The sequence below is a fragment of the Pseudomonas sp. CF161 genome, assembly GCF_000416215.1.
Taxonomy (GTDB): Bacteria; Pseudomonadota; Gammaproteobacteria; order Pseudomonadales; family Pseudomonadaceae; genus Aquipseudomonas.
On the sequence record NZ_ATLP01000093.1, the window covers coordinates 1 to 225,882 of the forward strand.

General features: G+C 61.9%; 211 protein-coding genes, 1 tRNA gene and 3 pseudogenes (1 of these 215 only partly in view). 101 read left to right on the forward strand and 114 right to left on the reverse strand.

The genetic code is table 11. The annotated features are described in order from the left end of the window. Together CF161_RS19735 and CF161_RS19740 are read right to left on the reverse strand one after the other, a co-directional pair. On the reverse strand, positions 1 to 421 hold a 421-nt coding region (locus tag CF161_RS19735; protein WP_020298367.1), incomplete at its 3' end, for a DUF4880 domain-containing protein. Between the two features lie 22 nt (positions 422 to 443). Next, positions 444 to 932 (reverse strand): sigma-70 family RNA polymerase sigma factor, encoded by a 489-nt coding sequence (locus CF161_RS19740; RefSeq protein ID WP_020298368.1) that lies wholly within the window; start codon positions 930 to 932, stop codon positions 444 to 446. 216 nt (positions 933 to 1,148) lie between these two features. Between CF161_RS19740 and CF161_RS19745 the strand changes: the two genes are divergently transcribed. From CF161_RS19745 to CF161_RS19775, 7 genes are all read left to right on the forward strand, one after another. Further along, on the forward strand, positions 1,149 to 1,454 hold the full coding sequence (locus tag CF161_RS19745) for a DUF3649 domain-containing protein (protein WP_020298369.1): 306 nt from the start codon (positions 1,149 to 1,151) through the stop codon (positions 1,452 to 1,454). Further along, the gene (locus tag CF161_RS19750) at positions 1,451 to 3,025 is read left to right on the forward strand and encodes a PepSY domain-containing protein (protein WP_020298370.1); all 1,575 of its coding nucleotides are present in this window, start codon (positions 1,451 to 1,453) and stop codon (positions 3,023 to 3,025) included. The genes CF161_RS19745 and CF161_RS19750 overlap by 4 nt, the downstream gene beginning before the upstream one ends. Beyond that, complete coding sequence (locus CF161_RS19755) at positions 3,026 to 3,352, forward strand: DUF3325 domain-containing protein (RefSeq protein ID WP_020298371.1); 327 nt, start codon at positions 3,026 to 3,028, stop codon at positions 3,350 to 3,352. It begins immediately after the preceding gene. A 12-nt stretch (positions 3,353 to 3,364) separates the two neighbouring features. Next, entirely contained in the window at positions 3,365 to 3,943 is a 579-nt protein-coding gene (locus CF161_RS19760; protein WP_020298372.1) for an RNA polymerase sigma factor, read from the forward strand. Then, positions 3,940 to 4,929, forward strand: a complete 990-nt coding sequence (locus CF161_RS19765) for a FecR family protein (protein WP_020298373.1) — start codon at positions 3,940 to 3,942, stop codon at positions 4,927 to 4,929. The genes CF161_RS19760 and CF161_RS19765 overlap by 4 nt, the downstream gene beginning before the upstream one ends. Positions 4,930 to 5,162: 233 nt before the next feature. Further along, positions 5,163 to 7,598 carry a TonB-dependent receptor gene (locus CF161_RS19770; protein ID WP_043229896.1) on the forward strand — a complete coding sequence of 812 codons (2,436 nt, stop codon included), beginning with the start codon at positions 5,163 to 5,165 and terminating at the stop codon, positions 7,596 to 7,598. Next, on the forward strand, positions 7,598 to 8,650 hold the full coding sequence (locus CF161_RS19775; RefSeq protein ID WP_020298375.1) for a hypothetical protein: 1,053 nt from the start codon (positions 7,598 to 7,600) through the stop codon (positions 8,648 to 8,650). The genes CF161_RS19770 and CF161_RS19775 overlap by 1 nt, the downstream gene beginning before the upstream one ends. Here the strand turns inward: CF161_RS19775 and CF161_RS19780 are convergent. The 3 genes from CF161_RS19780 to CF161_RS19790 all read right to left on the reverse strand — a co-directional run bounded on the left by CF161_RS19780 (position 8,625) and on the right by CF161_RS19790 (position 12,173). Further along, entirely contained in the window at positions 8,625 to 9,527 is a 903-nt protein-coding gene (locus CF161_RS19780; RefSeq protein ID WP_084471735.1) for a phosphatase PAP2 family protein, read from the reverse strand. The two genes, CF161_RS19775 and CF161_RS19780, sit on opposite strands and share 26 nt — an antisense overlap. A gap of 43 nt (positions 9,528 to 9,570) precedes the next feature. Continuing rightward, entirely contained in the window at positions 9,571 to 10,848 is a 1,278-nt protein-coding gene (locus CF161_RS19785; protein WP_020298377.1) for an OprD family porin, read from the reverse strand. A gap of 449 nt (positions 10,849 to 11,297) precedes the next feature. After that, positions 11,298 to 12,173 (reverse strand): helix-turn-helix domain-containing protein, encoded by an 876-nt coding sequence (locus CF161_RS19790; protein WP_020298378.1) that lies wholly within the window; start codon positions 12,171 to 12,173, stop codon positions 11,298 to 11,300. A gap of 220 nt (positions 12,174 to 12,393) precedes the next feature. Between CF161_RS19790 and CF161_RS19795 the strand changes: the two genes are divergently transcribed. After that, positions 12,394 to 13,305: a DMT family transporter gene (locus CF161_RS19795; RefSeq protein WP_020298379.1), complete on the forward strand. Its 912-nt coding sequence runs from the start codon at positions 12,394 to 12,396 to the stop codon at positions 13,303 to 13,305. 106 nt (positions 13,306 to 13,411) lie between these two features. Here CF161_RS19795 and CF161_RS19800 read toward each other — a convergent pair whose 3' ends face one another. Continuing rightward, positions 13,412 to 14,386, reverse strand: coding sequence for a D-glycerate dehydrogenase (locus tag CF161_RS19800; protein WP_020298380.1), 975 nt, complete (start codon positions 14,384 to 14,386; stop codon positions 13,412 to 13,414). A gap of 187 nt (positions 14,387 to 14,573) precedes the next feature. Then, entirely contained in the window at positions 14,574 to 15,542 is a 969-nt protein-coding gene (locus CF161_RS19805) for a LysR family transcriptional regulator (RefSeq protein WP_020298381.1), read from the reverse strand. A gap of 264 nt (positions 15,543 to 15,806) precedes the next feature. Here CF161_RS19805 and CF161_RS19810 point away from each other — a divergent pair, with 264 nt between their 5' ends. The 5 genes from CF161_RS19810 (at position 15,807) to CF161_RS19830 (ending at position 21,135) form a co-directional block, all read left to right on the forward strand. Then, complete coding sequence (locus CF161_RS19810) at positions 15,807 to 17,318, forward strand: efflux transporter outer membrane subunit (protein ID WP_020298382.1); 1,512 nt, start codon at positions 15,807 to 15,809, stop codon at positions 17,316 to 17,318. 24 nt (positions 17,319 to 17,342) lie between these two features. Then, complete coding sequence (locus tag CF161_RS19815) at positions 17,343 to 19,544, forward strand: FUSC family protein (protein ID WP_020298383.1); 2,202 nt, start codon at positions 17,343 to 17,345, stop codon at positions 19,542 to 19,544. After that, entirely contained in the window at positions 19,534 to 19,734 is a 201-nt protein-coding gene (locus CF161_RS19820) for a DUF1656 domain-containing protein (RefSeq protein ID WP_020298384.1), read from the forward strand. Before CF161_RS19815 ends, CF161_RS19820 begins: the two co-directional genes overlap by 11 nt. 10 nt (positions 19,735 to 19,744) lie before the next feature. Continuing rightward, the gene (locus CF161_RS19825) at positions 19,745 to 20,608 is read left to right on the forward strand and encodes an HlyD family secretion protein (RefSeq protein ID WP_020298385.1); all 864 of its coding nucleotides are present in this window, start codon (positions 19,745 to 19,747) and stop codon (positions 20,606 to 20,608) included. Positions 20,609 to 20,700: 92 nt separating this feature from the next. Continuing rightward, complete coding sequence (locus tag CF161_RS19830; protein ID WP_020298386.1) at positions 20,701 to 21,135, forward strand: DUF3592 domain-containing protein; 435 nt, start codon at positions 20,701 to 20,703, stop codon at positions 21,133 to 21,135. Positions 21,136 to 21,179: 44 nt separating this feature from the next. Here CF161_RS19830 and CF161_RS19835 read toward each other — a convergent pair whose 3' ends face one another. The 16 genes from CF161_RS19835 to yaaA all read right to left on the reverse strand — a co-directional run bounded on the left by CF161_RS19835 (position 21,180) and on the right by yaaA (position 42,388). Next, on the reverse strand, positions 21,180 to 22,211 hold the full coding sequence (locus tag CF161_RS19835) for an SEL1-like repeat protein (protein WP_020298387.1): 1,032 nt from the start codon (positions 22,209 to 22,211) through the stop codon (positions 21,180 to 21,182). Positions 22,212 to 22,381: 170 nt separating this feature from the next. Next, a complete protein-coding gene (locus tag CF161_RS19840) occupies positions 22,382 to 23,206 on the reverse strand; it encodes an SDR family oxidoreductase (RefSeq protein WP_020298388.1) in 825 nt (274 codons plus the stop codon). A 35-nt stretch (positions 23,207 to 23,241) separates the two neighbouring features. After that, positions 23,242 to 23,706 (reverse strand): hypothetical protein, encoded by a 465-nt coding sequence (locus CF161_RS19845; RefSeq protein WP_020298389.1) that lies wholly within the window; start codon positions 23,704 to 23,706, stop codon positions 23,242 to 23,244. A gap of 614 nt (positions 23,707 to 24,320) precedes the next feature. Next, entirely contained in the window at positions 24,321 to 25,772 is a 1,452-nt protein-coding gene (locus CF161_RS19850; RefSeq protein WP_020298390.1) for a mannose-1-phosphate guanylyltransferase/mannose-6-phosphate isomerase, read from the reverse strand. Positions 25,773 to 25,888: 116 nt separating this feature from the next. Next, on the reverse strand, positions 25,889 to 26,542 hold the full coding sequence (locus tag CF161_RS19855) for an alginate O-acetyltransferase AlgF (protein ID WP_020298391.1): 654 nt from the start codon (positions 26,540 to 26,542) through the stop codon (positions 25,889 to 25,891). A 14-nt stretch (positions 26,543 to 26,556) separates the two neighbouring features. Beyond that, entirely contained in the window at positions 26,557 to 27,732 is a 1,176-nt protein-coding gene (locus CF161_RS19860) for an alginate O-acetyltransferase (RefSeq protein ID WP_020298392.1), read from the reverse strand. Between the two features lie 11 nt (positions 27,733 to 27,743). Continuing rightward, a complete protein-coding gene (locus CF161_RS19865) occupies positions 27,744 to 29,309 on the reverse strand; it encodes an MBOAT family protein (protein ID WP_020298393.1) in 1,566 nt (521 codons plus the stop codon). Between the two features lie 152 nt (positions 29,310 to 29,461). Then, a complete protein-coding gene (locus CF161_RS19870) occupies positions 29,462 to 30,577 on the reverse strand; it encodes a mannuronate-specific alginate lyase (RefSeq protein ID WP_020298394.1) in 1,116 nt (371 codons plus the stop codon). 7 nt (positions 30,578 to 30,584) lie between these two features. Further along, positions 30,585 to 32,045 (reverse strand): alginate O-acetyltransferase, encoded by a 1,461-nt coding sequence (locus CF161_RS19875; protein ID WP_020298395.1) that lies wholly within the window; start codon positions 32,043 to 32,045, stop codon positions 30,585 to 30,587. 11 nt (positions 32,046 to 32,056) lie between these two features. Beyond that, on the reverse strand, positions 32,057 to 33,631 hold the full coding sequence (gene algG / locus CF161_RS19880) for a mannuronan 5-epimerase AlgG (RefSeq protein WP_020298396.1): 1,575 nt from the start codon (positions 33,629 to 33,631) through the stop codon (positions 32,057 to 32,059). A gap of 41 nt (positions 33,632 to 33,672) precedes the next feature. Further along, positions 33,673 to 35,151, reverse strand: coding sequence for an alginate export family protein (locus CF161_RS19885; RefSeq protein ID WP_043229962.1), 1,479 nt, complete (start codon positions 35,149 to 35,151; stop codon positions 33,673 to 33,675). Between the two features lie 35 nt (positions 35,152 to 35,186). Then, a complete protein-coding gene (gene algK, locus CF161_RS19890; protein ID WP_256206454.1) occupies positions 35,187 to 36,698 on the reverse strand; it encodes an alginate biosynthesis TPR repeat lipoprotein AlgK in 1,512 nt (503 codons plus the stop codon). 2 nt (positions 36,699 to 36,700) lie between these two features. Next, positions 36,701 to 37,870 carry an alginate biosynthesis protein Alg44 gene (locus tag CF161_RS19895; RefSeq protein ID WP_020298399.1) on the reverse strand — a complete coding sequence of 390 codons (1,170 nt, stop codon included), beginning with the start codon at positions 37,868 to 37,870 and terminating at the stop codon, positions 36,701 to 36,703. A 35-nt stretch (positions 37,871 to 37,905) separates the two neighbouring features. Beyond that, positions 37,906 to 39,387, reverse strand: coding sequence for a mannuronan synthase (gene alg8 / locus CF161_RS19900; RefSeq protein WP_020298400.1), 1,482 nt, complete (start codon positions 39,385 to 39,387; stop codon positions 37,906 to 37,908). Positions 39,388 to 39,481: 94 nt separating this feature from the next. Beyond that, complete coding sequence (locus tag CF161_RS19905; protein ID WP_020298401.1) at positions 39,482 to 40,798, reverse strand: nucleotide sugar dehydrogenase; 1,317 nt, start codon at positions 40,796 to 40,798, stop codon at positions 39,482 to 39,484. Between the two features lie 810 nt (positions 40,799 to 41,608). Next, positions 41,609 to 42,388, reverse strand: a complete 780-nt coding sequence (yaaA, locus tag CF161_RS19910) for a peroxide stress protein YaaA (RefSeq protein WP_020298402.1) — start codon at positions 42,386 to 42,388, stop codon at positions 41,609 to 41,611. A 187-nt stretch (positions 42,389 to 42,575) separates the two neighbouring features. Between yaaA and CF161_RS19915 the strand changes: the two genes are divergently transcribed. The 3 genes from CF161_RS19915 to CF161_RS19925 all read left to right on the forward strand — a co-directional run bounded on the left by CF161_RS19915 (position 42,576) and on the right by CF161_RS19925 (position 46,507). Beyond that, entirely contained in the window at positions 42,576 to 43,700 is a 1,125-nt protein-coding gene (locus tag CF161_RS19915; protein WP_020298403.1) for a polysaccharide deacetylase family protein, read from the forward strand. 349 nt (positions 43,701 to 44,049) lie between these two features. Next, positions 44,050 to 45,444 carry a PhoH family protein gene (locus CF161_RS19920; RefSeq protein ID WP_020298404.1) on the forward strand — a complete coding sequence of 465 codons (1,395 nt, stop codon included), beginning with the start codon at positions 44,050 to 44,052 and terminating at the stop codon, positions 45,442 to 45,444. A 142-nt stretch (positions 45,445 to 45,586) separates the two neighbouring features. Next, positions 45,587 to 46,507 (forward strand): LysR substrate-binding domain-containing protein, encoded by a 921-nt coding sequence (locus CF161_RS19925; protein WP_020298405.1) that lies wholly within the window; start codon positions 45,587 to 45,589, stop codon positions 46,505 to 46,507. Here the strand turns inward: CF161_RS19925 and CF161_RS19930 are convergent. Further along, positions 46,504 to 46,950: a DMT family transporter gene (locus tag CF161_RS19930; RefSeq protein ID WP_020298406.1), complete on the reverse strand. Its 447-nt coding sequence runs from the start codon at positions 46,948 to 46,950 to the stop codon at positions 46,504 to 46,506. The genes CF161_RS19925 and CF161_RS19930 overlap by 4 nt on opposite strands. A 193-nt stretch (positions 46,951 to 47,143) precedes the next feature. Here CF161_RS19930 and moaC point away from each other — a divergent pair, with 193 nt between their 5' ends. From moaC to CF161_RS19950, 4 genes are all read left to right on the forward strand, one after another. Then, complete coding sequence (gene moaC / locus CF161_RS19935) at positions 47,144 to 47,617, forward strand: cyclic pyranopterin monophosphate synthase MoaC (protein WP_020298407.1); 474 nt, start codon at positions 47,144 to 47,146, stop codon at positions 47,615 to 47,617. Beyond that, the gene (locus CF161_RS19940) at positions 47,614 to 47,856 is read left to right on the forward strand and encodes a MoaD/ThiS family protein (protein WP_020298408.1); all 243 of its coding nucleotides are present in this window, start codon (positions 47,614 to 47,616) and stop codon (positions 47,854 to 47,856) included. The genes moaC and CF161_RS19940 overlap by 4 nt, the downstream gene beginning before the upstream one ends. Before the next feature lies 1 nt (position 47,857). Then, positions 47,858 to 48,310 carry a molybdopterin synthase catalytic subunit MoaE gene (moaE, locus tag CF161_RS19945; protein ID WP_020298409.1) on the forward strand — a complete coding sequence of 151 codons (453 nt, stop codon included), beginning with the start codon at positions 47,858 to 47,860 and terminating at the stop codon, positions 48,308 to 48,310. Between the two features lie 227 nt (positions 48,311 to 48,537). Then, positions 48,538 to 49,314, forward strand: a complete 777-nt coding sequence (locus tag CF161_RS19950; protein WP_020298410.1) for an ABC transporter substrate-binding protein — start codon at positions 48,538 to 48,540, stop codon at positions 49,312 to 49,314. Between the two features lie 48 nt (positions 49,315 to 49,362). On the opposite strand, the gene CF161_RS19955 is transcribed toward CF161_RS19950, so the two are convergent. The 5 genes from CF161_RS19955 to CF161_RS19975 form a co-directional block, all read right to left on the reverse strand. After that, on the reverse strand, positions 49,363 to 49,989 hold the full coding sequence (locus CF161_RS19955) for a transcriptional regulator (protein WP_020298411.1): 627 nt from the start codon (positions 49,987 to 49,989) through the stop codon (positions 49,363 to 49,365). A gap of 139 nt (positions 49,990 to 50,128) precedes the next feature. After that, a complete protein-coding gene (locus CF161_RS19960) occupies positions 50,129 to 51,205 on the reverse strand; it encodes an FAD-binding oxidoreductase (protein WP_020298412.1) in 1,077 nt (358 codons plus the stop codon). Positions 51,206 to 51,246: 41 nt separating this feature from the next. Then, on the reverse strand, positions 51,247 to 52,218 hold the full coding sequence (locus CF161_RS19965; protein WP_020298413.1) for an ornithine cyclodeaminase family protein: 972 nt from the start codon (positions 52,216 to 52,218) through the stop codon (positions 51,247 to 51,249). A 145-nt stretch (positions 52,219 to 52,363) separates the two neighbouring features. Next, positions 52,364 to 53,857, reverse strand: coding sequence for an ATP-dependent RNA helicase RhlB (gene rhlB, locus CF161_RS19970; RefSeq protein WP_043229905.1), 1,494 nt, complete (start codon positions 53,855 to 53,857; stop codon positions 52,364 to 52,366). Positions 53,858 to 53,953: 96 nt separating this feature from the next. Beyond that, on the reverse strand, positions 53,954 to 54,610 hold the full coding sequence (locus CF161_RS19975) for an alpha/beta hydrolase (protein ID WP_020298416.1): 657 nt from the start codon (positions 54,608 to 54,610) through the stop codon (positions 53,954 to 53,956). 468 nt (positions 54,611 to 55,078) lie between these two features. On the opposite strand from CF161_RS19975, the gene CF161_RS19980 reads away from it, so the two are divergent. Then, positions 55,079 to 56,107, forward strand: coding sequence for an amino acid ABC transporter substrate-binding protein (locus tag CF161_RS19980; RefSeq protein ID WP_020298417.1), 1,029 nt, complete (start codon positions 55,079 to 55,081; stop codon positions 56,105 to 56,107). 54 nt (positions 56,108 to 56,161) lie between these two features. Here CF161_RS19980 and CF161_RS19985 read toward each other — a convergent pair whose 3' ends face one another. Further along, complete coding sequence (locus tag CF161_RS19985) at positions 56,162 to 56,740, reverse strand: DedA family protein (protein ID WP_020298418.1); 579 nt, start codon at positions 56,738 to 56,740, stop codon at positions 56,162 to 56,164. A 194-nt stretch (positions 56,741 to 56,934) separates the two neighbouring features. On the opposite strand from CF161_RS19985, the gene vapB reads away from it, so the two are divergent. Beyond that, a complete protein-coding gene (gene vapB / locus CF161_RS19990) occupies positions 56,935 to 57,165 on the forward strand; it encodes a type II toxin-antitoxin system VapB family antitoxin (RefSeq protein WP_043229907.1) in 231 nt (76 codons plus the stop codon). Then, complete coding sequence (vapC, locus tag CF161_RS19995) at positions 57,165 to 57,563, forward strand: tRNA(fMet)-specific endonuclease VapC (RefSeq protein ID WP_020298420.1); 399 nt, start codon at positions 57,165 to 57,167, stop codon at positions 57,561 to 57,563. Before vapB ends, vapC begins: the two co-directional genes overlap by 1 nt. 35 nt (positions 57,564 to 57,598) lie before the next feature. Here the strand turns inward: vapC and CF161_RS33185 are convergent, their stop codons facing one another. Genes CF161_RS33185 through CF161_RS20010 form a run of 3 tightly spaced genes read right to left on the reverse strand, consistent with a single transcriptional unit; the run spans position 57,599 to position 59,473 of the window. Next, positions 57,599 to 58,357 (reverse strand): hypothetical protein, encoded by a 759-nt coding sequence (locus CF161_RS33185; RefSeq protein WP_020298421.1) that lies wholly within the window; start codon positions 58,355 to 58,357, stop codon positions 57,599 to 57,601. 56 nt (positions 58,358 to 58,413) lie between these two features. Then, positions 58,414 to 58,917, reverse strand: coding sequence for a hypothetical protein (locus tag CF161_RS20005; protein WP_020298422.1), 504 nt, complete (start codon positions 58,915 to 58,917; stop codon positions 58,414 to 58,416). After that, positions 58,898 to 59,473 carry a DUF1444 family protein gene (locus CF161_RS20010; RefSeq protein ID WP_020298423.1) on the reverse strand — a complete coding sequence of 192 codons (576 nt, stop codon included), beginning with the start codon at positions 59,471 to 59,473 and terminating at the stop codon, positions 58,898 to 58,900. Before CF161_RS20010 ends, CF161_RS20005 begins: the two co-directional genes overlap by 20 nt. 297 nt (positions 59,474 to 59,770) lie before the next feature. On the opposite strand from CF161_RS20010, the gene CF161_RS20015 reads away from it, so the two are divergent. Further along, the gene (locus CF161_RS20015) at positions 59,771 to 61,831 is read left to right on the forward strand and encodes a c-type cytochrome (protein ID WP_020298424.1); all 2,061 of its coding nucleotides are present in this window, start codon (positions 59,771 to 59,773) and stop codon (positions 61,829 to 61,831) included. A 193-nt stretch (positions 61,832 to 62,024) separates the two neighbouring features. Further along, on the forward strand, positions 62,025 to 62,609 hold the full coding sequence (locus CF161_RS20020) for a hypothetical protein (protein WP_020298425.1): 585 nt from the start codon (positions 62,025 to 62,027) through the stop codon (positions 62,607 to 62,609). A 3-nt stretch (positions 62,610 to 62,612) separates the two neighbouring features. On the opposite strand, the gene CF161_RS20025 is transcribed toward CF161_RS20020, so the two are convergent. The 3 genes from CF161_RS20025 to CF161_RS20035 form a co-directional block, all read right to left on the reverse strand. Continuing rightward, positions 62,613 to 62,900, reverse strand: coding sequence for a hypothetical protein (locus CF161_RS20025; protein WP_020298426.1), 288 nt, complete (start codon positions 62,898 to 62,900; stop codon positions 62,613 to 62,615). Positions 62,901 to 62,950: 50 nt separating this feature from the next. Next, the gene (locus tag CF161_RS20030) at positions 62,951 to 64,894 is read right to left on the reverse strand and encodes an alkaline phosphatase D family protein (RefSeq protein WP_020298427.1); all 1,944 of its coding nucleotides are present in this window, start codon (positions 64,892 to 64,894) and stop codon (positions 62,951 to 62,953) included. Positions 64,895 to 65,020: 126 nt separating this feature from the next. Then, positions 65,021 to 65,941: a LysR substrate-binding domain-containing protein gene (locus CF161_RS20035; protein ID WP_020298428.1), complete on the reverse strand. Its 921-nt coding sequence runs from the start codon at positions 65,939 to 65,941 to the stop codon at positions 65,021 to 65,023. Between the two features lie 98 nt (positions 65,942 to 66,039). Here CF161_RS20035 and CF161_RS20040 point away from each other — a divergent pair, with 98 nt between their 5' ends. Then, a complete protein-coding gene (locus CF161_RS20040) occupies positions 66,040 to 67,179 on the forward strand; it encodes an MFS transporter (RefSeq protein WP_020298429.1) in 1,140 nt (379 codons plus the stop codon). Between the two features lie 226 nt (positions 67,180 to 67,405). Here the strand turns inward: CF161_RS20040 and CF161_RS32355 are convergent, their stop codons facing one another. Then, entirely contained in the window at positions 67,406 to 68,875 is a 1,470-nt protein-coding gene (locus tag CF161_RS32355) for an AAA family ATPase (protein ID WP_177326792.1), read from the reverse strand. 1,024 nt (positions 68,876 to 69,899) lie between these two features. Between CF161_RS32355 and CF161_RS20045 the strand changes: the two genes are divergently transcribed. After that, positions 69,900 to 70,184 carry a DUF3077 domain-containing protein gene (locus CF161_RS20045; RefSeq protein WP_020298430.1) on the forward strand — a complete coding sequence of 95 codons (285 nt, stop codon included), beginning with the start codon at positions 69,900 to 69,902 and terminating at the stop codon, positions 70,182 to 70,184. Between the two features lie 94 nt (positions 70,185 to 70,278). Here CF161_RS20045 and CF161_RS20050 read toward each other — a convergent pair whose 3' ends face one another. Together CF161_RS20050 and CF161_RS20055 are read right to left on the reverse strand one after the other, a co-directional pair. Next, positions 70,279 to 70,551 (reverse strand): hypothetical protein, encoded by a 273-nt coding sequence (locus CF161_RS20050; protein WP_020298431.1) that lies wholly within the window; start codon positions 70,549 to 70,551, stop codon positions 70,279 to 70,281. Further along, positions 70,541 to 71,329: a VacJ family lipoprotein gene (locus CF161_RS20055; protein ID WP_020298432.1), complete on the reverse strand. Its 789-nt coding sequence runs from the start codon at positions 71,327 to 71,329 to the stop codon at positions 70,541 to 70,543. The genes CF161_RS20050 and CF161_RS20055 overlap by 11 nt, the downstream gene beginning before the upstream one ends. 167 nt (positions 71,330 to 71,496) lie before the next feature. On the opposite strand from CF161_RS20055, the gene CF161_RS20060 reads away from it, so the two are divergent. Both CF161_RS20060 and CF161_RS20065 read left to right on the forward strand, forming a co-directional pair. Further along, positions 71,497 to 72,207 (forward strand): response regulator, encoded by a 711-nt coding sequence (locus tag CF161_RS20060; RefSeq protein WP_020298433.1) that lies wholly within the window; start codon positions 71,497 to 71,499, stop codon positions 72,205 to 72,207. Between the two features lie 71 nt (positions 72,208 to 72,278). After that, on the forward strand, positions 72,279 to 73,544 hold the full coding sequence (locus tag CF161_RS20065; RefSeq protein ID WP_084471739.1) for a cell wall metabolism sensor histidine kinase WalK: 1,266 nt from the start codon (positions 72,279 to 72,281) through the stop codon (positions 73,542 to 73,544). 42 nt (positions 73,545 to 73,586) lie between these two features. On the opposite strand, the gene CF161_RS20070 is transcribed toward CF161_RS20065, so the two are convergent. After that, entirely contained in the window at positions 73,587 to 74,318 is a 732-nt protein-coding gene (locus CF161_RS20070) for a hypothetical protein (RefSeq protein WP_020298435.1), read from the reverse strand. 38 nt (positions 74,319 to 74,356) lie between these two features. Further along, positions 74,357 to 75,205: an AraC family transcriptional regulator gene (locus CF161_RS20075; RefSeq protein WP_020298436.1), complete on the reverse strand. Its 849-nt coding sequence runs from the start codon at positions 75,203 to 75,205 to the stop codon at positions 74,357 to 74,359. Positions 75,206 to 75,286: 81 nt separating this feature from the next. On the opposite strand from CF161_RS20075, the gene CF161_RS20080 reads away from it, so the two are divergent. The 3 genes from CF161_RS20080 to CF161_RS20090 all read left to right on the forward strand — a co-directional run bounded on the left by CF161_RS20080 (position 75,287) and on the right by CF161_RS20090 (position 77,337). Further along, the gene (locus CF161_RS20080; RefSeq protein WP_043229909.1) at positions 75,287 to 75,910 is read left to right on the forward strand and encodes a glutathione S-transferase family protein; all 624 of its coding nucleotides are present in this window, start codon (positions 75,287 to 75,289) and stop codon (positions 75,908 to 75,910) included. Positions 75,911 to 75,974: 64 nt separating this feature from the next. Continuing rightward, the gene (locus CF161_RS20085; RefSeq protein WP_020298438.1) at positions 75,975 to 76,874 is read left to right on the forward strand and encodes a DMT family transporter; all 900 of its coding nucleotides are present in this window, start codon (positions 75,975 to 75,977) and stop codon (positions 76,872 to 76,874) included. 67 nt (positions 76,875 to 76,941) lie between these two features. Next, positions 76,942 to 77,337 (forward strand): MerR family transcriptional regulator, encoded by a 396-nt coding sequence (locus CF161_RS20090; RefSeq protein ID WP_020298439.1) that lies wholly within the window; start codon positions 76,942 to 76,944, stop codon positions 77,335 to 77,337. Here CF161_RS20090 and CF161_RS20095 read toward each other — a convergent pair. The 3 genes from CF161_RS20095 to CF161_RS20105 form a co-directional block, all read right to left on the reverse strand. Continuing rightward, positions 77,303 to 78,283 (reverse strand): NAD-dependent epimerase/dehydratase family protein, encoded by a 981-nt coding sequence (locus CF161_RS20095; RefSeq protein ID WP_256206455.1) that lies wholly within the window; start codon positions 78,281 to 78,283, stop codon positions 77,303 to 77,305. The two genes, CF161_RS20090 and CF161_RS20095, sit on opposite strands and share 35 nt — an antisense overlap. A gap of 125 nt (positions 78,284 to 78,408) precedes the next feature. After that, entirely contained in the window at positions 78,409 to 79,302 is an 894-nt protein-coding gene (ppk2, locus tag CF161_RS20100) for a polyphosphate kinase 2 (RefSeq protein ID WP_177326795.1), read from the reverse strand. 407 nt (positions 79,303 to 79,709) lie between these two features. Then, positions 79,710 to 80,426, reverse strand: a complete 717-nt coding sequence (locus tag CF161_RS20105; RefSeq protein WP_084471737.1) for an autoinducer binding domain-containing protein — start codon at positions 80,424 to 80,426, stop codon at positions 79,710 to 79,712. A 153-nt stretch (positions 80,427 to 80,579) separates the two neighbouring features. Here CF161_RS20105 and CF161_RS20110 point away from each other — a divergent pair, with 153 nt between their 5' ends. From CF161_RS20110 to CF161_RS33190, 5 genes are all read left to right on the forward strand, one after another. Further along, positions 80,580 to 80,927 carry a DUF4902 domain-containing protein gene (locus CF161_RS20110; RefSeq protein ID WP_256206463.1) on the forward strand — a complete coding sequence of 116 codons (348 nt, stop codon included), beginning with the start codon at positions 80,580 to 80,582 and terminating at the stop codon, positions 80,925 to 80,927. An 87-nt stretch (positions 80,928 to 81,014) separates the two neighbouring features. Then, on the forward strand, positions 81,015 to 81,620 hold the full coding sequence (locus CF161_RS20115) for an acyl-homoserine-lactone synthase (protein ID WP_043229910.1): 606 nt from the start codon (positions 81,015 to 81,017) through the stop codon (positions 81,618 to 81,620). A gap of 212 nt (positions 81,621 to 81,832) precedes the next feature. Beyond that, positions 81,833 to 82,660 (forward strand): GNAT family N-acetyltransferase, encoded by an 828-nt coding sequence (locus CF161_RS20120; RefSeq protein WP_020298445.1) that lies wholly within the window; start codon positions 81,833 to 81,835, stop codon positions 82,658 to 82,660. Positions 82,661 to 82,817: 157 nt separating this feature from the next. After that, positions 82,818 to 83,333 (forward strand): hypothetical protein, encoded by a 516-nt coding sequence (locus tag CF161_RS20125; protein ID WP_020298446.1) that lies wholly within the window; start codon positions 82,818 to 82,820, stop codon positions 83,331 to 83,333. Positions 83,334 to 83,504: 171 nt separating this feature from the next. Then, complete coding sequence (locus CF161_RS33190) at positions 83,505 to 83,825, forward strand: hypothetical protein (RefSeq protein WP_020298447.1); 321 nt, start codon at positions 83,505 to 83,507, stop codon at positions 83,823 to 83,825. Here the strand turns inward: CF161_RS33190 and CF161_RS20135 are convergent. The 3 genes from CF161_RS20135 to CF161_RS32360 all read right to left on the reverse strand — a co-directional run bounded on the left by CF161_RS20135 (position 83,803) and on the right by CF161_RS32360 (position 85,180). After that, positions 83,803 to 84,171: a PH domain-containing protein gene (locus CF161_RS20135; protein WP_020298448.1), complete on the reverse strand. Its 369-nt coding sequence runs from the start codon at positions 84,169 to 84,171 to the stop codon at positions 83,803 to 83,805. The genes CF161_RS33190 and CF161_RS20135 overlap by 23 nt on opposite strands. 26 nt (positions 84,172 to 84,197) lie before the next feature. Continuing rightward, entirely contained in the window at positions 84,198 to 84,527 is a 330-nt protein-coding gene (locus CF161_RS20140) for a hypothetical protein (RefSeq protein ID WP_020298449.1), read from the reverse strand. 218 nt (positions 84,528 to 84,745) lie between these two features. Continuing rightward, the gene (locus CF161_RS32360) at positions 84,746 to 85,180 is read right to left on the reverse strand and encodes a hypothetical protein (RefSeq protein WP_020298450.1); all 435 of its coding nucleotides are present in this window, start codon (positions 85,178 to 85,180) and stop codon (positions 84,746 to 84,748) included. A 1,176-nt stretch (positions 85,181 to 86,356) separates the two neighbouring features. On the opposite strand from CF161_RS32360, the gene CF161_RS20150 reads away from it, so the two are divergent. The 3 genes from CF161_RS20150 to CF161_RS32365 all read left to right on the forward strand — a co-directional run bounded on the left by CF161_RS20150 (position 86,357) and on the right by CF161_RS32365 (position 90,763). Further along, positions 86,357 to 87,964, forward strand: coding sequence for a YecA family protein (locus tag CF161_RS20150; protein ID WP_084471738.1), 1,608 nt, complete (start codon positions 86,357 to 86,359; stop codon positions 87,962 to 87,964). Between the two features lie 50 nt (positions 87,965 to 88,014). Then, complete coding sequence (locus tag CF161_RS20155) at positions 88,015 to 88,446, forward strand: putative mannitol operon repressor (RefSeq protein ID WP_020298452.1); 432 nt, start codon at positions 88,015 to 88,017, stop codon at positions 88,444 to 88,446. Positions 88,447 to 88,789: 343 nt separating this feature from the next. Beyond that, positions 88,790 to 90,763: an AIPR family protein gene (locus CF161_RS32365; RefSeq protein WP_020298453.1), complete on the forward strand. Its 1,974-nt coding sequence runs from the start codon at positions 88,790 to 88,792 to the stop codon at positions 90,761 to 90,763. Positions 90,764 to 91,291: 528 nt separating this feature from the next. Here the strand turns inward: CF161_RS32365 and CF161_RS20160 are convergent. The 7 genes and pseudogenes from CF161_RS20160 to CF161_RS20190 all read right to left on the reverse strand — a co-directional run bounded on the left by CF161_RS20160 (position 91,292) and on the right by CF161_RS20190 (position 96,270). Beyond that, complete coding sequence (locus CF161_RS20160; protein ID WP_020298454.1) at positions 91,292 to 91,642, reverse strand: hypothetical protein; 351 nt, start codon at positions 91,640 to 91,642, stop codon at positions 91,292 to 91,294. 11 nt (positions 91,643 to 91,653) lie between these two features. Next, positions 91,654 to 92,922, reverse strand: coding sequence for a hypothetical protein (locus tag CF161_RS20165; RefSeq protein ID WP_043229914.1), 1,269 nt, complete (start codon positions 92,920 to 92,922; stop codon positions 91,654 to 91,656). A gap of 550 nt (positions 92,923 to 93,472) precedes the next feature. Beyond that, entirely contained in the window at positions 93,473 to 93,682 is a 210-nt protein-coding gene (locus CF161_RS20170) for a hypothetical protein (RefSeq protein ID WP_043229916.1), read from the reverse strand. A gap of 63 nt (positions 93,683 to 93,745) precedes the next feature. After that, entirely contained in the window at positions 93,746 to 94,588 is an 843-nt protein-coding gene (locus CF161_RS20175; protein ID WP_020298457.1) for a hypothetical protein, read from the reverse strand. A gap of 98 nt (positions 94,589 to 94,686) precedes the next feature. After that, positions 94,687 to 95,473: pseudogene (locus tag CF161_RS20180) on the reverse strand (DNA/RNA helicase, superfamily II protein); the annotation flags it as partial. After that, positions 95,439 to 95,972, reverse strand: a pseudogene (locus tag CF161_RS32370) (tyrosine-type recombinase/integrase); the annotation flags it as partial. The pseudogenes CF161_RS20180 and CF161_RS32370, both read right to left, overlap by 35 nt. A 213-nt stretch (positions 95,973 to 96,185) precedes the next feature. Further along, a tRNA-Leu gene (locus CF161_RS20190) sits at positions 96,186 to 96,270 on the reverse strand. 108 nt (positions 96,271 to 96,378) lie between these two features. On the opposite strand from CF161_RS20190, the gene queA reads away from it, so the two are divergent. The 6 genes from queA (at position 96,379) to CF161_RS20220 (ending at position 102,480) form a co-directional block, all read left to right on the forward strand. Continuing rightward, entirely contained in the window at positions 96,379 to 97,443 is a 1,065-nt protein-coding gene (gene queA / locus CF161_RS20195) for a tRNA preQ1(34) S-adenosylmethionine ribosyltransferase-isomerase QueA (protein ID WP_020298459.1), read from the forward strand. Between the two features lie 14 nt (positions 97,444 to 97,457). After that, entirely contained in the window at positions 97,458 to 98,573 is a 1,116-nt protein-coding gene (tgt, locus tag CF161_RS20200) for a tRNA guanosine(34) transglycosylase Tgt (protein ID WP_020298460.1), read from the forward strand. A 43-nt stretch (positions 98,574 to 98,616) separates the two neighbouring features. Further along, positions 98,617 to 98,952 carry a preprotein translocase subunit YajC gene (gene yajC, locus CF161_RS20205; RefSeq protein WP_043229921.1) on the forward strand — a complete coding sequence of 112 codons (336 nt, stop codon included), beginning with the start codon at positions 98,617 to 98,619 and terminating at the stop codon, positions 98,950 to 98,952. 60 nt (positions 98,953 to 99,012) lie between these two features. Next, positions 99,013 to 100,881 (forward strand): protein translocase subunit SecD, encoded by a 1,869-nt coding sequence (gene secD, locus CF161_RS20210; RefSeq protein WP_020298462.1) that lies wholly within the window; start codon positions 99,013 to 99,015, stop codon positions 100,879 to 100,881. A 9-nt stretch (positions 100,882 to 100,890) separates the two neighbouring features. Beyond that, positions 100,891 to 101,805, forward strand: coding sequence for a protein translocase subunit SecF (gene secF, locus CF161_RS20215; RefSeq protein WP_020298463.1), 915 nt, complete (start codon positions 100,891 to 100,893; stop codon positions 101,803 to 101,805). 120 nt (positions 101,806 to 101,925) lie between these two features. Then, positions 101,926 to 102,480, forward strand: a complete 555-nt coding sequence (locus CF161_RS20220; protein WP_020298464.1) for a glycine zipper 2TM domain-containing protein — start codon at positions 101,926 to 101,928, stop codon at positions 102,478 to 102,480. A gap of 104 nt (positions 102,481 to 102,584) precedes the next feature. Here the strand turns inward: CF161_RS20220 and suhB are convergent, their stop codons facing one another. Then, complete coding sequence (gene suhB, locus CF161_RS20225; protein ID WP_020298465.1) at positions 102,585 to 103,400, reverse strand: inositol-phosphate phosphatase; 816 nt, start codon at positions 103,398 to 103,400, stop codon at positions 102,585 to 102,587. Between the two features lie 262 nt (positions 103,401 to 103,662). Between suhB and trmJ the strand changes: the two genes are divergently transcribed. The 22 genes from trmJ to CF161_RS20335 all read left to right on the forward strand — a co-directional run bounded on the left by trmJ (position 103,663) and on the right by CF161_RS20335 (position 123,062). Beyond that, positions 103,663 to 104,442, forward strand: a complete 780-nt coding sequence (trmJ, locus tag CF161_RS20230) for a tRNA (cytosine(32)/uridine(32)-2'-O)-methyltransferase TrmJ (RefSeq protein ID WP_020298466.1) — start codon at positions 103,663 to 103,665, stop codon at positions 104,440 to 104,442. Continuing rightward, positions 104,435 to 105,211: a serine O-acetyltransferase gene (cysE, locus tag CF161_RS20235; protein ID WP_020298467.1), complete on the forward strand. Its 777-nt coding sequence runs from the start codon at positions 104,435 to 104,437 to the stop codon at positions 105,209 to 105,211. The genes trmJ and cysE overlap by 8 nt, the downstream gene beginning before the upstream one ends. A gap of 294 nt (positions 105,212 to 105,505) precedes the next feature. Beyond that, positions 105,506 to 105,997, forward strand: coding sequence for a Fe-S cluster assembly transcriptional regulator IscR (gene iscR / locus CF161_RS20240; RefSeq protein ID WP_007956690.1), 492 nt, complete (start codon positions 105,506 to 105,508; stop codon positions 105,995 to 105,997). A gap of 50 nt (positions 105,998 to 106,047) precedes the next feature. Then, entirely contained in the window at positions 106,048 to 107,262 is a 1,215-nt protein-coding gene (locus CF161_RS20245) for an IscS subfamily cysteine desulfurase (RefSeq protein WP_020298468.1), read from the forward strand. Between the two features lie 97 nt (positions 107,263 to 107,359). Next, positions 107,360 to 107,746, forward strand: coding sequence for a Fe-S cluster assembly scaffold IscU (iscU, locus tag CF161_RS20250; RefSeq protein ID WP_007929523.1), 387 nt, complete (start codon positions 107,360 to 107,362; stop codon positions 107,744 to 107,746). A 49-nt stretch (positions 107,747 to 107,795) separates the two neighbouring features. After that, positions 107,796 to 108,119, forward strand: a complete 324-nt coding sequence (gene iscA, locus CF161_RS20255; protein WP_020298469.1) for an iron-sulfur cluster assembly protein IscA — start codon at positions 107,796 to 107,798, stop codon at positions 108,117 to 108,119. Between the two features lie 8 nt (positions 108,120 to 108,127). After that, the gene (gene hscB / locus CF161_RS20260) at positions 108,128 to 108,649 is read left to right on the forward strand and encodes a co-chaperone HscB (protein WP_020298470.1); all 522 of its coding nucleotides are present in this window, start codon (positions 108,128 to 108,130) and stop codon (positions 108,647 to 108,649) included. A gap of 51 nt (positions 108,650 to 108,700) precedes the next feature. Beyond that, positions 108,701 to 110,563 (forward strand): Fe-S protein assembly chaperone HscA, encoded by a 1,863-nt coding sequence (gene hscA / locus CF161_RS20265; RefSeq protein ID WP_020298471.1) that lies wholly within the window; start codon positions 108,701 to 108,703, stop codon positions 110,561 to 110,563. Between the two features lie 3 nt (positions 110,564 to 110,566). After that, complete coding sequence (fdx, locus tag CF161_RS20270; protein WP_020298472.1) at positions 110,567 to 110,908, forward strand: ISC system 2Fe-2S type ferredoxin; 342 nt, start codon at positions 110,567 to 110,569, stop codon at positions 110,906 to 110,908. A gap of 14 nt (positions 110,909 to 110,922) precedes the next feature. Continuing rightward, positions 110,923 to 111,123 carry a Fe-S cluster assembly protein IscX gene (gene iscX, locus CF161_RS20275; RefSeq protein WP_020298473.1) on the forward strand — a complete coding sequence of 67 codons (201 nt, stop codon included), beginning with the start codon at positions 110,923 to 110,925 and terminating at the stop codon, positions 111,121 to 111,123. A 92-nt stretch (positions 111,124 to 111,215) separates the two neighbouring features. Then, positions 111,216 to 111,641, forward strand: a complete 426-nt coding sequence (gene ndk / locus CF161_RS20280; RefSeq protein ID WP_020298474.1) for a nucleoside-diphosphate kinase — start codon at positions 111,216 to 111,218, stop codon at positions 111,639 to 111,641. A gap of 28 nt (positions 111,642 to 111,669) precedes the next feature. Next, on the forward strand, positions 111,670 to 112,818 hold the full coding sequence (gene rlmN, locus CF161_RS20285) for a 23S rRNA (adenine(2503)-C(2))-methyltransferase RlmN (RefSeq protein WP_020298475.1): 1,149 nt from the start codon (positions 111,670 to 111,672) through the stop codon (positions 112,816 to 112,818). A gap of 12 nt (positions 112,819 to 112,830) precedes the next feature. Continuing rightward, positions 112,831 to 113,589 (forward strand): type IV pilus biogenesis/stability protein PilW, encoded by a 759-nt coding sequence (gene pilW, locus CF161_RS20290; protein ID WP_020298476.1) that lies wholly within the window; start codon positions 112,831 to 112,833, stop codon positions 113,587 to 113,589. Continuing rightward, positions 113,589 to 114,596 carry a RodZ domain-containing protein gene (locus CF161_RS20295; RefSeq protein ID WP_043229924.1) on the forward strand — a complete coding sequence of 336 codons (1,008 nt, stop codon included), beginning with the start codon at positions 113,589 to 113,591 and terminating at the stop codon, positions 114,594 to 114,596. Before pilW ends, CF161_RS20295 begins: the two co-directional genes overlap by 1 nt. 3 nt (positions 114,597 to 114,599) lie before the next feature. Then, positions 114,600 to 115,709, forward strand: coding sequence for a flavodoxin-dependent (E)-4-hydroxy-3-methylbut-2-enyl-diphosphate synthase (gene ispG / locus CF161_RS20300; RefSeq protein ID WP_020298478.1), 1,110 nt, complete (start codon positions 114,600 to 114,602; stop codon positions 115,707 to 115,709). 24 nt (positions 115,710 to 115,733) lie between these two features. Then, positions 115,734 to 117,023, forward strand: coding sequence for a histidine--tRNA ligase (hisS, locus tag CF161_RS20305; protein WP_020298479.1), 1,290 nt, complete (start codon positions 115,734 to 115,736; stop codon positions 117,021 to 117,023). A gap of 41 nt (positions 117,024 to 117,064) precedes the next feature. Then, positions 117,065 to 117,706 carry a tetratricopeptide repeat protein gene (locus CF161_RS20310; protein WP_020298480.1) on the forward strand — a complete coding sequence of 214 codons (642 nt, stop codon included), beginning with the start codon at positions 117,065 to 117,067 and terminating at the stop codon, positions 117,704 to 117,706. After that, positions 117,699 to 118,850, forward strand: a complete 1,152-nt coding sequence (gene bamB, locus CF161_RS20315; protein ID WP_020298481.1) for an outer membrane protein assembly factor BamB — start codon at positions 117,699 to 117,701, stop codon at positions 118,848 to 118,850. The genes CF161_RS20310 and bamB overlap by 8 nt, the downstream gene beginning before the upstream one ends. A gap of 145 nt (positions 118,851 to 118,995) precedes the next feature. Beyond that, complete coding sequence (gene der, locus CF161_RS20320) at positions 118,996 to 120,465, forward strand: ribosome biogenesis GTPase Der (protein WP_020298482.1); 1,470 nt, start codon at positions 118,996 to 118,998, stop codon at positions 120,463 to 120,465. 170 nt (positions 120,466 to 120,635) lie between these two features. Beyond that, positions 120,636 to 121,784 carry a pyridoxal phosphate-dependent aminotransferase gene (locus tag CF161_RS20325; RefSeq protein WP_020298483.1) on the forward strand — a complete coding sequence of 383 codons (1,149 nt, stop codon included), beginning with the start codon at positions 120,636 to 120,638 and terminating at the stop codon, positions 121,782 to 121,784. Then, entirely contained in the window at positions 121,772 to 122,563 is a 792-nt protein-coding gene (locus CF161_RS20330) for an amidohydrolase (protein ID WP_020298484.1), read from the forward strand. Before CF161_RS20325 ends, CF161_RS20330 begins: the two co-directional genes overlap by 13 nt. A gap of 85 nt (positions 122,564 to 122,648) precedes the next feature. Beyond that, a complete protein-coding gene (locus CF161_RS20335) occupies positions 122,649 to 123,062 on the forward strand; it encodes a hypothetical protein (RefSeq protein ID WP_020298485.1) in 414 nt (137 codons plus the stop codon). An 86-nt stretch (positions 123,063 to 123,148) separates the two neighbouring features. On the opposite strand, the gene leuA is transcribed toward CF161_RS20335, so the two are convergent. The 4 genes from leuA to CF161_RS20355 form a co-directional block, all read right to left on the reverse strand. Beyond that, positions 123,149 to 124,828 (reverse strand): 2-isopropylmalate synthase, encoded by a 1,680-nt coding sequence (leuA, locus tag CF161_RS20340; protein ID WP_020298486.1) that lies wholly within the window; start codon positions 124,826 to 124,828, stop codon positions 123,149 to 123,151. A 366-nt stretch (positions 124,829 to 125,194) separates the two neighbouring features. Then, complete coding sequence (locus CF161_RS20345) at positions 125,195 to 126,016, reverse strand: peptidoglycan DD-metalloendopeptidase family protein (RefSeq protein ID WP_020298487.1); 822 nt, start codon at positions 126,014 to 126,016, stop codon at positions 125,195 to 125,197. Positions 126,017 to 126,019: 3 nt separating this feature from the next. Next, entirely contained in the window at positions 126,020 to 127,399 is a 1,380-nt protein-coding gene (gene xseA, locus CF161_RS20350; protein ID WP_020298488.1) for an exodeoxyribonuclease VII large subunit, read from the reverse strand. 75 nt (positions 127,400 to 127,474) lie between these two features. Then, a complete protein-coding gene (locus tag CF161_RS20355) occupies positions 127,475 to 128,371 on the reverse strand; it encodes a LysR family transcriptional regulator (protein ID WP_020298489.1) in 897 nt (298 codons plus the stop codon). 99 nt (positions 128,372 to 128,470) lie between these two features. Here CF161_RS20355 and CF161_RS20360 point away from each other — a divergent pair, with 99 nt between their 5' ends. The 7 genes from CF161_RS20360 to CF161_RS20390 all read left to right on the forward strand — a co-directional run bounded on the left by CF161_RS20360 (position 128,471) and on the right by CF161_RS20390 (position 135,398). Continuing rightward, the gene (locus CF161_RS20360) at positions 128,471 to 129,238 is read left to right on the forward strand and encodes a sulfite exporter TauE/SafE family protein (RefSeq protein ID WP_020298490.1); all 768 of its coding nucleotides are present in this window, start codon (positions 128,471 to 128,473) and stop codon (positions 129,236 to 129,238) included. A gap of 147 nt (positions 129,239 to 129,385) precedes the next feature. Continuing rightward, positions 129,386 to 129,934, forward strand: coding sequence for a hypothetical protein (locus CF161_RS20365; protein WP_020298491.1), 549 nt, complete (start codon positions 129,386 to 129,388; stop codon positions 129,932 to 129,934). Between the two features lie 210 nt (positions 129,935 to 130,144). After that, on the forward strand, positions 130,145 to 131,614 hold the full coding sequence (gene guaB, locus CF161_RS20370; RefSeq protein WP_020298492.1) for an IMP dehydrogenase: 1,470 nt from the start codon (positions 130,145 to 130,147) through the stop codon (positions 131,612 to 131,614). Between the two features lie 99 nt (positions 131,615 to 131,713). Continuing rightward, positions 131,714 to 133,291, forward strand: coding sequence for a glutamine-hydrolyzing GMP synthase (guaA, locus tag CF161_RS20375; RefSeq protein WP_020298493.1), 1,578 nt, complete (start codon positions 131,714 to 131,716; stop codon positions 133,289 to 133,291). A 146-nt stretch (positions 133,292 to 133,437) separates the two neighbouring features. Then, positions 133,438 to 134,325, forward strand: a complete 888-nt coding sequence (locus CF161_RS20380) for a M24 family metallopeptidase (RefSeq protein WP_020298494.1) — start codon at positions 133,438 to 133,440, stop codon at positions 134,323 to 134,325. Between the two features lie 267 nt (positions 134,326 to 134,592). Then, entirely contained in the window at positions 134,593 to 134,874 is a 282-nt protein-coding gene (locus CF161_RS20385) for a hypothetical protein (RefSeq protein ID WP_020298495.1), read from the forward strand. Positions 134,875 to 134,876: 2 nt separating this feature from the next. Further along, complete coding sequence (locus tag CF161_RS20390; protein WP_020298496.1) at positions 134,877 to 135,398, forward strand: AlpA family transcriptional regulator; 522 nt, start codon at positions 134,877 to 134,879, stop codon at positions 135,396 to 135,398. On the opposite strand, the gene treR is transcribed toward CF161_RS20390, so the two are convergent. After that, positions 135,395 to 136,099: a trehalose operon repressor gene (gene treR, locus CF161_RS20395; RefSeq protein WP_020298497.1), complete on the reverse strand. Its 705-nt coding sequence runs from the start codon at positions 136,097 to 136,099 to the stop codon at positions 135,395 to 135,397. The two genes, CF161_RS20390 and treR, sit on opposite strands and share 4 nt — an antisense overlap. Positions 136,100 to 136,452: 353 nt before the next feature. Here treR and treP point away from each other — a divergent pair, with 353 nt between their 5' ends. The 5 genes from treP to CF161_RS20420 all read left to right on the forward strand — a co-directional run bounded on the left by treP (position 136,453) and on the right by CF161_RS20420 (position 143,859). After that, complete coding sequence (treP, locus tag CF161_RS20400; protein WP_020298498.1) at positions 136,453 to 137,895, forward strand: PTS system trehalose-specific EIIBC component; 1,443 nt, start codon at positions 136,453 to 136,455, stop codon at positions 137,893 to 137,895. 77 nt (positions 137,896 to 137,972) lie between these two features. Continuing rightward, positions 137,973 to 139,622 carry an alpha,alpha-phosphotrehalase gene (treC, locus tag CF161_RS20405; RefSeq protein ID WP_020298499.1) on the forward strand — a complete coding sequence of 550 codons (1,650 nt, stop codon included), beginning with the start codon at positions 137,973 to 137,975 and terminating at the stop codon, positions 139,620 to 139,622. Between the two features lie 110 nt (positions 139,623 to 139,732). Beyond that, positions 139,733 to 140,956, forward strand: coding sequence for a carbohydrate porin (locus tag CF161_RS20410; RefSeq protein ID WP_043229927.1), 1,224 nt, complete (start codon positions 139,733 to 139,735; stop codon positions 140,954 to 140,956). A 60-nt stretch (positions 140,957 to 141,016) separates the two neighbouring features. Beyond that, positions 141,017 to 143,557 carry a phosphoenolpyruvate--protein phosphotransferase gene (ptsP, locus tag CF161_RS20415; RefSeq protein ID WP_020298501.1) on the forward strand — a complete coding sequence of 847 codons (2,541 nt, stop codon included), beginning with the start codon at positions 141,017 to 141,019 and terminating at the stop codon, positions 143,555 to 143,557. Between the two features lie 2 nt (positions 143,558 to 143,559). After that, positions 143,560 to 143,859, forward strand: coding sequence for a PTS transporter subunit EIIB (locus CF161_RS20420; protein WP_020298502.1), 300 nt, complete (start codon positions 143,560 to 143,562; stop codon positions 143,857 to 143,859). Between the two features lie 65 nt (positions 143,860 to 143,924). Here CF161_RS20420 and CF161_RS20425 read toward each other — a convergent pair whose 3' ends face one another. From CF161_RS20425 to CF161_RS20440, 4 genes are all read right to left on the reverse strand, one after another. After that, the gene (locus tag CF161_RS20425; RefSeq protein WP_020298503.1) at positions 143,925 to 144,281 is read right to left on the reverse strand and encodes a hypothetical protein; all 357 of its coding nucleotides are present in this window, start codon (positions 144,279 to 144,281) and stop codon (positions 143,925 to 143,927) included. A 103-nt stretch (positions 144,282 to 144,384) separates the two neighbouring features. Further along, positions 144,385 to 145,830: an amidase gene (locus CF161_RS20430; RefSeq protein WP_020298504.1), complete on the reverse strand. Its 1,446-nt coding sequence runs from the start codon at positions 145,828 to 145,830 to the stop codon at positions 144,385 to 144,387. A 99-nt stretch (positions 145,831 to 145,929) separates the two neighbouring features. After that, positions 145,930 to 147,036: a polyamine ABC transporter substrate-binding protein gene (locus tag CF161_RS20435; RefSeq protein ID WP_020298505.1), complete on the reverse strand. Its 1,107-nt coding sequence runs from the start codon at positions 147,034 to 147,036 to the stop codon at positions 145,930 to 145,932. Positions 147,037 to 147,134: 98 nt separating this feature from the next. Continuing rightward, on the reverse strand, positions 147,135 to 148,160 hold the full coding sequence (locus tag CF161_RS20440) for an AraC family transcriptional regulator (RefSeq protein ID WP_020298506.1): 1,026 nt from the start codon (positions 148,158 to 148,160) through the stop codon (positions 147,135 to 147,137). A gap of 272 nt (positions 148,161 to 148,432) precedes the next feature. On the opposite strand from CF161_RS20440, the gene CF161_RS20445 reads away from it, so the two are divergent. Next, positions 148,433 to 149,809, forward strand: coding sequence for a multicopper oxidase family protein (locus tag CF161_RS20445; protein WP_043229930.1), 1,377 nt, complete (start codon positions 148,433 to 148,435; stop codon positions 149,807 to 149,809). Beyond that, positions 149,809 to 150,306, forward strand: a complete 498-nt coding sequence (gene tadA, locus CF161_RS20450; protein WP_020298508.1) for a tRNA adenosine(34) deaminase TadA — start codon at positions 149,809 to 149,811, stop codon at positions 150,304 to 150,306. The genes CF161_RS20445 and tadA overlap by 1 nt, the downstream gene beginning before the upstream one ends. 183 nt (positions 150,307 to 150,489) lie before the next feature. Here the strand turns inward: tadA and cmoB are convergent, their stop codons facing one another. The 5 genes from cmoB to lon form a co-directional block, all read right to left on the reverse strand. Continuing rightward, a complete protein-coding gene (gene cmoB, locus CF161_RS20455; RefSeq protein WP_020298509.1) occupies positions 150,490 to 151,446 on the reverse strand; it encodes a tRNA 5-methoxyuridine(34)/uridine 5-oxyacetic acid(34) synthase CmoB in 957 nt (318 codons plus the stop codon). Continuing rightward, on the reverse strand, positions 151,443 to 152,225 hold the full coding sequence (cmoA, locus tag CF161_RS20460) for a carboxy-S-adenosyl-L-methionine synthase CmoA (protein ID WP_177326793.1): 783 nt from the start codon (positions 152,223 to 152,225) through the stop codon (positions 151,443 to 151,445). The genes cmoB and cmoA overlap by 4 nt, the downstream gene beginning before the upstream one ends. A gap of 86 nt (positions 152,226 to 152,311) precedes the next feature. Continuing rightward, complete coding sequence (locus tag CF161_RS20465; protein ID WP_020298511.1) at positions 152,312 to 152,947, reverse strand: lysoplasmalogenase; 636 nt, start codon at positions 152,945 to 152,947, stop codon at positions 152,312 to 152,314. A 1-nt stretch (position 152,948) separates the two neighbouring features. Continuing rightward, a complete protein-coding gene (locus tag CF161_RS20470) occupies positions 152,949 to 153,341 on the reverse strand; it encodes a protease inhibitor I42 family protein (RefSeq protein WP_020298512.1) in 393 nt (130 codons plus the stop codon). A 167-nt stretch (positions 153,342 to 153,508) separates the two neighbouring features. Continuing rightward, on the reverse strand, positions 153,509 to 155,929 hold the full coding sequence (gene lon, locus CF161_RS20475) for an endopeptidase La (RefSeq protein WP_020298513.1): 2,421 nt from the start codon (positions 155,927 to 155,929) through the stop codon (positions 153,509 to 153,511). Between the two features lie 513 nt (positions 155,930 to 156,442). On the opposite strand from lon, the gene CF161_RS20480 reads away from it, so the two are divergent. Next, positions 156,443 to 158,785, forward strand: a complete 2,343-nt coding sequence (locus CF161_RS20480) for a bifunctional diguanylate cyclase/phosphodiesterase (protein ID WP_020298514.1) — start codon at positions 156,443 to 156,445, stop codon at positions 158,783 to 158,785. A gap of 10 nt (positions 158,786 to 158,795) precedes the next feature. Here CF161_RS20480 and CF161_RS20485 read toward each other — a convergent pair whose 3' ends face one another. The 7 genes and pseudogenes from CF161_RS20485 to CF161_RS20515 form a co-directional block, all read right to left on the reverse strand. Further along, a complete protein-coding gene (locus CF161_RS20485; protein ID WP_020298515.1) occupies positions 158,796 to 159,131 on the reverse strand; it encodes a hypothetical protein in 336 nt (111 codons plus the stop codon). A 16-nt stretch (positions 159,132 to 159,147) separates the two neighbouring features. Then, complete coding sequence (locus CF161_RS20490; RefSeq protein WP_020298516.1) at positions 159,148 to 159,474, reverse strand: hypothetical protein; 327 nt, start codon at positions 159,472 to 159,474, stop codon at positions 159,148 to 159,150. Beyond that, a complete protein-coding gene (locus CF161_RS20495) occupies positions 159,471 to 160,211 on the reverse strand; it encodes a hypothetical protein (protein WP_156882705.1) in 741 nt (246 codons plus the stop codon). The genes CF161_RS20490 and CF161_RS20495 overlap by 4 nt, the downstream gene beginning before the upstream one ends. A 14-nt stretch (positions 160,212 to 160,225) precedes the next feature. Beyond that, entirely contained in the window at positions 160,226 to 160,537 is a 312-nt protein-coding gene (locus CF161_RS20500; RefSeq protein ID WP_020298518.1) for a hypothetical protein, read from the reverse strand. Between the two features lie 35 nt (positions 160,538 to 160,572). Continuing rightward, positions 160,573 to 160,971 (reverse strand): hypothetical protein, encoded by a 399-nt coding sequence (locus CF161_RS20505; RefSeq protein ID WP_020298519.1) that lies wholly within the window; start codon positions 160,969 to 160,971, stop codon positions 160,573 to 160,575. Then, on the reverse strand, positions 160,968 to 161,399 hold the full coding sequence (locus tag CF161_RS20510) for a hypothetical protein (RefSeq protein ID WP_020298520.1): 432 nt from the start codon (positions 161,397 to 161,399) through the stop codon (positions 160,968 to 160,970). The genes CF161_RS20505 and CF161_RS20510 overlap by 4 nt, the downstream gene beginning before the upstream one ends. A 491-nt stretch (positions 161,400 to 161,890) precedes the next feature. Continuing rightward, positions 161,891 to 162,496, reverse strand: a pseudogene (locus CF161_RS20515) (LuxR C-terminal-related transcriptional regulator); the annotation flags it as partial. Positions 162,497 to 162,632: 136 nt separating this feature from the next. Between CF161_RS20515 and CF161_RS20520 the strand changes: the two are divergent. Continuing rightward, positions 162,633 to 164,291, forward strand: coding sequence for a hybrid sensor histidine kinase/response regulator (locus CF161_RS20520; protein WP_020298522.1), 1,659 nt, complete (start codon positions 162,633 to 162,635; stop codon positions 164,289 to 164,291). On the opposite strand, the gene CF161_RS20525 is transcribed toward CF161_RS20520, so the two are convergent. The 6 genes from CF161_RS20525 to CF161_RS20550 form a co-directional block, all read right to left on the reverse strand. Beyond that, entirely contained in the window at positions 164,269 to 164,916 is a 648-nt protein-coding gene (locus tag CF161_RS20525; RefSeq protein WP_020298523.1) for a lipoprotein, read from the reverse strand. The two genes, CF161_RS20520 and CF161_RS20525, sit on opposite strands and share 23 nt — an antisense overlap. 104 nt (positions 164,917 to 165,020) lie before the next feature. Then, positions 165,021 to 165,314: a hypothetical protein gene (locus tag CF161_RS20530; RefSeq protein ID WP_020298524.1), complete on the reverse strand. Its 294-nt coding sequence runs from the start codon at positions 165,312 to 165,314 to the stop codon at positions 165,021 to 165,023. Positions 165,315 to 165,536: 222 nt separating this feature from the next. Beyond that, complete coding sequence (locus tag CF161_RS20535; protein WP_020298525.1) at positions 165,537 to 165,851, reverse strand: hypothetical protein; 315 nt, start codon at positions 165,849 to 165,851, stop codon at positions 165,537 to 165,539. A 426-nt stretch (positions 165,852 to 166,277) separates the two neighbouring features. Then, positions 166,278 to 168,698: a glucose/quinate/shikimate family membrane-bound PQQ-dependent dehydrogenase gene (locus CF161_RS20540; protein WP_020298526.1), complete on the reverse strand. Its 2,421-nt coding sequence runs from the start codon at positions 168,696 to 168,698 to the stop codon at positions 166,278 to 166,280. 129 nt (positions 168,699 to 168,827) lie between these two features. Further along, positions 168,828 to 170,201 (reverse strand): carbohydrate porin, encoded by a 1,374-nt coding sequence (locus CF161_RS20545; protein WP_020298527.1) that lies wholly within the window; start codon positions 170,199 to 170,201, stop codon positions 168,828 to 168,830. Positions 170,202 to 170,444: 243 nt separating this feature from the next. Continuing rightward, on the reverse strand, positions 170,445 to 171,650 hold the full coding sequence (locus CF161_RS20550) for a benzoate/H(+) symporter BenE family transporter (RefSeq protein ID WP_020298528.1): 1,206 nt from the start codon (positions 171,648 to 171,650) through the stop codon (positions 170,445 to 170,447). 332 nt (positions 171,651 to 171,982) lie between these two features. Here CF161_RS20550 and CF161_RS20555 point away from each other — a divergent pair, with 332 nt between their 5' ends. Further along, positions 171,983 to 173,377: a PLP-dependent aminotransferase family protein gene (locus CF161_RS20555; RefSeq protein ID WP_020298529.1), complete on the forward strand. Its 1,395-nt coding sequence runs from the start codon at positions 171,983 to 171,985 to the stop codon at positions 173,375 to 173,377. A gap of 97 nt (positions 173,378 to 173,474) precedes the next feature. Here the strand turns inward: CF161_RS20555 and CF161_RS20560 are convergent, their stop codons facing one another. Next, the gene (locus CF161_RS20560) at positions 173,475 to 175,514 is read right to left on the reverse strand and encodes a TonB-dependent receptor (RefSeq protein WP_020298530.1); all 2,040 of its coding nucleotides are present in this window, start codon (positions 175,512 to 175,514) and stop codon (positions 173,475 to 173,477) included. A gap of 314 nt (positions 175,515 to 175,828) precedes the next feature. On the opposite strand from CF161_RS20560, the gene CF161_RS20565 reads away from it, so the two are divergent. Continuing rightward, the gene (locus CF161_RS20565; protein ID WP_020298531.1) at positions 175,829 to 176,059 is read left to right on the forward strand and encodes a VF530 family DNA-binding protein; all 231 of its coding nucleotides are present in this window, start codon (positions 175,829 to 175,831) and stop codon (positions 176,057 to 176,059) included. A 10-nt stretch (positions 176,060 to 176,069) separates the two neighbouring features. Next, the gene (locus CF161_RS20570; RefSeq protein ID WP_020298532.1) at positions 176,070 to 176,735 is read left to right on the forward strand and encodes a Pr6Pr family membrane protein; all 666 of its coding nucleotides are present in this window, start codon (positions 176,070 to 176,072) and stop codon (positions 176,733 to 176,735) included. 6 nt (positions 176,736 to 176,741) lie between these two features. Here CF161_RS20570 and CF161_RS20575 read toward each other — a convergent pair whose 3' ends face one another. From CF161_RS20575 to CF161_RS20590, 4 genes are all read right to left on the reverse strand, one after another. Then, positions 176,742 to 177,527 carry a siderophore-interacting protein gene (locus CF161_RS20575; RefSeq protein WP_020298533.1) on the reverse strand — a complete coding sequence of 262 codons (786 nt, stop codon included), beginning with the start codon at positions 177,525 to 177,527 and terminating at the stop codon, positions 176,742 to 176,744. Next, entirely contained in the window at positions 177,524 to 178,099 is a 576-nt protein-coding gene (locus tag CF161_RS20580; protein ID WP_020298534.1) for a PadR family transcriptional regulator, read from the reverse strand. Before CF161_RS20580 ends, CF161_RS20575 begins: the two co-directional genes overlap by 4 nt. A gap of 231 nt (positions 178,100 to 178,330) precedes the next feature. Continuing rightward, positions 178,331 to 181,438 (reverse strand): transglycosylase domain-containing protein, encoded by a 3,108-nt coding sequence (locus CF161_RS20585; RefSeq protein WP_020298535.1) that lies wholly within the window; start codon positions 181,436 to 181,438, stop codon positions 178,331 to 178,333. 240 nt (positions 181,439 to 181,678) lie between these two features. Then, positions 181,679 to 182,137 carry a transposase gene (locus CF161_RS20590; RefSeq protein ID WP_020298536.1) on the reverse strand — a complete coding sequence of 153 codons (459 nt, stop codon included), beginning with the start codon at positions 182,135 to 182,137 and terminating at the stop codon, positions 181,679 to 181,681. 625 nt (positions 182,138 to 182,762) lie between these two features. On the opposite strand from CF161_RS20590, the gene CF161_RS20595 reads away from it, so the two are divergent. Next, entirely contained in the window at positions 182,763 to 184,184 is a 1,422-nt protein-coding gene (locus CF161_RS20595) for an amino acid permease (protein WP_020298537.1), read from the forward strand. Between the two features lie 101 nt (positions 184,185 to 184,285). On the opposite strand, the gene CF161_RS20600 is transcribed toward CF161_RS20595, so the two are convergent. Next, the gene (locus CF161_RS20600; RefSeq protein ID WP_020298538.1) at positions 184,286 to 185,410 is read right to left on the reverse strand and encodes an OpgC family protein; all 1,125 of its coding nucleotides are present in this window, start codon (positions 185,408 to 185,410) and stop codon (positions 184,286 to 184,288) included. A 208-nt stretch (positions 185,411 to 185,618) separates the two neighbouring features. On the opposite strand from CF161_RS20600, the gene CF161_RS20605 reads away from it, so the two are divergent. Both CF161_RS20605 and iaaH read left to right on the forward strand, forming a co-directional pair. Further along, positions 185,619 to 186,350: a helix-turn-helix transcriptional regulator gene (locus CF161_RS20605; RefSeq protein ID WP_020298539.1), complete on the forward strand. Its 732-nt coding sequence runs from the start codon at positions 185,619 to 185,621 to the stop codon at positions 186,348 to 186,350. Between the two features lie 82 nt (positions 186,351 to 186,432). Continuing rightward, complete coding sequence (gene iaaH, locus CF161_RS20610; RefSeq protein WP_020298540.1) at positions 186,433 to 187,968, forward strand: indoleacetamide hydrolase; 1,536 nt, start codon at positions 186,433 to 186,435, stop codon at positions 187,966 to 187,968. Here iaaH and CF161_RS20615 read toward each other — a convergent pair. The 3 genes from CF161_RS20615 to CF161_RS20625 all read right to left on the reverse strand — a co-directional run bounded on the left by CF161_RS20615 (position 187,955) and on the right by CF161_RS20625 (position 190,280). Then, positions 187,955 to 188,251, reverse strand: a complete 297-nt coding sequence (locus CF161_RS20615) for a cupin domain-containing protein (RefSeq protein WP_020298541.1) — start codon at positions 188,249 to 188,251, stop codon at positions 187,955 to 187,957. The two genes, iaaH and CF161_RS20615, sit on opposite strands and share 14 nt — an antisense overlap. A 67-nt stretch (positions 188,252 to 188,318) precedes the next feature. Next, a complete protein-coding gene (locus CF161_RS20620) occupies positions 188,319 to 188,603 on the reverse strand; it encodes a putative quinol monooxygenase (RefSeq protein ID WP_020298542.1) in 285 nt (94 codons plus the stop codon). Between the two features lie 57 nt (positions 188,604 to 188,660). After that, on the reverse strand, positions 188,661 to 190,280 hold the full coding sequence (locus tag CF161_RS20625) for an FMN-binding glutamate synthase family protein (RefSeq protein ID WP_020298543.1): 1,620 nt from the start codon (positions 190,278 to 190,280) through the stop codon (positions 188,661 to 188,663). A 313-nt stretch (positions 190,281 to 190,593) separates the two neighbouring features. Between CF161_RS20625 and CF161_RS20630 the strand changes: the two genes are divergently transcribed. The 4 genes from CF161_RS20630 to CF161_RS20645 all read left to right on the forward strand — a co-directional run bounded on the left by CF161_RS20630 (position 190,594) and on the right by CF161_RS20645 (position 193,546). Then, entirely contained in the window at positions 190,594 to 190,860 is a 267-nt protein-coding gene (locus tag CF161_RS20630) for a type B 50S ribosomal protein L31 (RefSeq protein WP_020298544.1), read from the forward strand. Between the two features lie 176 nt (positions 190,861 to 191,036). Continuing rightward, on the forward strand, positions 191,037 to 192,401 hold the full coding sequence (locus CF161_RS20635) for an HD domain-containing phosphohydrolase (RefSeq protein ID WP_043229933.1): 1,365 nt from the start codon (positions 191,037 to 191,039) through the stop codon (positions 192,399 to 192,401). A 57-nt stretch (positions 192,402 to 192,458) separates the two neighbouring features. Then, the gene (locus tag CF161_RS20640) at positions 192,459 to 192,893 is read left to right on the forward strand and encodes an NUDIX domain-containing protein (protein ID WP_020298546.1); all 435 of its coding nucleotides are present in this window, start codon (positions 192,459 to 192,461) and stop codon (positions 192,891 to 192,893) included. Positions 192,894 to 193,039: 146 nt separating this feature from the next. Further along, on the forward strand, positions 193,040 to 193,546 hold the full coding sequence (locus CF161_RS20645; protein WP_043229989.1) for a GNAT family N-acetyltransferase: 507 nt from the start codon (positions 193,040 to 193,042) through the stop codon (positions 193,544 to 193,546). Positions 193,547 to 193,585: 39 nt separating this feature from the next. Here the strand turns inward: CF161_RS20645 and metR are convergent, their stop codons facing one another. Then, a complete protein-coding gene (gene metR / locus CF161_RS20650; RefSeq protein WP_020298549.1) occupies positions 193,586 to 194,503 on the reverse strand; it encodes a transcriptional regulator MetR in 918 nt (305 codons plus the stop codon). Between the two features lie 107 nt (positions 194,504 to 194,610). Here metR and metE point away from each other — a divergent pair, with 107 nt between their 5' ends. Together metE and CF161_RS20660 are read left to right on the forward strand one after the other, a co-directional pair. Further along, entirely contained in the window at positions 194,611 to 196,923 is a 2,313-nt protein-coding gene (gene metE, locus CF161_RS20655) for a 5-methyltetrahydropteroyltriglutamate--homocysteine S-methyltransferase (protein ID WP_020298550.1), read from the forward strand. 217 nt (positions 196,924 to 197,140) lie between these two features. Beyond that, positions 197,141 to 198,154: an alpha/beta fold hydrolase gene (locus CF161_RS20660; RefSeq protein ID WP_020298551.1), complete on the forward strand. Its 1,014-nt coding sequence runs from the start codon at positions 197,141 to 197,143 to the stop codon at positions 198,152 to 198,154. A 24-nt stretch (positions 198,155 to 198,178) separates the two neighbouring features. Here the strand turns inward: CF161_RS20660 and CF161_RS20665 are convergent, their stop codons facing one another. From CF161_RS20665 to CF161_RS20690, 6 genes are read right to left on the reverse strand one after another with little or no spacing between them, the layout of a single operon-like run. Further along, positions 198,179 to 199,576 carry a sigma-54 dependent transcriptional regulator gene (locus CF161_RS20665; protein WP_020298552.1) on the reverse strand — a complete coding sequence of 466 codons (1,398 nt, stop codon included), beginning with the start codon at positions 199,574 to 199,576 and terminating at the stop codon, positions 198,179 to 198,181. After that, entirely contained in the window at positions 199,566 to 201,338 is a 1,773-nt protein-coding gene (locus CF161_RS20670; RefSeq protein WP_020298553.1) for a HAMP domain-containing sensor histidine kinase, read from the reverse strand. Before CF161_RS20670 ends, CF161_RS20665 begins: the two co-directional genes overlap by 11 nt. Continuing rightward, positions 201,335 to 202,462: a GNAT family N-acetyltransferase gene (locus tag CF161_RS20675; protein WP_020298554.1), complete on the reverse strand. Its 1,128-nt coding sequence runs from the start codon at positions 202,460 to 202,462 to the stop codon at positions 201,335 to 201,337. The genes CF161_RS20670 and CF161_RS20675 overlap by 4 nt, the downstream gene beginning before the upstream one ends. A gap of 14 nt (positions 202,463 to 202,476) precedes the next feature. After that, positions 202,477 to 203,340, reverse strand: a complete 864-nt coding sequence (locus CF161_RS20680; RefSeq protein WP_020298555.1) for a carboxylesterase — start codon at positions 203,338 to 203,340, stop codon at positions 202,477 to 202,479. After that, positions 203,337 to 204,731 carry an aspartate aminotransferase family protein gene (locus tag CF161_RS20685; protein WP_020298556.1) on the reverse strand — a complete coding sequence of 465 codons (1,395 nt, stop codon included), beginning with the start codon at positions 204,729 to 204,731 and terminating at the stop codon, positions 203,337 to 203,339. The genes CF161_RS20680 and CF161_RS20685 overlap by 4 nt, the downstream gene beginning before the upstream one ends. Beyond that, a complete protein-coding gene (locus CF161_RS20690) occupies positions 204,724 to 205,431 on the reverse strand; it encodes an MtnX-like HAD-IB family phosphatase (RefSeq protein WP_020298557.1) in 708 nt (235 codons plus the stop codon). The genes CF161_RS20685 and CF161_RS20690 overlap by 8 nt, the downstream gene beginning before the upstream one ends. A gap of 229 nt (positions 205,432 to 205,660) precedes the next feature. On the opposite strand from CF161_RS20690, the gene CF161_RS20695 reads away from it, so the two are divergent. Beyond that, entirely contained in the window at positions 205,661 to 206,431 is a 771-nt protein-coding gene (locus CF161_RS20695) for a MipA/OmpV family protein (protein ID WP_020298558.1), read from the forward strand. Between the two features lie 27 nt (positions 206,432 to 206,458). On the opposite strand, the gene CF161_RS20700 is transcribed toward CF161_RS20695, so the two are convergent. From CF161_RS20700 to CF161_RS20765, 14 genes are all read right to left on the reverse strand, one after another. Further along, the gene (locus tag CF161_RS20700) at positions 206,459 to 206,860 is read right to left on the reverse strand and encodes an EamA family transporter (RefSeq protein WP_020298559.1); all 402 of its coding nucleotides are present in this window, start codon (positions 206,858 to 206,860) and stop codon (positions 206,459 to 206,461) included. Positions 206,861 to 206,890: 30 nt separating this feature from the next. Then, positions 206,891 to 207,265 carry a hypothetical protein gene (locus CF161_RS20705; protein ID WP_020298560.1) on the reverse strand — a complete coding sequence of 125 codons (375 nt, stop codon included), beginning with the start codon at positions 207,263 to 207,265 and terminating at the stop codon, positions 206,891 to 206,893. Next, positions 207,262 to 208,182, reverse strand: a complete 921-nt coding sequence (locus CF161_RS20710) for a hypothetical protein (RefSeq protein WP_020298561.1) — start codon at positions 208,180 to 208,182, stop codon at positions 207,262 to 207,264. The genes CF161_RS20705 and CF161_RS20710 overlap by 4 nt, the downstream gene beginning before the upstream one ends. 186 nt (positions 208,183 to 208,368) lie before the next feature. Further along, on the reverse strand, positions 208,369 to 208,698 hold the full coding sequence (locus tag CF161_RS20715; protein WP_020298562.1) for a GlpM family protein: 330 nt from the start codon (positions 208,696 to 208,698) through the stop codon (positions 208,369 to 208,371). A 32-nt stretch (positions 208,699 to 208,730) separates the two neighbouring features. Continuing rightward, positions 208,731 to 210,056, reverse strand: coding sequence for a sigma-54 dependent transcriptional regulator (locus CF161_RS20720; RefSeq protein WP_020298563.1), 1,326 nt, complete (start codon positions 210,054 to 210,056; stop codon positions 208,731 to 208,733). Further along, positions 210,053 to 211,954 (reverse strand): sensor histidine kinase, encoded by a 1,902-nt coding sequence (locus CF161_RS20725; RefSeq protein ID WP_020298564.1) that lies wholly within the window; start codon positions 211,952 to 211,954, stop codon positions 210,053 to 210,055. Before CF161_RS20725 ends, CF161_RS20720 begins: the two co-directional genes overlap by 4 nt. A 222-nt stretch (positions 211,955 to 212,176) precedes the next feature. Next, positions 212,177 to 212,911: an amino acid ABC transporter ATP-binding protein gene (locus CF161_RS20730; RefSeq protein ID WP_020298565.1), complete on the reverse strand. Its 735-nt coding sequence runs from the start codon at positions 212,909 to 212,911 to the stop codon at positions 212,177 to 212,179. Next, on the reverse strand, positions 212,908 to 213,579 hold the full coding sequence (locus CF161_RS20735) for an amino acid ABC transporter permease (RefSeq protein WP_020298566.1): 672 nt from the start codon (positions 213,577 to 213,579) through the stop codon (positions 212,908 to 212,910). Before CF161_RS20735 ends, CF161_RS20730 begins: the two co-directional genes overlap by 4 nt. Then, complete coding sequence (locus tag CF161_RS20740; protein WP_020298567.1) at positions 213,579 to 214,325, reverse strand: amino acid ABC transporter permease; 747 nt, start codon at positions 214,323 to 214,325, stop codon at positions 213,579 to 213,581. The genes CF161_RS20735 and CF161_RS20740 overlap by 1 nt, the downstream gene beginning before the upstream one ends. 192 nt (positions 214,326 to 214,517) lie before the next feature. Then, positions 214,518 to 215,432 (reverse strand): glutamate/aspartate ABC transporter substrate-binding protein, encoded by a 915-nt coding sequence (locus CF161_RS20745; RefSeq protein ID WP_020298568.1) that lies wholly within the window; start codon positions 215,430 to 215,432, stop codon positions 214,518 to 214,520. 334 nt (positions 215,433 to 215,766) lie between these two features. Then, the gene (glpD, locus tag CF161_RS20750) at positions 215,767 to 217,305 is read right to left on the reverse strand and encodes a glycerol-3-phosphate dehydrogenase (protein ID WP_020298569.1); all 1,539 of its coding nucleotides are present in this window, start codon (positions 217,303 to 217,305) and stop codon (positions 215,767 to 215,769) included. A 243-nt stretch (positions 217,306 to 217,548) separates the two neighbouring features. Continuing rightward, positions 217,549 to 218,304, reverse strand: coding sequence for a DeoR family transcriptional regulator (locus tag CF161_RS20755; RefSeq protein ID WP_020298570.1), 756 nt, complete (start codon positions 218,302 to 218,304; stop codon positions 217,549 to 217,551). A gap of 89 nt (positions 218,305 to 218,393) precedes the next feature. After that, positions 218,394 to 219,905 (reverse strand): glycerol kinase GlpK, encoded by a 1,512-nt coding sequence (gene glpK / locus CF161_RS20760; RefSeq protein ID WP_020298571.1) that lies wholly within the window; start codon positions 219,903 to 219,905, stop codon positions 218,394 to 218,396. A 76-nt stretch (positions 219,906 to 219,981) separates the two neighbouring features. Next, complete coding sequence (locus CF161_RS20765) at positions 219,982 to 220,833, reverse strand: MIP/aquaporin family protein (RefSeq protein WP_020298572.1); 852 nt, start codon at positions 220,831 to 220,833, stop codon at positions 219,982 to 219,984. Positions 220,834 to 221,216: 383 nt separating this feature from the next. Here CF161_RS20765 and ybaK point away from each other — a divergent pair, with 383 nt between their 5' ends. Continuing rightward, on the forward strand, positions 221,217 to 221,687 hold the full coding sequence (gene ybaK, locus CF161_RS20770) for a Cys-tRNA(Pro) deacylase (protein WP_020298573.1): 471 nt from the start codon (positions 221,217 to 221,219) through the stop codon (positions 221,685 to 221,687). 124 nt (positions 221,688 to 221,811) lie between these two features. Beyond that, complete coding sequence (locus CF161_RS20775) at positions 221,812 to 222,600, forward strand: PhzF family phenazine biosynthesis protein (RefSeq protein WP_020298574.1); 789 nt, start codon at positions 221,812 to 221,814, stop codon at positions 222,598 to 222,600. A 60-nt stretch (positions 222,601 to 222,660) separates the two neighbouring features. Here the strand turns inward: CF161_RS20775 and CF161_RS20780 are convergent, their stop codons facing one another. Together CF161_RS20780 and argF are read right to left on the reverse strand one after the other, a co-directional pair. Next, positions 222,661 to 223,770 carry an ABC transporter ATP-binding protein gene (locus CF161_RS20780; RefSeq protein WP_020298575.1) on the reverse strand — a complete coding sequence of 370 codons (1,110 nt, stop codon included), beginning with the start codon at positions 223,768 to 223,770 and terminating at the stop codon, positions 222,661 to 222,663. Beyond that, the gene (gene argF / locus CF161_RS20785; protein WP_020298576.1) at positions 223,767 to 224,687 is read right to left on the reverse strand and encodes an ornithine carbamoyltransferase; all 921 of its coding nucleotides are present in this window, start codon (positions 224,685 to 224,687) and stop codon (positions 223,767 to 223,769) included. The genes CF161_RS20780 and argF overlap by 4 nt, the downstream gene beginning before the upstream one ends. Positions 224,688 to 225,102: 415 nt before the next feature. On the opposite strand from argF, the gene CF161_RS20790 reads away from it, so the two are divergent. Both CF161_RS20790 and CF161_RS20795 read left to right on the forward strand, forming a co-directional pair. Beyond that, the gene (locus CF161_RS20790) at positions 225,103 to 225,393 is read left to right on the forward strand and encodes a hypothetical protein (RefSeq protein ID WP_020298577.1); all 291 of its coding nucleotides are present in this window, start codon (positions 225,103 to 225,105) and stop codon (positions 225,391 to 225,393) included. Positions 225,394 to 225,525: 132 nt separating this feature from the next. Continuing rightward, positions 225,526 to 225,882 carry the 5' end (the start) of a molybdopterin oxidoreductase family protein gene (locus CF161_RS20795; protein WP_020298578.1) on the forward strand. Its footprint extends 1,752 nt past the window's final position, so the window shows 357 of its 2,109 coding nt (coding positions 1-357); it begins with the start codon at positions 225,526 to 225,528; the stop codon falls past the right edge of the window.

Below are 225,882 nucleotides of genomic sequence, written 5' to 3' on the forward strand. Positions count from 1 at the left end.
CGCTGTTGGTATTGAGTTGCAGCAGGCTGCCATCGTCCAGGGTCAGCTTGCGCCGCTGGCCCAGCGGGCTGCGGTAGTCAGCCAGCAGCGGCGGCAGCGGGTTGTGCTCGCGCAGGCTCCAGGCCGCGGCAGAACCGGCGCCGAGAATCAGCAGCAGCTTGAGGGCCTGGCGCCGGCTGGAGGACTTCGGCGCATTGAGCGCGGCATGGGCCAGGGGCGAGCCCATGCCACGCAGCCGCTGGTTGACTCGCTGAATATGCTCCCAGGCCCGCTGGTGTTCGCTGTGGGCATCGTGCCATTGCTGCCAGGCCTGCTGCTGGCGCGGGCTGAGGGCACCGCTCTGGATTTCGATCAGCCAGTGCACGGCCTGCTCGGCGACCTGGGTCGAGAAGCCCGGCGCACCATTGAAAGGGTTGTTCATAAGGGGGAGCGCATTGAGTGATTCACAGGGCGAAGTAGCAGCGCAGGGCGGCCTTGTTCAAGTGACGCTTGACCGTAGCGATGGAAATGCCCAGCTCTTGCGCAATTTCGCCGTAGCTCAGGCCGTCGACCTGGGCCAGCAGAAAGGCGCGCTTGACCGGGCGTGGCAAGCCGTCGAGCAACTCGTCGAGTTCAACCAGGGTTTGCAGGATGATCGCCCGGTCTTCCTCGGAGGGCGCCACCTGCTCCGGCATCTGCGCCAGGGCTTCGTGGTAGGGGCGTTCCAGGTCCTGGCGCCGGTAGTGGTTGCACAGCACGCGTTTGGCGATGGTGGTGAGGAACGCCCGAGGTTCGATGATCTGCGGCGCTTCGCGGGCCGTCAGCACCCGCATGAAGGTGTCTTGTGCCAGGTCGGCGGCGTTGTGGGGGCAGCCAAGGCGGCGTCGCAACCAGCCGTTGAGCCAGTTGTGATGCGCGTGATAGAGCACTTCGAGGGTTGAGGCGTGGGCCAAGCGAACGCTCCGACAGCATACGGATGCTTAAGAGAACAAGAATTGTTCGCATTGTAGGGGCGAGATATGGCATTCGGCAATCAGTGTGGACCGACGGCGAGGCATCGGTTTATCGGCACTTTTTGCGTATGAGAATATTTATCATTAATATTGCCGCTCTTTAAGCTTGCCCCGGTGCAGTGGGGGGCAGGTTTTTTAACGTTTCCAGGGCGGAACATGAAAAGCAACGTTGGCGCGACTCCCGTTTCCTATCGCCTGGCCGTGGCCTCGCGGGTGCTGGCGGCGGTGTTCGGTGGTTACCTGCTGGCGGCGTTGGGCAGTGTCTGCCTGACCTTGCTGTTACCCATGCCCCGGATCGATGCGACGGTCAGCGGGATGACGGCCTCGTTTGTGTTTTACCTGCTGGCGGTGCTCTGGTGTTTCGCCTGTCGCAGCGCCTGGCGGGCCTGGGCCGGGGTCGCGGGCGCCTGCCTGGTGCTGGCGCTGATCGCCGGCCTGGCCTACTGGATGGCGCGCCCATGAAAGAGGGTTTTCGTCAGTCCATGGCCTGGCTGCACACCTGGAGCGGGTTGGTGTTTGGCTGGCTGCTGTTCGCGATTTTCTTCACCGGGACCCTGTCGTATTTCAAGGCGGAAATCAGCCACTGGATGCAACCGGAAGTCCCGGCCCGGGCGGTCAGCACCGACAGCAGCCTGGCCCTGGCCCAGGGCTACCTGCAGCAACATGCCAGTGGCGCCGGGCGCTGGTTCATCAACCTGCCGGATGCCCGTGAACCGGCGCTGTCGGTGATGTGGCAGGGCCCGGTCAAGCCCGGCGAGCGCGGCGCCTTCACGGAAAAACTCCTCGACCCGGCCACCGGCAGCGAAATCCAGGCCCGGGATACCCGGGGCGGCGAGTTTTTCTACCGCTTCCACTTCCAGCTGCAAATGCCCCACCCCTGGGGCCGCTGGCTGGCGACCAGCGCGGCCATGGTGATGTTCGTCGCCTTGATCAGCGGGATCATCACCCACAAGAAAATCTTCAAGGACTTCTTCACCTTCCGCCCGCGCAAGGGCCAGCGCTCATGGCTCGACGGGCATAACGCGGTGGGTGTCCTGGTGTTGCCGTTTCACCTGATGATCACCTACAGCAGCCTGGTGATCTTTATGACCATGGTCATGCCGGCCAGCATTCTCACGGCTTATGACGGCAACACCCGGGCGTTTTTCAATGAGGCGTTTCCAGGCACCAACAATGCGCCGGCCGCGGGCAAGCCAGGGGTGCTGATGCCCATGGGGCCGCTGGTGGAGCAGGCGCGGCAGCAGTGGTCGGGCGGGCACATCGGGCGGATCGCGGTGAATAACCCCGGGGACGAAAACGCGTCGGTGAACGTGTTTCGTCACAGTGCCGATCGGGTGGTGCACGACTTTGGCAGCGTGATCTCGTTCAACGGCGTGACCGGCCAATTGCTCCGGGTGTCCCCCGAACAGTCGTTGCCGGCGGCGATTGCCGGCAGTTTCTACGGGCTGCACATGGGGGTGTTTGCCGGGCCGGTGCTGCGCTGGCTGTACTTTATCTGCGGTCTGGCCGGCACGGCGATGATCGGCACCGGGCTGGTGATCTGGCTCGGCAAGCGCCAGCTGAAGCACGCCAAGAGTGGGGTCATGCCGTTCGAGCTGCGCCTGGTGGAGGTGCTGAATATCGCCAGCATGGCGGGCCTGGTGTTGGCGGTCGCGGCGTTTTTCTGGGCCAATCGCCTGTTGCCGGCAGTTTTCGCCGAGCGGGCGGACTGGGAGGTCAACAGCTTCTTCATGGTCTGGGGCTTGAGCCTGGTGCATGCCGCCGTGCGCCGTGGGCGGCGGGCCTGGGTCGAGCAATTGGGCCTGGCCGCGCTGCTGTTTGCCGCGGTGCCGCTGCTCGACCTGTTGACCGCGCCCGCCGGGCTGGCCGGCAGTGACTGGATGCTCGCCGGGTTCGACCTGACCTGCCTGGGCAGCGGTGTATTCCTGGCCTGGGCCGCCTGGAAAATGCAGCGTTCGTCCCACACCAAGCCCAGCCCGCAGCCGCGAGCCGAACGGCCACGGCCGCTGACGCTGAAGAACGAGGTGAATTGAATGCTGCTCGCCGTGCTGCTGTGCTATGCCGGGTTTGCCGCCTTGTGCCTGTCGATGGATCGGCATCACAGCGACCTGTTGGGACGCAAGGCCTCGGCGGGGCGCCGCCAGGGCTTGAGGCTGGGCGGCTGGGCGTTGCTGGGTTTGTCGTTGTGGGCGGCGGTGGCGGCCGCCGGTTGGGGCCTGGGGTTGGTGCAGTGGTGCGCGGTGTTGATGCTCAGTGCCTTGCTGCTGGTGCTGCTGTTGCCCTATCGCCCGCGCCTGGCCTTGTGGCTGGCCGCCCTGGGCTTGCTGGCCAGCCCGCTCGCCGCTGTTGCGCAGCTTTAAGCGGACCGGCCGATGATCATTAGTACCCCTCCGGAACACCCTGACCTCGACCGCCCGGAAGCCTCGGGCAGTCGTGCGCATTTTCTGCAGGTGTTTTTGTCCCAGCGTCCGCAGATGGAGGCCTTGGTCAGCCGTCGCGTAGGCTGCCGGGCGACGGCGGCCGACCTGGTGCAGGACTTGTTCCTGCGCTTCTGGCGCCGGCCGCTGGTGCAGGTCGAAGAGCTCAGCACCTACCTGCTGCGCTGCGCCGGCAACATTGCCATCGACCATTTGCGCAGCGAGGGCGCACGGGTCCGGGTCAACGAAAGCTGGCTGCCGGAGCAGCAGGATCACTACAGCGCCGAGCCGCAAGCGGCGCTGGAGGCAGGCAATGACCTGCGCCACGTCGAGGCGGCGCTGCGCAGCCTGCCGGAGCGCACGCGGCAGATCTTTTTGCTCAACCGCATCCATGGCCGCAAGTACGCACAAATCGCCAAGGCCATGGGGTTGTCCCAAAGCGCCGTGGAAAAACATATGATGCGCGCCCTCGAAGCCTGCAAGGCCAGCCTGCGGGAACCCTCGACCCCGCGAACGCCAGGGAAAGCACCGTGAACAGTATTGCTCGCGTCACCCCGACGCCGGCCCAGGAGCAGGCAGCCCTGGCCTGGCTCAGCCTGTTGCATGACCAACCCAGCAGTGGCGATCAGGCGACATTCAGCCAGTGGCTGCAGGCCGACCCGGCGCATATCGAAGCCTATGCCCAGGCCCAGGTGCTGTGGGAGCTCAGCGAAGTACCGGCACGGACCCTGGCTCGGGAAGATGAATTCGCCCTGCAGGGCTACCTGCGGGAGATGGACCGGGCCCAGGGCCGTTCGCGGCGCCGTTGGGCTGCCGGGTTGGCGATGGCCGCCTGTTTGCTGCTGACAATCAGCATTGGGGTCGGTTGGCAGCCACAGCGCTGGGTCGACGATTTTGGCGCCGACTATGTCTCGGCCCCGGGGCAGGTGCGCACCGTGACCCTGGCCGATCAGTCCCAGGTGACCCTGGATGCCGACAGCGCGATTGCTGTGGACTTCACCCGGGGCGAGCGCCACGTGCAACTGCGCCGGGGGGCCGGTTTTTTCAGCGTGACCCACACCGGCCAGCCGTTTGTGGTCGAGGCCGATAGCGGCCGGGTGCAGGTGCTGGGCACCCAGTTCGAAGTGCGCCTGCAACGGGCCGGGGCCCAGGTCACCGTGCTCTCCGGACGCGTGGGCGTGACCCCGCAACCGGGCGCGAACCAGGAGGTGCTGGGCGCGGGCCAGCAGTTGGCGTATGCCGATGGCGTCAGCCAGGCGCTGCATGGCGTCGACAGTGAGGCGCACCTGGCCTGGCGCCAGGGTTGGCTGAACTTCTACAAGCAACCCCTGGCCGAAGTGGTCAAGGACCTGGGGCGCTACTACCCGGGGCGGATCCTGCTGCTCAACGATGAACTGGGCGCCCGCCGAGTCAGCGGCAACTTCCCCAGCCAGGACCCGCAGGCGGTGCTCAACTCTCTGCAGGGCGTGCTTGGCTTTCAACAGCACCAGCTACTGGGCCGCGTGATTATCCTGCGTTGATGCCGGGTCCTTGGGGGCCAGGTAAATGGAGTGCGTCTCACAGGGCCAGCGCAGCCTAGCGGCCCTATGGGCGCCGTGGAACGTCAGGTAGATAAAGGGCGTTCAGTCGCCCAAACACACCGGCCCGAAAATATTTTCATTTTTTTGCTGAGGTAAACCCGGGCGGCATTCGTGTAGTGCTTGAAAGTGCGAGTCATTCGCATCCGTAGCGGTTCTACACACAGGTCTCGAGCATGAAGTCCAGGGCACACATGGCGGCAAGCGGTTCGGTTAAAGGGTGGTTCGGCGCGTCGGCGCTGGCGGTTTCTGGCTTGGCCATGTTGCCGTTGAGCGTGGCCCTGGCGGCCGATGCCGGCAGCGCGCAACACAGTGCGGTGTTCAATTTCGCCATCGCCGCCAAGCCGCTGCCCCAGGCCCTGAGCGATTTCAGCCGGGTCACCGGGATCAGCGTGGTGTACACCGATGAGGCGGCTTACGGCATCCAGGCCCCGGCCGTCAGCGGTTCATTGAGCGCCGAGCAGGCCTTGCAGCGCCTGCTGGGCAACTCCGGGCTGAGCTTCCGTCGCACCGACGCCCACACCCTGGCCCTGGAGCCGCAGCCCACCGCCGGCGCGCTGAACCTGGGGGCGACCACCATCACCTCCGTGGTCGCGGCCGACAGCACCAGCTACCAGCCTCCGGCCACCACCTCGATCGCCCGTTCCCAGGCCGTGAACCAGGAGATCCCGCAGATCATCAACGTGGTGCCGGCCCAGGCCATGCGCGACCAGGCGCCGCGCAACCTGGACGATGCCCTGACCAACATCAGCGGCATCACCCAGAGCAACACCCTGGGCGGCACCCTGGACGCGGTGATGATCCGCGGGTTTGGCGACAACCGTAACGGCTCGATCATGCGCGACAGCATGCCGGTGATGCAGGGCCGCGCTCTGAACGCCACCGCCGAGCGGGTCGAGGTGCTCAAGGGCCCGGCGTCTCTGCTCTACGGCATCCAGGACCCGGGCGGCGTGGTCAACATCGTCAGCAAAAAGCCCCAGCTCGAGCAGTACAACGCCGTGACCGTGCGCGGCTCCAGCTATGGCTCGGGCAAGAACGGCAGCGGCGGCAGCCTCGACAGCACCGGCGCCCTGGGGGACTCCGGGCTGGCCTATCGGATGATTGTCGACCACGAGGATGAAGACTACTGGCGCAACTTCGGCACCCACCGCGAGACCCTGGTGGCGCCGTCCCTGGCCTGGTACGGCGAAGACACCAAAGTGCTGCTGGCCTATGAGCACCGCGAGTTCCTGACCCCGTTCGACCGTGGCACCGCCATCGACTCCAGGACCAACCACCCGCTGGACATTCCGGCGACCCGCCGCCTGGACGAACCGTTCAACAACCTGGAAGGGCGCTCGGACCTGTATCGATTTGAGGTCGACCATGACCTCAACGACAACTGGAAGGCGCATTTCGGCTACAGCTGGAACCGCGAAACCTACGATGCCAGCCAGGTTCGCCTGACGGCCGTCAATAGCAACGGCACCCTGACCCGCACCATGGACGGCACCCAGGGCGCCCTGACCACCGACCGGTATGCCACTGCCACCCTGCAAGGCAAGACCGAGCTGGCCGGGATGCAGCACGACCTGGTGTTCGGCCTGGACGATGAGTACCGCAAGATTTACCGCGCCGACCTGATTCGCGGCACCGCGTCGACCTTCAACTACCTCAACCCGGTGTATGGCCAGCAAGTGGCGGGTACTGCCGTGCGCGCCGCCGACAGCGACCAGACCGATCTGCTGCGCACCGACTCGCTGTTCTTCCAGGACTCGATCCACCTCACCGACCAGTGGATTCTGGTGGGCGGTGCGCGCTTCCAGGAATACGACCAGTACGCGGGTCGGGGCCGTCCGTTCCACGCCAACACCGACACCAACGGGCAGAAATGGGTGCCGCGCGCCGGCCTGGTGTACCGCTACACCGACGCGCTGTCGTTCTATGGCAGCTACACCGAATCCTTCAAGCCCAACTCCAGCATCGCGCCTCTGGGCGGCGGCAATGTGGTGCTCGATGGCAGCATCGAGCCGGAGGAAGGCAAGTCCTGGGAACTGGGGGCCAAGCTCGACCTGCCGGGGCGCATCACCGCCAGCGCTGCGCTGTTTGATATCACCAAGCGCAACGTGCTGGTGACTACCGCGACCGCCAACGAAACCGTGACCAGCGTTGCCGGCGAAGTGAAATCCCGCGGCCTGGAAATGGACCTCACCGGCCAGCTCACCGAGCAGTGGAGCCTGATCGGCAGCTACGCCTACACCGACGCCGAAGTGACCAAGGACACCCAATACAAAGGCAAGCGCCTGCAGAACGTGGCCAAGAACACCGGTTCGCTGTCGGCGGTGTATGACTTCGGCAGCCTGATCGGCGGCGACCGCCTGCGGGTCGGCGCCGGTGCGCGTTATGTCGGCGAACGGGCCGGTGATGCGCCCAACAGCTTCGACCTGCCGGCCTACACCGTGGCCGACGCCTTCGCCACCTACGACACCAAGGTCGAAGGGCAGAAGGTCAAGTTCCAGCTCAACGTGAAGAACCTGTTCGACAAGACCTACTACACCTCGGCGGCGAGCCGGTTCTTTGTGTCCATGGGCGATTCGCGCCAGGTGTCGTTGTCCAGCACCCTGGAGTTTTGATGAGGGTCTTGAGCCTGCTGGGCCTGGCCTTGGCCCTCAATGCGGGCGCCTGGGCGGCGCCCGCTAGCGACGCTCGGGGTTACCACCGGGAGCAGCGGGTCACGCTGCCTGGGTCGGGCTCCAGCTGGGGCTTTATCGCCCTCGACCCGAGCCGGCCGTACCTGTTCCTGGCGCGACGGGAAAACGGCCTGAGTGTGTTCGATGTGGACAAGCAGCGGGCAGTCAAGACCCTTGAGCAGTCCGAGGGCGCTAATGGCGTGGTGTTTGTGCCGCCGCTGGATCGGCTGTTGTTGCTCAACACCGACGGCAGCCTGGGCATCGTGCAGTTATCGACCCTCAAGCCGTTGAAGCGTATTGCGCTGGCCCAGAGCAACCTCAATAGCGCGGTGTACGAGCCCAGCACCGGCCAGGTCATCATCGTCAGCGGCCGGCGTGCCGATCGCTCGACCTTGTTTGTGTTCGACCCCCTGCAGGAGCGTATCAGCGCTGCCCACGAGTTCGAGGTGAAGAAGATCGACCCCTTGCTGCTCAAGGGCGATGGCAGTTTTTTCATGCCCATGCGCGATGAAGGCAAGGTGGCGCGGATCTCCTCCAGCAGCTTTGCCGTGCTCGACACCTGGACGTACCCGGGGTGCAGCCGACCGAGTGCCCTGGCCCAGGACGCCGAGCGTGGCCGGCTGTTTATCGCCTGCCGCGGTGAGCAGCCACAGTTGCTGGTGGTGGACCGCGACAGCGGCGCGCTCAAGGCCAGCCTGCCGATTGGGCGTGACGTCAACGCCCTGGCGTATGACCCGCAGCAGCGTTTGTTGTTGATCCCCAGCGGAGTCGACGCCAGCCTGACGCTGGTCGACCAGCTGGACGCCGACCACTACCGCCCGCGCGCCAGCGTCAGCACCGCGCCGATGGCTTACAACATGGCGTTCGACCCCCGCAGCCAGCGGGTGTACCTGGCGGCGATGGACTTTACCCAGCCCCTGGCCGAGCCATCGCAGCCCAAGGCCGACCCGCTGTTTCACGCCAATACCTTCACGGTTCTGACCCTGGCGCCTTAGGTTCTGGCGCTGCTGGGTCGGGTGCGGGCGCGCTGTTTTGCGCTGATACAAACGCCGGCTGTGGCACCAGGGCCTCGGCCTGTGCCATGCAATCGCCGCTGGCGCCGAGGCCTTTGGCGCGCACGGCGGCCAACTCCTGCCTGGCCGCCGCGAAGTCGGCCTGGAAGATCGGGTCGCTGTGCAAGCGGGCCACGGTCGCGGCGCCCAGATCACGGCCCTCGCGGATATCGCTGTACCAATGCACGTTGCACACCAGGCGGCTTTCGGTATAAGCCCGGCCTCGGGCCAGAATCGCATTGCTGTTGGCGGGGGAAAGCTCGCTGAGTAACAGGGCCCAGGCCCAGCCAATCGAACTGTGCCCGGAAGGATACGAGCCGTTCTTGGCCAGTTTGGCTTCCTCGTCCGGGGTGCAACTGGGCTGTTGGTTAAACACAAACGGTCGGGTCCGGGCGTAGTGCTTTTTTGCGCTGTCGGTGGCCAGCCCGGCATCCGTCAGGGTGCGGCGCAACAACAGGTACAGGCGCGGGGTCAGGCGCTCGTTGATCGGCGCATTCAAGGCGCAGGAAAAGGTCTCGGCGGCGGCGGGAAAGTGCAGTTCGGCGTCGCGGATCGCCAGCTTCCAGCGTTCGCTGCCCCGCAGTGCCTGGCTCTGTTGGGCCATGCTTTGATCCAGGGCGAAGGCCGCCGAGTTCACCTCGGGCGGCGCAGGCAACAGCAGCAAGCTATCGGGTAAGGCGTCCTGGGGCAGATACCCGATTAAATACCCGGGGCTGAGTTCCGGCACGGTGTCGGGGGCCGCGACTTCTCGGGCATCGGCAGAAGTGAATACCGAACAGCATAAAAGGCCGATCAAGACCGGTACTGATAAGTGCCGCATAAGGCGATCTCCGCTTCGAAGTTACAGGATGGGGGGTGAGTGGTCAGCGAATGATCCAGGAGTAACTTAGCATCAGTCGCACATCGTCCATGTCGCTGGGAAAGTTGCGTGAATAGTTGGAGCGGTAGATTGCACTTCGCACACGCACGGTCAGATCTTTAATAGGACCCTGCTGTACGGTGTAACGCACTTCATTGTCCAGTTCCCGTTCTTTACCAATGGTGCGAGTGCCGGTGATTTGCGCATGGCTGCCTGACATGTAACGGCTGTTTATAGTTAAACCGGGCAGTCCGATGGCCGCGAAATCGTAGCCATAGCGCAGGGTCCAGGAGCGTTCCTTGGCGTTGGCGAAGTCACCCAGGATGGACAGGTTGATAAGGTTGGCATCGGTGCCATGGATAAAGGCATAACCCGTCTCACCGAACATCTGTTGATAACCCAGGCCCAGGGTGTGGCCTTGCAGGGCGTAACTGAACAACCCCTGCGCGCTCTGGTTATCGATGGTCGAGCCCTTGGCTGCGCCGTAGTCGCTGGTCAGGCTGAAGCGAACATCGGTGGCCCAGGTGCCAGGCCCCAGCGTGCCTTTGCTGAGCAGGGTCATGACCTGCTGGCGGTAGATATCTTGCAGCTGCGCAACGTGGTAACTGCCAAGCCACTGCGGGTTGAATTGATACGACAGGCCAGCCGTGTCGAAGTGATCGGCGGTGGCGCCATGGCCTTTGAAGCGTCGATTGGCGAGGCTGAGGGTCAGCGGGGAATGGTCGGTGGAGTTGCGCTGTTTGACGGTGTTCAGGCGCGCTGCGGTCAAGGTCAGGCCCTTGACTTCATTGGACTTGATGAACCCGCCGGCGAAGGTTTGGGGGAACAGCCGGCCGTCATTCGGCCTGATGGTCGGCAGCGGCGGCAGGATCAACTCGCCAACGCTGAGCACGGTGTTACTGGCCTTGAGTTTGCCGGCCACGGCGAGCTTGGAATATTCATCAGGCGCGCTGCCGTCGTCATGCACGGGCAACAGGCCGGTGCCGGTGCGGTCCTTGCTGGAGTCCAGTTTGAGACCCAGCATGGCGCTCGCATCCACACCGAAACCCAGGCTGCCCTCGGTGAACCCGGAATCGAGGCGCAACATGAAACCTTGCGCCCACTCCTCACGTTTCGACTGCGCGTTACCTTCACGAAAGTCCCGGTTGAAGTAGTAGTTGCGCAGATCGAGGCGCAGGCGACTGTCTTCAATCACCTCTGCCTGGGCGGGCAACACAAGGCCACAACCGGCGATGGATAAGGAACCAAGGATAAGCGGGTGCTGACGCGGGAGGCAGGGCATTTTATCGTCCTTGTTATTTTTTATTATCGGGATCAATACAAGTGCTGGCGGTTGTTAATTGAATGATGTTGTAAGTGGGTTTGGTAACTTTAAATAAGTGGTGAATGTAGGTTGATGGATAAAGCGCTGGGTTTTAGTTGGTGGGCTGCGCTGTTTTAGTTAACGGCTTGTTGTTTTTATTGTTTATAAAGTGCTGAGTGGCTGAGCATAAGCGCACTTTTTAACCGGGCAAGAATCATTGATCAGCCGCATACGGGACTATCCAGGCCAAGTTTGATAGCTAACATGACCTATGGGTGTTATTGGCGGGGCTCGATAAAAACTTGCCTCTATAGACAGACCTGGCCTTGCAGCGCAGGGCCAGGTGCATGCGCAGTGATGGCAGTTTTACTTTTTAGGGCGTGAGGCGTCGGGCCAACCTGGGTATTTTGCAGTTGCCCACCCTGGCGTCAGCGAGCAAACGCCTGGCGATACTCCCCGGGCGTGCCACCCAGGGTCTGGCGAAAGCGGTTGGTGAAATGGCTGGCGCTGGAGAAGCCGCAGGCCAGGGCAATCTCGCCCAGGGCCAGGGAGGTGCTGCGCAGCAAATGCCGGGCCTGGGCCAGGCGCCGGGCCAGCACATACTGGTGCGGCGGCAGGCCGAAGCTTGCGCTGAACATTCGCGCAAAATGGTATTCCGACAACGCGCACAACCCGGCCAACTGCCCGAGGCTGATGGGTTCGCCCAACTGGCTGTCGATGTACTCCACCAGATGCCGGCGCTGGTGCGCAGCCAGCCCGCCCTTCAAGCGCAGGCCCTGGCGCAGGCCCACCTGATTGAGCAGCGCGTGGCTGAGCATTTCGTGGGCCAGGCTGCTGGTCAGCAGGCGTTCGGCGGGTTCGTCCCAGTTGAGCTGGATCAGGCGGCGAAAGCGCCGGGCCTGAAGCGGGTCATCGAGGAAGGTGCTTTCGCGCAGTTGCAGTTCGCGGGGTTCGCGGTCGAGCAGGGTGACGCAGCCCAGGGCGAATTGCTCGGGGCTGAAATACAGGTGCGCCAGGCGGATTTCACCGTTGATCACCCAGGCCGATTGATGCTCGGCGGGGAGGATGCACAGTTTGTCCGGCCCGCCCGTGGTGCCCGGTTGCTCGCGGCGAAAGGTCCCGGTGCCGCCGGCGATGTAGCACGACAGGGTGTGGTGGCTGGGAGCCTCGTAGTCCTGGGCGTCGTGGTGGTTGCTCCACAAGGCTGCAGCCAGGCCGTCACCGAGCTCGGCGCTGTGCTCGAGGCGAGCATTGGGCGAGCGGTTGAGGGCTTGGAAGACTTGCAGGGTTTCCAGTGCGGGCATGGTCTGTACGTCGTTGAAAAATGAGTGCGCCACGATCCTGTAGCCGCTGCCGTGGGCTGCGCACGGCCCGGGGGCAGGGCGATGGTGCAGCCTTCAAGGTTTTGCATCCTACTCCGTAGACGGGGCGCTGCCAGCTGGCGATCCGACAAAAGCGCAAGTTTATGCAAGCGTGCGCCGCGCTCGGGGCCTGACACTGCAAGCCGAACTCAGGAGTAGCGCCATGAACCTTGCCTTGTATTTGCTCACCGTCCTGATCTGGGGCACCACCTGGATCGCCTTGAAACTGCAACTGGGCGTGGTGGCGATTCCGGTCTCGATCGTCTATCGCTTCGGGCTGGCGGCGCTGATCCTGTTCGTGGTGCTGCTGCTCAGCCGCAAGCTGCAGGTGATGAACCGGCGCGGGCACCTGATCTGCCTGGCCCAGGGTTTGTGCCTGTTCTGCATCAATTTCATGTGCTTTTTGCACGCCAGCCAGTGGATCCCCAGCGGCCTGGTGGCAGTGGTGTTTTCCACGGCCACCCTGTGGAACGCGCTGAATGCCCGGGTGTTCTTCGGCCAACGGGTGGCGCGTAACGTGCTGCTGGGCGGCGGCCTCGGCCTGCTGGGCCTGGGGCTGTTGTTCTGGCCGGAACTGGTGGGCCACAGCGCCAGCCCGCAAACCTTGCTGGGCCTGGGGCTGGCCCTGCTCGGCACCCTGTGTTTCTCGGCGGGCAATATGTTGTCCAGCCTGCAACAGAAGGCCGGGCTCAAGCCGCTGACCACCAATGCCTGGGGCATGGCCTACGGCGCGGTGATGCTGGGGGGGTATTGCCTGGTCCAGGGCGTGCCGTTCGCCATGGAATGGAACACGCGCTACATCGGCTCGTTGCTGTACCTGGTGATCCCGGGCTCGGTGATCGGTTTTACCGCCTACCTGACCCTGGTCGGGCGCATGGGCCCGGAACGCGCGGCCTACTGCACCGTGCTGTTTCCGGTGGTGGCGCTGAATGTGTCGGCCTACGCCGAAGGCTATCAGTGGACCGCTCCGGCACTGGCCGGGCTGGTCCTGGTGATGCTGGGCAACGTGCTGGTGTTTCGCAAACCGAAACCGGCCTTGGCCGTCACCCCTGGGAATCTGCGCCCTGCTGCCTGAGCGCAACCTGCAGCCGTTGCTGGGAGGCAGGCCAGGTCGCTGAGCATGGGGGCAGGGCTTGCAGAACAGCCGGGTTCCAGGGGCATGGCGCCCCTGGGTTTGCCCCTCAGCCCTTCCAGGTTTGCGGATTGACCAGGTCCTGCGGGCGCTCACCGAGCAAGGCACTGCGCAGGTTATCCACCGCGCGATTGGCCATGGCCTCGCGGGTTTCGTGGGTCGCCGAGCCAACGTGGGGCAGGGTGACGGCGTTTTTTAGTTGGAACAACGGCGATTCGGCCAGCGGCTCCTTCTCGTAGACGTCGAGCCCGGCACCGCGAATCTGGCCTTTCTGCAGGGCCTCGATCAGCGCCGGCTCATCCACCACCGGGCCGCGGGAAATATTCACCAGGATCGCGCTCGGCTTCATCAGCGCCAGTTCACGCTGGCTGATCAGGTGCTTGGTCTTGTCGCTGAGGGGCACCACCAGGCACACGAAATCGGCTTCGGCCAGCAGTTGATCCAGGCTGCGCAACTGCGCCCCGAGTTCCTGTTCCAGCTGAGGCTTGCGGCTGTTGCCGCTGTACAGGATCGGCATGTTGAAACCCAGGCGACCACGACGGGCGATGGCCGCGCCGATGTTGCCCATGCCGACGATGCCCAGGGTCTTGCCGTGCACATCACTGCCAAACAGCGACGCACCAACGCTGGCCTGCCACTGGCCGGCCTTGGTCCAGGCGTCCAGTTCGGCCACCCGGCGGGCGCTGCTCATCAGCAGGGCGAACGCCAGGTCGGCGGTGCTTTCGGTGAGCACGTCCGGGGTGTTGGTGAGCATGATCCCGCGTTCGTTGAAGTAACCCAGATCGTAGTTGTCGTAACCCACCGAGACGCTGGACACCACTTGCAGCTTGCCGGCGTTTTCCAGCTGAGCGCGGCCCAGCTTGCGGCCGACGCCGATCAGGCCGTGGGCCTGGGGCAGGGCTTCGTTGAACTGCGCGCTGATATCACCCTGCTTGGGGTCCGGCACGATCACGTCGAACTCCTGGCGCAGGCGTTCGATCATCTCGGGAGTGATGCGGCTGAAGGCAAGTACGGTCTTTTTCATCGCGGGAGGGCTCGACAGGCGGGAGAGAATGCCAAGCAAGCTAACATTCTCGACGGCTTTTTTGTAGCCGCTGCCGAGGCACGAGGCTGCGCTGGCCCTCAGATCCACCGGAGTGTTTTCAGGTGTACCTTCGGCGCCGACATGGGCCAGCGCAGCCTGGCGGTAGTGGCTACTGGGTTGAGGAGGCTTAATTGGTCAGGCGGGCACCGGCCAGGCTGCCGCTGAGTTCGTAGGCGGCGAGTTCGGCCTGGTGCGCGGCGAGGATCTCCGGCAGGGAGCCGCGCAGGTATTCGACCCAGGTCTTGATCTTGGCGTCCAGGTACTGGCGCGAAGGGTAGATGGCATACAGGTTCAGCTCCTGGGAGCGGTACTGCGGCATGACCCGCACCAGGGTGCCGTTGCGCAGCCCTTCGATGGCCGCGTACACCGGCAGCACGCCGACGCCCATGCCGCTGGTGATCGCGGTTTTCATCGCGTCGGCGGAGTTCACCAGGAACGGCGAGCCGTTGATGGTCACCATCTCCTGGCCTTCCGGGCCGTCGAACGTCCATTTTTCCAGGGGGATGACCGGGCTCACCAGGCGCAGGCAGGCGTGGTTCAGCAGGTCGATGGGCTTGTTCGGGCAGCCGTTGGCTTTTACATAGGCCGGCGAGGCACAGACGATGCTGTAGGTGATCCCCAGGCGCTGGGAGACAAACCCCGAGTCCGGCAGCTCGCTGGCGAGCACGATGGACACGTCGTAGCCCTCGTCCAAGAGGTCCGGCACGCGGTTGGCCATGGTCAGGTCGAAGGTCACGTCGGGGTGGGTCTTGCGGTAGCGGGCGATGGCGTCGATCACGAAGTGCTGGCCGATACCGGTCATGGTGTGCACTTTCAATTGCCCGGCGGGGCGAGCGTGAGCGTCGCTGGCTTCGGCCTCGGCTTCTTCGACATAGGCCAGGATCTGCTCGCAGCGCAGCAGGTAGCGTTTGCCGGCCTCGGTCAGGGCGATGCGGCGAGTCGTACGGTTGAGCAAGCGGGTTTGCAGGTGGGCCTCAAGGTTGGAGACCGCGCGCGAGACATTGGCTGTGGTGGTGTCCAGTTGCACGGCGGCGGCGGTGAAACTGCCGGCCTCGGCGACACAGCTGAAGGCGCGCATGTTTTGCAAAGTGTCCATGGGGTGCTCTCAAGGGAGATGGCAAATTGTGACACGAAGTTTCAGGGTTTACAGGGGCTTGGGGATACGACCAATGGATTATCGCGTTTACGGTAACAAAGATTCACAGGAAACCCACCTTATCGCAATCGAGGCCGCCCCCTAGAATTGCCGCGATCTGCAGGAGCCTGTCGTGCAATGCGTTGTCCCAGACGCATCGTGTCGCCCACCCGACGGCCCCTGCCAGAGATTTGCCCCTCCCCCCGATCTCAGGAATTCGCAGCAGTGCCGCCTCGCATCAGCAGAGAGTTGAAGACTCTCAGTGTTTGGGCTTTATCGTTAGCAATCAGCGGCTGCATCGGAACCGGAGGCATAGCGCCCCAAGGCACGCTAGTTCCCGCCAATACCCTGGCCACCGACGAGGCGATTCAGAGCGCCGCCCAGGACGCCCACTGGCCCAGTGCCCAGTGGTGGCAGGCTTATGGCGATCCGCAGCTGGACCACTGGGTCGACCTCGCCCTGCAAGGCAGCCCGAGCATGGCCATGGCCGCCGCCCGGGTGCGCCAGGCACGGGCCCTGGCCGGTGTCGCCGAATCTGCCGAATCGCTGCAGATCAATGGCGATGCCAGCCTAAAGCGCCACAATTGGCCCGCTGATCAGTTCTACGGTCCCGGTGACCTGGCCAACAGCACCACCTGGGACAACAACGCGGCCCTGGGCCTGAGCTATGCCCTGGACCTCTGGGGGCGCGAAAGCAACGCCAGCGAACGCGCCGTGGACCTGGCTCACATGAGCGCCGCCGAGGCGCGCCTGGCCCAACTGGAACTGTCGAACAACGTGGTGCGGGCCTACATCCAGCTGTCGCTGCACTACGCCCGGCGCGACATCGTGCAGGCGACCCTGAAGCAGCAACAGCAGATTCTCGAGCTGGCGCAAAAGCGCCTGGACGCGGGCATCGGCACCCACTTCGAAGTCAGCCAGGCTCAAACCCCGCTGCCGGAAACCCATCGCCAGATCGACGCCCTGGATGAGGAAATCGCCCTGACCCGCAACCAGCTGGCGGCCCTGGCCGGCAAAGGTCCGGGGGCCGGCGCGCAACTGCAACGGCCAACCCTGGCCCTGGGCGCCGCACTGCGCCTGCCATCGGCCTTGCCCGCGCAGTTGCTCGGCCAGCGCCCGGACGTGGTCGCCAGCCGCTGGCAAGTGGCGGCCCAGGCCCGTGGCATCGATGTGGCCCACGCCGGTTTCTACCCCAACGTCGACCTGGTGGGCAGCCTCGGCTACATGGCCACCGGCGGCGGCGCGCTGGAGTTCCTCACCGGCAAGAAACTCACCTACAACGTCGGCCCCGCCATCAGCCTGCCGATCTTCGACGGCGGGCGCCTGCGTGCCGAACTGGGTGAAGCCTCGGCCGGCTACGACATCGCCGTCGCGCACTACAACCAGACCCTGGTCAATGCGCTGAAAAGCATCTCCGATCAGTTGATCCGCCGCGAGTCCATGGACAAGCAGCAAGGTTTTGCCGCCGAGTCGGTGGCGTCGGCGCAGAAAACCTATGACATCGCGATGATCGCCTACCAGCGCGGCCTCACCGACTACCTCAACGTGCTGAACGCCCAGAGCCTGTTGTTCCAGCAGCAACAGATCCAGCAGCAGGTGCAGGCGGCGCGGCTCACGGCCCATGCCGAGCTGGTGACGGCCCTGGGTGGCGGCCTGGAAGCGGGGCGCGATGTGCCTGCGGACGTCAAGATCCAACCGAGCAAGACCCCGGCGGCCCTGGCCGTCTTTGACCATTGATCGCTGACGACTGAGAAGGACCCGATGACTCCCTTGCCTGCACCGTTGCGCTGGCTGCACTCCCTTGAATGGCGCCGGGGTTTCTTTGACTGGGCGCGCAGCGACGGCGTGACCTGGGTCTACATCTTCAAGGTGCTGACCGCCGCGTTCCTTACCTTGTGGCTGGCCATGCGCCTGGAGCTGCCGCAGCCGCGCACCGCGATGATCACCGTGTTTATCGTGATGCAGCCCCAGAGCGGCCAGGTGTTCGCCAAGAGTTTCTACCGCTTTCTGGGGACCCTGACCGGGTCGGCGGTGATGGTCGCGCTGATTGCCCTGTTCGCCCAGAACACCGAGCTGTTCCTCGGCTCCCTGGCGATCTGGGTCGGCATCTGTTCGGCCGGCGCGGCGCGTTATCGCAACTTTCGCGCCTACGGTTTCGTGCTGGCCGGCTACACCGCCGCCATGGTCGGCCTGCCAGCCCTGGCCCATCCGGACGGGGCCTTTATGGCGGCGGTGTGGCGGGTGCTGGAGATCTCCCTGGGGATCCTCTGCTCGACCCTGGTCAGTGCCGCGATCCTGCCGCAGACCGCCAGCGCCGCGATGCGCAACGCCCTGTACCAACGCTTCGGGGTGTTTGCCCTGTTTGTCACCGATGGCCTGCGTGGACGCAGCCAGCGCGAGGCGTTCGAGAGCGGCAACGTGCGTTTTATCGCCGAGGCGGTGGGCCTGGAGGGCCTGCGCAGCGTCACGGTCTTCGAAGACCCGCACATGCGCCGGCGCAACGGCCGCCTGAGCCGCCTGAATAGCGAGTTCATGAGCATCACCACCCGCTTCAACGCCCTGCACCAATTGCTCGAGCGCTTGCGCGGCAGCGGTGCCGACCACGTGGTGGCCGCGATCAAACCCGGGTTGCAGGACCTGGCGGAACTGCTGGACGGGTTCTCCGGCCGGGCCCTGACCAGCCCCGACGCGGCGCGCCTGGCCACGGCCCTGGCGGCCTACAAGGCCGAGCTGCCGGCCCGGGTGCGCAGCCTGCGGGCGCAGTTCCAGGAGCTGCAGCCCAGTGACGCCGAGCAGCTGGATTTCCACACCGCCTACGAGCTGCTGTACCGCTTTGTCGACGACCTGCACGGCTATGCCCAGACCCACGCCTCGCTGGCCGACCACAGCCATGAACGCGAGCGCTGGGACGAACCCTTCACCCCGCAGACCAACTGGCTGGCCTCGGCCGCCTCGGGGATCCGCGCGGCCTTCGTGCTGGTGGTGCTGGGCAGTTACTGGGTGGCCACGGCCTGGCCCAGCGGCGCCACCATGACCCTGATCGCCGCCGCCACCATCGGCCTGTCGGCAGCCACGCCGAACCCCAAGCGCATGGCGTTCCAGATGGCGTGCGGGACCTTTATCGGGGCGATCATCGGCTTTGTCGAAATGTTCTTCGTGTTCCCCTGGATCGACGGCTTCCCGCTGTTGTGCGTGATGCTGGCGCCGGTGATCGTGCTGGGCTCGTTCCTCACCTCGCGTCCGCAGTACGCCGGGATCGGCCTGGGGCTGCTGATTTTCTTCAGCACCGGCTCGGTGCCGGACAACCTCACGGTCTACAACCCCTACAGCTTTATCAACGACTACATCGCCATGGTCATGGGCATGCTGGTGTGTGCGGCGGCCGGGGCGATCATCCTGCCGCCCAACAGCCGCTGGCTGTGGCGCCGACTGGAGCAGGACCTGCGTGGCCAGGTGGTGTACGCCATCAGCGGCAAGCTCAAGGGCCTGGCTTCGAGTTTTGAAAGCCGCACCCGCGACCTGCTGCACCAGGCCTATGGCCTGGCGGTGGGGCAGCCCCAGGTGCAGCGCGAGCTGCTGCGCTGGATGTTCGTGGTGCTGGAAGTCGGCCACGCGATCATCGAATTGCGCAAAGAACAGGCGATCCTGCCGGTGCACCCGGCCTATGCCCAATCCCAGCCGTGGCGCCAGGCGATCCGGGTCATGGGGCGCTCGCTGGTGCGGCTGTTCCTGCAACCGAGCCAGAGCAACCTGGAGCGCGGCCTGATCGCGGTCGACCACGCCATCAGTCGGGTCCAGGCCACCGACGAGCCCTTCGCCCCGCACTTCGACACCTCGGCCCTGCGCCGGGTGAAAAGCTACCTGCACTTTATCCGCAGCTCATTGCTCGACCCCCAGTCGCCGCTGGCGGCCTATGCCACACCGCGCCCCGTTGCCGTCCAAGGACCCGAACATGCCTCGTGAAATCGCCTTCCACGGCGTTTACATGCCGACCATGACCCTGATGTTTTTTATCGCCGCGGCCCTGGCCTGGGCCCTGGACCGGTTTATCGCCGGCTACGACCTGTACCGCTTTTTCTGGCACCCGGCGCTGCTGCGCCTGAGCCTGTTCACCTGTCTGTTCGGCGCCATGGCGCTGACTGTTTACCGTTGAGAGTGACCCGATGAAAAAGTTCTTCAGCCTGCTCGCGACCCTGCTGGTGCTGGCCCTTGCCCTGTGGATCGGCCGCACCCTGTGGGAGCACTACATGAACACCCCCTGGACCCGTGATGGTCGGGTGCGGGCGGACATCATCAACGTCGCCGCCGACGTCACCGGCGAAGTGGTCGAGGTGCCGGTGCGCGACAACCAGTTGGTGAAAAAAGGCGACCTGCTGATGCAGATCGACCCCGAGCACTACCGCATCGCGGTCAAGCAGGCGCAAGCGCTGGTGGCCTCGAAAAAGGCCACCTGGGAGATGCGCAAGGTCAACGCCCACCGCCGCGCCGACCTGGACAACCTGGTGATTTCCAAGGAAAACCGCGACGACGCCAGCAACATCGCCGACTCGGCCCTGGCCGACTACCAGCATGCCCAGGCGCAACTGGACGCCGCCGAACTCAACCTCGCGCGCACCCAGGTCCGGGCGGCGGTGGACGGCTATGTCACCAACCTCAACGTGCATCGCGGTGACTACGCGCGCATCGGCGAGCCGAAAATGGCCGTGGTCGACATGAATTCGTTCTGGGTCTACGGCTTCTTCGAAGAAACCAAGTTGCCCCACGTGCGGGTGGGCGATAAAGCCGACATGCAACTGATGAGCGGCGAAGTGCTCAAGGGCCATGTGGAAAGCATCTCCCGCGGCATCTACGACCGCGACAACCCGGAGAGTCGCGAGCTGATCGCCGACGTCAACCCGACCTTCAACTGGGTGCGCCTGGCCCAGCGGGTGCCGGTGCGCATCCATATCGATGAAGTGCCGGACGGCGTGCTGCTGGCGGCGGGGATCACTTGCACCGTGGTGGTGAGGCAGGAGGGGGAGCAATAGGGACGGGAATGGCAGCCGCTGCACAAAACGGTTGCTGCGGCCCGTAGCCACTCTCTATATTCGCCGCACTTTGTTGAGCAGGGATGACGTGGGTGAGGATTTTTCCAGGGAGTATTTTTTTACTGGCAGCGCTGGCTTTCGGCGCCGGTGCCGTGCATTTCTTCCACCAGTTTGCCGATTACCGGCTCAATGGCCTGCCCAGTGTCGGCACGGTGTTGCGGGTCACGGTGTACCCGGTCAACAACGGTGGCAAGTCCAGCTACACCCGTTACACCGATGTCCGGTTCGCCACGGCCGATGGCACGCTGCTTGAGCACAGCTTCCACGACGAACTGTCCGGAGCCAAAGAGGGCGATCAGGTGGACCTGCTGTATAAACCCGGCAACCCTCAGGATGTGATATCGGCCAGTTGGAGCACGCTGTTTTTCGGCTTGGTGATGACGCTCGGCGTGCTGGCCGGGCTGCTGGCGTTTTCGTCGTTTACGCCCCTTAAAGCGCTGCCGGAAGACCCGCCCGTCGAGCCCTGAATCGGTCATTTGAGGGTGGGCCGGTCACGTGCGCCGCTGCGCCGTTACTGCTTGCGCTTGGCCAGGATGGTTTTGGCCTGGGCCACGGTGTCTTCCACGCTCAGCTCATCATTGATCAGCAAGGCATGCAGCGCCGGGTCCTGCCACAGGTCCACCGCCGGGCCGGTAGTTTGCACACTGCGGGAAATCAATGCGTAGGCGATCACCTGGCCACGGGTGTGGAACTGCGGGTAGAGGTCCTGCATGTCCACCAACTGGGCCACGAACGCACGCCGTTGCACAGGGGACATGCCCTCGAACACCTGCGGGTGGCTGTAGTACAGATCCGCTGAGCTGATGGCGATGACGATCTTGCGCAGCGCCTGCTTAAGGTCCTTTTCGGGGGTGAGCTGGCTGAGCAGTTGGGTGTAGTGCTGTTCGCCTTCGGCAATTTGCTGCGGGCTCATTTTGCGCTTCACTGCCTCGACTGTTTGTCCATCATCCAGGATCCTGGCCCAGGCATAGGCCACCGGGAAATTACCCTGGTCGCGGCTCCAACGCACCATGTCCTGTTGCGAGTCCTGGTCGCCGTGCCGAGCGGCACGCTCGAGCCAGCCCATGGCCAATTCCTTGTTTGGCGGTTGGCCCAGCTTGCCCACGCTGTAGAGGTCGGCCAGGCCTGCTTCGGCGCAGGATTCATTGTGCTTGGCGGCGTAAGCGATGTAGTTGAAGGCTTCGCTTTTGTCATAGTCGTTTTGCCTGGCGCCGACAATGCCGCCCAGGATGCACAGGCTCGTGGTGTAGCGAGGGGCGGCCATGATCAGGCAACTGCGGGCCATTTTTATTTCCTTGCTGGCCTGCAAGGTACGGCCTGCGCCATAGAGCAGCTCGTCCTCATCGCTCAGTCGGCTGCCGAGGCCGAGCAGCAACTCGCTGTCCATATCCGGCGTGCAGTATTGGTTGGCCTCGACCTTGGGCAGGATCTGTTCGAGGCTCAAGTCCGGCAGGGAGTTATTGAGCTTCTCGTCCGGTGACGAGGCATTGCAGCCCGCCAGCAGACTGAAGAGGGCCAAGGGCAGCAGGCTACGACATTTCAATGGGGAGTCCCTGAGGTTCAATCGAGTAAAAGCGAGGACGCCAGGAGGGCATGAGCAGGGGCGGGGTGCAGCCGTTCCGTGCTTGAGGTGCCGCGTCCCTGCGATTTGAGTGCGGGCATTCTACGGGCATCGGCGCTGCGCACAACGGTGTGATGGCCGGCGGTGAACGATCAGAGCCTGGCGCTCAATCCGAAACGCTTCATCAGCACCTTTTCCAGCAGCCCCTTGGGCAATAGTGCGGCCAGCAGCGGCAGTGCGCGGCTGCCATTGCCGATCCGCACCAGGCGCGGCGGCGAGTCCTGCTGCACGGCCTTGAGCAGGTGGGCGGCGAACTCGCTGGCGGGGGTCGGTTTGTCCTGGGAGGCCTTGGCCCGGTTGCGAATCCCTTCGCGCAGCGGCCACCAGGGCGATTGTTCGTTGATCAGTTGCTCGGCTTCATGCCCGGCATTGCGCGCAAAGCTGGAGGCAATGGCCCCGGGCTGGACTTCCATCACGCGGATGTCGAATGGCGCCAGCTCCATGCGCAGCGCGTCGCTCAGGGCATGCACCGCCGCTTTGGAGGCGCAGTAGGCACCGGCAAAGGGCGTCACCAGCACCCCGGAAACGCTTCCGATATTCACCACCAGCCCGCGGCTGCGGCGCAGCACCGGAAACAGCGCCCGGGTCACCCCGACCACCGAGAACACATTGGTTTCGAACTGGCGCTGCATGGCTTCGACGCCACCGTCGAGCAGCGGGCCCATGGCGCCGTAGCCGGCATTGTTGATCAACAGGTCGAGGCCTCCGTACTGCTGGTTGATCTGCTCGCCCAGGGCGCTGAGGGCCGGGCCGTCATTCACATCCAGTTGCAGTGCGCTAAAGCCGGCGGCGTGCAGGGCTGCCACATCCTCACTTTTACGCGCGGTGGCCAGGACAGTGAAACCGGCGTTTTTGAAGACGTCGGCCAGGGCGCGGCCAATACCGCTGGAACAACCGGTGATCAACGCGACGGGCATGGCGCGGTCCTTGTGCTGTGAGGGGGAAGGGGCAATCAGTCGGAGAAGCTACCTTGCAAACGCTCGGCGCGAAACTCCAGGGTCTGTGGGCGGTAGCCGGAGCGCAGGGGCGGCAGCGGCAAGCAGTCTTCCCAGTTGGCGCCGGCCTGCAACTCGCCGGGGCCGCGATAGCGCGGGGCGCTGTACTGGTTGTCGGCAAGATTGACCGTATCCCCCGGGGCGTAGGCGGCGATGCGCCAGCGCAATTCGATCAGGGGCACGTCGTTGCCGTTATTCATCTTCAACTGCAAGGGGCGGTCGGCCGGGCAGGTTTGGGGAGCGTAGGCGATGCGCAGCTCCAGGCGCGCCAGTTGCTGGGCTTCGCGGTTGTCCAGCCAGACCACCCAGCAGGCCACCAGGGCCAGACCAAAAGCCGCCGCCAGAGACACGGGCAGGGCTTTGGCGGGGTAGCGCAGAAGCAGGATCAACCAGGTGATGACCAGCAGAACGCCGATGAACATGACATGCGCCTCGGGCAAGAGAGGGGGACATCCTACCTAAGCGTAGGTGGGGTTGGCGATGGAGGAGGGCTTTGATGAGGTTATCCACAGGTGTTGTTTATTTGTCCGTAGGGACAATAGAAGGTCTGTTAAAGCGGTTTTAGGGGGATAGTGGCCGTCATGTGGTCGACTCCGGTGTCTTTCTGACTAAACGACAGGCGTGTCCTAATGTCCTTCATCAGTTCTCTTGATGAGGCTGGTCTGCTGCTTGGACTGTTCAAACCAGATCAGCCGAGCACGCTGTTCGGTTGAAGAATTCGAACCGTCGCAGAGGAACTCGATGACGGAGCGCTACATAAAGCTCCAGGAACGGTGTGGTTTGATGAAAGGAAGAGGTGTTGCAGGCCTGATCGATGTTTCTTGATCAGGGAGTTGAATGGGCGCTGCGTCTGCGTGGGAGGGACGTGGCGCTTTTTCTTGCCGCTTGAAGCTTGCCACTTGCCGCGGCTTAAAAAAATCCCCCTGGCCCATTGCCTGCGGATAGGGGACGCAGACCATGGACCAGAGGGTTGAAGGTATTGCTGACAACGACGATCCGCTTTTACTTGCAGCTAGCCGCTTGAAGCTTGTCGCTGTTACTGAGCGATTGTCTTGACCGACACTCCACGTTCCACCGGTGTGGAGCGGCCGTAGATATCTTCGAAGCGTTCGATATCGTCTTCGCCCAGGTAACTGCCCGATTGCACTTCGATGATCTCCAGCGGGATTTTGCCTGGGTTGCGCAGGCGATGGACCGAGGCGATGGGGATGTAGGTCGACTGGTTTTCGCAGAGCAGGAACACGTTTTCGTCGCAGGTGACTTCGGCGGTGCCGCTGACCACGATCCAGTGTTCGGCGCGGTGGTGGTGCATTTGCAGGGACAGGCAGGCACCCGGCTTGACCGAGATGTGCTTGACCTGGAAGCGTCCGCCCATGTCCACCGAGTCATAGGAGCCCCACGGACGGTAGACCTCGCAGTGGTTCTGGGTTTCGCTGCGGCCCTGTTCGTTGAGGGTGTTGACCATCTGTTTCACGCCTTGGACCTTGTCCTTGTGGGCGATCATCATGGCGTCCTTGGTTTCGACGACGACGATGTTTTCCAGGCCGATCACCGACACCAGTTTGCCGTTGCCGTGGATCATGCAGTTGTGGCTGTCCTGGATCACCACGTCGCCTTTGCTGACGTTGCCGTTGGCGTCTTTTTCATGCACGTCCCACAGCGAAGACCAGCAACCGACGTCGCTCCAGCCGGCGCTCAGCGGCACCACGCAGGCGCGTTGGGTTTTTTCCATCACGGCGTAGTCGATGGAGTTGTCCGGGCAGCAGGCGAAGGTGGCTTCGTCGATGTCCACGGTGTCGGCGTCCTGCACGCTGCGTTCCAGGGTCAGCAGGCAAGTGTCGTAGATGTCCGGGTCGTGTTTTTTCAGCTCTTCGAGGAAGCGGCTGGCGCGGAACAGGAACATACCGCTGTTCCAGAAATAGCCACCGTCCTTGACGAATTCGGTGGCGCGCTTGTGGTCGGGCTTTTCGACGAACTGCGCGACCCGGCTCACGCCTTCGGGCAGGTGGATATCGCTGCTGGACTTGATGTAGCCATAACCGGTTTCCGGTTTGGTGGCCGGCACGCCGAACAGCACCATCTCGCCTCGCTCGGCGGCCACGGTGGCCAGGGCCAGGGCGCGCTGCAGGGCTTTCTGGTCGTCCAGCACGTGATCGGCGGGCAGCACCAGCATCAGTTCGTCACGGCCTTCGTTGACCAGCAGCATCGCGGTCAAGGCCACGGCCGGTGCGGTGTTGCGACCGAAGGGCTCCATCAGGATGCGCTGCGATTCCAGTTTGCGGGCACTGAGTTGCTCATTGACGATAAAGCGATGGTCCTTGTTGCAGACCACGATCGGGGTGTCCATGCCGTCGAACACCAGGCGCTCCAGGGTCTGCTGGAACAGGGTCTGTTCGCCGGTCAGGGCGAGAAATTGCTTGGGGAATTGCTTGCGCGAAAGCGGCCAAAGACGTGAGCCGCTACCACCTGACAAGATCACCGGAATCATGTTGTTACTCCTTCAAATATCGTATGGGTTAGAGCTACTGCGTTCTGTCGTTTCACTCTTGTTTTTGTCTCGTTGTCGCCGCTGCCCCGTATCTGGGCAGCGGCTACAGATTCGGGTTAGCGGGTGGAGACGGGGCGTTTCACCCACACGGGCGACAGGCTGCTGCCATTGCCGGTGACGTAGAGCACGGCGGCTTCACCGCGCTCCAGGGCCACGGGCTTGAGGTCGCTGACTTTTTTCTCGCCGTCGTACAGGGCGAAGCTGACCTTGACCGGGTTGATCTCGCGCTCGCCGCGGCCCTTGGCGGCCACGGCCTTGACCACGTCGGTCTTGCCGTCGGCGGTTTTCAGGGTCAGGGATTTGTCGCTGAGGTTCTGCACCCGTACCAGGGACTTCTGCTTGTTCTTGAACGGCGGTTCTTCGATCAGTTGCGGCTGGCCGCTGGCGTTGTTAACCAGGGTGTAATAGTGGTCGGCGGCGAGTTTGACTGGCACGGTCTGGCTGCCGACCTTGGCGCTGTAGTCGCCGCCGGGCATGAAGCTGAAGTCGCTGCTGGCCAGCGGGGCGACGTCGTTGAGGTTGGTGCTGCCGACGGTGGCGCTGACTTCGCTGTTGCTGGCGTTGTAGATCCGCACGAAGGACGAGCCTTTAGGCGCGGTCGGGCCGTAGAGCGCGGCGTCGCCGGCGAAGGCGGACATCGACAGCACGCTCATGCCGGCGGCCAGAGTGAGGGCCTTGGCGAGACGACGCGGAGTAGTAGTGAAAGTCATGGTGTACCTCTCTTTCAGTTTTGCGCCCGGTCGGGCGTCTCGGATTTATTGAGTGCAGCTACGTTTTGTTGGCTGGCGCCGGCTTTTTTCAGCTCGGCGACCCACTGCGGGTCGGCGTCGCCGATTTCGTTGTTCACAGGCAGATAGCGTTCGGGGAATTCCCAGATCAGCACTTGCGGCGGATCGTTTTTGAAGGCGTCGCTTTTCAGGTAGCTGAGCATCGGCAGGATCGGGCCGTGGCCGTCTTCGGCGTAATTGACCACGTCGCTGTGCAGCGCCTGCTTCAGCGCGCCAACGAAGTTCCAGTTGGGGTTGGCGCTGTAGCTGGTGCCGATCAGTGCCACCGGCACCTGGTTGTCGGCGAACAGCGCATCGTCGGCGGCCGGCTGGTCGTCGGCGGCGCGGGTCACGCGTTTTTGCAGCGGCTCCTGGGCCGGCATCAGGTTTTCGAACAAGGGGTCCAGGGGCAGGAACAGGCGCAGGTCACCCTTGTGCTCCACGGTCTGCTCGGCTTCGGTGACGAAGCGCTGCGGCTGGCCGCTCAGCGGGGCTTTTTCGGCAATTGCCTTGGCCAGTTGCCGGGCGGCGATTTCGGCGCCATTCGGGGTCCAGTGGGTGTCGGTGCGCAGGAACACCTGCTCACCCCGTTGCTTGGCCTGTTGCAGCGGGCCCAGCAGGTCGGGAGCGAGGATCTTGTCGGCCGCGACCCGGGCGTGGAAGTCCTGGTAGAGGTTGGCGTGGATGCTCGCCGGCTGCACGTCACCCAGGTGTTCCGGGTACAGGCGGACCTTGGCCGGCACGATCGCCATCACCAGTTTCACGCCTTTGGCTTTCAGGGTCTGGCGCACGCCTTCGACCAGGGCGTAGTTGCCTTGCAGGTTCAGCTCTTCGTTGACGATGGGGTTGAATTCTTCATCGCTGTACAGCCACTGGTCGCGGCCCAGGACCACGCCCGGACGGCCTTCGTTGAACAGCTTGAAGTCCAGGGCGGCCCAGAGGTTGGTGCCCAGGCGCTTGATCGGGAACTCTTTGTCGTAGTGGGTTTCCACGGCCTTGGTCCAGCGTCCGTTGAGTACGGTGGCATCGCTGTTGGTGCTGAAGCCGAAGAAGCTGCGCACCGACCACAGGCCCAGGACCATCAGGGTCACCAGGAACAGGGCGATATAGACAATGCGTAATGAGCGGGTCATGGGCAGATCCCTCAGAACTGGAAGTAAAGGAACGGCGAGAAGCTTTGCGCCGAGAGTTTGAGAATCGAGGCGATAAACAGCAGCAGCACCAGGGTGCGCATCAAGTAGCGCGGCCAGTCGGCGGTCCAGTAGGCCGGTTGCACCTGGGCATCGGTGCCCACGATGTAGCCCGGCTGGTGGATGCTGCCGGGGTTGTCGCCGGGCACAGCCTTGATCAGGCCCGGCTGAGCGGCGGCCGGGCCATCGCTGGCGGCGCTGACTTCAGGCTGGGTCTTGGCTGGCGGACGGTTGCGGTAGAAGTCCCGCAGGCCGAAGAACGCCAGGGTCAGGTAGGCCACGATCAGGGTCGCCACTTGCAGGCCGGTGAGGCTGGCGCGGTTGAGTTCCGACAGCGACCAGTCGCCAAAGCTGAACATGGCGCCGTACATACGGCCGGCGACGTGCAGGTTTTCCGCGCGGAAGATCACCCAGCCCATGACCACCAGGAGGAAGTTCAAGGCCCAGCGGATCGGGTTGAAGCTGCGCGGCGAGGTGTTGAGGCCGATGGCTTTTTCAATCGCCAGCCACATGCCGTGCCAGGCGCCCCAGACGATGTAGGTGATGTTCGCCCCGTGCCACAGGCCACCCAGGAGCATGGTCAGGAACAGGTTGCGGTAGGTGGTCAGGGTGCCTTTGCGGTTACCGCCCAGGGTGATGTACAGGTAGTCCCGCAGCCAGGTGGAGAGGCTGATGTGCCAGCGCCGCCAGAACTCGGTGATCGACTGGCTGATGTAGGGCTGCTTGAAGTTTTCCATGAAGCGAAAACCCATCATCAACCCCAGGCCGATGGCCATGTCGCTGTAGCCGGAGAAGTCGAAATACAGCTGGGCGGTGTAGGCCAGGGCGCCGAGCCAGGCATCACCGGTGGTCGGGTTCTGCAGGGCGAAGCAATGGTCGGCCACCACCGCCAGGGTGTCGGCGATAAACACCTTCTTGATAAAACCCTGCATGAAGCGCGTGCAGCCTTCGGAGAATTTATCCAGGGTGTGGGTGCGGTTGTTGAACTGGTCCGCCAGGTCGCGAAAGCGCAGCACGGGGCCGGCGATCAGGTGCGGGAAGATCGCCACGAACGCCGCAAAGTCGATCAGGTTGCGGGTGGCCGGGGTGTCGCCGCGGTAGACGTCGATGATGTAGCTGATGGACTCGAAGATGTAGAACGAGATCCCGATCGGCAACAGGATGTGGGTCAGGATGAACGGCTCCAGACCGTAGGAGGTCATCATCGCGTTGATGCTGTCCACGCCGAAGTTGGCGTATTTGAAGTAGCCGAGGATGCACAGGTCGACCCCGACCCCGAGCAGCAGCCAGCGCTGGGCGGGTTTGGTGCGCACACCGGCGGCGCCGACCTTGAGGCCGATCCAGTAGTTCCACAGGGTGACGCCGGCGAACAGCGCCAGGAAGTCCACGCGCCACCAGGCATAGAACACATAGCTGGCGATCAGCAGCAGCAAGTTGCGATAGCGTTGCCCGCTCAAGTAGTACAAGCCGAGAAAGATCGGCAAGAACAGAAACAGGAACACATTGGATGAGAAAACCATCCCGATCTCTCCGTGTTTAACCAATAGACAGAGGCCGCAGCCCCCCCAAACCCCCCCGTTGAAAAACGGTTGGGTTGTTACCCTGTTGCAAGTACTTCATGTGGCCAGGGAGTCAGCTCCCTGGCCACCACCGCGCTCGGCCGGGATCCGTTTCAAGAGCCCTTTTCATGGGACGGGTCATAAACCTTGGTCAGGTCGCCGCCGAGGCGGAAGGTCTTGAACGGCTGCATCTTGTGCTTGCGTTCCAGCACCTCCGGGCCACAGGTGTAGAGGCTGCAGAAGGGTTCGAGCCAGGCGAATTTGGAGTCGACCTTGAGGTCGGTCATGTCCTGTTCCTTGCCGTTTTTCTTCTCGAAAATATCCGGGTCCTTGACCCCGGCCAGCACCTGGTCCCCCAGGCGCTTGAGGGCGCCGTTGTTTTCCTGGCGCAGGTCCACCCCGTTGACCTGGGCGAAGCTGGCGATCATCGCCAACGGCGGCAGGGCGTAGTTGTGGTAGGCCAGGGCGCGTTGCTGGCGCTTGAGTTCGTTGGGCAGGAAACCGTCGGCATCGACCTGGTTGGCGCCGACCTTGTATTCCTTGACGGCCCAGTCGAACAGGTCGCGGCGGTTGGTGGCGACGGAGGTCGCCATCACCGACCAGGCGGCCCAGTACGAGTGATTGTTGGTTTTTTCCAGCGGCAGGTTGTCCCAGTCGCTAACCACCTGATCGGCCATCTTGCTGAACCAGGCTTCGATCAATTGCGCTTCCTGCTGGTGGGTCGCCAGCGGATGGGAGTCGGAGAACTTCAGGCGGATATAGGCCGAGGCCATGCTGCCCAGGGCCCATTTGCGCATGGACTTGCCGGTGTGGTTGAAGTCCTTGGACATCAACGCGTCGGCCTTGGCCCAGGAGGTCAGCCAGTTGAGGGTGCATTCCAGCTGTTCCGGGCGACCGTCACGCATGAACTGCATCACCCGCTTGCTGGTGCCGCGCTCGAGCTTGGTGATGTCGGCAGTGGTGTCGCGGAAGGCTTTTTCCGACTGCACATTCAGGGTCGAACGGGCCTTGTCCGAACCTTCGTACTTGCTGCGAAACTGCAGGGCGCCGGTATAGGGCGCGGGCATGGCATCGCAGCCTTCGCTGTTGTCGCCAGTCTTGAACTTGTCCACCGGCGCGAAGTAGCCCTGGGGCGGACGCAGCGGGGCGGCGGCCTGGGTGCTGCCGGCGAACATCGCCAGGCTGAGCAGGGTCGGTGTCAGGAGTTTTTTCAGCGTTGCAGTTTGCATAGAAACCTCATTGCCCGATTTGCGCGGTGCGTTGCCCAGCGCTCGGGAATACGTTGCGTTTGCAAATTTTCGCTTCGACTTTCTGGCCTGCGGTGCCCGCTTCGGGGCCCTGGACTTCGACCGCCAGCAGGTTTTGCGAGGCCCAGTCTTCGTCAGTGCGCAGTTCAAAGGCGAAACGCCCATCGGTGTCGGATGTTTCCGGTTTTTCGATCTTGATGTCCTCGTGGCGCCCGTTCATGTACCAGAGGGTGGCTTGCAAGGTTTTCACCGAGGTGTCGGCGAAGCGGATATCGACCTGATGACTGCTGTTGCGCAGGTCCATGTTCTTGCTGTTGACCATCAGCTCGTTCTTGCCGGGCTTGAGGGTGGTGCTGGCGCTGAGCTGGGCGTCTTTGCCTTCGCAGCCGTTGTCGAGCAGCGCCATCATCTGCCGGTAGATGGTTTCCTGGTCCAGGCGATACAGCGGTGAGAACTCCCAGATCAGGATCTTCGGCGGCTTGTTCTGGAATTCTTCGCTGCCCAGGTACTGCAGCATCGAGCCCTCCAGGCCACCGCCGGGGAAGGCGACGTTGAGGATATCGGCCCCCAGTTCCTGCTGCAGGAAGCCCGAGAAGTTGTAGTTCTTGCCGCTGTGGCTGGTGCCCACCAGGGTGATTTCCGGGTTGCCGGAATCGCCGAACAGGTCGCCGTCGCCGGCCTCGCCCTTGGGCTCGGTGGTGAACTGGTCCATGTACTGCACCGCGTAGCTGGTGCCGCACAGTTGCCCGGCCATGTTGTGCAGGGTGCCGGTCTTGCCCATGCGCCCGGACTTGTGGGTCTCGAATTCACGCTTGGGAATGTCGGCGAAGGCCGGCATCTGTTTGACTTTTTCCGCCACGATCTTCGCCGTGCGCTGGGCGCCGTAGGGGGTCCAGTGCTGGTCGCCACGGAAGTAGAAATCATGGGCCGGCAGGGTGTCGGGCAGCTGTTCGTTGGTCAGCGGCGACAGGTCCGGCACCACATAGCCCATCAGGGCAAAACGGCCGAGCATGCCCTGGTAGCTTTTCAGCGCCTTGTCATAGTCGAAGCGGGCCTTCTGCTCGGGGTTGAGTTTGTTGCGGTTCACCAGGCCCCGGGTTGGCTGGTAGACCACCACCAACTCCACGCCCTTGCTCTGGAAGGCATCGTGCAGTTGCTTCATGCGTCGCAAGCCTGCCGGGGTGGTGTTGAATTCGGTGCGCAGGTCTTCCTGGGTGCGGAACAGCCAGTCGCCCTGGGCTTGCACCAGGGTGGTGAAGTTCTGCTGGTAGCGGGTGACGTAATTCTTCGCGTCGTGGGCGGCCGGGCACAGGTTGCAGCACGGCTCGGCGCTGAAGGTTGGCGCCTTGACCTCGGCGGCCGCGTCATCGGCGCGGGCGCCGGCGCTGGCAGCGAGGATGCCGGCGGTCAACGCCGACAGGCTCAGGATCTTGATCAGGTGTGGGTGCATAAAAGTCATCCTCAATCGCGCAATTCGGTCTGGCGTTCGACGGGGTCGATCAGCACCGCTTTTTGTTGGCGTACCAGCAGGTCGAGAATCTCGTCCTGGCGCTCGCCGAGAATCCCCGAGAAGCTGATGCCGCTGCTTTTGGTCGGCGCGAGCATCGAAACGCGGTACAGCTCCACGCTCAGCGGCGAGTCGATGGACATCGGGCCGCTACCGTTGGCCGCCAGTTCGCCGCCGACCACGATCAGCGAGACCTGGGCATCGAACGGATCGAGCTTGATATCGCGGTCGGTGTCGGAGAGGTCCTTGATGTGGCCATAGACCCCGGTCAGGCCGTTGGCCATGGAGATGTTTTCGTAGAGGCGGATATTCACGCTGTTACGAATGCGGATGCCGTGGCGCTTGTTGCTCAGCACCTTGTTGCCCCACAACAGATTGTCGGCACTCTCGTAGAGGGTGATGCCGTCGGTGTGGTTGCGGTAGATCTCGTTGTAGGCGATCACGTTGTTGATGCTGTTGCGGTCGATCACCAGGCCCGAGAGTTTGTTGTCGAAGCTGCGGTTGTTGAAGATGAAGCTGTCGTTGACCTCGCGGGAAATGATGATCCCGTGCTTCTTCTTGGTCCCGTGCACGGTGTTGTCCGCGATGATCAGGCCGTGGGAACGGTCATGGGGGTCGATGCCGTAGACGATGTTGTCTTTGTAGGTGTTGCCCTTGACCACGAAGTCGCGGGTTTCGTAGCAGTAGAAGCCGTACCACATGTCCGAAAACTCCGAGCCGACGATCCAGCCGGTGGGTTCAGGGCGCTTGAGGACCTTGGCCATGTTCGGCGTGTATTGGGAAATACTCACGCCGTAGGACTTGCTGTTGGCGTAGCCGAAGCTGGCCATCTGGCTGTTGACGATGTAGGTCTCGGTGCCACCCCAGGCCAGCAGGAAGGGCCGGAATTCCTTGGGCGAGCGGAAGGTCGCCGGGCCGTTGTCCTTCTCGCGCCAGCCGGTGACCTTGGTGTCACGCACAAACAGCTGGCCATCGTTGACCAGGAACGAACCGCCTTCCTGGGACAGGCGCAGCTCCTTGGTCTGCTGGTCGATATCGAGGATGCCGTGGCGTCCGACCACGATCGGGATCCTGGCCAGGTAGACCCCGGGTGCGGTTTCGCTGATGTACTGCTTGGGCAGTTTTTTCACCAGGTCCTTGAGGTTGATGTAGCCGTCGTCGACGAAAATGGCCTGGGGGATCCCGTGCTGGCGCACCACCCATTCGGCCATTTTGTTATCGCCGCCGATAAAGTCCTTCAGGGCGTCTTCCTGCATCATGCGGCGCACGCTGATCTTGCCCGGCTTGCTGCGCACGATCTTGGCCGCTGCTGCCTCGGCGGTGTAGCCGGAGAGGTCGGGCAGGGTCGGCTTGGCCAGTTCCAGCGGCTCGGTCGGTGCGCTGCTGACGGTGTAGGTCTTGGCCTGTTGCAGTTCCTTGGCCACGATTGGCGCCTTGGCCGGTTCGGCCGTCGCGAAGGCGGCCGAACTGGCCAGCAGCATCGCGCCGGCCAGCAGGCTGAGGCAGCCTTTCGCGGCATGGCTGTTCATGGGGTAGCAATTCATGGTGGGCACTCCCTTCGCGGTTCGCATCAGAAGCGCCAGATCACGTCGATAAACGCGCGGTGCATGTACGAGTCGACGTCTTTGCCGTAGGCATCGCCGGGCTTGAACACGCCGCCGCGAAAGCGCACCAGCGCCGAAGGTTCGTCGATGGATTGGCTCAGTGCGGCGGGCAACAAGCCTTGCTTGAAGTACTTGGTGACCACCAGGTCCATCTCCTGGCCCAGGTCTTTCTTGCCGTCTTCAGGCAGCGAGGTGCTGGAGATCAGTGCGCCGGAGCCGTCGTAGGTGTTGTCGAACGCGCTGATACCGTTGCTGCCCACCGGCTTGTTGCCGTCCACGCGCCAGAACTTGTGGTAGATCAGGCTGGCGTCGTATTCGTCGTTGAGCATCCACGAGCCGAACAGGGTGGCGGTCTGCATGTTGTTCATTTCGCCACGGAAGGCTTCACCGAAACGGTGCACCCGCGAGCGGGTCCCGGTGTAGTTGGAGCGGTTGCTTTCCAGGCCGTTCTGCTCGTAGTCGCCACTGGCGCGGGCATAGGCCGCGCCGACTTGCCAATGCGGGTCCAGGCGCAGGCGCACACCGAGGTCGGTGGCCCAGCCGCTGATGTCGTCACTGCGCTTGGCCTCGGCCGGGCGGCTGCCATCGGTCGTCAGGGCGTTGACCGTGTCGCGGTCGCCGCGCATGCCGGTCAGGCTGGCCCAGTAGTTGACGGTGTTGGTGTTGCGCCAGTTGTAGGCGTCGCTGTCGGCGGTGAGGCCGAGCCAGCTGATGTCACCGTTTTCCTTCTTGTCCAGGGAGTCGGCTGCTTCACCCGGGGTCGGGTAGTCGAGCTTGCCGTCGTCATGGGTGTGGTGGCCGCGAATGCCCACCCAGTTGCCCGGGGTCCACTGATAGGCGGCATCGCCGTAGACGTGCAGGCGATCCTGGTCCTTGGGCGCCAGCTCCTTGAGGTCGGTGCGGTACTCGCTGAAGCGTTCGGCGGCGCCGACGTTGGCCCGCAGCAAGGTGGTGTCGAAGGTCCAGTTCAAGGCTTCGATATTGGTGTCGCGCCATTGCCCGTCGTCGTTGCGCAGGCGCTGGCGACCGAGTTTCAACTGCTCGCCGGGGTAGGGCGTGAAGCCGCTGTAGCCGACCCAGAATTCGCGCAGCGCCAGGTAGTTCTTCTTGGTCTTGCGGTCACCGTTGTCGGTGGCCTGGGTGCCGTCGCTGTCGGCCTGTTGCAGGGTGTCGGTCTCGATGATGTCGGTGGACGTCACGGCCTGGCCCATGGCGTAGGCGCTCCACGCGCCACGTTCGCCGTAGACCCAGGGCCGCAGGTCCAGGCCCAGGCCGTTGACGTCGCCACCGCTGGCGGTGCCGAGGTCGCGATCGTCTTCGGACTGGCCGGTGATTTTCACTTCCAGGCCGAAATTCTTGGTGTCGGTCATGGCCGCCAGGGACGGCGTCGACCAGACCAGCACGCAACCCAGGGCGATGCCCAGTTGCGAGAGACGAAAGCGCATGCCGGTCGCCGCGGTGTGGAAGGGGGAATTGCGGGTCATAGGGTTTCCTCGCCGTCTTCTTCTTGCAGGGCGTGCAGTTGCAGCGTGTTCTGGCTCAGGGTGCCGCGCAGGGCTTGTTCCTGTTGCAGCAGGCGCTGGGCTTGGGCGCGCTGGGCAGGCGGCAGTTGGCTGTCGAGCTGTTGCGCAAGCTCATTGGCTTGCGGGGTGTCCTGGGCTTTGGCCAATTGGCTGAAAACGTAGGCGTTGACCGGGTCGGGCTGGGTGCCCTTGCCCTGGGAAAACAGCTGGGCAATGGCGAAGTCGGCGCTGTTCTGGCCGTTGCGAGCGGCCGTCAGCAGGTGGTCCAGGGCCTTTTGCGGATAGACCTGGCCCAGGTAGCCGCGACGGTAGATCTGGCCCAGGTAGTAATCGGCGGCCACTTCCTTGCCCACGGCTTTCTGGAAGTGTTCCTCGGCGACCTTGGCGTCGGCCGGGACCCACTTGCCTTCGTAGTACAGCTTGCCCAGCAGCAGCTCGGCGCGTGGCTGGTCGGCGGCGCGGCCGTTGTCCAGGTATTGCATCATCTTGTCGACGTCGCCCAGTTCCGGGAAGTCGTAGAGCAATTGCGCGAGGCTGACCCAGGACGCCGGGTAGCCCGGGGCGACCTGTTCCAGCAGGGCCTGCGCGGTTTTTTCGTCGGGCTTGCCCAGCGTCGCATCGCCCAGTACCCGGGCCACGCTGTCGACGCGCTGGGCGCTGACGGTGCCGCGGCTGTAGCCGGCTTGCAGTTGCTTGAGCAGCTCGGCCTGTTGCTCGGGCTGGCCGCGTTTCTGGTACACGGTGGCCAGCTCGACGTAGCAGATATCGGTGCTGTTGAGCGCGGCCTTGCAGATGCGCTCGACTTCATCCAGGTGCTGGTCGTAGGTGCCCTGGGTGCGATACAGCAGCACTTGGGCCAGGCCGGCTTCGGGGTAGCCGGCGGCCTGCCATTGGCTGATCTGTTGCTGGGCGTTGATGTTGGGGAAGCTGTGGGGGTATTGCAGGTACAGCATCGCCAGGGGAATCAGGGTGTTGCCTTCGCCATTGGCAAAGGCTTTTTTCAGCAGGCCTTCGGCCTCGTGCTGCTCGGCTTCGGTCGAACCCGGCTTGGCCACCAGCAGCCGGCCAAGGCGGGCCTGGGCCCGTGGCGAGGTGTCGGCGGCGGCGCGGTAGGTGGCTTCGGCCTGCTTGATCTGCGCCGGGTCACGGCTTTCGACCTGGATATCGGCCAGGCCGACCTGGGCCTCGCTGTAGCCCAGCTCCGCCAGCTGGCGGTAGTTCTGTTCGGCCAGGGCGGTGTCGCCACGCTTCAGGGCTTCGTTGGCCAGGCGCTGGTCGGGCAGGCCGGCGCAACCGGCCAGGGCCAGGGCGGCCACCAGGGGCAGCACCGATACCTGCAGCCGCCGCAGGCTGCGACGATCGAAAGCAAGGCGCTGGCCGGGGCAGGCCGCGCGTTGTGTCAGGAGTCCGCTGTGTGGCCGGTCGCAGCCTGGGGCTGCGGCGACTGAGGTATGGGTAGGCACTGTCATGGTTACAGACCCGCCGCCATGGCTTTATCGATCAGCCAGTTCATGGAAGGACCGCGATCGCTGCTGACTTCCACCGGACGCCCGGCAAAGGTGCTGCTCAGTGGGGCATCGGGTTTGATCTGGACCCGGATATCGGACGACAGGTCGGCGCTGTTGAGGCTGGTGCTGCTGACGATCTTGCCGGTGCGGGTGCTGTCTTCGCCGGCGATCTGGAAGCTCACCGGGGTACCCGGGCGGACGTCGGAGAACTGGCGATAGGAGAAGCGCGCCTCGACGTTAGCCTGGCTGTTGCGCGGCACCAGCTGGAAGATCACGTCGCCTTTGCTGGCGTACTGGCCGTCGGCGACCATCTGCTGGGCCACGGTGCAGTCGCAGGGCGAGGTCAGGGTGCCGGTCATCTGCTTGCCGAACAGCTCTTCGACCTTGGCCGGTTGCAGCTGGTCTTCGTCCAGGTGGCCCTTGAGCACGTCGAGCATGCTGGTGCTGAAGGTGGCCAGCGGCGCGCCTTTGGCAGCGAGGCCGTCGGCTTGCACCAGGCTTTGCACGGTGCCGTCGCGCGGCATGGTCACGTTCATCCCCGGAACGTTGACCAGGCCGGCCTGGGCGTGGCTGACGAAGTACATGCCGTACACCGACTTGAGGATAAAGCCGAAGGCGGCCAGGCCGACGATGAAGATCCCGGCGCTGAAGGTCACGGCGCGCAGGCGGCCGAAGGCGGTCATGCCGTGGCCGCCGTCCTTGACCTTGCGCGCCTTGGTGAAGTTGTCGCGCTGCAGGGTGGCGAGCACGTCGCCCATGGTCACGATATCGCCGGACAGGTGGGAGGTGATCAGGTGACGCAGGGTCGAGATGTCCTGCGGCTCCAGGTTCTGGAACTGGCAGCCGACGCGGCCGGTCTGGCGGTCGTGGGAGCGGATCTGCAACTCGACGTCCATGGCCAGGCCGAGGTTATCGATGACGAATTGCAGACGGCCTTTATGCACCTCGCCGACGGTGAGCGCCTGCTGCCCGGCGTTGAAGCTCAGGCCGCCCGCGGACAGGTCGTGGACCCGTACTTCCAGGGGCGTACGGTCGGTCCCGAAAAAGCGCAGCTTGGCCGGGATCTTGACCCGGGCATGTTGGCGTTGGGCTTCGGATTCATGCACTACGTTGACGTTCACGGCGGTGTTCATAAGGGCTATTTCCTAGTTAATTCAGGCAAGGCAGGTCAGACCATCAGCAGCAACACGGCGACGAACACGCTGCCGGCGGAGAAGGTCATGGTCCGAGACGACCAGGTGTTGAACCAACGTTGAAAGCTGGCGAGATCACGGGTCAGTTTGGTGTCCTGGCGGGTCCAGGACTGTTGGTCGAGGCGGAAGAACACGTAGATCTTCACCAGCGCACCGACGATCTGGTTGTAATAGAGAATCAACGGGTAAGCGGGGCCGATCCGGTGCCCGGAGCAGGACAGCAGCAGGGTCAGGATCAGGCGGGTGATGCCGATCCACAGCAGGTACGCGAGGATGAAGGCAAAGCCGTATTTGAAGCTGGCGATGATCGCCACGGTCAGGCCGAGCAGGGAGGTCCACATCGACACGCGCTGGTCGAACAGCACCACGCTGGTGAACAGCCCCAGGCGCTTCATCCCCAGGCCCAGGGCCCGGGAGTTCTGCCGCAGGTTATTGCCGTACCAGCGGAACATCAGTTTGCGGCTGGCCTTGATAAAGCTCTTTTCCGGCGGGTGCTCGACGGTGTTGATCGCGGCATCCGGCACGTAGAACGTGTCGTAGCCCAGGCGCATCAGGCTGAACCAGCTGGACTTGTCGTCGCCGGTGAGGAACTTGAAGCGGCCCAGGCGCCAGTGTTGCAGCGAGTCGCTTTCGACGTCGGCGATGAAGTCCGGGTCGGTGACCACGGTGGCGCGGAACACCGACATGCGCCCGGTCATGGTCAGCACGCGCTTGGACAGGGCCATGGAGCACATGTTGATGTGACGCTGGGCGAAGCGCAGCTTGTGCCACTCGCTCATGATGTAGCCGCCACGCACTTCGCAGAACTCATTGGTGGTCAGGCCGCCGACATTGCCGAACAGCTGGAACCAGGGCACGGTCTTGCGCACGACGCCTTCGGCCAGCACGGTGTCGCCGTCGATCACGGCCACCACGGCGCGGTCGTCCGGCAGGTGGCGGGAGATGGCGCGGAAGCCGAACGCCAGGCCGTCACGCTTGCCGGTGCCGGCGATGCGTACGAAGTCGAGCTTGACCCGCTCCGGCGGGTTCATCTTGGCCCACAGGCTTTTCACCAGCAGCTCGTCGGACATTTCCACGAGGGAGCAGACCACGGTGGTGGGGAAGCCGCATTCGATGGCTTCGCGGATCACCGAGCTGTAGACCTGGGCGGTGGTCAGGGCATCGATGCGAAAGCTGGTGACCATCAAGAACACATGGGATGGATCGGCGGCCTTGCCCAGCTTGCGCACTTTGCGCCGCAGGTGCGGGTAGACCACGTACAAAAACAGCATGCCGCGCAGAAAGTGCGTGGCGCCCATCGAATAGCGCCAGATACCCACGGCGCCAATCAGGAAGATGAAATCCTTCGACTCGGCGTCAAAGGTGGAGGTGGGCAACGCCAGGGCGAGACCCATCAACAAACTGAGGTAGAACAGCCAACCGGCGGCTTGTAACAGGCTGTGCTTGAGCCATTGCATAATCTGCATCCTAAAATCAGTTGCAAGCTCCAAGCCGCAAGCTCCAAGCGCGGAGCCCTTGCTTACGGCTTGTAGCTTGAAGCTTGCCGCTGCTTTACCAGCAAATGCCTTCGGTACGGCCACTGACGCTGGTGGCCTTGGACATGAAGCCGACCAGGTCGATCACCTGTTTGCCGTGGGGCGCGGTTTCGGCCAGGGCGCGGAACTTCTCGTCGCGGTTGCCGAGGATGATCACGTCGGAGTTGTCGATCACCGAGTCGAAGTCCGAGTTGAGCAGGGACGAGACGTGGGGGATCTTCGACTCGATGTAGTCCTTGTTCGCCCCGTGGACCCGGGCGTACTCGACGTTGCTGTCGTAGATGCTCAGGTCATAGCCCTTGCCGATCAGCATTTCCGCCAGCTCCACCAGCGGGCTTTCACGCAGGTCGTCGGTGCCGGACTTGAAGCTCAGGCCCAGCAGGGCGACTTTGCGCTTGTCGTGGCTCTGGACGATGTTGAAGGCGTTCTGCACCTGGGATTCGTTGCTGCGCATCAGCGAGTTCAGCAGCGGCGCTTCCACGTCCAGGGAGCCGGCGCGGTAGGTCAGGGCGCGCACGTCCTTGGGCAGGCACGAGCCGCCGAAGGCAAAGCCCGGGCGCATGTAGTACTGGGACAGGTTGAGGGTCTTGTCCTGGCAGACCACGTCCATCACTTCACGACCATCGACGCCGACCGCCTTGGCGATGTTGCCGATCTCGTTGGCGAAGGTGACCTTGGTCGCGTGCCAGACGTTGCAGGTGTACTTGATCATCTCGGCCACGGCGATGTCCTTGCGGATGATCGGCGCGTCGAGTTCTTCGTACAGCGATTGCAGGACGTCGCCGGAAGCGGTGTCGAACTCGCCGATAACGGTCATCGGTGGCAGGTCGTAATCCTTGATCGCGGTGCTTTCACGCAGGAACTCGGGGTTGACCGCAACGCCGAAGTCGACGCCGGCTTTCTTGCCCGAGCAGTCTTCGAGGATCGGGATCACCACGTTGGCGACGGTGCCCGGCAATACGGTGCTGCGGACCACGATGGTGTGGCGGGTGGTCTTGTCACGCAGGACAAAACCGATCTCGCGGCACACGGCTTCGATGTAGTTCAGTTCCAGGTCGCCGTTCTTCTTGCTCGGCGTGCCGACGCAGATCATCGACAGGTCGGTATCGCGAATCGCCTCGGCGAAGTTGGTGGTGCCGCGCAGGCGACCGGTCTCGATGCCCTTGGCCAGAAGTTCGCCCAGGCCCGGTTCAACGATCGGCGATTTGCCGGCGTTGATCATATCGATCTTGTCTTTGGCAACATCGACGCCAATTACGTCATGGCCCCGTGCAGACAGGCAACCGGCACACACTGCACCGACGTAACCCAAACCAAATATGCTGATGCGCATCGCATTTACCTCTGTGTTATTCATGCCATTAAATGGCTGGAGTTAATGTTTGCCAGCGGTAGTTACGCACTCGGAAGTGCAGCGAACAGGCGCTGTAGTGCCGTGGCGGGCAGACTAATTTCCGAGTGACTCAATAAATGCACTCAAGTTGTGCGCAACTTGGCCTTGTTGTAAGGGCATGCCCTTGAATGTGGCCGGCCGTCCGTTGGAGGGCCTTTCCGAGCTTCGCTGCAGACCCTGTGGCAATGGCTGGAAGCCATGACGGGCGTGCGTTGGCGGCGCTTTCGGAAGCGCTGAATAGGGGCTATGCCTTGGCCTTGTAGGGGATAGTAATGATGCGTTATCTCCTGTCCTTAAAGGGTTAGTTCAAGTTTTAGACGGGTCGGTCAAACGTTGAAGCTAACTTGCCTGGTGTTAGTTGTTTGCGTGTAAGTCATCTCTTACAGCGACGATGAGAATCGTTACCGGTGGTATGAGCGGTGGTTAAGGACATAGTTCCGACCCACTCATCCTGTTTTCTGAAATTTCTTGAAATAAGGACAAAGATGGCACTGCTCTCATATTGATGGCACGTGCGGTTTGAACCTTTAGTTATGGGGAGTTGCAAGGCGGGGATACTTTTGTGCCACTACCGTTTAAAAAAAAGAGTGCCACTACTGAAAAAAGTCACATCTGTCGAGTGAAAGAAAAGTTATAAATTCAGAACAAAGGCTATTCGCGTCAACTAAATGACGCGAAAAGATCGAGGGAGGAAGGAAAGATATAAAGTTGGCGCGCTGATTGTAGGACAACAGCGCGTGGGGGCGTGCGTTATTCCGGCGCGTGGTCGCGCAGGAACACCAGGTTTTCCGGTTTTGACTGTTCGGCGCTGTAGCGATAACCCTGCACATCGAATTGCTTGAGGGCGGCCGGGTCGTTGATGCGCTCTTCGATCACGAAACGGCTCATCATGCCGCGGGCTTTTTTGGCATAGAAACTGATGATTTTGTACTGGCCGTTCTTCAGGTCCTTGAACTCGGTGTTGATGATGCGTGCATTCAGTGCACTGCGTTTCACCGCCGAAAAGTACTCGTTGGACGCCAGGTTGAGCAGCAGGTCATCCCCTTGCTCGGCCAGGGCTTCGTTCAGCCATTCGCTGATGCGTGTGCCCCAGAAGGCGTACAGGTCCTTGCCACGGGCGTTGGCCAGTTTGGTGCCCATTTCCAGCCGGTAAGGTTGCATCAGGTCCAGGGGGCGCAGCAGGCCGTACAGGCCGGAAAGCATGCGCAAATGCTGCTGGGCGTAGTCGAACTGGGCTTCGTTGAGGGTCTGGGCATCCAGGCCGGTGTACACATCACCCTTGAACGCCAGCAGCGCCTGTTTGGCGTTGGCCGGGGTGAAGGCCGGGTTCCAGCTGCCGAAACGCGCGGCATTGAGGCCGCCGATCTTGTCGGAGACATGCATCAGCTCGCTGATCTGGGCCGGGCTCAGTTCGCGCAATTGCTCGATCAGCTCCTGGGAATGGTCCAGGTATTGCGGCTGGGTAAAGCGCTGGGTAACCGGTGGGGTCTCGAAATCGAGGGTCTTGGCGGGTGAAATCACCATCAGCATGAAGTCGTCTCCTGTAAGCGTCGGGGGATTCTAGGGGCTTGGGCGCCCGGACTCCACCTATGAAGGCGATAGGTGACGCAAGGCGGGTGTGCTGGGCGTTGTGGCGGTTGGCGAGGGAGCAAGCGGCCTCGCCACAGGGGCGGATCGGCTATAGTGCGGCGCGGGTTTTGTTCTGGAGGCGTTTGTTTTGCGTATCGCATTTGTTTTTTCGGCCTGGCTCATGAGCTTTGGCGCCCTGGCGGCGGCCAATGACGTGGCGACCCTGGACCGCAGCACCTGGCCGGAGACGCTCAGCAGCCCGACCTTGTTCGACGTCGCCTCACGTGCCGAGATCCTGACCTTTGCCCGCACCCTGCTGGTCAGCGAAGCCTGGGACGAGGCCTCGCTCAAGCAACGCCTGGGCCTGCGCATCATTAATATGGAGGCGATCGATGCGTTGCGGCAGCGTCTCTGGCAGCGCCTGCTGAGCAACTACAACTATGCCCAGCAGAGCTGCGATCAGGACGCGTCCTTTTGCTACCTGGTGGAAGACATGGACAGCCTGCGCGAGCAGGCCGGCAAGTTTCACCTGGGGGACGATTCCTTCTATATCCGCTGGGCCGAACCGAGCCGGGTGTTTCATGAGCAGTACCTGGACGAGCTGTTGCGCAAGGCTGCGCTGTTCCCGCAGACCAGCAGCGAGGTCGCCCGCTTTGGCGACTACGAGCGCAATGGCGACGAACTCAACGATCGCCTGTTCCTGCTGACATTCGACAGCGCCGCCAACCTGGCCCCGGACAACACCCCGTGGTTGACCGACTACCTGCGCAAATCGAACCTCAACGGCACCTTCTTCGTCCTCGGCAGCGATATTCAGAACCGCCTGAACCAGGCCTCGGTGGCCAGCCTGCAGTCGTTGTACTCGCGGCAATGTGTCGGCGTGCAGGGCTGGCAGTACCGCTCCCACAGCCACTGGCAGGACTGGCAGTACTCGGTCCAGCGCAGCGCCGAGCTGGTGCGCAGCAAGCTGCCGGAAAACTATGTGCCCCTGTTCCGCCCACCCTACGGCCAGCGCCGCGCCGACGCCCAGGCCTTCTTCAATGCCCAGGGCTTGCAAGTGGCGTTGTGGGATATCGACGCCCAGGACGGTCCGGGCAAGCTCAAGGCTGAAGAGAGTGGCCAGCGGGTCCTGACCCTGATGTTGTTATGGCGGCGCGGAGTGATCGCGTTCAACGCCAAACAGGACACGGTCAAGACCGCTATGCCCTGGTTGCTGACACAAACCGCGCAAAGCGGGATTGGTTGGGAAGACTGCCAGGACGCCTTTCGCTGAAAGCCGGAAAAGCCCGCAAATACTGGGTTTTTGGCTGGATAGGGGTGTTTTTTGACGAGAAATGGGTGCAGGCGGACTTCCGACTTTAACGGTGGATGGGCAGCGCGCCAAGGGCTATTCGTCACCCTGAAAAATAAACTTCAAAAAAACGTCAAAGTGCTTTTTCCTGTCACAGGTTTTGGAGTATTACCAAAGTCAGACCGCCGAAACCTGCAACACAGGTGGCGTCTTCCAAGACTCCTTTTGTGTTCATGTCGCCCGAGCCCCCACGGACGAACTCGGTGGTCCTTTCGAGGCGCAGCACCGCCATGGTATTGCGTCGACTGGCTCCCACATAAGGTGACCGAGTATGGATGATCACGGACGCAGCCCTTCTTCCAACCAGCCAATCCTTTATGTACTCGATACCAATGTATTGATTCACGATCCAAACGCGCTGTTGAATTTCGAAGAACACCACGTCGCCATCCCGATGATCGTTCTGGAGGAACTCGACAAGCTCAAGAGCGGCCATCACAGCGTTGCCGCGGAATGTCGGCAGGCGATTCGCCTGATCGACAAGACCCTGGGCGAAGCGACACCGGAAGATGTCGAGCTGGGCGTGCCGATCCAGCGTGGCAAGAGCGGCCCCAAAGGCCTGTTGTCGATCCTGATGAGCAAGCGCTCGGAACCCAACAGCCTGCTGCCGGAAAACCTCAACGACAACATCATCATCAACCAGTTGATCGACCTGCACGCGCGCGACAAGGACCTGCGCGTGGTGCTGGTGACCAAAGACATCAACATGCGCCTCAAGGCGCGCGCCTGCGGGATCGCGGCCGAGGACTACAGCACCGACCAACTGGTCGACGACGTATCCCTGCTGCCCAATGGTTTCCACAACATGACCGGCTCGTTCTGGGACCGTGTGAGCAAAGTGGAAACCCGTCAGGACCATGGCCGTACCTGGCATCAGGTGCAGCTCATCGATAACCTGCCGGCGGTGCACATCAATGAATTCATCATCGACGAGCAAGGGTTTGTCGGCTGGATCAAGGAAATCCGCGCTGACACCTTGCTGATCCTCGACCTGCATCAGGAGCCCCTGTTGCACCAGGAAGCCTGGGGCCTGAAACCGCGTGACATCTACCAGGGCCTGGCGCTGTATGCCTTGCTCGATCCGGACATCCACTTGGTCAACCTGTCGGGGGCCGCCGGTTCCGGTAAAACCATCCTGGCCCTGGCGGCCGCCATTGAGCAGACCATGGTCAGCAAGCGTTATCGGCGGATCATCGCCACCCGCAGCGTGCAGGGTCTGGACCAGGAGATCGGCTTCCTGCCCGGCACCGAAGCGGAAAAAATGGAGCCTTGGCTCGGCGCCATCACCGACAACCTCGAAGCCCTGCACATGGATGACGAAAGCACCCATGGCAGCGTCGACTACATCCTGAGCAAGGTGCCGTTGCAGTTCAAATCCCTGAACTACATCCGGGGGCGCAGCTTCCAGCAAAGCCTGATCCTGATCGATGAATGCCAGAACCTGACCCCGCACCAGATGAAAACCATCATCACCCGTGCCGGCGCCGGTTCCAAAGTGGTGTGCCTGGGCAACCTGGCGCAGATCGACACCCCTTACCTGTCCGCGACCAGCTCCGGGCTGACCTACCTCACTGAACGCTTCAAGGACTTCCCGAACGGCGTGCACATCACCCTGCAAGGGGTGCCACGCTCGATTCTCGCGGAATACGCCGAAACCCACCTGTAACCCATGCAGTGGTGAACGCGGGCGGCCCTTGGGTCGCCCGTTTTGTTTGCATCGCGCGCCGGGCAACCGGGTATTCTGGGCGCCGATTCAGACCCGTGCCCTGGCCCCGGCCATGGCGTGCGCCCGCAGAGATGAGGCCAGGATGAGCACCCAGTTACTGCGTAACATCGACTTGAACCTGCTGGTGGTGCTCGACGCGCTGCTCACGGAGAAACACGTGACCCGCACCGGCGAGCGCCTGCACCTGAGCCAGCCGGCCATCAGCCACTCCCTGGGCAAGCTGCGCACCCTGCTGGACGACCCGCTGCTGATCCGCGACGGCAATGAGGTGGTGCTCAGCGTGCTGGCGCAGAACCTGCGGGCACCGCTCAAGGAGATCCTGCGTCAGGTCGAGGCCTTGCTCGGCAAGACCCTGGACTTCGATCCGGCCAGCTCCGAGCGCACCTTTGAGCTGGCGATGTCCGACTATGGTGCGGCGCTTATCCTCCCGGGGTTGCTGGTGCGCCTGCGCCGCGAGGCGCCGAATATCAGCCTCAACGTGACCCAGGGCAGTCGCCACGAGATGTTCGAACAGGTGAGCCGGGGCAAGATCGACCTGGCCCTGGGGGTGTTTCCCAGCCTGGGGCCGGAAATCGCCATGCAGGTGTTGTTCGAGGAAACATTTTCCTGCCTGCTGGACCGGCAAACGCTGCCCGCCAGCGGTGTGCTGGATTTGCCCGAGTACCTGGCCCGGCCCCATTTGCAGGTGTCGATAGACGCCAGCCTCAATGGGGAAGTCGACAGCCAGTTGCGCGCGCGTGGGTTGCAGCGGCGCGTGGCGGTCAGTGTGCCCCACTGGCGGATCGCGCCGCAGATGATCCTGGGCACTGACCTGATCCTGACCGTCGCCACCCGCACCCTGGATCAAGCCGCAACCGACCCGCAGCTGCTGTGCCTGCCGCCACCGCTGGCGATTGCGCCATTTCCCTTTGTGCACATCTGGCATCAGCGCTTCAGTGATGATCCGGCCCATGCCTGGTTGCGTCGGCAGGTCAGCGAGGTGGCGGCCACGCCCAGGGTTTAACCGCGGGTGGTGATGACAAAACCGCCGACCACCACCAGGACTCCCACCAGCTTTTGCAGGCTGATGTCCTTGCGCGGCAAGCCCACCAGGCCGAAGTAGTCGATGATCAGCGAGATCACCAACTGGCCGATGATCACCGCCATGATGAAGTTCAGTGCCCCCAGGCGTGGGGCCATCAGCAGGGCGATGGTGATGTAGAGCACGCCGGCGATCCCGCCCATCCAGATCCACCAGGGCGCGCCCGAGAAGGCGCTGAGGTTGGGCTTGGGCACCTTGATCACCAGCAACACCACCATCAGCGCCAGCAGGCTGACCAGCAGCGAAACCCCGGTGGCCCACAGGGGGTGGCCCAGGAGCGCCCCGAGGCGGGCGTTGGTTCCGGCCTGGAGGGGGACGGCGAAGCCGGCGAGCAGGCTGAGCAAAATCGGGATAAGCAAGGTCATGGGATAACTCCTGTGTTTTCAACCTTGTACGGTGATTCGCCGACCCCGGCCAATTCGTTGTTCTGATGCCGTGCATTCCCCAGGCTGATGGCCCGTGGGCGCGTCAGACGCCTGAGTGGGAAAGGGCGCTATGGTGCGTGCGAAAAATTGACCCAGGGGTTTACAATCGCCGCTCCTGATCAGGAGTAAGGCTGTGCTGACTCATCTCGATTCCCAAGGTCGCGCCAATATGGTCGACGTCACCGAAAAAGCCGTGACCTCCCGTGAAGCCGTGGCCGAAGCGCGGGTGCGCATGCTCCCGCAAACCCTGGACATGATCGTCAGCGGCGGCCATCCCAAGGGGGATGTGTTTGCCGTGGCCCGAATCGCCGGGATCCAGGCGGCGAAGAAAACCAGTGATCTGATCCCGCTGTGTCATCCGTTGATGCTCACCAGCGTCAAGGTCGAGCTCACCGCCGAGGGCAGCGACACCGTGCACATCGTCGCCCGCTGCAAGCTCGCCGGGCAGACCGGGGTCGAGATGGAAGCCCTGACTGCCGCCAGCATCGCCGCCTTGACGATCTACGACATGTGCAAGGCCGTGGACCGGGGCATGACCATCGAAAGCGTGCGCCTGCTGGAAAAACTCGGCGGCAAGAGCGGCCATTACCAGGCGCCGACGCCATGAAGCTGAACGTGAAGTTTTTCGCCCGTTACCGCGAAGCGCTGGGGATGGATGGCTTGCTGCTGGAGGGTGAGTTCGCCACGGTCGAGGAAGTGCGGCGCTTGCTGGTGGAGCGCGATGGCGCCCAGGTCCTGGCCGAGCCAAACCTGATGTGTGCGCGCAACGAGGAGCTGTGCCAACTCGACGAGCTCCTCAGCGATGGCGACGAAGTGGCGTTCTTTCCAACCGTGACCGGGGGCTGAGATGGCGATTCGCGTGCAGTGCGCCGCCTTTGACCCGGGCGCTGAGGTCAATGCGCTGCATGCCGCCAACGTCGGCGTCGGCGCGGTGGTCAGCTTTGTCGGCTATGTGCGCGACTTCAATGACGGCCTGGAAGTGGCGGGGATGTTTCTCGAGCATTACCCGGGCATGACCGAAAAGGCCCTGGCCAAGATTGCTGCTGAAGCCCAAGAGCGTTGGCCGCTGCTCCGGCTGGAGGTGCTGCACCGCATCGGCGAATTGTTGCCCGGCGAGCCGATCGTGTTCGTCGGCGTCGCCAGTGCCCATCGCCAGGCGGCGTTCGAGGCCTGCGCGTTTGTCATGGACTACCTGAAAACCCGCGCGCCGTTCTGGAAGAAAGAAAACACCTGCGACGGCCCGCGCTGGGTGCAAGGGCGCGACAGCGATCACGCGGCGGCGGATCGCTGGAAACCCTGATCTTCATTAATACCTTCCCTCGCGGCGCCGGCTTGCCGGCGCCTGCGTCATTCCTCGCCTGCTGAACACTCCCTGCACTTGATGGCGCGATGCAACTGCGCACGCTCCATTGACGATAAATACATAAAAGTCCAGTATGGAATTATAAGTACAAAATAGCGGTCCCCCCTGCGTTGCTCTTTTCTTCTGTCTTGCCAAACCTACAACAACCTTGCGAGAGAACGATCATGAAGAAACTCCCCCTTATCAGTGGCCTGGTGCTGAGCCTGCTGGCGTGCAGCAGCCTGTTCGCCGCCGACAAAACCCTGCGCATCGGCATCGAAGCCGCCTACCCACCGTTCGCTTTCAAGACTTCCGAAGGCAAGATCGAAGGCTTCGATTACGACATCGGCAATGCGCTGTGCGCGCAGATGCAGGTCAAGTGCGAGTGGATCGAGGGTGAGTTCGACGGCCTGATTCCTTCACTGAAAGTGAAGAAAATCGACTTCGCGCTGTCGTCCATGACCATCACCGAAGAGCGTAAGAAGTCGGTGGATTTCACCCACAAGTACTACTTCACGTCCTCGCGCCTGGTGATGAAACAGGGCGCAGTGGTGGATGACCAGTACGCCAGCCTCAAGGGCAAGACCGTCGGCGTGCAGCGGGCCACCACCACCGACCGCTACGCCACCGAGGTGTTCGAGCCCAAGGGCATCAAGGTGATGCGCTACAGCAACAATGAAGAGATCTACATGGACCTGGCGTCCGGCCGTCTGGACGCGGTGTTTGCCGACACCATCCCCTTGAGCGACTTCCTGGCGATGCCGCGCGGCGCGGGTTATGCCTTTGTCGGCCCCGAGCTCAAGGACCCGAAATACGTCGGCGAAGGCGCCGGGATCGCGGTGCGCAAGGGCAATACTGAGCTGGTTGGCGAGCTGAACAAGGCCATCGACGGTATCCGCGCCAACGGCGAATACCAGAAGATCCAGGCCAAGTACTTCAAGTCGGACATCTACGGCGACTGATTGGCGACCTCACCCGGGCTCCTGGAACGGAGCCCGGGTGACAGGGGGTCAGCCTTTCAATTCCTTCAGGTGCTTGTACACCGTGGCGCGGCCCATGCTCAGCACGTTGGCCACGTAGTTGGAGGCGCTTTTGCCCTTGAAGGCGCCCTCGGCGTGCAGCGCCAGCACCAGCTCGCGCTTGTGCTCGCGGGTCAGCAGGTTCAGCCCCAGCTGGCGTTCGCGCAGCCAGTTGTGGAGGAAGGTGTTGATCCGTTCCTGCCAGTCATCGCGAAACAGCGAGTCGGGCTGCGGGATCAGCTTGCTCGGCGAAAGAAACAGGTCCAGCGCCGCCTTGGCGTTTTCGAACAGGGAAATATTCAGGTTGATGCACAGCACGGCCAGCGGATGCCCCTGGCTGTCGCGCAGCACGCTGCTCAGGCTGCGAATCTTCTGACCATCCCAATTGAGCTTTTCGTACGGCCCAATATTACGTTCGCTGACCTCCTCGCTGAGCATGTCCTCCAGGGCGGCGTCGTCGCCCACTTCACGCTTGGAGATGTTGTTGGCGATGTAGTCGATCTTTTGCGTGCGCAGGTCGTGGATCACCACCTCGGCATGGGGGAAAAACAGCGTGGCGATGGCATCGGCGATCGCCCGGAAGTTGTCCAGGGCAGGGTCCTGCACAGGTGTGGTCATGGGTCGTACTCCAGGCGGCGTCAGCGCCCTGGCATCCAGGGCGCTGGGAGTTTGCCGCAATCGCAGGGGCGCGTCACCTGAGCCGGGCTTCAGCCCAGGCGTGCCGGTGAGAGCATGGCGGCCTCCAGGCCAAAGCGGGTCAGTGACTCGGGCAGGGACTGGCCACGCACCAGCGCGGCGCTGGCCTGGCCCATGGCCGGCGAGGTCTGGATGCCATAACCGCCCTGGCCGGCGACCCAGAACAGCCCCGGAACCCTTGGGTCGAACCCCGAGAGCAGTCGCCGTCGCTGACGAAACTGCGCAAGCCGGCCCAGGTGCGGGTCGGGCGGCGGATGCTCAGGGTGGTGGCTTCTTCGATCTGGTAGATGCCCATGGCGATATCGAGCTCTTCGGGCTGCACGTCGTGGGGTTCGACCGGGTCGGCGTTGGCCGGCGAGCCGAGGAACATCCCGGCATCGGGCTTCATGTAGAACGACTCATCCAGGCTCACCAGCATCGGCCACTGGTGGATATCCAGGCCTTCGGGCGCGGCGAAGATAAAGGCTGCGCGACGCTTGGGTTGCAGCCCCAGGCGTCGGGCGCCGGCCATGGCGCCGATCTGGTCGGCCCAGGCGCCGGCGGCATTGATGATGATGGGCGCGCTGAAGGTCTGGTGGGCGGTGGTCACCTGCCACAGGCCCTGGGCGTCACGCGCCAGGGACAGCACCTCGCAGTCGGTATGCAGCTCGCCCTGGTTGCGCCGGATACCGCGCAGATAGCCCTGGTGCAGGGCGTCGGTGTCGATATCGCTGGCGCTCGGGTCATACAGCGCGCCGTGGACTTTTTCCCGGCGCAGGATCGGCAGGCGGGCGCAGGCCTGGTCGGCGGTGAGCAGCTGCATCTCCGGCACCGAGGCCTTGGCGCTCAGGTACTGATTGTTCAGCTCTTGCGGGTCGCCGTTGAAGTCTACGGTCATCTCCCCGCGCGGCGTCAGCAGCGGGTGTTCGCAGAAGCCGGCGGGCGGCGCGTCGAAGAACGCGCGGCTGGCCAGGGTCAGGGCCCGCACCTGAGCGGTGCCATAGGCCGCGGTGTACAGGGCTGCCGAGCGTCCGGTGGAGTGGTAGGCCGGGTGCGACTCGCGTTCGAGCACCACAACCCGGCCATGGCCTGACAGCCAGTAGCCGGTGGATGCCCCGGCGATGCCGCCGCCAATGATGATGAAGTCTGCCTGAGGCATGGGTCTCTCCGGAAAAGTCTGGGTAGGGCCGGGTGCCGCGCTTATCGGGCGGGCGCGGCGTCGGCCTTGAGCTGCAAGCGGTACAGCGCATTGGCCAGGGCGATGTCCTCCAGGCCCAGGCCGATGGAGCGGAAAAACACCGAGCCCGTGGCGTCCGGGCGCGGGGCCTGGCCGCTGAGCAACTCGCCCAGGTCGCCGAGAATCGCCTCCTTGTGCCAGCCGTGCTGCTGGCTGGCGATCAGCATTTCGCCCGCCGCGTCCGGTGTGGTCTGGCGGTAGTCGCAATACACCTGCATCTGGCCCAGGCTGTGCGGCGGAACCTCGTGGGCCCGTGGCGCATTGGTGCTGATGGAGGTGATCAGCGCCGGACGGCTCAGTTGCGCAGGGTCGATGACCGGCCCGGCGGATGAGGTGCAGAGCATGATCACATCCGCGTCGGCCAGGGCCTGCTCACGGCTGCTGGCGATCTGCAGCCGTGGGTCCAGGGCCTGGAGCCGAGCCCGTTGTTCTGCGCTGGCGCTGGCGAGGCTCGGCGAGTACAGGCGGATGTGCTGCCATGGCCGCAGGCCCTTGGCGTAATGCAGGTGGGCCAGGGCCACGGGGCCGCTGCCGATGATGCACAGCTGGCGGGCGTCGCCAGGGGCCAGGGCGTCCACCGCCACGGCCGTGGTGGCGGCGGTGCGGGCGGTGGTCAGTTCGCCGGCATCGCACAGCAACAGCGGCTGGCCGCTGTCCATGGACATCAGCAGGGTCCAGGCGGTGACCAGTGGGCCTTCGGCGCGAACGATATAGGGCGAGGTCTTGACCCCATACACCCGATCATCGGCCAGCACCCCCAGGTAGTTGATGAAGTCGCCGGCCCCCTGGGGGAATTCCACCAACTGCTGCGCCGGTTGCACCGCGCGCCCGGCGGCCAGGTCGATAAACAGTTTGCGCAGGATCTGCGGCACATCGACCTGGGCCAGCAGTTCGCGGGCTTGGGCTTGGGCAATCACATAGGGCGTGCTGGACATGCGGGGGCTCCCACGGCGGTGGATATAAACTAATTTGTCTATTATGGACTTTTAGTTGTGTTCGGCAATCGCCAGGCGAAAAAAAACGCAGCCTGGTGGAGGCTGCGTTTTCTTCAGGGCAGAGGTTTCGGGCTACGCCCTTGCCTCAGGTCGCTTGCGGGCGTTTGCGCTCCACGGGGCGCAGCAGCTCGGTGGGCGGTGTTTCGCAGCTGATCTTGCGCCCCAGCAGGGCTTCGATCGATGGCAGCTGATAGGAGTCGTCTTCACCGGCGAAGCTGATGGACACGCCGTTGGCCCCGGCCCGCCCGGTACGCCCGATGCGGTGCACGTAGTCGTCCGGTACTTCCGGCAGGGTGAAGTTGATCACGTGGCTGATGCCGTCGATGTGGATTCCGCGACCTGCCACATCGGTGGCCACCAGCACGCGGATCTTGCCTTCGCGGAAACCTTCCAGAGTCTTGATGCGCTTGTGCTGCGGTACATCGCCCGACAGTTGGGCGGCATTCACGCCATCGCGTACCAGGCGTTCCTCGATGCGCCGGACTTCGTCCTTGCGGTTGGCGAAGACCATGACCCGCTCCCAACCGTTGTCGGTCACCAGGTTGTAGAGCAGTTTGTATTTGTCGGCACCGGCCACAGCATAAATGTGCTGTTCGACGTTTTCGCTGGCCACGTTCTCGGATTCGATCTCGACGATGGCCGGGTCGGTGGTCCATTGCTTGGCCAGGTTCATCACGTCTTCGGTGAACGTCGCGGAGAACAGCAGGGTCTGACGTTCATTTTTCGGCGGAGTCTGGCGAATGATCTGCCGTACCTGGGGAATAAAGCCCATGTCGAGCATGCGGTCGGCTTCGTCCAGCACCATCACTTCGACCATGTCCAGGTGCACATCGCCGCGCTGGTTGAAGTCCAGCAGGCGGCCCGGGGTGGCGACCAGGATGTCGCAGTGGCGGGCTTCGAGGTGCTTGAGCTGCTTGTCGAAGTCCATGCCGCCGACGAAGGTCATCACGTTCAGGCCGGTGTACTTGGTCAGGCTGGCGGCGTCCTTGGCGATCTGGACCACCAGTTCGCGGGTCGGCGCGATGATCAGTGCCCGTGGCTCGCCCATGTAGCGCTCTTTCGGCGGCGGGGTCTGCAACAGCTGGGTGATGATCGAGATCAGGAACGCGGCGGTCTTGCCGGTGCCGGTCTGGGCCCGGCCGATGGCGTCCTGGCCATTGATGGTGAAGCCCATGACCTGCGCCTGGATCGGCGTGCAGTAAGGAAAGCCCAGGTCATGAATGGCATGCATCAGCTCGGGGGCGAGCTTGAAGTCGTGGAAGCGGGTCTTGCCTTCCTGGGGCTCGACGACGAAGTCTTCGAGTTTCCAGGTGCTGACGGGCGGCTTTGGTGCGCGCTCACGACGAGGTTGTTCGGCCTTGGGCTTTTCGCTGCGGGCGGGAGTCGATGGAGCTGCAACAGCAGGGGCGGCGGGTGTGGTCACCGGCTCTTTTTGGCTTGCGGTAGCTGGCGCGGTCCGGCCCGATTGACGGCCTTCTTGATGGCTGCTGGGGCTGGGGGAGGGGACGCTGGAGCTTGGCGCGAGCTGCTCAGCCTCGCTTTTACCGAAGATTTTCTTGAGTGCTTTGAGCACGGTCATCTCATCAATTGGTTAAGGAATGTACGCCGGGCAGTGTAATGCAAGAATCGGGCGCGGCGTAGTGTGTTGGGTCTCGGACTACAGGAAGTTTCGTTTTTAGCGCAAACGCTCGCTCAACCAGACGCCGATGTCGCGAATTTCTTCAGGTAACACCTCATGGCCCATTGGGTATTCCTGCCATGTCACGGTGACACCATGCTGCTTCAAATACTCATAAGCGGTCCGCCCCATGGCGTTCTGCACCACTTCATCGTATTGCCCATGCAGCGACAGCACCGGAATCCGCTGTTGGCTGGCCGAAAGTTGCAGCTCGTCGCTGAAGGTCGGGGCATAAGTGGAGAGGGCAAGTACGCCGCCCAGGGGGCCCTGCCACTCCAGGAAGGCCGTGTGCAGCACCACCGCACCCCCCTGGGAGAAACCGGCGAGGAAAATCCGCGAGGCGTCTATTCCGCCGGCCCGTTGCTGTTCGATGAGTTCGATAAGCTGTTTTGCCGACTGCTCGAGCTGTTCGCGGTCGATCGCTCGGGCCGGGCTCATGGCCAGGATGTCGTACCAGCTGGGCATGGCATAACCGCCGTTGATGGTCACGGCGCGGGTCGGTGCCTGGGGCAGCACGAAGCGGGTGGTCAGCAGGGTTTCCTGCAGGACTTCGGCCACCGGGAGGAAGTCATAGCGATCTGCCCCCAAGCCATGGAGCCAGATCACACAGGCGTCGACGGGCTTGCTGGGCTGAAGAATCAAGGGTTCGGTCATGGTTGCTCCATTGTTGTGCGTGCGCGCTGAAGAGGTGCGTGGTCAAGGTGCGCCGCGAGTTGATCTGTGAAGAAGATGTCGCAAGGTTGAACGTTTTGCTATTGACCATTGGCTGAAACGCTTAAGCGCTGAATATGGTACGGGCTTTGCTAACAGGGATATCGAAGTGATTGCACTTACCCCCGGCGGTAACACTATCAGGCTGCCGCTGGCTGGGGCATAGCAAAAATCCGGTGATGGACGTTCGCCACTGGCCGCTACGGGCTTCGCGAACATGAAAGGGCTACAGCCCGTTCGGCCGATTGGTGAGATGTGGGGGCTCCGTTACGGGGATTTATCCTACTAGACTCATAGCGAAGGTCTTACGCCGCTTGACCCTAAAAAAAGCCAGCACAGGGTCAACAGCGCCTCATAAGGGTGCGGCAGGACTCAAGCTCCGACACAACAAGAGCAAAACTGGAGGTTTGAATGAAGATGTTGAAATCCACCCTGGCCGTCGTCACGGCAGCCGCGGTACTGGGTATGAGCGGCTTCGCGCAGGCGGGTGCGACCCTTGATGCAGTGCAGAAAAAAGGCTTTGTGCAATGCGGTGTGAGCGACGGTCTGCCGGGCTTCTCGGTACCGGACGCCACCGGCAAGATCCTGGGCATCGACGCTGACGTGTGCCGGGCTGTTGCCGCCGCCGTATTTGGCGACGCGACCAAGGTCAAATTCAGCCAGTTGAACGCCAAGGAGCGCTTCACCGCGCTGCAATCGGGCGAAATCGACGTGCTGTCGCGCAACACCACCTGGACCAGCTCCCGCGATTCGGGCATGGGCCTGGTGTTTGCCGGCGTGACCTACTACGACGGCATCGGCTTCCTGGTGAACAACAAGCTGGGCGTCAAAAGCGCCAAGGAACTGGACGGTGCAACCATCTGCATTCAAGCCGGTACCACTACCGAGCTGAACGTTTCCGACTACTTCCGTGGCAACGGCCTGAAATACACCCCGATCACCTTCGACACCTCCGATGAAAGCGCCAAGTCGCTGGAATCCGGTCGTTGCGACGTGCTGACTTCCGACAAATCCCAGCTGTACGCACAACGCAGCAAGCTGGCGACCCCGACCGACTACGTCGTTCTGCCGGAAACCATCTCCAAGGAGCCCCTGGGCCCGGTCGTGCGTAAAGGCGACGAAGAGTGGTTCAGCATCGTCAAATGGACCCTGTTCGCCATGCTCAATGCCGAAGAGGCCGGCGTGACTTCGAAAAACGTCGAAGCCGAAGCCAAGTCCACCAAGAACCCTGATGTTGCACGTCTGCTGGGTGCGGACGGTGAATACGGCAAAGACCTGAAACTGCCGAAGGACTGGGTAGTACAGATCGTCAAGCAAGTAGGTAACTACGGTGAAGTGTTCGAGAAAAACCTCGGCAAGAGCACACCACTGGCCATCGACCGCGGCCTGAACGCGCTGTGGAACAACGGCGGCATCCAATACGCACCACCTGTGCGCTGAGGTCCGGGTGCATGCCCGTCCGCCCAGGCGGTCGGGCGCGCCGTGGTGTCGGGCTCAGGCCGCCTGCCGGGCCTTGGCCCGTCGATGGCGAATCAGCGCCGCGGCGGCAAACAGCAGCACCACGCCGATAAAGATGGGCAAGCGATAGGGCTTGAGATTGCCTAGAAAATGCTCCAACGCTTCACCGGCCCAGTACCCGGCCGTGACGAACAGCGTGGCCCAGACCACCGCGCCGAGCATGTTCAACAGGCTGAAGCGCCACGGCGACAGCCGGCTGGCGCCGATCACCATCGGCCCGACCAGACGCATGCCGTACAGGAACCGCACCGCAAACACCGAGGTCGAGGGGTAGCGCTCGATCAAGCCCTGGACCCGCTCGATCGCCGCCTGGTGCCGCTTGAGCCTGGGCAACAGCCGCGCGCCGAAGTAGCGCCCGCTCCAGAACAGCATCTGGTCCCCCAGCATCCCGCCGACACTGGCCCAGGCAATCACCGGCCACAGCTGCAGCACCTGCTGGTGCGCCGCCATGCCGCCCAGAATCAACACCGTTTCGCCCTCCAGCAGGCAACCGATAAACACCACCCAGTAACCGTATGTGGCGAGCAGGGCGTTGAGGTCGAGGTGTTCAAACATGAGGGACGGGCCTTGTGGTCAATCAGCGAGGGTCAGAAAAGTGAGTGGTTGGCGCTGGGGGAAGTTCCCGGCTTTTTGGCCTGGGTCGACGTGGGAGTGAAGAGTCCGAGGTCGTTTATTTTGGGATATGTCTTTGACATATACATTGCGATATCTACACTGGATATACCTTAGGTATATCCCTCGGAGTGTTTATGGAACAAGGGTCGGTATTTAAAAGTAACCGCAGTCAAGCGATACGCATGCCCAAGGCGGCAGCTCTGCCGGAGGATGTTACTCGGGTGGATATTGTCAGCATTGGACGCAGTCGAATTATTACCCCGGCCGGCGAGTCTTGGGACAGCTGGTTTGATGAAGATAGCGTCAGCGATGATTTCATGAGTGACAGGGATCAGCCTGCCGAACAGATACGTGAGTCCTTCTGATGCTCAAGTACATGCTTGATACCAACATTTGTATCTTCACCATCAAAAACAAACCGCAGCAGGTTCGTGAGGCGTTCAGCCGGCAGCATGGTCGCCTGTGCATCAGCTCAGTGACCTTGATGGAGCTGATCTACGGTGCGGAGAAGTCAGCGGCCCCTGAGAAAAATCTGAATGTGGTCGAGGGATTTTCTGCGCGGCTTGATGTGCTGGACTATGACGACGAGGCGGCGATTCATACCGGTCAGCTTCGCGCAGAACTGGCCAGGCTGGGTCAGCCTATCGGTCCTTACGATCAACTGATTGCAGGTCATGCGCGCTCCCAGGGGCTGATTCTAGTGACCAATAATCTGCGTGAGTTCCAACGGGTTCCCGGGTTGCGCGTTGAAGACTGGGTCTGATGCGTCGGCAACTACCAAGGCGGTGACCACCTGCTTCAACCCGCCTGTGCCCCTTCCCGCGACGGCACAAACAGTTCGGTACTGCCCGTAGGCTCGCTGTGCCAGGCTTGGGTCACGGCTTCCAGGGCGGCTTCACTGTAGGTCTTGAAGGCAATTTCGGCGATGCCGAACGCCTGGTCATGGATCACCGAGGCGTCCATGTCCTCGCCCTCGAATGCCTCGATCCCAAGGTAAGTCTCCTTGGCCTGCAAGTGCAGGCGCTGCACCAAGTGCTGCGCCACACGGGGGTCGATCGGCAGCGGCGGGGCAAACTCCCAGCCACTGTCGCCCAGGGATTTTGTGCTGCCCAGCGCCAGCACAAAGGCCGCTTTGTAACGGTTGCGCAGGGCACCTGGAACCAGCTTTCGCCAGACCTCCCGGGCAATGGCGCCTCGGCCCATGCCGATGCCTTTGGCATGGCGGGCGAAGTCTTGCTGCTGGGTGATGTCCTGCCACTGCTCGACGCTCAGCAATTGCTCATGGGGCGGCGGGCTTTCCAGTTCGAACTCGATAAAGCGCCCGTTCTGGTCGACCAACTCGCCCCACAGGCCGGGCATGCCGGGGAAGTCCAGGTCCAGCCTGAGCAGGATGCTGTGCGCCCAGTCGACGCCCCGGGCGGCGCCGGCCTCACGCAGCGCGGGGGGCAGGCCCTGTTGGCGCCAGTGCAAGGCGCACGTCGTCAGGGCATGGGCGACGAGGGCGTTTTGCTCCTGCACGTTCAACTGGCGCTTTTTCAACAACCGGGCAATGTCCAAGGCGCATCCTGTTCCTGAAGGTTGAGGTGATGTCCTGGGGGCTCAGCGCGCCCCATTCAACGGCAAAACAGCTGAATATTACGCGACGACGGGTAACGAATCTCGACCGTTGCCCCCGCCTCGGCCAATGCCTGCTGCCAGACCTCGAGCGCTGCCGGCCAGGCGCTGAGCACCTGGAACACGCCTTCGGCCAATCGCTGTTTGGCCTCCTGCGGGCTGAGCTGCGTCGCCTGGCGCAGCAGGCTGAACACTTTCGCCGGCTGGGGCCCGACATCGATGACCCACAGCGCCGGGTCCAGGGCGGGCAACGGCGGGTACTCGGGGAAGGGGCCATGCTCGGCCCGTAAGTGCGCCATGGCCACTGCATGGGGCCGATGCGCCAGGGCCTGGGCGCAGGCCAGGTGTTCGTCGCAAAACCACTCCAAGCCGGGCGCCTGGCCCGCGGCGCCCTCGGGCAACGGCCGGAAGTCGGCGAATGACACCGCACCGCCGCCTGTGCCGCGATGACCGTACTCGCAGCGAAAGTCGTTGTGGCACAGGTCACAGATCGGCGGTTTCATGCAGCGCCTCCCAGGTGAAGTGACTTCGGCGATACAGGGTCGAGGTCAGGCGGTGGCTGACGTCGTCCTGCAAGCGTTCGCACAGTTGATGCAGTTGCACGATGCCGGTGGTGTTGGCGGCGTCGGTAAAGGCCAGCACATCCCGCGCCGGCAGGGCGGCCACGGCGCCGTTGGGCAGCAGTTGGGCGTACCACTGCGACCAGAATTCATCCAGCAGGAGCAGGCTGGCCTCGAAATGGCCGTCCATCAGCACCGCAAACAACTCGCCGTGGGCCCGGACTTCAGCCCGTTCCTCGGCCAGGGCCGCGAGGTTGCGCAGGCCGATCAGGTGCAGTGCCTGGGAGCTGATGCCGGCCTGATCCAGGTGGCGTTGTTGCACATAGGCAAATGACTCGCCTTCATCCACCAGGTACGCCACCAGCAGGTCCTGGGAAAAAGGTTGGAGGATCGGGCTGTCGGCATGTGACAGCGCGAGGTCGCTCGCGTCCGCGGCGGGCGCCTGGACCTTGAGGTAGGCAATGGCCCGTTGGCAAAACGCTTCAGCATGGGTCGGCATACGGCTCCCTGTTCACGACGATGATCGGACGGCGAGCGCCAGGGTAACGCGCGCGCCGCCGTTGCGGAATGCAGCCTCGGCGCTGGAGCCGCGAACGGGTTTTTTTCACCCCAGGTGCACGGCAGCTGATCCATATCAAACTGCCATCAGCGAACGGCCTGTAAAACACTTTTATGCGCAACTCCGTGAGGTTGTGCGCCCCGGGCCGTGTGGACACGTGCCCGGTGATACCCATAAAAATAGATGCCGATAACTGCCGAGGAGACCACTCCAGGCAGTTCTTAAAGGAATAACCTGATGGCTTTCTCTCTGTCACGCCTGGCCATTCTTGGCGCGGCGTTGCTCTGCGTTCACTCCGTCCAAGGCAATGAGCCGATACCGGCACCTGCTACCGTCCAGACCACCCCCCCTGCTGAACCAACCCTGGTGGAACGCGGCCTGTATGTGGCGCAACTGGGCGACTGTATCGCCTGCCACACCGCCAAGGGCGGGGCGATCATGGCCGGTGGCCTGGAACTGAAAACCCCCATGGGCACCATCTACTCGAGCAACATCACCCCCGACCCGGACACCGGCATCGGCCGTTACAGCTTCGAGCAGTTCGACCGCGCCATGCGCGAAGGCGTGACCCCCAACGGCAGCCATTTGTACCCGGCGATGCCGTACCCGTCCTACGCCAAAATGACCGAAGAGGACATGCGCGCGCTCTTTGCCTACCTGATGGATGGCGTGGCGCCGGTGGCGCAAGCCAACCTCGAAGCCGACATGGGCTTCCCCTTCAACCAGCGCTGGGGCCTGTGGTTCTGGAACCTGGTGTTTGTCGACAACAAAGAGTTCGCCGCCGACCCGAAAAAAGACGCCCAGCTCAACCGTGGCGCCTACCTGGTCCAGGGCCTGGGCCACTGCGGCTCCTGCCACACGCCGCGCGGCATTGCCTTCCAGGAGAAGGCCATGAGCGACAACGAGTCCGGCGGCGAGCATTACCTGGCCGGCGAGACTGTGGAAGAGTGGCGCGCCCTCAGCCTGCGCAACCTGTGGACCGTGGAAGACACGGTGCAACTGCTGAAAACCGGGCAGAACCGCTTCGCCACCGTGTCCGGCAACATGGCCGATGTGATCAACCACAGCACCCAGCACATTTCCGATGCAGACCTGACGGCGATCGCGGCTTACCTCAAGTCCCTGCCGGCGGGCAAAGATGACCTGCCGATGCCGTCCCAGCCCCTGACCCCGGCCGCGCCACCGAGCAACCTGTTCAGTTCGCGTGGCGGCCTGGGCTATGCGCAGTTCTGCTCCGACTGCCATCGCCAGGACGGTGGCGGCGTGCCGCAGATGTTCCCGGCGCTGGCGGGTAACCCGAGCATCGCCTCGGCCAACCCGACCTCGCTGCTGCACATTACCCTGACCGGCTGGCAGACCGCGCAAACCGCGGCGCACCCGCGGGTCTACACCATGCCGGGTTTTGCCCAACTGGCGGATGAAGAGATTGCCGAGATCCTCAGTTTTGTTCGCAGCAGTTGGGGCAATAGCGGCTCGGCCATCAGCCCCGCGCAGGTCAAGGCCATGCGTGCCCAGCTCAGCCCGACCGTCGAAAGCACTTTGTTCGAGACCCCGCGCCTGGCCAATCTGCTGGCCGCACCCAATGCCGAGCAAGTGGTGCGCGGCATGCGCCTGCACCTGGAAACCAAGGCGCTGCTGCCGGACAACGTCGGCAACTCCCTGAACTGCACCAGCTGCCACCTCAACGCCGGCACCGTGGCCGACGGCTCGCCCTTTGTCGGGGTTTCGGCGTTCTTCCCCGGCTATGCGCCGCGGGCCGGCAAGACCATCACCCTGGAAGAGCGCATCAACGGCTGCTTCCGCCGCTCGATGAATGGCAAACCGCTGCCGGTGCAGGGCACGGACATGCAGGCGATGGTGGCCTACTTCGACTGGATGAAAAACAACACCAAGCCCGAAGACAAAGTGGCCGGGCGCGGTGTCGGCAAGATCGACCCGTCGCTGACCCCCAACCCGGAACACGGCCAGCAGGTCTACGCCAAGCAGTGTGCGGTGTGCCATGGCGCCGATGGTGAAGGCCTGAAACGCGCCGATGGCAGCCTGATCTTCCCGCCGCTGTGGGGCGAGCAGTCGTTCAATATCGGTGCCGGCATGGCCCGCACCAACACCGCCGCGGCCTTCGTCAAACGCAATATGCCCATCGGCTTCCATGAAAAATTCCCCCTGGGCCAGGGTGGCCTGAGCGACCAGGAAGCGCTGGACGTGGCCGAATACTTCTCCCACCAGCCGCGTCCCGACTTCCCGGACAAGGTCAAGGATTGGCCCAAGGATAAAAAACCGGTGGATGCGCGTTACTGATTGCGCTCACCGCGTGGCGGCGTCTGCCTGACAGGCAGCGCCGTCCGCGCCTTTGGCGAAAGAAAGAGCAGGCGCCGGCAATCGGCGCCCTGGTAAAAACTCCTCAGCGGCCTGTGGCCCTGAGGTAGGATTGCCAATCTTTTTCAATGGTTGCCACCCCCTGGCAGCCGTCCGCCATGCTCAAGGACGAACGATGAAACCCACATCCCTGTTGTTGCTGTGTCTGGCGTTGGGCCTGGGCCTGGGTGGCTGTACCCGCCTGTCGACACTCAAGGCCACCACCGTCAGCTATCGCTTGCCCGAAGGCAGCGGGCCAACCGCGCAAATCCGCATCATCGCCAAAGGCATTGTCCGCGGCGTACCCAGCAGCGACTGCATTGACTGGCGCAAGCCCGACTCGGGGTTGATGGTCCGCCCCCACGGCAATCGCCCCAACCCCAACTTCCGTTCCCTGGGCATGCCCATGAGCGCCGAGGCCGACCGCCTGCGGCGCAGCGACGACTTCGGCGCCAACGAGCTGAAAATCCCCGCCAACCGGCCGTTCGCCCTGATGTTCAGCAACACCGAGCGCCCCAGCAACAGCGACTTGATCTACAGCTGCGCGCAGTCGGTGCGCTTCACCCCTGAGGCCGGGGTCAACTACCAACTGGTGTTTATCCATGACACCCAGCAGCAATGCCTGGCGCTGCTGCGCAAGATCGACGGCCAGGGCAATGCCCTGCCGGACGAGGTGAAACTGGAAAAAGCCGACTACTGCAGCGCCGATGCCCGGCCTTGAGCCTTATCGCGCCTTGCACCGCTCCAACTGCTCCTGGTTCTGCAACTGAGTCACGATACCCAGGCGATAACGGCAGTAATCCATCACCTGCTGGCGTTGGTCGTGGTTGAGTTCGACCAGGGATTTGTCGTCTGCCTCGTAGGCAAAAATATTCTCGAAGCGGATACGCAGGGTCGGTGACTTTTTGATGAAGAACCGGGTTTCGGCGTAGCCGTCTTCCATGGTCTGGTAGGTGCCGGTGAACAGTACGCCGAGCAACAGCAGGGCCAGGGCGGTGAAGAGTATTTTCATCAGCGGCGGGGCTCGCAAGGGTCAGGGGCGAAGGCGTTTTACCGGGCCGGTCAGCGGCTGGATGGCTCATCCGGCGCGACCATCCGAGTCGGCGCCGAGCCGTCGGCATTGTGCTGGTAAATCTGCTGCGGTTGCCCCTGTGCATTGAAAAAAACCTGGCCGATCCCCGCCGAGTTCCACAGCCGCTCACCGGCTTCGGCCCGTTCGGGGATGTGCGGGATGACCCGCATCAGGCGGCGCTTGGTAAACCAGTTCAGCGGCGAGCGCGGTGAATACAGCCAGCGGTTGAGGCGGTCGAACCATTCCAGCAGGGCCGGGGGGAATTCGTTCTTGATGCCGCTGCTGGTGATCTGCCAGATCCTCGGCCCGCTCTTGCGGTGACGGATCAGCACCTCGTACACGAACGAATAATGCACGTCCCCCGACAGCACCACGTAGCTGCCCGGGGTCCGCGAGTGGCGGAAGATATTCAGGATCACCTGGGCCGAGCCGCGATGGGCCATCCAGTTTTCCGCATCCACCAGCAGCGGGTAGCCGCACCAGCTGAAGACCTTTTGCACGGTCTCGATCAACTTCACGCCAAAGATCGGCGCCGGCGAGACGATGATCGCCGAAGGGTGGTCCAGCAGCTCTTGTTGCAGCTCGCTCAAGGCCTCCCAATCCAGCAGGCCCGAGGGTTGGCCGAGGTTGAACTCGCTGCGCCAGCGCCGGGTGCGGGTGTCCAGCACCACCAGCGCCGGGGCGGTTGGCAGCACGTAATGCCAGTGCTGGAAGCGCAGCAACTCATCGATCAATTGATCCTGGGCGGCGGCGTTCAGGTGCCCGTGCTGTGGGGTGCTGCTCAGGGCCCGGGTTTGTTCGAGCAGCGCGGGAAACGCGTCCGGGTTGTTGCCCCAGCCCTGGCACAGCATGTAGGCCAGCAGCGCGTTGCCGATGATGCGTTTGGAGAACGGGTGGCCGTAGGCGGTTTCTTCCCATTGCGCGCTGAGGTTCCAGTCATCGGTGATGTCGTGGTCGTCGAAAATCATCAGGCACGGCAGGTGCGCCATGACTCGCGCCACGCCGCCCAGGCCGGCCACGAAACCGTCGATATGCTGCTGCTCGCGTCGGTAGCGGGCCTGCTCAGTGGGCAGCAACGGCGGTGGTGATGGGGCGATCAGGGTCCAGGGCAGCGGCGACCAAACCAGCAGGTACATCGCCAGTACTTCGGCGAAGGTCACCAGGTGGTTGTCGGCGCTGCTGCTGGTGAAAATCGGCTTTTTCACCCCGCCAAAAAAGCGTTCGCGCAGGGTCTCGTTGCTTTTCAGCGCCGGCAGCAATTCGGCGCGGTGGTAGTAGCTGGCGCGGTGGCCGTAGAGCGCGGCGCTGTCATCCACCACCGCGCCCTCCAGGTGCTCGTCGAACAGCCCGAGGCGGGCAATCAGGGCATGGATCGCCCGCAGCATCGGCCCGGCCACATCGTCGGCATACACCTGGTCGCCACTCATCATCAGCAGGGCCGGGCGCTGCTCCGGCGCCGGGGCCTCGGCCAGCAGGCGGTCGGCGCACAGTAAGCCGTCATTGGCCGGGTGATGCGGCTTGCGGCACGAGCCGTGGAGCAACTGCCCAAGGCGGCTGTGCAGCACAAACTCCGGGCTGCGCGCCTGGCCGTACAGCAGGTGCGGCGCCCAGTCGGCGATGCCCGAGGTGACGCCATCGCCGTGGTCGAGCAGCAGGTCGTAGCCGATGGCGACGTCCTGGGGCAGGGCCGCCTCCAGGGTGACGTCGATCAGGTGGATGAACGCCTGTTGGCCGACCGCGATCACCTGGCACTGCCGGGCGTCCAGGGCGATGTCCTGCGCCGGCTTGCCCGCGGTCACCTGCAAGCGCAGCGTCAGTTGCAGCGCCCGTGATCCCACCAGCCACAGCACCAGGCGCGTGGGTTGCAGGCGCCGCAGCAGCGGGCCGGCCAGCACAGGGGGCAGGGCGGTGGTAACAGGTGCAGTCAGGGGCATGGACGATCGGGGCTCATCGGGCAAACAGAGGCGTGAATCTTACCGCAGAGGATGTCGAAGAATTGTCAGATCAGGCTGTGTGTGGTGCCGGGCAGGTCGCTAATTGCTGTCAGCCAGGTCGCGGTATCAAGGCGTTGCCGGTATCTGGGCCACGTTATCCAGTGCGTCCTGCTCGATCTGCGCGCGCATCCATTGCATAAACAGTTCGGCGTCAGCTCCGGCTTCCGGTGACAGCGCGTAGTAATAGCGCGGCAGCGGCTGGCGCAAGGTCGGCAACGGGCACACCAGGCGGCCGCTGGCCAGGTCCTTGCCCAACAGCGAGGCCGGGCACAGGGCCAGGCCCAGGCCGTCGACGCAGGCCTGCAGGACAAAATGCATATGGTCGAACTGCAGGGTCGGCGGGCTGCCCAGGGGCGCGAGGTCGCAGTGGGCCGTCCATTTGCTCCAGTCGGTGGCGCGGGTGCGGCTGGTCAGCAGGGTGTGTCGGCCCAGGTCGCGGGCGCTGGCCAGCGGCGTGTTGTGTAGCAGTGCGGGGGCGGCCACCAGCAGCATTTCATCCTCCAGCAGCCGCTGCGGTTGCAACGCCGCCGACCAGCCGGCCCGGCCGCGCCGAATCACCAGGTCAAAGGTTTCCCGCGCCGGGTCGGGGTATTGGGTGCTGGTCACCACCTCGGGCTGGATCTGCGGGTGTTGCGCCATAAAGTTCGGCAACCGCGGGATCAGCCAGCGCACGGCAAAGGATGGCCGCACATTGAGCGTCACCTTGCGCAGTGCCGCGCCCTGGCGCAAAGACGCGGCGGCGCTGGCGATCTGGGTCAGGGCCACGCTGACCTGCTCATAAAACGCCTGCCCTGCGGGGGTCAGTATCGACTGCCGCACACGGCGCTCGAACAGCAGCACCCCCAGGTGCTCTTCGAGCAACTTGATATGGCGGCTGACCGCGCTGTGGCTCACGTGCAGCTCCTCGGCCGCGCGGCTGAAGCTCTCGTGGCGAGCGGCGGCGGCAAAGGCGCGAACGGCATTCAACGGGGGGAGGTCGGCAATCATGGGTCTAATTTAGTCACATATAGGGCGCAATTAAAGCGTTTGTCAGTGCGGGGGCTTGCCGCCACCCTGAAGGCCGCCTTTGCCCGGTTGCCCAGCCCATGCCCGATGCCATCCCCAGCAGCACCCGCAACACTGATCGAGATTCAGCCCGCGCCGCGTCGATCCTCGGCCTGTGCCTGCCCGGCGACACCCTCTTGTACCTGCTGCTGCCGATGCAGCACGAAGCCTTTGGCGTCAGCCTGGCCGAAGCCGGGCTGCTGTTGGCGGCCAACCGCTTGATCAGGATCTTTGGCTACAGCTACGTGATGCGCTTCTATGCGCGCCACGGCGACCGCCCGATCTGCCTGCTGGCCGCCGGCACCGCCGCGCTCTGTGCCCTGGGCTACGCCAGTTTGTCCGGGTTCTGGTGGCTATTGGTGTTGCGCCTGGGCTGGGGCTTGTCCTACGCCGCGCTCAACCTGTCGACTCAAGTCATGGCCACCGCCGAACCCACCGGCGCAGCCCGCCGCACTGGCCGCTCCCGGGCGCTGATCGCCACCGGACCGATGCTGGCCCTGCCCTTGGGCGCGCTGCTGACGGTGGAGTACGGCCCGCGCCTGATCTTCCTGGTCATGGCCGCCACCTCGCTGCTCGGCCTGTGGCTGTCCTTCGGCCTCCCGGCCAACCCCCACCCCCTGGCCAGCTCGCCCCGGCGCTTTCAACGCCCCGACAGCGTCGCCGTCTGGTCCTTTATCGAAGGCCTGGTGCTCGACGGCCTGTTTATCATCGGCCTCTCCCTGCAAGCCGAACACCTGATGGCCGGCGACGCCGTGGTGGTCGCCGGCGTACTTCTGGCCCTGCGCTACGTCTCGGAAATGCTCCTCAGCCCCCTCGGCGGCGTCGCTGCACAACGCTGGGGCGCCACCCGCATGCTCATCGTCTTCTCCCTGCTCACCTCCATCGCCCTGATCGGCTTCGGCTGGCACTGGCTGATCGTCGGCGGCGCCCTGGTCCTGATCCTGCGCGCCCTGCAACTGCCGCTAGTGGTCACCGTCGTCGCCGAACGCCACCCCGGCCCCGGACGAGTACGGGCCTTGGCCGCCAACGCCGTGTGGCGCGATATCGGCGCCGGGATCGGGCCATTGTTGGCCGGCGTGTTATTGCCGGTGGCGCCGTCGGTGTGGGTGTATTCGGTGGCGGCGGGGTGTTTGGCGGTGAGTGCGGTGGTGTGTAAAAAAGCTCCACACAATTTAAACTAAGGGCGAACGTGGGATATTCAGAAAAACTCAATTTTGAGCTCCGCTATATCTCAGTGATTATTGCTCTTTTAGGTTTGTTAAAGTTTGAGGTAAGTTTCTTGAGTTAGTAATGGAGTAATTGGTTATATTGTTTTGAGGTAAAGATTATCTGTAATGCTTTATAGTTGTGGGTTTGAAGGTTTTTTCGAAAGGGTATGTTAATACCCTCTCTTTTTCTATTTTGTTATTAAAGTGTTTTTATTAGTTTTAATGTTGTGTCAACCATTATGCTGAGCTCGTGCTCATCAATGAATTGGTCTGGCTGGTCAGGATTTGAATGGTGATAGCTCTTTGAGTAGTCATTGACATCGCAAATATTGTCTAATATTTCGGAGGTTTTCAGTCTGTATAGTTCATCTTTTTCAGTTGAGGAGCGAATTAAGCCAATGAAGTCGCCGAGCCACTGAGAGTTTGTTAATGTGTCGTAGTATTTTATTCTAATAAAACCTTCGAGTGTTGGTCTCAGGCATCTGACAATGTCACGTCTATCCGACTGATGTTCAGCACCATTTTTTTTGAAGTCTGTAAGTGTTTTTATATCTAAGAATAGTCCGGTGATGTGCTCTTCTTGATGCTTTCTCTTCTTTAGCCAGCTCTCGGCGTTAGTAGATATTAACTCTAGAGAGGAAACCTCTCCCCGTATCTCACGTTCAAGTTCCGCTGCAAACGACGCGTCGTGAGTTAGCACGATTAATTGAGAGATCTTGTTGGAAAGTTTTGATAGCTCTTTAATTGTTAAGTGTCTACGTCCTGAGTCCAAGCTAGACAGAGGGTCGTCAAATATTATTGTCAAGTCCTTAGGGTCCGGGCCACAAGAGATCTTCGCTAAAAATACAGAAATGGAAAATGCATTTTTATCACCTTCTGACAAGGTATAACGAAATTGGTGACTGCTCTTCCTAGAGTCAAATGTTACTCTGTTTTCTCCAAATTGAAGATAGAAAGTTGTTCGTTGGTCAAGCTCCTTTGAGAATTTTTCAAGTCGTAATGATCGTGAAAATTTGCTTAGATAATAATTTACACGCTCTACAAATTTCTGAAATATTATTTGTGACTCTAAGCCCATTTCTTTGTTGGCTTCTGAGATTTTTTCAGCATAATAGAGTCTTTCGGTTTCAATTGCGGAGAGTTTGTTAACGCGATCTTCTTTAGTTATTTTGCTTTTTCTTGCAAGATTTTTTATCTTTTGTATTTCCTTACTTATCTCTTGTCTTTTTGCGACGAGTTTTGAAAGTTTAATGTTTTTTTCGGTTATTGCCGGGCTTGATAAGTAGTCAAATAAGTTAAGTTGGTTTTTTCTCGGTTGTGCGGACCAGGAAAATAGAGTTTCTTCAATGAAGTGTATGTTGAAAACTTCAATTGATGGAAAGTGTTTGTTCCAGTTCCCATGTTGGAAATCGAATGTTTCACCATTTGCACGTAGGGAAATCTTCTGATCGCCGTTGGCGTGTCTTTGATCAGGGAATGTAGTTTTTTCTTCTAGAAGTTTAGGAGAGTCTTTCAGTGATTTAAATATTAAAGAAAGCGTGGTTTTTCCAGAGCCGTTTGGTGCATAAATAATATTGTTTTTTGCGAGGACTCCGTTCCAATCACCTTTTTTGATATTGAATTTTGAAAATTTCCCTATGTTTTGGATTGCTAAGAACTTTTCAATCATTGCGTTATTCTTTCTTTGAGTTTGTGGTTTAATTTGGTAGGTTAGCTGATCCATGGTTTATGGAAAAAAACCTGTTTTTTAATTGCAGTGCCGCGAATTAAGTTGTTCCAACTGATTACCTCTATGTATAGATTTAGGTTGTGATGTTGTTTGAGGTAGTCAGGTCTGTCAGGAATCGGTTTGAGATCTTTTCTTCCTCAAGCCAAGACTTTACTCTGTTGGTTAAGTTTCATGCGGCAAGCCCATAAAAAGCATGTAGTCAACTATTATGTTTTTTTGACTGCTGGCTGTTTTAAAGTTTCCAGGTCGAATGTTCCCAATAGTTCGCCGAATATTTGATCTGTTCATGATGGGTGTTCTGGATTTTTATAATAAGGTCTAGATTTATGCATTGTGTTGAAATCGCTACGCTGATAATTTTTTTGCGTTGTAATGATGTTTTTTTCGTGTTGAATAATCAGCGTCGAGTTCATTGTGGTAGTGCGTCCTTGGTCAGTACTCAGTATTCATTCGATTCTTAATGCTGGTAATTAGCCGTTGCAATGTCTATTGGCTTAATGCGGGCTGAAAAATTTCGATGTTTTTTGATGTCGCGTTTAGGTCTCTAGCAATTGGAAATTCTAGAAGGCATTTTTAGCAGTTATTTTTTATGACTGAAAGAAAATATTTTGTAATCGTCGCTTACGTCATAAGCACCTTTCTGCTCGCGCTCTGATCAACTCTTTCGAGTTGTTTGAACGGTCGCTGACAACTCGGTGACCGGGCTTGGAAACCCGTATAGGCGCATCAGCACCCAGATCACGATTGCAGGAGCTTTTTTTGCCTGCGGTTTCGTGTAGAAGCGGCTGCGCTCGGGAGGGCTTCGGTCCTGCCGGGTTCTATACCCCGGTTTTACCAACTAGCGTACAACTGCCACCCATTCGCTTGGAAACGAACGTGGTAGCTCCTTCTCAGGCATAGGAGCAGTCGCATTGTTTCTCTCCCGCAACACCTTCCACTTCTTGGCCAATCTCACAGGTGCCCTATGACCACCTTCCTCAAAACCCTCGGCAGCGTCACCTTCGCCCCCAGCGGCGAGGCTCGATACCCGTTGTTTCGGGTCAACCCCGATGTGCCGCTGCGCGAGGCGCTGGAGCATGTGTCGCAGTTGTTGTTCCAGGCCAAGATGCTGGCCTTGGATGCGGCCATGGAGGGCGATGATCGTTATGCCTGGGCTGCGCATTACTTCAGTGAGATGGGCAAGGCGATTGTCGACGATGTGTGTTTGCGCGAGTGGCCGCTGAACGGGGAAGGGCAACGGCGAGATTGAGGTGAGGCGGTGGGCAGGTCGGGGGCGCCTGGCGCGCAGGCACCCCTGAGCTGTTTCTGTTGATGCGCCGCCCAGGTCGGGCGGCGTATGCGTCTTAGGCCGATACCCGGCGCGGTTCGCTGCTCTGTTCCAGTTCCAGCGCCTGGCCGTGTTCGATCACCCAGCGCATCAGGTCGGTGATGCTGACGCGGTGGCGGCGTTCGACCCATTCCATGCCTTCGGGGCTGTAGCGTTCGTTGTAGCGGGTGAGGATCAGGTGTTGCGAATCGGCTGCCAGTTGCAGGCTGATTTCGCGGCAATGCAGGGTGGCGTCGGCGTGTTTGGCCACGCGTTGCAGGAGCATCAGGCTGGGGCGTTCAGAAGTCATCGGCGTTGGCTCCGGGGCAGCGGTGCTGGGCGGGCTCGGTGGCCCCTTGTTTGCCTTCTTCGACAAAGGCGGCGCGGTGTTCGGCGACCACGTTGCGCAGGGCGCTGTAGTAGTCCGGCAGTTTTTCCAGGCTATCGGTCAGCGGCAGCAGGGCGGCGCGTTCGTCGACGATACCGCCGACCGTGGCCACGGTGCCCAGGGTTTGCACGGTGTCGCTGTGATCGCCAAAGGGGTCGACGAAGAAGCTGAGGATTTTGCCCGCCGAGTCGCGGCTGTTGCCGTTGCCCAGCAGCGGCAGTTCGACGATGGGACCGTTGCCGATGCCCCACACGCCGAAGGTCTGGCCGAAGTCGGCGCTGTGGCGCGGGATGCCGATCGGGTCGGAGACGTTGATCAGGCCCAGCACGCCCACGGTGCTGTTGACCGCAAAGCGCCCCAGGGTGTTGACCGAGCGCTGCGGGTTGCCCTGCAGCAGGTCGTTGATCAGGACCTTGGGCTCGCCGAAGTTGCTGGCAAAGTTATGCACACCCTGTTGCATCACATCCGGCAACTGCCGGTAGCCTCGGGCAACGGGGGCCAGGGCGTATTTATCCACCGTGCGGTTGAAGGCGAAGATGCCACGGTTGAGCGGCTCGGCCGGGTCGTACACCGCGGTGGCGCTCTGGACGCAGGGGTCGCTGCCGGCTGGCGGCTGGCTGCTGCAGCCGGTGAGGTAAGCCAGGGTCAACAGCAGGGCGGCGTGACGGGCCGGGGCCAGGGAGTGAGTCAGTGAGGGCATGAGCGCGCAGTCTCCAGGAAAGTGCGCCGATCCTGGCAGCCGCACCTTGCGCAAAGATGTCTGCTTTGTTGCGCCGCTGACGGTTTGTTACCGGGTTGAAATATATGACGGAGCGGGCCGAATGGTTTTAGATAGCGGCTCTTTCCGACCTGAAGTGATGCCCGCTGGTGAGCAGTCTGTTGATCGTGGACGACGACCTTGAGGTCCTCGCGCTGCTGAAGAAGTTTTTTGTCCAGCACGGCTATCAGGTGGCGGTCGCCACCGATGGTGCCTCGCTGTGGGCGGCGCTGGCGCAACAGGTGCCGGACCTGATCATCCTCGACCTGATGCTGCCCGGCGACAACGGCCTGACCCTGTGCCAACGCCTGCGGCTGCTGCATGCGACGCCGGTGATCATGCTCACCGCCATGGGCGAGTTGAGCGACCGGGTGGTGGGCCTGGAGATGGGCGCCGACGATTACCTGAGCAAGCCCTTCGACGCCCGCGAATTGCTGGCGCGGGTACGTGCGGTGCTGCGCCGTGCCGGGGAGAGCCGGCCGCTGCTCGGCGAGGTGCCACGGCCCTTGATCGAGTTTGCCGACTGGCAGTTGGACGTCACCCGGCGCGAACTGCGTTCGCCGGAGCAGGTGATGATCCCGCTCTCGGCCGGCGAGTTCGACCTGTTGCTGGTGTTTGTCGAGCACCCGCAACGCATCCTCAGCCGCGAGCAGTTGCTGGACCTGGCGCGCGGGCATGCCCATGACGCTTTTGATCGCAGCATCGATGTGCAGGTCAGCCGCCTGCGCCGCAAGCTGGAGTTCGACACCAAGCGCCCGGCGATGATTCGCACGGTGCGCAACGGCGGCTACCTGTTCACCCCCAGCGTGACCCGCCAGTGAGCGGGCTCAAGGCGGCACTGGGTTACCGCCTGCGGGACACCGTGCAGCGCTGGATCGCCCTGACCATCATCATGGCCATGCTCACGGCCCTGGCGTTCAACGCGCTGTTCGTGCAGCTGGCCGGGGTCTGGGCGTATCCGCCGTTGAGCGAGTCCGGCCTGGTGGAAAGGGTTGCCTCCATCACCAATCTGCTCGACGCCTCGGAACCGGCCAGTCGTTCGCGCCTTACGCAAGCGGTCAGCGATCGAGGGGTGACGGTGGCCTGGTACGCCACGCGCCAAGGGGTTGAGGTGCCAGTGGTCGACGACCCGGAGTATCACCAGGATTCCGAAGGGCTGCGGCGTTTGCTCAAGGCGCCGGGGGTGCGTATCGAGGCCTATCAACCCAGTGACTGGCCCGGTTCCAGCGGGCGCTATGCGTTGTTGCTGCAATTGGGCGATGGCTCCTGGCTGATGTTCTCCTCGACCTCGCGCAGTTGGGGGCTGGAGGAGGGGCCGCGCAACCTGATTGTGATTGTCCTGGTGCTGATCTCCACCGGCCTGGTGGCGCTGTTTGCCACCCGCCGCCTGGCGAGGCCGCTGCAACAGTTCGCCCAGGGCGCGCGGCGCTTTGGCGTGGATTTTCGCGCGCCGCCGATCGAGCCGGTGGGGCCCCATGAAATTCGCCAGGCGATCCTGGCATTCAACGCCATGCAGGCGCAGTTGCAGCACTTCATCAAGGACCGCACGCAGATGCTCGCGGCCATCTCCCACGACTTGCGAACGCCGCTGACGCGCATGCGCTTGCGCGGGGAATTTATCGAAGACCCGGAACAACAGCAGCGGCTGTTTCGTGATGTGGACGAGATGCAGGCCATGATCAATTCGGCCCTGGAGTTCTTTCGCGACGACGCGCGCCTGGAGCAGGCGACCCAGCTGGATCTGGCGGAGCTGGTGCAAACCCTGATCGACGATTATCGGGACCAGGCCATTGATATCGCGTTCAGCGGCCCGCCACGCCTGGTGTACAGCGGCCGGCCCCTGGGGCTGCGGCGGGTGATGGGCAATCTGTTGGACAACGCGATCAAATACGGCGGCGAGCCGGAGATTGTGCTGGAACAGGGCGCGCAGCAGTTGATCCTGCGCGTGCTGGACCGCGGGCCGGGGATTGCCGCGGATTGCCTGGAGCAGGTGGTTGAGCCGTTCTTTCGCCTGGAACAGTCGCGCAATAAAAGCACCGGCGGCGTGGGGTTGGGGCTGTCATCGGCGCGGGCCATCGTGCGCGAGCACGGCGGCCAGTTGACCCTGTACAACCGCGAAGGCGGCGGTTTGGAAGCGCGGGTGGAGTTGCCGGTGTAGCCGCTGCCGAAGGCTTGGGGCGCGTTAGGCAGCGGCGACGGGTCAGGACCAGTCGAAGGTGAACAGGACCAGGCCGTCGACGGGTTCGTAGAACATGACGATGCGGTCGGCACCGGCGCTGCGGTAGTGCCAGCCGGGGACGCTGAGGACATGCTGGAAGCGGCGCCCGGCGGGGCTCAGGGGCCAGACGCTGGAGTCGCCGCTGTCATCGTCGACTTCGACCACGTCCATGGGGAATTCCACGGTCTCCACCCAATTGGCACGGGCGTCGAGCTCGCCGCCCAGGGTATCGATAAATTCCACCGGGTCGCTGCCCCAGTCGGTGCGGGCCAGGTGGCCGTGCTCACGGTAGAACTGGCGGTTGGCTTCAAATGCCGCCTGCTGTTCGGCGTAGTGTTCCAGCAACTCCTGCTGCAGGTCCGGGCCCCCTTCGTGCAGTTGGGTGTTGCCTTCATCGAGGAAGAAGTAGCGCGGATCGCCGCACAGGCGGTAGCGGCCGTTTTCCAGCGTGAAGCCGATCCAGTTGGTTTTCAGCAACTCGCTGTGCAGTTCCCAATCCTCGGTCAGCTCGCCCACCAGGCCCTCGTAGGGTTCCAGGGGGCTGAGCAGGTGCAACTGGCCGGACCACTCGGGGTTGACCTTGCTTGCGTCGATGCTCAACAACGGGTGCAGGTGGCGGGCCAGGCCCTGTTGGTCGGCGACGAACACCGCACTCGGTTCGGGGAAGGCGACGGCGCCGGTCGGCAGTTGCTTGAAGTCCGGGGTACTGCTCATGGGGAGTCCTTTCTGGGGGCGTTGGCCCTGGGGGCCGTTCAGGCGCGGCTGTTGCGGAAGCTGCCGGGGGTCACCCCGACCACTTTCTTGAAGGCACGGGCCATATGGCTTTGATCGAAGAAACCGCAACTCAGGGACGCTTCCGCCAGGCTGGCGCCGCTGCGCAGCAGCTTCTGCACCTGGGCCACGCGATTCTGGATCTGATAGCTGTGGGGCGAAATACCGAGCCGGTTCTTGAACACGCGGATCATGTACAGCGGTTCGAGGTCGACCAGTTGCGCGAGTTCCTCGAGGGGGATGTTTTTATCGAAATCCTCGTCGAGTTTTTTCCGGATGCGCCGGACCGCATCGCGCTCGGCGCCATCGCCCAGGTTCACGGCCACGCCGCAGCGCTGGAACAGCTGCGCCACCAGTTCCAGGAGAATGGTCTCGCGCTCAAGGGTGGGGTTTGCCCGTTCCAGGACCTGGTGCTGCTGCAGGAACCACTGGGCAAAGGCCGGATCCTGGCGCATCACCTCGCGGAACAGGTGGATGTGCTCCGCTGCAAAGCGTCCCTGGAAGATCACCCGATTGAGCCAGGCCGGGTCGATGTAGAGCATGCGGTACATCCAGCCATCGGCACTGCCGGGCACGCCGTCGTGGATCTCGCCGGGGCTGATGGTGACCACGCTGCCGGCGCCGCCCAGGTGATGGGCGCCACGGTAGAAGAGTTTTTCCACGCCGCTGCTGATCACGCCGATGGCGTAGCGCTCGTGGGAGTGGCGGCCGAAGGTCTGGTGGCTGTAGCGCGCTGAAAGCAGCTCGCAGTCGCCCTCGGCAATGCGCCAGAACTGGGAGAAGTCGCCAGCCGGGGTTGCAGGCTCTTTGCGCGTGGGGCGGTGGTCCATGAGCCTGTCCAGTTTTGTGCAATACGGTGGATAAAACGGCGGATAAATTTAGCACCCATCCCGTCATGCGAGCTAGATCCAATGAAACCCACGCAATTGTTGATAGGCGATTACCGCAAGTCTTCCTGGTCGCTGCGTGCCTGGCTGGTGCTGGTCAGCGCCGGTGTGTCCTTTGAGGTGATCAAGGTCCGTCTGGACCAGGCGGATACGCTCCAGGCGATTCTCGAGTATTCGCCGTCGGCCAAGGTGCCGGTGCTGTTCCAGGCCGAGTTGGCGATCAACGACAGCCTGGCGATTGCCGAGTACCTGGCCGAAACCTGCCCCGACGCCGGCCTGTGGCCCGCCGATAAAACCCTGCGCGCACTGGCCCGTGCCGCCTGCGCCGAGATGCACGCGGGTTTTGTCGCGCTGCGTACCCAGTTGTCGTTCGGGGTCGATACCGGGGAGCCGCCGCCGGTGCTTGCGGCCCAAACCCAGGCCGATCTGCTGCGCATCTTTACCCTCTGGAACCAACTGCGCAGCCTGAGTGGCGGCCCGTTCCTGTGCGGCGAGTTCGGGATTGTCGACGCCTTCTACGCACCGGTAGTCTTGCGTTTGCGGCGCTATGGCATCGAGGTACCGCACGCCTTGCAGGACTATGTCGACGCCGTGCTGGCCAGCGCCCCCGTGCAGCAATGGCTGCGCCTGGCCGCAGACGAGCGTTGAGCGCCGCGCAGCCAGCGGGCTGCGCGTCTGAAAGCATTTTGCCTAACCCTTCATGGAGTCGCGTATGTCGACCAACAGGGCTGTACTTGAGTTGACGGTGGGGGGCTTGATGCTCAGCCTTTCTGCCCTGGCCGTGGCCTTCGCCCATATCGGGGCGGGCGGCGCCGGTTTCTATCGGATGTTGTTCGCGTCCGTGCTGTTTTACCTGTTGCTCAAGCTGCGCAAGGTCCCGGTGCGTCTGCCCAGCCGCAAGGCCCGGTTGTACACGGCGCTGGCCGGGGTGTTTCTGGCGGTGGACCTGATTCTCTGGCACCAGAGCATCTACATCGTCGGCCCGGGTATCGGTTCGATCCTGACCAATTGCCAGGTGTTCTTCATGACCCTGCTCGGGTTCTCGCTGCTCAAGGAAAAACCCTCGCTGTACTTTGTGCTGTCCATCAGCCTGGCATTTGTCGGCCTGTACCTGTTGCTGCTGCCGGAAATGGGCAGCAGCGTCGGTATCCAGGGCGTGGTCTATGGCGTGTTGTCGGGCCTGGCCTATGCGGTTTGCGTGTATTTCCTCAAGGTCAACACTGGCTTGCCGGACGGTGGCGGCGACAAGATCGCGCAGATGCTCAACCTCAGCCTGTGGTCGGCCCTGGTGCTGCTGGCTTATGCCCTGGCCATGGGTGAGAGCCTGGTGATCGCCGATCGGCAGACGCTGCTGATGCTGATCATTTATGGGGTGCTGGTGCAGTTTGTCGGCTGGCTGCTGGTCAACCGCTCCATCGGCGCCATCAGCCTCGGGCTGGCCGGCTTGATTCTGTTGCTGGAGCCGGTGATCACCTATTTCATCGATGTGGCCTTTCTCGGCAAGGCCAGTTCGGCGCTGCAAATCAGCGGCGCCTTGCTGACGGTGGTGGCGGTGTACATCGGCTCGATCAAGCCGCCGCACAAGGCGCCGGCGCTGAGCGAACCGGCGTGAACGCGCCAGGCAAGACACGCCCCGGGCATTGCCCGTAAGCTGCGCGTCGGGCGATGGGGAGACGGCGATGTATATAGGTGAGCTGGCGAAGTTGGCAGGGTGCACCCCCAAGGCGATTCGCCTGTATGAGCAGCTGGGCCTGCTGGCCCCGCAGCGCCGTGGCAGTTATCGGCTGTACTCGGCCCATCACCTGACCCTGGTGCGGATGATCCGCAGTGCCCAGTCCGTGGGGTTCAAGCTCGGGGAAATGAGCCAGTTGCTGGCGGCCAAGCAGCATCAGGCGCCATTTCCCCTGGCGCTGGCCAACCAGGGCATCGAGGCCAAGCGCCTGGAGTTGCAGGCGCAGATCCTCGCCTTGCAACTCCAGGAGCAGCGCCTGAGCGAGCTGCAACGGCAGATCAACCAGCAGTTCGCGCCAGCGGCCGATTTCAGCGCGCCAGTAAATGCGCAAATGCCTGCCTGAGGGCGTCGTGGGGTGAGCGCGGCTGGTAGCCCAGCTCGGCGCGGGCCTTGTCGATGCAGTATTCCTGGCGCACCCCGTAAAACATCTGCACCTGGCTGCGCAGCAGTTCGGCCGGTTGCTGGCCGTATCGGGCGCGTTGTTCCTGCAGCCAGGCGATCAGCAGCAGCAAGGCCTTGGGCGCCCGGCGCGGCAGACTCCAATCTGGGCTCAGGCTATTGAGGGCCTCGATCACCTCGGCCAGGGAGGACGCGTGCCGATTGGCCAGGATGTAGCGCTGGCCGGAGCGGCCATGCTCTGCGGCGCGGATCAGGCCGTCGGCGACATCGCGCACATCGACAAAGTTGAAATGAAACTGGGGGTCGAGTACCAGCTTGCGCGCCAGTACCGCGGCGAGAAAACCCATGGTGTCGGTCAGCCGTGTGGCATGGGGGCCGATGATGGCCGAGGGCAACACCGTGACCAGCGACAGGTCATGGGCCTGGGCACATTCCCAGGCGGCGCGTTCGGCGAGGATTTTCGAGCGGTAATAGGGGTTGCGCTGGTCGCTGTTCCAGGTGCTTTCGTCCAGGGGCTGGCCGTTGTGCCCGACCGCCGCCACCGAGCTGACATAGACCACCCGCTTGACCCCGGCCTCGGCGGCAGCACGCAGGATGTTGCGCGTGCCTTGCACATTGACCTCGACGATTTCCGCCTGCGGGTCTTTGGCCCAGTGCTTGAACACCGCCGCCACCTGATACAGCACATCGACCCCTTGCAGGGCTTGGCGCAGGGAATCCGGGTCTTGCAGTTCGGCGTAGACCCGCTGGCAGTCGAGCCCGTCCAGGGCCGGGCTGCGATTCGGGTCGCGAACCCCGGCGCGCACTGTTTGCCCTCGGGCGAGCAGGGCCCGGACCAGGGTGTTGCCCAGGTGCCCGTTGGCACCGGTGACCATTGCGAGGGTGTTCATTGATTGGCCTTATCCGCCACTGCGGAAGCTGAAACAGATAAGGCAGGGTGCGGCTTGTCCCTAGGGGCAGAGTCAAGGGCGGGCGAGCAGTCCACGATGCGCCACCGGTTGATGACGCATCAGGCTCAGGCCGGCATCGCCAGGTGGTCGACGGCGGTGCCTGCGGTTTTGTTCGAGCCGCGCTCGTCTTCTTCCAGGACCCGCGAGGCGCGGTCCACCAGCAGCGGGTCGGGATGATGAGCCACACGCAGGTCTTTGCCCGGGTAATCGAGGGAGTGCAGGAAGTGCCGAATGCAGTTGATCCGCGCGCGTTTCTTGTCGTCCGACTTGATCACCGTCCATGGCGCATCGGCGGTGTCGGTGTGGAAGAACATCGCCTGCTTGGCGCCGGTGTATTCATCCCACTTGTCCAGGGACTTGATGTCGATCGGCGACAGCTTCCAGTGCTTGAGCGGGTCGTCGCGCCGGGAGATAAAGCGCCGCAGTTGCTCTTCGCGGTTGACCGAGAACCAGTACTTGAACAGCAGGATGCCGCTGTTGCACAGCATGCGCTCCAGGTCCGGGGTCTGCCGCATGAACTCCAGGTACTGCAGGGGCGTGCAGAACTCCATGACCCGTTCGACGCCGGCGCGGTTGTACCAGGAGCGGTCGAAGAACACCATTTCCCCGGCGGTGGGCAGGTGCTGGATATAACGCTGGAAGTACCACTGGCCCTTTTCCTGGTCGGACGGTTTTTCCAGAGCCACGATCCGCGCGCCCCGTGGGTTCAGGTGCTCCATAAAGCGCTTGATGGTGCCGCCCTTGCCCGCAGCGTCACGGCCTTCGAACAGCACGACCACCCGTTGCCCGGTTTCCTTGACCCAGCTTTGCACCTTGAGCAGTTCGATCTGCAAATCGTGCTTGGCTTTTTCATACTCGGCGCGGCGCATCCGGCTGCGGTACGGGTAGGTGGCCGGCAGTGCCGCCGACACGCTGTCTTCGTTGGAGCCACGGGGCGCACTGGCGACTTGCAGGGCAATCGGCTTCTGGCTGATGGCGCTGATCTGGGCTTCGGCGACGTTGACTGGCGCCGCCTTGGTGGTGCGCGGCCGGCGTGGGCGTGGCGTGGCCGGTTTGCGTGGCGTACTGGTGCTGGCGGTGGTGGCCGGCTTGGCCGCTTTGGCAGAAGGCGCGGGCAAGGGGCGGACGGTGGATTCTTCGCTCATGGAGGACCTATTTTCTAGTTCTGATGTCTTGGTCACAGTTTAGGAGCGTGATGGCGCTGCTTTTTGACCCTGATCAAGGTTTGCCGGGGAAGAATCTGTAACGGGCGAGGGTTTTATCTGGAGGGCGTGTGGGAATGTGCTGCGCAGCGCTTCGAGCGGCACGATCGGCTGATCGTGCCGCTGCGCCGCACGCAGGCCGGTGGGCCTGGGGGGAGGGGCGGTCAGAGCATGCCGAGGATGGTGGCCTTGACGGCGGCTTCGGCTTTATTGGCGGCGTTGAGCTTTTTCAGGGTGTTGACGATGTGAAATTTCACGGTGCGGGCGTCGATGGTCAAAATGTCGCCGATCTCGGAATAGGTCTTGCCGGACGCTGTCCACCTCAAGACCTCTTTCTCGCGGTCGGTCAGCCCGGCCTGGGATTCGGGCAAGCGCTCCGGCAGCAGGAAGTTGCGCATGGTCGAATGCACCAGGCTGGTGAGCCACATCAGCTTATGTTCCTGATGGGCCAGTTCCTTGGCCGAGATAATGCCGTGACTGCGCACCATGGACAGTTGGCCAATATCACCGAAGCGCCCGGCAGTGCTTTGGCACCAGCCGTGGGACAGGCCGTGCATCCGCGCTTCTTCCCAGAAGGGCCCGTCCTGGACACTGTCCTGCGCCGCCCAGGCCAGGGGCAGGTGAGTGCTCAGGGCATGGCGCACCGTCGGGTCGAGAAAGAAGTAGTTATTGCTGATGTAGCTCTCTTCCCAGGCCTTGGGGTAGGAGGAGCGCAAATGGAATGAAGGGGCGCTGATAGGAAGAGGCAGTCGAATACCATAAGAGCACGACTTGAAACCCAGATCCTCCGCGATACTTTGCAAGCTGGAAAACAATGCCAGTTCGGATGTCGACTCTGTACACACTGCTAGAAACTCTTCGCGCCAATCAGCCAAAAGCATGGTTGTTTTTCCTGTCACACATCCGTGGATCCGGCAATATGCTGTAATGCCGCGGCATAAGGTATGGGGCGTAATTGTACTTTATGCTTATAGGGTTTTCTATTGTTCTTATTAAACATGCGATAAACAATGCCAGAGGAACTTATGACATTAATGGTGGATGGCTTTATCAGAGTTTCAGTTAAAGAGTTCATGGAGACACGCTTTGTTCATCATATGTCTTGGGAGGATGACGAACTGCGCGATGAACTCCAGGGCCTGGGGGTCAATGCAACCGCTGCCGGTTACTGCGAGTGGAAAAGCCACGCCGCCCCCGGCATCAGTATCGGCTGGACCTGGTTTCGCCTGGCCGGTCGCCGGCGCCCCTTGCTCGGGCCCGAAGGGCTGCGCAGCAACCTGATGCTGCGCTGTGCCAATGGCTACGACATGGGCAGCAACATCTCCCACAACCTGATGATCAGCTGGCTGTCGTGCCTGGCCTGGGAGCGGCAGTGTCCTTGATTTGAGGCCCTGACCTGCCCGAATGGGCAGCTATGAAAATAGGGGGGTTGTATCTCTAATTGGTGGGTTGGCCAATTGGAGGGGGTTATGTTGCGTTTGATTGCGGGAATGAGTAGTGAAATAAATCAAAGTGTGATGAATGGGCTCGCGGAGTATCGTTACGAAGTCTTTGTGAAGAAAATGGGGTGGCCACTTAGTTGCCCTGAAGGTTTTGAACAAGATGAGTTTGATCGTCCCGATACTGTTTACGCTATTGTCCTGGATCCCGATAACAGTGTTCGTGGTTGTGCGCGCTTATTGCCCACTACTAAGCCTTACTTGTTATCGGAACACTTTGTCCATCTGATGGGAGGCGCCAGTCTCCCTAACCATCCGCGGACTTGGGAACTCTCCCGTTTCGCCATTACTCCTTCAAAAACAGGCACTACCAGCGCCACTCAGGCCTGGGCCAATACGGTCGCCCTGGTGCGCAAAGTATTGGTGACGGCATTAAGCCTGGGCGCCGAGCGTTTGATCGCGGTATCGGCCGTGGGCAATGAGCGTTTGTTGAAGCGCATGGGGGTCAATGTTCACCGTATTGCCGCGCCGCAACTAATCGATGACAAACCCGTGATTGCCTTCTGGATTGAAATTGATCACCAGACCCGTTCGGCCCTGGATATCGATTGTCCGCCCAGAGCGTTTTCCAACTGATTTAACCACCCGGCTCGCCACCCCGTTAATGGACTAACGAGCCGCAGTGGTTATGGGGCTGTGCCGTATTTGTTATTAGCCAGCACCCACTTGATGGGGATTTATGGGGCTGTGGAGAAGTTGCCGTCCGGCACCCCGGACGTGCCCCGCAGAGCCGGCGACCCACGCCGGCCCGGTTGCCCATTCAATCATGCAGAGTGATTAACACCGTGATGATCGAATACCTCGCAGAGCATCGTTACCCGGAACTGCTCGGCTTCATCAACACCGCGGCGGACGGCGATGGCCTGCTGTTCTTTTCAGGCGTGCTGCGCAATCGTCCCGATGGCTTGAACGTGCATGTCCAGCGCCGTAACGGCGAGGTGGTCGGAGCGATCGCCTTGTTGCCGGCCTTGCCGCCGTTTGCCATGCCGCTGATTCTGCCGGCCGGCGAGGTCTCCCAGGAGTTGCTCGATACGGTCAGCATCCTGGCCCAGAGCCCGCATATGGCCCTGGGGCCGAAAGCCGCGACCAAGGCGCTGACCCGCGCGTGGCCGGAGACCTGGAAGCCCTTTCTCAGCCAGCGCAACGAAGTGCTGCTCAAGCAACTCAAGCCGTGCCGGGTCGAGCAGGACGCCACCCTGAAAACCCGTCTGGCCCGCTTGAACGATGTTGAAGTACTGATCGACTACCAGATCCAGATGGAGTGCGATGCGCAGGTGGCCCTGGTGTGCAGCCGAGAGCAGGCGCACCACAGCGTGACCCGTTTGCTGGCTCGGGGCTGCCTGTTCGTGATCGAGGTCGACGGGGAACTGGGAGGTTGCGCGGCATTGATCACCAGTGACGAGATTCATGAGCAGTTGGGCTTTATTTATGTCGAGTCGCGTCATCGTGCCCGTGGCGTGGCGGACCGCCTGCTGGGTGATCTCTGCACCGCGGTCCATTCCCGGGGCAAGATCCCACTGACCTTCACCAGTTCCTCCGGACCCCTGTACAAGCGGCTTCGCGCCATTGGGTTCACCGTGGTCGGCGAGCAGGTCAAGCTCTACTTCGGTCATTGAGTTGATTCCAGTCCTCTCTGGCGGCCCAGGTCGCGTCCTGCTGTTCCCCCGCTACACCCGCCTGCGATGCTGACGTACAGCAATATCATTTTGGTATTATCGCGGCTTCTGAAATGAAGCGGCTCCTGCGTTTCTCAACGTGCTACGGGGATACACCATGAACAGGATTCTGTGCGGTTGGCTGCTGGCGGGTGCCATGGTCAGTGCGGCGACTGCGGGTGCTGATGAGCGCTTCACGTTCGAGGCGTATCCCGCCTCCGCCGTGGCCAGCAAGCCGTTGGCCAAGGTCGACTGGAAGTCGAACCCGGCCTACGCCAAGGACCTCAAGTCCAAAGACGCCGTGCAATGGGCGGTGGGCCGCCAGGCGGACTTCGCCGGGCATTTTGTCGTGACCTCGTTTAGTTGCGGCACCGGCTGCCAGAGCACGGCCTTTGTCGACGTGAATGACGGCAAGATCTACAAGTCACCCATGCAATTCCCGAGCGAAGGCAGCGACCTGCCCCAGGTCAGCGGCGGCAAGGCGTACCGGCCCACCAGCAACATGATCTTCATGTCGAGCCTGGGCTACGCCGGGACCGACATGGTGCAGTCCGACGGTGTGGTGGTGTGGGACGAAAAGACCCGGCAGTTCCAGGTGGTGGCCAAGTCCAAGCCTTACAAGATGAAGATGTAAGAGGGCGGCGTGCGGCCGCTGTCACTGGCGCCAATGCGTTGCTTTCGATCACCGTTCCCCTCAGGGTGTCGCTGCACAAAGAGTCCCGGCCACTCGCCGGGGTCGTCTTTTCATGGATCAGCCCGCGCTGGTTGCACCTGAATGCATGGATGAGCCTAAGGTGTCCTGGTTGTGAAACAGCGCTTCGCAGATTTTTTCATCAGCAGAAACTTTTCCCTGCTGTGGCTGGGCCAGGCGCTGTCTTCGTTCGGCGAGTTCGTGTTTGAAAGCACGGTCATCGTCTGGCTGGTGACGGATCTGTATCGCGACAGCGCCTCCTTGCTGGGCACCTTGATGGCGTCCCAAACCCTCAACCTTGCGCAGGCCGTGGCCAGCCAGCAACGGTTGTTCATCGACATCTACGGCGCCTACATCGTTGGCGCCGCTTGCCTGTTGCTGATGGGCGCAGAGCTGATGCTGCGCGGTCAGGTCAGAGCACGTGGCGGGAAATAAGCTTGGAAATCTCAACCATCGAGGTCCTGCCGGTGAACTCGAACTTCACTTTTCCCAGGGCTGAAAAGTAGATTTCCAGCTCCGAATCCAGGTCGAAGGTGCCGGAGGTTTCCACGGAGTAGGCGACGATGTTTTTGTAGGGCAGGGAGGTAAAGTCCTTTTTGCTGCCGGTGATGCCTTGCACGTTCACGGCAATGATCCGCTTGGTGGTGAAGACCACCCCGTCGCGCATGGACTTGTAGGAGTCGATGACCTGCTCGTCCTCCAGCAACAGGGAGGTCACGCGTTCGGCGTATTCATCGTTTTGCTTGAGCTTGAAGAAGCCTTTGTTATTGAAGTCGATCATGGGCCAGTCCTTGTGGTGGAAATCCGTTACTGAATGTCTTTCAGGTAATCCTTGAGTGCAAGCAGGGGCGCGTGCAGCGTCTCCAGGGTCTGCGCCTGGCCGACCTCGGCCGCCAGCTTCTGCAATTCCCGGCCCATGACACTGTGTGCACCGCCCAACGCTGTAAGCGCCACCGCCACGCACTGCCCCAGCTTGAGCTGAATGGCCGCGACATCACCCTGGCGCACCAGCAAGCCAAAGGCTTCACGCTCGTACGCGGCCATGATCGGGTCATCGCGCAAGACCGGGCTCGCATCATCCGTCTCATGGGCCAGCTTGAGGGCAAACAGCGCAACGGTTTCCAGCGTCGATTCCATGGGGCGGGGTCCTCTGCGATGGTGATCGGGCGGCGATCATCACTTTTCTGCAGGCGAAAAAAAAGACCTTGATCAGCAAGGTCTTTTTTAATTTGGTGCCGAGGGAGACTGGAGTAACCCATATAAGCCGTGGCTTGCAGCCAGGTTCATCTGTTAGGGATACAAACAGGGATACAAATTCATTTTTGTTGACCAGATGATACTCGGGCAGTGAGGGCTCACCAACTGAGCTCACCGACCAGGCCACAGATGAGGCGATGGTCGGTAACATTGAAATATGTCGGGTCCTGTTCGTCCTGCTCTCCTATGAAAAATGCATAGGCACGCTTTTTGGATTTGCTTTTTTTCTCCTTGATGCCTTCCTCGCGCACGACCTCCATTTCGTTCTGTACCTTCGTCCGTTTGTATTTGGACCACTGGGACCAACAGATACGAAGCATGTATTTGCGTACTAGCTGACGTTCGTCGTTCCACTCGCCTGCCGATAGCTGAATAACCAATGAATCATCTGTCGCTTGAGCCTTTGCCCAGGCCATCTCAGCATAGAAAACTTTTGATCGAGCAAAGTGCTCGATTCCTGCGTTTGCAGCGCCCAATTTTTTATAGGCAGTCAGGTACGTCTTATCCTCAATCCCAGGAATGTCTAACGACATATTCCGGTCATAGGGGAAATTGATGAATGCGCGACAAATCGGCCGGATTGTATTGGACGGTCTTCGCCCTGCGGGCTTCGTAGCGCCATCATTGGAGTTTGTGCGGCTGGTGCTCTTGCTACCTGTCTGTACGGATGACCTCGGCAGGGTAGCGTCTACTGCTGTGCGTTCGTCCTTGAGTATCAGTCTCGATGGGGACAGGCCAGGGCTCGTTTCAAGCTCATTACGAACGCTGCCTTTGCGGCCGCTAGCAACGGTTTTCCTTTCCCCGTCTACGTCACACCCATCTAGATGATCAGTTTTAGGGAATAGGCTGAAGTGTGGACGCTTCAGGTTTGTTTTGAGATATGAGGCTGGGTATACGGGCTGTTCGCAACCGCTACATGCATAGCCATCCCTGTCAACGTGAGGAAGCATCCATAAATCTTCAGCTTCTACGATTTCTTTCGTGTGCTTATCCCGAGCTGACTCCATCCTGCGTCTCCAAAAACCATAGCCTTTCCGTAACTTAACACGCTTCAGCCCTCCAAAAACTGCCGGGGCCCCTGTGACTTTCGTCTCAACACGGGGCATGAAACCCGTGGGACCGCGTTAGCGGCAGCCGTGCCAGCTTATTGAAATTTCAATGTTGAAATTGAAAGGATCTTGAAGAAAAGAGGGCATCGTTACCGTATTGGTAATGGTGTTCGCAGAGGGGCCAAACGGTAGGGCAAATGCACAGGTGAACTCGAGTTCACCGGGTTCACCTGTTCACTAAGCTGGGTGACTTTCCGCTAACACGATCCTGCGGGTTTCTACCCCGTACCGAATCAACATGCGTAGGGCCCCCCCGGGTGTCTAGGCAAAACCAGGAGCATGATTGATCTCGCCGCGCGGGGGGGGGCATTTCAGAAGGGGCTCGGGGGGATACCTTAAAAAACGGTGTTACGGGTGTTTCATGTATGTATAACTATATGATTTTAAACGATTTATATAGTGTTACACGGATGTGTTTCATTTGTAGATAGACGTGTTACATGGCAAATAGGTGTTACATCAATAACTGCTCAGGGAGGGGCGGTTTATGATGATTAAGACGACTGTCATCGCATCAGAGCCCTTCGCTTTGAAGTGTCGCTATCGGCCTAAGCGGCCATTTCGTGGCACTCAATTTCATCCTCTAGGAGGCCTACACGGATGCGCAACAAGCCTGGCCGAAATGATCCCTGCCCTTGCGGTAGCGGCCGCAAGCTCAAAAAATGCCATGGGTCCATCAACAATCTCGAAATAGTGCTGAAGCTGAATGGACCGCGCATGCGACAGGAGATACAGATGACACTTGCTCGTCATGAAGCCCAAGAGTTTCAGAGGCGTGAGCAGCAGGGCCTCGGTAGGCCGATCATTTCCGCTGAGTTCCATGATCACAGAATCATAGCCGTCGGTCAGACGATGCATTTCTCGCAGAAGTGGAAAACGTTTCACGACTTCCTGAACGACTACCCGAAGATCGTCTTGGGTAGTGAATGGTGGATGTCTGAGGGAAGTAAGCCTCCAGAAGAGCGTCATCGTATTCTCACCTGGGCGGTCCGCTGCTATGAGCACTCGAAAGCTCATATGGAACAGGTGGGGACAGGTGTCCCGCAGCCGATGACGGGGGCTATTGGTGCCTATATGCGCTTCGCATATGACCTTTACAGCCTGAAGCACGCCATCGAGGTCCAGAAGCTGCTTATCGACCGAATCAAGTGCCCTAAGAACTTCCCCGGCGCGTTGTACGAGGTACGGGTCGCCGCCGCCCTGATTCGGGCAGGCTTCAGCCTGCAGCCCCAAGATGAAACTGACAGACGTACTACTCACGTTGAGTTCATCGCTACGGACACTAAGTCCGGTGCGATCTACGCTGTTGAGGCCAAGCGACGAGAAGGGGGGCGGATGAAAATCAACAGGCAAATGAATCGCGCTTTGAGCAAAAAGTCGGATCATCCTCGCATTGTTTTCATTGACACAAACGACGGACGCCTGGAACTGGGCAGAGGCCAGCCTAACCCTGTAGCGCTTGTGGAGGCTGAAAACCTCTTAAAGCTATATGAGCGAGACCCTACCGGGCAAAAGCTTCCGCAGGCATATGTCATAGTCACCTTCGATCCAGAGGAGCATCACCTTGATGCCATTGATCTGCCTTCCGGAGTGCTGCTATGGGGCTTCCACCTCGAAGATCTTCACCCTGGGCTGAAAAACCTGCTTCAACAGGTCAAAATTAGGCGCCGGCATGCGCCCGTCTTTGCGCTGCTGGAGTCGATGGAGAAGCACCGGCGCATTCCCGCTACGTTCGATGGAGAGGCCGAGTCGTTCTCTGGTGGAATTCCCAAGACACGGCTACAGGTTGGTCAGCGGATGGAGGTACCAGGACCTAATGGGACGCAGATCGAGGCGACGCTAGAGAATTGCGTCGTCATGCCAAAGTCGGGAGAGGCATTTTGTATCGCTTGTAGCGACGATCAGCAGCGCTTCATAGTCAAGATTCCGTTGACGGATGATGAACTAAAGGCCCATGCCCAGCACCCTAAGACCTTCTTTGGAGTTATTGATAGGAATGCTGGCCGCTCTTGTCCGAAGACTGACCTGGACTGGTTCGACTTCCTCTGGGAAACATACTCGAGCAGCACAAAAGAGAAACTGATCGAGCTCATGGACCATGTACCCGACGTTGAACGATTGAACGAGATGACCCAAGAGGACTTGGCCGACGAATATTGCGTTCGAATGGCAAGCGCAATGGTGGAAGCCCATATGGAAATGATGTGACTCATTCTCCGACTCTATCGACACTTTTTCGGTGCTATTGAGGAACAGCTATGAACGATATTCCCAAGACACTTTCGGAGACTCATCCGCATCTCAGCGGCTTCATGGACTTCCCTGCCGACTTTAACAAAGAGACGGAGCGCGGAACTGCATTGGCTGCTGCAGCAATGCTCGATGAGCAGCTTGCTCGGATCATCGAGTCCTTCCTCATCCCTAACAAAGGAAGTAAGTCTCTCATTGACGGCTTCAATGCGCCGCTTGGAACATTCTCCGCACGCATCGCTTCCTCGTTCGCCTTGGGCCTTTTATCTGAAGTCGAGTACAGGGAATGCGAGTTGATCCGAAAGGTACGCAACGAATTTGCGCATCAAATCAAGGTTTCATTTAAGAGTGAAAAGGTCGCGAGTCTCTGTGCGCTACTGCAGCTTTCGGCGAAAAGCTATGGCGATGTTTACGTTGACACCAGAGGCCAGTCGCGCTGATCTTGAATTTGACGAATCGCCCACACTACGTTGGGCAGAAGCGGTTACAGGTAGAGAACTGGAAGACGTAGCCCTTGCTTTCATTGCCGGGCTCACCCATACCAGTGGCCGGTGAGGTGATGTCAGGTAGTGGCGACTGGATGCTGCCGGACCCAAAGCGGAAGCATAAAGAGAAGGGCGGATTGAGGTGAACATTCGTGATGGCCAGTTGACATTCCTTTGCTAAATCCGCGATACAGTACACCATTACCTTTGAGGCTGATTTAACGCGAGATAGGGGCAGTTTCCGAGAAACGCAACGAAATCCTAGAGGTTAATTTTATCAGACTCGAGACCTTTGACCATGGCTAAGAACGACACCATTCTTGTGGACTCTTTACTACAGCAAACGCAAAAAGAAACACCTGGGGACATTGGTGATATTTTTGAGAGGTTTGCTTTAGATCAAATACTCAAGAGTTTTGATCTTTCAACAGAAGAAATGGATTTTGGATGGACTGACGGATCACTGGATGGTGGGATCGATGGTTTTTATATTCTCATAAATGGGCGTTTGCTAACCGACGCCACAGATTTTTCTTGGCCAAGAACTGGAGCAGAGATAAAGGTTTTCATAATAACTTGCAAGCACCACGAAACATTTCAACAAGCTCCGCTTGATTCTCTACTTGCAACTGCCCAGGATATTTTTGATCTTTCACTGTCAAACTCTGAGCTTTCTGGAAAGTACTCGGCAAAAATTAAGCAGTGTCGGGACTTGTTCGTTTCTGCATTTAAGCAGCTGTCACTTTATCGGCCGACAATTTCATTTGAGATTGTTTATGCCTCTCGTGGCAATACTGAGCTGCTCGGTGCGAGTATAAAGGCACGGGCAAAGCAACTTACTACTTTATTCAATTCTTACTTTAGTGCTTCAACGTCTGTGTTTCATGCTCTCGGGGCGTCAGAGCTTGTTGAACGCTACCGTCAAGTACGCAGCTTTGCACTTGACTTACCTGTGCAAGAGTGTCTGACTGCTGGGCAGGAAGGCTACGTGGTCCTCGCCAAACTAAGGGACTACAGCAATTTTGTTCAAGATGAAAGCAAGAATCTTCGACGATATCTTTTCGATTCAAATGTAAGAGCTTACCTGGGTAAAAATCTTGTAAATGCTGATATTCGAAATACCTTAGACGACAATTCGGGTCCTAATTTTTGGTGGTTAAATAACGGGGTTACGATTCTTGCGACTAGCGCTTCTCTTGTGGGGAAAACGCTAAAATTGCGTGATATTCAAATAGTTAATGGTTTGCAAACCACAGAGTCAATATATAAGCATTTCTCTTCAATGCCAGAGTCAGAGGGTGATATAAGAACGCTGCTGGTAAAAGTGATTGTGTCCCAAGACGAGAGTGTTCGAGATCAAGTGATTCGGGCTACTAATAATCAAAGCGCTGTCGAGCCCGCGGCTCTTCATGCGACTGAAAGGATTCAGCGTAGCATTGAGGAGATATTGCTTCAACATGAATGGTTTTATGAGCGCCGAACCAATTTTTACAAAAATGAAGGGAAGCCCGATGGGCGTATAGTTTCACCTCTTTTAATGGCGGCTGGAGCTGTAGCCTTACTGCTGAAAAACCCTGTTAGCTCATCAAAGTTTAAACAAAAAGCTATCCGGGCTCCTGAAGCCTACCAATCAGTGTACTCAGAGTCATTTCCGCTTAACGCTTGGCCCGTCATAGCAACGTTAATGAAAAGTGCAGAGCTAGCAATTATAAGGGGTCATATAAAGCGCAGCCCTTATACAGGAGTCATATCAGCTTGGAGAGGACCTTTAGCTTATGTTGCTGCTTCCCGGGCGCTGGGAACGTTTGCGTTTGAACATCGCGAACTGATTTTGATAGATACATCTATTCTCAATGAAGCCTTTATGGATGAATGTTGGAGTTGTATTAGCTCAGTTCCTGGGCGTCAAAAGTCTGTCAAAATAAGTGAAGCAGTTATGCTTAAGATTATTGAAAAGGTAAGTTTAAGCTGGAACGTTGCTGGAATGCTATCTGATGGTAGACGTGAAATTCAAGGACCTTCGAGAGGAGAGGCCAAAGTCTATCGCGAGAGCGAGGAGTTTTTGCTTTCTGTCCTAGAGAAGCTTCCTGTTCAGCCTTGGAAGCCAAATATCCATGTGGAGGTAGCAAGGCTACTTGAAGTAAAACCAGTGAGAGTAAGTAAAGCGATTAATGTCATGGTCCAACAAGGGAGACTCATGAAACAGGTCAACGGCGTCGTGTTTGATTCCTCTGGTGCTGAAATCGCTCGTGACTCCAGCAGGTTAGTGTGACTGTTACCGTCTACTTTTAGAGCTGCTTTTTGCCAGTAGCGGTCGTAGACAGCTATTGGCCGTTTTCTGCCTCTCGCCAAGAGAACACAAGTGAATGAAGATGTTTGGAGCTCAGAGCAAGGAAAAGTCTTGTGCCTGGGACACACCAGCTACCCTCAAAACTCAGCTTTCCGTTCACCCCAACTCCCAGCCTCGTGGGCGGGTTATCGGTGGTTAGCCAAGTGATCGCAGGGGGGGGGCGTGCAGGATGGTCCATCGATCAGTTGGCATACGATGGATTGCGTTCTTGAGGAAGCGTTCGAGCTGCCAAATCCGTAACTTCCGTCCGCCCGGAACCTTCGCCTCACTACCGCCCTCGACAGATTGCTGTATGGGCTACAACTGGGGCGGGCTCAAGTTTGATAACGGAAGCCAAATGCGCATCAACATTGAGAACCGTCCACTCCATCAATGCAGACAAAACTGCTCCAAGCGTTTCGTTCTGCCGCTTCATAAATTGCAGCAAGCGAGGGGGGGGCTGAGTCATAATTAAGTAATAGTATTAACAATTTCTACCACGTCGTCAATGAAACCGACCAGCTTAACAACGTTTTCAGCTACGTTCACGTCATTATTTATTTCGCTAATAGTGCTTTGCATTTTTTTGTTGATCAATTTCACACCAGCAACTATTTCTTCGGAGCTTCCTATCCAGTCACTCATCGTTTCGCCTATTAAATTGTCAATTCTTCTGGATAACTCTTTACCATGATTTTTTACTAAGTTTGCCTCATCAGGCTTTTGCTTTAATAGCAATTTAACTTCGGCCTGATATGATTTTGTTTTTGAAGTCAATAGTTGTTGTATTATTTCTTGTTTTTTTGTCATGTCAATTGGCATGTTTTGGCTCCTTAATTGTTGATAATGCTTTTTTTGACTTCATTAGCACTTTCTTGTACAGCTGTTGCAGCCGCTCTTAGAGACTCAGCGGATTCTTTGAGAACATCAGTCTCTATTTTAAGGTTTTCAGCTATTTTCTTCTTTTCTTCAGCATCCTTCTTTTTGATTTGGTTATCGGGAACTGCATCTGAATTATTTTGCGCCAAGATGTATTCAAATTGAGCTTTAGTGTATTTCAACTTAGATTGCTGATATATTATTTCGGCCGTTGTAGCTTCACTGCTCGCAGCATTTGCCTTTGCTTGTACCAATTCTGCTTTGTTGATTTTTGCCTTCGCCTCATAAGAAGAGTGAAGCTGTATTCCTTTTTCCAACAGGTCATTAATTGCAGCTATAGATGAATCTGATTTAGCTAGTCGTGTAGCCAACGCTTCATGAGCGTCAGGTATTTTCCCATATGCTGTATGAAGTCCATGGAGAAACTCCATTTGGTTTGAATGTGTGGTTTTTTGATCAATCATATCCCCGATAATTTTTTGCATCTCTGCATCGTTCTTACTATTTTCATTACTGCTCACCAATCCGACAAGATCTCTAGTTAAGTTTTGCTGCTTTTCTGAGTGTTCTTGCGTACTGATTTGTGCCATTGTCACTATCGCACTTTGCATTTGCTTGACATAAGAGCTAATGCTATTTTGATTGTTGGTGAGAGTGTCCATAAGCTTATTCTTCTGTTTTGTTCTTATGTACTCTTTAGCTGCTACAATGGCCAGCTCTGAAAAAAGTGCTGTATTTTTAGCAGATATATCGCTGGGATCATCATTGAGCGACTGAACAGCGTCAAAAGAATTTTTATTCAGGTCTTCTGATAATTTTGAAAATTTTGCGTCATCGACAAGGGTTTTTGATGAGAGTTGTAGCAAAAGATTGGAATACTCCAGCCAAGCCATGTTGGCTTTCGAGATTCCCAGTTTAAATTTTTTCGCTTTTATAAAAACTGGCGGTTTAGATATAGAAAATGGATCCTCCGCCTCAGTCAATATGTAAAGCTCCTGTAACATCTCGTCATTCCCTTGCTTTAATTGATTCTCTACTTCTTTCCGGTAACGTCCTTCCGCTAAAGGAATGCTCACATCAAGCGATGATGTTGCCCCTTTATCCAACTCTGTTAGTGAGGTGTTAAACTGTTCGAAAGGTTTCGTATCAATAGAGGGGCATCCTGCTAATAGAGGAAACACAACCATAAAAACAATATTTCTGGTCCAGGCATTGAAATACATATTTGACACCCTTCTTAGGTCGATTTGCTTTCAGGCGATATTAAAATAGAAGCATGTCTTTACGGATTGTCAAATCGACTAGCTTCGGGTACTCCCATGCCATAGCGAGGATTTATCGAGCCACGCATCATTGCTGACGAGCTAATCATAATTTTGCGGCGCAATGTCTCAGCATTAAACACGTCAAGCATATTGGTGAACCAACAAACTTGGTTCGTGTTTTCCAAGCATCCTTGAGAGTCCTGGCTTGGTACGTCCGCTTTTGGCCGAGGCTGTGTAAAAACGTTTTTGAGCGAGTCAGGTACCAAAGCCGGACTGGAAATCGCGTTTCTACGAGAAATCAACATCTGCAGACGTGCCGATAAATTTCAGATTTAATGTAGATGCGCGCACTTTAATTTTGGCGAAGCGTTTTTACACACTTTGGGCCGAAAGGTGGTCGTAAGCCTAGTGTCGCTATAGACCAGAAGCCGAAAAGGTCTAAACCCTTGCCTGTGAGGATAGGATTTAGTGAAGCGGAAGCTGCTTGTCTCAGTCTTCCGCTTCTTCATCACCCGCTCTTTCTTTTGAGCTGGAGGTCAATGAAATCAAACTCTGCCTTGATCGCATCAATCGTAAGTGTCTCGACTTTAGCGTCTTTGTTTGCCCTTGCATTGAGCTTTTTCATGCTGGCCAGGACGACGATTATCCCGTTCAAATGAAGCTTTCGGGCCTTTAGGTAATCAGGCATCTGAGCGCTGTTCTGTGGTGGTTTATTCATGGTTAGACCGATGGTTGGCCCGAAGCAGCCGACCCTCGCCGGTTGCTTCGGGGAGGGTTCAGGTTAGGCCGCCAATAGGTCAACTAGGCTGTGTTGATGTGAGCGAGTCGCGAGTTCTCGCCAGGTCCAGCTTCCAAAGTGCTCGCCCAGTTCTGGGATATCCAGCTTCATCAGTGCAACCGGGTCACGACTAATCAGGTTGCGTGCGGCCCACAGCTTGCCGCCGGTCTCCAGCAGTGTTTTGGCGGCCTCATTCCACTGTTCTTCCAGCACAGTGTTCGCCAGGTGAGCCGCTTTATTCTCGATCTCGGTGCGTTCCTTTTGTGCCTCTGTGATATGCAGATTAATCGTCACCAGCTCCTGCTCCAGTGCGGTGATGAGCAGTTGTTGGCGGCGGTGATGCTCAGCCGCAGCTGTGAGGTTTTTTGCTGCCTTTTGAGCTTCTGCGTTAGCCGCTTTTTCGCCCTCTACATCGCCCCAGGCGACAGCCTGTGCATAAGCGGTGGCCGCGTCCGTTTCAGCTTGTCGAGCTTTTGCCATGTCTTCCTGATCGCTCTGGCGGACCTGCTGCAACCGGGTCTCGATGCTGCTGCGCTTTTCGTTGAGTTCCATCTCGTCGGCTTTCCAGTTCGCCATATCGCTGAGATACCCCGCAGCCAAGCTCTCACGGTTTGCCAATCTCTCAAGGCGAAGAATCTTTTGATTCAGGTTGCTGATCTCCAGATTTCGCGAGTCGATACGTCTTTTGTGATCGTTGATTTCATCCTGCACGGCTCGTTGACCGCCCTGCTGGATAACCTCCGGGCTTTCCAGCGCCTCTTCGAAGGGAGCCAGGTCACCCTGAATGCTCTCCACTTCGAGGGTCAGTTGGTCGCGGCGGTCTTTCAATTCTTGGATAGTGTTCATCTGTATTGTCTCTGGGTACTGCGGTTCATAGGGATGGTTGTCGAATGGCTGGCAAGGCCGGTAATGAGCCGGCGCTACCTCGAGCAGCAGGCTCGCCGTCAGGCGGCCCTGGCCTCGCCTTCGTCCGTTCCTGGAACGGTCTTCACCACGTAGCAGCGCTGGGGCCCTAACCCTGGCAGACGGATCAAGCTGTAGGCCTTGCCGTCACTACCCGGCTCAAGCACGCCGCGTTGCAGCAACTCCTTGTTCACCGCACTGATATGTTCATGCCTTTGAAGATCTCGGTCCTCCAGGCTTCAGGCAGTACGTAATAGGTGTTGGTGGTGTGCAGGGCGTCGCCCATGCCGTGTTCCAGCGTCTTGCGAAAGCCCAGCCGATCAATCGTGCGTGGGCCGTGTTCATCGATCTTGGCGGCGGCAGATTCCCAGCGGGTAAAGCGGCTTTCTCCAAAGCGTTCGATGACCTGGCGCAGCCGCGCCAAGATCGCATCGCCCTCGAAGTTTCCGGCGCCGCCGCGTTCGGCCAGCCACGCATGCAGACACACCCGAGCGGCGGTCGTGGCCGTGCCATCGGGCCAGCCGGTGACGCCGAAGGCTGTGGCCAACTCTCCGGCCGCTGCCGCGAGCCCGAATCGAAGGGCGGTACGTTGGGCTTGCCCACTGGCTGATGCGGGCAGGTTTTGGGTGATGAACTGTTCCACCGTGCGGCGCACGATCACCGTCCATCTGAGCATTTCTCCAGGCGCGCACAGTGCGTGCAGGAAGGCGGTGAGGGGGGTTTGGCTACACGGGCTTTGAGCGCATCGGAGAGGGCGGCAGCGTCCTCAAAACCATTCAGCACATCGAACATGCCGAGGCCTTTGCTGGCATCCGCTGGCGTCTCTAGCTTCGAGGGATGCCTGGAGATCTGCACAGTCGGTGCGGGTGATTTCGTCGAGGGGCTTATCTCCCAATGCCGGGAGTATGTCCTTGTCGAGGTAGGTGCGGATTTTGTGAAGGGTAGAGGTTGCGAGGCCCTTTTCTTCTTTGGCCTTGAGCCAAGCTTCAGCAGCAGCTCGAAACGTTCGAGCCTTGGCCGCATCGATTGCAGCTTTAGCGGATCGTTTCTGCTCAAGGGGATCGGCGCCACTACTCACTACTTTGCGTAGATCGGCAGCTTTCTCTCTTGCCAGCGCACCACCGACCTCTGGGTAACCCCCGAGCCCCATCCAAGCCCAATTGCCCGCCGGACGTTTGTAGCGTAGCTGCCAGGATTTACCACCATCAGGTTTGACCCTGAAGTAGAGGCCGTTTCCGTCTAGCTCCCGGTATTCCTTTTACTCCGGCTCCAGCCCTGCAAGCGTCGTGTCTGCGAGAGGGCGGCGCTTGATATCTGCGCGCTTCATCCTTGTATCCCAAAGTTCGGTATTTTTCTCAGGATACAAGCAGGGATACAGGGATACAGGGATACAGGGATACAGGGATACAGGGATACAGGGATACAGGGATACAACGGATAAAGGGATACAGAGGTAGATAGCCAGACACAAAAAAACCGGCTCAAATGGCCGGTTTCTCTGGGGCTGAGAGTCTGGTAGAGACTTTCAGATACTGCTATATGGTGCCCCGAGGGAGACTCGAACTCCCACTCCTTTCGAAAACGGATTTTGAATCCGCCGCGTCTACCAATTCCGCCATCAGGGCTCAATGGCGGCGAAGTATAGAGAGGTGATTACCGTTGGTCAATCAGCTTTCATGGTCAATTTTGGCTATTTCCGCTAAACTTTCCGGCCCTGCTAGACGAACCCCATCATGCGCGTTGCTGACTTTACCTTCGAGCTTCCCGATTCGCTGATCGCCCGCCATCCCCTGGCTGAGCGTCGCGGTAGTCGCCTGTTGACCCTTGATGGGCCTACGGGTGCCCTGGCCCACCGTCAATTCACTGATTTGCTTGAGCATTTGCGCCCGGGCGACTTGATGGTGTTCAACAATACCCGGGTGATTCCGGCACGGCTGTTTGGCCAGAAAGCGTCCGGCGGCAAGCTGGAAATTCTGGTGGAGCGGGTGCTCGACAGTCATCGCGTGCTGGCCCATGTGCGCTCCAGCAAGTCACCCAAGCCAGGTTCGACGATCCTCATCGAGGGCGGCGGCCAGGCGCAGATGCTGGCTCGGCATGACACGCTGTTCGAGCTGGGGTTTGCCGAAGAAGTGCTGCCCTTGCTCGATCGCGTCGGCCATATGCCGTTGCCTCCTTATATAGATCGCCCGGATGAAGGCGCGGACCGCGAGCGCTATCAGACGGTGTACGCCGAGCGCCTGGGCGCGGTGGCGGCGCCGACTGCCGGGCTGCATTTCGACCAGCCGTTGCTGGAAGCGATTGCCGCCAAGGGCGTCGAGACCGCGTTCGTGACCCTGCACGTCGGTGCCGGGACGTTCCAGCCGGTGCGCGTGGAGCGTATCGAAGACCATCACATGCATAACGAATGGCTGGAAGTCAGCCAGGACGTGGTGGATGCGGTCGCGGCCTGCCGTGCGCGCGGCGGCCGGGTGGTGGCGGTGGGCACGACCAGCGTGCGCTCCCTGGAAAGTGCCGCGCGCGATGGTGTGCTCAAGCCGTTCAGTGGCGACACCGACATCTTTATCTACCCGGGCCGGCCGTTTCATGTGGTCGACGCCCTGGTCACCAACTTTCATTTGCCCGAGTCCACGCTGTTGATGCTGGTTTCGGCGTTCGCCGGTTATCCCGAGGCCATGGCCGCCTACAAAGCCGCCGTCGAGCATGGGTACCGCTTTTTCAGCTACGGTGATGCGATGTTCATCACCCGTAACCCTGCGCCAACCGCTCCCAAGGATTCGGCCCCAGAGGAAACAGAATGAGTCGCACAAGTCGTATGTCTTTCGAGCTGCTGGCCACCGATGGCAAGGCTCGTCGTGGTCGCCTGACCTTCCCCCGCGGTACGGTGGAAACCCCGGCGTTCATGCCGGTGGGTACCTACGGCACGGTCAAGGGCATGCTGCCACGGGATATCGTCGCCACCGGTGCCGAGATCATTCTGGGCAACACCTTCCATCTGTGGCTGCGTCCCGGCACCGAAGTGATCAAGAAGCACGGCGACCTGCATGACTTCATGCAATGGAAAGGCCCGATTCTCACTGACTCCGGCGGTTTCCAGGTGTTCAGCCTGGGCGCCATGCGCAAGATCAAGGAAGAGGGTGTGACCTTCGCCTCGCCGGTGGACGGCGCCAAGGTGTTCATGGGCCCGGAAGAGTCGATGCAAGTGCAACGCGACCTGGGTTCGGACATCGTGATGATCTTCGACGAATGCACCCCGTACCCGGCTGACGAAGACGTCGCGCGGATCTCCATGGAGCTGTCGTTGCGCTGGGCCCAGCGCTCCAAGAATGCCCATGGCGACAACACCGCCGCGCTGTTCGGCATCGTCCAGGGCGGCATGCACCAGGACCTGCGCATGCGCTCCCTGGAGGGGCTGGACAAGATCGGCTTCGACGGTCTGGCCATTGGCGGCCTGTCGGTGGGCGAGCCCAAGCACGAGATGATCAAGGTGCTGGACTACCTGCCGGGCCAGATGCCAGCAGACAAACCTCGTTACCTTATGGGCGTTGGCAAACCGGAGGATCTCGTAGAGGGTGTGCGCCGCGGTGTGGACATGTTCGATTGCGTGATGCCAACCCGCAATGCCCGCAATGGGCATCTGTTTATTGATACTGGCGTGCTGAAGATCCGTAACGCGTTCCATCGCCATGATGATTCGCCGCTCGATCCGACCTGCGATTGCTACACCTGCCAGAACTTCTCCCGCGCTTATCTGCATCATCTGGACAAGTGCGGCGAAATGCTGGGTAGCATGTTGAATACCATCCACAATTTGCGGCATTACCAGGTGCTTATGGCTGGTTTGCGCGAGGCTATTCAACAGGGTACATTGGCCGCCTTTGTCGATGCCTTCTACGCCAAACGCGGGCTCCCTGTTCCGCCTTTGGACTGAGTTTTCTGACCCCAAGATTCAATATTTGCAACTGGAGTGCTAAATGAGCTTTTTTATCTCTAACGCCATGGCTGACGCTGCTGCACCTGCTGCAGGCCCTATGGGCGGCGGCTTCGAGTGGATTTTCCTGGTCGGCTTCCTGGTCATCTTCTACCTGATGATCTGGCGTCCACAGGCCAAGCGCGCCAAAGAGCAGAAGAACCTGCTGGGCAGCCTGCAAAAAGGTGACGAAGTTGTGACCACTGGCGGCATCGCCGGCAAGATCACCAAAGTGACCGACGACTTCGTGGTCCTGGAAGTGTCCGACACCATCGAGATGAAGTTCCAGAAGGGCGCTATCGCCGCCACGCTGCCAAAAGGCACGCTGAAAGCGATCTGATTCATCTTTTACCAATCGACGGGGCGCGCAAGGCGCCCCGCGTTATAAGCGGGCGGCGTGATGCTGAACAAATACCCTCTGTGGAAATACGTACTGATCCTGGCGGTGCTGGCGATCGGTTTTATTTATTCCGCTCCCAATCTATACCCTGATGATCCGGCCATTCAGGTCAGCGGTGCGAGCACCGCGTTGCAGGTCACTCAGGCTGATCTGGATCGTGCGAGCAAAGCGCTCACCGACGCCGGGATCAACGTCAAGGCAGCCACTATCGCGGCCAATGGCAAGGGCGGCTTGCTGCGTCTGATCAATAAAGAAGATCAACTGCCAGCCAAGGACGTCGTACGCAAGGCCCTGGGTGACGACTACGTCGTTGCACTGAACCTGGCACAAACCACCCCGCAATGGTTGCGCAACCTCGGCGCGCACCCGATGAAGCTGGGTCTGGACTTGTCCGGTGGTGTGCACTTCCTGCTGGAAGTGGACATGGATAAAGCCCTCGATGCACGCCTGAAAGTCTACGAAGGCGACGTCAAGAGTCTGTTGCGCAAAGAGCGCCTGCGCTATCGCAGCCTGCCGCAACTCAACGGTGCCATTCAACTGGGCTTCAGCGACGACGCGACCCGTGAACAGGCCCGTGCACTGATCCGCAAGAACTTCAACGATTTCGACATTGTTCCGGCCGACCTCAATGGTCAGGCGGTACTGCGTCTGGCGATGACCCCGGCCAAGCTGGCGGAAATCCGTGAATACTCCATCAAGCAGAACTTGACCACGGTCCGTAACCGCGTCAACGAGCTGGGTGTGGCCGAGCCGCTGGTACAGCGTCAGGGCGCCAACCGCATCGTGGTTGAACTGCCAGGCGTGCAGGACACCGCTGAAGCCAAGCGGATCCTGGGCAAGACCGCCAACCTCGAGTTCCGTCTGGCTGCAGAGCCGGGTGCTTCCAAGGCGACTTCCGAGTCTTTCGAATTCCGTGAAGGCAATCGTCCTCCCGCGTTGATCGAGCGTGGCCTGATCATCACCGGTGACCAGGTGACCGACGCCCAGGCGGGCTTCGATGAGCACGGTCGTCCGCAGGTGAACATCAAGCTCGACGGTCACGGTGGCGAGCTGATGAGTCGTTCGACTCGCAGCAACGTCGGCCGCAGCATGGCGGTGATCTTCATCGAGCAGAAGCCGACCACCACCTACACCAAGCAAGTGGTTGATGGCGTCGAGAAAGACGTACCGGTCCAGACCTTCAAGGAAGAGAAGAAGATCATCAGCCTGGCGACCATCCAGTCGCCGCTGGGCAGTCAGTTCCGTATCACCGGCCTGAACGGCCAGGGCGAGTCTTCCGAGCTGGCCCTGCTGCTGCGTGCCGGTGGTCTGGCGGCGCCGATGTACTTTGCCGAAGAGCGCACAATCGGTCCGAGCCTGGGTGCTGACAACATCACCAAGGGTATCGATGCCTCGCTGTGGGGCATGCTGTTCGTGTCGCTGTTCATCATCGCCATCTACCGCTTCTTTGGCGTTATCGCCACCGTGGCGCTGGCGCTGAACATGGTGCTGCTGCTGGCCCTGATGTCGCTGCTGGGAGCAACGCTGACCCTGCCAGGCATCGCCGGTATCGTGTTGACCATGGGTATGGCGGTGGACGCCAACGTGCTGATCTTCTCGCGGATACGTGAAGAGATCGCCGCCGGCATGACCGTGCAGCGAGCTATTAATGAAGGCTTCGGCCGGGCATTCACTGCGATTCTCGACTCCAACCTGACCACATTGCTGGTCGGTGGCATCCTCTTTGCCATGGGCACCGGCCCGGTCAAAGGGTTTGCGGTGACCATGTCCCTCGGGATCTTTACCTCGATGTTCACGGCCATCTGGCTGACCCGTGCGATGGTCAACCTGATCTTCGGCGGTCGTGACTTCAAGAAGTTGTGGATTTAAGGGGCTGCCATGTTACGTACTATCAACTTCATGGGCGTGCGCAACGTTGCGTTCGGCGTCACATTGCTCCTTACCGTTCTGGCGTTGTTCAGCTGGTTCCATAAGGGCCTGAACTACGGTCTGGACTTCACCGGCGGTACGCTCATCGAGCTGACCTACGAGCGTCCTGCGGATGTGATGAAGGTTCGCGCACAACTGAGCGAATCGGGTTATCACGACGCCATCGTGCAGAGCTTCGGTGCAACCACCGACCTGCTGGTGCGGATGCCGGGTGAAGACCCGCAACTGGGCCATCAGGTCGCAGCCGCCTTGCAGAAGGTTGGCGGTGACAACCCGGCACAGGTCAAGCGCGTCGAGTTCGTTGGCCCGCAGGTGGGTGAAGAGCTGCGCGACCAGGGCGGCCTTGGCATGCTGATGGCGCTGGGCGGCATCCTGATCTACCTGGCGTTCCGCTTTCAGTGGAAGTTCGCGGTCGGTGCCATTGTTTCGCTGGTCCACGACGTGATCGTGACCGTGGGTATCCTGTCGTTCTTCCAGATCACCTTCGACCTCACGGTGTTGGCGGCGGTACTGGCGATCATTGGTTACTCGCTCAACGACACCATCGTGGTCTTCGACCGGGTGCGTGAGAACTTCCGCGTGCTGCGCAAGGCCAGCCTGATCGAGAACATCAACATCTCGACCACCCAGACACTGTTGCGCACCATGGCGACCTCGATCTCCACCTTGTTGGCGATTGCTGCGCTGCTGTTCTTCGGTGGCGACAACCTGTGGGGCTTCTCCATCGCACTGTTCGTCGGTGTATTGGCGGGTACCTACTCGTCGATCTACATCGCTAACGTGGTGCTGATCTGGCTGAACCTGAGCAGCGAGGATCTGATTCCTCCTGCCAACACCGAGAAGGAGGTGGACGACCGCCCATAACGGTCATCACCTTCCGGCTGTCACCTAAAAAGGCGCGAGTATTGAACTCGCGCCTTTTTTATTACTCCAAGGCTGGGAGAAGCGCGGGCTTGTCCCGCTTGTGATGGTCAGGAGGTTCATGTGAACAAGTCGTTACTGGTTGGTGCGGTATTGGGTGCTGTCGGTGTGACTGCCGGGGGTGCTGTTGCCACCTACAGCCTGGTTAAAAGCGGCCCTGAGTATGCGCAAGTGCTGGCAGTTCAGCCGGTTAAGCAACAGATCAAGACTCCACGCGAGGTCTGCAAGGACGTCGCGGTTACCCGTCAGCGCCCGGTCAAGGATGAGCATCAGATCCTTGGTACGGTGGCCGGCGCGGTTGGCGGTGGTTTGCTGGGCAGTATGATCGGCGGCGGCAACGGCAAAAAGATCGCCACCGTGGCAGGTGCAGTAGGCGGCGGTTATGCCGGTAACAAGGTGCAGGAAGGCATGCAGGAGCGTGACACCTACACCACCACTCAGACTCGCTGTAACACCGTCAATGACATCAGCGACAAGGTCGTGGGTTATGACGTGAAGTACGAATTGGATGGCAAGCAAGGCCAGGTGCGTATGGATCGTGATCCGGGCAACCAGATTCCGGTCAATAAAGAAGGCAAGTTGATCCTGAGTCAAAGTCAGGAACAGCCGGGTCAGTAATTCCAGGCCTGAAAAGAGCCGTCCTCAGGGGCGGCTTTTTTATGAGCTGAGTATTTTCAGGCATAAAAAAAGCACCCCGTAGGGTGCTTTTTTGTCGCTGGCGCTTAGCGCTTCAGCGAAGCCGGCAGGTGCGGCTGGATGGCGGTCAGGACCGCTTTGAAGCATTTGGTGTTGCCGGCAACCACGTGGCCTTTTTCCAGGAAGTCGTGACCGCCGGTGAAGTCGCTCACCAGGCCGCCCGCTTCCTGGATCAGCAGGGCGCCTGCAGCCATGTCCCACTCGGACAGGCCCGACTCCCAGAAAGCATCGAAACGGCCAGCGGCAACGTAAGCCAGGTCCAGGCTGGCGGCGCCGGCGCGGCGGATACCGGCGGTCTGGCCAACCAGGGCGCGGAACATGCCCAGGTAGTTGTCGAGGTTGTCCATCTGGTCGTCACGGAACGGGAAGCCGGTGCCCAGCAGGGCGCCGTCCAGGCTGGTGCGGCCGCTGACGCGCAGGCGACGACCGTTCAGTTGGGCGCCACGACCGCGGCTGGCGGTAAATTCTTCCTGGCGAACCGGGTCCAGAACAACAGCGTGCTCCAGGCGACCGCGGTATTTGCAGGCAATGCTGACGGCGAAGTGAGGAATGCCGCGCAGGAAGTTGGTGGTGCCGTCCAGTGGGTCGATGATCCACAGGTATTCTTCGCCTTCACCGCTGCCCGCGTGCAGGCCGGTTTCTTCACCGAGGATGCCGTGGGTTGGGTAGGCTTTGCGCAACGCATCGATGATCTTCTGCTCGGCAGCGCGATCAACTTCGGATACGTAGTCTTTGGCGTCTTTTTCGTCGACCTTGATGGTATCCAGGCGCTCGATGGAGCGGAAAATCAATTCACTGGCGCTGCGGGCGGCGCGCAGCGCGATATTCAGCATTGGCTGCATGGATGTGTCACCTAAGGTTGTTAAAGAAAGCCGAGCATTCTAGCAGAAAACTTTTGCAGATGAAGGTCGACATTCGCTTTCCTCATTTTGAGCGGGGCGCTGACCCAGTAAAAGTGCGCACTTTTTGACCAGTGGTCGTTTGCGCAAGGCGCTGTAAGGGGCGTGTCGCTGAGTGTATCCGGGGCTTACGGTTATTTTTGAGGCGTGACTGCTGGCTGTTCTGTAAGATTTGCTCCCCTTTCCGTGTCCGAGAGCGCCTCCCTTGCTGCAGAACATTCGTGTCGTCCTGGTCAATACCAGTCATCCCGGGAATATCGGTGGGGCTGCGCGTGCCATGAAGAACATGGGCCTGTCGCGGCTGGTGCTGGTTGAACCGCGGATTTTCCCGTCCCACGAGGCGGATGCCCGTGCCTCCGGTGCCACGGACATCCTGGAAAATGCGCAGGTCGTTGCCACCCTGGAAGAGGCGCTGGCGGGCTGCACCCTGGTGTTTGGTACTAGTGCCCGTGATCGGCGTATTCCCTGGCCCTTGCTCGACCCCCGTGAGTCCGGGTTGAAGGTGGTGGAAGAGGCGGGGCAGGGTGCGCAGATTGCCCTGGTGTTCGGCCGTGAAGACTCCGGCCTGACCAATGACGAGCTGCAGCGATGTCACTTTCATGTGCATATCCCGTCGGACCCTGAGTTCAGTTCGCTGAACCTGGCGACGGCGGTGCAGGTGTTGACCTATGAGGTGCGCATGTCCTGGCTGGCGGCCGAAGGCCGGCCGAGCAAGGTCGAGAAGGATGAAGTGGCGTCGCCGCGCAGCGATGAGCTGGCGACCATGGATGAGTTGGAGCGGTTCTACGAGCATCTGCAGCAGACGCTGGTGGCCATCGACTTCCTCGATCCGGAAAAGCCGCGGCACTTGATGGCGCGCCTGCGTCGGTTGTACGGTCGCAGCTCGGTCAGCCGGGCGGAAATGAATATTTTGCGAGGCATCCTCACGGAGACCCAGAAAGCGGCCCGTGGCGAGCTCATCAAGCGGAAGAATGAAGATGTTTGAGCGTTTGCGTGAAGATATCCAGAGTGTTTTTCACCGTGATCCGGCGGCGCGCAATGCCTTTGAGGTGCTGACCTGCTACCCGGGCATGCACGCCATCTGGATTCATCGCCTGTCGGGCGCGCTGTGGGGCATGGGGTGGAAGTGGCTGGCGCGGCTGGTCTCGAACTTCGGCCGCTGGTTGACCGGGATCGAGATTCACCCGGGGGCCAAGGTCGGTCGTCGGTTCTTTATTGACCACGGCATGGGCATCGTTATCGGTGAAACCGCCGAGATCGGCGATGACGTCACCCTGTACCAGGGCGTTACCCTGGGCGGCACCAGCTGGAATAAAGGCAAGCGTCACCCGACCCTGGAAGATGGCGTGGTGGTGGGGGCGGGCGCCAAGGTCCTGGGCCCATTCACTGTCGGTGCCGGGGCCAAGGTCGGTTCCAATGCGGTGGTGACCAAGGCCGTGCCCGCGGGCGCGACCGTGGTGGGAATTCCCGGGCGCATCATTATCAAGTCCGATGATGAGCAGGAAGCCAAGCGCAAGGCCATGGCCGAGAAGCTGGGCTTCGATGCCTACGGTGTCAGCGAAGACATGCCGGACCCGGTGGCTCGCGCCATTGGCCAGCTGCTGGATCACTTGCAGGCGGTCGATGGTCGCCTTGAAGGCATGTGCGGCGCGTTGAAAGACCTGGGCAGCACCTATTGCGCCAAGGATCTGCCGGCACTGCGCGAAGAGGACTTTGCCGGGGTCAAGGACAAGGGCGACAGTCAGGTCGGCTAAGGCTGCTGGCGCAAATCGATGTATGTGCATTGATGGCGATCTGCCTCGGATTATCGGCGGCTGGATCGCCAGCGAGCCTGGTTGGGCGGGGTGGATGATGTCGTTTTGATGGTAGTCTGATCTCCCGCAGGTCGGCCGTCAGCGCCGGGATGTGCCATTACGTCGCAGACTTTGCTATGATTCGCGCGCTCTTTTGCGGGTAAACCCGACTAAAGTAGTTGGTCTTATAGTTGACTCGATTACTCGGGTATTGCATACTCGCCCTCATCCCGAAACACTCTGTGGTAATTGTCCATGCGACTCACTACTAAAGGCCGATACGCGGTAACTGCCATGCTCGACCTGGCGTTGCACGCGCAACATGGCCCGGTGTCCCTGGCCGATATCTCTGAGCGCCAAGGCATCTCCCTGTCCTATCTCGAACAGCTCTTCGCCAAGCTGCGCCGCAGCAATCTGGTGTCCAGTGTGCGTGGCCCGGGTGGCGGCTATCAGCTGTCGCGCGACATGCAGGGAATCCAGGTAGCTCAGGTGATCGACGCGGTGAATGAATCGGTCGATGCCACCAAATGCCAGGGCCAGGGTGACTGCCATTCCGGCGACACCTGCCTGACTCACCACTTGTGGTGTGATCTGAGCCTGCAGATTCACGAATTTCTGAGCGGTATCAGCTTGGCTGACCTTGTGACTCGCCGTGAGGTGCAAGAAGTAGCCCAGCGTCAGGATCAGCGCCGCTGTAATGGCAAGGCGCCACGCCTGGATAAGATCGAAGCGTCCGCCGTCGAATGACAGCCAAAGAGCCAGCGGAACGCCAGCCAGCCTGATTTAGGAGAGAGTCCATGAAATTGCCGATTTACCTTGATTACTCAGCGACCACCCCGGTTGACCCGCGTGTCGCGCAAAAGATGAGTGAATGCCTGCTGGTCGACGGAAACTTCGGTAACCCGGCGTCCCGTTCTCACGTGTTTGGCTGGAAGGCCGAAGAATCGGTCGAAAACGCCCGTCGCCAAGTGGCTGACCTGGTGAATGCCGATCCGCGTGAGATCGTCTGGACTTCCGGTGCCACCGAATCCGACAACCTGGCAATCAAGGGTGTCGCGCACTTCTACGGCAGCAAGGGCAAGCACCTGATCACCTCCAAGATCGAGCACAAGGCTGTCCTGGACACCATGCGCCAACTGGAGCGTGAAGGCTTTGAAGTCACCTACATCGAGCCGGGCGAAGATGGCCTGATCACTCCGGCCATGGTTGAAGCCGCGCTGCGCGACGACACCATCCTGGTGTCGATCATGCACGTGAACAACGAGATCGGTACCATCAACGACATCGCCGCCATCGGCGAGCTGACGCGCTCCAAGGGTGTTCTGTTCCACGTCGACGGTGCTCAGTCCACTGGCAAGGTCGATATCGACCTGCAGAAGCTGAAAGTCGACCTGATGTCGTTCTCGGCCCACAAGACCTACGGTCCGAAAGGCATTGGCGCGCTGTACGTCAGCCGCAAGCCGCGTGTACGTCTGGAAGCCACCATGCACGGTGGTGGTCATGAGCGCGGCATGCGCTCCGGCACCCTGGCCACTCACCAGATCGTCGGCATGGGCGAAGCGTTCCGTGTGGCCAAGGAAGACATGGCTGCTGAGAACCTGCGCATCAAGGCCCTGAGCGACCGCTTCTACAAGCAGGTCGAGCATCTGGAAGAGCTGTACATCAACGGCAGCATGACCGCCCGCGTACCGCACAACCTGAACCTGAGCTTCAACTACGTTGAAGGCGAGTCGCTGATCATGGCCCTCAAAGACCTGGCAGTGTCCTCCGGTTCGGCCTGCACCTCGGCTTCGCTTGAGCCTTCGTACGTGCTGCGCGCCCTGGGCCGCAACGACGAACTGGCCCACAGCTCGATCCGCTTCACCTTCGGCCGCTTCACTACCGAAGAAGAAATCGATTACGCCGCGCAGAAAGTCTGCGAGGCCGTCACCAAGCTGCGCGCTCTTTCGCCGCTGTGGGACATGTTCAAAGACGGCGTCGACATCTCGAAAATCGAGTGGGCGGCACACTGATATATAAGTCGCCGCCAGCGGGTTCTGCCGAACGTATCGATTACGGCGATTTGCAGGACCCCAAGAGCGACTCTCTGATGAGTGAGGATTAAGAATCATGGCTTACAGCGAAAAGGTCATCGACCATTACGAAAACCCGCGCAACGTCGGCAAGATGAACGCGGAAGACCCTGATGTCGGCACTGGCATGGTCGGCGCTCCGGCGTGCGGCGACGTGATGCGCCTGCAGATCAAGGTCAACGAGCAAGGCATCATCGAAGATGCCAAGTTCAAGACTTACGGCTGCGGTTCGGCCATCGCCTCCAGCTCCCTGGCCACCGAGTGGATGAAGGGCAAGACCCTGGACGAGGCTGAGACCATCAAGAACACTCAGCTGGCCGAAGAACTGGCCCTGCCGCCAGTGAAAATCCACTGCTCGGTACTCGCGGAAGACGCCATCAAGGCCGCTGTTCGCGACTACAAGCAGAAGAAAGGCCTGATCTGATTCATTCGGATTCAGCTTTCACAGATTGAGCGACAAGTAAGGAGTCACGATGGCTATCAGCATGACAGAAGCGGCTGCTCAACACGTGCGACGATCCCTCAACGGGCGCGGCAAGGGTGATGGGATTCGTCTGGGTGTTCGCACCACGGGCTGTTCCGGCCTTGCCTACGTGCTGGAGTTCGTCGACGAGGTGGGTGAAGACGATCAGGTGTTCGAAAGTCACGGCGAGAAAGTGATCATTGACCCGAAAAGTCTGACCTACCTGGACGGCACCGAACTGGATTTCGTCAAGGAAGGGTTGAACGAAGGCTTCAAGTTCAACAATCCCAACGTACGCGGTGAATGTGGCTGCGGCGAAAGCTTCAACATCTGAGGCTTCTTGTGGGTACTCCTTGTCATTTCGCTTTATTTGAACTGCAGCCCAGCTTTCGCTTGGACCTCGAGCAGTTGGCTACGCGCTACCGTGAGTTGGCGCGCGGCGTCCACCCCGACCGTTTCGCTGACGCTTCCGAGCGTGAGCAGCGGCTGGCGCTCGAGCAATCCGCGAGCCTCAACGAGGCCTACCAGACGCTCAAAAGCCCTCCCAAACGTGCGCGCTACCTGCTCGCCATGGGCGGTCGCGAGTTGCCGCTGGAGGTCACGGTGCATGATCCGGAGTTTCTTCTGCAGCAGATGCAGTGGCGCGAAGAGCTCGAAGACCTGCAGGACAGCGCCGACCTGGCGGGTGTTGCGGTTTTCAAACGGCGTCTGAAAGTCGCGCAGGATGAGCTGAACGAAAGCTTCGCAGCTTGTTGGGATGATGCAGCGCAACGCGAACAGGCCGAACGCCTGATGCGGCGCATGCAGTTCCTCGACAAGCTCACGTATGAAGTGCGCCAGTTAGAAGAGCGCCTCGACGATTAACCCAGTGCTGCCCATGTTGCACGCCTGATAGACAGATAAGACCTGATTACCATGGCCCTACTGCAGATCGCCGAACCCGGCCAAAGTCCTCAACCGCACCAGCGTCGTCTGGCTGTGGGGATCGACTTGGGCACCACCAATTCGCTGGTCGCTGCATTGCGCAGTGGTCTTTCCGAACCGCTGGCGGACGCTGATGGGCGGGTAATCCTGCCTTCCGCCGTGCGCTACCACGCTGATCGTGTCGAGGTCGGCGAGTCTGCCCGGCTGGCGGCGTCTGCCGATCCCTTGAATACCGTGCTGTCGGTCAAGCGCTTGATGGGTCGTGGTCTGTCCGACGTCAAGCAATTGGGCGAGCAACTGCCGTATCGCTTTGTCGATGGCGAGTCGCACATGCCGTTCATCGACACGGTGCAGGGCCCGAAAAGCCCGGTCGAAGTCTCCGCCGAAATCCTCAAGGTGTTGCGTCAGCGCGCCGAGTCGACCTTGGGTGGCGAGTTGGTGGGGGCGGTGATCACGGTTCCGGCCTACTTTGACGACGCGCAGCGCCAGGCCACCAAGGACGCAGCCAAACTGGCGGGTCTGAATGTGCTGCGCTTGCTCAACGAGCCGACCGCAGCGGCGGTGGCCTATGGCCTGGATCAGCACGCCGAAGGCGTGGTGGCGATCTACGACCTGGGCGGCGGCACCTTTGATATTTCCATTCTGCGCCTGACTGGCGGTGTGTTCGAAGTGCTGGCCACCGGTGGCGACACCGCCCTGGGCGGCGATGACTTCGACCACGCGATTGCCGGCTGGATCATTGACAGTGCCGGTTTGTCGGCCGATCTCGATCCAGGCGCGCAGCGTCGCTTGCTGCAAACCGCCTGCGCCGCCAAGGAAGCCCTGACCCACGCCGATTCGGTGGACGTGGTCTATGGCGAATGGCGCGCGGCGCTGACTCGCGAGCAGTTCGACGCTCTGATCGAACCTATGGTTGCGCGTAGCCTCAAGGCGTGCCGCCGTGCGGTGCGTGATTCCAATGTCGAGCTCGACGATGTGCAGGCAGTGGTCATGGTCGGCGGTTCGACCCGTGTGCCACGCGTGCGCCAGGCTGTCGGCGAGATGTTCGGGCGTGAGCCGTTGACCGAAATCGACCCGGATCAAGTGGTGGCCATCGGGGCCGCGATCCAGGCCGATACCTTGGCCGGCAACAAGCGCGACGGTGGCGAACTGCTGTTGCTGGACGTGATTCCGCTGTCCCTGGGGCTGGAAACCATGGGCGGGCTGATGGAGAAGGTGATTCCACGCAACACCACCATCCCCGTCGCCCGTGCCCAGGACTTCACCACCTACAAGGATGGCCAGTCGGCCATGATGATTCACGTGCTGCAGGGCGAGCGCGAGCTGATCAGCGATTGCCGCTCCCTGGCGCGCTTCGAATTGCGCGGTATTCCGCCGATGGTGGCGGGTGCGGCGAAGATCCGCGTGACCTTCCAGGTCGATGCCGATGGCCTGCTCAGTGTGGCGGCCCGCGAGCTGGGTTCGGGCGTTGAAGCCAGCATCCAGGTCAAGCCGTCCTATGGCCTGACCGATGGCGAAATCGCCAAGATGCTCAAGGACTCGTTCCAATATGCCGGCGACGACAAGGTTGCCCGTGTTCTGCGCGAGCAGCAGGTCGATGCCCAGCGCCTGATCGAGGCGGTGCAAGGCGCCCTGGAGGCTGATGGAGAGCGCCTGCTGGATGCCGAAGAGCGCATGGTCATCGAGTTGCAGATGCAGGAACTGTCCGAACTGATGAAGGGTACCGATGGTTACGCCATCGAGCAGCAGACCAAGCGTCTGTCGCAAGTGACCGATGCTTTTGCTGCCCGACGCCTGGATTCGACGGTGAAAGCCGCGCTGGCGGGGCGCAACTTGAATGAAATCGAGGAATAACTGATGCCGCAGATCATTTTTCTGCCACATGCCGTGCTGTGCCCGGAAGGTCTGGTTGTAGAGGTTGCGCCCGGTACCTCGATTCTCGAAGTGGCCCACGATAACCATATCGAGATCGAAAGCGCCTGCGGCGGTGTCTGTGCCTGCACCACCTGCCACTGCGTGATTCGTGAAGGGTTCGATTCGCTGAATGAAGCGGACGAACTGGAAGAAGACATGCTGGACAAGGCCTGGGGGCTTGAGCCTCAGTCGCGTCTGTCCTGCCAGGCGATTGTCGGTGAAGAAGACCTGACCGTCGAAATCCCGAAATACTCGCTCAACCATGCCGCCGAAGCGCCGCACTGATTCAAGGAATAGTCATGAGTCTGAAGTGGGTTGATGTGCTGGAAATCGCGATTCAGCTGGCCGAATCCCGGCCGGAAGTGGATCCGCGCTATGTAAACTTTGTCGATCTGCACAAGTGGGTTCTGGCACTGCCGGAGTTCAGCGACGATCCGGCTCGCGGTGGCGAGAAAGTTCTTGAAGCAATTCAGGCTGCCTGGATCGAAGAAGCGGACTGAATCCGCGCTGTACGCAGTTAGGCAATCCCTATAAACCCGCGTATAATTCGCGGGTTTAATTTTTCGCAAATTACCGTTTCTGGAGTTACACCATGGCTGTTCAACGTACTTTCTCCATCATCAAGCCTGACGCTGTTGCAAAAAACGTCATCGGCAAGATCGTTTCCCGTTTCGAAGAAGCCGGCCTGCGCGTTGTAGCTTCGAAAATGAAGCAACTGTCCAAAGCTGAAGCCGAAGGCTTCTACGCTGAGCACAGCGCTCGTGGTTTCTTCGGCGAGCTGGTTGCCTTCATGACTTCCGGTCCGGTTGTCGTTCAGGTTCTGGAAGGCGAAAACGCTATCGCTCTGAACCGTGAGCTGATGGGCGCTACCAACCCTAAAGAAGCTGCTGCCGGCACCATCCGTGCTGACTTCGCCGAGTCCATCGACGCCAACGCCGTTCACGGTTCGGACTCCGAAGCCGCTGCTGCTCGCGAAATCGCTTACTTTTTCGCTGCTACTGAAGTAACCACTCGCTAAGCATTGGCTTAAGAGTGAAGGTGAATCCATGACTACATCGACTGTAAAAACCAACCTGTTGGGTCTGACTCAACAGGAAATGGAAAAATTCTTCGACTCAATCGGGGAGAAGCGTTTCCGTGCCGGTCAGGTAATGAAATGGATTCACCACCTTGGCGTCGATGATTTCGACGCCATGACGAACGTCAGCAAGGCCTTGCGCGACAAGCTCAAGGTGATTGCTGAGGTTCGCGGTCCGGAAGTCGTCAGCGAGGATATCTCCAGCGATGGCACCCGTAAATGGGTGGTGCGCGTGGCGTCCGGCAGCTGCGTCGAGACCGTGTACATTCCCCAGGGCAAACGCGGCACTCTGTGCGTTTCGTCCCAGGCAGGCTGTGCCCTGGATTGCAGTTTCTGCTCCACCGGCAAGCAAGGTTTCAATAGCAACCTCACCGCCGCCGAAGTCATCGGCCAGGTGTGGATTGCCAATAAATCGTTCGGCAGCATCCCGGCGACCGCCGACCGTGCCATCACCAACGTGGTGATGATGGGCATGGGCGAGCCGCTGCTGAACTTCGACAACGTCGTTGCGGCCATGCACCTGATGATGGACGACCTGGGTTACGGCATCTCCAAGCGCCGAGTGACCCTGTCGACCTCCGGCGTGGTGCCGATGATCGATGAGCTGTCCAAGCACATCGACGTCTCGCTGGCGTTGTCCCTGCACGCTCCCAACGATGCGTTGCGCAACCAGTTGGTGCCGATCAACAAGAAGTACCCGCTGAAGATGCTGCTCGAGTCGTGCCAGCGCTACATGTCGTCCCTGGGCGAAAAGCGCGTGCTGACCATCGAGTACACCTTGCTCAAGGACATCAACGACAAGGTCGAGCATGCGGTTGAAATGATCGAGTTGCTCAAGAACATTCCGTGCAAGATCAACCTGATCCCGTTCAACCCGTTCCCGCACTCCGGTTACGAGCGGCCGAGCAACAATGCCATCCGTCGTTTCCAGGACCAGCTGCATCACGCCGGTTTCAACGTCACCGTGCGCACCACCCGTGGCGAAGACATCGATGCGGCCTGTGGCCAACTGGTCGGGCAGGTGCTGGACCGCACCCGTCGCAGCGAACGCTATATTGCGGTGCGCGAGTTGAGCGCCGATGCCGATATGCCGCAAAGCGCCGCGAATCGTACTTGAGAGAGGCTCTCCATGACCTTTCGCGTTGCGCTGCTGTTGCTGGTTGTCAGCCTCTCGGCTGGCTGCGTTCTGTCGGGTGATTTCAACCCGCTGAACACCAGCAAGGGCCGCGATGAAGCGCGTCAGGCCTATGTGCAACTGGGTTTGGGGTATCTGCAGCAGGGCCTGACCGAACGTGCCAAGGTGCCGCTGAAGAAGGCCCTGGAGCTGGATGAGTCGGACGCCGATGCCAATGCTGCACTGGGATTGGTGTTCCAGGCCGAGATGGAACCGGAGCTGGCCGACGAGCATTTTCGCAAGGCCCTGGCCGCGCGCCCTGCCGATGCTCGGATCCTCAATAACTACGGCAGCTTTCTCTTCGAAGAAAAACGTTACAAAGAGGCTTATCAGCGCTTTGAACAGGCTGCTGCTGATACCCTGTACCCCGAGCGTTCTCGCGTGTTCGAGAACCTTGGCATGACCGCAAAGAAATTGGGGCAGCGCGAGTTGGCCCAGCAGCAACTGGAAAAAGCCCTGCGTCTGAATCGTCAACAACCGCACGCCTTGTTGGAAATGGCTGAGTTGTCCTTCGAAGACAGGCATTATGTCCCCGCACGCGACTATTACGACCGTTTTAGCCTGCTGAGCGAGCAAAATGCACGTAGTCTATTGCTCGGCGTTCGGCTGGCGGATGTGTTTGAAGATCGCGACAAGGCCGCCAGTTATGGTCTGCAATTAAAACGACTCTATCCCGGTACGCCGGAATATCAGCAATACCTGTCGGAGCAATGATGAAAGCGGCGCATCCCGAAGTTCTAGCAGTGACTCGCGTAAACCCCGGTGAGACCCTGCGTCAGGCCCGCGAAAGCAATGGTTGGTCGCAGGCAGAAGTGGCCCTGAAGCTCAATCTCACCGTGAACTCGCTGAATAATCTGGAAACCGGTGCTTTCGACAAGCTGCCGGGACATACCTTTTCCCGTGGTTATATCCGTGCCTACGCCAAGTTGCTGGGGATGGAGCAGACCAACCTGGTCCAGCAGTTCGATCTTTACACCGGCTCCGACTCTCAAGGCAGCAGCGTGCATGCCTTGGGTCGTATTGAAGAACCGGTTAGGGTTTCCCACACCATTTTGCGCATTGTCAGCCTGTTGCTGCTGGTGGCGGTGGTCGGCGGTGGCTTTATCTGGTGGCAGGACCAGACCTCGTTGCGCAGCAAGGACCTGACTTCGTTTGGCCAGGAGCACGTCGAAGTCGAAGGCGCCGATGGCACCACACAGATTCACCCGATCGACGAGCCGGAAGACCAGGCCGTGGTCGAAAGCCAGGCTGAAGGGGGCGCAACCAACCTCGCCCTGCCACAGGCTCAGACCCCGGTTGAAGCCCCGGCCAGCCCTGCCGCACCTGCGGCGTCTGCTCCAACCGTTGCCGCGCCGGCCCATACCGCGCCGGCTCCGGTGGTCAGCGCCCCGGCAGCTGCCGCGCCGATTGCGCCGGTAACTCCAGCACCAACTGCTGCCGCGTCAGCCGTACAGGCCCCCGCAGCAGCCCCGGTGGCCGGTTCGGGCCAGGTGCAGATTCAATTCATCGCTGATTGCTGGGCCCAGGTCATTGATGGCAATGGCAAGGTGCTGCTCAGTGGCCTCAAGCGCAAAGGCGAAACCGCCGACGTGACGGGCAAGCCGCCATTTGCCGTACGCCTGGGCTACGCCCGTGGCGCGCAAATCAGCTACAACGGACAAGCGGTCGATGTGGCTCCGTTCACCAGTGGCGAGACCGCTCGCCTGAAGTTAGGTCAATAAGTCATGCACGGCGAATCTCCAATCAAACGTCGCGAGTCCCGCAAAATCTGGGTCGGCTCGGTGCCCGTGGGGGGCGATGCCCCGATCGCGGTGCAGAGCATGACCAACAGCGATACCAATGACGTGGCCGCCACCGTGGCCCAGATCAACCGCCTGGAAGCCGCAGGCGTGGATATCGTGCGGGTATCGGTCCCGGACATGGACGCTGCCGAAGCATTCGGTCGCATCAAGCAGTTGGTCAAGGTCCCGCTGGTGGCCGACATCCACTTCGACTACCGGATCGCCCTGCGCGTGGCCGAGCTGGGCGTCGATTGCCTGCGGATCAACCCGGGCAACATCGGTCGTGAAGACCGTGTGCGTGCGGTGGTCGATGCCGCCCGTGATCGCGGGATCCCGATCCGCATCGGCGTCAACGCCGGTTCCCTGGAAAAGGACCTGCAGAAGAAATACGGCGAACCGACCCCGGCAGCCCTGGTTGAGTCGGCCCTGCGTCACGTCGAGCACCTGGAACGCCTGAATTTCCAGGACTTCAAGGTCAGCGTGAAGGCTTCCGACGTGTTCATGGCCGTCGAAGCCTACCGCCTGCTGGCCAAGGAAATCGTCCAGCCGCTGCACCTGGGCATCACCGAAGCCGGTGGTTTGCGCTCAGGCACGGTGAAATCCGCCGTGGGCCTCGGTATGCTGCTCGCCGACGGGATTGGCGATACTATTCGCATCTCGCTGGCGGCTGACCCGGTCGAGGAAGTGAAAGTCGGCTACGACATTCTCAAATCCCTGCACCTGCGTTCCCGTGGTATCAACTTCATCGCCTGCCCGAGCTGCTCGCGGCAGAACTTCGATGTGGTCAAGACCATGAACGAGCTGGAAGGGCGCCTTGAAGACCTGTTGGTGCCGCTGGATGTTGCGGTTATCGGCTGTGTGGTCAACGGTCCGGGTGAAGCCAAGGAGGCCCATATCGGCCTGACTGGCGGTACACCGAACCTGATTTACATCGACGGCAAGCCGTCGCAGAAATTGACGAATGAGAATCTGGTGGATGAGCTGGAAAAGCTGATCCGCCAGAAAGCGGCCGAAAAGGTCGAAGCTGACGCTGCGGTGATCGCGCGCGGCTGATTCAACAGAATTTAAGGATTTTTAGTGAGCAAGTCTCTGCAAGCCATTCGTGGCATGAATGACATCCTGCCCGAGCAGACGCCCCTGTGGCGCTATTTCGAGAGCACTGTGGCGCGCCTGCTGGATAACTACGGTTACAAGCAGATCCGCATGCCGATCGTCGAGTTCACCGATCTGTTCAAGCGCTCCATCGGTGAAGTGACCGACATTGTCGAAAAAGAGATGTACACCTTCGAAGACCGTAACGGCGACTCCCTGACCCTGCGTCCGGAAGGCACCGCCGCGTGCGTGCGCGCGGTCCTTGAGCACGGCATTACCGGCGGTGGCCAGGTGCAGAAGTTGTGGTACATCGGCCCGATGTTCCGCCACGAACGCCCGCAGAAAGGCCGTTATCGCCAGTTTCACCAGATCGGTTGCGAAGTGTTCAACCTTGACGGTCCGGACATCGACGCCGAACTGATCGTGCTGACCTGGCGCCTGTGGGGCGAGCTGGGTATTCGTGATGCGGTCAAGCTCGAACTCAACAGCCTGGGCACCGCCGAGGCTCGCGCCCGTTATCGCGACGCGTTGGTGGAATTCCTCTCGGCCCGTCTCGAGTCGCTGGATGAAGACAGCCAGCGCCGTCTGAAAACCAACCCGCTGCGGGTGCTCGATACCAAGCATCCCGAGACTCAGGCGGTATTGGTGGATGCGCCGAAACTGGCCGACTACCTCGACGAAGAGTCGCGGGTGCATTTCGAAGGCCTCAAGGCGCGCCTGGACGCTGCCGGCATTCCGTACGTGATCAACCCCAAGTTGGTCCGTGGCCTGGATTACTACAGCAAGACGGTTTTCGAATGGGTCACCGACAAGCTTGGCGCCCAGGGCACTGTCTGCGCGGGCGGTCGTTACGACGGCCTGGTGGAGCAGATGGGCGGCAAGCCGACCCCGGGCGTAGGTTTTGCCATGGGTATCGAGCGCCTGGTGCTGCTGCTGGAAACCCTGGAGCAGATCCCGGACGAGATTTCTCGTCAGGTCGATGTCTACCTCTGCGCCTTTGGCGAGGCTGCCGAACTGGCTGCCCTGGCCCTGAGCGAGCGGGTTCGCGATCAACTGCCAAACCTGCGCCTGCAGATCAACGCCGGCGCCGGCAGCTTCAAGAGTCAATTCAAGAAGGCCGACAAGAGCGGTGCGCTGTACGCACTGATCCTCGGTGACGACGAACTGGCCCAGCAAGTGGTAGGTTTCAAACCCCTGCGTGGCCAGGGCGAACAACAAAGCATTGCCTGGGATGCGCTCGCTGCACACCTGGCCACCTGCGTCGTGCAGGGTTGAAGCTGTCAAACAGCCGAATTTAGCGATTAAGGAGTATTGGGGTGTCGAGTACCGAAGATGAACAGCTGACGGAATTCAAAGACTGGTGGCAGCGCAACGGCAAACCCCTGGTCACTGGCGGCCTGTTGGCGCTGGTCATCGTGTTCGGCTGGCAGGCCTGGCACAAGTATCAGAGCAACCAGTCGCAAGGCGCCTCGATGCTCTATCAGCAATTGCTTGAAACCACGCTGACCCCTGACGGCAAGCCGGATGCGGCGCGCGTTGCGGACCTGGCCGGCAAGCTCAACAGCGAGTTCGGCGGCACCGCCTACGCGCAGTACGGCAGCCTGTTCGTGGCCAAGGTCGCGGTCGATACCGGCAAGCTGGACGATGCTGCCAGTGAGCTCAAGGCGATTGCCGACAAGCCTGTGAACCCGACTCTGGGTGAAGTTGCACGTCAGCGCCTGGCGCAGGTACTGGCCGCACAGAACAAAGCCGATGAAGCGCTGAAGCTGCTCGACGGCGATGCTGACAAGTCGTTCCTGGCCACTCGCGAAGAGCTCAAGGGCGACCTGCTGGTCCAGCTGGGCCGGATCGACGAAGCCCACGCGGCTTACCAAAAAGCCAAGGCTGCGCTGTCTGATGAAGCGGCGGTCGGTGGCCTACAAATCAAGCTGGACGACCTGGCCAAAGGGGATGCGTGACGTGATTCGTTGGAAACATGCAGCATTGCTGGCTCTGGCCATTCTGGCCGCGGGTTGCAGCAGCAACAGCAAAAAAGAACTGCCGCCGGCTGAGCTGGTCGACTTCAAAGAAGAAGTGGTCCTGCAGAAGCAGTGGAGCCGTTCGATCGGTGACGGCCAGGGCGAAACCTACAACATGCTGGTTCCGGCCATCGACGGTGACACCATCTATGCCGCGGACGTTACCGGCGTGGTGGTGTCCCTGGATCGCATGAACGGCGACGTCAAATGGAAGAAGGACCTGGAACTGCCTGTTTCCGGCGCCGTTGGCGTGGGTTACGGCCTGGTCATGATCGGCACGCTGAAGGGCGAAGTGGTTGCCCTGGATGCGTCCAGCGGCGAAGAAAAATGGCGCGCTCGCGTGACCAGTGAAGTTTTGGCCCCACCTGCCAGCAATGGCGATGTGGTGGTGGTGCAAACCCAGGACGACCGTGTGATTGGCCTCGACGCCAGCACCGGTAACCAACTCTGGCTCTATGACAGCACCCCTGCGGTGCTGACGCTGCGTGGTACCAGTGCTCCGGTGGTGACCAACCGCCTGGCAGTTGCCGGCCTGTCCACCGGTAAAGTGGTCGCGCTGGATATCCGCAACGGCGTGCCGGTGTGGGAGCAGCGTGTGGCTATTCCCCAGGGCCGTTCCGAGCTGGATCGGGTCGTCGACATCGACGGTGGCTTGCTGCTGTCGGGCGGCACCCTGTATGTCGCCAGCTATCAGGGTCGCGTTGCGGCACTGGACCTGGAAAGCGGTCGCCCGCTCTGGCAGCGTGATGCTTCCAGCTATGCCGGCGTCGCCCAGGGTTTTGGCAGCGTGTACGTGAGCCTGTCGTCGGGCACCGTTGAAGGTGTCGACGAGCGCTCCACCACTGCCCTGTGGAGCAACGATTCGCTGGCTCGCCGCCAACTGTCGGCTCCGGAAGTGTTCTCCAGCTACGTGGCGGTCGGTGACCTGGAAGGTTACCTGCATCTGCTGAGCCAGGTTGACGGTCGTTTCGTCGGCCGTCAGCGCATCGACAGCGACGGCCTGCGTGCGCGTCCGCTGGTGGTGGGTGACATGATTTATGTGTATGGCAACAGCGGCAAACTGGAAGCCCTGACCATCAAGTAATGGTTTGACTATGCTTGGGGGCAGCAATGTCTCCAGGCGGCCTTGCCTTGGCAAGGCTCGTAGCACTTGAACGTGCTGCCCCGAGCACCAGCCGCTGCCTCGCAGCGGCTTTTGTATTTTCTGAAATAACGCAGTGGAGAGCCGCATGGTTCCCGTAATCGCCCTGGTGGGTCGACCGAACGTCGGCAAGTCCACCTTGTTCAACCGCCTGACTCGGACTCGCGACGCCATCGTCGGCGACTTGTCCGGTCTGACCCGTGATCGCCAATACGGTGAGGCCAAGTGGCAAGGGCGCTCCTACATTCTGGTCGACACCGGTGGTATTTCCGGTGACGAACATGGCATGGATGAAAAGATGGCCGAGCAGTCGCTGCTGGCCATTGAAGAAGCCGACGTCGTTCTGTTCCTGGTAGACGCCAAAGCCGGTTTCACCGCGGCTGACCAGATGATCGCCGAGCACTTGCGCAAGCGTAACAAGCGCTCCTACGTGGTCGCCAACAAGGTCGACAACATCGACCCGGAAATGGCCCGCGCCGAATTCGCCCCGTTGGGCATGGGCCACGCGATTCCAATCGCCGGCGCTCATGGCCGTGGCATCACGCAGATGCTGGAGATCGCCCTGAGCGATTTCCCGAGAGATGAAGAAGAGCCGGAAGAAGGCGAGGAAGAGATCGTTGCCGAAGGCGAGGAAGCCAAGCGCATTCCTGGCCCTAGCGAAAAGGACGGGATCAAGATCGCCATCATCGGCCGGCCGAACGTCGGCAAGTCGACCCTGGTCAACCGCATGCTCGGTGAGGATCGGGTCATCGTCTACGACCAGCCCGGCACCACCCGCGACAGCATCTACATCCCGTTCGAACGTAACGAGGAAAAGTACACGCTGATCGACACCGCCGGTGTGCGCAAGCGCGGCAAGATCCACGAGGAAGTTGAAAAGTTCTCGGTGGTGAAAACCCTGCAGGCGATCAAAGACGCCAACGTGGTGATCTTTGTGATGGACGCCCGCGAAGGCGTGGTGGACCACGACCTCAACCTGCTGGGCTTTGCCCTGGAGGCCGGTCGGGCACTGGTGATCGCGATCAACAAGTGGGACGGCATGACGCCGAGCGAGCGCGATTTCGTGAAGATCGAGCTGCAACGTCGGCTGTTCTTCGTCGAGTTCGCCGATATCCACTTTATCTCGGCGCTGCACGGCACCGGCGTGGGCAACCTCTACGCGTCGGTCCAGAACTCGTTCAAGTCCGCAGTGACCCGCTGGCCGACCAACCGTCTGACCCAGATCCTGGAAGACGCGGTAGGCGAGCACGCACCGCCGATGGTCAACAACCGCCGGATCAAGCTGCGTTACGCCCACTTGGGTGGTGCCAACCCGCCGATTATCGTGATCCACGGTAACCAGATCGAGAAGGTGCCCAAGTCGTATGTGCGTTACCTGGAAAACACCTACCGCCGTGTCTTGAAACTGGTCGGTACGCCGATCCGTATCGAGTTCAAGGGTGGCGAGAACCCATACGAAGGCAACAAGAACACGTTGACTGACCGTCAGGTGAACAAGAAGCGCCGTTTGATGACTCACCACAAGAAAGCCGACAAGAAACGCCGCGATAAGAAGTGAGCCGCGGCGAGTGACACGCAGCAAGTTTCAACGCTTGCCGCTTAAAACGTGAAGCCTGCAGCTGCTGTCAAAAAGGGTCCTATATGGACCCTTTTTTAATGGCCGGCGTTTGGGCTATCCTCGGGCTCTCCCGCGCCGCCGTAGAGCCGGGTGTTCAGCAGGGAATCCCCATGATCACCAGTAAGTTGCCGAACGTCGGCACCACCATCTTCACCCAAATGTCTCAGCTCGCTGCCGAAACCGGTGCGCTCAACCTGTCCCAGGGTTTCCCGGATTTCGACGGGCCGCAGGCATTGCGCGACGCCGTTGGCCGGCATATCGCCAATGGCCATAACCAATACGCGCCCATGACTGGGCTGCCGGTGCTGCGCCAGCAAGTGGCGGCCAAGATCGCCCGCAGCTATGGCGTGCAGGTTAATCCCGACACTGAAGTGACCATCACGCCTGGCGCGACCCAGGCGATTTTCTGCGCCATTCAGGCGGTGATCCAGCGCGGTGACGAGGTGATCGTCTTCGACCCGTGCTACGACAGCTACGAACCTTCGGTCGAGCTGGCCGGCGGCCGTTGCGTGCATGTGCAACTGGGTGTGAAGGACTTCGCCATCGATTGGCAAAAGCTCGGTGAAGCCCTGAGCCCGCGCACCCGCATGATCATTCTCAACAGCCCGCACAACCCCAGCGGCGCGCTGATCTCACGGGCCGAGCTGGATAAGTTGGCGGCGCTGATTCGTGATCGCGACATTTACCTGGTCAGCGATGAGGTGTACGAGCACCTGGTGTTCGACGGTGTACCCCATGTCAGCGTGCTGGCCCATGAGGAGCTGTATCAGCGGGCGTTCGTGGTCAGCTCGTTCGGCAAGACTTACCACGTCACCGGCTGGAAAACCGGTTATGTGGTGGCTCCCCCGGCGCTGAGCGCCGAGCTGCGCAAGGTGCATCAATATGTCAGCTTCTGCGGCGTGACCCCTTTGCAGTACGCTTTGGCCGACTACATGGCCGAGCACCCGGAACATGTCGAAGAACTGCCCGCGTTCTACCAGGCCAAGCGTGATCTGTTCTGCGATCTGCTGGCCCCTTCGCGGTTCAGTTTTACCCGGGTGGCCGGTACTTATTTCCAATTGGTGGACTATTCACAGATTCGTCCGGACCTGAATGATGTCGAGATGGCGATCTGGATGACCCGTGAACACGGCGTGGCGACCATTCCGGTGTCGGTGTTCTACCAGAGCCCACCGCAGGAACAGCGTCTGGTACGCCTGTGTTTTGCCAAGCGCGAGGAGACGCTGCGTCAAGCGGCAGAGAAGCTATGCGTGATTTGAGTGCGTTACCCAATCTGAATGTGGCGCTGATCCAGACCACCCTGGCCTGGCATGATCGCCAGGCCAACTTCGAGCACTTCGAGCAGTTACTTGAACAGGCCCGCGGTGCGGACCTGATTATCCTGCCCGAGATGTTCACCACTGGATTTTCCATGGAGTCCGAAACCCTGGCCGAGGCCGAGAATGGCCCCACCAGTAAATGGTTGCGCACCCAGGCCGCGAAACTCGGTGCGGTGATCACTGGTAGCGTGATTGTCCAGGCCGCCGACGGCAGCCATCGCAACCGCCTGCTGTGGGCGCGGCCCGATGGTGAGGTCTGGCACTACGACAAGCGCCACCTGTTTCGCATGGCCGGCGAGCACAACCACTACACCCCCGGCGAGCGCCAGGTGCAGTTCGAGCTCAAGGGGTGGCGAGTGCGTCCACTGATTTGCTACGACCTGCGCTTTCCGGTGTGGAGTCGCGATGCCCACGACACCGACCTGCTGCTGTACACCGCCAACTGGCCAGGTGCGCGGCGCCAGCACTGGAATCGCCTGTTGCCGGCGCGGGCCATTGAAAACCTGTGCTATGTGGCCGCTGTGAACCGCGTGGGCACCGACGGTAAAGGCTTTGCCTATACCGGTGACAGCCAGGTGCTGGATTTCCAGGGCGAGACGCTGCTCAGCGCCGGCGACGCCGATGGCGTATTCCAGGTATGCCTGGATGCGGCGGAACTGGCGGCCTATCGCACCCGGTTCCCGGCCAACCTGGACGCCGATACCTTTGTGTTCACCTGAGGGCGACGGCCGCTTTTTGCATGGGCGGCCTATCAAGATTTGTCGCTGAAAGTCGATAGCAGGTTCAACCAAGGAGATTCAATTCATGACCAGTATCGGCGTCACAGCGGTTAACCCTTTCCCGGTCTCAGCGCCCAAGGTCCTGATCAACGGTGCTGATCCGAGCACTGCCAACAGCGCTGTACTTGCGCCGGTCGAGGGCGAGGCGGAAGGGGGCAGTAAAGAGCTGCGTGTCGACTCTGCCGGGGCCAGTATCGATGCGGTGAAAGGCGGTGGTGACCCGGTCGCAGAGCTGAAAAAGCAGATCGAGCAAACGCAGAAGATGTTGGCGCAGCAGCAACAGGAGCTGGCCAGCGCGCAGCGCAGCCAGGCCACTGAAGAGCAGAAAGCCCAGCGCGTGATGACCATCCAGGCGCAGATCGCCGTCACCAGCAGCACCCTGCAAACCTTGCAGGCGGCGCTGTTGCAAGCCATGTTCAGCGTTGATGTGCATGCTTGAGGGCCAAGCCCTCGCTGTGAATAATCAAGCCCAATAAAAAGGCCCCGAGGCGTTCACCTCGGGGCCTTTTGCGTTGCGGCCGGGGTTTATGCGGCCTTGGCTTCCTGCTGGCTCAGGGAGCGGTTCAGGGCACTGAACAGCGCCTTGAAGCTGGCAGTGGTGATGTTTTCATCGATACCCACGCCATGCACCGCACGTTCACCGTCGACCCGCAGCTCGATGTAGGCTGCGGCCTTGGCGTTGGTGCCCGCGCCGATGGCGTGTTCGTTGTAGTCCATGATCTCCACCGGGATTGGCAGGCCGGCCACCAGTGCCTCCAGGGCACCGTTGCCTTTGCCGCGCCAGTGCAGGTTGGTCTCGCCCTGGCCCTTGCTCGACACTTCGACTTCAACGGCGCTGTGGCCGTTCTCTTCCTGCAGGCGATGGCTGACCAGCGCATACGGGGTGTTGGCTTGCAGGTACTCGCTGTGGAGCAGGGCGTGGATCTGCTGCGCGGTCATCTCCAGGCCGAGGCGGTCGGTTTCACGCTGTACCACCTGGCTGAACTCGATCTGCATGCGGCGCGGCAAGTTGATGCCGTATTCCTGCTCCAGCAGGTAAGCGATACCCCCCTTGCCCGACTGGCTGTTGACGCGAATCACCGCCTCATAGCTGCGACCGATATCGGCCGGGTCGATCGGCAAGTACGGCACTTCCCACAGGGCGTCCGACTTCTGCTGGGCGAAGCCTTTGCGGATGGCATCCTGGTGCGAACCGGAGAACGCGGTGTGTACCAGATCGCCGACGTACGGATGACGTGGGTGCACCGGAATCTGGTTGCACTCTTCCACCACCTTGCGCACGCCGTCGATGTCCGAGAAGTCCAACTCAGGGTCGACGCCCTGGGTGTAGAGGTTCAGGGCCACGGTCACCAGGTCGACGTTGCCGGTGCGTTCGCCGTTGCCGAACAGGCAACCTTCAACGCGGTCAGCTCCGGCCATCAGGCCCAACTCGGTGGCGGCTACGCCGGTGCCACGGTCGTTGTGGGTGTGGAGGCTGATCAGCACGCTGTCACGACGGTTGATATGGCGGCCGAACCATTCGATCTGGTCGGCATAGATGTTCGGGGTCGCGCATTCGACGGTGGCCGGGAGGTTGAGGATTACCTTGTTGGTTGGCGTCGGGTTCCAGACTTCAATCACCGCATCACAGACTTCCTTGGCGAAATCCAGTTCAGTGGCGCTGAAGGTTTCCGGCGAGTACTCGAACTGCCATTGGGTTTCGGGCTGCAAGGCGGCGTATTTGACGAACAGCTTGGCGGCGTTGACCGCAATGGCCTTGATCCCGTCCTTGTCCTGGTTGAAGACGATGCGGCGGAAAGAAGGGGAGGTCGCGTTGTACAGGTGAACGATGGCTTTTTTCGCCCCGCGCAAGGACTCGAAGGTGCGCTCGATCAAGTCTTCACGGCCTTGGGTCAGCACCTGGATGGTGGTGTCGTCCGGGATGTGGCCGTCTTCGATCAGGGTGCGCACGAAATCGAAGTCAGTCTGGGAGGCGGCTGGGAACGAGGCTTCGATTTCTTTCACGCCCACGGCGACCAGGGTTTTCCAGAAGCGCAACTTCTTGACCGCATCCATCGGCTCGATCAGCGACTGGTTGCCATCACGCAAGTCGGAGCTGCACCAGATCGGCGCGCTGGTGATGGTCTTCGACGGCCAAGTGCGATCCGGCAAGTTGATGGTCGGGAACGCGCGGTACTTGGAGGACGGGTCTTTGAGCATGCTCATGGGGAAATCCTTATTGTCCGGGCCGAAAAGAGGCGGCCTGCCGGTGGGTCAATGGTTTTTGAAGCAGGGGGGACGAGGCACCGCGATTCAGCCTGGCAGTCGTGCACTGACGAGGCAGAGGCTTCGATGTTGACGACGCTGGATGAGGGTGTGAGAGGTTTTCATGAGGTCAACCCTAACCACTGGGGTGAAAGATGGCAAGCGACCGCAAAAAATTGAGAGGAATACTCGAAAGTCGAAAGATGGCGAGATTTTGTTTCGGGATTTCCCGTTATTAATGGTTTTAATTGCGTGAGTGTTTCCCGCGGCGCAATTTATGCGGGCCAGCCTGCCAGCGATTCAACTGGGCAAGCCGGCCCGGGGCCATCAGGGCTGGAAGGCGCCGATAAAGATCGCCGGGTCGACCCGGGCATCGTTCAGGCTGACGTTCCAGTGCATGTGCGGCCCGGTCGCGCGACCTGTCGAACCGACCTTGCCCACCACGCCGCCACGGGCCAGTTGCTGGCCGACCTTCACGTCGATTTTCGACATGTGGCAAAACATGCTGATAAAACCCTGGCCGTGGTCGACGAACACCGTATTGCCGTTGAAGAAGTAGTTGCCGATCAGAATCACCTTGCCGCCCGCGGGCGTCTTGATCGGCGTTCCCGCAGGCACCGCAAAGTCCAGCCCGGCGTGAGGATTGCGCTCTTCGCCATTGAAGAAGCGGCGGACCCCGAACTTGCTCGACAGCGGGCCGTTGACCGGTTTGTCCAGCAGCAGGTTGCTCGGGGTGTTCGGACTGAAGGTGCGGTAGGCGCGGATCTGCTCGGCCAGTTCACCGTCGATGCGCTTGAGGTCGGCCGGATTGGGGTTGACCTGACGCTGGTTCTTCAAGGTGATGTGTTGTTCTGGGTATTTCTTGCTGCCGACCACGAAGCTCAGGTTGCGCCCGCCCGCGGTGATCTGCTGGGTGCCTGGTTTGACGGTCAGGGGCACGCCGACGATGGCCAGCCAGTTGTCCTGTTCCTTGACCACCAGCACCGGTTTGCCCCCGTAGCTGGCTTTGGGCGCCTGGGCGGCGCTACCCAGGTCGACCACGGCCACCCCGCCGGGCACCGGCTTGTTAAGCAAGCGGGTAATGTAGCTGTCGGCCTGGGCGTTGAGGGTCAGGCACAGCAGTAGCGCGAAGCTCAGAAAACGCGGCATGGATCAGTCCAGTAGAGAAAGGGTAACGGGCGTCAGGTGGTTATCTTCGACGCGAACGTGCAACTCGCCTTCGCCCAGCTTGGCTTTGAGGCGTTGCCCAGGCCGGGTCTGTTCGGCGCTGCGAATGGCCTGGCCGCGCTCGTCCAGCAGAATGCTGTAGCCCCGACCCAGGGTGGCCAGGGGGCTGACCACCTGCAGGGTCTGGACCTGGCTCTGCAACTGCAGGCGCCTGGATTTGAGCCCTTCGCGCATGGCCCTTGGCAAGCGTTCGGCCAGGCTCTCAAGGCGCTGGCGCAGCATGGCCAGTTGGCGGCCGGGGTGCTGACCGGCGAGGCGGGTTTCGAGGCGGATCAGGCGTTCGCGGCGGGTATTGAGGCTGCGTTCGAAGGCTCGGCGCAGGCGCATGTCCAGGTCATCCAGGCGCTGGGCCTGCTGGCGCAGGCGTTCGCCGGGGTGACGCAGGCGCCGGGCCATGCCTTCCAGGCGCAGGCGGTCCCGGGCCAGGCGGTCGCGCATGCGCATCACCAGCCGGCGATGCAGGCTTTCGACGCGGCGTACCAGGTCGCTGGAGTCTGGGGCCAGCAATTCGGCGGCGGCCGAGGGCGTAGGGGCCCGCACGTCGGCGACAAAATCGCTGATCGAGACATCGGTTTCATGGCCGACGGCGCTCACAATCGGCGTCACGCAGGCATCGACCGCACGGGCCACGGCTTCTTCGTTGAAACACCAGAGGTCTTCCAGCGAGCCGCCGCCGCGGGCCAGGATCAGTGCATCGAAACCCCGGGCATCGGCCATTTGCAGGGCGCGGACGATCTGCGCGGTGGCTTCGCGGCCTTGCACGGCGGTGGGGATCAGCGTCAGGGCAACCTGCGGTGCACGGCGGCGGAACACACTGATGATGTCGCGAATCACCGCGCCGGTGGGCGAACTGATAATGCCGATGCGCTGCGGATGGGCTGGCAGCGGCCGTTTGCGTTCAGCGCTGAACAGGCCTTCGGCGCTGAGTTTTTCCTTGAGGGCATCGAAGGCCAGGCGCAGGGCGCCATCACCGGCCGGCTCCACGGTATCGAGGATCAACTGATAGTCGCCACGGCCTTCGAACAGCGAAACCTTGCCCCGCACCTTGACCGCCAGGCCGTCCTTCAAGGCCTGGCGCACCCGCGCGGCGTTCTGCCGGAACAGCGCGCAACGTACCTGAGCGCCACTGTCCTTGAGGGTGAAGTAGACGTGGCCGGAGGCCGGGCGGGCGAGGTTGGAGATTTCGCCCTCGACCCAGATATTGCTGAACACATCTTCAAGCAACACCCGCGCGCGGCCGTTGAGCTGGCTGACGGTCAGGACCTCGCGGTCCAGGCCGAGTCTTGCAAAGGGATCTTTAATCATGGGGCGCAGTTTAAAGGCGAGCCTCGCCAGGGAACAACGCAAATCGGCAAAACCCCGAATGGCCTGTGCCCGCGGCTAGAGGGCGCTGCGAAAGGTCTCGATAAATTGCGCCACCAAGGGCGTCGGCTGCTGGCGGCAGGCCAGGGCGACAGTGCTTTGACAATCCGGGTCGGCCAGGGGCAGGAAATGAATGTTCGCCGGGGCGATATCACGCATCGACTCCGGCAGCAGGGCAATCCCGAAGCCGGCCTGGATCAACTGCAACTGGGTGGTCTTGCGCGACACCACCCGCGCCGCCTTGGGGAAAAAGCCCTGGCGCATGCAGAGTTCGGCCGACAGGTAGCTCAGGCCGCCCCGTTGTGGGTGGGGGATGGAGATAAAGGCTTGCTGCTTGAGATCTGCCAGGTTGATGCCTCGGGACGCAGGGGCCAGCGCCAGGGGATGTTGGGGCGGCACGGCGAGCAGCAGCGGCTCGTTGAACAGCGGGATGATCTGCACCCCTTCGCGCTGGCGCAGTACCGGCAGACGCAGCAGGCCGATATCCAGGCGACCTTGCGCCAACTCCTCAAGCTGCGCCTCCGACGACAGCTTGACGATGTCCATGTTGGCCCCGGGGCAGTGTTCCAAGTAGGTGCTGATGGCGCCCAGCAGGCGCCCGCTCATGGGCACGGTGCTGGAGTGGCTCAGGCGCAGGGTGCCCAGTTGCCCGTGGCCGACCTGGGTCGCGTGTTCGCTGGCCTTGTGCAACTCGGTCAGTAGCGTGCGCGCCCTGGGGAAAAACGCTTCGCCCGCGGCGGTCAGTCGGGGCAGGCGCGAGGTGCGTTCGAACAGCGGGGTTTGCAGGTGGCTTTCCAGCTCCTTGATCTGCCGGCTCAACGCCGACTGGGCCACGAACAGGCGCTCGGCCGCCGCGCTGAAGCTGCCGCATTCGGCGATTTCCACGAAATAACGCAACTGGCGGGTCGAAATCACGAGTCATGCCTTTTTGAGATGAGTAAGTGCCCCGGACGATATTAGTCGCAAGGCTCGCCGCTGGCTAAAGTCATCTGCAACTGGATAAGGGGTCAATTGATGAGTGCGCTTGAGTTGTTGAGTCAGTGGTCGTTCAGCCCTTGGGCCTGGTTGTTGATCGGAGTCGGCATTGTCCTGGCTTATATAGTGTTCGGCATTGCCGGCTTTGGTACGGCGCTGGTGGCGGGGCCGATCCTGATTCTGTTCATGCCGCTGTCGAAGATCGTACCGCTGCTGGTGCTGCTGGATTTTGTCGCAGCCTTCGGCAATTTGCTGCCGTCGCGCAAAGACGTGGCCAAGCCTGAATTGCTGCGTTTATTACCCTGCATGGCGGTGGGCTGCACCTTGGGGGTGATTTTCCTGCTCAACCTCAAGTCGGATCTGTTGCTGTTGATGATGGGGCTGTTTATCAGCGCCTATGCGGTTTACAGCTTGTGGATCAAGGCCCGGCCCACTCGCCTGGGAGCAGGTTGGGCGGTCCCCATGGGGATCGTCGGTGGCTTGTTCGGGGCGCTGTTTGGCAGCGGTGGGTTCCTCTACGCCATTTACCTCAACAGTCGCCTGCCCAAGGATCCGGCCCGGGCGACCCAGAGCGCGCTGATCAGTTGCAGCACCGTGGTCCGCTTGAGCCTGTTTATGCTCGCCGGGGTCTATGCCGAGCTACCCTTGTTGGTGTTGGCCCTGTGCCTGTTGCCGGCGATGGCCCTGGGGCTGTGGATCGGCCGGCGGGTCACCATGAGGCTTTCGCGAGAGGCCTTTGTCCGACTCGTGACTTGGCTGGTGCTGGCCAGCGGGCTGGCCCTGATCGGTCGCTACCTGAGCACTTGACCTGTGGGGATCAGGGATTAAGCTGCCGGCCCGCAGGCTTGTCATTGGCCCACCGCTACCCACCTCGATGCGGGTAGCGGTTCGCCGCTGATGATGCCCACGCTGACGACGCAGCTCTTTCCTTTCAGACGTTCCAGGCCCCGCCCCATGAATTCGCAAAGCATCATCGTCCCGAAAATCTCCACCTTGCCGGTGCACGAACCGCGCGCGCGGGCGATCGTGCGCTGGCTGGTGCGCAAGAACATCATCGAAGAGACCCTGAGCACCTGCGGCCGCACCGGCAATCGCATGGCCCATGCCATTGCCCCGGGTGCGCGGGCGGTGGTGCTGCACCCTGAAGCGCTGCCGTTTGGCGAGCCGATCAACGGCCTGGAGATCATCACCGCGCGCTGCATCTATACCCCGGCCAAAGGCTTTCTCGAAGAAGCCGGTTGCGCCGAGTGCCGCCAGGAAGTCGGCGAGGCGCTGTTCGAGAGCCTGGAGGACTGGATGCCCGGGCGCACCGATAACTTCACCTGCCCGCTGTGTGGCCATGAAGACGACATCAATGGCTTCCTGTTTCTTCAGGAGTGCGGGTTTTCCAACCTGGGCTTTATCTTCAACAACTGGGCCGAGGCCGGGTTCAAGCAGGACTTTATCGATGAGTTCGCCGATTGGCTGGACGTGCCGGTGAGCTGGGTGAAGGTCGAGTTGTAAATAGCGGCCCGGCCGGGCGCCGGCAAACTGCGCAACGGGGCTAGAGGAGGGGCTGAGGGAGGGGACGACGTTGCGCTTGATATAGACGTAGCGGCGCGACAATTGCCCCACCCATCACCCCGTCGATATTAGGCATAGTTTTACATTGAGCCGGCGGGGCTGTCTGAGTATAATGGCGCGCTTCCAATTTCCCGCCCGGGAGCCCCCGCGATGCTGCGTATCAGCCAAGAAGCCCTCACCTTTGACGACATTCTTTTAGTCCCCGGTTATTCCGAGGTACTTCCCAACGAAGTCAGTCTAAAGACCCGTCTTACCCGTGGCATCGAGCTGAATATTCCACTGGTCTCCGCCGCCATGGACACCGTCACTGAAGCCCGTCTGGCAATCGCCATGGCTCAGGAAGGCGGCATCGGTATCATCCACAAGAACATGACCATCGAGCAGCAAGCTGCCGAAGTGCGCAAGGTCAAGCGTTACGAGGCCGGCGTGGTCAAGGACCCGATCACCATCGAGGCCGAAGCCACTGTTCGCGAGTTGTTCGAACTGACCCGCATGCACAACATCTCCGGCGTTCCGGTACTGCACGATGGCGACCTGGTCGGCATCGTCACTTCCCGTGACGTGCGTTTCGAGAACCGTCTGGAAGCCACTGTCCGTGAAGTGATGACGCCTAAAGAGCGCCTGGTCACGGTCAACGAAGGCGCCAACAAGAATGACGTGCGTGAGTTGCTGCACAAACACCGCATCGAGCGCGTGCTGATCGTCGACGAGAAATTTGCCCTCAAAGGCATGATGACCGTCAACGACATCGAAAAAGCCAAGGCTTACCCGCTGGCTAGCAAGGACGACCAGGGTCGTCTGCGTGTTGGTGCTGCGGTCGGCACCGGCAAGGACACCGGCGAGCGCGTCTCGGCCCTGGTGGCTGCCGGCGTTGACGTGGTGGTGGTCGACACTGCCCACGGTCACTCCAAGGGTGTGATCGACCGCGTGCGTTGGGTCAAAGAGAATTTCCCTGAAGTGCAAGTGATCGGCGGCAACATTGCCACCGGCGCTGCCGCCAAGGCCCTGGTTGAAGCGGGCGCCGACGCAGTCAAGGTCGGTATCGGCCCAGGCTCGATCTGCACCACCCGTATCGTTGCCGGTGTCGGCGTGCCGCAAATCAGCGCCATTGCCAATGTTGCATCGGCCCTTGAAGGCACTGGTGTGCCGTTGATCGCCGACGGTGGCATCCGCTTCTCCGGTGACCTGTCCAAGGCCATCGTTGCCGGCGCTTCCTGCGTGATGATGGGCTCGATGTTTGCCGGTACCGAAGAGGCACCAGGCGAAATCGAACTGTTCCAGGGTCGTTCCTACAAGGCTTACCGCGGCATGGGTTCGCTGGGTGCGATGTCCCAGGCCCAAGGCTCTTCCGACCGTTACTTCCAGGACTCCTCTGCGGGTGCCGAGAAGCTGGTTCCGGAAGGCATCGAAGGCCGTGTGCCGTACAAGGGCGCCTTGGGTGCGATCATCCATCAACTGATGGGCGGCCTGCGTTCCTCGATGGGCTACACCGGCAGCGCCGACATCGAAGAAATGCGCACCAAGCCTGAATTCGTGCGGATTACCGGCGCCGGTATGGCCGAATCCCACGTGCACGACGTGCAGATCACCAAGGAAGCGCCAAACTACCGCGTAGGTTGAGGCTTCAAGCAAATCGTTAAGCAACCGGGGCTGTTTTATTCAGCCCCGAGTTGTTTCTGAATCACGACTGTTACTGATTGACTTAGACGAGACTGAATCATGGCCCTCGATATTCACGCTCACCGCATCCTGATCCTCGACTTCGGTTCGCAATACACCCAACTGATTGCCCGCCGCGTGCGTGAGATCGGCGTGTACTGCGAACTGCATCCGTTCGACATGGACGAGGATGCCATTCGCGAATTCGCTCCAAAAGGCGTGATCCTCGCCGGCGGTCCCGAGTCCGTGCACGAAGCCAACAGCCCTCGCTGCCCGCAAGCCGTGTTTGACCTGGGCGTCCCGGTCTTCGGTATCTGCTACGGCATGCAGACCATGGCCGAGCAGTTGGGCGGCAAGGTTGAAGGTTCCGAGTTGCGTGAGTTCGGTTACGCCCGGGTTGATGTGGTCGGCAAGAGCCGCCTGCTCGATGGCATCGAAGACCACGTCGACGCCGATGGCCTGTTCGGCATCGACGTATGGATGAGCCACGGTGACAAGGTCACCAAGATGCCAGAGGACTTCCACATCCTCGCCAGCACCCCGAGCTGCCCGATCGCTGGCATGTTCAACGATGCCCGCGGCTACTACGGCGTGCAGTTCCACCCGGAAGTGACCCACACCAAGCAGGGCGGTCGCATCCTGTCGCGCTTCATCCTCGACATCTGCGGCTGCGAAGCGCTGTGGACTCCGTCGAAAATCGCTGAAGACGCCATCGCCCAGGTTCGCGCCCAGGTCGGCACCGATAACGTCCTGCTCGGCCTGTCCGGCGGTGTGGACTCCTCGGTGGTCGCCGCGCTGCTGCACAAGGCCATCGGCGACCAGCTGACCTGCGTCTTCGTCGACAACGGCCTGCTGCGCCTGCACGAAGGCGAGCAAGTGATGGCCATGTTCGCCGAGAACATGGGCGTCAAAGTGATCCGCGCCAACGCTGAAGAGCAGTTCCTGAACAACCTGGCTGGCGAAAGCGACCCGGAGAAGAAGCGCAAGATCATCGGCCGCACCTTCATCGACGTATTCGATGCCCAGTCCAACAAACTGGACAACATCAAGTACCTGGCCCAGGGCACCATCTACCCGGACGTGATCGAGTCGGCTGGCGCCAAAAGCGGCAAGGCCCACGTGATCAAGTCCCACCACAACGTGGGTGGCCTGCCGGAAGAGATGAACCTCAAGCTGGTAGAACCGCTGCGCGAACTGTTCAAGGACGAAGTCCGCCGTCTGGGCCTGGAACTGGGCCTGCCGTACGACATGGTCTACCGTCACCCGTTCCCGGGCCCGGGCCTGGGCGTGCGCATCCTCGGTGAAGTGAAGAAGGAATACGCCGACCTGCTGCGTCGCGCTGACCACATCTTCATCGAAGAGCTGCGCAAGGCCGACTGGTACCACAAAGTCAGCCAGGCGTTCGTGGTGTTCCAGCCGGTGAAATCCGTAGGCGTTGTCGGCGATGGCCGTCGCTACGCCTGGGTCGTGGCCCTGCGTGCCGTGGAAACCATCGACTTCATGACCGCGCGTTGGGCACACCTGCCTTACGAGCTGCTGGAAACCGTCAGCGGCCGCATCATCAATGAAATCGAAGGCATCTCCCGCGTGACGTATGACGTGTCGAGCAAGCCGCCGGCGACCATTGAGTGGGAATGATCCCGTCGTCTCACCCAGGTGAGAGCGTCGTGAAGCGGATGAGCGTTTGCTAGTTCGCAAGGAAGGCTCCTGATCGCAAGATCAGGGGCCTTTTTTTTAACAAGACGGGCTGTCGACGGAGACAGCCTGGGGATAGGGATATTGCGATGAGTCTGTTCAGCAAGGTACTGCGCACCCTGGGTCTGGCGGGGGCAACTCCGGAGCCGCCGGAGGCAGTGGTGTCGCCGCCCCTGACACGCTTTGATCGGTTTGCGGCTGATAATCGGCAGGCCTTTGAGCTGATCGGTGCCTTGCCGGAGGAGCAGATTGTGGCCGAGGAGCGGCGGCTGGCGGTTGAGGTGACGGAGATTCTGCAGTCGCTCAAGCCGCTGATTGGCGAAGGCGTGTCGCGCCTGGAGATCCAGGAGCATGTGCTGCAGCAACTGGACAGCCGCGACCTGCTGCCTGCGCTGGTGGGCTACAAGGGGTACCCGGCGGCAGTGCCGGTGTCGGTCAACGCTGAGCTGATCAGCGTCCCCCCTTCGGAAAAACTGTTGCCGGCCAGTGCGCTGGTCAAGGTCGAGGTCATGGTTTCATCGCGCAAGGGGTATGGCGCGCAGTCCTGGACCTTTGCCACGCCTGACGCCAGCGCTGAGCAACTGCGCTTGCTGGCCTGTGCCAAGCAGGCGCTGGAGCAGGGGCTGAGGCAGGTGCGAGCTGGGGCGCCGGTGGGTGATATCGGCGCCGCCATCCAGGATGTGCTGGATGCCCAGGGGTTCAGTGCGGTGGCTGAGTACTGCGGCTACGGCATGGGCCGGCAGCGGATCCAGGAGCCTCAGGTCCTGGGTTATCGCGCGGCCGGGAATAGCGCGCCGATGGTGGCCGGGCAGGTATTGAACGTCCAGGTGCTGGCCAAGGCCGGGAGCCGCGCTATCCGGATCAGGGCCGATGGCTGGAGCGTGCTCGCTCAAGACCGAGGCGATGGCGTGGTGTTGAGCGCCATGATTCGGGTCACCGAAGACGGGGCGGAGCGCCTGAGCCGATTCGTCGACTGACCGCGCTCAGGTGATGCACACATGGCGATCTCACCTGGGGTGGATCGCCATTTGTGTTTCCAGGTATTGGAAATGCGCGGTTTTCCAGGGGTCGTGCAATACCAGGAAAGACATTGCCCCTGCCTGCCTCTGGGCTGCTGTGTACCCTTTGAACCTCACCCCTGCTGTTTGCTCCTGGCGGCGGATTGTCCGTTGAGCGGGTAGGTTTGATTTTTTCACGGTTGTCAGTTGACAACCGTTCATTGCTGGCGATACTGGAGGCCACGGATGGCTCGTGCAATTCATCCCAAGAAAGACATCGAGATGGCGTTGCGTTACGCCGAGTTGCAGGGCTGGCGTGTGGAGGTGGGAGGCAGCCATGCCTGGGGCAAGCTTTATTGCCCCTACAACAGCGAGCTCTGTCGTTGCGGCGCGTTTTGCATCAGCAGCATCTGGTGCACGCCGAAGAACCCGGGCAGTCACGCCCGGGCGTTATGCCGGGTGGTCGACAACTGCACCCTCAACCAGATGCGTGGCGCCAAGCCCGTATCCCATGGCCGGGAGTCATGATTATGGAATACCTGTTCACCCTGACTTACCTTTTGCCTGCCGACGATTGCGAGGTCGATGCCTTGATCGAGCGCCTGGGGGCTGCAGGTTGTGATGATGTTCTGATCGGCAGCGGGCTTGCAGGGCGCCTGGCCCTGGAGTTCTGCCGCGAGGCCGAGAGTGCGCAGGCGGCATTGTTCAGCGCGCTGGGTGATATCAAGCGCCTGATCCCCGGCGCGCGGCTGGTGGAGGCGAGCCCGGATTATGTCGGCTTGAGCGATATCGCCGACCTGGTCGGGGTTTCCCGGCAGAACATGCGCAAGTTGATGCTCACCCATGCCGCCACTTTTCCCCTGGCGGTGCATGAGGGCAGTGCTTCGTTCTGGCATCTGGCGGAGGTCTTGAGCTGGCTGCAAGCCAAGGGCGGCTACGTGCTCAAGCAGCCGATGATCGAGGTGGCGCGGGTCGCGCAGCACGTGAATACCCACAAGGAATCTCAGCGCATCGGGCCGCTGAAGACCGAGCTGCTGGCCTTGATCGGCTAACGGCGGGCGACATCCGAGAAGTAGAACTTGTCCAGGGTGTGCCGTGATTCGGTGTATTCGAACTGGCGGCCATCCTGCAGGAAGGTCTGGTTGCTGACCACGATCACATGGCTCTGACCGTCGAGGTCGAGGTGTTGCTGGTCGTCCTTGCTGCGGGGAGTGGCTTCGATGGTGCGTTGGGCGTAGCTGATCTGCAATTGCAGGGTCTGCTCGATATAGGCGTAGATCGAGTGCTCGGCAATCTGCCGGTCGAGCCCGGGAATCAGTTCGGCGACAAAGTGGTTGATGTCGAGAATGACCCGTTTCCCGTCGATGCGCCGTACCCGTTTGATCCGGGTGATCAGGCTGCCTGGCTCGGCTTGCAGGTGTTCGGCCAACGCGCCTTCGAGGGGGAACTGGCTGAACTCCACGACTTCGGTGCTGACATCGTTGCCCAGGCGCGGGTAGGTTTCCTGAAAGCTGACGATGCCGCCCAGCTGGAACTCGATCGGGTTGGGTGAGAGCACGAAGGTGCCTTTGCCGTGGATCTTTTGCGCGAAACCGCGTTCCTGGAGCTGTTCGATGGCCTTGCGGACAGTGCCGCGACTGGCCTGGTAGCTGTCCATCAACTCGGTTTCGGAAGGCAGGCGGGCGCCGCGTTGCAGGCGTTCGGTGGTGATACTGGCAAGCAGATCGGTGTAGATCTGGTTGTATTTGCTCATGGGATGGCTCTATGCCGGGCTGTGCTCAAGGCAGGAACCTTAAGGGCAGGCTCCCGGTTTGTCCATCCGCCGGGCCCTGCAGCTGCTTGCAGGCAGGCGCTTGCCGGAGCCTCTGACGCAGGCTGCGGCGCGCCAGGGGCGGCAGGCTTGTCCCAGGCCCCGCAGGTTCTGAAAGCCGCCTGGAGCGCCTGGTATCGACCCTCGACCCGATAGCCGTGCGGATCAGGGCGGGACGGCTTCAGAATAGATAAACGCAAACTCGTCTGTACGAGTTGTTGCTTTAACTCGTACAGACGAGTACTTTTCGCTTCGGCGTGCTGCCAATAACAAAAAACCAGAGCGGACGAACAAGCATGAGCCACGACTATTCGAAAATCGCCAGCGAGATGCTGCACAGCCTCGGTGGCGCAGAAAATATTGAGCAGGCCGCGCATTGCGTCACTCGCCTGCGCCTGGCCCTCAAGGACCCGAGCCGGGTAGACAGCGCAACGCTGAACCAGATCGACCTGGTCAAGGGATCGTTTTTCACCGGGGGCCTGTTCCAGGTGGTGATCGGCCCCGGAGAGGTGGAAAAGGTCTACGCCGCCTTGCGCCAACTGACCGGTTTGGCCGCGGCCACCATTGCCGATGTGAAGCAACGGAGCGCCGACAAGATCAACCCCATGCAGCGCCTGGTACGGGTGTTCTCCGATGTGTTCATGCCGATCCTGCCGGCCCTGATCATCGCGGGCCTGCTGATGGGGGTGAACAACCTGATCGGCGCCAAGGGCATGTTCATCGAGGGCCAGACCCTGCTGGAGGCTTACCCGACGCTCGATGGCGTGTGGAGCCTGATCAACCTGATGGCCAACACCTCTTTCGTGTTCCTGCCGGCGCTGGTGGGCTGGTCGGCGGCCAAGCGTTTTGGTGGCAGTGAAATCCTCGGCATCGTCCTGGGCCTGATGCTGGTGCATCCCGACCTGCTCAATGCCTGGAACTACGGCAAGGCCGTGGCCGGGCTGGACGGCCAGAGCCTGCCGTACTTCGACATCCTCGGTTTGTTTCAGATCGAGAAGGTGGGTTACCAGGGGCAGATCCTGCCGATCCTGCTGGCGGCCTACGTCATGAGCGTGATCGAGAAATGGCTGCGGGCCCGGGTGCCGAATGCCATCACCTTGCTGGTGGTGCCGATCACCACCATCGTGGTCACCGGGGTGCTGGCGCTGGCGATCATCGGCCCGGTGACCCGTCACCTGGGGATCCTCATCACCGAGGGCGTGGTCACCTTGTTCGACCTGGCGCCAATGCTCGGCGGTGCGATCTTCGGCCTGCTCTACGCACCGCTGGTGATTACCGGCATGCACCACATGTTCCTGGCGGTGGACTTGCAGTTGATCTCCACCCAGGGCGGCACCTTTATCTGGCCGATGATCGTCATGTCCAACCTGGCCCAGGGCAGCGCGGCGCTCGCGGTGTTCACCATGAGCCGCAATGCACGAGATCGCAGCATGGCGTCGACTTCGGCGATTTCCGCTTACTTCGGCATCACTGAGCCGGCGATGTTCGGCGTCAACCTGCGCTACAAGTTTCCGTTTTATGCCGCGCTGATCGGCTCGGCGCTGGGCAGCATTTTCCTTTCGCTGAACAAGGTCCAGGCCTCGGCGATCGGGGTCGGTGGCCTGCCGGGTTTCATCTCGATCATCCCGCAGTACATCCCGATGTTCGTGATCGGCATGCTCGTCGCCCTGGTCGTGCCCTTCGTGCTGACCTGCGCCTTGAGCCTGAAGATCATTCGCCCGGGGTATCGCGTGGCTTGATGGCCGCGGCGTGCCGGGGCACAGAGCGCAAGCGGCAGCACAGGTTTTATTGAATTCGATTTCTTGAGGAAACCGCCATGCAAGACTGGCAGCGTTCGGTGATCTACCAGATCTACCCGAAGAGTTTTTACAGCCACTCAGGCCAGGCCACTGGCGACCTGTTGGGGGTGGTCGACAAGCTCGACTACCTGCATTGGCTGGGTGTCGACTGCCTGTGGCTGACCCCGTTCCTGCGCTCGCCGCAGCGTGATAACGGCTACGACATCAGCGATTACTACGCCATCGACCCGAGCTACGGCACCATGGCCGATTGCGAGTTGCTGATCAGCGAGGCCGACAAGCGCGGCATCAAGCTGATGCTGGACATCGTGGTCAACCACACCTCCATCGAGCATGCCTGGTTCCAGCAGGCCCGCAGCAGCCTGGACAACCCCTATCGCGACTTCTACATCTGGCGCGACCAGCCGAACAACTGGGAGTCCAAGTTCGGCGGCTCGGCCTGGGAGTACGAGGCGCAAACCGGGCAGTACTACTTGCACCTGTTCGACCACACCCAGGCCGACCTGAACTGGGACAACCCCAGGGTGCGGGCCGAAGTGTTCAAGATGATGCGCTTCTGGCGTGACAAGGGGGTCGGTGGGTTCCGCCTGGACGTGATCAACCTGATTTCCAAGCCGGCCAACTTCCCCGAAGACAGCAGTGACGGTCGGCGTTTTTACACCGACGGCCCCAACGTGCACCGCTACCTGCAAGAGATGCACCGCGAGGTCTTTGCCGGGCATCGCTTGATCAACGTCGGCGAGATGTCCTCCACCAGCCTTGAGCACTGCATCCGCTACTCGCGTCCGGATTCGCAGGAATTGTCGATGACCTTCAACTTCCACCACTTGAAGGTGGACTACCCGAATTTGCAGAAGTGGGTGCGTGCCGATTTCGATTTCCTTGAGCTCAAGCGCATCCTTTCTGATTGGCAAACCGGAATGCAGGCCGGCGGCGGCTGGAACGCGTTGTTCTGGTGCAACCACGACCAGCCACGGGTGGTCTCGCGGTTTGGCGACGACGGCGAGCATCGCGTGGTGTCGGCGAAGATGCTCGCCACCGCGCTGCACTTTCTTCAGGGCACGCCGTTCGTGTACCAGGGGGAAGAGCTGGGCATGACCAACCCGGGCTTTGACAGCATCGACCAGTACCGCGACGTCGAGACCCTCAATATCTATCGCCTCAAGCACGATGCCGGTGAGTCCGAGGCCTCGAGCATGGCGGCGATCATGCAGAAGTCGAGGGATAACGGGCGCACCCCGATGCAATGGAACGGCCAGGCCAATGCCGGATTCAGCAGCGCCGAGCCCTGGATCGGCATACCGGCCAATGCTGCGCAGATCAACGTCCAGGGCCAGCTCGAAGACCCGGCCTCGGTGTTGCGTCACTACCGTGGGCTGATTGCCTTGCGTCGCAGCGAACCGTTGATTCAGCACGGCCAATACCGCCAGTTGCTGCCCGAGCACCCCCAGGTCTGGGCCTACCTGCGTGAGGGGGAGGGCGAGCGGTTGCTGGTGGTGAACAACTTCTACGGCACCCACTGCGATGTCGAGTTGCCGGAACAGGCAATCGGCGACGCGGCGCAGCAACGGCTGCTGATCAGCAACTACGACGATTGCCCGCCACGCACGGGGCAGTTGTCGTTGCGACCTTATGAATCGTTTGTCCTGCACCTGATCGATCGCTAGCAACATCCCCCGGCCAGTGAACCCGGTGTGCCTGGCACGCCGTGGGCTTGCTGTTGCCAGCGAGTGCCTGCCGGGGCAAACCAAACACAATAAAAATAATGGGGTGGCTTATGAAAACAACAATAAATCGCGGCCTTGCTGCGTCCTGCGTGTGCCTGGCCTTGCCGTTCTCGGCCCAGGCCCTGGAGTTTGCCGGGTACATGCGCAGCGGCGTTGGGACATCGGTCAACAGCAGTTCGCAGTCCTGCTTCCAGTTGCCCGGTGCCCAGTCCAAATACCGGTTGGGTAACGAGTGCGAGCAGTACGCTGAGCTGGAGCTGCGCCAGGATCTGTACACCCTCGACGACGGCTCGGTGCTCAGCGTCGATGGCATGGCTTCGTTGTACAACCGCTACGATCGCAACCTGACCTTCCAGGGCGAAAACGGTGCGGCGCGCATGCCGCAGATGTACGCCCAGTGGTCGAACATGCCCAGCCTAAACGGCGGTTCGCTGTGGGCCGGGCGGCGTTACTACAAGCGTAACGATATCCATATTTCCGACTTCTACTACTGGAACCAGAGCGCCACCGGCGGCGGTATCGAGGACGTGCTGATTGGCGACCTGAAGTACAGCTACGCCTTTTCGCGCAAGGACAACCTGTACCAGAAGGACGCCATCAGTCGGCACGACTTCAACGTTTCCGGGTTTGATACCAACCCCGGCGGCGAGCTCGAGTTCGGCCTGAGCTACATCGACAAGCCCGACCGTCGCGATGCCCATCGGGGCTGGGCGATCACGGCCCAGCACGTGCAGAAGAACTTTCTCGGCGGCAAGAACAAGCTGGCCCTGCAATACGGCGAAGGCCCGGGCACCGGGCTCGGCTACACCGGCGATGTGCACCTGGATGACAACAACAAAAGCTACCGGCTGGTGGAGTTTTTCGACTGGCAGGTGACCCCGCGTTTTGGCGGCCAGGTCGAAGCGGTCTACCAGAAAGACATTCGCCCTGACGGCAATGACCAGAACTGGATTTCCCTGGGGGTCCGCCCGGCGTACGCCATTACCGAGCAATTCAAACTGGTCACCGAACTGGGCCACGATCAGGTGGAGGCCCCCGGCGGGACGCGTAAGCTGAGCAAGTTCACCTTCGCCCCTACCTGGTCGCCCAAGGGCCCGGATTTCTGGGCGCGCCCGGAAGTGCGCCTGTACTACACCTATGCCAGTTGGAACGAGGCGGCCAAGCGGGCGGCCAATGAATTGGCGGCGGGCTCGGCACTCTCCGACACCGGGGCCTTTGGCACTGCGCGGCATGGGGCGAACGTCGGTCTGCAGGTCGAGTACTGGTGGAAATAAGCGAGGCCTGTGGGGCTCGCGCTCCATCGGCATCCATACGAACAAACAGCAGGTGAAGTCATGGCCACAACCCAACAATTGCAACTGCTGGCACCGCTGTCCGGGGTGCTGATGCCCCTGGAGCAGGTGCCGGACCCGGTCTTTTCCAGCCGTGTGATCGGTGACGGGGTGTGCATCGATCCGACCTCGCAGACCCTCTGCGCGCCGCTGGCCGGGGTTATCAGCAACCTGCAGCACAGCGGCCATGCACTGAGCATTACCAGCGAGCACGGGGTCCAGGTGCTGATGCACATTGGCCTGGACACGGTGAACCTGGCCGGTCAGGGCTTTACCCGGCTGGTGCAGGAAGGCCAGCAGGTCGAGGCCGGCCAGCCGCTGATCGAGTTCGATGCCGATTACCTCGCCCTCAACGCCCGCAGCCTGTTGACCCTGATGCTGGTGGTCAGCGGTGAGCCGTTCAGCCTGCTGACCCCGGGCCTGATTGCCGTGGAGGCCGGCCAGCCGTTGTTGCGCCTTGAGGCCGGCGAGCAAGACGCGGGTGTGGCAGAGCAGGCTGAGTCGGGCACGGCGGTGTTTTCCAAGCCCGTCAGCCTGCCCAATCCCAACGGCTTGCACGCGCGGCCGGCGGCGGTGTTCGCCCAGGCGGCCAAGGCCTTTGGCGCGAGCATTTATTTGCATAAGCAGCAGAACAGCGCCAACGGCAAATCCCTGGTGGCGATCATGGCCTTGCAGACCGCTTACGACGACAAGGTGCAGGTCAGCGCAGTGGGGGCGGATGCCGACGCGGCGATTGTGGTGTTGTCCGAGCTGTTGCTGGCCGGCTGCGGCGAGGCGCTCAGCACGGTGTTCGCTGCCCCGGCCAGCACACCGCTCGCGCCGCTGTCGCAGACCTTGCTGCGCGGGGTGTGCGCGTCCGCAGGTTCTGCTTTTGGCCAGGTGGTGCAGGTGGCTGAACAGCACCTCGACATTATCGAGACGGCCACTGACCCGCGCCGCGAGCAGGCAACGTTGCAGCGTGCCCTGGGCGAGGCGACCCAGGCCCTGCAGCGCCTGGGGGAAAACGCCAGCGGCCAGGTCCAGGCGGAAATCTTCAAGGCCCATCAAGAGCTATTGGAAGACCCCAGCCTGCTGGAACAGGCCCAGGCCCTGATCGAGACCGGCAAGAGCGCGGCCTTTGCCTGGAACAGCGCGACCCGCGCCACCGCCGAGCTGTTCACGAGTTTGGGCAGCAGCCTGCTGGCCGAGCGCGCGCTGGACCTGGCCGATGTCGGGCAGCGGGTACTCAAGCGGATTCTCGGGGTGGAGGAGCGCGACTGGGTCCTGCCGGAGCAGGCGATCCTGATTGCCGAACAACTGACCCCCTCCCAGACTGCCGGGCTCGATACCCGCAAAGTGCTGGGGTTTGCCACCGTGGGCGGCGGCGCCACCAGCCATGTGGCGATCCTCGCCCGGGCCCTGGGCTTGCCGGCCATCTGTGGCCTGCCGGAACAGGTATTGGCCGTGCCCGCCGGTACGCGGGTGTTGTTGGATGCCGACCAGGGTGAGCTGCACCTGGACCCCGAGCTGGCGGCGATCGAACGCGTGCAGGCGCGACGTCAGCAGCAACAGCAGCGCCATCAGCAGGATGTACAGCAGGCAACCCTGGCCGCGGTGACCCGCGACGGGCATCACATCGAGGTGACGGCCAACGTCGCCTCGCTGGCTGAAACCGAGCAGGCGGTGAGCCTGGGTGGGGAAGGCGTGGGCCTGCTGCGCTCGGAGTTTCTGTACCAGCAGCGCAGCGTCGCCCCCAGTCATGAGGAGCAGGCCGCCACCTACAGCGCCATCGCCCGCGCCCTGGGGCCGCAACGCAACCTGGTGGTGCGGACCCTGGATGTCGGTGGCGACAAACCCCTGGCTTACGTGCCGATGGACAGCGAAGCCAACCCGTTTCTCGGCATGCGCGGGATCCGCCTGTGCCTGGAGCGTCCGCAACTGCTGCGCGAGCAATTGCGCGCAATACTCGCCAGTGCCGGGCTGGCGCGCCTGCACATCATGCTGCCGATGGTGACCCAGCTGTCGGAGCTGCGCCTGGCGCGGCACATGCTTGAAGAGGAGGCCCGGGCGCTGGGGCTGCAGGCGTTGCCCAAGCTGGGGATCATGATCGAAGTGCCGGCCGCGGCGTTGCTCGCGGATCGGTTTGCCCCCGAGGTGGATTTCTTCTCCATCGGCACCAACGACCTGACCCAGTACACCCTGGCCATGGACCGTGATCACCCACGTCTGGCCAGCCAGGCCGACAGCTTTCACCCGGCGGTCTTGCGCCTGATCGCCAGCACCGTGCAGGCCGCCCATGCCCACGGCAAATGGGTCGGGGTGTGCGGTGCCCTGGCCTCGGAAACCCTGGCGGTGCCGTTGTTGCTGGGGCTGGGGGTGGATGAGCTGTCGGTCAGCGTGCCGTTGATCCCGGCGATCAAGGCGAGGGTACGCGAGACGCTGCTGCAGGATTGCCAGGCCCTTGCCGAGCAGGTGCTGAACCTGGAAAGCGCCGAGCAGGTGCGTGAGGCCTTGCATCGGCATCAGGCGCTCGCGGCGGTTACCTCATTGGTTGTGGAGAACTGAACATGTTCGAAAAATTGCAGCGGGCGTTCTGGAAGGCCCTGACGCCGGATCTGATTCCGGAGACGGCGGGCGTTGCGCTTCCAGCCCAGGACGATAGCGGGTTGAACTCGGCGGTGTTGTCGGCCCTGGGTGGCAGTGACAACCTCAAGTCGCACCAACCCTTGGCCCTGACCCGGGTGCGCGTGGAACTGCGCGACCCGAGCCGGCTGGACCCTGTGGCCCTGGTGGCGGCCGGGGTGCCGGGGGTCATGCCCCTGGCCGGTGGTGTGGTGCATTTGCTGTTGGGGTTGCGGGCAGGGTGAAACAGCGGCCGGGCCCTTGGCCAGAGGCGGGCGGTTCGCTCGCCTGGGGCCAGGCCCGCCAGGGTTTATTCACAGCGTTGGTCGATCTGGCTGCTGTAGCGGCGCGGAGTGCTTTTGCGAGGGCGCTCTATCGGCGTGCTGCGGGGGCTTCTCCAGACATCGATCACCGCTCGGCCATGGGCCAGCCCGGCTTCCAGGGCGGCCTGGCTTGTCGAGTAGTCGTGCCCATAGGGTGGGCAGGCAAAGTGCACCGAGAAACAGGTGTGCTGGCCTTGCCCGGAAATCCGTCCGATGTAGCTGAAGGTCTCGCTGCTGTCGGCGCACCCGAAGTCCGGCGAGCCGGGCTCCTTCAGGATCATGACGTAGATGTCATGTTCAAAATGGGTGTGTTGGTACCAGCAACCGGAAATTCCATGTTCCATTGTCTTATTCCTCGCATTCTGCTGATTCGCTATCGCGAAAATCGCTCTGCTTGAGCCCCGGAACCACGACCAGCCTCTGGCCGATATCCGCAGCTCCCCTGGATCACTGCGTGGCTGCGGGCAGCCCTGCAGGTGTATCAAATACGGTCAATGACGTGCGCTTCTCCAGCTCGCGGGCGGCGCGCAGCACCAGGTCGTCGCGACCGAAGCGGGCAATGATCTGCAAGCCGATGGGCAGGCCGTCGGGCGTCAACCCGCACGGAATGCTCAGGGCCGGTTGCCGGCTGAAATTGAACGGGAACGTGGTCGGCTGCCACATCATCGAGACCTCGGCCGGCCAGTCCGGCGGCATGCTGTGCTCGATGGCGAACGGCGCGACCATGGTGGTCGGTGTCAGCAACAGGTCGTAGTCGCTGAGAAAACTGTGCAAGCCCTTGGCTACCGAATTGCGCTCTTCCACCGCGCAGGCGTAGGTCAGGGCATCGGTGCGCCGCGCCCGGGCCTGGCAGTCCAGGAGAAAGTCACCGGCCAGGTGCTGACTCTCGATGGGCAGTTCGCTGGCCATGGCCCGGGCCACCTCGACCGGCCAGGCGGCCAGATAACGCGGCGCCGGGTTGCCGATATCCGGCGAGGCCTGGACCAGGGTCGCTCCGGCCTGTTCCAGCAGCGTCGCGGCTGCCTGGCAGGCGCGGGCAATGTGCGGATCGACATAGGCGGCGTAGCCCAGGTCGAGGCTGAAGGCGATACGCAGGCCGCGTACGCCGTCTTCGATATTCGGTAAAAAGCCTGGAGTGGCATGGGGCCAGGCGAAGGGTTCCCGCGGTTCGTGTTCGCTCATCAACTCCAGCAGCAAGGCGATATCACGCACATGGCGGGCGATCGGGCCTTCGGCCGCCATGCCGCCCGGGTCGATACTCGGGTAGCCGGAAATCAGTCCATGGCTGGGCTTGAACCCGACCACCCCGCAGAAACTCGCCGGCGTGCGGATCGAGCCGGCTGCATCGTTACCGGTCGCCGCCGGAGCGAAGCCCGCCGCGACCCCGGCGGTACTGCCGCCGCTGCTGCCACCGGCGTGCAGTTCAAGGTTCCACGGGTTGCGGGTAATGCCGGTCAGCGGGCTGTCGGTCAGGGGTGTACTGCCCAGCTCGGGCAAGGTGGTCTTGCCAATGAAAATCGCCCCGGCCCTGCGCAGTTTTTCCACCAGGCTGGCGTCGCGGGTCGCGGGTGCCACGTCAGCCAGGGCTCGGGATCCGTTACGGGTGTACCAGCCGGCAATGTCGGTGTTGTCCTTGATCAGCAGGGCAATGCCATCGAGCCGGCCCTGTGGCGTGCCCGCCGCCCAGCGCGCGGTCGAGGCCTGGGCTGCCCGCAACGCATTCTGGTCCTGGCGCTCGCAGACCGCATTGAGCAGGGGATCGAGGCGGTCCATGCGCGCCAGCAAGGCCTGCAACAGGTCGACAGGGGTGAAGCGCAGCGTGGCAAAGCCATCGAGCAGGGCCTCGATCGACAACAGGTGCAGGGCAGGTTGGGGCAACACAGGCAATGGCATGGGCACGACTTCAATCATGGGGGCCCGCACGCCAGGCGCGGGGCACCGCAATAGTTATAGAGCCGCCCGGTACCCGTGGGTACGAGGCGGATGGGCACTTCAGCGTCCGCTGGTGACCTTGACCCAGGTGCGCGTGCGCACACGCTCGGCCTTGGCCGGCAACGGCTTGAGCGGGAACAGCAGCGTCATGGCTTCGCTGGATGGGTACAGGTCAGGGTTGTCGCGCAGCGACTGGTCGACCCAGGGCAAGGAGTCCTTGTTGCCGTTGGGGTAGCCGACGAAGTTGCTGATGGACGCAGTGACCTGGGGTTCCAGCAGGTAGTTGAGGAACGCATGGGCAGTGTCGACATGCTTGGCGCCGGCAGGGATGGCCACGGTGTCGAACCAGATCAGGGTGCCTTCCTTGGGAATGCGCATCTCGATGTGCACGCCGTTCTTGGCTTCGTTGGCGCGGTTGGCCGCCTGCAGGAAACCGCCGGAGTAGCCGACCGCGACGCAGATGTTGCCGTTGGCGATGTCGCCCATCCACTTGGCGCTGTGGAAGTAGCGGATATAAGGCCGCAGCTTGAGCAGCAGGGCTTCGGCCTTGCGGTAGTCTTCGGGGTTCTGGCTGTTCGGATCCAGCCCGAGGTAGTGCAGGGCCAGGGGCAGCATTTCGGTCGGCGAGTCCATGAAGGTCACGCCGCACTGGCTGAGTTTTTTCAGGTTTTCTTCTTTGAACACCAGGTCCCAGCTATTGACCGGCGCATCCTCGCCGAGCAATTGGGTGACCTTGTCGCGGTTGTAGCCGATCAGGTTGGTGCCCCACATGTAGGGGATCACGTAGCGGTTGCCGGGGTCGCTCTGCTCCAGCAGCTTCATCACGGTTGGGTCCAGGTGCTTCCAGTTCGGCAGCTGGCTGCGGTCCAGGGGCTGGAAGGCGCCGGCGGTGATCTGTTTGCTGACAAAACTGCTGGACGGCACCACCACGTCATAACCGCTGTTGCCGGTCAGCAGCTTGGCTTCCAGCACTTCGTTGCTTTCGAAGATGTCGTACTTGACCTTGATCCCGGTGCTGGCTTCGAAATCCTTGATGGTGTTGGGCGCGATGTATTCCGACCAGTTGAAAATATTCACGGTGCGCTCGGGGGCGGCGCTGGCGCTCTGCGAGGCGGCCAGTGCAAGGCCCAGTGCCGCGCTGGCAAATAGGGTGTGCAGGGATTTCATTCGACGACTCCATGTCTTGGATGAGCGGAGAGACCCGCGTGTCCATTCTTGGTCGGAATGCAATCGGAGAGAATGTTGCTAACGGTCAATAACGGTTCTTAAGCGTCATTTAACGGCCCGGACTGGCCGGCCAACTGCCTGAAACGGCCCGGGGCGACGCCACTCCAGCGTTGGAAGGCATGGCGGAAGCTGGCGGTTTCCTTGAACCCCAGCGCTTCCGCGATGCGGCATACCGACAGGTTCTGCTGGGCCAGCAATTGCTTGGCCTGCTTGTAGCGCAGTTCGTCGAGCAGCTTCTGGTAGCTGCTGTCCTGGGCGCGCAGGCGCCGGCGCAGGGTGCTGGGGGAGCAGTGCACCTGCCGCGCCAGGCTGTCGAAGTCCGGCACGGCATGCAGTTGTTCGCTGAGGATGCGCCGCACCTGGTCGATCCAGGCGGGGCGAGCGCTGAGTTCTTCGTTGAGTTCGATGCAGCGTTCGAGCATGCCGCCGTGGGTCACCAGATCGGCCAGGGGCAGGCGTCGGTCCAGCCATTCCAGGTCGAAACCGATGGCATTGCGCCCGGTGTTGAAGTGCACCGGGCAATTGAAGGCCTGTTCGTAGGCGTCCAGGTAATCCGGTTGCGGGTGCACGAACTGCGCCTCGCGCAGAGGCAGAATGCACCCCAGCAAGTCCTGGCAAGTGACCCGGAACGAGGACATGCAGAAGTCGGTGTTGAACACCTCAAGCTCCGGCGTTTCGCTGTATTGATCGGCGGTCAGCCAGGCCAGCCCATCGCGGATCTCCAGGCCCAGGCGGAAAAACGTTCCCAGCAGCAGCGGATAGCGCAGCGCCAGGGTCAGGCCCTCGCGCAGGTTGGCGCTGGTCAGCAGGGTCAGGCCGAACATGCCGTAGGCCGAAATATGCAGGCAGCGCCCCAGGGCCAGCCCCAGGTCCTGGCGAAACGCCAGGGCGTTGGCGAACACCCGCAGTTCCTGGCCGATGTTGATCAGGCTATTGGGCAGCTCGACGTCCGACAACTGGATACCGCTGCCTTCGAGCAGCACCTCAGGGGTCACCTCGGTGCCGCGAAACGCGTCGAGCACGGCCTGGGTCGTATGCAATGTGGTCAGGCGCAATGCCGCCATGACTGACCTCTGAAAGGGTAAGGGAGCATGACTTTAGGGGCTCGACGCGTCAGGTTCAATTGATCAGGGCCAATCCGTGGCTGCCGCGGGCATATTTGTTCCAACTGAAACGTTTAATCCGGTGCTTATTTACACCTGGGCACCAAGCTTCGTCGGTGTTGTGCCCCTGCGTCCAGTCGCCGCGCTGCCCTTACTGTTTCTCAACTGCGGGTGTATCGTATTCGCCTTTTGCGGGCTCAGGCCTGCCGTAGATACGTGAGGTAGTTGAGTCCATGTCCTTTACCCGTCGACAAATACTCGGTGGTCTGACCGGTCTTGTAGTGGTTGGCGTGGGGGCGGGAGGGGCGTCGCGCTATTGGCTGGGGAAAATGGCCGATGCCGAGGCTGGCCACGATTACCAGTTGATCGCTGCGCCCCTGGACGTCGAGTTGGTGCCTGGGCACAAGACCGAGGCCTGGGCGTTCGGCCCTTCGGCGCCGGGCACCGAGCTGCGGGTGCGCCAGGGCGAATGGCTGCGGGTGCGTTTCATCAACCACCTGCCCGTGGCGACTACCATTCACTGGCACGGTATCCGTCTGCCGCTGGAGATGGACGGCGTGCCCTACGTCTCGCAACTGCCGGTGCTGCCGGGCGAGTTCTTCGACTACAAGTTCCGTGTGCCGGACGCCGGCAGCTACTGGTATCACCCCCATGTCAACAGCAGCGAGGAGCTGGGGCGTGGCCTGGTCGGCCCGCTGATCATCGAGGAGCGCGAGCCCACCGGGTTCCAGTACGAGCACACCCTGAGCCTGAAAAGCTGGCACGTCGATGAAGTCGGGGCCTTCATGCCCTTCAGCATTCCCCGCGAGGCGGCCCGGGGCGGCACGGCCGGGCGCCTGTCGACCATCAACGGTGTGTCCCAGGCGGTGGTCGAGCTGCCGGCCGGGCAGATCACCCGGGTACGCCTGCTCAACCTCGACAACACCCTGACCTACCGGATCAACATTCCCGGGGTCGAGGCGCAGATCTATGCCCTGGACGGCAACCCCGTCGAACCGCGGCCCCTGGGCAAGGAATACTGGTTGGGCCCGGGCATGCGCATCTGCCTGGCGATCAAGGCGCCGCCGGCGGGTGAAGAGCTGTCGCTGCGCAATGGCCCGGTGCGCCTGGGCACCTTGCGTTCGGTGGCCAACAACGACGCCCCGACCTCATGGCCGCCGACCTTGCCGGCCAATCCGATTGCCGAGCCCGACCTGGAGAACGCGGAAAAGCTCAACTTCAACTTCGAGTGGGTTGGCTCGGTTTCGGTGAACGTGGACAATGGCAAGCCGCCCAGCTTGTGGCAAATCAACGGCAAGGCCTGGGACATCACCGACAAGACCTGCGCCGACCGCCCGATTGCTACGCTGAAAAAGGGCAAAAGCTACATTTTCGAATTGAAGAACATGACCCAGTACCAGCACCCCATCCACCTGCACGGCATGAGCTTCAAAGTCATCGCCTCGAACCGGCACACCGTGATCCCGTATTTCACCGACACCTACCTGCTGGGCAAGAACGAGCGCGCCCGGGTGGCCCTGGTGGCGGATAACCCGGGGGTGTGGATGTTCCACTGCCATGTGATCGACCACATGGAAACCGGCCTGATGGCCGCCATCGAGGTCGTCTGATGCGACAGATTCGCCCGGCCCGGATCATCGACCGCAGCCGCGATCAGGACTTCATGCGTGAAGCCCTGGTCCTGGCCGCAGAGGGCGCGGCCCTGGGCGAAGTTCCGGTGGGGGCGGTGCTGGTGCTGGACGGTGAAATCATCGGCCGGGGCTTCAATTGCCCCATCAGCGGCAGCGACCCCAGCGCCCACGCCGAAATGGTCGCGATCCGCGCGGCGGCCCAGGCCCTGGACAACTATCGCCTGCCGGGCAGCACCCTCTACGTGACCCTGGAACCGTGCAGCATGTGCGCCGGCCTGATCGTGCACTCGCGCATTGCCCGGGTGGTCTACGGCGCGCTGGAGCCCAAGGCCGGCATCGTGCAAAGCCAGGGGCAGTTCTTCAACCAGGGCTTTCTCAACCACCGGGTGCTGTTCGAAGGCGGGGTCCTGGCCGAAGAGTGCGGCACGGTGCTGAGCGAATTCTTCAAGGCCCGCCGGGCCAAACCGGCTCTGTGACCTCTGGCCTGGTGAGCATGCTTCTTGAGTCAAACGAGGGCTCGTGTGGCGAGGGAGCTTGCTCCCGCGGGGCTACGCAGCAGCCCCAAACCAGCCTTCACATGACTTCAGTCGAACCGCACATGCCGAAACCGGGTGGGCTGCCCCCTCCAGCGAGAGCCAGCGCCCTCGCCACAAGGTGAATTATTTTTTGGCGACGATCACGGCGCGCATCGGTGCCGGCAGGCCTTCGATGGTTTTGCTGTGGTCGTTGGGGTCGAGGAAGTCGCTCAGGGACTGGTATTTCATCCACTCGGTGCCGCGCTGTTCCTCGATGCTGGTCACGCTCACATCCACGCAGCGCACCTCGCTGAAACCTGCCCGGCGCAGCCACAACTCCAGGGCCGGCACCGAGGGCAGGAACCAGACGTTGCGCATCTGTGCATAGCGGTCTTCGGGCACCAGCACCTGCTGCTGGTCGCCGGCCACCACCAGGGTTTCCAGCACCAGTTCGCCGCCTTTCACCAGGCAATCCTTGAGCGCCAGCAAATGCTCGATGGGCGAGCGACGGTGGTAGAACACCCCCATGGAAAATACCGTGTCGAAGCCTTCCAGGTTTGGCGGCAGGTCTTCGAACGGGAACGGCAGGTGCCACACCGCAGGCTGCGACAAGTAGCGCTGCACCGCCTGGAACTGGCAGAAGAACAGCCAGTTGGGATCGACCCCGATCACACTGTGGGCACCGGCGCCGAGCATGCGCCACATGTAATAGCCATTGCCGCAGCCGACATCGAGGATGCGCTTGCCTTCAAGGTTCAGGTGCGGGGCGACCCGCGACCATTTCCAGTCCGAGCGCCATTCGGTGTCCACGTGCACCCCGAACAGATCGAACGGACCCTTGCGCCACGGCGACAGGCCCATCAACGCGCTGCGCATCTGCGCCCGGGTGGCGTCATCGCACTCGGTGTCCAGGGTCAGGCCATTGAGCAGGTCGACTTCACTGGGCTGGATCTTCGGCAGCGCATCCAGGGCACTCTGCCAGCGCTCCAGGTCGCCGTGGCCCTTCTCCATCTTCTTGTCGAGTTGCGCTTGCAGGGTGTTGGCCCAGTCGGCCAGGGGCGTACCGGCCAGGCGGCGGGCGAGGGGGGACAGATCGATCATGGCAAGGCAATCAACGAGGCAAAGTTAAGACACTGGAACCACGGCACGACTTTCGAGAAACCGGCCGCCAACAGGCGCTCGCGGTGTTCTTCGAGGCTGTCGGGCTTCATGACGTTTTCGATGGCGCTGCGCTTCTGGGCGATTTCCAGCTCGCTGTAGCCGTTGGCGCGCTTGAAGGCGATATGCAGGTCGGTGAGCAGCGCGTGCTCCTGCTCATCGTTGAAGCGCAGCTTCTCCGAGAGGATCAGCGCGCCGCCCGGCAACAGCGACTGGCGGATGCGCCCGAGCAGCGCCGTGCGCTGTTCCGGGGCGATGAACTGCAGGGTGAAATTGAGCGCCACCACCGAGGCCGGCTGGAACTCCAGGGCCAGGATGTCGCCCTCGATCACCTGCACCGGCAGCAACTCCTGGAACATCGAGTCCTGGCCGTTGAGGTATTCCCGGCAGCGCTCGACCATGGCCGCCGAGTTATCTACCGCGATCACCCTGCAGCCGTCGGTCCGCACATGGCGGCGCAAGGCCTGGGTCACCGCACCCAGGGACGAGCCCAGGTCGTAGAGCACGCTGTTGGGCTGGGCGAACTGCGCCGCGAGCACGCCGAGGTTTTCGACAATGGTCGGATAACCCGGGACCGAGCGCTTGATCATGTCCGGGAACACCCGCACCACGTCCTCGTTGAAGGCGAAGTCGGGCACCTGGGCCAGGGGCTGGGCGAAAAGGCGATCGGGGTCTTGGCTCACGGCGGTTCCAGCGGCGGATGGTGAAAGAGGGGGCGGCATTGTAGCCGCTGCCGCAGGCTGCGATAAGGCCCGAAAGGGCCTCAGGTGCCTGCGGGCGACACAAGGTGCCGCGCCTGGGTGGCCGTTTAGCGTGGCTTCTGGCTGAACGCCGACGCGGCAATGCCCCACTGGCCCAGCCAGTAGCTGATGATGATCAGGTACGGCGCGGCCTCGAACGCCACCACAAAGCGGCTGATGCCGATCAGGCTGTCGGAGAAGGCGAAGGTCAGGGCGCCCACCCCGGCCAGCAGCGCCGAGCGCCTGGGCACCGCCGTGCCGAAGCGGGCCAGGGCGCGCCAGAGCATGGCGCTGATGGTCAGCCCATAGACAATCACCGGGATCAGCAACGGCCCCAGGCCATGGGCAATCAGGATCGTCAGCAGCGAGCCGCCAATCACGATAGCCACCAGCAGCGGCAGCAGCGCCGGACGCCGACAGTCGCTGAGGTAGGCCTTGAGGTAGGCCAGGTGTGCCACTAGAAAGGCGCCGAGGCCGAACACAAACAGGTCGCCGGGCCAGGCCAGCAACACATCGCCGAGCACCGAGAACAGCAGGCCGATGATGATCCAGCGCCGGTAGTCGCCGGGTGGGGCGTCGTGCAGCCAGCCGAGCAGGGCCAGCACCGGCAGCGGCTTGACCAGCAGGCAGAGCAGGGCGGCATGCACGCTGATGCCGTAGATAAAGGTGACTGCGCCCATCAGCGCCAGGATCAGCCAGCCCATGTCAGTTGACCTTTATCGCGCAATCGAAGGCTTTGACCGGCGCCACTTCCGGGGCCCAGGGCTGCTGGTAGGTCAGCAACAAACGGCCGGTGCCGCTGGCAAATGCCTGAAAGCGCCAGGTGGACTGCCCGGCATTGCCCACCAGGCCGCTGTCTTCAGGGTTGCTGTAGACCTCGGGGCTGACCTTGCGCAACACGCCGCCGGCCGAGTCCTGGATTGCCCAGCGATAGCCGGTGGTGGGGTTGCTGGGCAGGGTCAGAATCAGGTTCTGGCCAGTGCTCAGTTGCAGCGGGCATTCACTCTGGTTTTCGACCGTGATGTTTTGCTTGGGTTGGCTGGCGCAGGCGGCCAGCAGGGCAACGCTGAGAAGGGCAAGCAGACGAGGAGGGAACATGGCTCAGAAAGCTCCGATCATTCATGACGAGCGGCGAGCATAACTGAAGATTGCAAGCGGTGTGGCCAGGGGCTGAAGGTTGGCCACAATGCCCTCTTGGCCGACACGCCAGCGGCTGCCGGGCTGTGGCATCACAGCTGGCAGCCGCCGGCACTGGCGCTCAGGGGTTAGAACAGCACCTTGGCCACGTCGGCGAACTTCTTCGCGAAGTGCACGGTGATGCCTTCCTTGAGGTAGTCCGGGAGCTCTTCGAAGTGGCCACGGTTGGGTTCCGGCAGGATCAGTTCGAAGATCTTCTGCCGGCGCGCGGCGATGACTTTTTCGCGTACCCCGCCAATCGGCAGCACATGCCCGGTCAGGGTCAGCTCACCGGTCATGGCCACGCCTTTTTTCGGCGGCTGGTTACGCGCCAGGGACAACAGCGCACTGGCCATGGTCACCCCGGCGCTCGGGCCGTCCTTGGGTGTGGCCCCTTCAGGCACATGCAGGTGGACAAAGGCTTCGTCGAAGAACTTGCCGTCGCCGCCAAACTGCTTGAGGTGCGAGCTGATGTAGCTGTAGGCAATTTCCGCAGACTCCTTCATCACATCCCCCAACTGCCCGGTGAGTTTGAAACCCCGGTTCAGGGTGTGGATGCGCGTGGCCTCGATCGGCAAAGTTGCGCCGCCCATGCTGGTCCAGGCCAGGCCGGTGATGACCCCGGTGCCGCTGAGCACTTGCTCATTGCGGAACACCGGCATGCCCAGGGAGGCCTCCAGGTCTTTCGGGCCGAGCTTGATCACCGCCTTCGGATCATCCAGCAGCTTGACCACCGCCTTGCGCACCAGTTTGCCCAGTTGTTTTTCCAGCTGGCGCACCCCGGCCTCGCGGGCGTAACCGTCGATCACCGCGCGCAAGGCGTTGTCGCTGATGCTCAGGCTGGTCTTGGCCACCCCGGCTTTCTCCAACTGCTTGGGCCACAGGTGACGCTTGGCGATGGCGATTTTTTCTTCGGTGATGTAGCCCGACAGGCGAATCACTTCCATGCGGTCGAGCAACGGGCCGGGGATCGAATCCAGGGTGTTGGCGGTGCACACGAACAGCACTTTGGACAGGTCCAGGCGCAGGTCCAGGTAGTGATCGAGGAATTCGACGTTCTGTTCCGGGTCCAGGGTTTCGAGCAAGGCCGAGGCCGGGTCGCCCTGGTAGCTCTGGCCCATCTTGTCGATCTCGTCGAGCATGATCACCGGGTTCATCACCTCGACGTCCTTGAGCGCCTGCACCAGCTTGCCCGGCAGGGCGCCGATGTAGGTGCGGCGATGGCCCTTGATCTCGGCCTCGTCGCGCATGCCGCCGACGCTGAAGCGGTAGAACGGCCGGCCCAGGGACTCGGCGATGGACTTGCCAACGCTGGTCTTGCCCACGCCCGGCGGTCCCACCAGCAGGACGATGGAACCGCTGATTTCGCCCTTATAGGCGCCCACGGCGAGGAATTCGAGAATCCGGCTCTTGATGTCGTCCAGCCCGGCATGGTGCTGGTCCAGCACCTTGCGCGCGTGCTTGAGGTCGAGCTTGTCCTGGCCGTACACGCCCCAGGGCACGGCGGTGGCCCACTCCAGGTAATTGCGCGTGACTGCGTATTCCGGCGAGCCGGTTTCCAGGATCGACAGTTTGTTCAGTTCTTCTTCGATGCGTTTTTGCGCCTGGGGCGGCAGGACCTTGCCCTTGAGGCGCTGCTCGAACTGCTCGACGTCGGCGCTGCGATCGTCCTTGGTCAGCCCCAGTTCCTGCTGGATCACCTTGAGCTGTTCCTTGAGGAAGAACTCGCGCTGGTGCTCGCCGATCTTGCGATTGACCTCGGCGGAGATTTCCTTCTGCAGGCGCGCAACTTCGACTTCCTTGCGCAGCATTGGCAGGACTTTTTCCATGCGCTTGAGCATCGGCACGCAATCCAGCACTTCCTGCAACTCGTTGCCGGTGGCCGAGGTCAGCGCGGCGGCGAAGTCGGTCAGCGGCGACGGATCGTTGGGGCTGAAGCGGTTGAGGTAGTTCTTCAACTCTTCGCTGTACAGCGGGTTGAGCGGCAGCAGCTCCTTGATCGCATTGATCAGGGCCATGCCGTAGGCCTTGACCTCGTCGGTCGGCTCACTCGGCTGATGGGGGTATTCGACTTCCACCAGGTACGGCGGGCGATGGTGCTTGAGCCAGGTGCGGATGCGCACCCGGGTCAGGCCCTGGGCAACGAATTGCAGCTTGCCGTTCTCGCGGCTGGCGTGGTGCACCTTGACCAGGGTGCCGTACAGCGGCAGCGCGGAGGTATCGAAATGCCGCGGGTCTTCGGGCGGGGTGTCCATGAAGAACAGCGCCAGGGAATGATGATCGGACTTGCTGACCAGCTCCAGGGTCTCGGCCCAGGGCTCTTCATTGACGATCACCGGCAGCACTTGCGCCGGGAAGAACGGCCGATTGTGAATCGGGATGATGTAGACCTTGTCTGGCAGGTTCTGCCCGGGCAATGCCAGGCCGGTGCCTGACGAGGCCGGGTGCTCAGCGTTTTCCGGGTCGGCGTAGTCGCTGAGGTCTTCAGGGAATTCTTGCTGGTCGGTCATGGGGCACCTGCGCAATTGGGTATGGGAGTTAGATGGGGCAGGCGGCGAGTGGTTTCAATGGCACGGCCCCGCTTCAGCTTTTCTTTATGCGTGCGCAAAGCTGTACAGCAGCTGACCGTCTGGATCTTTTTTGGTCGGGTGAACGGCGACGCGGCGCTGACGTCACCGAGACCCAGTGGGCGCTGAAGCGGGGGCCATTGCCTGTCAGGCCTTACCTGCGGCCGGCGCCTGAGTGATCGCGCTGATCGGTTGCATCCTGCGGATAAGCGAATGCCGGGAAATTGGCATCGCCAATAAAATGGCTATCTAATCCCTTGTTTTATTGCGTGCTCTTCTGCTTTTCTCAGACTAATCTGAGCGCTTCACGTGCTTGCTAAGGAAATGGCATTTAATTGACGCACGCATTCGGTTTGGTAGAGGGATGGGTATGAAGAAAGGATTTTTCAGCTCAAGGCAAGGCTCGCGGCGGATCTCGCAGCCCTTGCTGGCGAAGGCTTTGGCGAGCACCGGGTCATGAGGTGGCGCCACACCTTCCAGGCACGGATTGCCGGGACCCTGGCGTTATTACTGTTGTTGGTGATCGGCGCGGTGTATTTCGCGATGAAGACCGCCACCACCCGCGCCGTGGAAAACCAGGCCGAGGTGCAGATGACCACCGGCACCCAGGTATTCGAGCGTTTGCTGGAGTTGCGCGGGCGTCGCTTGCAGTACGGCGTGGACTGGCTGGTGATGGATTCGGCGTTTCGCCAGGCCGTTGCCAGCGGCGAGCCCCAGGGCATTCTCGAGGCCTTGCGCCGCCACGGTACGGGCATTCGTTCCAGTGAACTGTTTGTGCTGGCCGGCGATGGCCAGGTGACGGCCAGCACCCTGGCCGCGGTCGAGCCGGGCCTGGCTTTTCCCTACGATGGCGCCTTGCGCCAGGCCCGGCGTGAAAACAAAAGCATGCTGATCGTTGCCCTCAAGGGCCAACCCTACCTGCTGGTGCAGAGCCAGGTGCTGACCCCGCTGCGCATCGCCCGGGTGGTGATGGGGTTTCGCATGGACGACCTGTTCGCCAGCGAATTGCGCTCCATGAGCAACCTTGAAGTGTCATTCCTGACCCTGGACAAAGAGCGTGCCGGCGAGCTGTTCACCACCCAGCCGCCGCTGTTCTGGAATGCGATCACGGCGGCCCTGCGCGATTCGCTGTGGGAGTCGCGGCCGCAGTTGAGCGAGACCCAGGGCAAGCGTTTTCTCAATCAGGCGCTGCAATTGGCCAATACCGGCAACCCTCAGGATCCGCGGGTCCTGGTGTTGTTGCAGAGCCCGCTGGAGCAGGCGCTGCATGCGTTCGCGCCGCTGGATCGGGAGTTTTTCTGGATCGCCCTGGCGGCGCTGCTGGTCTCCCTCGGTGGGGCGCTGTGGATGGCCCGCCGCGTGGCGCGCCCGCTCGAAGTGCTGGCCCAGGCGGCGCAACGCATCGGTGCCGGCAACTACCAGACGCCGGTGGTGCTCAAGCGCAGCGACGAGTTCGGCTTGCTGGCCGACGGCATCAACGCCATGCAAAGCGCTATCGCCACCCGTGAGTCGCAACTGGCGCACAACGCCCTGCATGACCCGCTCACCGGCTTGCCCAACCGCGCCCTGGCCATGGAGCGCCTGGGCAGCGCGATTGCCGCCCGGCGCAGCGTGGTGCTGTTGTACCTGGGGATCGAAAACTACCGGGCGATCAATGAGGGCTTCGGCCCTGAAGGGCTGGAGCAGATCATGCTGGAAGTCAGCCGGCTGCTGCTGGGTTCGCTGTCTCTGGGCGACACCGCGGCGCGGGTGACCGCCAGCGAGTTTCTGCTGTTGCTGGAAAACACCCAGGTCGATGGCGCCGTGGCCCTGGCCGACCGCCTGCATACCTTGCTCAACCCGCCGCAACTGATCCATGGCCATGAAGTGCAGCGCCAGATGTGCATCGGCGTATCGGTGTACCCCACGGACGGCGAGTCCGCCGAAGAGCTGATCAGCCGCGCCGCCATCGCCCGCCGCGACGCCGCGACCCAGCCGGGTTACCTGCAGGTCTACCAGCAGGACCGCGACTTGGCGCATCAACGCCAGATCGCCCTGATTCGCGACTTGCGCCGCGCCGCCGCCGAAGGCGAGCTGTTCCTTCACTATCAACCCAAGCTCGATATCCGCCGCGGTGACGTCAGCCAGGCCGAAGCCCTGTTGCGGTGGCGGCACCCGGCGTTCGGGGTGGTCTCGCCCGCTGAATTCATCCCCCTGGCGGAGCGCACCGGGAGCATGAGCAGCCTGACCCATTGGGTGATCGAGGAGGGCATTCGCCAGTTGGCCGAGTGGAACCGCCGGGCATTGACCGTGCAGTTGTCGCTGAACATCTCGGCTGAAGACCTGGAGGGCAATGGCCTGTCGTCGATGGTCGGCGAGTTGCTGGCGCATTACCGGGTGTCGGCGGAGCAACTGGTGTTCGAGATCACCGAAAGCGCCATCATGCGCAACCCGGAGCAGGCCCTCGGCGTGCTGCAACGCCTGCGCGGCTGCGGCATCAGCCTGTCGGTGGACGACTTTGGCACCGGCTATTCGTCCCTGGCCCAATTGCAGCGCCTGCCGGTGCAGGAGCTGAAGATCGACCAGTCCTTTATCCGCAACCTGGATGAAACCAGCGGCGACGCGGTGATCGTGCGTTCGACCATCGAGATGAGCCACAACCTGGGGCTCAAGGTGGTGGCCGAAGGGGTTGAGCTCGAAGGCAGCCTGCGCCTGCTCAAGCATTGGCGCTGTGACACGGCCCAGGGCTATCTGATCAGCCGGCCGCTGGAAGCCCGGGCGTTCGAGGCCTGGCTGGGCACATCGCGGGTACGGCTCTGAGCCGGCGGGTTCAGCTCGGTTCCCAGAACTCCAGGTCCTCGACATAACGTTCGATATCGCCCATATCGTCGTCTCCCAGGGTGTTGTCAAAGGGCTCGGACAACAGCGCGCGCACCTTGGCCAGGCGGTCGCGCAACTGGCCCTCGATCACGAAATTGCCGGTGGCGGTGTCGAAATCGAACTCGGGGTTGAAAATCGCATGGTCCGACATCTTGCGCAGGGAAATCAGCATGAATTCCAGCTCGCGCAGGATATCCAGGGCTACCGCCCCTGGCAGCACGATCTGTTGATTGGCTTCCCGCAGGGAGGGCGGATTTTTGGGTGATTTGGGTTTAGCTGGGCTCATGGCGATCCTGGGGGATTTAAAAGTAGAAAAACAGACCGCTGGCCTTGGCGCGGGCCAGGGTTGTGAGCTGCAGCAACGAGGTCTTGAGCGCGGGCGCCAGAGGCGTTTGCTCAATCAGCGCCTGGGCCGTGGCCAGCGCATCGGCGCCCTGGATGCTGGCGTCTTCATGCTCGTCGATCAGGCAGCCCAACTGCCGATTGAGGCGCTCGATCAAGCCCGAGTCCCACAGCTGTTGATAGTGCTCGGCGCTCAGGGCGCATTGCTCCAGATCACCGGGCAGGCACTGATCGAGGTCCAGGCGCTGCATCGCCGCCAGGCTCAAGGGAACGACAATCTGCTTCATGGGCCGGGCTCCGGGGTGGCGGGCAAGAGGAGGGCGTCGGACCATTCAAGGCCTTGGGCAAATTGCTCGATGGCGTCGAGTGCCCGGCGCGGGTCCGGGGTTCTGAGCTCGCCCGCCGAGGTGCGGTGGTAGACCTGGCGTTGGCGGTTGCGCTTGAAGCGTTCAACTCGCAGCACAAATTCGCCGAGCCCCTGGGGGGCGGGCTCAAAACCCAGGCTAAAGCCGTGTTCGCGGCCGGCACCGGCGAGCAGCAACGGGTGATTGAAGGCGTGCAGGGTGTCGGCGCCAAAGGCACGTTGCGGCAGTTGGTGATGGCTGATCTCCCAGCCTCCCGGCAGGCGGATGGCCTGCAAGGGCGCAATCGCTTCGTGGCCCGAGGCAGGGTCGGCCTGCTGGGTGGTTTGCAGCATGAAGGCTTCGAGTCGGGCGATCAGCTGCACGGTGTCGCGGGTCCTGAATTCCTCGAGCAACCCGTCCTGGCCCGGCACCGTATCCGAGCGGTCCTGGGGGTCGGTCATCAAGCTGAGCACGAACTCGCCGTCGGGGTCGTCTTCGGGCAGAAAGGCGCAGTCAAAGCAGCGTTGGCCCTGGCGATGCACGCCGCCGATCAGCACCGAGGCATCGAACCATTCGAGGGTCTCGGCAGTGAAGGGCAGTTGATGGAAGGTGTTGAGGGTGATCTGCCAGCCGCCGGTAATGCGCAACGGTTGCAGGGTGTAGAGGGGACGGCGCTTCATGCTGCGGTTCTCGATCATGGGCGGTGGTGCAGCGCCTGCAGCATGCCCTGGGCACGGGCCAGGCAGTCGCGCAGTTGTCCAAGGCTGTGGGCCTGTTCGCTCGACAGCGGTTGCTGCCAGTCCTGATCCTTGATCACCGCTACCCGAAAGGCGCCATGCTCGGCGAATTCGGGGTACCAGCCCACGTCCAGCAGCCAGTGCTCGCCGTATTCGACTTGCAGCAGGTCCTCCTTCAGCGCGTCGAGTTGGCGGGCCAGTGGCTGGTCGGACAGGGACGACAAGTCGTCGAAGCGGATATTTCCCGTGAGCAGGCTCAGGTCGAACACTGTTGGCTTCCTTTGCAAAGGGTGAAGCAGGCGGCTCAGGCCTGGTAGTGATTCTTGAGTGCCTGGCACTTTGCCAGAATATTCTGCCGGTCTTCCTCGACCTGGGTCTCGCACCAGTGGCAGAGGTAGCGGATGGCGTGCACGGTGGGCAGGGTGACCTGCTCGTCCATGAACTCGAAGGTGATTCCAGGCACGCCCAGCAGATGCGGGGCAATGTTGTCCGGGTCGACGTCGCAGTCGATGGTCAGGCCGGACATCTCGGTGCCGCCACTGGTGGGGATCAGCAAGTCGTCGAGCAACAGGTGCAGGCAACTGGCGCCCTTGAGCCTTGAGGCACAGAGCAGGTGGTCGAGCAGGCAGTTGTGCAGCGTGCTGTGCTGGGCCTGGGTCAGTTGCGCGATGGAGGGCACTTGTTGGGTGCGGGCGGCGCTCATGGGGTGCCGGCCTCGGTTTTGGCCAGCAGGCTGGTCAGCTCGGGCTCGACCTCGGCTGGGGGCAGGCTGGCGATGACCTGCTCGATGCTCGCGCGGTAGCGGTTGTCCATGGGGGTTTCGCACCAGTCGAGTTCGTAGATCGCGAGGATTTGCACATCGAGGTAGGGCGATTCCAGCAACAGGCGTTTGAGCAGGGCAATGGCCGCTGCCGAGCGGTCTTTGCCCAGGCACACCGCGCAGCGCTGTTGCCAGTATTGCGCCTGCTGCAGCAGCATCTGCTCGAGCCGTTGCCATTGCACCGCGGTGAAGTCGCACAGCACGGTCTTGGCCACCAGATCGGTGCTGTACTCGGTCCAGTTGGACGCCTCGGAGTCACCGATCCAGTGCTGCAACTTCAGGATCAGCGCGTCGCTCTGTGGCAGGCTCATAGCGCAGAGGCCTTGGCCAGCAGGTTGTTCAATTCGGGTTCTCGCTGCTCATCGGCCAGCCTTTGAATGACGGCTTCGATCAGCGGCGCGTAGCAGGCTTCGATAGGGGCTTCTGACCAGTCCAGTTCATGGATGGCCGTGACCTGCACCTCAAGGTAGGGCGAGTCCTGCAACAGGCTCTTGAGCAGGGCGATGGCCGGCGCCGAGCGGTTTTCCCCGAGGCTTGCGGCGCAGCGTTGTTGCCAGTACTCGGGCTTGCCCGGCAGCACATCGGCCAGTTGCTGCCATTGCGCGGGCGAGAAACCGTGCAGCACGCCTTTGGCCACCTGCTCGGTGATGTACTCATTCCAGGGGGCGCTGGGCGAGTCGCCAAGCCAGTGTTCCAGCAGGGCCAATGGGTGCGTCGGGAGCGGCGTTGGTGCGGGTTCGATCGGGCGGGTGCTCAAGGGCGCCGGTTCTGTCAGGAAACTGTCGGCGCCTTGCCAGGCTTCGGCGAATTTTGCCGCCGCCGCCGCCCGCGAGGAGACCTTCAGGGTGTGCAGCAGGGAGGACACGTGAATGCGCACGGTGAAGGGCGAAATATCGAGTTCGCGGGCGATCTCCTTGTTGGTCTGGCCCTGGGCGATCAGGCGCAGCACTTCCTGCTGGCGGGTGGTCAACTGGCTCAGCTCGTCGCTGGCTTCCAACGGCAGCAGCAGGCCCGACGGGGCGTATTTGACCACCACTTCGCCCTCGCGAATGGCCAGGATCGCCTGGCCGATTTCCTCGGGGCTGATGCTCTTGCCGATAAAACCGTCTGCGCCGCAGGCCATGACTTCGCTGATCAGGTCCTGGTTGTCGACCATGGACACCACGATGATCGAGGTCCGTGGCAGCTGCTGGCGCAATTGGGCAATCATGCTCACCGACCGCAGCCCGGGAAAGCGCAGGTCGAGAATCAGGGAGTCCAGCTCTGCGCCGCTTTTGGCCAGGGCCAGTACCGAGGCCAGGTCGCCAGCCTCTTCGAGCACCGCTTCGGGCAGCAGGCGCTGGATGGTGCGCAGCATGCCTTCGCGAAACAACGGGTGGTCGTCGGCTACGATAATCCGGCACGTCATGTGTTGAAGCTCCTTGAGTCACCCAATCCAGGGGGCATGCTACCTTGGCGCCCTGGCGTTGTACCTGTCCGCTTGTCGAGTTCGGCAGGGACAGGAAAAGACCACGACAGCGCGGATTACACAAGGAGGTGAGGGCATGAAAGTTGAAAAAGACAGCGAACTCGATCAAGCCACGTTGCGCATTATCGTCGCCAGTTGTGCCCTGGTTTATGTCGGGCTGATCGGTTTTCTGCCGGGGCAGAACGTCGAGACCTATGTGCCGGTGATCATCTACATCTTCTTGTTCATGCTCGGCTCGATTGCCCTGCGCATGGCCATTGCCCGCTGGCCCGGGCACTACCCGGCACGGCGCATCCTGGGCATGGTCTACGACTACACCGGCACCTCTTACGGCCTGGTGGTGGGCGGGGAGGGGGCGTTGCCGATCTATGCGGTGATGGTCTGGGTGAACCTGGGCAATGGCATGCGCTTCGGCTCGCGCTACCTGGCCATCGCCACCGTCCTGGCGCTGTTCGCGCTGTTCATGGTCTACCTGCTGACCCCGTTCTGGCAGGCCCAGCCCTATATGGTGCTGATGCTGATGATCACCAGTACGGTGATTCCGGTGTACGCCCATATCCTGCTCAAACGCACGCGCCTGGCGTCGGAAGAGGCGATTGCCGCCAACCTGGAAAAGTCCCGCTTCCTGGCCCAGGCCAGCCATGACCTGCGCCAGCCGATCCACTCCATCGGCCTGTTCACCGCCTGCCTGCGCGAAGCCAACCTGGGCGTCGATGAGCGGCGCCTGGTGGACAACATCGATCGTTCACTGCTCAACGTCTCGCAGTTGTTCCGCTCGATCCTCGACCTCTACACCCTGGACAACGGCCGGGTCCTGCCCAAATACGAAACCGTGCACCTGGGCCAGTTCCTCGGTGACCTGGTGCGCCAGAACGCCGAGGCCGCGCGCTGGGCCGGGGTGGAGCTGCGGCTGCGCCCCTGTGCCCATTGGGTCCGGGCCGACCCGGGGCTGCTCGCCACCATGGTCCAGAACGTCCTGTCCAATTGCTTCAAGTACGCGGCGGAGCGCCCGGTGCTGATTGGCGTGCGGCGCCACGGCGAGGGCCTGGCCATCGTCATCTACGACCAGGGCCGGGGGATCGCCGAGGAGCATTTGCCGAAGATTTTCGACGAGTTCTACCGGGTCCGGCAGTTGCGGGACAAAGACGTCGAAGGGGTGGGCCTGGGCCTGTCCATCGTCAAGCGCCTGGGGCAGTTGGTCGGGCTGGAAGTGACGCTGAAGTCGCGCGTCGATCGCGGCACCGCAGTCAGCCTGCACGGCTTGCAGGCCGCCGCGCCGCAGCGGCTGCGCAGCCGCGATGAGGCGTTGCAAAGTGGTTTGCTGACCGGGCTGCGGGTGTGCCTGGTGGAGGATGACCGCAACGTGCTGCTGGCCACCTCGGCACTGCTGGAGCGCTGGGGCTGTGTGGTCCAGGCGGAAACAGCGGCAGAAGACCTGGTGACCGACTGCGACATCATCGTCGCCGACTATGACCTGGGCACCCGTGCCTCGGGCATCGAGTGCATCGACAGCATCCGCGAGCAGCGGGGCTGGGCGGTGCCGGCGTTGATCATCACCGGGCATGACATCGAGAAAATCCAGGCGGCGCTGCATGACCGCAACATCGCCATCCTCTCCAAGCCGGTACACCCGGTGGAGCTGCGCAGCTCCTTGCGGGCCCTGCGCGAAACGCCAATGGCGTCTGCCCACAGGGCTCTGGTGCCAGAGGCTGCTACCAGGTCCGGCACGGAATAAGCAGGGGGTAGTTGGTCATGGTCAGCTTCTTGTTCTCGCCGCTGGAGAGTTCGACGAATTCATCCAGCATGCCCGAGGACGAAGAGGTCGAACTGCGCTCGGTGTAGTAGTGGGTGGTCACCGGCCCGTAGTTGGTGTTGCTCTGGCCGGTGCCCACGTACTCGTTCCAGCGGCTGGTGCCGTACACCATGTCCTGGCCCTGGACGAAGTACCGGCCGGGTTGCAAGCCGCTGAACTGGAAGATGCCGTTGCCGTTGGTTCGGGTTATCCGGTGTACGGCCACGGCCTCCGGAAGCATGCTTACCGGCGCGCCTTCAGGCTGGGACGCGCGCAACTTATGCCAGGCCTGCAAGTGCGGGGTGACCGGGTAGAGATAGATCTTGACGTCGCGACTGTCCTCGATGCCGTCGTTGCCGACGATGCAGAACTTGCCGGTGAGCGTTGCGGTGCCGGGTTGCAGGGCGGCGCGCGCGGCCTGGGTGTCGAAGGGCTCGTCGGGGTACTGCACGGTGGGAATCTTGACTGGCGGGTATTCGTCCAGGGTTCGTCCCTGACGGGGCGCGCAGGCACTCAAGGTACAGGCGAGCAGGACTGTGCCTGCCACCATGAATAAGCGGGAGTTCATGGGTTCAGAACCTTTGAAGAAGTTTCAGTGTTCGCGCCACACAGCGTTGCCATAGCGCAGTTGCGGGTGGTCGCCGCGAAGCTGGGGTGTCAGGGACTTCCGGCTTACTGCTTGGTGCACTGGGCCGGGAGTGCGACTGCGCCGCCCATGGTGGCGAAGGCGACCATGCCGCCGCTAGGCAATACGCACTCGTATCCGCCATTGCTGGTGTTGGCGGTGAAGTAGGTCTGGGAGGCGTCGCTACGCACGTTCGAGACCGTCGAGACCGGCTTGCCGATGGTGATCTGGGCGCGGTTCTTGAGGTCGTCGTTGCTCGGTTTGGCGATGGCGCAACCGCCCAGGGCGAGTGCCAGGAGGCTGAGCAGGGCAACGGGACGGACGCTGGAATGGAGTTTCATGATGAATCTTCCTTGGTGTTGTTGTGATTTCAACGGCGCAGCCGCTCCCCTTACCGCTGGACGACGGTGCTGAAGAGAACGGGGCGAGTGGTCGGCACTCTAGCGCCGGGGCAGGGGAAGGTCGATTAGCACAAATGGGCTAGTGTCGCTTTGCAATTACGGCGTCTGCTGGGGCCGGCAGAGCGCCTGATGGGCCCGGCTGGAGGTGGCCGGGCCGAGGGCTCAGGTCAGCAACGGGTGCTGCAGGCGGCGGCCGAGCACGTCCAGCAGGTCACAGCCATCGCGCAGGGGAATGACGCAGAGTTGGGCGAAATCCTGGAGCAGGGCCGGGTGGTTTTGCAGGTCGTCGATGCTGGCGATGCTTTCCAGCAACTGGGTGGCCGCGCGAATGCGATGGGTGGCGGCTTCATGCAGCACATCCAGCGGCGCCTCGGTGTCAGCCAGTAAGGCGGGGATGGTGCAGTCGTTGCTGGTGAGGGGCATGTAGCGACGGGAGGAGGTGGGTTGTACGGGGGGATCGGGAACGATTTTTTTCATTGAACTGGCTCCGGGTAGGGGTCTTAGCCGCCAGCGGCCTTCCTACGGGCTTGGGTGGCAGCCGTGCGCGGGGTAGGAACCGAATACCCAGGGACTCGGCCACGTCGAAACGTGCCCGCGCACAGCCGCCGCGGCTGATCTTACGGACACCTCAAAGGTGCCGCAATCAGTCGGGACGCGTACGCGCCAAGGGTCATCAAAAGGGTTCCTACGCCCTGCCACTGAATTGGCAGTGACAGGCCAAACCATAGAGCCCGGGGCACAGCGGGACAAGGTGATGGAAATGGACGCGGTTTGTAGGAATTTTCCATCCGGACCTGTAGCTGCTGCCGATAGGTGTTGGTCGGTCAAATGGGGAGGCGCTCGGTGCACAAAAAAAGGCGGCTGCCCGAAGGTAGCCGCCTTTTTCATGCCTGCCGGTAAAGCTTACTCCGGCAGTTTGTAGGCAATGATGTAGTCGCCCATTTTGGTGCCCAGGGAGCCGTGGCCGCCCACGACCACCAGCACGTACTGCTTGCCATCCTTGCCGGTGTAGCTCATCGGCGTGGCCTGGCCGCCTGCTGGCAGGCGCGATTTCCACAGTTCCTTGCCGTTTTTCACGTCATAGGCGCGGATGTACTGGTCCAGGGTGCCGCTGAGGAAGCCGACGCCGCCGGCCGTCACCATCGAACCGCCCATGCTCGGCACGCCCATTGGCAGGCCGATCGGGATCGGCGAGCTGTCGCGGGTGGTGCCGTTCTTGTGTTTCCACACCACTTTGGCGGTGGTCAGGTCGATGCCGGCCACGTAGCCCCAGGCCGGGGCCTGGCACGGTACGCCGAAGGGCGACATGAACGGATGCATGATCACCGCGTACGGTGCGCCCGTGTTGGGTTGCACGCCCGAGGTTTCGCTTTCGCGCTTGCTGCCGGCAGCCACTTCGGCTCGCGGCACCAGCTTGGAGACGAAGGCCATGTAGTTCGGGCTGGTGAACAGCAGTTGGCGGACCGGGTCCACCGACACGCTGCCCCAGTTGAACACGCCGACGTTACCCGGGTAGATCAGGCTGCCCTGCACCGACGGCGGGGTGTACTGACCTTCGTAGCGCAGTTCCTTGAACTGGATACGGCACAGCATCTGGTCGAACGGCGTAGCCCCCCACATGGCTTTTTCATCCAGTGGCGGTGGCAGCAGGTTCAGGTCCGAACGGGCCTGGGTCGGTGCGGTGTGGTCGCCCTCGACAGCGCCCGTCGGGGCCGGCACTTCGCGGATCGGCACAATCGGCGTGCCGTCGCGACGGTCCAGCACATACAGGCTGCCTTGCTTGGTCGGCTGGATCAGCGCCGGCTTGACGCCTTCGGCGGTCTTCATGTCGACCAGGGTCGGCTGGCTGCCCACGTCCATGTCCCACAGGTCATGGTGGGTGAACTGGTAGTTCCAGCGCAGCTTGCCGGTGTCGATGTCCAGGGCCACGGTGCCGGCGCTGAATTTCTCGGCGCCCGGGGTGCGGTCGCCGCCCCATTGGTCAGGCATCTGGTTGCCCAGGGGCAGGTAGATCAGGCCCAGTTTTTCGTCGACGCTGGCCAGGGACCACATGTTCGGCGAGTTGCGGGTGTAGGTCTTGCCGTCCGGCAGCGGGGTGGTTTCGTCGGGGTTGCCGGCGTCCCAGTTCCACACCAGATGGCCGTCATGCACGTCGAAGGCGCGAATCACGCCGGAAGGCTCGTTGGTCGACTCGTTGTCGGTCACGTGGCCGCCAATGATCACCAGGTTACGGGTGATGGCGGTTGGCGATGTCGAGTAGTAGCCGCCCGGGGTGAACGGACCGATACCGGCCTTGAGGTCGACCACGCCTTTGTTGCCGAAGTCTTCGCAGACCTTGCCGGTGTCGGCGTTCAGCGCGATCAGGCGGGCATCGGCGGTCGGCAGGAACAGGCGGCGCGGGCAGCTGGTGGCAATCGCCTGGCCAGCTGTGGACAGGGTGGCCGGGGTGCTGATGGCACCGGGCTGATTGAAGTTGGCTTCGTCGTAGTACGACACGCCGCGGCAGGTCATGTGCGCCCAGCCACGGAAATCATCGCCGTTGGGGCCCTGGATCTGCGGGTCGAACCGCCAGATTTCCTTGCCGGTGTCCGGGTCCAGCGCCAGCACCTTGCTGTGGGCGGTGCAGGCATAGAGCATGCCGTTGACCTTCAGCGGGGTGTTCTGGTTGGTGATTTCCACCGGGTCCTTGGCGGTTGGCATGTCGCCGGTGCGGATACGCCAGGCTTCCTGCAGCTTGCCGGCGTTGCCCGGGGTGATCTGTTTCAGTGGCGAGTAGCGATCGCCGAATTCGGTGCGACCGTACGCCTGCCAGTCGCCATCGGGGATGGCGGGCGCGGCATTGGCCACCTCGGTGCTGTCGCGACCCAGGTCGCCGGCGATTTCACCCGGCTGGGTGAACTGGCTGCCCAGGGCAGCGCCACCGGCCACGACCACGGCCACGCTCAACAGCGCGGTGCCCAGCGGAGCTGCACCATGGCGCAGCAGCGGACGGCGGAACCACGGCAACAGCAGGACCACGCCAAGGACAAAGAACAACGACAGGCGCGGCACCAGTTGCCACCAGTCCAGGCCGACTTCCCACAGCGCCCAGACGCTGCTGGCCAACAGCACCAGCCCGTACAGGCCCAGCGCGGCGCGACGCCCCGCCAGCAGCAGGCCGCCGGTGATGATCAGGCCGATACCGGCCAGCAGGTAATACAGCGAGCCGCCGAGCATGCTCAGCTTGATCCCCCCGGCCAGCATGGCCAGGCCCATTAGCAGCAGCAGGATACCGAGCAGGCTCGGCAGCAGGCGGCTAGGACTTGAAGCACCCTCAGTGCTCATAGTGTGGTTCTCCGTGACGTTAAGAGTTTTCCCGCGCATGTTCACTGTAGATGACGATCAGGCGCGGGCTTGGTTCAGGTAAAAATCGTGGAACAGCAGTTTTAAGCGCAGTGCACCGCTGGCCGGGCCTCAGAACGAGCTCTGGAGCTTGATCCCGCCGATCAGCGCATCGTCGACCTGGCTGACGCCGCCGGGATGGCGGATGTACTGCAGGTTGGGGCGCACGGTCAGCCAATTGGCGACGTGCACGCCGTAGTAGAGTTCGGCGCTGTATTCGGTGTCCTGGGGCGGCAGGTAGCCGGGGTTGTCGTAATCGTAGACGGCGTGGGCCTGGTTGCTGGCCTCGGCGTTCTTGCGGTACGCCGGGTTGACGTGGACCCGCGCCAGGGCAAAGCCGATGTCGTCCCGCGCCCGGGCATCGAACAGGCCCTTGTAGACCAGGCCGGCCTGGACGTAGTTGTCGATGGCGTTGGTCTTCTTGTCGTGCATCGTCGCGTTGGCGAACACGCTCAGGCCCCGGGAGTGGTCACTGGCGCGGCTCGTCAGTTGCTGCTGCGCGCCCAGCCACAGGCCGTGTTTGCTCGAACTGCTGCGATAGGCCTCGCCACTCAGGGCGGCGGGCTGGCCGTGGCTGTCTTTATAGACGTCGCTGGCCTTGGCGCTGCTGTAGTAGTAGCCGGCGCGGTATTCCCCGGCCAGGCCATCAAGCGTGGGCGTCCACACCAGTTCGACCGGCAGCACGGCGCCCTGGGTGCCGCTGCCGCTGAGCTTGAAGCCGTTGCCGCGGTCCAGGTTCGACGGGTTCTGCTCATAGGCGCCGACCTGGGCATAGAGCTCGGGCGTCAGGTGATATTTGACCCGCAGCGCCCACTGGCTGACCGGCCAGTTGTACCAGATGCCACCCACCCAGTTGCCGACCTGGGAGCCACAGAACGCCAGGTTCTGGAAGTCGCAGGGGAAGCTGTTGAAGTCTTCGCCCTCGCCGAAGCGGCCGGCCTTGATATCCAGTTTCTGGTCGAAGAATTTCTGTTGGTACCACATCTGCGTCAGGCGCCAGGTCTGGCCACGGCCCCAGACTTCCTGGGCCGAAGTGAAGCCGCCGACGCGCGGATCGTTGATCCGGTCGTTGCTGATGTTGTCGCCGTCGCGCTTGGTCACCGTCAATTGGAACTCGGCGTCGTCCCAGCCGAGGATCTTCTGCAGGTCCAGGTGGCTGCCGAAGGCGAACTGATCGCTGTAGCGCGCGGTGCGATCGTGGTCGTAGCCGCCGTGCAGGTTGGAGCCCATTTCACCGACGTAATCGATCTTGAAGTCATAACCTTGCCGGGACAGGTCGCTGCGGCTGCCGTTCCAGTCGCCCAGCATCCACGGCGATTCGCTGTCGAAGGCCGGGGCTGCCTGGACGCAGGTGGCCAGGCCCAGGGCGCCGAGCAGGGTGATGGCTTTGCTGCCGGCCAGGGGTGTTCGGACAGCGCTGTCTTTGGAGTGGTGAACGTCAGGCATAAAATTCGGGCGTGGTCTTTTTTTAGGAATGGGCAGATAAAGCAGCGGCGATGCCGGGTCGATCACGCGGGATCGATCGCCCCATGCTGCTGATTTTAAATAGGAAGATGAAACGGTTCAGCTTTGAGGCAGGAAGGATAAAGCGCCGTCCTGAAGAGAGAAAGCGCTTTATTTGACATGGATCATTTCGGATTCGGTAACAGTGCGCCGGGGCCAACTGGCCCTGGCGCCTGCCACGGCGGGTTACGAACGGCTGGCCTGGCCGGCCTCGAGGATTTTGCGCTCGCGGGTATAGCTCAGTACAAAGTGCGCCACCAGACCGAAAATCAGGCCCCAGAACGCCGCCGCCAAGCCCAGGAAACTCATGCCCGAGGCGGTGACCAGAAATGTGATCAACGCCGCTTCCCGCTGTTTTTCATCGGCCATGGCCCCGGTCAATCCGGCGCTGATGGCCCCGAACAAGGCCAGGCCGGCCAGGGAGGCGATCAACTCCTTGGGCAGGGCCGAGAACACCGAGGCCAGGGTCGCGCCGAAAATCCCCATCAGGATGTAGAACATCCCGCAGGCGATCCCGGCGATGTAGCGTTTGTCCCGGTCTTCATGGGCTTCGCGGCCGGTGCAGATGGCGGCGGTGATGGCCGCGAGGTTGATCCCGTGGGAGCCGAACGGCGCCAGCAGCAGCGAGCCGATGGCGGTGAACGAGATGATCGAGCGCGCCGGGGTGGTGTAGCCGGCGGTGCGCATCACCGCCATGCCCGGCACGTATTGCCCGGTCAGGGTCACCAGCGCCAGGGGCAGGCCGATGTTGATAATCGCGTGCCAGCTCCACTGCGGCGCGGTGAAGATCGGCTGGGCCACGGCAATGGTGATCGAGCTGCTGTTGAGTTCGCCCAGGCCGGCGGCCACCGCGCAGCCCACGATCAGCACCGAGAGAATCGCGTAGCGCGGCGACAGGCGCTTGCACAAGAGGTAGGCGGCGATCATCGACAGCACCAGGGCCGGTTGCAGCTTGATCGAGGTGAACAATTCGGCGCCGAAGCGGAACAGAATCCCCGCCAGCATCGCGGCGGCAATGGCCTTGGGCAGGCGGCTCATCAGTTTGTCGAAGGCCCCCGAGAACCCGACCACGGCGATGATCAGGGACGCGACGATATAGGCGCCTATGGCCTCGGGCAGCGACACCGTGGGCAGCATCGATACCAGCAACGCAGCGCCGGGGGTCGACCAGGCGGTGATCACCGGCACCTTCAGGCGCCAGCTGAGCAGCAGCCCGGTGATGCCGCTGCCGATGGAAATGGCCCAGATCCAGGACGACACCTGCTCGCTGGGCAAATGGGCCTGGCTGGCGGCCTGGAACACGATGATCAAGGGGCCGGCGTAGGAAATGATCACGGCAATGAGGCCGGCAATGATCGCGGAGAGTGATACGTCCTTTCTGAGTGTGCTCATGGCGTCTCGACTGGGTGCTGGGTGGGCAGCGCAATGCATGCGAAGGGGGCGGCGTCGGCCGATTGATTCGATCGGTGGTGAGTGTATTTCAAACAATTGAATCGATTCAATTGTTTCTCGTGGCAGATTTGGTTTCTGATGTTGGAATTATTGAGTAAGCCTATGTATTTAAAAGGTTAATTGTTTGATTGAAATTTATTTGTGGCGTCCATGAGCGGATTTTGTTTTGCGATTCATAGAGGTTTTAAACAAATTGAGTCGATTTAAGGCTCAAGCGTATCGCTGTGATATCCTGCGCCGCTATCCAATGCTGCCAGTGGTCGTGATCATCCATGTGGGTTCCCCAGTTAAGCGAATTCAACCAGCCGGTCTACCTGTCGATCGCCGATGCCCTGGCGCGTGATATCAACAGCGGCCTGTTGAGTGACGGCGAGCGGTTGCCCACCCTGCGCGACCTGGCCGCCACCCTGAATGTCACGCCGGGCACCATCAGCCGCGCTTACAGCGAGGCCCAGCGGCGTGGGCTGGTGCAGGGGGAGGTGGGGCGCGGCACCTATGTCCAGGCCCAGCCATCCCAGGCTCTGCCCCTGCCCCTCAGCCATGAGGCGCCGACCCTGGCCCTGGGCCAGCCCGAACTGCTCGACCTGTCGATCATCAAGCCTTACAGCGAAACCCTGGAGTACTGGCTGCGTGGCGCCCTGGTGGGCATGGCTCAAAGCACCGACTTCGGCCGGGCCCTGGATTACGCGCCGGACGGCGGCCACCCGGCCCATCGCGAGGCCGGTGCGCAGTGGTTGCGCCATGCGCTGCCCGAGGCCCAATGGCAGCAGGTGGTGATCACCGCCGGTGCCCAGCACGGCTTGATGGTGGCCATGAGCGCGCTGACCAACGCCGGTGACCTGGTGCTCTGCGAGGCCCTGTGCTATCCGGGCATCATCTCCCTGGCCCATGGCCTGGAGCGCCGCCTGCGCGGGGTGGCAATGGATGAGGAGGGGATCATCCCCGAGGCCTTGCGTGAACTCTGCCTGCGGGAAAAACCGGCGATGCTGGTGTGCGTCGCGACCTGCCAGAACCCCACGGCAGCCATCATGTCCGAGCAGCGCCGGGCGCAGATCGCGGCACTGGCCGAGGAGTTCGACTTCATCATTCTGGACGATGACATCTATGGCTTTCTGGCCACCGACCCATCGATCAAACCCTTGTCCAGCTTTGCCCCCGAGCGTTCGGTGTACCTGACCAGCCTGTCCAAGGCGATCATGCCGGCGCTGCGGGTCGGTTATCTGTACAGCCCGCCGAAGCTGCTGTCGCGCCTGACCTCCATGGTGCGCAGCAGCGTGTGGATGCCGTCGCCGTTGACTGCGCAGCTGGCGAGCAATGTGATCAGCGAAGGCCTGGACCGCAAATTGGTGCAGACCCAGCGCACTGAAGCGGCGGCGCGCCAGGCCATTGCCCGGGAGGTGTTTGCAGGGTTGGAACTCAAGACCCAGCCTCACAGCTACCACCTGTGGCTGACCCTGCCCGAGCCCTGGAGCGCGGACGAGTTCACCCACCTGGCCCGGGCCAATGGTGTGCTGGTATTGAGTGGCAGCCAGTTCGAGGCCGAGCGCGGGGGCAACTCCCGCTGCGTGCGGGTGGTGCTGATGTCGCCCACCACCCAGGGTGAATTGCGCTTTGCCTTGACCCAGCTGGCGAGCCTGATCGAGACCGATCCGCGCCGTTATTACTGAACCACCGCTCCCCTGTGACGGGGGAGGGGGCTCGCGTCCGGCATGCAGTGGCCGCCTATTCAGCCACTGTATTCCATCCAGCCCCGCGGCCCCGGGTTCAGAAGGTGGTCCGCAAGCCCACTTCCACGCTGCGCCCGGCCGCCGGTGCGATGTCGCGCAGGATAGAACTGGCGTAGCGCACGGTCTGGTTGGTCAGGTTCTCGCCTTTGACAAAGGCCAACCACTGGCTGCTGCCGATATCGAAGCGATACCCGGCGCTGGCGCCGAAGGTGGTGTAGCCATCGGTGCCGCTTTCGTTGTCCGGGACGCGCCCCTGGCCGGCGGCGTGCTCCACGTCCAGGCGTGCCTGCCAGCGATCCAGTTCCCACAGCAGGCCGCTGTTCAACCGCAGGGGGGCGATCCGTGGCAGGGCCTGGCCGTTGTCGAGGTTGGTGGCTCGGGTGTAGTCGCCTGACAGGTCCAGGGCGAACTTGCCGTAGGCACTTTCACCAAGCTGCCAGCGATCCTGGGCTTCGAACCCGACAAAACGTGCCCGCACGCCGGAATAGCTGTATTCCGGGATGCCGTCGGCGTCTTCCTCGCCCTCGTCATTCAGGGTGCGACCGCTGCCGAGCAAGCCGATGTAATTGGAGAAGTGGCTGTAGAACACCCCGAAACTGCCCTTGTGGGTGCCATTGTCAAAACGCAGGGCCAGGTCGCTGGACACGGCTTTTTCCTTGGACAGTTTGGCGTCGCCGACTTCATAGGTGCCGGTGGCCACATGGGCGCCATTGGCGTACAGCTCGTAGAACGTCGGGGCGCGCTCGGTGTAGCCCAGGGTGGCGGCCAGGGACCAGATCGGCGTCAGGGTATAGACCGCGCCGGATGACAGGCTGCCGGCGGTAAAGCTGCTGGAACGGTTGGCGTTGGCGAAGCGCTCGTTGCCTTTGCCGTCCGGGTCGACCGTGGTGTGTTCCAGGCGCCCGCCGAGGCTGAGCGTGAGGCGCTCGCTGGCTTGCAGCTCTTCGAGGATAAACAGCGCGCCGCTGGTGGTATCGGTCTGGGGGACGAAGGCTTCCTCACCCAGGGCGGAAAATTCGCTGCGGCTGACTTGCGCCCCGATCACGCCATTGAGTGGGCCGAGGGGCAGGTGCCGCGCTTCAACCCGGGCTTCATAGCCTTTGTTCTTGAAGGTGGTGCCGGTTTCGCCGCCTTCGATTTCGCGGTGTTCGTAGTCGGTGTACCCGGCGTCGAGCTTCACCGAACTGAACGGGCCTTGCAGGTTGCGCAACTCGGAGGCGAAGGCGTAGTGATCCTGCTTCATGCGGATGCGTACGTCTTCTTCGGCCGGGGAGCCGTAATTGGAGTCGTAGTTGCTGTAGGACAGGCCGGCATAACCGTCGTCCCAGGTGTAGGAACCGCCGATGGCGCCGCCGTCCTGGCGCCCGTCGCTGTTGCCCAGGCGGCCATTCCTGGCGTCGCCGTCTTCGCTGGGGGGCGCATGCCGGCTGCGGGCGTCGCCGGGGATTTTCAGGTCATTGAACTGCCGGGAGTTGGCGTCCAGGTGCAGGGCGAAGGTGCCGTCGCCGGCTTCCAGCTTGCCGGCACTGCTGCGGGTGGTGTCGGCGCCGCCGTAGCGCAATTCACCGGCGCCGTGGATGCCCTCGATGGCGGCGGTGGGGATTCGATTGTCGAAGCTGTTGACCACCCCACCAATCGCGCTGCCGCCATAAAGCAGGGCCGCCGGGCCACGGACGATTTCGATGCGTTCGACGTTGACCGGGTCCAGGGGCACGGCATGGTCATAGGACAGCGACGAGGCATCCAGGGCGCCGACACCATTGCGCAGGACCCGAATGCGATCGCCGTCCAGGCCGCGAATGATCGGGCGACTGGCGCCCGGACCGAAGTACGACGACGACACGCCGGGTTGTTTGTTCAGGGTTTCGCCGAGGCTGCCTTTTTGTTCCAGGGTCAGTTGATCACCTTCCAGCACGGTGCTGGGCGCGGCCAATTGCGCGCTGCCCAGCGGGTTGGCCGTGATCACCTGCGCCGGCAACTCCACGGCGTGGGCCTGGGAGGCGATCAGCACGGCGGCGGACAACGGCGACAGGCGCCACAGCAGGGAGCGAGAAGGGCGGGGGGTTGAAAGAGACATCGGTCATTCCTTGGCAAGCGTTGCGCAGAGCGCTTCGAGACGGAAAACAGGCTGGACACGGGGGTGCCCTGAGTGCGGGTGAGTTATTATGATTTGATACAATATAACATCTCTTTTATTTCGAAAAGCCAGGAACTTTTGCTGCTGTCTGGAAAATTCCCGCGTGCCGTCTTCGTTCACCTGACACGCCCACAGCGTCGGTACGGGCCAGCGCAGCCTGCGGCAGCGGCTACAGTTAGGTCAGCGCTCTGGCGCGGGCGCATGGCCTCGGCTAAGGTGCGCGGCTTACTTTTCCCTTCGCTCAAAGGCCTGGCATGACCGTCACCACTACCGACCCGCTGCATGGCGTGACCCTGGAACAGATCCTCAAGGCGCTGGTGCAGCACTACGAATGGTCGGGGCTGGCCGAGCGCATCGATATCCGCTGCTTCAAAAGCGACCCAAGCATCAAGTCGAGCCTGACGTTCCTGCGTAAAACCCCGTGGGCCCGGGAGAAAGTCGAGCAGCTGTACGTGAAGCTGCAGCGCACCAAACGCCCGCTTTAAGGACCGCGTAATGCTTGCCGCAGCGCTTCTCCTCTCGCGCTACCGGCGCAGCCTGATGGCCGGCGCTGCCGTGCTCGGCTGGCTGGGGCTGACGATTCAGCTGTACCTGATTCTGCTGTCGCGCTGGAACGCCGAAGCCAGCCTGCTGGGTGGGCTGGTGAATTTTTTCAGTTTTTTTACCGTGCTCAGCAATACCCTGGCGGCCAGCGTGCTGACCTGCGCCCTGAACCTGCGGATCTCCAGGGGCCAGCAGTTTTTGCTGCGACCCTGGGTCGGCACCGCGATAGCCGCGAGCATGCTGCTGGTGGGTTTGGCCTACAGCCTGTTGCTGCGCCACTTATGGCATCCCCAGGGCTGGCAGTGGCTGGCCGATGAGTTGCTGCACGACGTGATGCCGCTGCTGTTTCTGCTGTATTGGCTGGGGTGTGTGCCCAAAGGCAGCTTGCGCCTGGGGCATGTCGGGCTGTGGACGATCTACCCGCTGCTGTATTTCGCCTACCTGTTGCTGCGCGGCGATTTGCTGGGGCTTTACCCTTACCCGTTCATCAACGTGGACAAGCTGGGTTATCCCCAGGTGTTTATCAACGCCCTGGGGATCCTGCTGGGGTTTGTCCTGGTTTCCCTGGTGCTGCTGGGCGTTGATCGTTGGCTGGGGCGGCGCCCGCCCAAGGGCTAGGGCGGGTTACTCGTCGTCGCTGCCGTCAAGGCGCCAGTAGCCGGCCGCTTTGACGAATTGCTCATTCAGGGCATGTTCGTCGAGCAACACGCGGCGGATCTGGCGCGACACTTTGCTTTCGGTGGCGACCCAGGCGTAGAGCTTGCCGGTCGGAACCTGCAACTGGCGCACGGTGCTGATCAGGTCCTGCTGGCCGCTGTCGCGTTCAACCCAGATCACCTCGACCTGCGCCGCGCTCTCCAGGGGCTGGCGTTCGGCGGCGTTGGCCACTTCGATCACCGCCAGCACCTGGCGCCCCGCAGGCAGTTCGTCCAGGCGCCGGGCGATGGCGGGCAGTGCGGTCTCATCGCCGATCAGCAGGTAGCTGTCGAAGATGTCCGGCACGATCATCGAGCCACGAGGCCCGCCGATGTGCAGGTATTGGCCGGGGCTGGCCTGTTCGGCCCAGGTCGAGGCAGGACCGTCGCCGTGCAGCACGAAATCGATATCCAGCTCGCCACGCTCCAGGTCGTAACGACGTGGGGTGTAGTCGCGCATGGCGGGCATCGGCCCGTTGTCCTTGCCAGCGCCCAGTACCAGGTTTTCCAGGGTGGCCTGTTGCTCGGCGTTCTGCGGGAACAGCAACTTCACGTGGTCGTCGCTGCCCAGGCTGATGAACCCCGCCAGTTCCGGCCCACCCAGGGTGATGCGGCGCATGCGCGGGGTCAGGTCGACGACCCGCAGCACTTGCAGGCGACGGCGTTTGATTTCGTGGCTGACCCGGTGAATGGTTTGCGAAGTATCGACGGTCATTCCGCGTGCTCCTGAGCAGGTTGGCTGGCCGGGCCATCGACGATGGCCCTGGCGGTGTTGTTCAGCAGGTCGCTGACCCGCAGGATTTCTTCAGGGCTCCAGCGCCCGTGATGCAATTGCAGGGCGTGACGCAGGTTATGCACCGCTTCGTGGATCTGCGGCGGGCGATCGTGGCCGCGCAGCGAGCGTTTGCTGACGTCGATGCGCATGCGCACGCCTTCCAGGGCAATCGCCTGATCGTGCAGTGACAGGCGACCGGCCTCGGTCACGCTGTAGCGTTTTTTGCCGCCTTCGGCATCGCCCTGGATCATTTCGCTTTCTTCCAGAAAGGTCAGGGTCGGGTAGATCACGCCGGGGCTCGGGCTGTAGGCGCCGTCGAACATGCCCTCGATCTGGCGGATCAGGTCGTAGCCGTGGCACGGCTGCTCGGCGATCAGCGCCAACAGCAGCAGTTTCAAGTCACCGGGGGCGAACACCCGGGGCCCGCGCCCGCCGCGTTCGCGACCGGGGCGTTTTTCGAAGCCGTCATGGCCGTCGCCATGTTCTCTGTGGTGGGGATGATGCTCTCTCATTTTCTCTTTCTCTCTTCGGGTTTAGACATAACTTAAGATATATCTTAATAAAGACGCAAGCCCTTCTGTGCAGCAAAGTGCTGCCGTTGGTCGCAGAGGAAGTTGGCGAAGACTGAGCCCCATGGCCTCGAAAAGACCGGCAAGTGCCTTGCACCGCGTTTGAAAACTCGGGGTCGCGGGAGGGCTGTGGGCCGAGCGCCGTTGCCTGTTACAGCGCTGTCAGGGGAGGGCTCAGCGTTGAGCCACACTGCCCAGGCATTGGCTGTTGCTGCCGGGCTGCAAGTACGGCATCAGGATCGGTGCCATGCCCTTGAGCACTTGCACCGGCAGCGCCGAAGTGAATTTGAAGGACTGGGCGCTGGCGCCCGGAACGAAGGCGGTGAGGGTGCCGAAGTGGTGATCGCCGATGTAGAACACAAAGGTCGCGGTGCGGTTGATCGACTTCGAGCTCAGCACCCGCCCACCGGCACCAATGGCCTCGATGCGGTTGTCGCCGGTGCCGGTCTTGCCGCCCATGGCCAGTGGCGTGCCGTCGGCCAGTTTGAAACTGCCCGAGACCCGTTTCGCGGTGCCCGCATCCACCACCTGGGATAAGGCGCCGCGCAGTGCGCTGGCGACCTCTGAGGGCATCACTCGCTTGCCTTTGTCAGGGTCATTGAGCAGCCGGGTTTCATAAGGGGTGTCGGCGGCAAAGTGCAGGCTGTCGATGCGCAGGGTCGGCAGGCGCACGCCATCGTTGAGGATGGTGCCCACCAGTTCCGCAAGAGCGGCCGGACGGTCGCCGGAGCTGCCGATGGCCGTGGCCAGGGACGGCACCAGGTGGTCGAACGGGTAGCCGACCTGTTGCCAGCGCTGGTGGATATCGAGGAAGGCTTCGATCTCCAGCATGGTGCGGATGCGGCTGTCGCGGGCGCTCTTGTGCCGGCTCTTGAACAGCCAGCTGTACACCTCCTGGCGCTCGAACTCGCTGGCCTTGACGATCTGGGTGAAGTTGGCATCGGGGTTGTTCAGCAAATAGCCCAGCAGCCACAGGTCCAGGGGGTGGACCTTGGCGATATAGCCCTGATCGGGAAGGTCGTAGGCACCGGGGCCGTAACTGGCGTAGAGCTTGTCCAGGCGCTCATCGGTGAGTTTTTCCGGCTGCTTGACGCCTTTGAGGTGGGAGCGCACGAAGCTGTTGAAGCTGTCCTGGCTGGCGTCCGGCAGCAGGTAGCGGTGCACCGCAGCCAGGCGGATGGCGGTGGGGTGCATGCTGTCGAGGAAGGTTTCCAGGCGCGCCTGGGTGTCCTTGTTGCGGTACTTCTTCCAGAACCGCAGCAGGAAGGATGTGCCCTCGCGATCGGCGAACCTGGCCAGGTATTCCTGGCGCCGTGGGTCGCCGTCGTCCTTGAGCAATTGCGCACTGTTTTCGGGGCCGCCATAGGTGCTGTAGCGCACCAGGTCACGCATCAGGCGAATGAACGGCAGGTTGATCGACTCCCGCAGGGCGTCGCGCAGGCTGGGGCTGCGGCCGTTGTCTTCGTTGCGAAAGTTATGGAAATGATGCAGCCCGCCGCCGGTGAAAAAGGCCTCCCCAGGGCTGGCGGAATAGGTGCGGTCGAGGGCCGCGTCGAGCATTTTCGGCAGGCTGCGGTCGCTGTTCTGGATCAGGTAGTCGACGGCCCAGCGGCTCAGTCGATCCTGGTCGGAGACCTCGGTTTTCTTCAAGGCCGCGGCGGATTGATCGGCGTAGCGGTCGTGCAGCTCGGAGATGATCTGCAAGTAAGTGGTGAGCACCCGCAGCTTGGCGGTGGAGCCCAGTTCCAGCTTGCTGCCTTCGTTGATGTCGAAGGGCTGGTCGGTGCTGTCGGTCTGCACCCTGACCCGCGAGCCGTCGGCGGTGAGTTCGAACAAGGTGAAGCTGTAACGCACCTGGGTGGTGCTGGCGGGGGTCAGCAGGCGCTCGCCGAGCAGGCCGATCTGCCCGGCAAAGGCCGGGTCGGCCAGGTGCTTGAGGTAATCGGTGGCCTGGCGTTGCAGGTCGCTTTGCAAGGTGCTGGTGGCCGCCAGGTCAAGGCGATCCAGGTCATACAGCGGGCGGTTGAGCAGGTTGGCCAGACGGCTGCGGGCCGCGCTGATGCCCTTGTTGGTCTCGATCGGTTGCAGGGTCGGTTGTTGTTGCCAGTCGCGGTAGCTGACCTTGCTGGCCAGGGCGGCGGCGGTCAGGGTCGGGTCGATCACGCCGTTCTGTGCCAGCAGGCGGATATGGCTGTCGGTCAGGTCGGCCAGCTCGCTACGGCCCTTGGCCAGGTAATGCGAGGGCCGGCGCTGGGCAATCATCAGCGACAGCACCTGGCGCAGGGCCAGGCCACGTTGCGCAAGGCTCTGCGGGTCGCTGGCGGTACTCGCCAGTTGCGCGTTGACCTGGGTGAAGTCGGCGCCGTACCAGACCCGCAACCCCTCGGCCATGCCATGCACTTCGCCGTGCCCGGGCACCGCCGACAGCGGCACGCTATTGAGGTAATCGCGCACCACGCGCTGGCGGGTTTCGAGGGTTTGCGGGCCGTCCTGATAGGCGCGCACGCTGGCGGAAATCATCTGCCGCAGTTTTTCACCGCCCGACACCGTGAGGCCGTCCGGCGAATGGCGATATTTTTCCAGCTGGGTGGCCAGGGTGCTGCCGCCGGCGGTCTGCCCCGGCAAGTGCAGCAGCTTGGCCAACTGCGACCAGGCGGCCTTGCCGAAGCGCCGCCAGTCCACGGCAGGGTTGGACAAGGGCTGGCTGGCATCCAGCAGGTCGCGGTTTTCGATGAACAGCAGGCTGTGCACCACCAGCGGCGGGATCGCGGCAAAACTGGCGTACAGCTGTTGCGGGTAATTGAATTGATACAGCGGTGCGGCGCGGCAGTCGGTGATCGACAGGCCCGCCTGAATCTTCTCGGCATAGGGCACGAAAAATCCCTGCTCGCTGTAGTCCATCAAGGCCGGGGAGAACCGTGCCTGGGACTCAATCAGGTAACCGCGCTTGAGCAGACGCGGCAGAAACTCGCCCATGGCGCTGTAACCCAGGCGTCTGTCGAAGGGCCCGGCGCCGGGATACAGCACCGCATCGCTGGCCCCGGGTTGCACCGAATAACTGAGGTCCTTGGCGAATCGGCTGAACTCACGGGCTTGCAGCTTCGACGTGCGAATCTCGCGGGCTGCGGCAAAACCCAGGGCAATCAGGGTCAACAGCAGCAATAACCAGAACAGGCGCCAGGCATGGCGCCGCGGGCGACGCTTTTGGGCAGGGGGCGCTTCATCCGCACGATCAGTGGGCACCTGGGGTTTACTTGAATCGGTCTGCCATAAAGCGCCCATAGTCGATTGATCCATTCACGCAGATTGATCGGACTTGCATGAAGCTTAGTCGGTGCTTGGCGCCGCTGAAAAAATTGTCAAAGCGATCTTTCTACCCCCTGTGGCGAGGGAGCTTGCTCCCGCTGGGGCGCGCAGCGGCCCCAAAGGCCTATCAGCCACACCGCGTACTGAGGTTTTGCGACTGCGCAGCAGTCGAGCGGGAGCAAGCTCCCTCGCCACAAGGGCGCTGAAAACGAGCGTTTATAGCCAGCAGGCATCCCAGAGTGGATAGTCGCCCACCTTTTTCACCAGGCCGGCACGTAAGGGGTTGGCGACGATGTAGCGTGCGATGTGTTGCAAGTCTTCGCCGTCCCGGACGGCCCGATCGTGATAGCCGCTTTGCCAGAAGGGCCCTTCGGATCCAAGACGTTGATTGATTTGACGGGTGCTCCGCGATTTCACGGCCTGGACCACCTGGGGCAGCGTGGCTTGTTCGAGTTGCAGCAGCCAATGCAGGTGATCCGGCATCAGCACCCAGGCCAATGACTCGACGTGACCGCAATCCTGAGCCCGTTTCAGCTCGGCGACCACCAGCCGTCCCAGGCGCCAGTCGGAGAACAAGGGGCGTCGGCGGTAGACCACGGTGGTGATGAGATAGGCCCGGCCGCTTTCAGAGTGCCGGCCGCGGCGCAATCGATGGGACTGAGGGCGGGTCGGCATTCCATTGCCTCCAGGCTCTGAACAAATGAATCCTGGACGCTAGCAGCTTGGCCTCGAAGTGGGGGCCATTCCTCGTTTATAGATATTTCAGCCTGGTGGAGAAGGCACAAGCGCCCTCACCACAACGTGGACTGCGGCCAACTGCAAGCTTGCAGTTACCCAGGCCCGACACTGCCGTCTGTGGCGAGGGAGCTTGCTCCCGCTCGACTGCGCAGCAGTCGCCGGTACGCCTCTCAGATCTGAAAGCCCACTACGCCCCGCAGCATCAGCCTGAGGCCTGTGATAGAGCCTCCGCGCCGGTAAATACGGCCTAGGTAGGGGCATGACGCTGCACCATTGCTGTGCAATACTCGGCGCCGTTTAAAAATGGCTCTCGGTCAGATCTCCAGGTAATGCTCCTCCGTGAAAAGGGTTATTGCCGAGATTTCTCGCTGAATTTAGCTACTTATAGAGTGAAAAGCCCTATAGGGAGCTTTTTATACTGCTCGCCCCGCTGATCTCGCCGGTTTGTCCGGCCAGACGGTTCGATCCACAAGGTCGGGCCGGTAGAGCCCGTACAGGTTATCCGCCTGTGCTTCGCAGACTCGGTGGCTCATATCCAATAACAAGATGAGGTTGTATCCCTATGCCAGTTGGCAATCACCTGCCCCAAGGCGAGACCGCTCAGGGCGGCCCGCTAAAACGCGAACTCGGCGAACGGCATATTCGCTTGATGGCGCTTGGCGCCTGTATCGGCGTCGGCCTGTTCCTTGGTTCGGCCAAGGCCATTGAAATGGCTGGCCCGGCCATCATGCTGTCCTACATCATCGGCGGCCTGGCGATTCTGGTGATCATGCGCGCCCTCGGCGAGATGGCGGTGCATAACCCGGTCGCGGGTTCCTTCAGCCGTTACGCACAAGACTACCTGGGCCCATTGGCGGGCTTTCTCACCGGCTGGAACTACTGGTTCCTGTGGCTGGTGACCTGCGTTGCGGAAATCACCGCCGTGGCGGTGTACATGGGGATCTGGTTCCCCGATGTGCCGCGCTGGATCTGGGCCCTGGCGGCGCTGATCAGCATGGGTTCGATCAACCTGATCGCGGTCAAGGCCTTCGGTGAGTTCGAGTTCTGGTTCGCCCTGATCAAGATCGTCACCATCATTGCCATGGTCATCGGCGGCATCGGCATCATCGCCTTCGGTTTCGGCAACGACGGCGTGGCGCTGGGCATTTCCAACCTCTGGACCCACGGTGGCTTCATGCCCAATGGCATCAGCGGCGTGCTGATGTCGCTGCAGATGGTGATGTTCGCCTACCTGGGTGTGGAGATGATCGGCTTGACCGCCGGTGAAGCGAAGAACCCGCAGAAGACCATTCCCAATGCCATCGGCTCGGTGTTCTGGCGCATCCTGCTGTTCTACGTCGGCGCACTGTTCGTGATCCTGTCGATCTACCCGTGGAACGAAATCGGCACCCAGGGCAGTCCGTTCGTGATGACCTTCGAGCGCCTGGGGATCAAGACCGCTGCCGGCATCATCAACTTCGTGGTGATCACCGCTGCGCTGTCGTCCTGCAACGGCGGCATCTTCAGCACCGGGCGCATGCTCTACAGCCTGGCGCAGAACGGCCAGGCCCCTGCCGGCTTCGCCAAGACGTCAAGCAACGGTGTGCCACGGCGCGCCCTGCTGCTGTCGATCGGTGCCTTGCTGCTGGGCGTGCTGCTCAACTACCTGGCGCCTGAGAAGGTGTTCGTCTGGGTCACCGCGATTGCCACCTTCGGCGCGATCTGGACCTGGGTCATGATCCTCCTGGCTCAGCTCAAGTTCCGCAAAGGCCTGAGCGTTGCCGAGCGTGCGGCCCTGAAATACCGCATGTGGCTGTACCCGGTCAGTTCCTACCTGGCCCTGGCGTTCCTGGTGCTGGTGGTGGGGCTGATGGCCTACTTCCCGGAAACCCGCGTCGCGCTGTACGTAGGGCCAGCGTTCCTGGTGCTGCTGACGGTGCTGTTCTATGTGTTCAAGTTGCAACCGACTGAAGCCCGCCAGGCTTCGGCAGGCTCGACGCTGTAACCTGCGCGTCGCTCAATGAAAAAGCCCCGGTCCAGTGACCGGGGCTTTTTTATGGCGCCCGATACAGGGCCGCCGGGCAGGGCGCCAACATCCTGTGCCGGCTAAGCGATGGCCGCGTGGGTCGGCTGGCTCAGGCGCTTATTGAAGTCCAGCCAGGACGCCAGCGCCGCCATCAGCACGACCCCCAGCACGGCACTGAACACCCGCATGGCCAGGGCATCATCCGCCTGGGCGTTGAGCATGTCCGCCAGGGGCGCGAGCAATACGCCAAAGCAGAACACCTCCAGCGAATAGCGGCCCATGCGCGCGCACTGCTGCGCCAGCCAGTGGCGCGTCCAGCCGACATCCGGCAGCAACCTGGCGGTGACATAGGCCAGGGCCAGGAAGTGCAGCAGGCGCAAGGGCGAGAGGTTGGTCTTGCTGATCGGGTACAGCCATTCGCCGAGCATCCTGGGCATGAACGCGTCGTGCACCTCGGGCCATTTCCAGGACAGGACCAGCAACCCGCTGAGCAGCAGGTACGCCGCAGCACCGACAAACATCGGTTGCCGGCGCAATGGCCGCAGGTCAGCCACCTCGGGCCTTTGCCCATGAATGGCCGCCGCTCCGCCGAGGATAAACAGCAGCTGCCAGGCCATCGGGTTGAAAAACCAGACGCCGCCTTCCTGGGCCGCCAGGTTCCACTGGAACCAGGGCGCCAGCAGGTACAGCACCACGGACAGCCCGACCACATACTGCGCCCTGCGCAGCAGCATCGGCAGCACCAGCGGCAGGCCCAGCAACAGCAGGATATACAGCGGCAAGGGGTCCATCAGGCTGGGTTTGAAGCGCAGCAGCAACTCGTCCATCAATGCCTGTTGCGGGTGGGTGAGGAAGTACTGCAAGCCCATCTCCTGCACCAGGTCGCGGGTCTGCACATGGCTGTTGGCGAAGAACACGATGCCCATCAACAACGCCAGCAGGAAGATATGCACCACATACAGGACCCAGGCCCGGCGCAGGATTTTCACGCAGGCCACCAGGTAGCCGTCGCGCCGCACGACCTTGCCGTAGGCCAGTACCGCCGCGTAACCGGCCAGGAACACGAAGATCTCCGCCGCGTCGCAAAAACCGATATTGCGCAGGGTAAATTGGGCCAGGGGGTTCTGCGGCACGTGATCCCAGAAAATGAAGATCAGTGCCAGGCCACGAAAGAAGTCGATGCGCGGGTCGCGTCCGTTAAGCATGGCGTCGGGCTCTTGAGCGAAGGTCTAATAAGGAGTCGCGGGCGGCGCAAAAGGTTGCGCGCCACCTATCGGCGGCGCGCAGGGTGGCGTGATTGCTCGCCAATTGCAAAGGGCGGAGCAGCGCCCGGGGGCTAATCGGACGGGTCCGAGACACAGGGCCGCTTTACCCCGGCGCTGGGTCATCAATGTCAGATCAGGGAGTACTGCGATGCACAGCGTAAAAATGACCGGTCCTGAAGTCGAGTTGTTCGCGAGCATTGTGTGGCGCCTGCGCAGCGCGCAAGCGGGCCCATCCGTGCGGGAGCAGGTGTTGGGTGACCTGGCGCAGTTGCTGCGGGCCGATTTTGCCGCCTCCTATGTCTGGGACAGCCGGCTCAACCGGTCGCTGCATGGCACGGCGATCAATATCGAGGCCAGCCGTCTGCGCGACTATGAGCAACGCGTCCACCTGCACGACAGGATCACCCCGTTGTTGCGGGCTCGGCGGCGCGCGACCCGGGTCGATGAGGTCATCAGCCGCCGGGAGTTGGAGCAGGGGGCCCATTACCGTGAATTTCTCCAGCCCTGTGGCATGCACCATGGGATCAATCTGTTCGTGTTCGATCAGGAGCGCGACCTGGGGGATTTCCGGGTCTGGCGCGGCGCCGCTCAGCCGGCGTTCGGCCCGCGCGAAGTGTGCCTGCTGGATGCGCTGAACCCGTATTTGCAGCAAGCCCTGGTGTGCGAAGCCGGCGCGGCGCCGCTGCTGACGGCACGCGAGCAGCGGGTGGCCGGGCATGTGGCCCAGGGCTGCAGCGACAAGCAGATTGCCCGACTGATGAATATCGGCTTCACCACCGTGCGTACTCACCTGAAAAACGCCATGGCCAAGACCGGGGCCCGCAATCGCACCGAACTGGCGCTGTGGCGGGCACGGCATGGCGCGCCTCCTCAATCCTGAGGATGTCTGACGGGGCCCCGGCGAGGCATTAATGCGGGCTCCGAGCGCCATGGTGGGGCTCGACCGATGCCCAGGATCGTTGATGAATACCCGACTCTGCCTATTGGCGCTTGGCCTGCTGGCCAGCGGTGCCACGCCTGCTGTCGAAGCGCCGCTGGACCTGCTGTCGTTGAGCGCCGAATACACGGCCCGCGCGATCTGCGAGGGCCAGGTCTCGAGTGCGACGGTGGTGGCTTTCTGGCTGGCCCGTATCGAGGCGCGGCCCGAGCTCAACGCCTTTATTTCATTGGCGCCCCAGGCCGCTCTGGCCCAGGCGCGTGCCGCCGATGCGCGCCTGGCCGCGGGTCAGGGCTGCCTGCCCCTGGGCGGCGTGCCCATTGCCATCAAGGACAATATCCAGGTCAAGGGCTTTGCCAACACTGCGGGCACTCCGGCGTTGGCCGGCTTCTTTCCGGCCCACAATGCGCCGCTGATCGACAGGCTGCAGGCGGCCGGCGCGATTGTGCTGGGCAAGACCAACATGCACGAGCTGTCATTTGGCGCCAGTGGCTACAACCGGGCGTTCCATGGGGCAACGGTGGGCGTGCGCAATGCATTCGATCCATCGCGGATTGCCGGCGGTTCATCCTCCGGCAGTGCGGCGGCGCTGGGCGCGCGCCTGATCCCGATCGCCATGGGCACTGATACCGGCGGCTCAGCGCGCGAACCCTGCGCCCTGAATGGCTGCGTCGGCTTTCGCCCGACCGTGGGCCGCTACAGCGGCCAGGGCGTCACGCCGATCTCGCCGCGGCGTGACACCCCGGGCCCCATGGCCAATTCCCTGGGCGACATTGTGCTGCTCGATGCCATCCTCAGTGGCGCCCCGGCAGCGGCCGCGACGCCAGTGCCCGCGTCACGCATCAGGCTGGGGGTAGCGGATTTCCACTGGGCCGACCTCGACCCTGAAGTCGCCACCCAGGCCCGGGCAGCCCTGGAAAAATTGCGCCTGGCCGGGGTGCAGCTGGTGCCGGTGGCCCTGCCCGGGCTGGCCGAGTTGCAGGCCAAGGTCGCGCTGCCGGTGGTGGTCATGGAGACGCGCCAGGCGCTGACTGCGTATCTGCAGGAACAGGCCACCGGGGTATCGTTCGAGGCCTTGGTCGAGGGCATCGCCAGCCCCGATGTGCAGGCCATCTTTACCCGGATGATTGTGCCCGGGCGGGTGCCGGGGCCGGACGGGCAGTTGCAGCCCGGTGCCCAGGCCTATCAGGAGGCCATCACTCACCACCTGCCGGCCCTGCGCGAGCTGTATCGCCGCGCATTCGCCGATCACCAGCTGGATGCGCTGGTCTTCCCCACGGTGCCCGAGGTAGCGATCAAGGCCGACGAACAGGCCAGCAGCGCGCAGCATTTTGCCCGGATCATTCGTAACACCGACCCCGGCAGCCAGGTCGACATGCCCGGCCTGAGCCTGCCGGTGGGGCTGGGGGCGGACAGCGGCCTGCCGGTGGCCATGGAGATCGATGGCTTGCCGGGCAGCGACGCGCGCCTGCTGGCGATCGGCCGGACCCTGGAGTCAATCTGGGGCCCCAGGCCGCTGCCCGCCGAGCAGCGCCCAGGGCTGGGCGCTACAGGTCAATGATCACCAGGGTGCCATGGCTGCCGGCCAGCACCGCGTGGGGCACGCCGGCTTCCACCAGGTACATCTGGCCGGCCTCCACGGTCACCGGCTCGCCGGCCACCGTCAGTTGCAGGCAGCCGCTGGTGACCAGCAGGCCTTCGTTGTAGTCGTGGGTTTCTTCGATGTAGGCCTGCGGGTCCATGCGCAGCACCTTGATGCGTGCGGGGCCGACCTGGCCGACCACTTGCGAGCGCCAGGTGCCCGGCAGTTGGCTGGCCAGTGAATCAAAGGGTAATAACGGCATGGGGTCACTCCGAAAGGGGCAGGGGGATGCGGTGCTTTCGGTGGTCCGGTCAGCGTAAGGGGGCGTATCAGAACGGGTTCATCAGCAGCACCCGGCAGTCCCGGGCCTGGAACTGATTGATCTGCGGCACCAGCCGGGTGAAGTGCTCGGTCCGGCAGTGGGTGTCGAGTGCCGCCTGGTCGGGCCACAGCTCGATAAAGATAAAGTGCCCGGGGTCTTTCTGGTCGACAAACAGCTCGTAGGCAATGCACAGCAGTTCCTGGCGGGTTTTTTCCACCAGCTCGGCGTACCACGGACGCACGGTGTCGAGGTGTTCGGGGAGGATGAAGTCTTCAGCGATGACTTTGAGCATGGCAATCCTTGTCGCTGCGCCCGACCCTTGCGGGGCGGGCGCAGGTAATCCGGTCAATCAAGCCGCGGCTTGTTCATTGGGTTCGAAACTGTCGGCCCGCGCCATCTGCCACATGCGCGAGTAGAACGCGCCGTCCACCTCGCCGGTGAGCAATTCGCCGGGCTTGAGGAACACATGCAGCTGCGAGAACAGTTTGATTTCGGTGGCCGACATGCGCCGCACCAGGTGCTTGGCTTCCAGTTGCGAAGGGTGGTCGAGGCCGGCGGCCGCGAGCATCTCGGCCAGGGCCTTGAGGGTGTTGCGGTGGAAGTTGAACACCCGCTGGGCCTTGTCCGGCACCACCAGGGCGCGCTGGCGCAAGGTGTCCTGGGTGGCGACGCCGGTCGGGCATTTGTTGGTGTGGCACGACTGCGACTGGATGCAGCCGATGGCGAACATGAAGCCGCGGGCCGAGTTGGCCCAATCGGCGCCGATGGCCAGCACGCTGGCGATGTCGAAGGCGCTGACAATCTTGCCGCTGGCGCCGAGCTTGATCTTGTCCCGCAGGTTCAGGCCCACCAGGGTGTTGTGCACAAACAGCAGGCCTTCGCGCATCGGCACGCCGATATGGTCGGTGAACTCCACGGGGGCCGCGCCGGTGCCGCCTTCCTTGCCGTCGACCACGATAAAGTCCGGGAGAATGCCGGTTTCCAGCATGGCCTTGGCGATGCCCATGAACTCCCAGGGGTGGCCCAGGCAGAACTTGAAGCCCACCGGCTTGCCGCCCGAGAGTTCGCGCAGCTGCTGGATGAACTGCATCAACTCGATCGGCGTCGAGAAGGCGCTGTGGCGTGACGGCGAAATGCAGTCCTCGCCCATCATGATGCCGCGGGTCTCGGCGATCTCCGCGGTGACCTTGTGCTTGGGCAGAATCCCGCCGTGGCCGGGCTTGGCCCCCTGGCTCATCTTGATTTCGATCATCCGCACTTGCGGGTTCTGGGCTTGCGCGGCGAAGCGGTCCGGATCGAATCGGCCGTCGGCGGTGCGGCAGCCGAAGTAGCCGCTGCCCAGTTCCCAGGTCAGGTCGCCGCCGTTTTCCCGGTGGTAGGGGCTGATGCTGCCTTCGCCGGTGTCATGGGCGAAGTTGCCGAGCTTGGCGCCCTGGTTGAGGGCGCGGATCGCGTTGGCGCTGAGGGAGCCGAAACTCATGGCCGAGATGTTGAACACCGAGGCCGAATACGGCTGGGTGCACTGCGGGCCGCCGACGGTCACGCGAAAGCTGCTGGGGTCGCTCAGGGGCGCCGGGCGCATGGAGTGGCCGATAAATTCGAAGCCCGACTGGTACACATCGATCAGGGTGCCGAAGGGTTTGTCGGCGCTTTCATTCTTGGCCCGGGAATAGACCAGGGAGCGCTGGGCCCGGGAGAAGGGCAGGGCGTCGCTGTCGGATTCCAGCAGGTACTGGCGGATTTCCGGGCGGATGCCTTCCACCAGGTAACGGATATTGCCCAGGATCGGGTAGTTGCGGCGCACCGCATGAGGGCTTTGCATCAGGTCGAAAATACCCAGCAGGCTGAGCAGGCCAGTGACCAGGGTGATCGGCCACAGCCAGTCGTGGTCAAGAAAGGGCAGGCTGGCGAGGGTAAAGATCACACAGGCGGCAAAGAAGGCGTAGCGGCTCAGGAGTGACAGGCTCATACGGTTTCCTTGGGTTCGGACTCATCAATCCAGGCAGGCTCGGGGCCTGTGGAAATAGGCAGACAACGGGGGCCGGAACGGGGTGTCCAGCTTGTCGCGGTCGGGGCGCTCAGGGTGTTTCACGGTGTTGGCGAAGGGTGGAGCTTACGAGCGATCTCCGTCTCGGGGCAACCCGCTGGGGTCTGTTCTGCGGGTTTCGGTGGGCGGATAGACGATTTGCTTTGGCGCTTATTGCAATCGGTTCTCGTTTGGAAGGCTTCTATATGTTACTGTATAACGTATTGATCACATGCCAAGCCCTCGGAGGCCACAGATGAAACCTGGAATCCACCCCGCCTACCGCACCGTGCTGTTCCACGACACCGCAGCCGATGTGTTCTTTTTGATCGGTTCCACGGTCGACACCGATCGCACCCTGACCCACAGCGATGGCCAGACCTATCCCTATGTGACCCTGGACGTGTCCAGCGCCTCGCACCCGGTGTACACCGGCCAGCAGCGCAAGACCCAGTCCGAAGGCCGTATCGCCGGTTTCAACAAGCGTTTTGCCTCCTTCGGTTCGGGCGGCAAGAGCGCCTGAGCCAGCGGCCCCCAGGCGCGCTGCCGTGGCAGCAGTGCGCCCGAGCGGGCGGATCAGTGGTATTAAAAAGCCATCATTCTCCCCCGCAACCCGACTACGCTTAGCTCAAACAACACGGATTGCTGTTGCCCTTCCAATAAAGGATCAGTGCATCGATGTTGACCCGAGGTGTCGTCATGGGTGAGCACAGCGTTGACACTTCCACACCAGCGTCCGGCGTGCTGCTGGTTGACGAGCAGGATTGGGTGCTCACCAGCCTGGCTGAACTGCTGAGTGACGAGCCCTACCGCCTTTACCTGGCCCATGGCAGCGCCCAGGCCCTGGAGTTGATGGCGCAGCACCCGATCGACCTGGTCATGAGCGCCGCGCACCTGGCGCAGATGGACGGTGCCAGCCTGCTGGCGCGCATTCATCAGGACTACCCCCACACCGTCCGCATCCTGCTGACCGGCGACCCCGACCTGGCGCTGATCGTCAAGGCGATCAATGAAGGCCAGATCTACCGCTACCTGAGCAAACCCTGGAACGACCAGGAGATGCTCCTGATCCTGCGCCAGGCCCTGGCCCATCAGCACAGCGAGCGTGAGCGCCAGCGCCTGGAAACCCTCGCGCAAACCCGCAACAGCGAACTCAGGGCCCTCAACGCCCAGCTGGAACAGCGCGTCGCCGCCCGCACCGCCGAGCTGCAGCAGACCGCCGACATGCTCGACCTGGCCTATGAGGAGCTCAAGCATAGTTACGCCACCGGCACCGAGCTGTTCTCGCTGCTGGTCAACCAGCGCCTGCCACCGGCCAAGCAGACCAACCGCCAGATCATCGAGCTGGTGCGCGCCTACTGCACGGTGCACGCCCTGGATGAAGGCAGCCGCCGCGACCTGGCCATGGCCGCCGCGCTGTACAACATCGGCAAGTTGAGCTGGAGCGACAGCATGATGAGGTCCCCGGCGGACCTGATGCACCACCACGACCGCGAGCTGTACCGCACCTATCCGAAGCAGAGCGAATCACTGTTGATGACCCTGGAGCCGATGCAGGATGCGGCCCGGCTGATCCTGCACCATCAGGAGCACTGGGACGGCGGCGGCTTCCCCGATCACCTCAAGGGCGAAGCCATCCCCTTTGGCTCACGCTTGCTCAAGCTGGCGGTGGATTTCATCGAATTGCAGCGCGGGCTGATCCTCGAGCGGCAGATGAACAGCGACGAGGCGCTGGTGTTTATCCGCAAGTACGCCGGCAAGTTCTACGACCCGCAGTTGGTCGAGGACTTTGTCCAGGTGTGCGCGATCTACCTCAAGGACGTGACCCTGGGCGACCCCTCGGTCAAGGTCCTCGGCACCCGGGAACTGCAAGCCGGAATGGTGCTGGCGCGCAACCTGAACGCCGACAACGGCATGCTCCTGCTCAATGCCGGCAAGGTGCTCAACCTGCCCCTGGTGGACAAGCTGATTGCCTTCGAGACCATGGAGGGCGCGCGTTACAGCGTGTTCGTCAGGGTGCTCCAGGAGCAGCCCGGCAGCGAAAAACCAGCCTCGGCGCCGTGACGCGAAGGGGCGGTGCGTGGGATCCTTGCGCTTTTCATTCAAGGCCGACCCGCTCCCATGACTGCCTGCACCGACTCCAAGAACGCCATTATTCACATCGCCGCCGGCCTGCTGCTCAGGCCGGATGGCCGCACGTTGCTGGTGCGCAAGCGCGGTACCCAGGCGTTTATGCAGGCCGGGGGCAAGATCGAAGCCCACGAATCACCGGCCGTCGCCCTGGCGCGGGAGCTGGAGGAGGAACTGGGCTTGCAGGTGGACCCGGCCCAGGCGCGTTTTCTCGGCCAGTTCTCGGCGCCTGCGGCCAACGAGCCCGGTTATGTGGTGCAGGCCGAGGTGTTTTTGCTGGAGATCGACGCCGAGGTGGTCCCGGCGGCGGAAATCGAAGAGGTGTGCTGGGTCGACCCGCACCGTGATATCAACCTGCACCTGGCGCCATTGACAAGGGATCTGATCCTGCCGTTTTATCGTGCCTCGCTGACACCCCCGGTCTGACCTGGGCCCTCGCCGAGGATTGCCATGCTTCCACGCCACGATGACCTGATCTTCGCCGCCGCTTCCTTGCTGACGCTGCTGGCCGCCCGGGCCGTGCGCCTGCTGCTCGCACCGGGGGCGCGGAACCTGAGCCCGCCGTGAGCGACGTGCGTATCCAGCGCCTGGACGGGCGTCACGCCGCGCAATATCGGGCGTTGTCCCTGGAAGCCTATGCGCGCCATCCCCAGGCGTTTGCCTCCAGCATCGGCAACCGTGGGGCGATCCCCCTGGCCTGGTGGGCGGCGCGCCTGGACGATGAGTGGGACCTGCAACTGGGGGCGTTCCAGGGCGAAGTGCTGGTGGGGATTGTCGGCCTGGCCCTGGAACTCGAGGCGCACGCCCGGCACAAGGCGACCTTGTTTGGGCTGTATGTGAACCAGGCCTGGCGCCAAGGCGGGGTGGGCTACCAGCTGGTGCAGGGGGTTCTCGCCGAGGCGCGGGAGCAGCCGCAAGTGCGCCTGATCCAACTGACCGTTACCGCAGGCAGCGACGCGGCCATCGCCTTGTATCGTCGCTGCGGTTTCATGCAGTCAGGCCTCGAGTCCCTGGCGGTGCGGGTCGGTGATGACTACTTCGACAAAATCCACATGTGCCGCGAAGCCCGCGAGCTTTAGCGGCACTCGCCATACACCGCGCCACCGGGAATGCCCGGATCAGCGAACGGCGCTGACCCCGTCCAGGGTCGAGAACGAGGTGTCCTTGGCCGTCAGCAGGAAGTCGCGCATGTAGGGCGCATCCAGCATGTCGGCGCGAATCGCCGCGTACAGCGTGGCGAACAGGCCCTTGTCCCCCAGGCGCTTGGCCTTGACGTAACCCCGCGAGCTGTATTCATGCAGCGCCCAATGGGGCATGCCGCACACGCCGCGCCCACTGGCCACCAGCTGCATCATCATCACCGTCAGTTCCGAGGTGCGCACTTGTGCCGGCTCGACGTCCGCCGGCTCCAGGAAGCGGGTGAAGATATCCAGTCGATCGCGTTCGACCGGGTAGGTGATCAGGGTTTCGTTGATCAGGTCCTCGGGCACGATGTAGGCCTTGCTTGCCAGCGAGTGCTGGTTGGCCACCGCAAGCATGGCTTCGTAGGTGAACAGCGGCACGTAGGTGATGCCCGCCAGATCCAGCGGGTCGGAGGTCACCACCAGGTCCAGGTCGCCCCGGGCCAGGGCCGGCAAGGGCGCAAAGGAAAACCCCGAGGCCAGGTCCAGTTCGACTTCCGGCCAGGCGTCGCGGAACTGGTCGATGGTCGGCATCAACCACTGGAAGCAACTGTGGCACTCGATGGCCATGTGCAGGCGTCCGGCGGTGCCGCCGGCCAGGCGCGCGATATCACGCTCGGCGCCGCGCAGCAGGGGCAGGGTGGCATCGGCCAGTTGCAGCAGGCGCAGGCCAGCGCTGGTGAAACGCACCGGCTTGGTCTTGCGCACGAACAACGGCATGCCCATGCGCTCTTCCAGTTCCTTGAACTGGTGGGACAAGGCCGACTGGGTCAGGTGCAGGCGCTCGGCGGCTTCCACCAGGCTGTCGGATTCGCGCAACGCGTGCAGGGTCTTCAGGTGACGGATTTCGAGCACCAGGTTCTCCATGAGTAAATTTTGTGATCAACACGAAAAGGTTGAGTTTGTCTCATGTTGGCCGGGCTGTCGACAATGGCGCCATCTTTTACAGGGAGGAACACCTCATGGCCTTGGCCCACACCCTCGGTTTTCCACGTATCGGCGCTGACCGCGAACTGAAAAAAGCCCTCGAATCCTATTGGAAGGGCGACCTTGGACAGAGCGCCTTGCTCAGCGTCGGCCGTGAGCTGCGGGCCCGGCACTGGCAGTTGCAGAAAGACGCCGGCATCGATTTGCTGCCGGTGGGCGATTTTGCCTGGTACGACCAGGTGCTCACCCATTCGCTGAGCTTCGGCGTGATCCCCGAGCGTTTCGCCAGCACCCAGGACGCCCAGGGCCTGCCGACCCTCGACACCCTGTTCGCCATGGCCCGCGGCGCTACCAGCGGGTGCTGCGGCGGCGAGCATGGCACGGCGCAATACGCCCAGGAGCTGACCAAGTGGTTCGACACCAACTACCACTACCTGGTCCCGGAATTCAGCGCTGACCAGGAGTTCAGCCTGAGCTGGAACCAGCTGTTCGACGAAGTCGACGAAGCCCACGCCCTGGGCCACAAGGTCAAACCGGTGATCATCGGCCCGCTGACCTACCTGTGGCTGGGCAAGGCCAAGGGCAATGAGTTCGACAAGCTCACGTTGCTGGAGCGCCTGCTGCCGCTGTACGGCGAAATCTTCAAGCGGCTTCAGGCCCAGGGCGTGGAGTGGGTGCAGATCGACGAGCCGATCCTGACCCTGGACCTGCCCCTGGAATGGAAGAGCGCCTTCGAGCGCGCCTATCACATCCTTCAGTACTCGCCGCTGAAAAAACTGGTGGCGACCTACTTCAGTGGCCTGGAAGACAACCTTGGCCTGGCCGTCGGCCTGCCCGTGGACGGCCTGCACATCGACGCCGTGCGTGCCCCGGAGCAACTGGGCCAGGTACTGGATCGCCTGCCGACCTACAAGATTCTGTCGGTGGGCCTGGTCAACGGGCGCAACGTCTGGCGCTGCGAGCTGGAGCAGGCCCTGGAGCAACTGCAAGTGGCCCAGGAACGTTTCGGCGACAACCTGTGGGTCAGCAGTTCCTGCTCGTTGCTGCACAGCCCGGTGGACCTGGGGCGTGAAGACCAGCTCGATAGCGAGTTGAAGAGCTGGCTGGCGTTTGCCGTGCAGAAGTGTGGCGAAATTGCCGTGCTGCGTGATGCGCTGAACGATCCACAGGCCGCCAGCGTTCAGTCGGCCTTGGCCCAAAGCCGTGAAGTGCAGGCCAGCCGGGCGCGTTCGCCGCGTATCCACAAAGCCCAGGTCCAGGCCCGCATCGCCGCGATCCGTGAGGTCGACAGCCAGCGCCAGTCACCCTTTGCCCGACGCATCGAATTGCAGCGTGCACGCTTGCAGTTGCCGCTGTTCCCGACCACCACCATTGGCTCCTTCCCGCAGACCGCGTCGATCCGCCTGGCGCGCCAGTCCTACAAGCAGGGCAAGTTGTCGGCCAACGACTACACCGATGCCATGCACAGCGAGATCCGCCACGCGGTGGAGGTCCAGGAGCGGCTGGGGCTGGATGTGCTGGTGCACGGCGAGGCCGAGCGCAATGACATGGTCGAGTACTTTGCCGAGCAACTGGACGGCTACCTGTTCACCCGCTTCGGCTGGGTCCAGAGCTACGGTTCGCGCTGCGTGAAACCGGCGGTGATCTACGGTGACCTGAGTCGGCCCAAGGCCATGACCGTGGACTGGATTCAATACGCGCAGAGCCTGACCGACAAGGTGATGAAAGGCATGCTCACCGGTCCCGTGACCATGCTGATGTGGTCGTTCCCCCGCGAAGATGTGTCGCGCAAGGTGCAGGCGCAGCAACTGGCCCTGGCCCTGCGCGATGAAGTGCTGGACCTGGAAGCCGCCGGGATCAAGATCGTGCAGATCGACGAAGCGGCGTTCCGCGAAGGCCTGCCCCTGCGCCGGGCGCAATGGCAGGAGTACCTGGACTGGGCGGTGCAGGCGTTTCGCCTCAGTGCCAGCGGGGTCCAGGACCGGACTCAGATCCACACCCATATGTGCTACAGCGAGTTCAACGATGTGATCCAGTCGATCGCCGCCATGGACGCCGACGTGATCACCATCGAGACCTCGCGCTCGGACATGGAGCTGCTGGAGGCGTTCAAGGCGTTCGACTACCCCAACGACATCGGCCCAGGGGTGTATGACATTCACTCGCCACGGGTGCCGGACACCGCGGAAATGGTCAAGCTGATGAGAAAGGCGGTCAAGCGCATCCCCGCTGAACGGCTGTGGGTCAACCCGGACTGCGGCCTGAAAACCCGCGCCTGGCCCGAGACCGAAGCGGCCCTGATCAACATGGTCGCCGCCGCCCGGCAACTGCGCAGCCAGTTGGGTTGATTACACCCGTTGGAACGCCAGCGCCGGTACGGGCCAGCGTCCGAACGCGGCCCGAGCCTAGCGGCAGCGGCAAGGTGTTGTCGAAAGACGACCGCTGGGCAATCTTCATCAAACTGTCACGCAACTGTGGCAGCGCGCTTGAACAGACTTCATCAGACTCGCGCTCTACTGGGGTTCTGCGTTTCGGTGTTTGTTCATGCGGGTACAATTCTTTTCAATGTTGCTGTTGCTGGCCGGGCTGACGCTCGGCCAGTTGTCTTTTGGCGCTTCGCGTTGCGACGTCAATGTTCCCACCCAACGGGTCGAACTGGAGCAGGTCAGCCTGGCGTACCAGAGCATCGGCCGTGCCTCGGACCCGGCGTTATTGCTGGTGATGGGCCTGGGCGGGCAACTGATCCACTGGCCCGACGAGGTGGTGGTCGCCTTGTGTCAGCAAGGGTTTCGGGTAATCCGCTATGACAACCGCGACGTGGGCCTGTCCACCTGGCGCCAGGTGCCGGACAGCGCCAACCTGACCTTCGAGGTCCTGCGCTACAAGCTCGGCCTGCCGGTGGCGGCGCCTTACACCCTGACGGACATGGCCGACGATGCCCTGGGCCTGATGAATGCCCTGCATATCGAGCAGTTTCATGTGCTGGGCGCGAGCATGGGCGGGATGATCGCCCAGCACCTGGCGGCCATGGCGCCGCAGCGGGTGGAAAGCCTGACCTTGATCATGACCAGCTCCGGCGCTGAAGGCCTGCCCGCGCCCAATGCGGCGCTGGTGCAGTTGCTCTCGCGGCGCGGTGCGCCAAACCGCGCGGTGGCCCTGGAGCAGCAGGCCGATTTGCTGGCGGCCCTGGGCAGCCCCGAAGTCAGTGACGATCGCCAGATGCTGTTGCGCCAGGCTGCGGAGTCGTACGACCGTGCATTCAACCCCGAAGGCGTGAAGCGCCAGATCATGGCGATCCTCGCCGAGCCGAGCCGGGTCACCCTGCTCAACCAATTGCGGGTGCCGACCCTGGTGGTGCACGGCACCGCCGACCCGCTGCTGCCGGTGATGCACGGCGTGCACCTGGCCGCGCATATCCAGGGCAGCCAATTGAAGCTGATCCCGGGGCTGGCCCATCGTTTCCAGGAGGCGTTCAAGGCGCCGTTGCTGGCGGCGGTGCTGCCGTACCTGCAAGCCCACCGTGAAGACACCTCGCACTGGGCGCAGATCGAACCCCTGGCCGCACCGAACCTGCTGTGAGCAGCGGCGGCCACAGGCGCGGGCTCAGCGAATGATTTTATCGACCTGGATCCCGAGCTTTTTCAGGCGATACCAGAAGCTGCGCTCGGAGATGCCGATCAATTGCGCGGCGGCGGCTTGCACGCCATTGCTCTGTTGCAGGGCGCTGAGGATGTAGGCTTTTTCCACCTCGGCCAGGGCCGCTTCCAGGTCGCTGGGCACGCTGGCCCCTGCGCTCAGCGCGAGCCCCGGGGCGCTGTCGGTCGCTGGCGGGGTGAACAGGTAATCCGGCAGGTCGTTCTCCTCGATCACTGCCCCCTTGGCGACGATGGTCGCGCGTTCGACGCAATTCTGCAGTTCGCGGATATTCCCCGGCCAGCTGTAGTTGGCCATGGCCTGCAGGGCCTGCGGGCTGAAGCCGCTGATGCGTTTGCCGGCGGTGGCGCCCAGGGTATGGGCGAAGTGGCGGGCCAGGGGCGCGATGTCTTCGACCCGCTCGCGCAGGGCGGGCAGGGGGATGGGGAAGACATTCAGGCGGTAGTAGAGGTCCTCGCGAAACTCCTTGTTGGCCACCGCTTCGAGCAGGTTCTTGTTGGTCGCGGCGATCACCCGCACATCGACCTTGCGCTCGCGGGGGTCGCCCACCGGTTCGATCACCCGCTCTTGCAGGGCGCGCAATATCTTGGCCTGCAACGCCAGGGGCATATCGCCCACTTCATCGAGAAACAGCGTGCCCTTGTCAGCCTGCTGGAAACGCCCGACCCGGTCGGCCACGGCGCCGGTGAAGGCGCCCTTGCGGTGGCCGAACATCTCGCTCTCCAGCAACCCTTCGGGAATCGCCGCGCAGTTGACCGCCACAAATGGCCGGCCGGCGCGGTTGCCGTGCTTGTGGATGGCTCGGGCGACCATTTCCTTGCCGGTGCCGCTTTCGCCGGTCAGGAGGATGGTGGCGCTGCTTTCACGCACCGAGTCCACGGCTTGCAGCACCCGGCGAAAGGTCGGGCTGTCGCCCACCAGGCTGTCGATCTGCTGGTGCTCGTCGAGCTCGGCGCGCATGCGCTGGTTGTCTTTGAGGATGTCGCGAAACTGCAGGGCCTTGCTGACGGTGATGTCCAGCTCGTCGATATCGAAGGGTTTGGCAATGTAGTCGTAGGCGCCATCGCGCATCGACTGCACGGCGTTTTTCACCGTGCTGTAGGCGGTCATCACGATCACCGGCAACTGCGGGTAGCGCTGCTTGATCTCGGCCAGCAGCTGCGGTCCATCCATGCCGGGCATGCGCCAGTCGCTGATCACCAGGTCGATGTCTTCCTGCTCCAGGACCTTGAGCGCGTGCAGGCCGTTGCTGGCGGTAAACACCTGGATGCCGTTCTGGCTCAGGGCCGACGACAGCAGGTCGCAGAGTTTGGGCTCGTCATCGACCACCAGCAGGTTATGCGTCATCAGCGTCCTCTTCGTCATCTTCACCGTTGGCCGGAATGTACAGGCTGAACGTGGCGCCGGCATCTTTTTCACTGCTGCATTCGATGTGCCCGTCATGGTTTTCCATGATCGAGAACACCTTCGCCAGGCCCAGGCCGGTGCCCGAGGCCTTGGTGGTGACGAACGGCGTGAAGATGCGTTCAAGCATGTCCGGCTCGATGCCTTGCCCGGTGTCGGCGACGCTGATGATGGTGTAGTCCTCGTCCTGGGCGATGCCCAGGGTCAGGCGTCCGCCTTCGGGCATGGCGTCTATGGCATTGAGGATCAGGTTCAGGCAGGCCTGCTTGAGCTGGCGTGCATCGGCGTACAGGGTCGCGCCCGGGGCCCGGTCGTCGATCCGCGCATCGATCTTGTGCAGGGCCAGTTCCGGTTCGCAGAAGCCGATCAGTTCTTCCATCAGCGGCCGGGCCGGCTGGGTCGAGCGCATGGGCGCGCTGGGCTTGGCGAAGTCGAGGAAGTCGGTGATCAGGTCGTTGATGCGGCTGACTTCGCTGATCACGTATTCCAGGTGGCGCTTATCGCCGTCGGGCAGATCGGCACGGCGGTGCAGCAGTTGGGTCGCGGTCTTGATGATGCCCAGCGGGTTGCGGATTTCATGGGCCAGGCCCATGGCAACCTCGCCCAGGGCGTGCAGTCGGTCGCGGCGCCGCAGTTGCGACTCCAGGTGCTGTAAATCGCCCAGGCGCTCGGTCATGTGGTTGAAGGTGCTGCTCAACTCGGCCAGTTCATCGCCGCCGCTGACCGGCACCCGCTGCCGGTAGTCGCCGGCAATCACCGCCTGCACCCCTTTGGACAGGCCGCGCAAGGGCCGGGTCAGGCGCTGCGAGACCAGCCAGCCGACGGCCAGGGAGGCTGCCGAGCTGAGGAGGAAAATCAGGATGAACAGGTTGCTCTGGTTGACCAGCCCCACCAGGCTGCTGTGGCGCAGCAGGCCGCTGAAAATCACCCCCACCAGGTCGCCGCTGTCATTGAAGATCGGCCGATACAGGCCGCTGTAGCGGCTGGTGAATTGTTCGCTGGGCTGGCGCGTGGTGCGCAGGATCGCCTCGATTTTTTCCGGCACGCGGTTGGGGTGATCCTCGAAGCGCTGGGTGGCGAAGATCTCGGCAAAGTCATCGGCCTTGGCCAGGTACAGGCGCAGGTCGAGGGAGTGCACTTCGGCCACGCTGGTGAGGAAGCTGGCATCCAGGTAGGTGGCGATCAGCAGTTGGTAGTCGATGCCATCCAGGGTGGTCTGGAAGGTCGAGACCACCACGCCGGTCGCCACGCCGCCGACCTGGACTGTCTGCAGTACGGCGTTGGACGCGGTGCTGATCTGCCCGACGATGTTGTCGGCCGCGGTGCTGAACACCACTTTGTGGTCGCTCTTGCGGATCAGCGCCACCACGTCGATGCCCATCGAGTCGGCGATGTCGGCGGTCAGCTTGTCGTGCTTGGCCGCATTGCGATCGGTGGGCGGGCGGGTATAGCGCAGGAACAACTGGGCGATACGGGCGTTGTCGTGGAGGATTTCGGTGATCTCGTCCTCGACGATCTTGGTCGACTCCTGCAGCCAGATACGCACGTTGCTGTCGAAGATTTCCGACAGGGTGGCCGCCGCCAGCTCGGCGGCGATCATGGTCGGGATCACGCTGACCATCCAGAAGGCCAATACCAGCTTGCGCTGCAGGCTCCAGCGAGAGATGGCAAACGGGCGCGGGGGACGGCGTTCTTTTTTGGTCATGAACTTTCGCTTATTGCAGCAGCCATGGCGGGGTCGGATCGATCCGGGCGGACCAACAGTTTTATCAGTTTGAGCAGGGTGTTGAGCAAGGGGTTTCGATGCCGGAAGAACAGCGTATTGCCGGTAAAGGAACAGCCCAGGCGCAGTTTACTGGCGTAGCCGGCCTGGCCACACTCGTACAGCGCAATCTTGTGTTCGATACAGTAGTCGACATTGGCCAGCCAGCTACGCATGTACAGGTTGTGCTCCCGGGTGAGGTCCAGGTCGTGGGCGAAAAACTTGTCGATCAGCCGATGCTGGTCGATGAGGATCAGGTTGAACGCCACCAGTTGTTCGTCGATCCAGTACAGCACGCAAGCCGCGCGCTCGCCCAGGTGTTCGAGGATGCCGGTGAAATAGTCCGCCGGCAGGCGTTCGAATTGCAGGTCGCTGCGCGCCAGCGTCGCTTCATACAGCCGCATGATGTCGGGCATCACATCGTCGATGGTGCGCCGCCATTCAATCCGCGGGCCCGGCGCGCGCAGTTTGCGCCGCAGGTCCTTGCGCGTGGATTTGCCCAGGGTGCCCAGGTACGCGTCGATGGAACCAAAGGGAATCGGCAGCAGCGCGCTCGGCAGGCTGGGCATCGCCTGGAAGCCTGCGGCCTGGCAGCTGTCGGCCCATTGCCGGTCGCTGCTGGGGGCGTCCTTGACCGCCCGCAGGCCGATGCCGAGGTCGTCGGCATCGCGTTGGGCGATCAGCAGCAGGTGTTCCAGCAAGGCCTGGCGCCGTTCGACCGGCACATGGCTGGCGGTGCCGGCATTGCACTGTTCGGCCACGGGCGAACCGATGGCGTACAGGCGCAGTTGCAGCAGCCCCGGCCAATAGCGCTGCAGGCGCTCGGTGATGCGCTTGCCGAGCCCCTGGACTGTGGTGTCGAGCCGATACCCGGTGGTGAAGGCCGGTGCCACCGCCACCAGGGTCGAGCCTTCATAGAGCGCCAGGTAGCGCCATTGGAAGTCTTCGATCCCGGCGTTTTCCACCGCCAGGTAATAGTCCCAGTCCTCCAAGGCATTCGGGAAACAGTCATTCCAGGCACAGCGGTCGATGGCCTGGATGGTCGAATAGGCTTGGGCGGTAATCACGTCTCGTCCTTAAGTTACGCCAGCTGTCGATAGTCTTCGCGCACGGCTGGCGAGTGAGCCCGTTGCTCGATGAACGCAAGGCTTAACTCCACGACCCGACGGTATTGCAGGTCGACCGTGATCATGTGATAGCAGTTGTCGAGGAGGATTTTGGTCACCGGGCCACCGAGTTTGCGTTCCACATAATCGGCGTTCCAGCGGCTGGTGATGTCGTCTTCGATCGAGTGCAGGACCAGGGCCGGCGTGGTGATCGACGGCATGCGTTTTTTCACCACGGCGTTCATCCGATGCAGTTCGCGCACGGTCACCCCCTCCATGGTCAGCAGCCCGGCATTGCTGCTCTCGCCGGCTTTCATCTGCCGCTCGACGATGGCCCGCAGGCGTGGGTTCTTGATGCCGTAGGGTGGTTTTTCCTCAAAGCTGCAGATGTGCACGCCGAACGGAATCTTCATCAGCAACGGGGTCAGGAACGCCAGTTTGTTGATGCTCCAGCCGTCGTACTTGAGGGTGGTCGAATACATCAGCAGGCCGCTGACCTGCCCCGGATGCTCGGACGCCACGTACATCGACATCACCGCACCCATGGACAAGCCGCCGACAAACACCTGCTGGTGCCGCTGACGCACGCCCACGAAGGTTTTGCGCACGCCCTCGTACCAGTCCTGCCAGCCGGTGGCCTGCAGGTCGCTGTTGTCCCCGCAGTGCCCGGCCAGGGTCGGCACGTACACCGTGCAGCCCTGCTTGGCCAGGCCCTGGGCCACCCGACGCAACTCCGTCGGGGTGCCGGTCAGGCCGTGGATCAACAAGACCCCGACCGGACCATTGCCGAGAACGAAGCCTGAGTCGCCTTGACCCAGATCGATCCCTGCCCGGTTCACCGCTTGGTGGCTCGAACCAGCAACTGCTCAAGCAGCTTCAGGCCCAGGTCGATTTCCGGGTAGCTGATCTCCAGGGACGGCGCCAGGGTGATCACGTTCTTGTAGTAGCCGCCGACGTCGAGGATCAGGCCCAGTTTCTGCCCATCAACCAGCATGTCGCCCTTCATGCCTTCCTCGACCATGTAGTCCAGGGTCGCCTTGTCCGGAGTGAAACCGTCCGGGCCGCAGATTTCGCAGCGCAGGGCCAGGCCCAGGCCATCGACGTCGCCGATGATCGGGAAGCGTTTCTGCAGGTCTTGCAGGCCTTCCAGGAAGTATTTGCCCTTGGCCATGACCATGGCGCCGTAGTCGACTTCGCTGGTCATTTTGAACATTTCCAGGCCGACCGCCGTACCCAGTGGGTTGGAGGCGAAGGTGGAGTGGGTCGAACCTGGTGGGAAGATTTTCGGGTTGATCAACTCTTCACGGGCCCAGATGCCGCCCAGCGGGTTCAGGCCGTTGGTCAGCGCCTTGCCGAACACGATCACGTCCGGTTGCACGTCGAAGTGCTCGATCGACCACAACTTGCCGGTACGGTAGAAGCCCATCTGGATTTCGTCGGACACCATCAGGATGCCGTGCTGGTCCAGGACGTGCTTGAGTTCGCGGTAGAAGTTCATCGGCGGGATCACGTAGCCACCGGTGCCCTGGATGGGCTCGACGTAGAAGGCTGCGTATTCGCACTGGCTGGTTTTCGGGTCCCAGACGCCGTTGTATTCAGTCTCGAACAGACGGGCGAACTGCTGTACGCAGTGGCTGCCGTATTCTTCTTTGGTCATGCCCTTCGGGCCACGGAAGTGGTACGGGAACGGGATGAAGTTGGCGCGTTCGCCGAAGTGGCCGTAACGGCGACGGTAGCGGAAGCTGGAGGTGATCGACGAGGCGCCGAGGGTCCGGCCGTGGTAGCCGCCTTCGAAGGCGAACATCAGGCTTTTGCCGTTGCTGGCGTTGCGCACCACTTTCAGCGAGTCCTCGATGGACTGCGAGCCGCCGACGTTGAAGTGCACCCGACCGTCGAGGCCGAATTTTTTCTTGGCGTCGACCGCGATCATTTCCGAGAGCTCGATCTTGCCTTTGTGCAGGTACTGGCTGGCGATCTGCGGCAGGGTGTCGATCTGCTGTTTCAGGGCGTTGTTCAGGCGCGGGTTGGCGTAGCCGAAGTTGACCGCCGAGTACCACATCTGCAGGTCGAGGTAGGCCTGGTCTTCGGTGTCCCAGACGTAGGAGCCTTCGCAGCGGCTGAAAATGCGCGGTGGCTCGATGTAGTGGACGGTGTCGCCGTAGGAGCAGTACTTGGCTTCTTTTTCCAGAAGGATCTGGTCTTCTGCGGTGGCAATGCGAATGTCAGACATGATGGAAGAGTTCCTGTGGTTCAGCAGAATTTTCAAGGGAGAAGGTATTGGCGTTGGCGCTGCCGTTAGGCAGTTGGGCCATCAGCGCAGGCAGCTCGGCGAAGGAGTCGAAGCGCGCATAAGGAATCGCATTGCGCTCGCAGTACTCGGCCAGGCGGTCCTTGGCGAAAACGAAGTCGGCGGTGGAGGCCACGCACATGTCGGACTGGCCGTCACCGATCACCAGCACGCGTTTGCCGCGCGGGGTGGATTTGCATTTGCAGTTGCCGGACGCTGCGCGGCAGGCGTCGCTGGCGTAGGGGAAGTCGATGCGCCAGCTGTTGTGGTCGACCTGGCGCAGGCGGTTGGCAAGGATCGGCAGCAGGCTCACGTAGTTGCGTGCCAGGATCCGGGCGATGCCTTGTTCGATGCCGTCGCTGACCACTTCAATGGAGGCGCCGAGGCCGGTCACATGGTCGACGAAGTCGGGGAAGTCAGGGTCGATTTCGACACTGTCGAAATACCCGAGCAGCTCGGACGGGGTCGCCTTGACCAGCGCCAGTTGGCGACTGAGGCACTCACGGGAACCGATGTGACCGTCGAGCCACTCCTGCTCGATGCTCTCCCAGCTAGGGTCGGCGAAGCGTTGGAGGACGTTGTCGATCACGTCGGTGCGGGTGATGGTCCCGTCGAAGTCACACACGATATGCCAGTGCATCATCTGCAGTTACCTGTTGGATAGGAGCGCTCTTTGCGCTTGCCAGGGAGGTAGAGCAGGGACTGTGCCAACTGGAGAAAACCCAGCAGGGCTGGGCTCGCGGGGGCGGTCTGGGGTGTTTTTCAGCTTTGTAGCTACAATTTTTGTAGCTTGCTACAAACAACATCAGTGCTTGCGCAAGCCCCGGCGTCTAGGGATTGATGCGCGCATGTTCAGACAAGGAAATACACCCATGCCCAGGTTCACACGTTCTGCCCTGTTCGCCGGCCTGCTGGCGCTGGGGGCGGGTTCCAGCGCCCTGGCCGACGACGGCATCACCGGACAGGTCGGGCTGGGCGTCGGCTACCAGCCCCATGATCCAAGCGGTAGCCGCTATGAGAGCGTGCCGTTGCCGTACTTCGACCTGGAGTGGGGTTCGGTCAGCCTCGACACCGACGACGGCCTGACCTGGGATGCCCTGTCAGCCAACGGTTTCAGCGCCGGGCCCTATATCAACTACCTGCCGGGGCGCAACGCCAACGGCTCGCTGCGCGGCCTGCGGGACGTGCCGGACATGGCCGACGTGGGTGGTTTTATCGAGTATGCGCCGGACGATTTCTGGCGCGTGTTCGCCTTCCTGGGCCACGCGGTGGCGGGGGGCGATGGTCAGGGCGGGGTGCTGGGCAAGGTCGGCGGCGAGATCGGCTACCCGCTGGGTGCCGGGATTATCGGCAGCAATAACCTGACCGCACACTTTGCCGATGGGCGTCAGGCCCAGACCTTTTTCGGGGTCAGTGGCGAGGAGTCCCTGGCCTCCGGCATCGCGCCGTACAACGCCAGTGGCGGCCTGCAAAACATTAGCCTGACCCAGAACCTGCAAATCCCCCTGGGCGGCGACTGGTCGCTGATGACCAGTGCCAGCTGGATTCGCCTGACCAACTCGGCGGCGGACAGCAGCATCGTGCGCGAGAAGGGCCAGGTCAATCAGGGCCAGGTGCAGACCGCGATCAGCTACAAGTTCTGAAACGTGCGGGCTGCGCCCAGGGTTGTTTCAGCTTTCCTCGCCCTCGGCCAGCAGGGCGATCCCGCCGATGATTACCAGTACGCCGACCCAGTGCAGCAGGCTGATCTGCTCGCCCAGGCCCAGCCAGGAGCCGAGCAGCACCACCACGAACACCAGTGAACTCAAGGGGAAGGCCAGGGACAGGCTGCTGCGTCGCAGAATCAGCATCCAGACGAAAAAGGCGCCGATGTAACAGGCGATCGCCAGCAAAATCCCCGGGTTGGCGGCCACCGCCAGCAGCCATTGCAGGGTGAAGTCCATTTGCCCCAGTTGATCGCCGGCCACCTTGGTTGCGATCTGCCCGGCGCTTTCAAAGCCGATCAGCAGGGCCCAGAGCACCACGGTGCCCAGGCGCTCGTGGAGCCAGCCGGATGAGGTGGTTGAAGTCATGTAGGGTTCCTTTCAATCGTGAATAGAGGCTCAGGTACTGGCGATGCACACCAGCATCACGCCCAGGGTGATCACCAGGGTGCCGAGCCAGCGCCGCCGGCTGACGTATTCGCCGAGGATGACCTTGCCGGCCAGGACCACGCCGCAATAGGCCAGGGCCGCGGCCGGAAACAGCAGGCTCAGGGGCGCGCGGGACAAGGCTTCGAGCCAGACGAAAAACTCGATCACATAGGCGCCGATCCCGCACCAGAGCAGGGGCGCGTTGAATACCTGGCCCCAGAACGCATTGAGGCGAAAGCCGCCTTCGAGTTCGGGCAGGCGGTCCAGGCCGAGCTTGAAACAGAGTTGGCCGATCACGTCCAGGACGATGGAAAAGGCCACCAGCAGAACAACGGTCAAAGTCACGGGTACAACTCCTCGAACAGGCTCATCAGCGCTTCATTGGTCACCGAGTTGCGCAACAGATCGGCCTGGCTCCAGCGTTCGACAGGCGGTTGGTCGGAGGTGGCCTCCCAGCGCTTGAGGGCGTTGCTGAAGGCCGGCGCGGCAAATTCGCCGCACACATCGATCCCCACCACCCGTTTGCCGTGGGCCAGCAGGCGCAGCGCCTGCAACAGGTGGCTGAGGCGCATGCCGCCCTGGTCCCAGTTGGTCGCGGCGTCTTCACTGGCCAGCACGTCCTTGTCGATGGTGATCCAGATCGCCTCGGTGGGCAGGCTGGCGATCAGTTGAGCGATGAAGCCGGGCCAGTCCTGCTCTGCCAGGTTGTGCCAGTGCAGATGGTTTTCTCGCTGCTGATGCCCGGCGCCATCGCCGATCCGGCCCCAGACCTTGGACGGCGCATGCTGCCAGGGAAACAGCTGCAGCTTGCCCTGGCGCAAGGCGCCCAGGTTGCCGCCGCGCAGTTGCGGGCTGTCGAGGTCTTCGCTGCACGGCCCCAGGGTGACGATGCGCTGGATGTGGGGCAATTGCAGCGCGCGGTTGACCCAGGAGCCGCAGTGCCGACGCGGGGCCAGCCGCACCCAGTCGGGGTGGTTGTCGAAGTGGATCAGGCTCACCGGCTCTTTCAGGGTGGCGAGAAAGGCCGGGGTCAGGTGGTGGTAGTCGCCGGAGCCGACAAAGAAGATTTCCGGCTGCGGCCCGTTGTGCGCGGGCCGCTGGCCCAGGCGTTCGGTGAAGCGACGATAGGTGCGTTCGGTGGACCAGAGCCGCAGTTTCGGGCCCAGGTCCAGCAGGTCCAGGCGTCGCGCCTGACCGTTTTCCAGGCGTCGCGTGACGGCCTCCTGGGCGGTCAGGCTGTGGTCGAGATCTAGAATATTCAACGTGAGATTTACCCATGGCAGCGCCCCGCCAGCGCTGAAACGCAGACCGGCCGGGCTTTCCACGGTGATTGCAAAGACCGGGCCACGTTCGAACGCTGGCCTGTAGCCGCAGCCTCGCGAGCTCGGCAGCGGCTACAGAGGCTGCGCTGGGCCGGATGGGCGCCGGCAGACTCTGGCGGCGACAGGTCAGGCGTGCAGGCGGACCCAGACGCTGACCAGGATCGTCGCGGCCATCAGCCAGGCCACGGCGGCTACCGCCAGGGAGGCTTCGAGGCGCAGGCGGTCGACCATCAGGTACAGGGTCGCCAGGTACACGAAGTACGGAATGATCGACCACATGCCAAAGACGATGGTGGTCTTCAGGTCTTCCACCGAACGGCCCTTGCCGACGATGTAGTGGGCGATCAGGGCGAAGGTCGGAAACAGCGGCACCAACCCGGCGATGTAGTAGTTCCGGGTTTTCGCCAGGGCGGCCAGGATCAGCACCACGCCGGCGCCCAGTGCAGCCTTGAGCAATAGATCCACAGGTATGCCTCGCTTGGGTCGGGTTAGTGGCTCAGGCCGTATTTCTTGACCTTGTCGAACAGCGTGGTCTTGGCCATGCCCAGTTCCTGGCTGGCCTGGGTCAGGTTGCCGCCGCTGCGCTGCAAGGCATCGCCCAGCAGATTGCGTTCGAAGGCTTCCACCGCTTCGGCAAAGCCCAGGCCTTGGGCCGGGTGGCTGCCGGACTTCTTGAACACCGGCAGGCCCAGGGCGAAGCGCTCGGCGACGTTGCGCAGTTCACGCACGTTGCCCGGCCAGTCGTGGCTCATCAGGATCGATACGGTCTGGTTGTCCAGCTCCGGCACCGCGCGGTCGAAACGCAGCGACGACTGCTGCAAAAAGTGCTCGAACAACTGCAGGATGTCCTCGCGCCGCTCGCGCAAGGGCGGCAGCTCCAGGGTCACCACATTCAGCCGGTAATACAGGTCGCTGCGAAACTGCTTGGCGCGGCTCAACTCATCGAGGTCGGACTTGGTCGCGGCAATCACCCGGCAGTCCACGGCCACGCTCTGGTTCGAGCCCAGGCGTTCCAGGGTGCGCTCCTGCAAGACCCGCAGCAGCTTGATCTGCAGGTTGATCGGCATACTTTCCACTTCGTCGAGGAACAGCGTGCCGTCATGGGCGTGCTCGATCTTGCCGATCCGGCGCTTGCCGGCGCCGGTAAAGGCGTTGGCTTCGTGGCCGAAGATCTCGCTTTCGAACAGGTTCTCCGGCAGGCCGCCGCAGTTCAGCGCGACGAACTGATGCGCATGACGTCGACTGAAGTCATGCAGACAACGCGCGACCAGTTCCTTGCCGGTGCCGGTCTCGCCTTCGATCAATACGTTGGCCGAGGTGTCGGCGACGTTGGCGATCAGCTCGCGCAGGTTCTGCATGGCCGGCGAGCGCCCGATGATCCGCCCTTCCAGGGAGTCGCGCTCGGCCAGCTGCCGGCGCAACGAGGACACCTCCCGGGCCAGGCCCCGCTGTTCCAGGGCGCGACGCGCAACGTCCACCAAGCGCTCGGGGGAGAAGGGTTTTTCCATGAAGTCGTAGGCGCCTTTCTGCATCGCGCCCACCGCCATGGAGATATCGCCGTGCCCGGTGATAAGCACCACCGGCAGGCTGCGATCGCGCGCCTTTAGGCGCGTCAGCAGCTCCAGGCCGTCGATGCCCGGCAGGCGGATATCACTGATCACGATGCCGGGAAAATTCTCGCCGACCTGGGCCAGGGCGTCCTCGGCACTGCCGACGCCGATGCAGGGGATGTCCTCCAGCCCGAGAGCCTGCTGGCAGCCCAGCAGGACATGGGGGTCGTCTTCGACGATCAGCACGGTGAGGTCGTGGTTCATAGCGGCTCGGCTCGAGTGGGGCTTACCAGGGGCAAGCTGAGGACGAAGGCGGTGCCTCCGGTGGCCGGGTGCTCGACACCCAGATTGCCGCCGGTGGCCGCGGCCAGGCTGGCCGACAGGGTCAGGCCGAGGCCCAGGCCCTGTTCACCCGGCTTGGTGGTAAAGAAGGGTTCGAACAGGTGCTTGCGCGCCTCGGCGTCGATGCCGTGGCCATTGTCACGCACCCGCAGGCGATATTTATCGTCGACCTGTTCGCCTTCCAGCCACAGTTCAGGCGTCGGTTGCGCCTGCATGGCGTCCAGGGCGTTGCCGATCAGGTTGACCAGGATCTGCTCCAGGCGCGTCTGGTCGATCTGCACCTTTACGTCGCTGAAGTGGCGGTGCAGGGCCAGTGGCAGCGGTTCGATACGCGCATTGAGCAGTTGCAGGGCCGCGTCCACCGCCTTGCCCAGGCTGGCTTCGCCCTGGTCGTCGCCGCGCCGGGCGAAGGAACGCAGGCTGGCGGTGATGCGGCCCATGCGATCGATCAATTCATTGATGGTCTTGAGGTTGGCGCTGGCGGTGTCCAGGGCGCCCCGCTCCAGGAAGCGCACGGTGTTGCCGGACAAGGTGCGCAGCGCCGCCAGCGGCTGGTTCAGTTCGTGGGCGATGCTGGTGGACATCTGGCCGATGGCCGCCAGCTTGCCGGCCTGCACCAGTTCGTCCTGGGCGCGGCGCAGGGTCTCTTCGGCCTGGCGTCGTTCGCGGATCTGACCCTTGAGCCGTTCGTTGCTGGCACGCAGGTCGGCGGTGCGTTCGGTAATCCGACGCTCCAGCTGATTGTTGGCTTCCTGCAGCGCTTCACGGGCGGCCAGGCGGGTGGCGATCACCTTGCGCCGTTCGTTCCAGGCAATCAGCAGGAACGCCACCAGGGCAAAGGCCACCGCCACCAGGATTCCCTGATTGATGGCTTCGCGGCGCAGGTCCTGCAACGGGGTGAGCAGGGTGAAATTCCACGGCGTGTCGCTCAGGGGGCGGGTCTGGGACAGGTAGCTGATTTCCTGTTCGTCGGAGACCAGCTCGGTGTTGGCCGGGAAGGTCAGTTTTTCCACGCCCTCGGCCAGGCGTTCGCGGGCCAGGGGTTCCAGTTCGTTGAGCGGGAACCAGTAGTACTGCAGGCTGCGGGCCAGGCGTTCCTTGGTTTCATCGCTCAGGGGGCGGACCGACTTGAGCCGCCGCGCCGGGTCGCTGGAGAGGATGATGATGCCGTTCTCGTCGCTGACAAAGGCTTCCAGACGCGCTCGCTGCCAACGCTCTTCCAAGGCTTCGAGGCGGACCTTGACCACGGCCACGCCGATGATCTTGCCCTGGGCTTCCAGGCCATGGGCCAGGTAGTAGCCTGGCTCGCCATTGGTGCTGCCGATGCCGTAGAAACGCCCGGGCTGACCGCGCACGGCGTTCTGGAAATACGCGCGAAATGACAGGTCTTCGCCGAGGTAGCTGTCGACATCCCGCCAGTTGCTGGTGGCCAGCACCCGGCCGGTGGTGTCCATCACGTAGATCGCCCGACTGCGGCTGCGCCGGTTCAGGCCTTCGAGGTAATCGTTGACCGTTTGCCGGTGCTCGGGCGTCGGGTCTTCCAGCAGCCGGGAAACGCTGGACTCCAGTTCCAGCAGGCTGGGCAGGTAGGTGTATTTGCTGATCTCGCTTTCGACGGCGCGGGCGTGCAGTTCCAGCTGCCGCTCGCCGTTTTCGCTGAGGCTGCGGACCCCGTTGTGCTCACTGACCCAAAAGCCGACATACCCCAGGCCGATCATCAGCAAAATGATCAGTGGCGGCAGGAACAGTTGGCGAATCAGGCGAGGTTTCACGGCGAGTGATGGCGGCGCGGCGCGATAGAGAGTGGGGTCGCATTTCATCACAGATGCCTTGGGTCAACCAGCATGGCGAGGGGCCTGCTCTGGTTTCCAGTCGAGCGCGGAACCCGTGGCGAGAGAGCGTGCTCCCGCTCGGCTGCGAAGCAGTCGTAGAACCGGTCATCGCGGTGTGTCAGGCACAGCGCGGTGGCAGGTCCTGGGGCCGCTGTGCGACCCCGCGGGGGCAAGCTCCCTTGCCACACGGGCAAGGGAAGCGCCAAGGTTTCAGTGCTGCAGGATTTTTTCGAGGAAATGCTGCGCACGTTCGGAGCGGGCACTGATGTCGCCGAAGAACTCTTCTTTCTGACAGTCTTCGATGATTTTGCCCTGGTCCATGAAGATCACCCGGTCCGCCACTTTGCGGGCGAAGCCCATTTCGTGGGTGACGCACATCATGGTCATGCCTTCGTGGGCCAGTTGCACCATGACGTCGAGCACTTCGTTGACCATCTCCGGGTCCAGCGCCGAGGTCGGTTCGTCGAACAGCATGACCACCGGGTCCATCGCCAGTGCACGGGCAATCGCCACACGCTGCTGCTGGCCGCCGGAGAGTTGGCCGGGGTGCTTGTGGGCATGGGCGGAAAGGCCGACGCGCTCAAGCAGTTGCAGGCCCTTCTTGGTGGCTTCTTCCTTGCTGCGGCCCAAGACCTTGATCTGCGCGATGGTCAGGTTTTCGGTGATGGTCAGGTGCGGGAACAATTCGAAATGCTGGAACACCATGCCGACCCGCGAACGCAGTTTCGGCAGGTTGGTCTTCGGATCGGCAATGGAAGTGCCGTCGACCACGATGTCGCCTTTCTGGAACGGCTCCAGGGCGTTGACGCACTTGATCAGCGTCGATTTGCCGGAACCGGACGGCCCGCACACCACGATCACTTCACCTTTCTTGACCTCGGTGCTGCAATCGGTCAGCACCTGGAAGTCCCCGTACCACTTGTTGATGTTCTTGATAGAGATCATACGGCAAACCTTTTTTGCAGACGCTTGACCAGCAGCGAGGCGGCAAAGCTGATTGTGAAGTACACGAGCCCTGCGAAGATCAGGAACTCATTGGAGCGACCGATGATGTCGCCGCTGGAGCGCGAGGCATTGAGGAAATCCACCAGGCCCACGGTGTACACCAGCGAGGTGTCCTGGAACAGGATGATGCTCTGTTGCAGCAGCAGCGGGGTCATCTTGCGAAAGGCCTGGGGCAGGATGATCAGGCGCATGGTCTGGCCATAGCCCATGCCCAGTGCCTGGGCAGCGCCCATCTGACCCTTGGGGATCGACTGCACGCCGGCGCGGACGATTTCGCAGAAGTACGCCGCTTCGAACATCATGAACGCCACGATGCACGAGGTGAACGCACCGATCGGGGTATCTTCGCCGGTGATCCAGCGCAGCACGAACGGCACCGCCAGGTAGAACCAGGTGATCACCAGCAGCAGCGGAATCGAGCGGAAGTAGTTGACGTACGCACCGGCGATCCGCGACAGCAGTTTGCTGTGGGACAGGCGCATCAACGCCAGGATGGTACCCAGGATGATCCCGCCGACGACGCCGAGCACCATCAGCTGCAGGGTCATCAGCATGCCGTTCCACAGGCCGGGAATGGCCGGGACGATGCCACTGAAATCAAATTCCATTATTTACCCCCCACGGAGATCAGGCCGGGCACTGCGACTTTCTTCTCGACCAGGCGCATCAGCAGCATCAGGCTCATGTTCAGGGTGAAGTAGATCAGGGTGGCCAGGGTGAAGGCTTCAAACAGGTTGGCGGAAAACTCGGCGGTCTGTTTGGTCTGCGCCAGCAATTCCATCAGGCCGATCAGGGACGCCACGGAGGAGTTCTTGAAGACGTTGAGGAATTCCGAGGTGAGCGGCGGAATGATGATCCGATAGGCCTGGGGCAGCAGCACGTTCCAGTAGATCTGCGGCAGCTTGAAGCCCATGGCGCGAGCGGCGGATTCCTGGCCCCGTGGCAGCGCCTGGATACCGGTACGCACTTGTTCGCAGACCCGGGCGGCGGTGAACAGGCCCAGGCACACGACCACGCTCAGGTACGCCGACGTCGTCGGGTTGAGGTCCTGTTTGTACCAGTCCTGGAGGTTTTGCGGCAGCAGGTCGGGTACCAGGAAGTACCAGATAAACAGCTGAACCAGCAGCGGTACGTTACGGAAGAGCTCCACGTAAACCGTGGCGATCCCCGATACCAGGCGATTCGGCACGGTACGCATGACCCCGAGCACCGAGCCCAGTGTCAGCGCGATGATCCAGGCCACCACGGCAATGGCGATGGTCCAGCCCAGGCCGGAAATGAACCAGTCGAGATAGGTCTCGCTGCCCACGCCGGTGGACTTGAAGAACACGCCCCAGTCCCAGTTGTAATTCATTAGGGTCTCCCCTCAGATCGATCGATGTACAAGCACCCGCTTGGGGAGAATCCTTTCCCGCCTGATATTGAAGATCAGGCACACGCGATCGGCTCGACAACCACCGGTTCGAGTGTTTCCAAAAAATGCCAGCAGGTAGTGACAGACTCCTGAAGGGGCGGGGCCCCTTCAGGATGTAAGGTTAGTCAGGAATCAGGACTTTTTGTCGTCAGCCGCTTTGTCGGTCGGGTTGGCGATCAGGGCCTTGAGCTCGTCGCTCATCGGGAACATCAGGTTCAAGCCTTTTGGCGGGATTGGCGATTGGAACCACTTGTCGTAGATCTTGTTGATCTCGCCCGACTTATAGGTCGCCACGATGGCGTCGTCGACCGCTTTCTTGAATGGGGCATCGCCCTTGCGCACCATGCAGCCGTAGATTTCATAGGACTGCGCGGTACCGGTCACGGCCCAGTCGGTCGGCTTCTTGGCCTTGGCCATTTCACCGGCCAGCAGTGCGTCGTCCATCATGAAGGCAACGGCGCGGCCGCTTTCCAGCATGTTGAAGGATTCACCGTGGTCCTTGGCGGAGATCACGTTCATGCCCATCTGCTTGTCGGCGTTCATCGACTTGAGGATGCGCTCGGAAGTGGTGCCGGCGGTGGTCACCACGTTCTTGCCCTTCAGATCAGGGAAGTCTTTGTAGGTGGAGTCTTTCTTGGCCAGCAGACGGGTGCCGATTTCGAAGATGCCTACCGAGAAGTCAACTTGCTGCTGACGCTCGACGTTGTTGGTGGTGGAGCCGCACTCGACGTCCACGGTGCCGTTCTGCACCAGCGGGATACGGGTTTGCGAGGTGACCAGGTTGTACTTGACCTTGAGATCCGGCATGTCGAGGTCTTTCTTGATGGCTTCGACGATTTTCAGCTGGATGTCGTGGGAGTAGCCAACAGGAACGCCGGAAGCATCCGCGATGTAGGAAAACGGAATGGATGCGTCGCGATGTCCGAGGGTGATGGTGCCGGACTCTTTGATCTTCTTCAGTGTGCCGGTGAGTTCGGCAGCGAAAACTGGAGTGCTAATCAGAGCGGCAGCGATAGCTGCGCCCAACAGATGGGGAACGATGCGCATCAATATTTCCTCGACATTTGTTTTTTTTATGAAGCCAGTTCGACGGCTCTTTTATACAGCGAATGCCTTGACGGCTCCTGATGTGTTGGCGATCAGGCATTCGTCGCAGAGTGTAGAGCATGAGTCGTGCCAGGCCAGGATAAAAGGATCAAGAGGCTGATTTAAAAGGGAATTAAATATCTATCCAGGGTTTCTGGAGCGGCGATTATCCGGTTATCCGAATCCATGCCGGATGCTCGTTCGGAAAACCGAACATCCGCAGCCAGGCTGGCGCGCTAACGCAAAACCCCCGGGCCGTGAGGCGCCGGGGGTTGGGGTGAAGCACTCGGGGAGATCAGGCCGCTTCGATCTTGCGGCGGTTCTGCTCGACCTGTTCCAGATAGCCCCGCAGCTTCTGCTGCTCGGCGGCAGTGGTGAACAGCCCCAGTTTGCTGCGCCGCCACAGGATGTCTTCGGCGTTGACCGCCCATTCCTCGCGGCACAGGTAGTCGACTTCACGGGTGTAGAGCCCGCCACCCAGGTGCTCGCCCATGTCGTTCAGGCCTTGCACGCCTTCCAGCAGGCGCCAGGTGCGGCTGCCGTAAGTGGTGGCCCAGCGCAGGGCGATTTCCCCTGGGATCCAGTCGTACTGCTTACGGATCGCTTCGCTCAGCGCCTGTGGGGTGCTCATGTCTTCACCGCCGGGCAGGGTCGCCTGGGCTGTCCAGCTCGGACGGATGTCCTTGAAGTAGGGCGCCAACTGCGCCAGTGCCGACTCGGCCAGTTTGCGGTAGGTGGTCAGCTTGCCGCCGAACACCGACAGCAACGGCGCCTCTTCAGCCGCGCCGGACAAGGCCAGGGTGTAGTCGCGGGTCACGGCCGAAGGGTTGTCGGACTCGTCATTGCACAGCGGGCGCACGCCGGAATAGGTGTGGACGATATCGTCGCGGCTCAGCTGTTTCTTGAAGTGGGCATTGACCACGTTGAGGATGTAATCGGTCTCGCCGTCGGTGATTGTCACTTTCGCCGGGTCGCCGGTGTATTCACGGTCGGTGGTGCCGATCAGGGTGAAGTGATTCAGGTAGGGGATGGTGAAAACGATGCGCTGATCTTCGTTCTGCAGGATGTGCGCATGTTCACCTTCGTAGAGCTTGGGCACGATCAGGTGGCTGCCCTGGATCAAGCGGATGCCGTAGGGCGAATCCAGCTTCAGGTCATCCTTGATGAACTTGGCGACCCATGGCCCGGCCGCATTGACCAGGGCCTTGGCGCGGATCGAGAACAGGCTGCCGTCGGCGCGCTCCAGGTGCAGGTGCCACAGGCCCTTGCTGCGCCGGGCGCTGACGCAACGGGTCTGGGTGTGGACGTGGGCGCCTTTTTCCCGGGCGGCCATGGCGTTGAGCACCACCAGGCGCGCGTCATCGACCCAGCAGTCGGAGTATTCGAAACCCTTGGTAATTTGCGCTTTCAGCGGGCTGTCCGCACCGAACTTGAGACTCTTGGAACCGGCGAGTTTTTCCCGCTTGCCCAGGTGGTCATACAGGAACAGGCCGGCACGAATCATCCACGCCGGGCGCAGGTGTGGGCGGTGCGGCAGCACGAAACGCATCGGTTTGACGATGTGCGGCGCCTTGGCCAGCAGCACTTCGCGTTCGGCCAGGGCCTCGCGCACCAGGCGGAATTCGTAATGTTCTAGGTAGCGCAGGCCGCCGTGGATCAACTTGCTGCTGGCCGAGGAGGTGTGGCTGGCCAGGTCGTCCTTTTCGCAAAGGAACACGGACAGGCCGCGACCGGCGGCATCGGCAGCGATCCCGACTCCATTGATCCCGCCGCCAATCACGGCAACATCGTAGACCTCGGCAAGAGGGGGCGTGGGCAAGGTAGAAGTGGGCATCGGCGGGCCTCGGGTTTCTTTTAATATTTGAATTGATATTTGAATTCGAACATCAATGTTCATTTACGAAAATACTAGCGCATAAAGTTGCCCACAGCCAGTCGCCTTCGATTGAAAAAACTGATCGAAGCGGGCTCAAAGGAAAATATACGAACATTGTTCGACGCTTTGAGGCGGTCGTGGAGACTGCTCAGCGCAGGCGAAAAAGCCGAGCCTGCGGCTGCAGGCTGCTTGGGGGAGGGGTTACACCACTTCGAGGCGGATCTTGTGCTGGCTGAGCAGTTGGGCGAGGGCCGGGACGGGCTGCTGATCGGTTACCAGGCAGTCGATCAGGCTGATCGGGCCCAGGCGGATCATGGCGTTGCGCCCGAACTTGCTGGAGTCGGCGGCCAGGATCACTTGCCGGGCGTTGGCGATGATCGCCTGGGAGACCCGTACTTCCTGGTAGTCGAAGTCCAGCAGGCTGCCGTCTTCATCGATGCCGCTGATGCCGACCAGGGCGAAGTCGACCTTGAACTGATTGATGAAGTCGACGCTGGCCTGGCCCACCACGCCGCCGTCGCGGCGCACGGTGCCGCCGGTCAGCAGCACGTCGAAGTCGTCCTTGGCGCTGAGCATGGAGGCGACGTGCAGGTTGTTGGTGATGATCTTCAGGTGGTTGTGGTTGAGCAGCGCCCGCGCAATGGACTCGGTGGTGGTACCGATATTGATGAACAGCGAGGCGTGGTCGGGAATTTGTGCGGCGATGGCTTCGCCGATGCGTTGCTTCTCATCGCGCATCTGGTCGGCGCGCATGGCATAGGCGGTGTTTTCGACGCTGGAGTCGTAGGCGGCGCCGCCGTGATAGCGACGCAGCAGGTTCACTTCCGCCAGTTGGTTGATATCGCGGCGGATGGTTTGCGGGGTAACAACGAACAGCTGAGCCATTTCCTCGATGCTGACGTAGCCGCGTTCGCGGACCAGTTCGAGGATTTGCTGCTGACGGGGAGGCAGATTCATGGGGCTTCCTTTGGGCTGCCGTGCAAAATTTGCCCATGATGCCGCAGGAATCTGCTCCCTACCAGTTACAACCGGACGCGAATCCGGCCTCAGGCCTGCTCGGCGCCTTCGTGGGGTTCCCAGTCGCGGGTGCGGCTGACGGCTTTTTTCCAGCCGGCGTAGAGTTTTTCCTTGGCGGTTTCGTCCAGGGCAGGTTCGAACTCGCGCTCGATCACGGCCTTGCCGCGCAACTCTTCCAGGCTGCCCCAGAAACCACAGGCCAGGCCCGCCAGGTAGGCGGCGCCCAGTGCCGTGGTTTCGCGCATTTGCGGGCGCTCGACCTGGGTGCCGAGGATGTCGGCCTGGAACTGCATCAGGAAGTTGTTGGCCACCGCGCCGCCGTCCACACGCAGGGCCTTGAGGCGTTCGCCGGAGTCCTGTTGCATGGCGTCGAGTACGTCGCGGGTCTGGTAGGCGATGGATTCCAGGGCAGCGCGAATGATGTGGTCAACCCGCACGCCACGGGTCAGGCCGAACAGCGCGCCACGGGCATAGGGGTCCCAGTAGGGGGCGCCAAGGCCGGTGAAGGCCGGGACCAGGTACACGCCATTGCTGTCCTTGACCTTGTTGGCGAAGTATTCGGTGTCGTGGGCGTCGTTGATGATTTTCAACTCGTCCCGCAGCCACTGCACGGTGGAACCGCCGTTGAATACCGCGCCTTCCAGGGCGTAGGCCACTTCACCCCGTGGGCCGCAGGCGATGGTGGTGAGCATGCCGTGCTTGGATTTGACCGCCTTGTCGCCGGTGTTCATCAGCAGGAAGCAGCCGGTGCCGTAGGTGTTTTTTGCCTGGCCCGGCTCGACGCACATCTGGCCGAACAGCGCCGCCTGCTGGTCGCCGGCAATACCGCCAATGGCGATACCGCTCTTGGTGCGGCCGTAGATTTCGGACGACGACTTCACTTCAGGCAGCATGGCCCGCGGGATATCCAGCACTTCCAGCATCTTGGCATCCCACTCCAGGGTGTGGATGTTGAAGAGCATGGTGCGCGAGGCGTTGGTGTAGTCGGTGACGTGGGTCTTGCCGCCGGTAAATTTCCAGATCAGCCAGCTGTCGATGGTGCCGAACAGCAGTTCGCCGTCACGGGCGCGCTCACGGCTGCCTTCGACGTTGTCGAGGATCCACTTGAGCTTGGTGCCGGAGAAGTACGGGTCGGTGACCAGGCCGGTGGTGTCGCTGATGTATTGCTCGTGGCCGTCGCGCTTGAGCTGCTGGCAGATCTCGGTGCTGCGTCGGCACTGCCAGACGATGGCGTTATAGATCGGTCGGCCGGTGTTCTTGTCCCAGACCACGGTGGTTTCGCGCTGGTTGGTGATGCCGATGGCGGCAACCTGGTCATGGTGCAGGCCGGCCTGGGCCAGGGCCTCGACCATCACTGCGCTCTGGGTGGCGAAGATTTCCATCGGGTCGTGTTCGACCCAGCCGGCTTGCGGATAGTGCTGGGCGAATTCGCGCTGAGCGGTGCAGACCACGTTGGCGTCACGGTCGAAAATGATCGCGCGCGAGCTGGTCGTACCCTGATCGAGGGCAATGATGTAGTTCTTATTCTGAATGTCGGTCATGTCGATTGCCTTGGACGAAATAAGGAAGTGAGGTGAGGCGCGAGATCGGTTTGGGCAGGATCTCGCGCCCGCTGTTTCAAGAAGTTCTTACTTTGCCGTCAGTGGCCGGTTCTGCGTCCTTTGTAGCAGCAATGGCGCTAGGCAGGTGACGGGCAATCAGCCCGCGATAGGCTGCTGCGCCGAGGCAGGCACCGACGATCGGAGCAAAGATCGGTACCAGGAAGTAGGGGATATCGCGGCCGCCGGTGAAGGAGACTTCACCCCAGCCCATGAAGAAGGTCATCAGTTTCGGGCCGAAGTCCCGTGCCGGGTTCATCGCAAAGCCGGTCAGCGGGCCCATGGCGCTGCCGATCACGGCAATCAGCAAACCAATCAGCAAGGGCGCCATCGCGCCCCGTGGCAGGCCGTTGTTGTCATCGGTCAGGGACATGATCACTCCCATCAGGATGGCGGTGATCACCACTTCCACCAGGAACGCCTGGGCCGTCGACAGCGCCGGGTGCGGGTAGGTGGAGAACACCGACGCCAGCTCCAGACTGGCCTGGGAGCCGCGAATCATCTGATGGCTTTGTTCGAAATCGAAGAACAGGTTGCTGTAAAGCGTGTAGACCAGCAGCGCTGCGCAGAAGGCGCCGGCGACCTGGGCGAGAATATAGAACGGCAGTTTACGCTTCTCGAAATCGGTAAACAGGCACAGCGCGATGCTGACGGCAGGGTTGAGGTGGGCCCCGGAAACCCCGGCCGTGAGGTAGATCGCCATGCTCACGCCGATCCCCCAGATAATGCTGATTTCCCACAAGCCGAAGCTGGCACCCGCCACCTTGAGCGCGGCGACGCAACCCGTACCAAAGAAGATCAGCAGGGCGGTGCCGAGGAATTCTGCGGTGCATTGGCCGAAGAGCGTTGGTTGTTGTAAAGCAGTTGTCATTGAAAACCTCGTTTTTTGTTGTTGTCTGACGCCTGGGCTAAGGGTGCCAAGCGCGATTTTCACCGCCATCAGGATCCCCATCCCGATAACGGCTTACTGCCGGTACACCATTCGATCTACAGCATGATATTCATAAACGAAAAAATATAGACAAGAAACACTGCTGTCAAAGGTCGAAAGTGAACCGGTAGTCATTTTGTAGTTATCAATCAGGTGAATGTTCGTCACAAGGGCGTTCTGGCCCCTGGGACAATCTGTCGCTCAAGGCCCGGGAAAATCGTTTCGACTCGGGTTGGCGGGCCTCGGAGTAGAGCCTTTTGCCGATTGATGTCCTAGAATTCGAGGCCCTTGTTTTTAGTCGCTGTCCCTCCCTTGGAGCTGCCATGACCCCCGCACTGGATTTGCTGAAAAAAGTTCGCGCCGAACATCGGGTGCACAGTTACGAACATGATCCCAAGGCCGCCTCCTATGGGCTGGAGGCAGCGGAAAAACTGGGCCTGGACCCGGCGCAGGTGTTCAAGACGCTGTTGGCCAGCAGTGAAAAGGGGGAATTGCTGGTGGCGGTGGTGCCGGTCGTCGGAAGTCTTGATCTCAAGGCCCTGGCCCAGGCCGCCGGGGTCAAGAAAGCCGAAATGGCAGACCCGGCGGCCGCGCAGCGGGCAACCGGCTACCTGCTGGGCGGGATCAGCCCGCTGGGGCAGAAGAAGCGCTTGCGGACCTTTATCGACAACAGTGCCCAGCCGTTTGCGAGCATCTTTGTCAGCGCCGGGCGCCGTGGGCTGGAAGTCGAGCTGGCAGCGGCGGTGCTGGCCGAGCACACCCAGGCCAGGTTCGCCGATATCGGTCGCGCCTGAAGCTACTGGCGCCACGCCATGGGCAGAGGCCGGCGCTGTATGGTGAAAAATCCCCTGTTCTGTGGCTATCGCCTCCGGGGGGAGGGCCGCCATGCTGCGGGTCGCCTGTTCATGGAGAAGCCACATGCAATTCGAGTTTCATCAAGTCGACGCCTTCAGTGCCCGCCCCTTCAGCGGCAACCCGGCCATGGTCTATCGCCTGGCGGCCTGGCCAGCCGATGCGCTGATGCAAAATATCGCCGCCGAACACAACCTGGCGGAAACCGCTTTTGTGGTGCGTGAAGACTCCGGTTGGCGCATTCGCTGGTTTACCCCGCTCACCGAAATCCCGCTGTGCGGGCATGCGACCCTGGCCAGTGCCCATGTGCTGTTCGAGGTCTATCAGGAGCCGGCGCAGCGCATTGATTTCCTCAGCCGCTCCGGCCCCCTGAGCGTCACCCGCGACAGTGGGCGACTGTGGCTCGACTTTCCCCGTCGCCAGCCGGGCGAAGTCAGCGGGCTCGATCTGGCGGCCTTGACCCAGGCATTGGGGCGCGAGCCGGTGCAGGTGTTGGCGGCCAACGAGCTGTTGGTGGTGCTCGATTCGGAGCAGGCCGTGCGTGACTGTCAGCCGGATCTGGCCGCCCTGGCCAAACTGCCGTGGCCGGGGGTGATTGTCACTGCGGCGGGGCGTGAGCATGATTTTGTGTCGCGCTTTTTTGCGCCGGCCATTGGTATCAATGAAGACCCGGTGACCGGATCGACCCATTGCTGCCTGATCCCGTACTGGGCCGAACGCCTGGGCAAGACCGAACTCACGGCCTACCAATGCTCGCAACGGGGTGGGGAGTTATTCTGTCGGCTGGAAGGGGAGCGGGTGAAGATTGGCGGCGACGCGACCCTGGTGGCCTGCGGCGAATTGCTGTTGGGCTGAGGGAGAAGGTGCAGGCGCCGCCCAATGGCGACGCCTGCATACCGGCAAGGCGGTGTGCGGTCAGTGGGCCGTGCTGTAGCGACGGACCCCGGCTTCGACCTGGGCCATCTGCGCCGCCGTGCTGCCGTTGGCCTGGAACAGCACCAGGTGCTCGGCTGCGACCCGGATGCCCACATCCGCCCCGACCTGATGGTCGACGTGGCTTGGGAAGATCGACTCCAACTGGCTGCCGGTGGGCAGCTGCAGGCGATACAGGGTCGATGCGCCAAGGAAGGTCTTGCCGACAATCCGCGCCTTGAGCGTGCTCTCCGGGGCGTAGACGATATCGTCCGGGCGCAGCAGGACATCCACCGCGCCACCCACCGGCCAGGTATAGGCCCGATTGCCTCGCAGCACGCCGAGCTCGGTCTGCACCGATTCCGGGGTCGTGAGCTGCCCGCGAATAAAATAGCCCTGGCCGATAAAGCTCGCGACAAACGGCGTCAGCGGCTCGTGGTAGAGGTTGTAGGGCGTATCCCACTGCTCCAGGCGACCTTCCTTGAACACCCCGACGTGATCGCTGACAGCGAACGCTTCTTCCTGGTCATGGGTCACCAGAATCGCGCTGGTGCCACGGGCCTTGAGGATGTCGCGCACCTCATGGCTGAGCTTGCGCCGCAGCTCGCCGTCGAGGTTGGAGAAGGGCTCGTCGAGCAGCAGCAATTGCGGTTCCGGCGCCAGGGCACGGGCCAGGGCCACGCGTTGCTGTTGGCCGCCAGACAGCTCGTGGGGGAAGCGCTTGCCGAGGTTTTTCAGGTTGACCAGCTCCAGCAACTCCTCGACCACGCGCTCTTTCTGCGGGTGCTTGCGGATGCCGAAGGCGATGTTGTCCGCCACGCACAAGTGCGGGAACAGGGCGTAATCCTGGAACACCATGCCGATGCGACGACGTTCCGGGGCCAGGGTGAAGCCGGCGCTGGAAATGGTCTCGCCGGCGAGTTGGATCTCGCCTTCGTGCACCGGTTCGAACCCGGCAATCGCACGCAGGGTAGTGGTCTTGCCGCAGCCGGACGAGCCGAGCAGGCAACCGATGTCACCGGCGTTCAGGTGCAGGTTGAGGTTCTGGACGACCCGTTGGTCCTGGTAGCCGCAGGCGAGATTGCGCAGGTTGAGCAGTAATGGCTGGCTCATGCGTGGTGGTACGCCGGCTCGACCAGAAACTCGAGCAGGGCCTTTTGTGCGTGCAGGCGGTTTTCGGCCTGGTCCCAAGCCACCGAACGGGCATCGTCCAGCAGGTCGAGGCTGATTTCTTCACCACGGTGCGCCGGCAGGCAATGCATGAACAGCACGTCCTCGGCCGCCAGGTCGAGCAGGGCGCGGTTGACCTGGAACGGGGCGAACAGCTTCAGGCGCTTGGCGGTTTCTTCTTCCTGGCCCATGGAGGTCCAGACGTCGGTGCTCACCAGGTGGGCGCCGCGCACGGCATCTTTCGGATCGCGGACGATGGTCACGCGATCGCCGGCCTGGGCCAGGAAGTGCGGGTTGGGCTCGTAGCCTTCAGGGCAGGCGATGCGCAACTGGAAGTCGAACTGGATGGCCGCTTCTATATAGCTGTTGCACATGTTGTTGCCGTCGCCGATCCAGGCCACGGTCTTGCCCTGGATCGAGCCGCGATGTTCGAGGAAGGTCTGCATGTCGGCCAGCAACTGGCAGGGATGCAGGTCATCGGACAGGCCGTTGATCACCGGCACGCGGGAGTTGGCCGCGAACTCGGTCAGGGTGCTGTGGGCGAATGTACGGATCATCACCGCATCGAGCATGCGCGACATGACGATCGCGCAATCGCTGATGGGCTCGCCGCGACCCAGTTGGGTGTCGCGCGGGGACAGGAAGATGGCCTGGCCGCCGAGCTGGATCATGCCGGCTTCGAATGAAAGACGGGTACGGGTCGACGACTTCTCGAAAATCATTCCGAGCACGCGGTTTTTCAATGGCTCGAACAGTACGCCGCGGTTACGCAGGTCCTTCAGCTCGATGCCTCGACGAATCACGCTGACCAGCTCTTCGGGCGTGCAATCCATCAGGGAGAGAAAGTGCCTTGCGCTCATCATTAACTACCTTTTTGCAACAGACCGCAGATACTCAAAGCCTTGTTTATTTGAAAAACGGGCGAGACCTGCGGCGAAAGCCGCACGGGGCGACGAAATAGGGGAAGGCGCGATCTTATAATTAAATGTCGCGTCTTACCAATAGTGCTACGGCGTTTAGGGGATTTCAGAGAGGCTACGGTGCGAGTGCGGTAGCGCTTTTGAAGCCTGTTTCCTGACAGCAGCCGGCCATTTGTACACTGCCCCCACGCCGCTTGGCAATCAAGCAGGGCGGGCGCGGCGTGATCCCGGTCGTTTTCTGACCTGTCGGGCGCCGGGTTTTCCGGCAGCATTCACGGGGCATGCACTCTGAAATATTTCCTAATGCAAAGTGCTGGAGTTATAACTGCGCAACAGCGACAGGGAAGTGTTGGCAATGCAGACAAAGGAACAACAACTGATGGCGCTGTTGGGGCTGACGGCGCGCGCGTTGACGGACATGACGGCGTCCATGACCACCCTGTCGTTCGAGTTGCTGCGCAGCGAGGACGATGTCACGCGCAATGCGGCGCGGCAGATGATCGATCGGATGATGACCATCAGCGCCGGCCTGGACGAGCAATGGCACCTGCTGGCTGAGCTCAGCGGTCAGCAGGCCGAGTCGGACCCGCTGATCAACGTGGCGCAGATCACCGCCCAGGGCCCTCCGGGCTTGCCGTCCAACTGAGCCTCGGCGGTTATCGGCAGGCCTGATGCCGTGCGATTCACAGGACACCTCTCCCTGGCGCTGGGCACCCCGCAGCGCCATAGTTTTGTTTCCGCGGCCCGCTGGCTGCCCTGAATACAATAGAGACTGGCCATGACCAAGACTCTCCATCACCGTGCCTGCCATTTGTGTGAAGCCATCTGCGGCCTGACCATCGAAACCACCGAGGCCGAAGGCGCCCCGATCAGAATCACGTCGATCAAGGGCGACAAGGACGACAGCTTCAGTCGCGGCCATATCTGCCCCAAGGCCGTGGCCCTGCAGGACATCCAGGATGATCCTGATCGCCTGCGCCAGCCCATGCAGCGGGTGGGTGACCAGTGGCGGCCAATCGCGTGGGACGCGGCGTTTGCCCTGGTGGCCGAGCGCTTGGCGGCGATCCAGCAGCGCCACGGCAACAATGCGGTCGCCACCTATCAGGGCAACCCCAGCGTGCACAACTATGGGTTG

Bases quoted from the DNA above. Each gene is read 5' to 3' on its own strand.
- CF161_RS20540 (WP_020298526.1), bottom strand. From the start codon at position 168,698: ATGAGCACTGAGGGTGCTTCAAGTCCTAGCCGCCTGCTGCCGAGCCTG.
- CF161_RS20485 (WP_020298515.1), bottom strand. From the start codon at position 159,131: ATGAGCCCAGCTAAACCCAAATCACCCAAAAATCCGCCCTCCCTGCGG.
- CF161_RS32365 (WP_020298453.1), top strand. From the start codon at position 88,790: ATGGCTAAGAACGACACCATTCTTGTGGACTCTTTACTACAGCAAACG.
- CF161_RS19825 (WP_020298385.1), top strand. From the start codon at position 19,745: ATGAAAAAGTTCTTCAGCCTGCTCGCGACCCTGCTGGTGCTGGCCCTT.
- rhlB (WP_043229905.1), bottom strand. From the start codon at position 53,857: ATGACCGTGCTCAAAGCACTCAAGAAAATCTTCGGTAAAAGCGAGGCT.
- iaaH (WP_020298540.1), top strand. From the start codon at position 186,433: ATGAATACCCGACTCTGCCTATTGGCGCTTGGCCTGCTGGCCAGCGGT.
- CF161_RS20585 (WP_020298535.1), bottom strand. From the start codon at position 181,438: ATGGGCGCTTTATGGCAGACCGATTCAAGTAAACCCCAGGTGCCCACT.
- CF161_RS20640 (WP_020298546.1), top strand. From the start codon at position 192,459: ATGACTGCCTGCACCGACTCCAAGAACGCCATTATTCACATCGCCGCC.
- CF161_RS19875 (WP_020298395.1), bottom strand. From the start codon at position 32,045: ATGCACCCACACCTGATCAAGATCCTGAGCCTGTCGGCGTTGACCGCC.
- CF161_RS20385 (WP_020298495.1), top strand. From the start codon at position 134,593: ATGGCTCGTGCAATTCATCCCAAGAAAGACATCGAGATGGCGTTGCGT.
- CF161_RS20720 (WP_020298563.1), bottom strand. From the start codon at position 210,056: ATGAACCACGACCTCACCGTGCTGATCGTCGAAGACGACCCCCATGTC.
- CF161_RS32355 (WP_177326792.1), bottom strand. From the start codon at position 68,875: ATGATTGAAAAGTTCTTAGCAATCCAAAACATAGGGAAATTTTCAAAA.
- CF161_RS19940 (WP_020298408.1), top strand. From the start codon at position 47,614: ATGAAGCTGAACGTGAAGTTTTTCGCCCGTTACCGCGAAGCGCTGGGG.
- CF161_RS20030 (WP_020298427.1), bottom strand. From the start codon at position 64,894: ATGCCCCTGACTGCACCTGTTACCACCGCCCTGCCCCCTGTGCTGGCC.
- CF161_RS20495 (WP_156882705.1), bottom strand. From the start codon at position 160,211: ATGAAGCGCCGTCCCCTCTACACCCTGCAACCGTTGCGCATTACCGGC.
- metE (WP_020298550.1), top strand. From the start codon at position 194,611: ATGGCCTTGGCCCACACCCTCGGTTTTCCACGTATCGGCGCTGACCGC.
- CF161_RS20560 (WP_020298530.1), bottom strand. From the start codon at position 175,514: ATGTCTCTTTCAACCCCCCGCCCTTCTCGCTCCCTGCTGTGGCGCCTG.
- xseA (WP_020298488.1), bottom strand. From the start codon at position 127,399: ATGATTAAAGATCCCTTTGCAAGACTCGGCCTGGACCGCGAGGTCCTG.
- CF161_RS20165 (WP_043229914.1), bottom strand. From the start codon at position 92,922: ATGTATTTCAATGCCTGGACCAGAAATATTGTTTTTATGGTTGTGTTT.
- CF161_RS20055 (WP_020298432.1), bottom strand. From the start codon at position 71,329: ATGCCCTCACTGACTCACTCCCTGGCCCCGGCCCGTCACGCCGCCCTG.
- CF161_RS20790 (WP_020298577.1), top strand. From the start codon at position 225,103: ATGCAGACAAAGGAACAACAACTGATGGCGCTGTTGGGGCTGACGGCG.
- CF161_RS19800 (WP_020298380.1), bottom strand. From the start codon at position 14,386: ATGAAAAAGACCGTACTTGCCTTCAGCCGCATCACTCCCGAGATGATC.
- CF161_RS20005 (WP_020298422.1), bottom strand. From the start codon at position 58,917: ATGAAACCGCCGATCTGTGACCTGTGCCACAACGACTTTCGCTGCGAG.
- CF161_RS19920 (WP_020298404.1), top strand. From the start codon at position 44,050: ATGGATGATCACGGACGCAGCCCTTCTTCCAACCAGCCAATCCTTTAT.
- CF161_RS20700 (WP_020298559.1), bottom strand. From the start codon at position 206,860: ATGACTTCAACCACCTCATCCGGCTGGCTCCACGAGCGCCTGGGCACC.
- CF161_RS19775 (WP_020298375.1), top strand. From the start codon at position 7,598: ATGAGGGTCTTGAGCCTGCTGGGCCTGGCCTTGGCCCTCAATGCGGGC.
- leuA (WP_020298486.1), bottom strand. From the start codon at position 124,828: ATGAGCATGCTCAAAGACCCGTCCTCCAAGTACCGCGCGTTCCCGACC.
- CF161_RS20345 (WP_020298487.1), bottom strand. From the start codon at position 126,016: ATGCCGCGTTTTCTGAGCTTCGCGCTACTGCTGTGCCTGACCCTCAAC.
- CF161_RS20420 (WP_020298502.1), top strand. From the start codon at position 143,560: ATGTTCGAAAAATTGCAGCGGGCGTTCTGGAAGGCCCTGACGCCGGAT.
- CF161_RS20160 (WP_020298454.1), bottom strand. From the start codon at position 91,642: ATGCCAATTGACATGACAAAAAAACAAGAAATAATACAACAACTATTG.
- glpD (WP_020298569.1), bottom strand. From the start codon at position 217,305: ATGCCCACTTCTACCTTGCCCACGCCCCCTCTTGCCGAGGTCTACGAT.
- CF161_RS20620 (WP_020298542.1), bottom strand. From the start codon at position 188,603: ATGCTCAAAGTCATCGCTGAAGACTTCATCCTCCCCGAACACCTCGAC.
- CF161_RS20615 (WP_020298541.1), bottom strand. From the start codon at position 188,251: ATGCCGTTATTACCCTTTGATTCACTGGCCAGCCAACTGCCGGGCACC.
- CF161_RS19785 (WP_020298377.1), bottom strand. From the start codon at position 10,848: ATGCCCTGCCTCCCGCGTCAGCACCCGCTTATCCTTGGTTCCTTATCC.
- tgt (WP_020298460.1), top strand. From the start codon at position 97,458: ATGTCTTTCGAGCTGCTGGCCACCGATGGCAAGGCTCGTCGTGGTCGC.
- CF161_RS20070 (WP_020298435.1), bottom strand. From the start codon at position 74,318: ATGAGCAGTACCCCGGACTTCAAGCAACTGCCGACCGGCGCCGTCGCC.
- CF161_RS19845 (WP_020298389.1), bottom strand. From the start codon at position 23,706: ATGTTCATCGGCGTTCTGCTGGTCATCACCTGGTTGATCCTGCTTCTG.
- CF161_RS20170 (WP_043229916.1), bottom strand. From the start codon at position 93,682: ATGAATAAACCACCACAGAACAGCGCTCAGATGCCTGATTACCTAAAG.
- CF161_RS19895 (WP_020298399.1), bottom strand. From the start codon at position 37,870: ATGAACACCGCCGTGAACGTCAACGTAGTGCATGAATCCGAAGCCCAA.
- algK (WP_256206454.1), bottom strand. From the start codon at position 36,698: ATGACAGTGCCTACCCATACCTCAGTCGCCGCAGCCCCAGGCTGCGAC.
- CF161_RS19770 (WP_043229896.1), top strand. From the start codon at position 5,163: ATGAAGTCCAGGGCACACATGGCGGCAAGCGGTTCGGTTAAAGGGTGG.
- secD (WP_020298462.1), top strand. From the start codon at position 99,013: ATGCTGAACAAATACCCTCTGTGGAAATACGTACTGATCCTGGCGGTG.
- CF161_RS19905 (WP_020298401.1), bottom strand. From the start codon at position 40,798: ATGCGCATCAGCATATTTGGTTTGGGTTACGTCGGTGCAGTGTGTGCC.
- CF161_RS20015 (WP_020298424.1), top strand. From the start codon at position 59,771: ATGGCTTTCTCTCTGTCACGCCTGGCCATTCTTGGCGCGGCGTTGCTC.
- CF161_RS19870 (WP_020298394.1), bottom strand. From the start codon at position 30,577: ATGCAAACTGCAACGCTGAAAAAACTCCTGACACCGACCCTGCTCAGC.
- glpK (WP_020298571.1), bottom strand. From the start codon at position 219,905: ATGACCGACATTCAGAATAAGAACTACATCATTGCCCTCGATCAGGGT.
- algG (WP_020298396.1), bottom strand. From the start codon at position 33,631: ATGAACAGCCATGCCGCGAAAGGCTGCCTCAGCCTGCTGGCCGGCGCG.
- CF161_RS20445 (WP_043229930.1), top strand. From the start codon at position 148,433: ATGTCCTTTACCCGTCGACAAATACTCGGTGGTCTGACCGGTCTTGTA.
- CF161_RS20490 (WP_020298516.1), bottom strand. From the start codon at position 159,474: ATGAAGCAGATTGTCGTTCCCTTGAGCCTGGCGGCGATGCAGCGCCTG.
- CF161_RS20570 (WP_020298532.1), top strand. From the start codon at position 176,070: ATGCTTGCCGCAGCGCTTCTCCTCTCGCGCTACCGGCGCAGCCTGATG.
- moaE (WP_020298409.1), top strand. From the start codon at position 47,858: ATGGCGATTCGCGTGCAGTGCGCCGCCTTTGACCCGGGCGCTGAGGTC.
- CF161_RS32360 (WP_020298450.1), bottom strand. From the start codon at position 85,180: ATGTCGTTAGACATTCCTGGGATTGAGGATAAGACGTACCTGACTGCC.
- CF161_RS20430 (WP_020298504.1), bottom strand. From the start codon at position 145,830: ATGCCATTGCCTGTGTTGCCCCAACCTGCCCTGCACCTGTTGTCGATC.
- CF161_RS20755 (WP_020298570.1), bottom strand. From the start codon at position 218,304: ATGAATCTGCCTCCCCGTCAGCAGCAAATCCTCGAACTGGTCCGCGAA.
- CF161_RS20120 (WP_020298445.1), top strand. From the start codon at position 81,833: ATGATCGAATACCTCGCAGAGCATCGTTACCCGGAACTGCTCGGCTTC.
- CF161_RS19960 (WP_020298412.1), bottom strand. From the start codon at position 51,205: ATGCCTCAGGCAGACTTCATCATCATTGGCGGCGGCATCGCCGGGGCA.
- CF161_RS20505 (WP_020298519.1), bottom strand. From the start codon at position 160,971: ATGAGCGCCGCCCGCACCCAACAAGTGCCCTCCATCGCGCAACTGACC.
- CF161_RS20745 (WP_020298568.1), bottom strand. From the start codon at position 215,432: ATGCGCATCGTTCCCCATCTGTTGGGCGCAGCTATCGCTGCCGCTCTG.
- CF161_RS20520 (WP_020298522.1), top strand. From the start codon at position 162,633: ATGAAAGTTGAAAAAGACAGCGAACTCGATCAAGCCACGTTGCGCATT.
- CF161_RS20020 (WP_020298425.1), top strand. From the start codon at position 62,025: ATGAAACCCACATCCCTGTTGTTGCTGTGTCTGGCGTTGGGCCTGGGC.
- ybaK (WP_020298573.1), top strand. From the start codon at position 221,217: ATGACCCCCGCACTGGATTTGCTGAAAAAAGTTCGCGCCGAACATCGG.
- CF161_RS20660 (WP_020298551.1), top strand. From the start codon at position 197,141: ATGTTGCTGTTGCTGGCCGGGCTGACGCTCGGCCAGTTGTCTTTTGGC.
- CF161_RS19755 (WP_020298371.1), top strand. From the start codon at position 3,026: ATGCTGCTCGCCGTGCTGCTGTGCTATGCCGGGTTTGCCGCCTTGTGC.
- iscA (WP_020298469.1), top strand. From the start codon at position 107,796: ATGGCTATCAGCATGACAGAAGCGGCTGCTCAACACGTGCGACGATCC.
- pilW (WP_020298476.1), top strand. From the start codon at position 112,831: ATGACCTTTCGCGTTGCGCTGCTGTTGCTGGTTGTCAGCCTCTCGGCT.
- cysE (WP_020298467.1), top strand. From the start codon at position 104,435: ATGTTTGAGCGTTTGCGTGAAGATATCCAGAGTGTTTTTCACCGTGAT.
- CF161_RS19980 (WP_020298417.1), top strand. From the start codon at position 55,079: ATGAAGATGTTGAAATCCACCCTGGCCGTCGTCACGGCAGCCGCGGTA.
- CF161_RS20075 (WP_020298436.1), bottom strand. From the start codon at position 75,205: ATGGACCACCGCCCCACGCGCAAAGAGCCTGCAACCCCGGCTGGCGAC.
- CF161_RS20085 (WP_020298438.1), top strand. From the start codon at position 75,975: ATGTCGACCAACAGGGCTGTACTTGAGTTGACGGTGGGGGGCTTGATG.
- CF161_RS20565 (WP_020298531.1), top strand. From the start codon at position 175,829: ATGACCGTCACCACTACCGACCCGCTGCATGGCGTGACCCTGGAACAG.
- CF161_RS20690 (WP_020298557.1), bottom strand. From the start codon at position 205,431: ATGATGCACTGGCATATCGTGTGTGACTTCGACGGGACCATCACCCGC.
- iscR (WP_007956690.1), top strand. From the start codon at position 105,506: ATGCGACTCACTACTAAAGGCCGATACGCGGTAACTGCCATGCTCGAC.
- CF161_RS19745 (WP_020298369.1), top strand. From the start codon at position 1,149: ATGAAAAGCAACGTTGGCGCGACTCCCGTTTCCTATCGCCTGGCCGTG.
- bamB (WP_020298481.1), top strand. From the start codon at position 117,699: ATGCGTGACGTGATTCGTTGGAAACATGCAGCATTGCTGGCTCTGGCC.
- CF161_RS20335 (WP_020298485.1), top strand. From the start codon at position 122,649: ATGACCAGTATCGGCGTCACAGCGGTTAACCCTTTCCCGGTCTCAGCG.
- CF161_RS20295 (WP_043229924.1), top strand. From the start codon at position 113,589: ATGAAAGCGGCGCATCCCGAAGTTCTAGCAGTGACTCGCGTAAACCCC.
- CF161_RS20090 (WP_020298439.1), top strand. From the start codon at position 76,942: ATGTATATAGGTGAGCTGGCGAAGTTGGCAGGGTGCACCCCCAAGGCG.
- CF161_RS19930 (WP_020298406.1), bottom strand. From the start codon at position 46,950: ATGACCTTGCTTATCCCGATTTTGCTCAGCCTGCTCGCCGGCTTCGCC.
- CF161_RS20390 (WP_020298496.1), top strand. From the start codon at position 134,877: ATGGAATACCTGTTCACCCTGACTTACCTTTTGCCTGCCGACGATTGC.
- CF161_RS20425 (WP_020298503.1), bottom strand. From the start codon at position 144,281: ATGGAACATGGAATTTCCGGTTGCTGGTACCAACACACCCATTTTGAA.
- CF161_RS20245 (WP_020298468.1), top strand. From the start codon at position 106,048: ATGAAATTGCCGATTTACCTTGATTACTCAGCGACCACCCCGGTTGAC.
- CF161_RS20140 (WP_020298449.1), bottom strand. From the start codon at position 84,527: ATGGAATCGACGCTGGAAACCGTTGCGCTGTTTGCCCTCAAGCTGGCC.
- CF161_RS20045 (WP_020298430.1), top strand. From the start codon at position 69,900: ATGACCACCTTCCTCAAAACCCTCGGCAGCGTCACCTTCGCCCCCAGC.
- CF161_RS20775 (WP_020298574.1), top strand. From the start codon at position 221,812: ATGCAATTCGAGTTTCATCAAGTCGACGCCTTCAGTGCCCGCCCCTTC.
- treC (WP_020298499.1), top strand. From the start codon at position 137,973: ATGCAAGACTGGCAGCGTTCGGTGATCTACCAGATCTACCCGAAGAGT.
- CF161_RS20550 (WP_020298528.1), bottom strand. From the start codon at position 171,650: ATGAGCACACTCAGAAAGGACGTATCACTCTCCGCGATCATTGCCGGC.
- hscA (WP_020298471.1), top strand. From the start codon at position 108,701: ATGGCCCTACTGCAGATCGCCGAACCCGGCCAAAGTCCTCAACCGCAC.
- CF161_RS20095 (WP_256206455.1), bottom strand. From the start codon at position 78,283: ATGAACACCCTCGCAATGGTCACCGGTGCCAACGGGCACCTGGGCAAC.
- CF161_RS19820 (WP_020298384.1), top strand. From the start codon at position 19,534: ATGCCTCGTGAAATCGCCTTCCACGGCGTTTACATGCCGACCATGACC.
- CF161_RS20175 (WP_020298457.1), bottom strand. From the start codon at position 94,588: ATGAACACTATCCAAGAATTGAAAGACCGCCGCGACCAACTGACCCTC.
- der (WP_020298482.1), top strand. From the start codon at position 118,996: ATGGTTCCCGTAATCGCCCTGGTGGGTCGACCGAACGTCGGCAAGTCC.
- ispG (WP_020298478.1), top strand. From the start codon at position 114,600: ATGCACGGCGAATCTCCAATCAAACGTCGCGAGTCCCGCAAAATCTGG.
- CF161_RS20665 (WP_020298552.1), bottom strand. From the start codon at position 199,576: ATGACGCATAACCTGCTGGTGGTCGATGACGAGCCCAAACTCTGCGAC.
- CF161_RS20035 (WP_020298428.1), bottom strand. From the start codon at position 65,941: ATGATTGCCGACCTCCCCCCGTTGAATGCCGTTCGCGCCTTTGCCGCC.
- CF161_RS19750 (WP_020298370.1), top strand. From the start codon at position 1,451: ATGAAAGAGGGTTTTCGTCAGTCCATGGCCTGGCTGCACACCTGGAGC.
- CF161_RS20470 (WP_020298512.1), bottom strand. From the start codon at position 153,341: ATGTTCCCTCCTCGTCTGCTTGCCCTTCTCAGCGTTGCCCTGCTGGCC.
- CF161_RS19860 (WP_020298392.1), bottom strand. From the start codon at position 27,732: ATGACCCGCTCATTACGCATTGTCTATATCGCCCTGTTCCTGGTGACC.
- CF161_RS20605 (WP_020298539.1), top strand. From the start codon at position 185,619: ATGCACAGCGTAAAAATGACCGGTCCTGAAGTCGAGTTGTTCGCGAGC.
- CF161_RS19925 (WP_020298405.1), top strand. From the start codon at position 45,587: ATGAGCACCCAGTTACTGCGTAACATCGACTTGAACCTGCTGGTGGTG.
- CF161_RS20575 (WP_020298533.1), bottom strand. From the start codon at position 177,527: ATGACCGTCGATACTTCGCAAACCATTCACCGGGTCAGCCACGAAATC.
- CF161_RS20480 (WP_020298514.1), top strand. From the start codon at position 156,443: ATGAGGTGGCGCCACACCTTCCAGGCACGGATTGCCGGGACCCTGGCG.
- CF161_RS19950 (WP_020298410.1), top strand. From the start codon at position 48,538: ATGAAGAAACTCCCCCTTATCAGTGGCCTGGTGCTGAGCCTGCTGGCG.
- CF161_RS20725 (WP_020298564.1), bottom strand. From the start codon at position 211,954: ATGAAATGCGACCCCACTCTCTATCGCGCCGCGCCGCCATCACTCGCC.
- fdx (WP_020298472.1), top strand. From the start codon at position 110,567: ATGCCGCAGATCATTTTTCTGCCACATGCCGTGCTGTGCCCGGAAGGT.
- CF161_RS20590 (WP_020298536.1), bottom strand. From the start codon at position 182,137: ATGCCGACCCGCCCTCAGTCCCATCGATTGCGCCGCGGCCGGCACTCT.
- CF161_RS20730 (WP_020298565.1), bottom strand. From the start codon at position 212,911: ATGATCTCTATCAAGAACATCAACAAGTGGTACGGGGACTTCCAGGTG.
- CF161_RS20025 (WP_020298426.1), bottom strand. From the start codon at position 62,900: ATGAAAATACTCTTCACCGCCCTGGCCCTGCTGTTGCTCGGCGTACTG.
- CF161_RS20780 (WP_020298575.1), bottom strand. From the start codon at position 223,770: ATGAGCCAGCCATTACTGCTCAACCTGCGCAATCTCGCCTGCGGCTAC.
- yajC (WP_043229921.1), top strand. From the start codon at position 98,617: ATGAGCTTTTTTATCTCTAACGCCATGGCTGACGCTGCTGCACCTGCT.
- CF161_RS20530 (WP_020298524.1), bottom strand. From the start codon at position 165,314: ATGAAACTCCATTCCAGCGTCCGTCCCGTTGCCCTGCTCAGCCTCCTG.
- CF161_RS20545 (WP_020298527.1), bottom strand. From the start codon at position 170,201: ATGCCTGACGTTCACCACTCCAAAGACAGCGCTGTCCGAACACCCCTG.
- CF161_RS20125 (WP_020298446.1), top strand. From the start codon at position 82,818: ATGAACAGGATTCTGTGCGGTTGGCTGCTGGCGGGTGCCATGGTCAGT.
- CF161_RS19965 (WP_020298413.1), bottom strand. From the start codon at position 52,218: ATGTCCAGCACGCCCTATGTGATTGCCCAAGCCCAAGCCCGCGAACTG.
- CF161_RS19795 (WP_020298379.1), top strand. From the start codon at position 12,394: ATGAACCTTGCCTTGTATTTGCTCACCGTCCTGATCTGGGGCACCACC.
- CF161_RS20630 (WP_020298544.1), top strand. From the start codon at position 190,594: ATGAAACCTGGAATCCACCCCGCCTACCGCACCGTGCTGTTCCACGAC.
- CF161_RS20510 (WP_020298520.1), bottom strand. From the start codon at position 161,399: ATGAGCCTGCCACAGAGCGACGCGCTGATCCTGAAGTTGCAGCACTGG.
- CF161_RS19790 (WP_020298378.1), bottom strand. From the start codon at position 12,173: ATGCCCGCACTGGAAACCCTGCAAGTCTTCCAAGCCCTCAACCGCTCG.
- CF161_RS20595 (WP_020298537.1), top strand. From the start codon at position 182,763: ATGCCAGTTGGCAATCACCTGCCCCAAGGCGAGACCGCTCAGGGCGGC.
- CF161_RS20010 (WP_020298423.1), bottom strand. From the start codon at position 59,473: ATGCCGACCCATGCTGAAGCGTTTTGCCAACGGGCCATTGCCTACCTC.
- CF161_RS20380 (WP_020298494.1), top strand. From the start codon at position 133,438: ATGAGTCTGTTCAGCAAGGTACTGCGCACCCTGGGTCTGGCGGGGGCA.
- CF161_RS20635 (WP_043229933.1), top strand. From the start codon at position 191,037: ATGGGTGAGCACAGCGTTGACACTTCCACACCAGCGTCCGGCGTGCTG.
- CF161_RS20105 (WP_084471737.1), bottom strand. From the start codon at position 80,426: ATGCTTTTGGCTGATTGGCGCGAAGAGTTTCTAGCAGTGTGTACAGAG.
- vapC (WP_020298420.1), top strand. From the start codon at position 57,165: ATGCTCAAGTACATGCTTGATACCAACATTTGTATCTTCACCATCAAA.
- treP (WP_020298498.1), top strand. From the start codon at position 136,453: ATGAGCCACGACTATTCGAAAATCGCCAGCGAGATGCTGCACAGCCTC.
- ptsP (WP_020298501.1), top strand. From the start codon at position 141,017: ATGGCCACAACCCAACAATTGCAACTGCTGGCACCGCTGTCCGGGGTG.
- treR (WP_020298497.1), bottom strand. From the start codon at position 136,099: ATGAGCAAATACAACCAGATCTACACCGATCTGCTTGCCAGTATCACC.
- CF161_RS19985 (WP_020298418.1), bottom strand. From the start codon at position 56,740: ATGTTTGAACACCTCGACCTCAACGCCCTGCTCGCCACATACGGTTAC.
- CF161_RS20410 (WP_043229927.1), top strand. From the start codon at position 139,733: ATGAAAACAACAATAAATCGCGGCCTTGCTGCGTCCTGCGTGTGCCTG.
- CF161_RS19840 (WP_020298388.1), bottom strand. From the start codon at position 23,206: ATGCCCGTCGCGTTGATCACCGGTTGTTCCAGCGGTATTGGCCGCGCC.
- CF161_RS20330 (WP_020298484.1), top strand. From the start codon at position 121,772: ATGCGTGATTTGAGTGCGTTACCCAATCTGAATGTGGCGCTGATCCAG.
- CF161_RS20150 (WP_084471738.1), top strand. From the start codon at position 86,357: ATGCGCAACAAGCCTGGCCGAAATGATCCCTGCCCTTGCGGTAGCGGC.
- CF161_RS20360 (WP_020298490.1), top strand. From the start codon at position 128,471: ATGAGTGCGCTTGAGTTGTTGAGTCAGTGGTCGTTCAGCCCTTGGGCC.
- CF161_RS20555 (WP_020298529.1), top strand. From the start codon at position 171,983: ATGTGGGTTCCCCAGTTAAGCGAATTCAACCAGCCGGTCTACCTGTCG.
- CF161_RS20695 (WP_020298558.1), top strand. From the start codon at position 205,661: ATGCCCAGGTTCACACGTTCTGCCCTGTTCGCCGGCCTGCTGGCGCTG.
- iscU (WP_007929523.1), top strand. From the start codon at position 107,360: ATGGCTTACAGCGAAAAGGTCATCGACCATTACGAAAACCCGCGCAAC.
- cmoA (WP_177326793.1), bottom strand. From the start codon at position 152,225: ATGCCGCCCCCTCTTTCACCATCCGCCGCTGGAACCGCCGTGAGCCAA.
- CF161_RS20740 (WP_020298567.1), bottom strand. From the start codon at position 214,325: ATGAATTACAACTGGGACTGGGGCGTGTTCTTCAAGTCCACCGGCGTG.
- ndk (WP_020298474.1), top strand. From the start codon at position 111,216: ATGGCTGTTCAACGTACTTTCTCCATCATCAAGCCTGACGCTGTTGCA.
- CF161_RS19955 (WP_020298411.1), bottom strand. From the start codon at position 49,989: ATGACCACACCTGTGCAGGACCCTGCCCTGGACAACTTCCGGGCGATC.
- CF161_RS20735 (WP_020298566.1), bottom strand. From the start codon at position 213,579: ATGGAATTTGATTTCAGTGGCATCGTCCCGGCCATTCCCGGCCTGTGG.
- CF161_RS20765 (WP_020298572.1), bottom strand. From the start codon at position 220,833: ATGACAACTGCTTTACAACAACCAACGCTCTTCGGCCAATGCACCGCA.
- CF161_RS19850 (WP_020298390.1), bottom strand. From the start codon at position 25,772: ATGATTCCGGTGATCTTGTCAGGTGGTAGCGGCTCACGTCTTTGGCCG.
- rlmN (WP_020298475.1), top strand. From the start codon at position 111,670: ATGACTACATCGACTGTAAAAACCAACCTGTTGGGTCTGACTCAACAG.
- CF161_RS20110 (WP_256206463.1), top strand. From the start codon at position 80,580: ATGGTGGATGGCTTTATCAGAGTTTCAGTTAAAGAGTTCATGGAGACA.
- queA (WP_020298459.1), top strand. From the start codon at position 96,379: ATGCGCGTTGCTGACTTTACCTTCGAGCTTCCCGATTCGCTGATCGCC.
- CF161_RS19975 (WP_020298416.1), bottom strand. From the start codon at position 54,610: ATGACCGAACCCTTGATTCTTCAGCCCAGCAAGCCCGTCGACGCCTGT.
- CF161_RS20525 (WP_020298523.1), bottom strand. From the start codon at position 164,916: ATGAACTCCCGCTTATTCATGGTGGCAGGCACAGTCCTGCTCGCCTGT.
- lon (WP_020298513.1), bottom strand. From the start codon at position 155,929: ATGACCGACCAGCAAGAATTCCCTGAAGACCTCAGCGACTACGCCGAC.
- CF161_RS20435 (WP_020298505.1), bottom strand. From the start codon at position 147,036: ATGAAATCCCTGCACACCCTATTTGCCAGCGCGGCACTGGGCCTTGCA.
- CF161_RS20625 (WP_020298543.1), bottom strand. From the start codon at position 190,280: ATGAGCCTGTCACTCCTGAGCCGCTACGCCTTCTTTGCCGCCTGTGTG.
- CF161_RS19855 (WP_020298391.1), bottom strand. From the start codon at position 26,542: ATGACTTTCACTACTACTCCGCGTCGTCTCGCCAAGGCCCTCACTCTG.
- CF161_RS20600 (WP_020298538.1), bottom strand. From the start codon at position 185,410: ATGCTTAACGGACGCGACCCGCGCATCGACTTCTTTCGTGGCCTGGCA.
- CF161_RS20440 (WP_020298506.1), bottom strand. From the start codon at position 148,160: ATGGCGGCATTGCGCCTGACCACATTGCATACGACCCAGGCCGTGCTC.
- suhB (WP_020298465.1), bottom strand. From the start codon at position 103,400: ATGCAGCCAATGCTGAATATCGCGCTGCGCGCCGCCCGCAGCGCCAGT.
- CF161_RS19780 (WP_084471735.1), bottom strand. From the start codon at position 9,527: ATGCGGCACTTATCAGTACCGGTCTTGATCGGCCTTTTATGCTGTTCG.
- tadA (WP_020298508.1), top strand. From the start codon at position 149,809: ATGCGACAGATTCGCCCGGCCCGGATCATCGACCGCAGCCGCGATCAG.
- CF161_RS20040 (WP_020298429.1), top strand. From the start codon at position 66,040: ATGCCCGATGCCATCCCCAGCAGCACCCGCAACACTGATCGAGATTCA.
- argF (WP_020298576.1), bottom strand. From the start codon at position 224,687: ATGAGCGCAAGGCACTTTCTCTCCCTGATGGATTGCACGCCCGAAGAG.
- CF161_RS20465 (WP_020298511.1), bottom strand. From the start codon at position 152,947: ATGGGCTGGCTGATCCTGGCGCTGATGGGCGCAGTCACCTTTATCTAC.
- iscX (WP_020298473.1), top strand. From the start codon at position 110,923: ATGAGTCTGAAGTGGGTTGATGTGCTGGAAATCGCGATTCAGCTGGCC.
- CF161_RS19885 (WP_043229962.1), bottom strand. From the start codon at position 35,151: ATGCGCTTTCGTCTCTCGCAACTGGGCATCGCCCTGGGTTGCGTGCTG.
- guaB (WP_020298492.1), top strand. From the start codon at position 130,145: ATGCTGCGTATCAGCCAAGAAGCCCTCACCTTTGACGACATTCTTTTA.
- CF161_RS20050 (WP_020298431.1), bottom strand. From the start codon at position 70,551: ATGACTTCTGAACGCCCCAGCCTGATGCTCCTGCAACGCGTGGCCAAA.
- CF161_RS19815 (WP_020298383.1), top strand. From the start codon at position 17,343: ATGACTCCCTTGCCTGCACCGTTGCGCTGGCTGCACTCCCTTGAATGG.
- secF (WP_020298463.1), top strand. From the start codon at position 100,891: ATGTTACGTACTATCAACTTCATGGGCGTGCGCAACGTTGCGTTCGGC.
- CF161_RS20080 (WP_043229909.1), top strand. From the start codon at position 75,287: ATGAAACCCACGCAATTGTTGATAGGCGATTACCGCAAGTCTTCCTGG.
- CF161_RS20325 (WP_020298483.1), top strand. From the start codon at position 120,636: ATGATCACCAGTAAGTTGCCGAACGTCGGCACCACCATCTTCACCCAA.
- CF161_RS20155 (WP_020298452.1), top strand. From the start codon at position 88,015: ATGAACGATATTCCCAAGACACTTTCGGAGACTCATCCGCATCTCAGC.
- vapB (WP_043229907.1), top strand. From the start codon at position 56,935: ATGGAACAAGGGTCGGTATTTAAAAGTAACCGCAGTCAAGCGATACGC.
- CF161_RS19805 (WP_020298381.1), bottom strand. From the start codon at position 15,542: ATGGACACTTTGCAAAACATGCGCGCCTTCAGCTGTGTCGCCGAGGCC.
- CF161_RS20670 (WP_020298553.1), bottom strand. From the start codon at position 201,338: ATGACCAAAAAAGAACGCCGTCCCCCGCGCCCGTTTGCCATCTCTCGC.
- CF161_RS20580 (WP_020298534.1), bottom strand. From the start codon at position 178,099: ATGAGAGAGCATCATCCCCACCACAGAGAACATGGCGACGGCCATGAC.
- CF161_RS20065 (WP_084471739.1), top strand. From the start codon at position 72,279: ATGGCCATGCTCACGGCCCTGGCGTTCAACGCGCTGTTCGTGCAGCTG.
- CF161_RS20685 (WP_020298556.1), bottom strand. From the start codon at position 204,731: ATGTCTGACATTCGCATTGCCACCGCAGAAGACCAGATCCTTCTGGAA.
- CF161_RS20535 (WP_020298525.1), bottom strand. From the start codon at position 165,851: ATGAAAAAAATCGTTCCCGATCCCCCCGTACAACCCACCTCCTCCCGT.
- guaA (WP_020298493.1), top strand. From the start codon at position 131,714: ATGGCCCTCGATATTCACGCTCACCGCATCCTGATCCTCGACTTCGGT.
- yaaA (WP_020298402.1), bottom strand. From the start codon at position 42,388: ATGCTGATGGTGATTTCACCCGCCAAGACCCTCGATTTCGAGACCCCA.
- CF161_RS20115 (WP_043229910.1), top strand. From the start codon at position 81,015: ATGTTGCGTTTGATTGCGGGAATGAGTAGTGAAATAAATCAAAGTGTG.
- cmoB (WP_020298509.1), bottom strand. From the start codon at position 151,446: ATGATCGATCTGTCCCCCCTCGCCCGCCGCCTGGCCGGTACGCCCCTG.
- CF161_RS19760 (WP_020298372.1), top strand. From the start codon at position 3,365: ATGATCATTAGTACCCCTCCGGAACACCCTGACCTCGACCGCCCGGAA.
- alg8 (WP_020298400.1), bottom strand. From the start codon at position 39,387: ATGCAATGGCTCAAGCACAGCCTGTTACAAGCCGCCGGTTGGCTGTTC.
- CF161_RS20135 (WP_020298448.1), bottom strand. From the start codon at position 84,171: ATGATCGACTTCAATAACAAAGGCTTCTTCAAGCTCAAGCAAAACGAT.
- CF161_RS20365 (WP_020298491.1), top strand. From the start codon at position 129,386: ATGAATTCGCAAAGCATCATCGTCCCGAAAATCTCCACCTTGCCGGTG.
- CF161_RS19865 (WP_020298393.1), bottom strand. From the start codon at position 29,309: ATGGTTTTCTCATCCAATGTGTTCCTGTTTCTGTTCTTGCCGATCTTT.